Raw genomic sequence first — 226489 nt, 5'->3', positions numbered from 1 at the left:
CCGCGCCGGCAAGTCGCGCATCATCTCCGTCGGCACCGCCCACCACGCGGTGACCCGGCCCAACGCCGTGCTGCTCGGCCCCCTCCACCTGAGCCCGCGCAACGCGCCCCAGCTCGCCGCCACCTGCCGCGAGCTGGCCGGCCTGGCCGACGTGTTCGGCGCCGACGACGACCTGGTGCAGCTGATCGTCTTCGGCCTGGTGCGCAACGGCGTCTCGGTGGGCATCCGCGGCCGCCGCGACCTCTTCTACCGCAGGGTCACCACCCAGGAGGAGGCCGACGCGGCCGGCGCCGATATGGCCGGCATGGACGAGGACCGGGCCCGGCTCGACCACGCGGTCAAGGGCGCCGACGGCTTCTTCACCACCTACTTCGTCTCCACCTACTCCCGGTTCATCGCGCGCTGGGCGGCCCGGCGCGGGCTGACGCCCAACCAGGTGACGCTCATCTCGATCGCGCTGGGCGTGCTGGCCGCGGCCTGTTTCGCGACCGGTGACCGGCCGTGGATGGTGGCGGGCGGGCTGCTGATCTACTTCGCGTTCGTGTTCGACTGCGTGGACGGGCAGGTCGCCCGCTACGCCCGCAAGTTCGGCGTGCTCGGCGCCTGGCTCGACGCGACGTTCGACCGCTTCAAGGAATACGTCGTCTTCGCCGGTCTGGCCGTCGGCTGGGTCGTCTCGGGCAACGGCGACGACATCTGGATCCTCGCCCTGGCGGCGATCGGCCTGCAGTCGGTGCGCCACCTGCTCGACTTCTCCTTCGGCATCGCCAACCGCCGCAAGCCGCCCGGCCAGCTGCCCACGCTGCCGCTGACCGCTCCGTCCGACAAGGAGCTGCGCCAGGCGCTGCAGAGCCGCAAGGTCGAGCGGGCTCAGGGCATCCGCGGCCTGCTCAAGATGTGGAGCAAGGCCGGCCGGTTCCGCGCCGTCCACTGGGCTCGCAAGATGATCGTGTTCCCCATCGGCGAGCGGTTCGCGGCCATCGCGATCACCGCCGCCCTCTTCGACGCCCGCATCACCTTCCTCACGTTGGTGATCTGGGGCTCCGTCGCCGCCATCTACACCCTTACCGGACGCCTCATGAGGTCGCTCGCATGATCACCCAGCCGCAGGCCGCCGCCACCACGCCGGACCCCGACGAGGAGCGCCGGCGCATCCAGACCGCCCGCCTGCTCGCCTACCGCGACGACGGGCCCCTCGTCAACGCCGTCGCCGGAAAGGTCGGCAAGGGGCTGCCGCCGGTGCCCGCCACGCTCGCCGCCCTGGTCGCGGTCATCGCGATCGCCGCCTCGGGGGTGCTCCGGCCCGGGCCGACGCTCCTGCTGCCGGTGCTGGTCGTCGTGCTGCTCGTGCTGCCGACGGCGCCACGCGACCACCTGGGCAGGCTCGACTGGCTCACTCCGCCGCTGCTGCGCGGCACCGAGTTCCTCACGATCATCGTGGTGGGGCTGGCCGCCGACGCGCCGAAATGGCTGCTGTTCGTGCTGGTGTACGTGGTGGGCTACCACACCTACGACACCGTCTACCGCACGCGGCAGAGCATCTGGCCGCCCGTCTGGGTGTTCTACGCGGGGCTCGGCTGGGAGCTGCGGCTGCTGATCATCGGCGTGGGCGCTGCGCTCGGCTGGCTCACCGTGGTGCTGGCGGTGCTCACGGCGTACCTGTTCGTGCTGTTCGCGGTGGAGAGCGTGACCAGCTGGGTCCGCCTCGACAAGGCCTCCGCCCAGGCGGGCGCCGACGCCGAGCAGGACCTGGAGGCATCCCCCGAGGACGTCCTCGAACAGGCCACCGGCGAAGCCGAAAAGGCCTGACCGCCGGAGAGCTCGCCTTCCCGTTCTTTCTCTCTTTCCTGCGCGGCCTTTCCTGCGCGGCGCGGAAGCGTGGTTCTTTCTGGTACGGCACCGCGTTGAAATGCCGTTCCTTCTTTTACGGCACGCACGGGAGGGCCCACCCGCCGACCAGGGCCGGGGGCCTCCAGGGATACGGCCGCTGACCCGCACGGGGCCGGCCACCGCTACGACGCACGGTGCATTCGGCACCGCGTCCACCGGCGGACCGGCCCCGCCGTGCGTCTGCCCTGTATCGGTTGTGCGCCCGCCACGAACATGCCGTGCGTCTGACGTGCGTCGGTGGTGGGTGGGGTTGTGGGGTGTGGAACCGAGGCGGGGGGGTGTGCGGGGTGGTGGTCGACTCCACCAGCTACGCCGACCCGGCGACGTCCCGCAACGACGTGACCTCCAAGCTGCCGGACTTCGCTCAGGGGTGTGACTGGATCGGGTTCGCGGCCGTGACGGGCAGCTCGGAGAGCAGCTCGTGCCGGCAGGACGCGGTGGCCATCGCGGCGACCCGGGCCGAGAACCCCAACGACAACCCGGTCATCGAGGAACGCGTCAGGTCGCACCGCCTCACGGAGGTGCTGCCCCGGGCGGTCAAGCTGTTCGACTGCCCGGCGGAGGGTGAGGGGTCCGACGTGCTGGGGCGCCGCGCTACCTGGTCAAGCAGATGGCCGCCAAACGGCAGCCGGACGGGGCACACGAGATCATCGTGTTCAGCGACCTCATAAACAACCAGGGCGAGCTGAACGTGAACCGGCTGGACCTGAGCGAGGCCGGACGAGAGCAGAAGGTGAAGCAGCTGCGGGAGGCCCGGCTGTTGCCGGATCTGACGGGTCACGGGGTGGTCGTGCACGGGTTCCTGCGGGAGAAGACGTCGAGTCCCGACCGCTTCCCACTGCTGGAGAGCTTCTGCAGAGAGGCGTTCGAGGCGGCGGGAGCCGCCTCGGTGGACCTGCTGTAGCACGCCCGGCCCCCGCAGCTCGGATCACGATCACGAGAGCGCTCTCTGGCATTGATAGCGCTCGCCTCACCTCCCTGTCAAGCCGACAGTGCGGTTTATTGACACCCGGTTAGCTCTGTGTTTAGGTCTGCCTGAGAGAGCGCTCTCTCAGTCCGCCTCCGTCCCCCCAGGAGCAGCGATGACATCTGGCAACCCAACCCGGCGCAGACGACTGGCGGCCGTGGCCGCGGCGCTGGCCACCCTCACCGGCCTGTTCGTACACGTCGCCGTGAGTGCCTCCGCGGACGTGCCCACCACCCCCTCGGGCTGGTCACTGGTCTGGTCCGACGACTTCAACGGCGCGGCCGGATCGGCGCCCTCATCGACGAACTGGATCGTCGACACCGGTCACGCCTACCCCGGCGGCCCCGCCAACTGGGGCACCGGCGAGATCCAGAACTACACGGCCAACTCCGCCAACCTCGGCCTCGACGGCTCGGGCAACCTCCGGATCACGCCGCAGCGCAGCAGCTCCGGCGAGTGGACGTCGGCGCGCATCGAGACCCGGCGAGGCGACTTCAAGCCCGCCGACGGGCGCGTCCTGCGCATCGAGGGCCGCGTGCAGATGCCGAACGTGACCGGCGACGCCGCCCTCGGCTACTGGCCGGCGTTCTGGGCGCTCGGCTCGCCGTACCGGGGCAACTACTGGAACTGGCCGGCCATCGGCGAGTTCGACATCATGGAGAACGTCAACGGCCTCAACTCCGTCTGGGCCGTGCTCCACTGCGGCGTCAACCCCGGCGGGCCGTGCAACGAGACCAACGGCCTCGGCGCCAGCCGGGCGTGCCCCGGCTCGACCTGCCAGTCCGGCTTCCACACCTACCGCTTCGAGTGGGACCGCAGCGTCAGCCCCAACCAGCTCCGGTGGTACGTGGACGGGCAGCAGTTCCACAGCCTCAGCCAGTCGCAGTTCGACGCGACCACGTGGAGCAACATGACCGGCCACGCCGGCTACTTCCTGCTGCTGAACGTGGCCATGGGCGGGGCGTTCCCCAACGGGGTGGCCGGGTTCGGCACACCGACCGCCGCGACCGTGCCAGGACGGTCGATGCTGGTCGACTACGTGGCGGTGTGGCAGAGCGGCACCGGCTCCACTCCGACCGCGACCCCGACGATCACGCCGACCGCGCCCGGCGGCGTGGACGCCCGCTCGACCATCCAGGCCGAGCGCTACCAGGCGCAGTCGGGGACCATGGTGGAGACCACCACCGACTCCGGCGGCGGCCAGAACGTCGGCGGTATCTCAGGCGGCGACTGGCTCCGCTTCGACGGGGTCAACTTCGGCACCGTTGCTGCCCGGCAGTTCAAGGCCCGCGTGGCCTCCGGGGCGGCGGCCGGTGTGAGCGGCCTCATCCAGGTCCGGCTCGACAGCCCCACGGCCACGCCGATCGGCGACTTCGCCGTGGGCAACACGGGCGGCTGGCAGAGCTGGCGGACCATCCCAGCGAACATCTCGGGCGTGACCGGGACGCACACCGTCTACCTGACCTTCAGCAGCGGCCAACCGGCCGACTTCGTCAACGTCAACTGGTTCACCTTCTCGACGTCATGACCTCGACGTTGTGACCGGTTGACCGATCAGACGGGCGGCCGGGCGTCGTAACGGCGCCCGGCCACGCGCCGGTCAGCGGCCGTATCCCTGGAGGGCGCCCAGCCACGACTGGCCCACCCCTTCGGAGGTCGGACCGATCTCCTGGCCGTCCACCACCAGCGGCTTGACCAGGGCGTCACGGCGGAGCACCGCCACGGCGACGATCAGGCCCAGCCAGACCAGGGCCACGGCGGCGAGCAGCCAGCGGCCCTTGGCCGGGCCACCCGACTCCTGCCAGGCCCGGAACGCCCTGCCGTACATGTGCGGAGCCACCAGCATGATCAGGGCCGCGCCGGTGGCCAGCAGGGCGGTCATCGCGACGCTGTCGCCCCAGTTCAGGATGACCTGGTAGAGGATCGGCACCTCGACGACCAGCAGGAGCAGCAGAAGCAGCGCGCCGGGCAGCCACCGGCGGACGGCGGCCCAGCGGCGGCCGGACAGCGCGATGGAGCTGGGGCGGCCGTCGCCGGGCCGCCGGCTGGGCTGTTCGAGCTCGGTCAAGGCAGCCGGTAGAGGTCGCCGTCGTAGCCGACGGCCGGCGCTCTGCGGGTGACCTGTCCCGGCTCGGTGGGTTCGGGGTGGTGGTGCCGGCGAGTGAAGCGCATGGGGCCTCCAACGCGGTCCTGGCTTCCGATGCCAATCCCCTCCCATCGCTGATCGCCTTCCATCGCTAGTCGCTTTCCATGCGGAACAATGGGGGCGTGAGCGAATTGCCGGTGATCGAGATAACGCCTCTTCGCACGGGTGGTGACACCCGCGCCGTGGCGGACCGGATCGGGGCGGCCTGCCGCGACAACGGGTTCTTCTACGTCTCGGGTCACGGTGTGCCGGCCGATCTGGTCGCCAGGCTGGACGCGGCGAGCAGGAGGTTCTTCGCGCTTCCGGACGAGCGGAAGAACGAGATCTCGATGGACCGCGGCGGCCGGGCCTGGCGCGGTTTCTTCCCCGTCGGCGGCGAGCTCACCTCCGGCCGGCCCGACCTCAAGGAGGGCGTCTACTTCGGCGCCGAGGAGCCGCCCGGCGACCTGCCGCTGCACGGCCCCAACCTGTTCCCCGAGCAGGTGCCGGAGTTGCGTGAGGCGGTGCTCGGCTACCTCACGGCGATGACCGGCGTCGCCCAGACGGTGATGTCGGGCATCGCCCTCAGCCTGGGCTTGGAGGCCGGCTACTTCCGTGAGGGCTACACGGCCGATCCGACCATCCTGTTCCGGATCTTCCACTACCCGCCCGCGCCGCCGGGCACCGACTCCTGGGGCGTCGGCGAGCACACCGACTACGGCCTGCTCACACTGCTCCTCCAGGACGACAACGGCGGCCTGCAGGTGCACACCTCGCGCGGCTGGATCGACGCGCCGCCGGTGCCCGGCACCTTCGTCTGCAACATCGGCGACATGCTCGACAAGCTCACCAGCGGCCTCTACCGGTCGACCCCGCACCGGGTGCGCAATCTCAGCGGCAACGAGCGGCTGAGCTTCCCGTTCTTCTTCGATCCCGGCTGGGACAGCGAGGTGCCGCCCCTGCCCTACTCACCGGGCGGCCGTGCCCGCTGGGACGGTCAGGACCTCCGCGCCTTCACCGGCACCTACGGCGACTACCTGCTCGCCAAGGTCTCCAAGGTCTTCCCCCACCTCGCCGACAATCTCGGCTGACCGCTTCCCCAGCGAACTCCCTGCGGAGTTCACGCAAGCTCCCTAGCGACGATCCCGCTAGGGGTATAGCGTCCACGTGTGCTCTCCACGTACCAGGAGATTCGCGATCGGGTCTACGAGCTGTGCCGCAAACACGAGCTACGTCCAGACTGGGCCGCGGACACCAAGTTCGGCCGTGTGCTGTTCCTGTATGACGTCACCCAGGTAATCGTCGCCAGGACGTTCGTCCCGACACAGTTCATCGATCAGATCAAGCTCGCGAAACTCGAACGCGACCTCGCTCATCTCTTCGGGGAAGGATGGCTCTCGTGACCCAGCAGATCAGCGTCATCATCGACGTCACCCACCAAGACGGCTACTGGAACGGCGTTCCGCGCGACACCCCCGGTAGTGGCGCGGGCCGGACGCTGGCCGAGCTAGAGGAGGAGCTGAGCGCGATCATGCCGCTCATGCTCGGTTGCGAACCGGACGAGGTCGAATTGGTGTACGACTACACGGGCCTGCCTCAGGAGGTGCGGCAGGACCTGGAACGGTTCCGGGCGCTGCGCGAACAGCGCGACCAGATCGAGGAGAGCCTCCGGAAGATCGGCAGTCGGGTAGCGACCCGGCTCAAAAAGGAAAAAGTCACCGACGAGGACACGGGGCGGCTGCTCGGCGGACTGTCACGGCAACGGGTCGGGCAGCTCAGGGCCGGTTGAGACCTGGCTGCGAGGGTCAGGTGGTCTCGCGCACCACCAGGCGGGTGGGCAGGACGACCGAGCTGGTGTGGCGGCCGTCGAGCCGCGACAGCAGGAGCCGGGCCAGGGCCAGGGCCTGCTCGGTGACCGGCACCCGGACCGTGGTGAGCGCGGGGGTGGTGGCGGAGGCCGCGTCGATGTCCCCGAAACCGACGATCGCCAGGTCCTCGGGCACCCGCCGCCCGGCCTGCCGGGCGGCGCGCAGGGCGCCGATGGCCAGTTGGTCGGAGGTGGCGAGCACGGCGTCCAGCCCCGGCACGTCGCCCATCAGCCGGCGGGCCGCCGCCGCGCCGGACTCGCGGTCGAACCCGGCCGGCGCGGTGATCGGATGCAGCCCGGCCTGGTGCAGGGCGTTGCGGTGGCCGGCGAGCCGGTCCTGGACGACGACCAGGTCGGTCGGCCCGCAGATGATCCCGACCCGGCGGCGGCCCTGGTCGAGCAGGTAGGCGGTGGCGGCTCGGGCGCCGCCCACGTTGTCGACGTCGACGTACGGGACGAGGGAGGCGATGGCGGGCCTGCCCAGCAGGACGACGGGCACCTCGGTGCGGGCCAGCCGTTCGGCGAGCGGCCCGGCGCCGTCGGGCAGCACGAGCACGACCCCGTCCACCTGGTGGGTCTCGACGTGCCGCACGATGCGGCGGTGGCTCTCGTCGGTGTCGGCCAGCATGAGCGCGATCTGCTTGCCGGCCCCCTCCAGAAGGCTCGTGACGTACTGGACCACGGCGGAGACCAGCGCCTCGCCGCCGTTCTGAGGGGGCGCCAGGACCAGCGCCACCGCGTTGGCGCGCCGCGTCACGAGGCTCCTGGCGGCCGCGTTCGGCACGTAGCCGAGCTCCTGGACGGCCCGCAACACGGCGGCGCGGACCTCGGGGCTGACCGACGCCTCGCCGTTGACCACCCGCGAGACGGTCGCCCTGGAGACCTGGGCGCGGGCGGCGACGGTCTCCAGGGTCGGCCGTTTCGGCCGGTCGACGCCGAGCCCGTTGCGCTTGATGACGTCGCGGTACCACAGCGCGCTGTCCTTCAACCGCCGTCGCTGGGTCGCGAAGTCGACGTGCACCAGTCCGAACTTGCGCCGGTAGCCGTCGGCCCATTCGACGCAGTCGAGCAGCGACCAGACGAGGTAGCCGCGGACCCGAGCGCCCTCGTCGAGCGAGGCGCGGAGGACCCGCAGGTGCTCTTCGAGGTAGCTCGTCCGGTCGACGTCGTGGATGCCGTCACCGGTGACGACGTCGACGAAGTCGGCTCCGTTCTCGGTGATCATCAGCTCGGTGTCCGGGTATTCGCGGGTCAGGCGGCGCAGGACCAGTGACAGGCCGCCCGGCATGATGGGCCAGCCCATGGCGGTCACCGCCGTCGGCACGCTGCAGAACAGGATCCCCTCGCTGCCGGGGAAGGCAGGGTCGGCGGCGGCGCTCGGCTGTGCCCGCACCACGACGGGCGTGTAGTAGTTGACCCCCAGTAAGTCGATGGGCCGGCCGATGACGTCGAGGTCGCCGTCGTGGATGTGGCCGAGCCCCGCGGCCCGTTCGATCACGGGGAGCAGGTCGCCGGGGTGGCGGCCGCGCAGGATCGGCTCCACGAACTGCCGGTTGAGCAGCGTGTCGATCCTGGCCACGGCCTCGGCGTCCTCCTCGGACGGCTCCAGCGTGAAGTCACCGAGCTGGGCCGGGGTCAGCACGGGCGACAGGTTGAGCACGACGCCGACCCGCTGGGCGCCCGACGAACGCAGCGCCTCGGCGCCGAGCCCGTGCGCCAGCAGCATGTGGTGGGCTGCGACGAAGGCGTCGGCCGCCGAGCGCCGTCCCGGGGCGTGGACGCCGGCGCCGTGACCGATGAAGGCGGCGACCCACGGCTCGTTCAGGGTGAACCAGGTGCCGACCCGGTCGCCGAGCCGCTCGTGCACGACCCGCGCGTAATCGGCGAACCGGTGGGCCGTGTCGCGGGAGGTCCAGCCGCCACGGTCTTCGAGGGCCTGCGGCAGGTCCCAGTGGTAGAGGGTGGCGTAGGGGGTGATGCCGGCGCCCAGCAGCTCGTCGACCAGCCTGTCGTAGAAGTCGAGACCGAGGTCGTTGCGGCGGCCGGCGCCCTCGGGCAGCACGCGAGACCAGCTCACCGAGAACCGGTAGGCCGCCATGCCGAGGTCGCGCATCAGGCGGACGTCCTCGGGGTAGCGCCGGTAGTGGTCGCAGGCGGGGTCGCCGTGGCGTCCGCCGGGGAAGGCGTCCCAGATGGACGGACCCTTGCCGTCCTCGCCGGAGGCGCCCTCGATCTGGTAGGCCGACGTCGACACTCCCCAGACGAACCCCTCCGGGAACCGCGCTGTGCTCATCTGACGAAAACCCCCCGGCGACTTGGCAGGGCCCACAGTCTGCCGCATCGCGCGCCGGTGCGGTTAGGCGATATACAGGCCCCGTGGAACTGGATCGGCTGGATCGTGACATCATCGCGGCGCTCGTCGAGGACGCCCGGGCGACCTACGCGGAGATCGGGCACCACGTCGGCCTGAGCGCGTCTGCCGTCAAGCGCCGGGTCGACCGGCTGCGCGAGACCGGGGCGATCACCGGGTTCAGCGCCAGGGTGGCGCCGCGGGCGCTCGGCTGGAACACCGAGGCGTACGTCGAGCTGTTCTGCCAGGGCAAGACCAAGCCGTCCGACATCGCGCTGGCGATGGCGCGCTATCCCGAGGTGGTCGCCGCGGCCACGATCACCGGCGAGGCCGACGCGCTGCTGCACATCCGCGCCACCGACGTGCGCCACGTGGAGCGGGTGATCGAGCGCATCGCGGCGGAGGCCTTCGTGGTGCGCACCAAGAGCTCGATCGTGCTGTCCAGGCTCGTGGATCTGCCGACCGGAGCCGTCGCGCCCGACCCGCGCAACGGATCGCCGGTGGGCGGCTGACACGCGCAACGAAAGTTAACCCACACGCAATATCGCCCGCTTGGCCTGCGTAAACATCCCTTCCTAGGCTTGCCCCGTCACCTCTCTGCCCTTGACCATGACGGAGACCTGCATGCCCAAACACTTCCTGATGTGCCGTCCGGAGCACTTCACGGTCGAGTACGCGATCAATCCGTGGATGCATCCCGAGGCAGGCGCGGATCGCGACCTCGCGATCCGGCAGTGGGAAGGCCTCAGAGCGGCGTACGAGAACCTCGGGCACAAGGTCAGCCTCATCGATCCGGTGGAGGGTCTGCCGGACATGGTGTTCGCCGCCAACGGCGCGCTGGTCGTGGGCGGGCGCGTCTACGGCGCCAGGTTCGCCTACCCGCAGCGCGGGCCCGAGGGTCCGGCCTACCTGCGCTGGTTCACCGACCGGGGCTATCCGGTCCGGGAGCCGGAGCACGTCAACGAGGGTGAGGGCGACTTCCTCGCGCTGGACGACGTCGTACTGGCCGGCACCGGCTTCCGCACCCACCTCGCCGCGCATCAGGAGGCACAGGAGTTCCTCGGCCGCCCGGTGGTGTCGTTGTCGCTGGTAGACCCGCGGTTTTATCACCTGGATACGGCACTATTCTCACTAGACGGGCGTAATGTCGCGTACTTCCCTGACGCCTTCTCCCAAGGAAGCCAGGAAGTCCTGCGGCGACTGTTCCCGGACGCGGTGCTCGCCGGCGCGGCCGACGCCGAGGTGCTCGGGCTCAACGCGGTCAGCGACGGCACGAGCGTCGTGATCAACTCCGAGGCCGTCGAGCTCCGGCTGGAGCTCGGGCGGCGCGGCTACGAGGTGATCCCGGTCGACCTGTCGGAGCTGCGCAAGGCAGGTGGCGGCCCCAAGTGCTGCACACTGGAGATCAGGGGGGAATTCTAAGATGACTACCAGCGCGGAGCTGATCGAGATCAGCGAGCGCCGCAGCGCGCACAACTACCACCCGCTGCCCATCGTGATCCACGAGGCGCATGGCGCCTGGGTCACCGACGTCGAGGGCAAGCGTTATCTCGACTTCCTGTCCGGCTACTCGTCGCTCAACTTCGGCCACGGCAACCCCAAGATCCTGGAGGCGGCGCAGCGGCAGTTGCAGCAGCTCACGCTGACCAGCCGGGCGTTCTACCACGACCAGTTCGCCGCGTTCTGCGCCGGGCTGGGCGACCTGACCGGCAAGGACATGATCCTGCCGATGAACACCGGCGCCGAGGCCGTGGAGACCGCGATCAAAGTGGCCCGCAAGTGGGGCTACGAGGTCAAGGGCGTCGAGCGCGACAAGGCCAACATCATCGTGATGGAGGACAACTTCCACGGCCGCACGACCACGATCGTGAGCTTCTCCACCGATCCCGACGCCCACGACGGCTTCGGCCCCTACACCCCGGGTTTCTCGGTGGTGAAGTACGGTTCGATCGAGGCCGTGCGTGAGGCGGTCGACGCCAACACGGTGGCGGTGCTGGTCGAGCCCATCCAGGGCGAGGCCGGGGTGCTGGTGCCGCCGGACGGCTACCTGACGCAGCTGCGCGAGCTGTGCAACACCGAGAACATCCTGATGATCGCCGACGAGATCCAGTCGGGGCTCGGCCGCACCGGCAAGACGTTCGCCTGCGACCACGAAGGCGTCGTGCCGGACATCTACGTCCTGGGCAAGGCGCTCGGCGGCGGCGTCGTGCCGGTCTCGGCGATCGCCGCCGACAGCGACGTGCTCGGCGTGATCAGGCCGGGGCAGCACGGGTCCACCTTCGGCGGCAACCCGCTGGCCTGCGCCGTCGCCAACGCCGTGATCGAGCTCCTCAACACCGGCGAATACCAGGACCGGGCCGCCCGGCTCGGCGAGGTGCTGCACGCCCGGCTGGCCAAGCTGGTCGGCGACGGTGTGGTCACCGTGCGCGGGCGCGGCCTGTGGGCGGGCGTCGACATCGACCCGTCGCTGGCCACCGGCCGCGAGGTGTCGAAGGCGCTGATGGCCCGTGGCGTGCTGGCCAAGGACACCCACGGCTCCACGGTCCGGCTCGCGCCGCCGATCGTGATCTCCGAGGAGGACCTCCTCTGGGCGGTCGACCAGCTCGCCGAGACGATCGCCTCCTTCCGCCGGTGACCCGCTCTCCGGCCTGAGGTCCGGAGCCCGTGTTCCGGTGACCGCCGGGGCCGCCGCGGACGGACCTGACCGGTCCGTCCGCGGTGGCGGTCAGCGGAGCCGTACGGAGTCGATCTGTTTGAGGGTGTTGCCGGACGACTCGTACCAGGTCGCCTCGTCGGGGAAGGTGAGCGTGGCCAGCGCGTTCTGGAACCACGGCCCCTCGGTCACCCGCCAGCGGAACGGCGGCCGCGGGATGCCTGCCAGCCGGGCGAGCAGGCCCCCGATGACCGTGGCGACGCCGAACTGCGTGATCACGTTGGCCCAGCGGAGCACCGGGCTGAGCGGGTTGCGGATCGGCGAGCAGACGATCTGCCAGACGGGCGCGTTGCGGGCCCTGGCCACGTAGGAGTAGTGGACGTCGCCCGACAGGATCAGCACCGGCTTGCCGATGCGGACGAGCAGCCTGGCCAGGTCGTCGAAGGAGCGGCGGAAGGCCGCCCAGTGCTCCAGGTCGACGAACTGCCTGAACCTCTCCGACAGCCGCTGGACCACCTTGCCCCAGGCGCCGTCGCACAGGGCCTCGTTCCAGTTCTGCACCGAGTGGACGCCCTCGGGCAGCATGAAGGGGATCGAGGAGCCGATCACGATCCGGTCGGCGGGCTTGGCCACCTCGTCCAGCAGCCACTCCCACTCCCCCGGGTCGAGCATCCGCCGGTCTCCCGGGGTCAGCTGCCTGGCGCACCGGGTGTCGATCATGATCAGCCGGGTGTGGCCCAGGTCGCGGGAGTAGCTCCAGCGGTTACTGCTCGGCTCGGTGTCGGCCTTGTCGGCGAAGGCGTCGAGCGCGCCGCCGCCGTCGCCTTCCTTCAGGGCGCGCAGCAGCGGGTCGTCGGCTCGCTCGGCCGGTGACAGGTTGCCGAGGTGCTGGTAGACCCAGTAGGCCCCGAGCCCGGAGATCACCCTGCGGCGCCACCAGGAGACCTGGGCCATCTGCTCACGCCAGGTCTGCGAGGTGTTCCAGTCGTCACGCAGGTCGTGGTCGTCGAAGATCATCGCGCTCGGCACCGTGGAGAGCAGCCACCGGATCTCCGGCTCGCTCCAGGCCTGGCGGTAGAGCTCGCAGTATTCCTCGTAGTCGGCGATCTCGTTCTCGGGCTCGGTGCTGCGGCGCTCATGGATGAAGTCGAGCATCTCGGGCGACGGGCTGTCGGCGTAGACCTGGTCTCCGAGCAGCACCAGGAGGTCGGGCCAGTCCTCCTCGTCGGCCGTCATCAACCGGCCGCCGAAGGCGCGCAGCACGTCCTCGCCGTGGGTCAGGACGTGCGCGGTGTCGTGGGGAACGCTGGTGCGGCACGACCCGAACGCCATCCGGCGCGGCCCCTCGGCCGGCATCAGCCGGATGCGGCTCGGTGGCCGCCCTTCGAGCGGCCACACCCGCTCGCCGTCCAGCTCCACCGCGTAGGAGTCGACGTCTCCCGGCAGCTCTGTCAGGTCGACCAGCGCGTAGTGGTGACCGTGCACGGCGAACGTGGGCGATCGCCACGAACTGTCCCCCGCCAGCACGGCGACCGTACACGGGTCGCTGGTCTCCACCCAGATCGTGGCGCTGGACGCGTCGACGTAACGCAGCATCGGGCCGATCACGAGCGCGGCCATGCACACCCCTCTATTCGACAGTTCGGCACACTCCAGATCATCAGCGTGCCAGAGTGGCACGTATCCAGCACATCGATCATCGGCTTGGATTGATCGGAAACAGATCAGTCTCGATGTGTTCGCCGATCTGGCCGTGCACGACTGACCCCCGCTTGAGATGATCACAACAAGTACGCCCAAAAGGATTAAAGCAACGGCGCTTTACCCGTAGTTGGGCATCCAAAACAGGAGGATGCGTTCCCATGACCCTCGTGGTGCCGTCAATGACGCCGGCTCCGATCACTCCCGGCCGCCAGGCCCTCGACTCCGCTCTCCACCAACTCGGCCAGGCCAGCGACCATCTCGGGCTCGACGACGGGCTCCGGCTCATGCTCGCCACTCCCCGCCGCTCGCTGACCGTCTCGGTCCCCGTCCGCCGCGAGAACGGCCGGCTGGACGTCGTGCAGGGCTTCCGGGTCCAGCACAACGTCTCGCGCGGCCCCGCCAAGGGCGGCATCCGCTTCCACCCCAGCACCGACCTCGACGAGGTCACCGCGCTCGCGATGTGGATGACCTGGAAATGCGCGCTCGTCGGCATCCCCTACGGCGGCGCCAAGGGCGGCGTGGCCGTCGCCCCCGACACGCTGACCACCCGCGAGCTCGAACGGCTGACCCGCCGCTACGTCAACGAGATCCTGCCGCTGATCGGCCCGGAGAAGGACATCCCGGCTCCCGACGTCGGCACCGACGAGCAGACCATGGCCTGGATCATGGACACCTTCAGCGTCAACGCCGGCTACTCGGTGCCCGGCGTCGTCACCGGCAAGCCGATGGCGCTGGGCGGCTCGCTCGGCCGGGCGGGGGCGACCTCGCGCGGCGTGCAGATCGTGGCCCTGGCCGCGCTCGGCCGTTCGCCCGAGGGCGTGACCGTCGCGGTGCAGGGGTTCGGCAAGGTGGGCGCGCTGGCCGCCCAGTACCTGTCCGACTCGGGCTGCACCGTGGTCGCCGTCTCCGACGTGTCGGGCGCGGTCCACGCGAGCAGCGGTCTCGACATCGCCGATCTGCGCGCCTGGGTCGCCGAGACGGGCAGCGTGCGCGGCTACCGGCACGCCGACGCGCTCGACCGCGACGAGCTGTTCGAGCTGGACGTCGATCTGCTGGTGCCCGCCGCGCTCGAAGGCGTGATCACCGCCGGCAACGCGCCCCGGATCCAGGCCCGCCTCATCGTGGAGGGCGCCAACGGGCCCACCACTCCCGAGGCCGACGAGATCCTCACCGATCGCGGCACGATGGTGGTGCCCGACATCCTGGCCAACGCGGGCGGGGTCATCGTGTCCTACCTGGAGTGGGTGCAGAACATGCAGGCCTACTCCTGGAGCGCGGCCGAGGTCGAGATGCGGCTCCGCGACCTGATGCAGAGCGCCTACGGCGAGGTGAAGTCGCTGGCGGCCGACCGCGGCCTCACGCTCCGGCAGGCGGCGCACGTCATCGGCGTGGGCCGGGTCGCCGAGGCCCACCAGATGCGCGGCCTCTACCCCTGACGGCCTGACGCGCGCCCCCGCCTGCTCGTGAGGACACCGTTGGCGAAATAGATCAAAAAGCAGCGGCCCCATGATCACGTCTGTGACCATGGGGCCGCTCTTGTCGTTCTTGCTCACGGATGGAGTCGCGGGTATCGCTGCGTTCGACAGGTTCAGATCAGATCCCGGCGGCCACCCTGGCAGTAGCCCGCGGCGAAAGTCTCGTTCTGGAACAGGACACCTGACGCACACTCCAGACATGATCAAACCGTTTGCTCGTCAGCTCGGGAATGACGTACCTGCGATCTGAGGCGTGAGGACGGTCAGTGCTCGCGGCGTGGCTCCGAGGATGCGCTCGAGGGCCTCAAGATGAGCTTCGACGAGCACGGCGCGGTGGTCCGCCAGAGAGGTACGGTCCGCAGGTTCGGTGAAGGCGTCGATGAGAGCGTCGCCGAGTTGCAGCCCCATGCCGGCGATGATGAGGGCCGCCTCGTCGGGGTGGGTGACGTTGAACACTGCCTCCGCGCATCCTTGCCGGATGATCGCGGCCAGCAGCGGACCCTGGATCCGCTGCGATGCTTGGCTGATGCGCTGCTTGAGCACCGCGTTGTCCTCGTGCCGCCACATGTGCCCGATCGCCGCCAGTTCGCTGCTGCGCTCCGCCTTCCAGTCAAGGGCGGAGAGCAGGTAGGTGCGCAGCTTGGCCATCGCGTCGAGCGCTGGGTCCGACACGACGTGCTGGGCGGCGGCGCTGAAGTCGGTCGCGAACATCTCCACGATGCCGTCAAGAAGCGCTCGTTTGGAGTCGAAGTAGTGGTAAAAGGCGCCCTTGGAGATGCTGAGCGTCGTCAGCACATCGGAGATGGTCATCTCCTGGTAGCCCTTCTCCCGGATCAGCTCAAGAGCGGTCGCGAGTATCTGAGCACGTCGAGCCGCGTACTCCTCCGGTTTGACTTGACGGGCCATGCGCTGCTCCACCTCGCGAACGTCCGTTGACAGGTTATGACCGTCAGCGTACCTTATTTATAAACCGACCAGCGGTTTATGAATGGAGACTCTTCCATGTCAGACATGGACTTTGATGCCCATCTGCGGACCCGGGCGTTCGCTCGGGTGATCGGCCCCTACATCGCCATCTTCACCACGATCCTCGCGATCCGCTTACCGACGGCCACGGGACTTATCGACGGCCTGTTCGCAAATCCGGCGATTGCGTGGATCCTTGGAGCGGTCATGGTCGGAGGAGGGTTGGTGATCATTGGCGGACACCGGAACTGGCGCGGCCCCGCCGCGATCACCATCTCCGTGTTCGGCTGGTTCGTGCTGCTGCGCGGCGTCGGGCTGGTCGCCACCACCTCAGCGGTGCAAGACATCGCCGAGACCGCCACGCTCGACCCCACCTTGCTGACTCTCGCGCGCGTCTTCTTCGGCCTGCTAGCCCTGATCGGCATCTGGCTCACGTACGTCGGCTGGTACCCCAAGCCGGTGAAGGCGCAGCCAATCGCCTCCACGTCACAGCCGTAGCACACGAAGCTGTACGCCATCCAGACCAAGTCGTCGCGCATGTCACGGGACGGGCCGTCGAACAGCGTCGGCCGTACCCCGAAGAATTCGCAGGGCACGTTGAGATCGCCGTACAGTCCCGGCGGGTCGGGATCGAACCCGCCCTCACCCGACTCGCCGTCCGTGCTGCTGACGAGCTGCACCCACCCCATCAGCCCCACCTAGCCTCGTCCGGGATGCTCGATGACGGCGTTCGCCGGATGCCGGACGAAGCAGCCGGCCCGGCCTCGTCACCCGTCACCCGCCCGGTACACAGGTTGGTAAAGCCAAGGTGTCGCAGGTCAGGATGCTGATCATGACGCCTCTAGAGTGTGGTGCGTGCTCAGGTTGGTGCTGTCCCTCGCCCTGCTCGACCCCACCGGCGCCTCGGAGCTGTCACTACGGTCCGTGCCGGAGCAACGGGTGCTGACACCCGGTGGCGACCGGCTGGGCTACGCGCCGATCGCGGCCCCCCACACCTCGGACCAGCGGCTGACGGGGGTGCTGCTGTCGCGCGATCCGGTCACCGGCGGCACCATGCTGTGCGGGGGCTCGGTGATCAGGTCGAAGAGCCGCAGCCTGGTGCTGACCGCCGCGCACTGCCTGTACGACAGGGGCAGAATGCTGAAGCGGGTGACGTTCCTGCCCGGTTACGAGGAGGGCCGCCCGCCGTTCGGCGCCTGGCGCGCGGTGCGGACGTGGGTGCCGGATCGCTGGCGGAGCGGGCCGTACTCGTCGGAGCTGCTTCCGTACGACGTCGGACTGGTCGGGGTGGCCAGGGGCAGGCGCCCGCTGGAGGATGTGACCGGGCGCGGGCTGCGGACGCTGCGCACCCGCAGAGGCACCTCGATCGGCGGCCTGGAGCTGCTCGGCTACCCGGCCGGCCGGCACTACCCGGGCACCGAGCTCTATCACTGCGTCGGCGACGCGGTCGAGGCCATCTCACGCGAGCCCGGGCTGCTCGTCACGCGCAACTGCCATGCCCCGGCGGGGGCCAGCGGCGGGCCCGCGTTGTACGGCGACCGGGTGGCCGGCGTCGTCTCGTCCTCCAGCCCGCTGCGTGACCAGAGCGGCTTCACCGTGCTGACCCGGCTCGGCGGCGGGTCGTTCAACCAGATGCTGGCCCGCTCCGACCGGTGGATGCGGCGGCATCGGTTTGCCTGACGATGTCCTCGCAGATCGCATGGGTGACCATGGCGTCGTCGGCGGTGATCGTGCGTCCGTCACGGACGGCGTCGAGGAAGGCCAGGCAGATCTGCTCGATGCCGCGCTGCCTGCCGACCGGGGTCCAGTCGGGCCGCCTGGTGAGGGTCTCGCCGCCCACGTGGTCGATCACGTCGCCGAGGTTGACCACTCGGCGCTTGACCCCGTCGCCCATGACCTCGCAGGTCTCCTCGGCGGCGCCGCTCACCCGGTTCATCAGCCCGATGGCGGTGAACCCGTCGCCGGACAGCTCCAGCACGATGTGTTCGAGCAGCCCGTCGCGCACGCGGGTGCGGAACCTGGTGCCGGTGATCTCGCCGGGGGCTAGAAATCGCAGGGTGTCGACCACGTGGATGAAGTCGTCGAACACCGCCCGCCGGGGCACGTCGGGGTGGTGGGCCCGGTGCTTGGTCATCAGCACGAGGTGGCGGGGCAGCTCGGCGAGCCCGGTGTAGCCGGGTGCGTAACGCCGGTTGAAGCCGGTCATCAGCGACCTGCCCGTGACCCGGGCCAACTGTGCGAGATGTTCGCAGTCGGCCAGGTTGTCGGCGATCGGCTTGTCGACGTAGACGTGCACCCCGGCCTCCAGCAGGAGCTCCACCAGCTCGCGGTGAGCGACCGTGGCGGCGTGCACGAAGGCGGCGTCGATCCCGGCTTTGATCACCTCGTCCACGGACGAGAACCGGGCCGCGACGCGGTGGGCGTCGCCGAGCCGGTCGAGCGTGTGCCTGTCGCGGGTGCACAGGTGCAGGTCAAGGCCGGGTTGGGCGGCGAGCACGGGAAGGTAGGCCTTCTCCGCGATGTCGCCCAGGCCGATCATGGTGATCTTCACGCCTCGAGCGTAGCCTTCAGCGCCTCGTCCAGCGGGGTCGGCGCGAGGCCGAACGTACGCTGGAACGCCGACGAGTCGAGCACGTACGGCGCGACGAACTGGTAGCGGGTGTGCCGCAGCTCGCCGATCATGGGCGAGAACAGGCCCGCGGCTCGCACCACCGGCCACGGCAGGCGCATCAGGCGAGGCGCGGGCAGGCCCAGCAGGGCGGCCATCCGCTCCCCCATCTCCCGGAAGGTACGCGGCTCGCCGGTGGGCACGTGCCACGGCCGCCCCCAGGCTCGCTCGTCGGCGCCGGCCACGATCAGCGCGTGGGCCACGTCGGGCAGGTAGGTCCAGCTGTGCGGCTGGTCGGCGGGCCAGACCAGCTGGATCGTCCTGCCCGCGCGGAGCGGGACGAGGAACCGGTCGCCGAGGTAGGACTGGTCGGTGGCGCCTGGGCCGAAGTAGTCGGAGCCGCGCACCTCGGTCACCCGGATCCTGCCCGCCTCGTGCGCGGCCAGCGCGTCGGCCCACATCCTGGCCCTGACCTGGAACTTGGGGTTGGTGGACGCGAGCGGCAGGTCCTCGGTCATCGGTCCGTCGACCGGGCCGTACGGGTAGAGGTTGCCCAGGATGACGAGGACCGCGCCAGTGGCCTCGGCGGCGCCCAGGAAGGAGGCGGCCATCGGCGGCCAGTCCGTGAGCCAGCGGTGATACTGCGGGTTGACGCAGTTGTAGAGGGCGTCGGCACCTCTCGTGACCTCGATCAGCCGGGCCTGGTCGGCGACGTCGGCCGCCACTCTGGTCGCCCCGGCGGGACCGCTGCCCGAGCGGGTCACGACGGTGACCTCGTGTCCCCGGGCGAGGAGCTTGGTCGCCAGATGGGTGCCCACCTGACCGGAACCTACGACGACGTACTTACCCATGATCAAGCCTGCTTCCAGACGAGGCGGAGGACCGCGTTGACGACGAAGAGTGCGGTGAGGACGGCGGCCGGGGTGGTCAGACCGGCGGCGTAGAGGGCGAGCGCCCCACCGCCGAACCAGACGATCTCGAGCACGGCGCGGGCGAGACCGGTCGCCGGGAAGACGGCGTTGGTGCCGCCACCCGCGCCGAACAGCGCCCATGCGGCCACGAACAGGGCGACCCCGCCGAGTCCGGCGAGCAGTTTGACGCCCCAGCTCCCGTTCAGCGTGAAGCCCCAGTAGCCCACGGAGGCGAGGACGCCGAGTTCCAGGAAGAACATCAGGGCCATGTTGGCCCCCTTGGCGACGGTGAGCATCTCAACCTCCGGTGACAACTGTTCGCTTACGAGAGCAATGCTCTCCCAAGAGAGTGATAGTCGTCAAGAGCGGTGCTCTCGTTTTATGTCGCCGCTCTGGTATCGTTCGGGGCATGACAGCCGGCCGTACCGCCAGAGAACGAGTCCGGGCCGAGCTGACCAGGGAGATCACCGACATCGCCCGCCGTCAGCTGGCCACCGAAGGCGCCGGGGGCCTGTCCCTGCGGGCCGTGGCACGGGAGATGGGCATGGTCTCGTCGGCCATCTACCGATATTTCCCGAGCCGCGATGACCTGCTGACCACGTTGATCATCGACGGCTACAACGCTCTCGGCGAGGCGGTCGAGCGGGCCGACGCCGCCTGTCCCGCCGGCGACTTCCTGGACCGCTGGCTGCGCGTCTGCCACACGATGCGCGACTGGGCGGTGAGCCACCCGCACGAGTACGCACTCCTGTACGGCTCGCCGGTGCCGGGCTACCAAGCCCCCCAGGACACGGTCGCCGCCCGGGTCCGCGACGTCACGGTGCTCGGCCGCATCCTGGCGGAGGCCTACCAGGCAAGCGCGATCACCCTGCCGGACCTGGGTCCCCCTCCTTCGCCCGCCGTGGTGGCGGAAGCGGCCGACATCGGCGAGCTCATGCCCGGCGTGCCCGGCGAGGTGGTGCTGCGCGGCACCATGGCGTGGACCTCTGTGTACGGATGGATCAACTTCGAGGTGTTCGGCCAGTTCGACAACACGATCGAGGACCGGAAGACGGTCTTCGACCACCTGCTGCGGGTGCTGGCCGGCACGATGGGCCTTACCTGGTAGGACGTGCCACCCAGCACGAGCCGTACGCCTCACAGGGTCGTACCACGCCACCGCGGGTCGTCCGCCTCACCGCGAGCCGAACAACGGCACGATCACCTCGTCGACGATCTCGACGACCAGCTCGTCGGGGATGGACGGGCCGGAGAAGAGGAAGTGCTGCCTGAGCAGCGCCTGCCCGGCGTCCAGGCGGAGCGGGGTGACGGCCGACCGGTCGATCTCGCCTCTCTCGACCGCCCGGCGGGTGATCTCCTCCATCATCCGCCTGCCCGCCCGCTGGGAGTTGTGCCGGAACCTGGCGGCGCGTGACTCGTCGCCCAGCGCCTCGCCGAGCAGCCCGCGCAGCGCCTCGCCCGCCGGTCCGGTCAGCAGCTCCGCCGTACGTCTCAGCCCGGCCAGGGCGTCACCGCGCAGCGAGCCGGTGTCGGGCACCGAGAGCGGGGCGGGCAGCAGGTGGTAGACCGCGTCCATCACCAGCTCGATGCGGGTGGGCCAGCGCCGGTAGAGCGACGCCTTGCTGGCCCTGGCCCGCTCGGCGACCCGTTCCATGGTCAGCCCGGCATAGCCGACGTCGGCGAGCTCGTCGAGCGTCGCCTGGAAGATGGCGGCGCTGAGCTCCTCACCGCGACGGCGGGGCAGCTTGCGGTGGTCGGTGACCATGCCACGAATCCTACGGAGCCGCGGAGACCAGGCCGGTGCCGCCGTCGACGGTCACTACCTGCCCGTCGGCCAGCACCGAGGTCCCCTCGCCGGTGCCCATGACGGCCGGGATGCCGTACTCCCGGGCGACGATCGCCGCGTGCGAGGCACTGCCGCCCGTGTCCACCACCACGGCCGCGGCCCGCTGGAACAGCGGCGTCCACGACGGGTTGGTGTAGGGGCAGACGAGCACGTCGCCCTCGGTCAGCCGGCCGAACTCGGCCGGATCCGCGATGACCTTCACCGGTCCGGTGGCGGTGCCGCCGCCCGCGGGCGTCCCGGCGACGAGCGCGTCACCCGCCGGTCGCGCGGGGAAGATCACGGCCGGGTCGATGAGCCGCACGCCCGCGAACTCCTCCCGCTTGGCCGCCCTCCGGAGCACGGTCGCGCGCAACCGCTCACGGTCGGGCTCGGCCAGCGTCTTGACGTCGTCGATCCCTTCGAACTCCTCCAGGCGCAGATGGAAGACGTCCTCCGGCTCCTGGAGCAGGCCCGCGTCGCGCAGCCTGCGGCCGATCTCCACCAGGGAGCGGCGCAGCACGGGCAGCGGCTCGGTGAAGAAGAAGTGACTGTCCTCGCGGAAGGCGACGCCGGCGCGGGCCGCCTGGACCCGGCGCGTCATCCTGGTGCGGCGGGCCGCCTGGCGCAGCCGGGGGTGGGCGAGCAGCCGTTCGAGCGCGTCGTCGCCGGCGGCGGGAGCAGGCGGCTTGGCCGCGAGCATCCTGACCAGCCCGAGCACCGTCTCCGGCGCGTCGGCCCAGGTGGGCGGGGTGACGAGGAGCGGGCTCGCCGTCTCGCGGTGGCCGTACTCGGCGAGGAAGGCCCGCAGCTTGGCGGCGAAGGCGGCAGGGGGTGGGTCGGCGTCGAGTGCGTTCGTCAGGCGGGCCTCCTCGGCCAGTTCCTCCAGCGCCTGGTTGGCGTCGGAGGTGCGGGTGCGAGCACCCGCGATCAGGTCGCCGAACTCCTTCCCGCGCCCGAGCAGCTTGAGCGACACGAGCAGTCTCAACAGCGCGAGGCCGCTGCCCGGCAGGTAGTCGATGCGCAGGTCGGCCACCGGCTGCACCAGGTCAAGGGCCTGCCTGGGGATCCGGACCAGCTCCGGCCACGCCAGCGCGGCCAGGTCGCGGGACTCCAGTTCCTCGGTCGCCGCGACGAAGGTGCGAAAGCGCGGGTCCTCGGTCCACCGGGCGGGGTCGTGGCGCCTGGCCAGCCGGAGGATCCGCACCGGCGTGCCCAGCATCCGGATCGACGGACGGGGGCGCGGCGGCACCAACCCGTAGACCACGCCCTCCTCCTCCACCAGGAAGTCCTCGAAGGCGCCCCTGATGCCGAAGTGGCCGGTCACTCTGGCCATCAGCCCGGCAGGGCCGTACGGAACCCAGGTGGACATGTCGATCGGGTAGGGCCGCACCGGCACGTACTCCAGCAGGATCGCGCCGAGCTTGCGCCGCACCGGGTTGAGCCGTCCCAGCGGCGGCGGCGGGAGCGCGGTCATGGGACGGGCCTGCAGCAGCATGACCCGGCCGCCGGCATAGGCCCACTCGATGTCCTGCGGCCTGCCGAAGTGACCGGCGACCTCGCCGGCGAGGCGGGCCAGCTCGCGCAGCGCCTCGCCGGGCAGCCGCTCGCCGGACGCGTCGGCGCCGCTCTCGCGGACGACGCCGCCACCCGCCGCGCCGCGGATGACCACCTCGCGCCGGCCCGGCGTGTACGCGGTGACCTCGCCGGCGGCGTCGAGCACGTAGTGGTCGGGGGTGACGAGACCGGAGACGACGGCCTCACCCAGCCCGCTGCTCGCGTCGACCACGATGCGCGCGCGGTCGCCCGTGACCGGGTCGGCGGTGAACAGCACGCCGGCCGTCTCCGCCTCGACCATGCGCTGCACGACCACCGCGATGCGCACCTCGTCCGAGTCGATGCCGAGCCTATGCCGGTAGGCCACGGCCCTCTCTCCCCACAACGACCCCCAGCACCGGCGTACGGCGTCGGCCAGGGCCTCATCCCCCACGACGTTGAGGTAGGTGTCCTGCTGGCCGGCGAACGCGGCGCCGGGCAGGTCCTCGGCGGTGGCGCTGGAGCGGACGGCGACCGGGCCGCCGCCGAGCGCCGCGTAGCCCGTGGCGATGGCCTCGCGCAGTTCGGCGGGCAACTCCACCCGCTCGAAGTGCGCGCGCGTGTCGTGCCCGCCGGCGACCAGGTCATAGGCGGCGGTCGTGATCACGAAGCCGTCGGGGACGGGGAACCCCTCGCGGACCAGCTCTCCGAGGTTGGCCCCCTTGCCGCCGGCCTGGGCCAGGTCGTCACGGCCGAACGCCCGCAGGGGCGCGACGAGTGTCATGCTCTCTCCTCGACATAGGCGGTGGTGCGCAGAGGACGCGCCGGCAGGACCAGCGCGAGGACGAAGGCCACGGCGAGCAGCGGCGCCATGCCTCCGAGGACGGGCGGCACGGCCTCGGCGAACGCGGCCCGCACGCCGTCGGGCAGGTCGGCCGGCCCGGCCACGGGGATGTCGCCCGCGAACCGCCAGGTGATCAGCGCCCCGGCGAGCGCGACCCCGGCCGAGGCGCCGATCTGGCGCATGAACGTCACCGACGACGTGGCGGTGCCGAGGTCGGCGTACTCGACGGCGTTCTGCGCGGCCAGCACCATGACCTGCATGACGAGCCCGATGCCGAGCCCGATCAGCAGCATCACGGCCGCGAACGCCGCGGCGCCGCCGGCGAAGGGCAGCAGGGCCAGGCCGAGCGCGGCCACGGCGGTGCCCGCCACCGGGTAGGGCTTGTAGCGGCCGGTCCTGGTGATGAGCCGGCCGGAGACGATGGTGGTGATCAGCACGCCGGCCATCAACGCCGTGACCAGCAGCCCGGCCTGGGTGGCTGTGGAGCGCAGCGCGATCTGCAGGTAGGCCGGCATGTACGAGACGGTGCCGAACAGCGCGAATCCGACGAGCATGCTGATCGTCACGGGTACGGCGAAGGCCCGGTCACGGAAGAGCCGCAGCGGCAGGATCGGGTCGGCCGCGTACCTCGCGCTCACCAGCCACGCGACGACGCCGGCGAGTGCCACGGCCAGGAAGACGGGCTCGCGGGTCTGACCGAGCAGCACGACGCCGACCACGGCGACGGCCAGGGTGAGCGCGCCGGCGACGTCGATCGGCGCCCGGCCCACCGGCTTGGGCAGCCGCAGCGTGACCGTCAGCAGCACCAGCGCGATCAGCCCGAGCGGCGGGTAGACGGCGAAGATCCACCGCCAGTCGAACCGGTCAACGATGAACCCGCCGAGCAGCGGCCCGCCGACGGCCGCGACGACATAGGCGGCGCCGATGAGTCCCAGGTAGCGGCCACGCTCGCGGGGGCTGACCAGCTCGCCGACGATCGCCTGCGCGCCGATCATCAGCCCGCCGCCGCCGACGCCCTGCAGCGCGCGGAACGCGACGAACTGCGACATCGACCCGGCCAGCGCGCACAGCACGGCGCCGGTGACGAAGATGACGATCGCCGCCTGCATCATCGGCTTGCGCCCGTAACGGTCGCCGAGCTTGCCGTAGACGGGCATCACCACGGTGGCGGCGACCAGGTAGGCGGTGATCACGGCGGGCATCTGGTCCAGCCCGCCGAGCGCGGTCGCCACGGCCGGGAGGGCGGGCGCCATGATCGTCTGGTCGAGCGCGCCGAGCAGCATCGCGAGCAGCAGTCCGGGGAGGACGAACTTCATGACCGCTCCTTAGAGAACGATTCGTTCTCTAAGGAGCATAGAACCCCGCCTTAAGAAACGCAACGTTCACTAATCCTGCCAAGCCCACCTCTGCCGATGACGTCGATGAACACACTCCATCGAGCCAGTACGGCCTGCGACAAGGCCGAGCACCTGCGTCGTGACCTGTTCGGACAGCTCCAGCCGCGCCGCTGCGGCACAAAAGGCGCGCCCGGCCGTGGAGATGGCCCCCGAAGAGGTGGGTGGCGCGCTCTTCGGGGGCCGTGCCCGGCCCTGGACTACGGGGGAAGATCCCGGCCGGACGCTCTGGTGGCGGCTCCGCCGCTCCCCCTCCACGAGAAGGCGGAGCCGCCTGGCCCTGACTGACCGCGCTGCTCAGCCAGGGCCGCGTCCGCCGACCGCCCCGGAGACCGGTTCGGCAGCGGACGAGTCAGGGGGACAAGGGGCCGCCCGGATGGCGCACCAGACGGTACGGCCCAGCCCACGGCCGTGTTCACGGGTCCCCCACTCCTGGGAGATCTCACGGACGATCAGCAGGCCACGACCGTCCTCCGCCTCCGGCTCCTGCCGGAGGTGCGGCCCGGAGAACGCGGCCCCGGGGTCACGCACCTCCACATACACGGTCTCCTCCGTCGCGGTCACGGTGAGGCCGATGAGGTCGTACGGCCTGGCGTCGGAGTGCCGGAGCGCGTTCGTCACGAGCTCGGACGCCGCCAGCACGGCATCGTCGACCGCGGGATGATCCTCCCCGAGCCATCTGCGCACCTCGGAGCGAGCATGCGAGACGGACTCGCGAATGCCCGCCAGCTGGATCGAACCCATGACCCTCGGCTCCGCGCTCACTGCTTTCATGGCTTCACCTACTCGAAGATCTCAGCCCCCATCGACCCTTCAACCATCCCAACCCGCGGCTACACTTGGTAGTCGATTGACTTCGCTACGCCATCAACCGTTTCGGTGAAAGCTTCGTTGAAACGGCGGCGATCCCCCGGGAGGTCAGATGCCAAAGGAGAGCGAGCTGTGCCCCGCCGACTCGCCGACCGCGCTCTTCGGCTTCGAGCTACGGCGACACCGCAAGGCCCGGGGCTGGTCCCAGATCCGCCTGTCGAAGGCGGTGTCCTACTCCGTCGGCACGATCAGCATGATCGAGACGGCCAGGCGGTCACCGACGGAGGAGTTCGCCCGCCACTGCGACGAAGCGCTGGAGGCGGAGGGGGCGCTGATGCGGCTCTGGCCGATGGTCAGCCACGCATCGGCTCCGCCATGGTTTCGGCCCTGGCTCGACGTGGAGGCCACGGCGGAGGCGATCCGCACCTGGGAGCCACTGGTCGTGCCCGGCCTGCTCCAGACCGAGGACTACGCGCGGGCCGTGCTGAGCGGCGAGCCCGGCGTAGCCCCGGAAGAGGTCGAGGAACATGTGACCGCCCGCATGGAGCGCCAGTCGATCCTCCGGCGACCCAAACCCCCCATGCTCTGGGCGGTGCTCGACGAGGGAGTCCTGCATCGCCCGATCGGCGATTCCGCTGTGATGACGGCGCAACTCGCGCCTTCTGGAAGTCGGACAAGCCCCCCGGATCACCATCCAGGTTCTCCCTCTCAGTGCCTACTCCACCACCGGGCTGCTAGGGGGTTTCGCCATCGCACAAGCACACGGCACCCCCGACACGGCATACGTTGAAGCTGCTTCCAACGCCCAGGTAACCGACTGGACTGAGAGCGTCAGGACCCTAGCATTCAGATATGAGGGGATTCGCTCCGAAGCACTGTCCCAGCGCGAATCCATGAATCTGATCAAGGAGACAATGCAGCGATGGACGAGTTGACCCTGGAGCTACGGGCAGCGATGTGGATCAAGTCTTCCTACTCGGGCAGCAACGGGGGCAACTGCATTGAGGTCGCCGAACTGTCTGGGGGGCGCCGAGGCGTCCGCGACAGCAAGAATCCCACGGGCCCAGCCCTGATCTTCACTCCGGGCGAGTGGAACGCCTTCATCGACGGCGTAAAGAACGGCGAGTTCGACTGATCAATACGCCTCGACAGGGGGCTTTCCACCCTCTTGGCGAGTTATCCGTAAGACGCCACAAGCGCGCACATCCGCCGTAAGGCATGAGAACAACCAGCGGAATGCGGCGTTCAACAGCGATATCCGCAAGAGTTCCGCAACGGTTTCCTGTCGATCACTCGTCGCTTCAGCCGGGCACAGGCGACCAGCGCTGCGCGATCTTCCCCTGTCCTGATGGCCTTGACCTTGGCCTGCTCAGCACCATCATCGGCGATGGCTGTCCGCTTGACCTCCGCCACTATGGCGACGAGTCGACCCGGACGATGTTCAGCACGTGACCGGCGCAGTTGGCACCCTTGATCTTGCTCCCGGCGGCCGGGATCTCCTGTCCGCGATGGCGCACTCGCCGCCCCTCTGCCCCCCGTTCCCATCCCAGCCGTTTCAGTTGATGTTCAACACGCATCCGACAGGTTTCATTTTGGGTGGGAGAAGACTCGCAGATCACCGTCAATTCTCACTCGCCAGCACACCATCTCCCCTTGTTAAGGGGAGCCGAAGTCATCCCCATAGTCAGACAAACAGACCAATGCACACGTACTCGGAACGCGCTCCATACTTTCACTGAGTTTCAGCTTGTTTGTTGACGTGATGTTGCATACCGTGTGAGCCCGTGGGGGACGCCGCCTCCTGATCCGGTTCTTGTGCAACGAGCCATGCGAGGAATCATCGTGGCTAACGTCGATCGCGAGGCGATGCGGGCCGTGGCGGAGCGGATCCAGCGGCTGTCGGACGAGCATTGGTGGGCGCTCGACCCTTCCTGCCGCCTGATGGAGAACGACACGTGGGTGGGGCCGACGGGCGCCCGGTTCGACGCCCAGGTCCACGCCGACCAGCGGGAGCTGCGCGACATGCTCACCCAGGCCCTACACAGCGCGAAGCAACAGCTGGCATCGCTTCCGGACAGGTCATGACAGAGTTCAGCGGGGTCAAACAGCCTGAGTTCGACACGATGACAGGCAGGCACGCCCAGGCCGCCGGGCGACTGGAAGAGCTGGCGCAGACCCTGTACGGCGAGTTGCAGCGCGCCGGACTCGACACCGCTCCGGCGACGCGCCTGCGGGAGCTGGCCGAACGGGTCACCACGCAGGCCGAGGACCTGCGGCGGCGCCAGCGACTGGTGCACGAGTTGCAGCGACAGAAGGTCACCTTCGGGAGGAGCACACCCGCCGGAAGCTTCCTGGAGATGCCTGACCGGCTGGAGATCGCGAAGGGACTACTGGACGGGACGCTGGCGGGTCGCGCCGCGCTGAAGGCCGCCGACGGGGATACCAAGGCGCTGGCAGAGCTGCAGAAGTACGCGTCACGCACCGGGGACGCCGAGTTCGTCAAGACGTTCCTGGGAACACTGGGCGCCCGAGGCGTGACGCGGTTGCCCGGCTCGTTCGCCACGCAGTTGCGCGATGCCATGAACCGTGAAGACTCCGACCGCGTGGGCCGGCTCTCCACGTCCGGTCAGAAGGTCCTCAGCATGCTGGCCACCGCCTTGGCCAAAGGAACCAACCCGAAGGATTCGGCGTACATGGGCGCCGACTTCCTCAAGGACCTGACGAAGGAGGGCCGGGCCGAGCACAAGTCCGGCGACACGACGTACTCGGGCTACCAGGCCCAGGCGCTCATCTGGCGGGCCCACGATGGGAAGACACCGTTCCCGAAGGCGTTCATGGAGGTCATCGGGCGCGACGTGATCGCCTATGAGCACGAGCAGCGGAAGGACCAATGGGCGGCCGGCAAGGACCCGCTGGGCCGCACCTTCGCGAGTGCCCAAATCCCCATCATCGACCTGGCCGGCGCACTCGGCCTCGGCACTCAACTGAGACCGGGGACGCAAGCCGGTGTTCCAGGCGCGAAGGGCGGATCGTCAGTGGTGGACGACCTGTTCCACGCGGCGAAGTCCAGCCGGGAGGCGTCCCACACCCTGCTGGACCACACCCCGGCCGGTTGGAAGGAGTCCGTGCTGGACTATCTGCTCACGACCCGGTGGGGCGCTTCCCTCTACCTGAAGGACCACGCGCCGTTCAACGACATGCTGGTAACCGCGACGACCGGCCAGGACGCCACCTCCCAGAAACTGGCCGCCGAACTGACCAAAATCGTCGCCGACGAGGTCCGCGGCGCCTTCGGCAAGGCCGACGACGGCAACCTGGAGATCAGGGACCGAGAAGCATTTGACCGTCTCGCGCCCCTGAGTTACCCCGTGGCCCGCGCGATCTCCGCCAACATCGACCAGCTCTCCCGGCTCCTCCTGAACCATGCGACCTTCGGCAAGGTCGCAGCCCAGGACATGTCCTACGCGCTGGTGCTGGCCACCTCCCACGACGCCGGCTTCGAGGCGCTGGTGAAAGCACAGACCGAACACATGCGAGCCGCGCTCGACACCGTAGCTCCAGTGGGCTTGACCGCGTCCAACGCCGAGCGGCTCGGTTTCACGAAGGCTGACGTAAAGAAGTTCGACTTTGACGAGGATGGCCGGGTCGACAAGGCCGATATCAAACAGTTCCTGATAGACCGGACCGTGGCGGAGGCACGTCCCTTCAGCCACATCGTGGAGATCCGCCGCCAAGTGCTGATCGCCCAGGGGCTGAACGTCAAGAAGGTGGACGAGTCGTTGAAAACCATGGTGCGCGACGCGATCGGTCTGCTCCCCGTGCCGGGGGCCAAACAGATTGGCGAGCTGGCAACCGGATCCTTCGGCAACCTGGTCAGCACGCATTACGAGAAAATGGCCGGAGCCGCGTACGACGAGGTCGCCAAACAGGTCGCCCGGCAGATGTCCGAACACGGGCAGGGGCTGGACGAGACACACCGGATGCTGGCGAACAACCGGCTCGCAGTGGAGAGGCTGGCGGAGCAGATGCTCGCCACAGCCATGCTGAACAAGGGCCTGTTGGACGAATTCAGCCTGGGCAAGTTGGCATTCACATCTGGGACCCCACCGATCCTCAAACCCTTCGCCGAGATGACATCGCAGGAATACAGCGCGTTCCTCGTGTGGGCTCGGGAAACCGGAGGAAGTGACGACCTACTAGATCGCTTCATGAGCACCTTCCGCAGGACCAGTGAGGTAGACGACTATCTCGACCTCCAGATCCCAGCCTCTATCGGGGGTGGCACATGAGGCGTCCTCGTCTGCTTGTTGTGCTTACTACTCTCGTGTTGCTCACCGCAGCTTGCACCCCAGAGAGCGACATCGCTCCCACGTCAGCGCCGGTCCACCAGCCAATCGTGGAGTCCGCGCCATACATATGCGAACTGATCCCCGAGCAAGCGTTTCGCTTGGTCAGTGGAGCGACCGGACCTCTCGCTGAGAAAACGGACGGCAGTCAATGGGACGGCAACTGCTGGGCACCGGATACGACTCCTCGACCTCTGGAGGTGAGGTGGCTGCAGGAGGGGGACGACATGCCCCGTGAGCAGCTGGACTTCGTTCTTGATGACAGACGTCAGGTTTACAGCCGGCACGGCGGAGTCACGCTCCCTGCCGACCTTGGTTACGGCCTAGCCGCATACCTTCCGAATACACCATTCGCCGACCAGCCGTACCGAGTTGTCGCGAAGTTCCCCTGCGACGGCAAAGAGCAACTGCTCACCCTCTACCTATCCCAGGTCGCCAAAGGCAGAGATGGGATCAAGGATCTGATCGAGCTCATGCGCATCGCCCAGAAACGCTACGGCGAGCTGTACGACTGCACGCCCGGCACGTAGAGAGCCCAGCCGAAACGACTTCGACCGCCTCGCCCCGTGATCACGGGAAGGCGGTCAAGTGGTTGGGGGCGTGGCCTTGTGGGCGCACCCCAGGTGCCGGCCCCGCAGATCGTGCAGGGCCCGGCGGTGGAGCAGGGCGGTCAGCGGGGTACGCGGTTGATCGCGGAGATGATGGCCTTGAGCGAGGCCGTGGTGGTGTTGGCGTCGATGCCGACCCCCCAGAGCACCTGGCCGTTGATGTCGCACTCCAGGTAGGAGGCGGCCTTGGCGTCGCTGCCCGCGCTCATCGCGTGCTCCACGTAGTCGAGCACCCGCACCTGGAAACCGACCCTGGAGATGGCGTCGATGAACGCCGAGATCGGGCCGTTGCCGATGCCCTCCACCTCGCGGATCTCACCGTTGAGGCGTACGTCGGCGCTGATGCGGTCCTTGTCGTCGACCGTGGACTCGTGGCGGTGGGCCATCAGGCTCAGCCGACCCCAGCGGTTGGCCGGGTTGGGCAGGTATTCGTCCTGAAAGATGGCGAACATCGTGGCCGGGCTGATCTCGCCGCCCTCGGTGTCGGTGTGGGCCTGCACCACCTTCGAGAACTCGATCTGCAGTCGGCGAGGCAGGTCGAGCTGGTGATCGGACTTCATGATGTAGGCGACCCCGCCCTTGCCCGACTGGCTGTTGACCCGGATGACCGCCTCGTAGGTGCGGCCGATGTCCTTCGGGTCGATCGGCAGGTAGGGGACGGCCCAGGTGAAGTCGTCGACCGGCAGGCCCGCCTCGTGGGCGTCGCGCTCCAGGTGTTCGAAGCCCTTCTTGATGGCGTCCTGGTGGGAGCCGGAGAAGGCGGTGTAGACCAGTTCGCCGCCCCACGGGTGGCGCGGGTGCACGGGCAGCTGGGTGCAGTATTCGGTGACGCGGCGGATCTCGTCGATGTCACTGAAGTCGATCTCAGGGTCGACGCCCTGGGAGAACAGGTTCATGCCGAGCGTGACCAGGCAGACGTTGCCGGTGCGCTCGCCGTTGCCGAACAGGCAGCCCTCGATGCGGTCGGCCCCGGCCATGTAGCCCAGCTCGGCCGCGGCCACGGCGCTGCCGCGGTCGTTGTGCGGGTGCAGCGACAGGATGATCGAGTCGCGGTGCCTGAGGTTGCGGTGCATCCACTCGATCTGGTCGGCGTAGATGTTGGGCGTGGCCATCTCGACGGTGGCGGGCAGGTTGACGATGACCTTGCGCTCGGGCGTGGGCTGCCACACGTCGTTGACCGCGTCGCACACCTCGACGGCGTACTCCAGCTCGGTGCCGGTGAACGACTCGGGAGAATACTGGAACCGTACGTCCACGTCGGTCGCGTCGGCGAGCTTCTTGACCAGCTTGGCGCCCTCGACCGCGATGGCGGTGATGCCCTCCTTGTCCAGCCCGAACACGACGCGGCGCTGCAGGGTCGAGGTCGAGTTGTAGAGGTGGACGATCGCCTGCTTGGCGCCCTGGATCGACTCGAAGGTACGCTCGATCAGCTCGGGCCGGGCCTGGGTCAGCACCTGGATGACCACGTCATCGGGGATGCGGTCCTCTTCGATGATCTGCCGGACGAAGTCGAAGTCGGTCTGTGAGGCGGCCGGGAAGCCCACCTCGATCTCCTTGTAGCCCATCCGCACCAGCAGCTCGAACATCTGCAGCTTGCGGTGGGAGTCCATCGGGTCGATCAGTGCCTGGTTGCCGTCACGAAGGTCGACCGCGCACCAGCGGGGCGCCTTGGTGATCACCTGGTCGGGCCAGGTGCGGTCGGTCAGGCGGATCGGCTCGAACGGCTGATAGCGCTGGTAAGGCATGGAACTGGGCTGCTGAGCGGTCATCTCTGGGGCTCCTCGTCGGTCGATGAAGAACGGCCGACGCGCATGACAGGCTCCGCGGCGAGGGAGCCGGCCTCAGTGGCCCCCGCCGCGGCAGCTAAGAAGCAGCACACGCAGCATGCTCTGCACGTTACCAGACGCTTCGCGGTGGACGATCCGGGTCCGTCGCATCCGATCCGGCCGGATCGGACCAGGCGTCTAGGGAATGAGGACCGACAGGCAGGTGACGCACCCTTCCAGCTTCTCGAACTCCGAGATGTCCACGGTGGTCACGTTGAGCCCGCGCTGCTCCAGTGCGGCGGCCGTGCGCGGGGCGGAGGCGGCCATCAGGACCCGGTCTCTCCCGAGCGGCACCACGTGTGCCCCGGCCTCCTCGGCGGGCTCCAGGAGCCCGGTCAGGTTCACGTGCGCGGTGTGGCCGATGAGCGTGCCGTCGGGCAGCGCGGTGACGGCCGACTTCAGGTGCAGCACGCCGTCCAAATCCACGGGCACGACCCGGCGTTCGGGGAGCAGCGCGGCCAGCTGGGAGATGGCCTCGTCGTTGGTCCGCGCCGACCGCCCGACGTAGACGGTGGACCCCACCTGGAGCACGTCACCGCCGTCGAGGGTTCCCGAGCCGGTGATGCGCACCGCCTTCAGCCCCAGCCCGCGCACCACCGAGGCCACCGACGCCACCTCGGGCCGCCGCTCCTCGGCGCCGGGCCTGGTCAGTACGGCCAGCCGCCCGGAGACCACGACCGTGTCCTCGACGAAGGGGGCGTCGGGCAGGTCGTCGGCCGGTTCGGCGTACACCGGCCGCCAGCCCGTGTCGGCGAGGGCGGCGACGTACGCGTCGTGCTGCCGTGCGGCCAGGCCGGGGTCGACGGGCTCGCGCTGGACGTAGGTGAGGAGGCCGTCCGCGAGGCGGGGCCCGGGCTTTCTTACCAGCGCAATACCAGACATAGGGCGTGTTCTATCACGAAATCAGTAGAGTCTCGGACATGCGGGACAACGAGATTCTCAGCAGGATCAGCGCTCTCGTCGACGAGGAGCACGAGCTGCGCAGCCGGCTGTCGTCGGGCGAGGTCACCTCCGATGACGAGAACGCCCGGGTCAAGGAGCTGGAAGTGGCGCTCGACCAGTGCTGGGACCTGCTGCGGCAGCGCAGGGCCCGCCGCCACGCGGGCGAGGACCCCGACTACGCGGCGCCGCGGCCGGTCAGCGAGGTCGAGGACTACCGGCAGTAAACCGGTGGCCGAATCCGGGTGGCATGCGCTTGCCTGAATCCATGACGATGATCGACGACGCGACGCTCGACCGGCTGCACGCCGCCTACGTCCAGGCGGTGGCCGACCAGCCCGGCCCGGTGATGTCGTCGCGCCGTTTCCAGGTGATGTTCACCCGGGAGCAGCGAGGCTCCCAGATCGAGTCCCACGTCGAGCGCGACGGCGACGAGGTCGTGGGCGGCTACCGGCTCGTCCTGCCCACGCTCGACAACACGCATCTGGGCCGGCTGGACCCGATGTTCGTACGCCCCGACCGGCGCGGCGAAGGTCTCGGCGGCGCGCTGCTCGCCTCGGCGCGCGACCGGCTGCGCGCCGAGGGCAGGCGGCTGCTCCTGGTCGAGACGCCCGCGGTGGGCACGGGCGCGCGCTTCGCGGAGGCGCACGGCTTCACGGTTTCGCTCACGGAGGCCCGCCGTACCCTCGAACTGCGCGAGGTCGACTGGCGCCGGTTCCGCGACATGCTGCCCCGGCCGGAGGGCTACGAACTGGAGCTGTGGAAGGGACCCGCCGGGCCCGACCAGCTCGCCGACCTGGCCGTGCTGACCGCCGGCATGAACGACGCCCCGATCGGCGCCGAGATGGAGGACGCGGTCTACGACGTCGAGCGCATCCGGGCGCGCGAGGAGCTGATCGTGCCGGGCGGCTCCGACTGCTACACCGCGATCGCCAGGCGCGTCTCCGACGGCGCGCCCGCCGGATTCACCCGCCTGTACATCAACGCCGACCGCACCGACGGCTGGGCCCACCAGGCCGACACCGTCGTGCTCGCCCCGCACCGCGGCCACCGCCTCGGCCTGCTGCTCAAGCTGACCAACCTGCTCCGCCTGCGCGAGCGGGAGCCGCAGGTCGAGCGGGTCATCACGTGGAACGCCACGTCCAACGCGCACATGCTGGCCATCAACGAGGCGATGGGCTTCACGCTCCTGGACGAATGGCACATCTGGCAGCTCCCGGTCTGAGGAGGCACTCATCCGATCGCGCAGAATGGACATCGTGACCGAACGGGAGGCACACCTTCGCATCGCCCCGGAGCTGCTCATGTTCCTGCCCGTGAGCCGTCGGCAGGAGTGGCACCGGGTGACGCTCGACCACACCTCGACCCTGGGCCATCACGTGGAGTCGATCGGCGTCCCGCTGACGGAGGTCGGCCCGATGACCATCGGTGACCGGGGCGTCGCCCCTTCCTACCTGCCGGTCGCGGGCGACGTCGTGGACGTGCGCGCGGTGCCACGGCCGCAGCAGTTGCCCGAGGAGCCTCGCTTCCTGCTCGACGTGCACCTCGGCACGCTGTCGCGGCGGCTGCGGCTGCTCGGCCTCGACGCGGCCTACCACAACGACATGGACGACCCGGCCCTCGTCGTCCAGGCGAACGAGGAGCGCCGGGTGCTGCTCACCCAGGACCGCGGCCTGCTACGCCGCCGCGCCCTCTGGCTCGGGGCGTACGTACGCGGTTCCCGCCCGCAGGACCAGCTGCGTGACCTGCTCGAACGCTTCTCCCCTCCGCTGCGCCCCTGGACCAGGTGCACGGCCTGCAACGGCCTGCTGATCCCGGCCGCCAAACACGAGGTGGAGCCCTTGCTGGAGGCGGGCACCCGGCGCACCTTCGACGCTTACGGGCAGTGCCGTACCTGCGGCCAGGTCTACTGGCACGGCGCCCACAGCGGCCACCTGGAGGAGATCGTGGAGTCGGCCAAAGCGTGGACCGCGGGCTGACCCACGCACCGGAAACCAACACGACATCCTCCGGCAACGCGCGCGAAACGGCCGGTTTCTAGGGTCCGGCCATGCGGCTTACCCCACACGAGCAGGAGCGCCTGCTCATTCACGTCGCCGCCGGGGTCGCGCGCGAGCGTCAGGCCAGGGGCCTGCGGCTCAACCACCCCGAGGCCACCGCGATCATCGCGTCGTTCCTGATGGAGGGGGCTCGGGACGGCCGGACCGTGGCCGAGTTGATGGAGGCCGGGCGGTCCGTGCTGGCCCGGGCCGACGTCATGGACGGCGTGCCCGAGATGCTCGACACCGTGCAGATCGAGGCCACCTTCCCCGACGGCACCAAGCTGGTCACCGTCCACAGGCCCATCCCGTGATCCCCGGCGAGTACCTCCATCCCGAGGGCGCCATCCCGCTCAACCCGGGACGCGAGCGGGTGACGGTCCGGGTCGTCAACACGGCCGACCGGCCCGTGCAGGTCGGTTCCCACTACCACTTCGCCGCCGCCAACCCGGGCCTGGAGTTCGACCGCGGCGCCGCCTGGGGGATGCGGCTCGACGTACCGGCGGGCACCGCGATCAGGTTCGAGCCGGGCGTGGAGCGCGACGTGACGCTGGTGCCCATCGCCGGACGCCGCGTGGTGCCCGGCCTGCGACCGGAATGGGCGGGTCCGCTCGATGGCTGACATCTCTCGCGCCCGCTACGCGGCGCTGTACGGGCCCACCACGGGCGATCGGATCAGGCTGGCCGACACCGACCTGTTCGTCGAGGTGACCGAGGACCTTGCGATGGGCCCGGCCGGCGCGGGTGACGAGGCGGTGTTCGGCGGCGGCAAGGTGATCCGCGAGTCCATGGGCCAGGCCCGCGCCACCCGGGCCGAGGGTGCGGCCGACCTGGTCATCACCGGCGTGGTGATCCTCGACCACTGGGGCGTGGTCAAGGCCGACGTCGGCGTCGCCGGGGGCCGGATCAGCGCGATCGGCAAGGCCGGCAACCCCGACACCATGGACGGCGTCGACATCGTGATCGGGCCGTCCACCGAGATCCTCAGTGGCAACGGCAAGATCCTCACCGCCGGCGCGGTCGACTCCCACGTGCACCTCATCTGCCCTCAGCTGCTCGACGAGGCGATCGGCTCGGGCGTCACCACGATCGTCGGCGGCGGCACCGGGCCCGTCGAGGGCACCAAGGCGACCACGGTCACCGGCACCTGGTATCTGGCCAGGATGCTGGAGTCGCTCGACTCCTATCCGCTCAACTTCGCGCTGCTCGGCAAGGGCAACACGGTCAGCTCCGAGGGCCTGATGGAGCAGCTCAGGGCGGGCGCGTCCGGGTTCAAGCTGCACGAGGACTGGGGCAGCACGCCCGCCGCGATCGACGCCTGCCTGACGGTGGCCGACGCGACCGGAGTGCAGGTGACGATCCACACCGACACGCTGAACGAGGCCGGCTTCCTGGAGTCGACGCTGGCCGCCGTCGGTGACCGCGCGATCCACGCCTACCACACCGAGGGCGCCGGAGGCGGGCACGCTCCCGACATCATCCGGGTGGCGTCCTGCGCCAACGTGCTGCCCTCCTCCACCAACCCCACCAGGCCGCACACCGTCAACACCCTCGACGAGCATCTCGACATGCTGATGGTCTGCCACCACCTCAACCCGTCGATCCCCGAGGACCTGGCATTCGCCGAGTCGCGCATCAGGCCCTCCACGATGGCCGCCGAGGACGTGCTCCACGACCTGGGCGCCATCTCCATGATCGGCTCTGATTCGCAGGCGATGGGCCGCATCGGCGAGACCGTCATCCGCACCTGGCAGACGGCTCACGTGATGAAGGGCCGCCGTGGTCAGCTCGGCGGTGGTCCGGCCGACAACCTGCGGGCCCGCCGCTACGTCGCCAAGTACACGATCTGCCCGGCCATCGCCCACGGTCTCGACGGCGAGGTCGGCTCGGTGGAGCGAGGCAAGCTGGCCGACCTGGTGCTGTGGGATCCGGCGTTCTTCGGGGTCAAGCCGGCGCTCGTGCTCAAGGGCGGCGTGGTGGCGTGGGCCCAGATGGGCGACGCCAACGCCTCCATTCCGACCCCCCAGCCGGTGCTCTCACGCCCCATGTTCGGCGCCGTCCCCGTGACGGCGGCGGCCACGTCGCTGCACTTCGTCTCCCCTCTCGCGCTCGACGAGGGGCTCGCCGACCGCCTGGCGGTGCGCCGCCGCCTGGTCCCGGTGGCCGACGTGCGCGGGCGCGGCAAGGAGGCGATGCCGCTCAACGACGCGCTCCCCCGGATCGAGGTCGAGCCGGACACCTTCCAGGTGCTCATCGACGGCGACCTCGTCGAGCCCGCGCCGGCCGCGGCGCTGCCCATGACGCAGCGCTACTTCCTGTTCTGATGAACCCGGCGCTGCTCCTCCTCACCGACTCCCGGCTCCCGGCCGGGGGACACGCCCACTCCGGCGGCGCCGAACAGGCCGTCGGCTCCGGCGCCGTCCACGACCTCCTGTCGCTCGCGGCCTTCCTCCGGGGCCGCCTGCACACCTCTGGCCGCGTCGCCGCCGCCCTCGCCGCCGCCGCCTCCCGTACGGCCTCCACACCGCTGGAGACGTCGCCGCCCTGGACCGGCCTTGACGCCGAGGCCGACGCCCGGACCGCGTCACCCGCCCAGCGTGCCGCGTCCAGGACCCAGGGCCGGCTGCTACTCCGGGTGGCACGCCGTGTCTGGCCCTCGCCCGCGCTCGACTCCCTGGCGCGGGCCGTACCCGATCCGCATCATCCCGTCGCGCTGGGGGCGGCGGCGCACGCGGCGGGAGCCTCGCCCGGGGACGCCGCCCTGGCGGCGGCCTACCACGCCGTCACGGGCCCGGCCACGGCGGCGGCGCGCCTGCTCGGCCTGGACCCGGTGGAGGTCCACCGGCTGCTCGCCGACCTGGTCCCCGACCTGGACGACCTGGCCTCCCTTGTTTCCGGCCCCGGGACCGCGTGGGCGGAACTGCCCGCCCACTCCGCGCCGGCTCTCGACCTGCTGGCCGAGCGGCACGCGCGGGCCGCGGTCAGGCTGTTCGTCTCCTAGGAAAGGACTCCGCGATGAGCGCCCACCACGACGACCACCACCAGGCCCCCGACGGGCTCGGCCGGGCCCTGCGGCTGGGCGTGGGCGGGCCGGTGGGCAGCGGCAAGACGGCGCTGGTGGCAGCGCTGTGCCGGGTGCTCGGCCCGTCGACGCGCCTCGGCGTGGTGACCAACGACATCTACACCACCGAGGACGCCGACTTCCTGCGCGCGGCCGGAGTGCTCGACGGGGAACGCATCCTGGCCGTCGAGACCGGCTGCTGCCCTCACACGGCGATCCGCGACGACATCGCCGCCAACCTCGACGCCGTGGAGACCCTCGAACACCGCTTCGGCCCGCTCGACCTGGTGATCGTGGAGAGCGGCGGTGACAACCTGACGGCGACGTTCAGCCGCGGCCTGGCCGACCGGCAGATCTTCGTCCTCGACGTGTCCGGCGGCGACAAGGTACCGCGCAAGGGCGGTCCCGGTGTCACCACGGCCGACCTGCTGGTCGTCAACAAGACCGATCTGGCGCCGATGGTCGGCGCCGACCTCGGGGTGATGGCCCGCGACGCGGCCGCCGTGCGCGGCGACCGGCCGGTGCTCTTCACGTCGATCAGGCGGGAGCCCGAAGTGGCGGAGGTGGCCGCCTGGGTGTCCGTCCAACTGCGCGCCTGGTCTGAGCGTCCCGTCTCCGCGGGCTGACCGTGACGACCGACGCCCTGTCCGGCCTCCCGCCCGCCGCCCGCCGCGCGATGCGGGCCCGCGCCTTCGTCGCGACCTCGCTGTCCGGCGGGCGAACGGTCGTCAGCGGGCTGGGATCGGCGCCGCCGCTGACGTTCCGCCAGACCGGCGCGCGGACCGTGCACCTCGTCTCGACCGCGGCGGGCCCGCTCGGCGGCGACCGGCTCCGGCTCGACCTCGACGTCGCCCCGGGCACCAGCCTGGAGGTCGGTTCGGTGGCGAGCACGCTGGTGCTTCCCGGCGAGGGCGAGTCACACCTGCTGATCACCGCGCGGGTCGGTGCCGGGGCCTCACTCCGGTTCACGCCCGAGCCGACGGTCCTCGCCGCCGGATGTTCGCATCGCCTGACCGTACGGCTGGCCCTGGCGGCGGACGCGCGCGTGCTCTGGCGGGAGGAGATCATGTTCGGCCGGTACGGCGAGCGTCCGGGCCGCTGTCATGCTCGCTTCGACGCCACCAGCGACGGCCGTCCCCTGCTCAGGCAGGAGCACGTCGTCGGCGATCTGGCCCTCGACACCTCACCGGCGATCTACGCCACGGCCCGCTGCGTCGGCACCACCCTCGTCACTCCCGGACCGGCCTGCCGGGAGGCGGTCGTCGGTGACGGGGTCGCCGTGCTCCCGCTGGCGGGCCCCGGCGTCCTGGTGTCCGCGCTCGCCCCCGACGCCGTCGCCCTGCGCGACCGCCTGGAGTGGGGCGAGGCGCTGGCGTCCGCCCCGTCCGGCGCCGGGTGACCCGCCGAAGGCCCGCCGGCCTGGTCCGGACCGTCCGGTCGTCCTATGGTGACCGTGTGGCCGACTACCTCTCGCCGGGTCCCGCGCGACGCCGGCCGCGGCGGGCCCACGCGTTCGCCGTCACCATCGCCGCGGCGCTGCTCGTGTTCTGCGCGATCCTGCCGTGGGCCGGCGTCGAGGCCAGCAGCGACCTGATCGGCGGCGCCGTCTCCCGCGACGTGCGCGGCACCGACGACGGCTTCGGCGTCTACACGCTGATCGCCGGGATGGCGGCGATGGCCTTCGGCCTGGCCGGGCTGATCACCCGCCCCTGGATCGCGGCGCTGGCCGCGCTGCCGGGCGCGCTGGCCACGCTGATGCTGGTGCTGTACGTGACCGATCCGGCGGGAGCGGCCGACCGGGTGTCGGTCGATCTGGGCAGGGTGTTGTCGGTCGAGCCGGTGATCAGGTACGGCTGGTTCGCCGCTCTGGCCAGCGCGCTGGCGCTGATCGTCTTCGCGCTGCTCACGCTGGCGCCGGCGCTCGTGAGCCGGGCCGATCAGTCGTAGAAGCCCAGCCGGCGCAGCTGCTTGGGGTCGCGCTGCCAGTCCTTGGCCACGCTGATGCGCAGGTCGAGGTAGACGCGGGTGCCGAGCAGCGCCTCGATCTGCTTGCGGGCCCGGGTGCCCACGTCACGCAGCCGCTCGCCCTTGTGCCCGATCACGATCGCCTTCTGCGATGGGCGCTCCACGAACAGGTGCGCGTAGATGTCGAGCAGGTCGTCACGCCCCTCGCGTGGCATCATCTCGTCGACGACGACGGCGATCGAGTGGGGCAGCTCGTCGCGCACGCCTTCCAGCGCCGCCTCCCTGATCAGCTCTCCCACCAGCACCTGCTCGGGCTCGTCGGTGAGCTGCCCGCCCTCGTACAGCGGCGGAGACTCGGGCAGGTGCTCCACGAGCACGTCGGCGAGCACGTCGAGCTGGTCACCGCGCTCCGCCGACACCGGGACGATCGCGGCGAACTCGGCGAGCTGTGACACCGCCAGCAGCTGCGCGGCGATCTGCTCCTTGCCGGCGAGGTCGGTCTTGGTGACCACCGCGACCACCGGAGTGCGCTTCACCGCCGACAGTTTGTCGGCGATGAACCGGTCGCCCTTGCCGATCGGCTCGTTGGCGGGCAGGCAGAAGCCGATCACGTCGACCTCGGTCAGGGTCGACAGCACCAGGCTGTCGAGGCGTTCGCCGAGCAAGGTGCGCGGGCGGTGCAGCCCCGGAGTGTCGACGACGACGATCTGGGCGTCGGGCCGGTGCACGATGCCCCTGATGACCCGGCGGGTGGTCTGCGGCTTGGACGAGGTGATCGCCACCTTCGTGCCGACCAGGGCGTTCATCAGCGTGGACTTGCCGACGTTCGGCCTCCCCACGAAGCAGGCGAATCCGGCGCGATGGTTGTCTGGCGAAGTCACCCCGCAATTCTGGCCCATCATCGGCCCTGGTCTCGCCACCAGGCGAACGCGTCGGACAGCACGTGCGGTGACCACTGCGTCATCGTGAGCCCGCTCAGCTCCTGCTCGGCGACCCAGCGGGCGTCGGTGATCTCGTCGCCGTCGGGGACGGGGGTGCCGGACGTGAGCACGCAGCCGTACACCGCGATCATGTAGCCGCACTGGTGGCCGTTGGAGTAGACGGTGCGGAACTCCGGCCCGCCGTAGACGCCGATGAGGCCGCGTACGGCGATGTCGATGCCGAGCTCCTCGCGCAGCTCCCTGGCCACGGCGTCCTCGGGCCGCTCGTCCGGGTCGAGGCCGCCGCCCGGCGCGGCCCAGAGGCCGACATCGCCGTGCCGCGCGACCAGCAGCCGCCCCGACTCGTCGAACACGCAGCCGCACACCGACGGCAGCATCAGCAGATCGGAGCCCACCTTGGCGCGCACGCTGGCGAGATAGGGAGAGATCGGCATGTCAGCTCCGCGGGGTGCCGTCGGGGCCTGCCACGAGCAGTGCCTTGACGCCCAGCTCGCGGGCCACCGCCTCGTCGGCGGCGCTCGGCCCGTAGCCAGCCGTGACCAGCGCCGCGGCCTCGAGCGACCGCGCGCCGCTGGAGACCGCCATGGCGACCGCCACCTGCACCGCGGAGAGCTGGAGCGCCTGGAGCGCCACGTCGGTGGCCGAGTAGGTGCGCCCGGTCTCGTCGCGCACGGCGGCGCCCTCGTCGGAGCCGCTGCGCGCCCTGGAGGCGCGGGCCAGGGTGATGAGCTTGCTGTCTTCAGGATCGAGAGTCACGGGCTCTAGGTTAGGCGCTGGCCATGCCCATCACGGCGGTGAGGAGCTGCCGCGTGCGCTCCCGGTCCACCCCGGCCATGCCCGTGTGCACGAGCGAGACCAGCGTGTCACCCGAGCGGGCGAGCACCACGTCCACCGCGTACGGATAGCCGTTCAGCTTCCCGCGCAGCTCGGCGCCGATCGCCTCGTCTCCCACGTCCTGCAGCGGCAGCTCGCGCAGCCGCAGGCGGGTGCCGCCGCGCGAGCGCACCTTGCGGCACTCCGACAGGGCCGTGGCCAGGTCGTCGATGTGCCCTTCGGCCTCGGAGCCGGCGTAGCGGGCGAGCCCGACCCCGACCTGTTCGCCCAGCTCGTCGCCCTGGTAGCTGACCGCCGCCTGCGCGGTCAGCGCCCGTTCGGGGGCCTGACCGCCGACAGGTGCGAACATGGCCCGGCAGTTGCGGTTGGCGGCTGTGAACGGCGCTCGCCACGCGTCCTGGGGCCGGGGCGCGAAGCCGTCGGGCAGCCGGGCCGGCGTGCCCAGTGCTCCCCGGAGTGCCGCCAGTGCCTGTGGGTCGGCGTGGCCCTGTGTGGCCTCGTTGCCGCACCCCACCAGGCATCCGATCAGGAGCCCGCTGACCAGGCCGCATGCGACGACCAGGCCGGTGATCCGCAGTCCGCGCTTCATGATTCCCCCCGCAGCCGATCTTCCCCGGGGGCCGAGTGCGGCAATCCACCAGACCTGTCAATAAAGGTCCAAACGCTAAAAGGGTGCCCTCGCCTGGCTTATCAGACGAGAACACCCCTTAAGCAACATCTCGATCGGCTAGCTGACCAAGATGCCGTCACCCCCCAAGGGAGTGCCCTTCCCACCGCGAACCCCACCCGGTGTTCGGGACGCTTCCCTTCGTGACACCCACCGCACTGTGGTGTCGAGCTACAGACTGGGGCAGACCGCTTGCAGAAGACTTGTAGAACACTTGCCACAATCGCCCGGGACATCGGCAGCCGCCGCGCCCGTACCGCGCCGCCTGCCGGCGAAGGCGACGGTCAGTCCTGCGCGGCGGCGGCCGGCAGGACGTCCGTCTCGGGCGGCTTGACGCGGCGGACCACCACGGTGCTGATGCGGTTGCGGCGGCCGGCCAGGCTCTCGGCGGTGAGCCGCAGACCGGCCACGTCGGCCTGCGACCCGGCGATCGGCACCCGGCCGAGCGCGTGGGCCAGCAGCCCGCCCACGGTCTCCACGTCGTCGACCTCGATCTCGGTGTCGAACAGCTCGGCCAGCTCGTCGACCGGCATCCGGGCCGTCACCCGGAGCGCGCCGTCGGGCATCGGCTCGACCCGGGGCGCCTCCTGGTCGTACTCGTCGGTGATCTCGCCGACGATCTCCTCCAGGACGTCCTCGATCGTGACCAGCCCGGCGGTGCCGCCGTACTCGTCGATGACGATCGCCAGGTGGATCTGCCGGGCCTGCATCTCGCGCAGCAGCTGGTCGATCGGCTTGCTCTCCGGCACGTACGTCGCCGGGCGCATGATCGACTCGACCTTCTCCTTGTTGCTGTCCTGGCCCGCCTCGTGCACCCTGCGGGCGATGTCCTTGAGATAGGCGATGCCGATGACGTCGTCTTCGTTCTCGCCCACCACCGGGATGCGGGAGAACCCGCTGCGCAACGCCAGCGACAGCGCCTGGTTGAGCGTCTTGCCCCGTTCGATGAAGACCATGTCGGTGCGGGGCACCATGACCTCGCGGACCAGCGTGTCGCCCAGCTCGAAGACCGAGTGGATCATCTCGCGCTCGTCCGGCTCGATCATCCGGCGCTCCTCGGCCAGGTCGACCAGGTCACGCAGCTCGGCCTCGGAGGTGAACGGGCCGTCACGGAAACCCTTGCCAGGGGTCAGCGCGTTGCCGAGCAGGATGAGCAGCTTGGGCAGCGGGCCGAAGATGCGGGTCAGGCCGTAGACGATGGGGGCGCCGGCCAGGGCGATCGGCCCGGCGTGCTGGCGGCCCAGGGTACGGGGCATGACTCCGACGATCACATAGCTGACCACGATCATGATGGCGGCCGCGGCGAAGTAGGCCCAGCCCTGGTCGCTCATCAGATCGATGAACAGCAGAGTGGCGATCACCGTGGCGACCAGCTCGCAGCTCAGCCTGAGCAGCAACAGCAGGTTGAGGTAGCGCGGCGGGTCGTTGACGATGGCCTGCAGGCGCTCGGCGCCGCGCCTGCCATCACGTACGAACTCCTCGGCCCGCACCCGGGAAATGCGCGTCAGGGCTGTCTCCACACTGGCGATCAGCCCGCCGATCACCACGAGGGCGATGGCCAGGGGCAACCAGGCGTTCACCGCGAGCTGCGCACCTCCTGCCACGACTCAAGGAGCCGGGCCTGCAGACCGAACATCTCCTTGTGCTCGTCAGGCTCGGCGTGGTCGTACCCGAGCAGGTGGAGGATGCCGTGCGTGCACAGCAGCTCCAGCTCGTCACGGGTGTCGTGACCGGCCTCGGCCGCCTGCCTGGCGGCCACCTGCGGGCACAGCACCACGTCACCGAGGAGCGCCGGATCGGTGGGCCCCTCGGCGTCGCCACGCGCCCCGCCGCCGGGACGCAGCTCGTCCATCGGGAAGGCCAGCACGTCGGTGGGACCCGGCTCGCCCATCCACTTCTCGTGGAGCTCGGCCATGGCCGCCTCGTCGACGATCATGATGGACATCTCGGCGAGCGGATTGATGCCCAGCTCGCCGAGCATGTAGCCGGCCAGCTCGACGATGCCCTCTTCGTCGAGCTCGGCGCCCGACTCGTTGTTGATCTCGATGCTCATCGCCGTTTGCCCCGCTGCTGGATGGACTTGGCGGCACTCGGCTCCTGCAGCGCGTCGTAGCGGCCGTAGGCGTCGACGATCTCGCTCACCAGCTTGTGGCGCACCACGTCGGCGCTGGACAGGAGGGCGAAGTGGATGTCGGGGATGCCGTCGAGGATCTGCTGGACGACCCGCAGCCCGCTGGTCGTGCCCGCGGGCAGGTCGACTTGCGTGACGTCACCGGTCACCACGATCTTGGAGTTGAAGCCGAGCCTGGTCAGGAACATCTTCATCTGCTCGGCCGAGGAGTTTTGCGCCTCGTCGAGGATGATGAAGGCGTCGTTGAGGGTGCGGCCCCGCATGTAGGCCAGCGGCGCGACCTCGATCGTGCCGGCGGCCATCAGCTTGGGGATCGAGTCGGGGTCGACCATGTCGTGCAGCGCGTCGTACAGCGGCCGCAGGTAGGGGTCGATCTTCTCGTAGAGGGTGCCGGGCAGGAAGCCCAGCCGCTCTCCCGCCTCGACCGCCGGACGGGTCAGGATGATCCGGTTGACCCGCTTCTCCTGCAGCGCGCGCACGGCCTTGGCCATCGCGAGATAGGTCTTGCCGGTGCCGGCGGGGCCGATGCCGAAGACCACCGTGTGCTTGTCGATCGCGTCGACGTAGCGCTTCTGGTTGACCGTCTTGGGCCTGATCGTGCGGCCGCGCGAGGAGAGGATGTCGAGGGACAGCACCTCGGCGGGCCGGTCGGAGGTCATCCGCAGCATGGCGATGCTCCGCTCGACCGCGTCGGGGGTCAGCTCTCCCCCGCTGCGCAGCACCTCGACCAGCTCCTCGAACAGCCGCACCACGGTGCCGCTCTCGTCGGGGCTGCCGGTGACGGTGATCTCGTTGCCACGCACGTGGATGTCGGCCCTGAAAGCGTCCTCGATGACGCGCAGCAGCTCGTCACGGGAGCCCAGAAGGCTGACCATCGGATAATCATCTGGAATCAGCACCTTGGCCTGAGTGCGCGAAGGAGGTGCGGTCCGTCGGGATTCGTGTAGTTCGGACATGGGCAGGCCCGCGGCCTGATGCCTCCCGGTCTGTTCGGGTGTACTTCTCCACACATCGTAGCCGGGACCAGGCCGAGCGCTCGCGTCAATATCAACCGGGCGGCCACGACAGGCCGCGCCCGCCGAGCATGTGCGCGTGCACGTGGAACACCGTCTGCCCCGCGCCCGGCCCGGTGTTGAACACGATGCGGTAGCCGCCCTCGGCCACGCCCTCCTGGACGGCCACGGCGTGCGCGGCCTTGATCACGTCGTCGGCGAGCCCGTCGTCGGCCTGGGCCAGCGCCGCCGCGTCGGCGTGATGCTCCTTCGGTATGACCAGCACGTGGGTGGGCGCCTGCGGGTTGATGTCACGGAACGCCAAAGCCCTGTCGGTCTCGAGTACGATCTCAGCCGGGATCTCCTTGGCCGCGATCTTGCAGAAGAGGCAGTCGGTCACAGGTGCACCTTACCGAGCGGACCCGTCGCCACCTTGGCGGGTCCGAATCGCCGCGCTCGTTGCGAATCGGTAATCCCGCGTGCCGTGCGCCGGTAGATCCTCGCGGTTAGGGTGGGTGTGCGAGACTTCAGCAAAGTAGGACGATTCAGGGTCGGGCGAGGCCACCTGGCGAGGACACGACTGGGTAATGCCCCCAAAGGAACCGGAAGAGCGTAAACCCACTGGGAAGGCCGCGCGTCCCACTGATGTGACCACCGAAACCCTTCTGGCCGACAGGTCGCTGGGGGCGGTGCCGGTCGGGTGGGATGCCGACATGGCCGTGACGGCGCTCTACAGCGCGCACTTTCGGTCGTTAGTGCGTCTCGCTGTGTTGCTGGTGCGAGACATGGCAACCGCCGAGGAAGTCGTGCAGGACGCGTTCGTCGCCATTCATGGCGCCTGGCGTAGGCTGCGCGATCCCGACAAAGCACTCGCCTACCTACGACAATCCGTCGTCAACCGGTCCCGTTCCGTGCTGCGTCACCGCGCGGTCGTCGAGAAGTACGCTCCCAAGGGTCTGCCCGACGCCCCGAGCGCCGAGAACGGCGCGATCGGCGAGCTCGAACGCTCAGCGGTCATCGAGGCCCTCCGGTCCCTGCCGACACGTCAGAGAGAAGCACTCGTCCTTCGTTACTACGGTGATCTGTCCGAGGCTGAAATCGCCCACGCCATGGGCATCAGCAAGGGCGCGGTCAAGAGCCACACCGCGCGTGGCATGGCCGCCTTGCGAGCTGTCCTGGAGAAGATGTCATGACCCAGCCCCCCGACGAGTACGGCGACGTACTACGCCGTGTGCTGCGCGCGGAGGCGGACACGGTCGTACCCTCGCCGGAAGGTCTGGAGATCATCCGCACCCGCATCGAGCGGCGCGGGATACGCAACCTGTTCTGGTGGCGGGCGGGCGCGGCCGCGGCCAGCGCGGTGCTGGTGGCCGGCGCGATCGTGATGGTCGTCCCGGAGCTGCGCCAGCAGGTCCTGCAGGAGACCGTTCAGGAGATCAGGAACACCTCCACTCCCCCTGCCAACTCCTCGACCAACCGGGCCGTGTCGCCCGAGCCGACGGAGCGGACCGAGCCGCCGAACGTCGTGATCGTCCCCCCGACCAGCCGGCCCCCTCAGCAACCGTCCGAGACCGCGAGGTCGACCAGCAAGCCGAAGCCGACCCCGACCCGCACGCCGTGTCCCACGGTCACGGAGGAGCCGGCCGAGCCGCGCGACGACTGCCCGGCGGCCATGCCGGCCCCCACGCCCACCCCGACGCTCACCGAGCCTGACTCGCCCGTCACCTGCCCGGACACCGAGTGCCCGCCGGCCGACCCGATCGCCACCCCCAGCGATATCGCCAGCCCGCTGGGGGGAACGCCGCCCGCGACGCCCTGAGGCCCGCGCTCACCAGCGGCCGCTGCGCGTCAGCAGCACGGCCGCCGCCGCCACCCCCGCGGTCGAGGTCCGCAACACCGTGGACCCGAGCAGCACCGGCACCGCCTTCGCCGCCGTGAACCTGGCCAGCTCGTCCTCCGAGACCCCGCCCTCGGGCCCCACCACCACGACGACGTCACCGTCGGCGGGCAACTCCCTGCCGGACAACGGCTCGGCCGCCTCCTCATGCAGCACCAACCCCAGGGCCGCCTCGGCCAGCAGCGCCTCGACCCGCGCCGTGGACGCCGGCTCGGTCACCTCCGGCAGGTGGAACCTGCGCGCCTGCTTGCCCGCCTCACGGGCCGTGGAGCGCCAGCGGCCGAGTGCCTTGGCCACCTTGTCGCCCTTCCACTGGGTGATGCTGCGCGAGGCCGCCCAGGGGACGATCACGTCGACGCCCACCTCGGTCATCATCTCGACGGCCAGCTCGCCCCTGTCGCCCTTGGGCAGGCCCTGGACCACGATGAGCCGGGGTCTCGGGGCCGCCACCTCGCGGCGACCGGTCACCTCCAGCCTGAGCGCGTCCTTCAGCACCTCGCTCACGACGCACTCCGCGACCGCGCCCGCGCCGTCGGTCAGGTCGACCCTCTCCCCCGCCCGCATCCGGCGCACCACGGCCGCATGCCGCCCCTCGGGGCCGTCGAGCACCACCTCGGGCCCCTTGAGCTGCGCGAGATCGGCGGCCAGGAAAACCGGCACGGTCACCGGCGATCACCTCGGATTCTCACAATCGGTAGTCGATGGAGCGCGCAGCGCATACGGTGTGCATCTCCTGACGTCACTTTACGAGGGGTCAGCGATATGACCGATCGCCCCGCTCGCAACCGCCACACCGGGCGCCCGCCCACGGCCGGCCCCGGCGCCACACTCCTGCTCGCCCTGGCCATGTTCACCCTGTCGGCCTTATCCACCCTCGCGCCGCCCATTCTCGCGCCGTCCGCTGTGGCCCCGCCCGCTTTCGGGCCGCACGATCCCGGCCCGCAGGATCTCGCCCCGTCCGCCCCTGGCCCGCTGTTCCACCGCCTCTTTTCCGGGTCCGCCACGGACACGGTCCGTGCGACTCCCGGCAGGGTCGTGAACCATCTGCCGCAGGCGGGCCGTCCCGCACCGCCGGGCGCGATGCCCGTTCGGGCCGGTGTCCCGGCGGGTGAGCCACAGACGGCCCTTCCGCCCGCGGCGCCACTGCTGGCCGCCGCGACCGGCGTCGCGCTGGTCGCGGCGACGGGGGTCGCAGGCGCCTCCCGCTCGTTCCGCCGCCGGCGCTTCACCCGCGAGCCGATCGTGTCAGGGCTGCGCAGGGCGGCCGCCCGCCGGCGCGCGATCCCGTCCGCCGCCCTGATCGAGGCGGCGCTGGCCGAGGTGGTGGACCGGCACCGCGTCGAGATACGCGCTCTCGACCACGCACTGGTCAGAGGCGCTGCGGTGGCCGAGGTCGCGCATCTGCTGACCGAACTGGTGGAGAACGCCCTGGCGTTCTCGCCGGCCGAATCGCCGGTGGAGATGAGCGGCCGCGCCGGGACGGGCGGCTACCACATCACGATCGCCGACGAGGGCATCGGCATGAGCGACGACGAGCTGGCCACGGCCAACGCCCGGGTACGCGGCGAGCAGAGCCTGCTGGTCGCACCCACCCGCTGCCTCGGCCACCATCTGGTCGGCCGGCTGGCGGAGCGGCTGGGCATCCTGGTGTGGCTGCACGAGTCTCCGCGCAAGGGCATCACCGTCCGGGTCGTACTGCCCGGGAAGCTACTGGACACGGAACTGCTGGACAGGGAACTGCTGGACAGGGAGCTGCTGGACGGGCGCACGAAACCGGGACAGGGCCGCCGCGGGACGTCGTAAGGCGCGAGCGCGCCCGGCGACCTCACCTCCCATTGAACGCGTCACGCAGACGGGAAAAAAAACCTTGCTGCCCGGGGGCGAACTTGCCGGGAGGGCGCTCTTCGCCACGCAGCTTGGCCAGCTCGCGCAACAGCTCTTCCTGGGCCGGGTCGAGACGCAACGGGGTCTCGACGTTGACGTGGATCAGCAGGTCGCCCCGGCCGCTCTCGTTGAGCCGCTGCACGCCCCGGCCGTACATGGTGATGACCTGGCCCGACTGGGTGCCCGGCCGCACGTCGATCTCCTCGGAGCCGTCGAGCGTCTCCACGGCGAGGATGGTGCCGAGCGCGGCGGCGGTCATCGGGATCTGGACGGTGCAGTGGAGGTCGTCACCACGTCGTTCGAAGATCTCGTGCGGGCGCTCGACGATCTCCAGGAAGAGGTCACCGGGCGGGCCGCCACCGGGGCCGACCTCGCCCTCGCCGGCGAGCTGGATGTGGGTGCCGTCCTCGACGCCCGCGGGGATGCGGACCTTGATGGTGCGGCGGGTGCGCACGCGGCCGTCGCCCGAGCACTCCTGGCACGGGTGACGGATGATCGACCCGAAACCGCCGCACTGCGGGCACGGCCGGGAGGTCATGACCTGCCCCAGGAACGAGCGGGTGACCTGGGAGATCTCGCCGCGCCCGTTGCACATGTCGCAGGCGTCGGGGTGGGTGCCGGGCGCGGCGCCGGCGCCCTGGCACACCTCGCACAGCACGGCCGTGTCGACGACCAGCTCGCGGGTGGTGCCGAACGCGGTCTCGCGCAGGTCGAGCTCGACGCGGATCGTGGCGTTGCGCCCCCTGCGGGCCCGCGACCGGGGCCCGCGCGCGCCGCCGGCCGTGCCGAAGAAGGCGTCCATGATGTCGCTGAACGGGAAGCCCGCCCCGAAGCCGCCCGCTCCGGCGCCCGCGCCCGCGCCGCCGAAGGGATCGCCGCCCAGGTCGTACATCTGGCGCTTGTTCGGGTCGGACAGCACCTCGTAGGCCTGCGTGATCTCCTTGAACCGCTCCTGGGTCTCAGGGTCGGGATTCACGTCAGGGTGCAACTCGCGGGCAAGTCTCCGGTAGGCCTTCTTGATCTCGTCCTGACCGGCGTCACGTCGCACCCCGAGGGTGGCGTAGTAGTCGCTGTTTGCCACTTATCGACCTCTTATGATGCAGCCAGGATCTGGCTGACGTAGCGTGCCACCGCGCGTACGGCGCCCATGGTCACGGGATAGTCCATCCTTGTGGGACCCAGCACGCCGAGCCGGGCCAGTTGCTTGTCGCCAGAACCGTATCCGGTCGCGACGATGGACGTGCCGTGGAGATAGGGGTTTTCGGAGCCGATGCGCACGGTGAGCGCGGACGGGATGTCTGGGGAAGTCTCGCCGAGCAACCGCATGAGCACGACCTGCTCTTCCAGCGCCTCGAGCACGTCGCGCAGGCCGATGGTGAAGTCGGCGCCCGCCAGGTTGGCCGCCCCGGCGAACACGATCTTCTCGTCGTGGCGCTCCACGAGCGTCTCGAGCAGCACCGAAAGGATCGTCGCCACCGCGGGCCGATCCTCGACCGGCAGCCGCTCGGGCAGGTCGGCCACCTGCTCGGGCACGCTGCTCAGGCCGCAGCCGTCGAGACAGGAGTTGAGCACCGCGCGCAGGTTGGCGATGCGGGTGTCCTCCACCACCTCGGGCAGCTCAATCACGCGCTGCTCGACGCGGCCGGTGTTGGTGATGAGCACGAGCATGACGCGCCGCTCACTCAGCGGCACCAACTCGACGTGCCTGACCGTCGAGCGGGTCAGCGTCGGGTATTGCACCACCGCGACCTGCCTGGTCAGCTGCGCGAGCAGCCGCACCGTACGGGTCACCACGTCGTCGAGGTCCACGGCGCCCGCGAGGAAGGTCTCGATCGCCCTGCGCTCCGCCCCGGAGAGCGGCTTGACCTGCGAGAGCCGGTCGACGAACAGGCGGTAGCCCTTGTCGGTCGGCACCCGGCCCGCGCTGGTGTGCGGCTGGGTGATGTAGCCGTCCTCCTCCAGCGCGGCCATGTCGTTGCGAACCGTCGCGGGAGAGACCTTGAGATTGTGGCGCTCGGCGAGCGCCTTGGAGCCCACCGGTTCGTTAGTGGACACGTAGTCTTCGACAATGGCGCGGAGCACCGCCAGTTTCCGATCATCGAGCACGTGCTCACCTCCTGCCTCTTGCCCAACGGAAACGACAGGTCTAGCACTCTGTGTTCCCGAGTGCCAAGTGTACGGCTCTCACCCACAAGGTGCGATAACACATCACCATCCCGCCGCTGGCGTGCGTCCGCCTCCAGGCGTCAGACTGGCCGACATGACCGACGAATCCCAGCCTCCGTCCTACGGCCCCTCGCCGGGGTCGGGTCCTCAACCCGGTCAGGGTCCCCCGTACGGCCAGCCGGGTCACGGGCAGCAGCCGGGTTACGGGCAACCCCAATACGGACAACCCCCGCAGGGGCAGCCGCAGTACGGGCAACCTCCGCAGGGGCGACCGCCGTACGGACCGCCCCAGCAGGGACAACCATCGTACGGACAGCCTCAGCACGGGCAGTCCCCATACGGTGACCAGGCGCCCCAGTACGGTCAGCCCTCCGGCGAACAGCCCCAATACGGCCGGCCCCAGTATGGTCAGCCGCAGTACGGTGGCCCGCCACCGCAGGGCGAGCAGCCCTACACGCCGGGTCCCTTCAGCGGCGCGCCGCAGTTCGGCGGGCCGGTGGATCCCAAGCTGGTCAGGCCGAAGCTGTGGTGGATCGCGGCCGGCTGGGGCGTCGCGCTGGTCTGCGTGCTGGCCGGTGCGGTGCTGTTCGTCACCAGCATTTCCAGCACCGTCGGCGACTTGGCGCCCACCACGACGTTCGCGGCCGGCGAAAGCGTCACGGTGCCGATCAACCCGGTGGACAAGCCGGTGATCTACCTGGCCAGCGCCACTCGGGTGCACTACACCTGCCAGATCTCCGGCGGGCCGTCCCCGGCCAGGCTCGCCAACACGCCGACCGACCAGACGGTCACGATCGGCTCCACCCGCTGGCAGCTCATCCTGGCGATCAACGCGCCCGCGCAGGGCGACTACCAGCTCACCTGCGCGACGCAGGAGCAGGCCGACGCGCGGTTCGGCGTGGGCCGTGACGCCTCCTCGGCCGCGGGCGGCCTCGTCGGCGGGGTGGCCGCGCTGCTGCTCATCCCCGGGCTCGGTCTGCTCGTCGGCATCGTCGTGACGATCGTGGTGCTGGTACGGCGGAGCGGCAGCCGCAAGCGACTCGCGATGGCGGGGTGATTTGCTACGGTCCCCGTGTGTACGACGGCGATGTTCTCCGGGGAAACTGGCAGCGCCCGGGCAAGGGCAAGATCCCCCAGGTGCCCGCGGAGCCCGATCTGGTCGTCGAGGACGCCGATAGCGGCTTCTGCGGCGCGGTGGTGGCCTGCGACAAGGAGGCCGTCACGCTCGAAGACCGATTCGGCGCGCGTCGGCTCTTCCCACTGGCGCCCGCGGCGTTCCTGCTGGACGGCAGGGTGGTGACGCTGACCCGCCCGGCCGCGGTGGCCGCGGCCCGCGAGCCGAGGCGCAGCGCGTCGGGCTCGATCACCGTCGAGGGGCTGCGGGCGAGGGTGGCCAGGCAGAGCCGCATCTACGTCGAGGGCGTGCACGACGCCGCCCTGGTGGAGAAGATCTGGGGCCACGACCTTCGCGTCGAAGGGGTGGTGGTCGAGTACCTCGAGGGCGTCGACGATCTTCCCGCGATCGTGGAGGAGTTCGGGCCGGAGCCAGGACGCAGGCTGGGCGTGCTGGTCGACCACCTGGTGCCGGGCTCCAAGGAGAGCCGGATCGCCGCCCAGGTGACCTCTCCGGACGTGCTGGTCGTCGGGCATCCGTTCGTCGACATCTGGCAGGCGGTCAAGCCTTCCGCGCTGCGCATCCCGGCTTGGCCGGACGTGCCGCGCGGGGTGCCCTGGAAGGAGGGCGTGATCGCCGCCCTGGGCTGGCGCGTGGCGCCGGCCGACGCGTGGCGGCGGATCCTCGGCGCCGTCTCGACCTACGCCGACCTGGAGCCCGAGTTGCTCGGCCGGGTCGAGGAACTGATCGACTTCGTTACGGAGGCACCATGAGCCAGGACCCGCCCCAACAGCAGCCGGACGACGACGCCACCCGGCGCATCTCACAGTCGGACATCCCGCAACAGGGCTCGGGCCCGCAAGGGCCCTACCAGCCGCAACCCGGCTCCGCACCGGGCTACCCCTCTCAGCCCGGCTCCGCACCGGGTTACCAGGCCCAGCCTGGCTCGACGCCGGGTTACCAAGCCCAGCCCGGCTCCACGCCGGGTTACCAGGCTCAGCCCGGCTCCAGCCCGCAGCAGGGTTACGGTTACGGGCAGCCGCCCACCCCGCCCCCGGGTTACCAGCAGCCGGGATACGGCTACCAGCAGCACCCAGGCCAGGGCTACGGCGCCCCGCAGCAGCGGCCGCCGCACGTCCCCGGCAGGTACGGCCCGCGCCCAGGTTCCGACGACACCACGATGGCGATGCTCGCCCACCTGCTCGGCCTGCTGGTCTCCTGGGTCGGCCCGCTGATCATCTACCTGATGAAGAAGGACGAGTCGCCCTACGTTCGCGACCAGGCGGCCGAGGCGCTCAACTTCCAGATCACGATGTTCATCGGCTACATGGTGGCCGGGCTGCTGACGATCATCCTGATCGGGCTCCTGCTGCTGCCGATCGTCTGGATCGTGTCGCTGATCTTCCACATCCAGGCCGCGATAGCCGCCAACAAGGGCGAGAAGTACCGCTACCCGATCGCCATCCGCCTGGTCAGCTGACCAGGTCGCGCACCAGCGCGTCGGCCAGCAACCGGCCCTTGAGGGTGAGCACCATCCGCCCCGCCTTGAACGGCTCGGGCTCCAGCAGTCCGCTGCCGAGCGCGGTCGCGACGGTGGTGCGGACGCCCGGGGCCACGTCGTCGAGCGGGTAGCCGGACACCAGACGGAGCTCCAGCATCAGGCGTTCGGTCTCCCGATCGTCGGCGGCGAGCACCTCGCGGGCGTGCGCGGGAGAGACGCCCTCGGCCAGCCGCCGGGCGTAGGCGGCGGGGTGTTTGACATTCCACCAGCGGGTGCCGCCGACATGGCTGTGCGCACCGGGGCCGGCGGCCCACCAGTCGCCGCCGGTCCAGTAGAGCAGGTTGTGCAGGCACCTCGCCTCGTCGGAGGTCGCCCAGTTGGACACCTCGTACCAGCGGAAGCCCGCCTTCTCCAGCATCTCGTCGGCGATCTGGTAGCGGTCGGCGGCCACGTCGTCGTCGGGCATCGGCAGCTCGCCGCGCCGGATCCTGGCGGCCAGCCTGGTGCCCTGCTCGACGATGAGCGAGTAGGCGGAGACGTGGTCGGGCCCGGCCTCGATCGCGGCGTCCAGGGAGGCGCGCCAGTCGTCGTCGGTCTCCCCCGGCGTGCTGTAGATCAGGTCGAGGTTGACGTGCGCGAACCCGGCCTGCCTGGCCTCGTGGACGGCCTGCGCCGCCCGGCCGGGGGTGTGGCGCCGATCGAGGACCTTGAGCACGTGCTCGCGGGCGCTCTGCATGCCGAAGCTGACCCGGGTGAAGCCGGCCTCGCGGAGTTCCGCCAGGTAGGCGGGGTCGACCGACTCCGGGTTGGCCTCGGTGGTCACCTCCGCGCCCGGTGAGACGCCGAACTCCGCGCGGATCGCGGCCAGGATCCTGCCCAGGTCGGCGGCGGGCAGCAGAGTGGGGGTGCCGCCCCCGAAGAACACGGTCCGCACCGGCAGGTCGGCGTCTCCGAGCACCCGTCGCGCGAGGCGGATCTCCGCGATCGCCGTGTCGGCGTAGTCGCGGTGCGCGGCGCCGGGGCCGAGCTCGTCGGCGGTGTAGGTGTTGAAGTCGCAGTAGCCGCAGCGCGTCACGCAGAACGGCACGTGCACGTAGAAGCCGAACGGGCGTGAGCCGAGGCCGCGCAGCGCGCTCTCGGGCAGCTCGCCGGTGGAGGGCGCGGGATCGCCGTCGGGAAGGGTGGATGGCACACCTCCAGTCTGCCCGTTGCCATTGACTGCCCGATCCCCACCGGCCTGCGGTCCGACCTGCTTATAAGAAAGTTTCCTATAAGTAGGTCTCCGGAAGCCGCCTCGTGAAGAAGCTTCTGCTCGCACTCTCGCTCTTACTCGGCCTCTCGGCGGTCGCCGTGCCCGCCGAGGCGCACACCGGGTTCAAACGGGTCGCCTACTTCATCGGATTTCCTTTGCTGGAGACCCCGGGCTTCAGTCCCGGGGAGGAAAGCGAACCTGCCGCGGAGCGGCGCGTGGATCGGCGATTCGCCGTGGCGACCGCCGTTTTGGAAACGGCAGCACCTGCGCGCGGGCTGGGTATGGTGCCTGCCCGGTGGTGATGGCCAAGCCGCCTGGTCTACCGCCGGGCTGGCGGGATGTAATGCCTGTGGAGGCAATGTAAGACCCTTGGGCAGCTCCCTGTCCCTCGTCTTGACCGGGACGGCTGTCGCCTGCGAAGCAGGAAGGTCCAACCCGCGAGGGTTGGAGTCCACCGCCTTCAGGCGTGGGGAGGAAGCCAACCAGTGGGGTGTGTACGGCCGCGGCTTCCACGTCAGGAACCTGGACACCAGCGGTGCCGCGGCCAAGCTCACCCACCTCAACTACGCCTCCGGCTTCGTCAACGCCGAAGGCGACTGCTACTCGGCCGACCCGTGGGCCGACTGGCAGCGCCCGGTGCCCGCCGACCGGGTCCGTGCACTTCTCCGACGCCGTGCTGACCGCCGAGTCGCGGGCCAGGCTGGCCCGGTCGTGCGTCACGGCCAAGATCGACGCGGGGTTCGAGGTGGCGCGGGTGTTCAGGCAGCTCGACTTCGCCACCGTCCAGGGGTACGACCTGCGCGGCAGCTGGGAGACCCGGACCGGGCACAACGCCAACCTGCTCACCGATCGGCGAGACCCCAACCCGGTGCGCTACAGCGTCGACCAGACCGTACGCGACTACCTGTCACGCGGCGCGCCCAGGCGCAAACTGGTGATCGGAGTGCCTGCCTACGGCCAGGGCTCGACCGGCGTGACCGGCGGCGGCGACGGCCTCTACCAGCCCGCCATCGGCTCCGCGCCCGGCAAGTGGGCGGCGGGCACCGAGGACTACAAGGACCTGGTGACCAAGCCCGGCAAGCGGCATCGCGACCTGCGCACCGGAACGATCTGGTCGTACGACGGCAACGAGCTGTGGTCGTACGACGATCCGGCGGTGCTCGTGCAGAAGGCCGCCTACATCCGGCTCAAGGGGCTGGGCGGGTCGATGATGTGGTCGCTCGACCAGGACGACGACCGCGCCTCGCTGACCACCGCCCTGTATTCGGTGCTCAGGTAACCTCTCGCGGCGCGCCCTCCAGGGTGCACCGCACTCACTCGCCGCACTCACCGCCCGCACTCACCGCCCGCACTCTGAGCACCCGCCGCCGCGCGCACGATGCGCGCGGCGTGGGCACGGCGTCAGCACGCACGCGGCGTCAGGATGCGCCGACCCCCAGGACGCGGGCCGCGGCCTTGTCCCAGGAGGCCGCGCGGCCCGGGATGGCGACGATGCGCCGCATCAGCTCCTTGTCTCCGTGGTAGGCCTGGAACGACTCGGTGACGGTCACGCTCTCGGCGGGCCGCGACACGATCTCCACCTCATCACCCACGCCGAGCTCACCGAGCTCCACCACCCTGAGGTAGGCCCCGGGACGCCCGGCCTGGGTGAACCGCTTGATCCACCCGGGCTCGTCCATCCAGTTGCGGAAGACGACGCACGGCACCCGGGGGCCGGTCACCTCCAGCAGAGTGGTGCCGACTCGCCAGCGCTCGCCGAGCAGCGCGCCGTTGACGTCGAGGCCCGAGGTCGTGAGGTTTTCGCCGAACCTGCCGCCTGGCAGCTCACGCCCGAGCTGCCCCTCCCACCAGCCGTAGTCTTCCCTGGCGTAGGAGTAGACGGCGTGGCTGGGCGCGCCATGGCTTGCCTTGTCGGCCCGCTCGTCACCGGTCAGCCCGTTGTCGTGCACCGCCACCCGATGGCTCACCGGCGTTTTGCCGATGGCCGTCCATCCGACCTTGCCTGCCCACTCCGCCTTGACCGATTGCCCGACATTCACTGAGATAACGCGCATGCTCCAGACGCTAACCGAGCCTCCACCTCGACGGCGATCTGTTAACGGTCTCTTTCTCGTGCCCCCGATCCCCCGGGCGCGGGCGGACTGTCAGCCCCGCCCCCACGGGCCGGAGGCGGCGACGCCGGAGCCGGCGAGCTGGAGCCGGGACCCGGCCTCGAATCCCGCCAGCTGTAAGAGCGTCTGCAGGGCGGCCTGTCGTACCTCCTCGACCGACTCCCCCCGCGCGCCGAAGCAGTCGGCGGCCACGTCGAGCACCGCCAGGACCACCGCCGCGTCGGGATAGGGCACGTCGACCAGGACGGTGCCGTCCTCCGCGACCTCGGTGGGAGTCAGGTGCAGCCTCAGCAACCGGCGCAACTCCTCGGCCATCGCGACCCCCAGCACAGCGGCGCGCTCGAATCGCTCAGTAGCCATCAGGTCAACCATCACGCGTAAACCCTCCACTCGTTAACTCCAGTCGCAAGAGTGTTCGAGACAGAAGGTAGACGACCCCACCGACAGAATCCCCGGTGCGGAAGGAGATCTCGCGCGCGGCGGGCGTGCCAGACCGGCCGCATGCGCCGACCTGGCCTCGCAGGGGCCCGCCAGGACAGGCGCGTGCGGCTACTTCTTGGGCTTGTCGCCGGCGGAGTCGGTGGACAGCGCGGCGACGAAGGCCTCCTGGGGCACTTCGACCCGGCCGACCATCTTCATCCGCTTCTTGCCCTCCTTCTGCTTCTCCAGCAGCTTGCGCTTGCGGGAGATGTCGCCGCCATAGCACTTGGCCAGGACGTCCTTGCGGATGGCGCGGATGTTCTCGCGGGCGATGACCCGGGCGCCGATGGCGGCCTGGATCGGCACCTCGAACTGCTGCCGGGGGATCAGCTCGCGCAGCTTCTTGGCCATGTCGACGCCGTAGGTGTAGGCCTTGTCCTTGTGCACGATGGCGCTGAAGGCGTCGACCGGCTCGCCCTGCAGCAGGATGTCGACCTTGACGAGGTCGGACTCCTCCTCGCCCGCGGGCTCGTAGTCGAGGGAGGCGTAGCCGCGGGTGCGTGACTTGAGCTGGTCGAAGAAGTCGAAGATGATCTCGCCGAGGGGCAGCGTGTAGCGGATCTCGACGCGGTCCTCCGACAGGTAGTCCATGCCGAGCAACTGGCCGCGGCGCCCCTGGCAGATCTCCATGATCGCGCCGATGAACTCCGCCGGAGCCAGGATCGTGGACTTGGTGACCGGCTCGAAGACCTGCGCGATCTTGCCGCCGGTGGGGAACTCCGAGGGGTTGGTGACGGTCAGCTCGGAGCCGTCCTCCATCACCACGCGGTAGACGACGTTGGGCGCGGTGGAGATCAGCGACAGGCCGAACTCCCGCTCCAGCCGCTCACGGATGATCTCCATGTGCAGCAGGCCCAGAAAGCCGACCCGGAAGCCGAACCCGAGCGCGGCCGAGGTCTCCGGCTCGTAGATGAGCGAGGCATCGTTGAGCTGGAGCTTGTCGAGCGCCTCGCGCAGCTCCGGGTACTCGTCGCCGTCGATCGGATAGAGGCCCGAGAAGACCATGGGGCGGGGGTGGTCGTAGCCCGCCAGCATTTCCTCGGCGGGCTTGACGACCGTGGTCACGGTGTCGCCGACCCGCGACTGGCGCACGTCCTTGACGCCGCTGATCAGATAGCCGACCTCGCCGACGCCCAGCCCCAGGGCGGACGGCTTGGGCTCGGGCGAGATGACGCCGATCTCCAGCGTCTCGTGCGCGGCCTTGGTGGACATCATGAGGATGCGCTCGCGCTTGCCCAGGTGACCGTCGATCACTCGCAGGTACGTCACGACGCCCCGGTAGGTGTCGTAGACCGAGTCGAAGATCAGCGCCCGCGCGGGCGCGTCGGCGTCGCCCACGGGCGCCGGCACCGTCTGCACGACGTGGTCGAGCAGCTCGCGCACGCCCACGCCGGTCTTGCCGGACACGCGCAGCACGTCGGACGGGTCGCAGCCGATCAGGCCGGCGAGCTCGTCGGCGAACTTCTCGGGCTGCGCGGCGGGCAGGTCGATCTTGTTGAGCACCGGGATGATGTGCAGGTCGGCGTTCATGGCGAGGTAGAGGTTGGCCAGCGTCTGCGCCTCGATGCCCTGGGCGGCGTCGACCAGCAGCACGGCGCCCTCGCAGGCCTGCAGCGAGCGCGAGACCTCGTAGGTGAAGTCGACGTGGCCGGGCGTGTCGATCATGTTGAGCACGTGGCCGTCCCACGGCAGCCGGACCGCCTGGGACTTGATCGTGATGCCGCGTTCGCGCTCGATGTCCATCCGGTCGAGATACTGGGCGCGCATGGAACGGTCGTCGACCACACCGGTGATCTGCAGCATCCGGTCGGCAAGGGTCGACTTGCCGTGGTCGATGTGCGCGATGATGCAGAAGTTGCGAATCAACGCGGGGTCGGTCTGGCCAGGCTGAGTGCGCACCGAAGCTCGTTTCGACAGGGTTGAGGTCAAGCGTCTTTCATGGTGACATGCTCGGATGATTGCCCGAACCGTCATTCGCCGCGGCCTGCGCCTGATCGCGCTTGCCATGGTCGTCGTGGTCGCGCTGCTCGGCCTCTTGGCCGGCGCGTACCGCGTCCAGTTTACCGGTGACCCGGCGGCATGGGCCAAGAGCACCGGCGACGACGCCCTCTGGATGGGCCACATGTGGGTCGACGGGCGGCGTACGGAGCAGGATGTCAAGGACCTCGCGGCACGGCTTGGCCGTACGGGGATCAAGGACCTGTACGTGCACTCCGGGCCGTTCGGCAACGACGGCCGCCTCGACCCCGCCCGCTACCCCAACGCCCGAAATTTCGTCCAATGGGTGAAGAAATATCTTCCTGGCGTCCGCGTCTCCGCCTGGCTCGGCCAGAAGGTCAACGGCGACCGGCTCGACCTCGACGACCCCCGTTCCAGGGCGAACGTGCTGGACGGCGTCGCCGCCGTCATGAAGACCGGCTTCGACGGCGTCCACTACAACTTCGAGCCCATCGGCGACGACGACACCGAGTTCCTCGACCTGCTGGAGCAGACCAGGCGGCACACCGGCCTGCTGTCCACCTCGACCCCGCAGATCGAGCCCTATCCCCTGACGCGCACCGCGTTCAGGATCGCCAGAGGCCACGACAAGTACTGGTCGCAGACGTACTTCAAGCAGGTCGCCGACCGGGTCGACCAGGTGGCGATCATGACCTACGACTCGGCCATGCCCCTGGAGTCCCTGTACGGCGGCCACGTCGTACGGCAGGCCGAGCTGGCCCTCGACCTGACCCCCGAGGGCAAACACGTGTTCGTGGGCGCTCCCGCCTACCATGACCACGGCGTGGGGTGGAGCGACGCGGCCGAGAGCGTGGCCACGGCCGCGCGAGGCGCCAAGCTGGCCCTGTCCGCGCACGGCGCGCGCGAAAGGTTCGGGCTGGCCCTCTATGTCGACTTCGCCGCCACGGAGGCGGACTGGAGGGAGTACGCTACCGAGTGGCTGAACTGAGTCCAGCACCCCGGGCCGTTGATTTGAGCGACGACCTGGGTTATTGGTACTCTGGTCAACTGCGTGTGGCGCGCCCTCTCTCGAGCCCGCGCGCCCCATCCATCACCAAGACTTTCACCGAGGCTTCTTCGTGGCGAACATCAAGTCCCAGATCAAGCGCAACAAGCAGAACGAGAAGGCCCGCCTGCGCAACAAGGCGGTCAAGTCCTCCCTGAAGACGGCCGTCCGCAAGTTCCGCGAGGCCGCCGAGCAGGGCGACGTCGAGCAGGCCGCCGCGCTCCAGCGCGTCGCCGCCCGGCAGCTGGACAAGGCCGTCAGCAAGGGCGTCATCCACAAGAACCAGGCTGCCAATCGCAAGTCCGCGATCGCCAAGCAGGCCGCCACTCTGGCCGCCAAGTAATCCTGGTTTTCCGAGCGCCGCACTCCCTCAGGGGTGCGGCGTTTCTGTGCGCCCGTACCTCACCGACATGGGCATACCGCCGAGGTTGTGTCACAGTTTCGATATCACACGCGCATCGCCGCGGCGCATCGGCTGTGTCACCGTTGAAAAGATCTCTTGCCCTGCGTCCGCCCCTTGCCCAGAGTTCATCTAGACGGGTGAGGGGGGTCACATGCGGGGGCCGCTGGTGGTCAAACGCGCGCTCAGCCAGCCCATGCTGCTGCTGGCCGCGTTCGGCTCGATCCTGCTGGCCACCACGACGCTCGTCGCGCTGACCATGTACGCCTCCTCCATCGCCGAGGCGGGCGTACGCCGGACCATGGAGACCGCCTCGCTCAGCCAGGTCGCCGCGACCGTCGGCGCCCCGGTGACGGCGGCCACGTTCCCCGGGCTCGACCAGGCCGTACGCGCCCGGTTCGGCGAGGCGTACGCCGGAGCGCCCGCGGACATCACCACCAGCTTCCGCTCCGACTCCTACGTGCTGCCCGGCCAGGAGGGCCGCGACCGGCCCGAACTGCTCAGGTTCGGCAGCTACGACGGCCTCGACCGGCACGCCAGGCTCGTCTCCGGCGTCTGGCCCGGCGCCACCGCCGGGAAGGGCGAGACGGTCGAGGCGGCCATCTCCCTGTCGGCCGCCTCGGCGACCGGCTTCAAGGCCGGCCAGGAGTTCACCACCGAGAGCCGCCTCAACAGCGAGCCGGTCAAGGTCCGCATCACCGGCGTCTTCCAGCTCAACGACCCCTTCGGCGCCCGCTGGAACGGCGAGGAGCTGCTCAGCCGGGGCCTCGAAGCAGGCGAGTACACCACCTACGGCCCGCTCATGGTCTCCCGCGAGACGTTCCTCGGCCGCTTCGCCACCAACGTCAACGCGACCTGGACGGCGGTCCCCGACCTGCGGGCGCTGGCGCCGGAGCAGCTGCGCCCGTTCGCGGCCCGGGTGGCCGAGCTGCGGTCCGCGCTGCACGCGAACGGCTGCGGCTCCTGCACCGCCGCCAGCCGGCTGCCCGAGCTCCTCACCCAGCTCGGCACCGCCTCCCTGGTCGCGCGCTCGACCATGCTGATCCCGGTGCTGCAGTTGCTCCTGCTGTCCGCGTACGCGCTCATGCTGACCGCCCGGCTGCTCGCCGACCATCGCCGCATGGAGATCGCGTTGCTGCGCTCGCGGGGCGCGGGCACGCCGCGGCTGGCGTCCCTGGCGGGAGGTGAGGCGCTGCTGGTGGCGATCCCGTGCGCGATCATCGCGCCGTTCCTCGGACCGCCGTTGCTGGCTCTGGTCAACTCGCTGCCGTGGATCAGCGCCTCGGGGGTGCGGCTGACGCCGCCGGTCGACCTGGGCACGTTCCTCGTCTCGTTCGGCGTGGCCCTGGCGGCGGCCGTGCTGCTCGTGCTGCCGGCGCTGGCGGGCGCGCGCCGTACCTATGTGGAGGAGCAGTCGGCGCGCGGGCGCGGCGGCGGACGCGGGCTGATCGAGCGGGCGGGCGCGGACCTGGCGCTGCTGGTGGTGGCCGGGCTGGCCATCTGGCAGCTGCGCCACTACGGCGCGCCGGTCACCACCACGGCCACCGGCGACCTCGGCATCGACCCGCTGATCATCTCCGGGCCGGCGCTGGCGCTGCTCACCGGCGGCATGCTGGGGCTGCGCCTGGTCCCGCGCGTCTCGAAGCTCGCCGAACGGCTGACCACCGGGCGGCCCACGCTCGCCCCCGCGCTCGGCGCCTGGCAGGTGAGCAGACGCCCGCTCAGGTACGCCGGGCCCGCGCTGCTGCTGACGATGGCGATCGCGATCGGCATCGTGTCCATGGCCACGGCGTCCACCTGGCGTACCTCGCAGCAGGACCAGGCCCGCCACCAGGCCGGGGCCGACCTGCGGATCTCGGGGCCGCCGGACGGGCCCGAGCTGGGCACGTTCGGCCGGGGGACGGCCTTCGCCGCGCTGCCGGGCGTCACGGCGCTCTCCCCCGCCTTCCGCGGCCAGGTCGAGTTCGGCGGCGAGGACGCCGTGCTGCTCGGGCTCGACGCGGCCAAGCTGGCGGACGTGTTCCAGCTCCGTCCCGACCTGTCGGCGGGATCGGTCGCCGAGCTGTCCAGCGCACTCCGCGCGGGTGTCCCGCACGCCGCGGTCCTGGAGCTTCCGGGCCGCCCCGCCACGCTGACCGTACGGGCGCGGACGGACATGGACGCGCCGCTCCGGCTGGTCGTCTCCGACGCCCTCGACGTGTGGCGCGAGGTGCCGCTGGGCGTACTGCGCACCGGCGACAACCGGATCGAGGTGGACCTCACGACGCTGGCCGGGCGCAGCGGGAAGATCACCTACCCGCTGGCGATCCGTGGCCTCGTCGCCGGTCGGACCCAAAGCGGCGCACCGACGGTCACGCTGACCGGCCTGAGCGCCGACGGCGGGCCGATCCCCGTGCCCACCACCCTGGACGTCGTCGGATCCCAGCCGGTGGCGGCCACCCCGGGCTCCTCCTCGACGTCCTGGCCGCTTCCCGTCGTGCTCACCGCCGGCCTCGCCGACACGCTCGGCCTGTCCACCGGCGCGGTCGGACGCGTCAGCCTGGACCGCAGGTCCATCGACATCAGGGTGGCCGGCATCGTCGACCGGATGCCGGCCACGGCGCCCGACCAGCAGGCCGTGCTCGTCGACTGGGGAGACCTGCAGGCCGGCGGGCTTACGGCCGGGCAGCTCGCCAGGCCCGCGACCGAGTGGTGGCTCGCCGCCGAGGGCGGCGACGCCGGGCCCGCGCACGCGGCGCTGAAGCGCGATCCCGGGTGGGACGTCACCGTCGTCGAACAGCGCGCGCTCGCCGCCGAACTTCAGGACGATCCGCTGGCCAGCGGCCTGCAGGGTGCCCTGATCCTCGGCTTCGTGGCGGCGCTGGTGTTCGCGGCCCTCGGGTTCCTGGTCAACGCGGTGGTCGCGGCCCGGGAGCGGATGGCGGAGTTCACGATCCTGCGGGCGCTCGGCGTGAGCTTCCGGCAGGTGTTCGGGCTGCTGGCGATCGAGCAGACGTTCGTCATCGGGCTGTCGCTGATCGCCGGGACCCTGCTCGCGGTCGTGGTCGGGGTCCTCGTGGTGCCGCACATCGTACTCACCGGGCAGGCGTCGGCCGTCACACCCGGAGTGGTCCTCGACATCCCGTGGCTCGCGACCGCCGCCCTGCTGGCAGGGGTGGCCGTACTGCTGTTCGCCATCGTCGCCGGGCTGGCGCGGCACCTGCGCGGTCAGGGGCTCGGCCGCGTGCTCCGCATCGGGGAGGACCAGTGAGGATCCTGCCGCTCGCCCGGGCGCACCTCGGCACGATGGCCGTGCTCGCGGTGCTCACGTTGAGCGCCTGCCTGCTCGTCGCCGGGCTGCCCCGGCTCGTGCAGGGCTCGTTCGACGCCGCGCTGCGCGAGTCGCTGCGGGGCGCGGGGGCCTCGCAGGTCGATCTCACCGTACGGGTCGCGACGAACTCCCGCGAGGACGACCTGATCGAGCGCGCCCAGTTCGACTCCAGGGACGCGGAGTACCGGGCGCTCCTGCCCGGGCCGCTGCGCCCGCTCGTGGTCCCGGCCGGCGCCTCCACCGGCCACGCCAGCGCCAAGACGTACGACACGCCGGTCCGCGGGTCGGGCGGCATGACGTTCGTCAACCTCGCCTGGCTGTCCGATACCGACCGGCGGGTCCGCTGGATCGACGGCAGAGCCCCCGGCTCGCCCTCCACCATGGCGTACGAGAAGGCGACCATCCCGGTGTTCGAGGTGGGCATCGTCGATGAGGCCCGCGCCAAGATGGGCCTCCGGCTCGGCGACGTGGAGATCATCGGGGAGAGCCACCCCGCGGCGGTCAAGATCGTCGGCGTGTTCGCGGCCACCGACCCCGCCGATCGCTACTGGAGCCACCACGGCGACGTTCTGCACGTCACCGAGACGCAGCCGCCCGGCAAGCTCGACCCGGAGAGGCGCACGACCGCGCTGATCTCCGACAGCGGCCTGGCCGTGCTGAGCGGCGCCGACCGCAACCTGCGCTACGGCTGGGTCCTGCCGGTCGACCCGGAGGGGTTCACGTCACTCGGAACGTCCGAGGTCGCCACCGCGATCACCGTCTTCGACCGCGGGGTCGCGCTGCGGTCGGCGAGCGTGCTCAGTCAGACCTGGCTGGAGACCTACCTGCCCGAGCTGCTGACCGTTTTCGTCGCCGCGATGGCCACCGCGCGGACCGTGATGTTCCTGGTGCTCGGCGGCCTGCTGATGGTGGCCCTCGGCGTGATCGTGCTGGCCGTACACCTGCTGGCCGACCGGATGGACCACCCGCTGGCGCTGGCTCGGGCACGCGGCGGATCCCTGCGGCAGGTCGCCGGGGCGGGTACGGCGCTGGTGACACTCGCGGTGGCACCCGCCGCGCTGGCCGGCTACGCGCTGTCCTTCCTGGTCCCCGGGCCGGTGACGTGGATCGTGCACGCCGGGCCCGCGCTGGTGGTCGTCACGGCCGCCGGGTTCGCCGCCGCGCGGCTGGCGCTCACGCATCGCGCGCCGCTGCACGAACGCCGCGACGACGTGGTCTCCACCCGCCCCTCGGCCCGGCGGATCACGTTGGAGGTGCTGGTCGTGGTGCTCGCGCTGGCCGGCGCCTACCTGCTGCGCAGCCGCGGCCTGACCGCCCAGGGGGCGGGGGACGATCCGTTCCTGCTGTTCGTGCCGATCGCCCTGACGGTGGCCGCCGCGCTGATCACGATCCGTTGCTACCCCTATCCGCTGCGCCTGTTCGTACGCCTGGCCGCCCGCCGCCGACCGGCCGTCCCGTTCCTGGGGCTGACCAGGGCCTCCCGCGCGCGGTCCGGCAGCGTGCTGCCGGTGCTGATCCTGCTGCCCGCGCTCGGTGTCTCGGTGTTCGCCTCGGTGATCTCCGGCGGCATCGCCGACACCCAGCGGCTGGCCTCCTGGCAGAACGCGGGAGCGCCGATCAGGCTGACCTCGGCCGTCGAGCTGCCGGCCGAGGCCGTCGAACGGGTTCGCCGGGTGCCGGGCGTGGAGCTCGTGGTGCCCGCCCAGACGGCCCAGGTGCAGCTCGGCTACGGCGGCGAGCGGGCCGACGCCATCGCGGTCGATCTGGACGGGTGGCGGCAGGTGCTGGCGGGCGCGCCGATCAGCGTGCCGGCCATGCCGGACGCGCCGTCCGGCGTCACCGCGCTGGTCTCGCCCGAGCTGCGCGGGCGAGGCACCATGGACGTCGGCTGGCTGAAGCGGACCAAGGTCACCGAGGGCGGCGTGATCTCCTCGGCGCCGGGATTCTTCTCCGGGAAGCCGTTCCTCGTGCTGCCCTTCGAGGTGAACGAACGCCCGTCGGTCAACGCGCTGCTCATCAAGGGCGACGCCGACCCGGCGGCCGTCCTCAAGGCGTCGGGATCACCGCGCGCCACGGTCGCCACGCAGGCCGGGGAGCTGGCCGCGATCGAGGGCGGCCCGCTGACCACCACCGTCCGGAACGTGCTGCTCATCACCACGATCGCGCTGGCCGCGTACGCGCTCGTCGCGGTCATCGTCACGCTGGTGATCGGCGCGGCCGAGCGGGCCAGGGCGCTGTCGTTCCTGCGCACGCTCGGGCTGTCCGACCGGCAGGCGCAACGGCTGACCGTGCTGGAGGTGCTCCCGATGATCCTCATCACCGCGGTCGTCGGCCTGGCGCTCGGCCTCGGCCTGCCCGCGGCGCTCGGGCCGAGCGTGGACCTGTCCTCCTACGCCGGCGGGGTGGCCGTCGGCGACTTCGACCTCGACCTGGTCACGCCCGCGTTCCTGGCCGCCGGGCTCGCCTTCGCGGCCGTGCTCGGCGCCTATGTCCACACCGCCATCAGCCGCCGCCGCGCCCTCGGCGCGACGCTTCGAGTGGGTGAGCTCACGTGAATCCGACCCTGTCCGAACTGGAAGCCCAGGCGAGCGTCGAACGCGCCGCCTTCGGCGGCGACGCGCACATCGTCTGCGACAACCTGGTGCGCATCTACAAGACCGAGGGCGTCGAGGTGGTGGCCCTGCAGGGGCTCGACCTGCTCATCCAGCGCGGCGAGCTGGTCGCCATCGTGGGCGCGTCGGGCTCGGGCAAGTCGACGCTGCTCAACGTGCTGTCCGGCCTCGACGTGCCCACCGCCGGCGTGGCCAAGGTCGCGGGCATGGACCTGCTCGCGATGACCGCCAAGGACCGGCTGCGCTACCGGCGCGAGGTGGTCGGGTTCATCTGGCAGCAGACCGCGCGCAACCTGCTCCCCTACCTGACCGCGCGGGAGAACGTCGAGCTGCCCATGAAACTGGCCGGCAAGGCCCGCCGAGGCCGCGCGCTGGAGCTGCTCGACCTGCTCGGCGTCGGCCACAGCGCCGGGCACGGACCGGCCGAGCTGTCCGGTGGCGAACAGCAGCGGGTGGCGATCGCGGTCGCCCTGGCCAACTCCCCGCAGCTCATCCTGGCCGACGAGCCGACCGGCGAGCTCGACAGCGAGACCTCGGCCCAGGTGTTCGACGCGCTGCGCAAGGCCAACCGGGAGCTGGGCGTCACCGTGGTCATCGTGACCCACGACCCGCTCGTGTCGGAGCAGGTCGACCGGACGATCGGCATCCGCGACGGGCGCACCAGCAGCGAGACGCTGCGCCGGGAGGACGCCGAGGGCCGGGTCGTGGCGCAGGAGTACGCGGTGCTCGACCGCGTGGGCCGGCTGCAGCTCCCCCGCGACTTCACGAACGCCCTCGAGATGGAACGCCGGGTACGCCTCGAACTTGAGTCCGACCATATCGGCGTATGGCCGGCCCGAGAGGAGCCCTCCAGTGAGCAGTGAGCCGTTGGTCCTGGTCGAGGGCCTGCGTAAGGTCTACCGGAGCGGGCCCAAGGAGGTCGTCGCGCTGCGGGAGGTGTCGTTCGAGGCGTTCCCCGGCGAGCTGATCGCCATCCGGGGCCGGTCGGGCTCCGGCAAGACCACGCTGCTGAACCAGATCGGCGGCCTCGACCGGCCCGACGCCGGCCGCGTCGTCGTGGAGGGGCGGGAGGTCACCTCGATGTCCGAGGACGACCTGCTGGAGCTGCGGCGCGACGTGGTGGGGTTCGTGTTCCAGTCGTTCGGGCTGATCCCCGTGCTGTCGGCTGCGGAGAACGTCGGGGTGCCCATGCGGCTCCGCCGTACGCCGGTGGAGGAGCGGGAGAAGCGGATCCGCATGCTGCTCGCCCTCGTCGGGCTGGAGCAGCACGCCAACCAACGCCCGTACGAGCTGTCCGGCGGCCAGCGGCAGCGCGTCGCGATCGCCCGCTCGCTGGCCAACCGGCCGAGGCTGCTCGTCGCCGACGAGCCGACGGGGCAGCTCGACTCCCAGACGGGCCGCCAGATCATGCAGCTACTGCGCGCCCTCGTGCGCAGCGAGGGAGTCACCGCGCTGGTCGCCACGCACGACCCCGGCCTCATCACGCTCGCGGACCGGGTGCTGGAGATCCGCGACGGCGTGCTCCAAGAGGCCGCGCTGCAGGAGTCCTGACAGCCGGCGCCGATGATGTCAGGCACGCGATGGCATCGCGATAGCGGACGTGTCAGCCGAGCGGCCGGTCAGCGGCCCGTGCGGTTGGCCACGATGACCTGAACGGTGTGCTCCAACGCGTAGGCGGGGTCGGCGCCGCCGCCCTTGACCTGCTCGTCGGCCTCGGCCACGGCCTGAATGGCCCGGGACAGGCCCTCGGGACCCCAGCCGTTGAGCTGACGCTTCACCCGGTCGATCTTCCACGGCGGCATGCCCAGATGGCTGGCGAGCTGCCCGCCACGCAGGTTGCGGGGCGCGCCGCCGACCTTGGCCACGGATCTCAGCCCGCCGGCCAGGGCACTCACCAGCAGCACCGGCGCCACACCGGTGCCGAGCGCCCATCTCAGCTGCTCAAGGGCCTCACCGAGCCGCCCCTCGATCGCCGAGTCGGCCACATTGAACCCGCTGACCTCCGCACGCCCCTTGTGGTAGCGGCCCACGGCCGTGACGTCGATCGTCTTCGCCTCGGTGTCGAACACCAGCTGACTGCACGCCGCGGCCAACTCCCGCAGGTCGTTGCCCACGGCCTCAAGAAGCGTCTGCGCGGCGTCGGCCGAGATGCCCCGGCCGGCCCGCTTGATCTCACCCTTGACGAAGTCGAGCCGCTCCCCCGCCTTGGTCACCTTGTTGACGGTGACGACCTCGGCTTTGGCCTTCTTGAGCCCATCGACCAGTGCCTTGCCCTTGACCCCGCCGGGATGCGCCAGGACGAGAACGGCGTCGTCGGAGGGGTGCGCGGCGTAGGCCAGGACCTCGGCGATGACGTCCTTCACCAGATCCTGCGCGGACCGGATCACCACCACGGTCCGGTCCCCGAACAGCGACGGCGAGGTCAGCTGGGTCACCTCACCCGGCGTCACCTTCGACCCGACGAGATCGTGCACCTCGGCGCCCGTGTCGCCGGCTCGCGCCGCCGCCACGACCGCGCCGACCGCCCGCTCGGCCAGCAACTCCTCGTCGCCGACGACCAGGGTCACGAGTGCTGGATCGGTACGCGCCATGTCGAGCAGCATGCCACGCCCGGCCGTCAACCCGGTACTCGACCATCACCGCCCACGACTGACCCCGATTCGCTCCGCCACGCTCCCTGGAACAGAGACGAACGGCGGTCGCGGCCCCTTCCGCCGCCACGCGGTCGGCCGAACGCACCATGCGGATCAACCCAGCAGGCGACCGGGCCGACCGGCCGAGACGACCGAACCGGCGAACGGCGAACCGGCGAACCGGCGGACATGCCAACCGACGGACATGCCAACCGACGAGCGAGACGGCTGAACGGGTGGGTCAAGGTTCTCGGGCCACGACGGCGAGGGCTCCGTTCTGCTCCACCACCGCGAGGTCGCCGAACTTGTCGGTGCGGTAGATGCGGGCGCCGAGGCGGTGCAGGAGGGCGATCGTGGGCTGGGCCGGGTGGCCATAGTCGTTGTCCGCGCCCACGCTGATCAGCGCCGCGCGGGCGCCGACCGCCGCGAAGAAGGCGGGATCCTGTCTCGATGATCCGTGATGCGGGACCTTGAGGATGTCGGCGCCGGGCAGGGGACCATGAAGCAGCCGGTCTTGGGCCTCGGTCTCGATGTCGCCGCTGAGCAGGGCTGACCCGGCTCGCCAGCGTACGTGGACGACGACGCTGGAGTTGTTGACCTCGCTGCCTTCTCCCTGGCCACCGTTGACGTGCGTCTGCGCCGGGCCAAGGACGGTCAGCTCCGAGGGGCCCAGGCGCCACCGGGTGCCTGGTGGCACCGTCCACTCGGGGATGCGACGCCTGGCCAGATCAGCCGACAGACGGGACCAGCGGGACTGATCAAACCTGTGGGACTCAGAGAGGTGGGACCCAGGGAGGTGGGACCCAGGGAGGTGGGACTCCTGGGACTTATGAAACTCGTGGGACTGGGACTGGGACTGGGACTGGGACTCGGACTGAGGCTGAGGCTGGGGCTGGGGCTGGGGCTGGGGCTGGGGCTGGGGCTGGGGCTGGGGCTGGGAGTCGTCGTGGGATGACTTGTTGGAGGTGGGGCGCTGCGGGCTGACGACCACCGCTCCGACGCGCCGTCCTCTGAGAACACCCGGCAGGCCGTCGACGTGATCGGCATGGGGATGGGTGAGGATCACCAGAGGCACGTCGTCTATCCCCAGCGTGCGCAGACAGCGATCCATGCTCACGGGATCGGGCCCGGTATCGACCACCACACCTCGCCCCGGCCCTGCCGCGATCACCAGGCCGTCGCCCTGCCCCACATCGCACATCACCATCAGCCACGCCTTCGGCGGCCACGGCGCGGCGATGGGGCGAATGACGAACACCGCGACCAGCGCTCCCCCGGCCACCGCGAGTGTCACCGCTCGCCAAGCGCGGCGCCTCCAGATGACGACGACGGCGGCGACCGTGATCGCGAGCAGGCTTAACCCTTGAACACCGCCCGGCCATGGCAGGGTGGCCATGGGGATGTTCACCGCCCAGCGTGCGACCGTGATGATCCAGCCCACCGCGTAGCCCGCGGGAATGACCAGCAGCTGGGCGGCCTCGGGCCAGAAGGGGGCGACCAGCGCGGCGGCGAAGCCCAGCAGGGTCGCGGGCGCCACGGCCGGGCCCGCCAGCAGATTGGCCGGCACCGCGACCGGCGACAGCTCACCGGCCATCAACACCAGCACAGGCGTCACCGCCACCTGCGCCGCCGCGGGCACCGCCACGGCTTCAGCCACCCATCTCGGCATCCGCACCCGGCGCCCGGCCGACCGCGCGGGTATCCGGTCTCTGGCCAACCGCGCGGGTACCCGGCGTCCGGCCAACCACGCGGATACCCGGTCTCCGGCCAACCGCACGCGCACACCATGCTGGTCACCCAACCGCGCTCGTGCCCGATCCCACCCGACCCGTCGCGCCCACTTTCCGCGCTGCGCTGCCGATCGCCTCAAGGCGCCCGCGTCGGCCCCAAGCGTGGCTTCACCGTTGTGGGAGGGCTTCGGCCGTGCCAGATAGGCGATGCGTCGTGGACTCGTCCGGGGCGGAAGGCCATCGTCGGGGTGTGGACCGGTCAGCGGAGTCGGTTGAGGTGAAGGACTGGACAGGCGGTCGCGCCAGCGCGGGGCGAGAAGCAAGATTCCGGCGGTTGCGAGGACGGACAGGGCGAAGCCATACGAACGGGAGAGCTCGGGGGCGAAGAGGATCAATAGGAGAACGGCCGCCGAAAGCGCCGCCACGCCGTCCTTGGCCCGGCCGGTGCCGAGAGCGACAGCGGCGACGAGGCCCATGAGGAGCGCGCGCAGGACACTCGGAGACGGCCGGGCCACCACCGCGAACGCGATCATGGCTATGGCGGCGAAGACGGCTCTCAGGATGAGGGGAAGGCCCGCCAGGCGCGACAGGGCCAGAGCCGCACCTGCCACGATCGACAGATTGGTGCCGCTCACCGCGTTGAGGTGGCTCAGACCCGCTTCCTTGAGGTCCGAGCTGACCTGAGGATCCATCCGGGAGACGTCACCCACGACCAGCCCGGGGAGGAGACCTCGCTGGTCGGCGGGAAGCACGTCCGCGGCGGTGCGCAAACCGGCCCTGAGCGTGCCCGCCACGGCCTGCAGCCGGCTCGGCCCGGTGAGGACCCGAGGTGGTCCCCGGACCAGCAGAACAGCGCTCACCAGGTCGCCAGGGGTCGCCTCGGCGAGCCTCGCGGTGACCTCCAGACGCTGGCTCGGGAGCAGGGAACGCCACTCGGCGCCGTTGGCGAAGACGGTGATGGGCGTCCGCGTCACCACGCGCTGCCGGGCGGTGCGATAAACCTCAAGCTCTGCGGGAACCACCACCCTTTCCCGGTGGAAACGCCCGCGACTGATCACTCTCGGGTCGTCCGTCAACGTGATCTCGGCGGTGACCGTCGCCCCCTTCGCCGCCAACTCGGCCACCGGCCCGGTGCTGACGGCGTATACCCGGAGCCCCACCGACGCTGAGGTGGCAGCCAGGCAGGCCAGCACAGCGATGGTCACGTTGCGCCAGGGCCACGGGGCCGAGGGGGTGAACCAGCACTGCCTCCGAGTGCCGACGATCCTCCGGCCGGGTGAGGCGGCCAGCCAGGACCTCAGGTATGCGGAGGTCGGGCGGACATGGCGGAGCGGGCGCGAGGCGGGAGCTTCCCTACGCGCGCGCCGGACCCATCCTGTGCCCCGGGAGTCCGGAGCTTCCCCGCCTGCGCGCCAGAGGCATGCCGTGCCCAGGGCTCCAAGCGAGGTCACGGCGAAGACGATCAGGCCGGCCGTCGCGGAACACCCGAGCAGGACCAGCGCACCGGCCCAGACCGTGAGCGCGGGCAGGACCAGAACCCAGGAATGCTCGCTGAGTGGGCCACTACCACCAGGCGGGCGCGGCGCGTCCTCACTGAGATGGGCGTTACTGGGCAGGTGCGGTGAGTGCTCGTTGAGAGGGGCGTTACCGGGCAGGTGCGGCGAGTGCTCGTTGAGAGAGCCGTTACCGGGCAGGTGCGGCGAGTGCTCGTTGGGAGAGCCGTTACCGGGCAGGTGCGGCGAGTGCTCGTTGGGAGCGGCGTCGCCACAGGAGCTCGCGGAGTCGCCGGGGGAGCTCGCGGGAGGGTCTCCCGCCCGACTTTCGGCGCGCGGGGTGGCGGGCAGATCGCGGGACATGTCAGACGCGGACCTTGCCTTTGAGCTCGTCATAGGTACGCGGCCCGATGCCGCTCACCTCCCGTAGCTGGTCGACACTGGTGAACCCGCCGTGGGCGGTGCGGAACTCGGCGATGCGGGCGGCCAGGACCTCGCCTACGCCGGGCAACTGCTCCAGTTGGTCGGCTGTCGCCGCGTTGAGATCGAGCACGGCGGCGGCGGGGTCTGCCTGCGCCATGCCGGGAGCCGATGGGCCCGCCGGGGCGCCGACGACGATCTGCTCGCCGTCGACCAGACGCCTGGCCAGGTTGACCGAGCCCGCGGCGGCCGTCTGCCGTGCTCCCCCGGCCGCCGTCACCGCGTCGGTCACCCGGGCGCCCACGGGGAGGGTGTAGACGCCTGGTTTGCGCACCTTGCCGGTGACGTGGACGGTCACCTGCGCCGTAGGGGTCGAGGCCGCGGGAGTGGCCATGGGCAGGGGCGGCAGGGGCGAGGGCGCTACCAGGGGCTCCGGGGCCGGTTGGGATCGCCAGAGGAAGACGCCCGCGACCACCGCCGCGACCACGCCGAGCATGAGCAGCACGCGGAGCCCCGGACGGCCGGGGTCGAGCGCCGGGGCCTGGGCCGCGATGGCGGTGCGGAAGGCCGCGAAGGAGGGCGGGACGGACATGGGCGGCACGGCGGGTGGCCGGGGAGCCGAGCCGGGGGCGGCGATCGGAGCCTGTGAACGTGAATCCCGCGTGACGGCACGCTGGGACCGGCGCTCGGGCGCGGTGATCGACCGGAGGCGTGACTCGGCTATGGTCTGTTCGGCCGTCAGGTCGTGGGTGCGCACGCGGACGAACGTAGAAGCCTCGGCCCCTAGGGCGTTGGGGTGAACGACGTTCTGGGGACAACCTGGCAGCGGGTCACGGACCTGTGGACAAGCCAGAACGGCCCAGACAGGGCAGCCGGCACAGCACGGCCGGCGGAAGGCGGACGCCGAAGACCGGCGCCACGCACTGACGCTGTGTCTGCCGCGGGGGCCCGGACGGTCGTCGCCGAGGCGGCGGGGGCGGAAGGTGGGACGCCATTGACTGCGCGATGCCGGGTGATCCGCGGCCAGGAACGGGTCAGCCAGGCAGGGTGACCGTCAAACCGAGCATGCCGGGCCCCACATGGACCCCGATGACGGCCCCGACCTCGACCACGCGCAGGTCCACGAGCCCCGGCAGCCGTTTAGGCAGCCGTTCGGCCAGCGACTCGGCGCGCTCCCGCGCCCCCAGGTGCTGCACGGCGACCTCGACCGGTTCCGGCCCGGCGGCCTGCACCGCCAGGTCCTCCAGACGCGCGATGGCCCTGGCGGAGGTGCGTACCTTCTCCAGTAACGACACCCGCCCGTCCACGACGTGCAGCAGCGGCTTGATGGCGAGGGCGGAGCCCACCAGCGAGACGGCCGCGCCGATCCGGCCGCCGCGCCGCAGCTGGTCGAGCGAGTCGGCGTAGAAGAACGACCGTGTCCGCGACACGCAACGCAGGGCGGCGCCCGCCACCTCCTCCAGAGTGCCGCCGAGGGAGGCGGCCCGGGCGGCTGCCAGCACAGGGTAGCCGAGCCCCATGGCGATGGCCCGGCTGTCGATCACCTCGACCGGCACGGGCGCCTCCTGGGCGGCCAGCCGGGCCGCCTCCACGGTCCCCGAGAGGTCGCCGGAAAGGTGGATCGAGACCACAGCGGCCGCACCACCGGCGGCGAGGGCGGAGTAGCAGGAGGCGAAACGCGAAGGCGCGGGGCGTGAGGTGGTCGCGCCGGTCAGGTCGCCGGTGAAGGAACCCTCGTCGTAGGAGACGCCGGCCGAGATCACTTGTACGGGCACAACCGAGATATCGGGGACAGGCGGCAAGTAAGCGGTGGAATCAGTGACTACGGCGACTGATTGCGGCATACACCGAGATTAACTACTGGACCGGAGTCCCACCCCGCCAGACGCGGCGCGGCTTGAGGCCGAAGGACCAGGCGAAGGCGCCCTCGTGGTCGGCGTCCCACTGGACGATGTCGGCCAGCCTGCCAGGAGCGAGGACACCGCGGTCGGGCGCGCCGAGGACGGTGGCGCCACCCAGCGTGGCGGCCCGCAGCGCGTCGTTGACGCTCATCCCGAACGCCGACACGGCCATCGCGATGACCAGCGACATCGAGGTGATGCCGCAGTAGCCGGGGTTGTGGTCGCTGCCGAGAGCGATCTGGACGCCGTGCTTGATCATCTGCCGGACCGGCGGAACCTTGCCGCGCTGGAGCGCCGTCGCGGGGCAGACGACCGCGGGGACGCCGTAGCGGGACATGATCGCGATGTCCTCGTCGGACATGTGGTGCAGCCCGTCGGCGGAGGCGCAGCCGAGCTCGGCGGCCAGTTGCACGGCGCCGCGGCGGCTGAAGAGACCGGCGTGGATGCGCGGCAGCAGGCCGACGTTGCGGCCCGAGGCGAGCACCCAGCGGGACTCCTCGGTGGTGAAGTGGCCCTCGTCGCAGTAGACGTCGACGCTGTCGGCGCCGGCCGCCGCGGCGTCGGCGCACCAGGCGCCCACGGCCTCGACGTATTCGCGCTGGCGGCCGAAGTATTCGGGAGGCACCACGTGCGCCGCGAGGAAGGTGACGTGCACCCGCGGCATCATCGGCTCCTTCTCCAGCTCGCGCAGGAGCCGCACGTCGGCCAGCTCGCCGTCACGGGTCAGGTGGTAGCCGGTCTTGGCCTCGACGGTCGTGGTGCCGTTGAGCAACCAGCCGCGCAGGCGCTCACGCACGCCGTTGCACAGGGTCCACGGGTCGGTGCCGCGCGTCACGGTGACGGTGGAGCCCACGCCGCCACCGGCGGCGGTGATCGCCGAGGAGGTGGAGCCGCCGGTGCGGATGGCCAGCTCGGCGTAGCGGTTGCCGGCGTAGACGGGATGCGTGTGGGCGTCGATGAGACCGGGCGTGACCAGGGCGCCGCCCAGGTTTTCGACGTGGTCGACGTCGACGATGTCGTCGACGACTCCGGGCACGCTCTGCGGCAGGTCGGGCGCTCGCCCGACCCACGCGATGCGGTCGTTGTGCACGAGGATGGCCGCGTTGCTGAGGACCTCGTTGCCGGTCCAGAGGCGGCCGATGTTGGTCAGGAGCCGAACAGTCACCGCACCACCGCCCCGCACGAGCGCAACAGCCAGCGCACGGCTCGCGCCGCGCCCGCTGAGTCGGCTCCGGGTACGGACGACATGGGGGGTCTCCTGCTCTCATCCGCGTAAGGCTGTGCGGTGACCGTATCGCCGGACTCATGATCCGGCGATTTCAGTTCAGTTACGTTATTTCACAGGCTGGCTCGCTGTACAGGGTTATTCGGAAGATAGCCCAATCATCCCAGGCACCACCATGCCCCGGCTTCCCCCTCTGGCCCCCGCAGGCGACATGATTCACACCAGCCATCATCCGAAACCCGCGTCATTAGCGTTGAAAGGCTTGGCTTATCCTAGCAATCCCGCGATGCGAGGACCACTGTCGCTTTTGGGCAGCTCTGCGCTATTTATCGGCGAGAGCCGCCCCAGCCCGTACCTCTGAGAGCCCTACGAGACGCGTTCCACCGGCTTGCCCACGCGCACCAGCTCCTGGAACAGGCTGGGCAGCACCCGGGCGTGCAGGACGGTGCCGTCGCCGACGTGATCGATGGAAAGCACCTCGCCCTCCTTGTGAGCCCGCGAGATGAGGTCGCCCCGGTCGTAGGGGACGAGCAGCAGCACCTCGTGGTCGAGCCTGGGCAGCTCGCGCTCGATGAGATCCATCAGCTCGGGGATGCCGGCGCCGGTGCGCGCGGAGACCACGATGCTGTCGCGCTCGCGCCTCGCGATGCGGTCGAGCACGTCCTGGTCGGCCGCGTCGGCCTTGTTGATCACCACGATCTCGGGCACGTCGGAGGCGCCCTCGATGTCGGCGAAGACCTCGCGTACGGCGGCCAGCTGACCTTCGGGGTCGGGGTGCGAGCCGTCGACCACGTGCAGGATCAGGTCGGCGTCGGCGACCTCCTCCAGCGTGGACCGGAACGCCTCGACCAGCTGGTGGGGCAGGTGCCGGACGAAACCGACGGTGTCGGCGATCGTGAACACCCTGCCTTCGGGCGTGCGCGCCTTGCGGACCGTCGGGTCGAGGGTCGCGAACAAGGAGTCCTCCACCAGCACGCCGGCGCCGGTGATGCGGTTGAGCAGCGAGGACTTGCCCGCGTTGGTGTAGCCGGCGATGGCGACCGCCGGGACCTCGCGCTGGCTGCGCCGCTGGCGCATGGTCTCGCGAGAGGTCGACATGCCGCCGATCTGGCGGCGCAGTTTGGCCATCCGCTCGCGGATGCGGCGCCGGTCGAGCTCGATCTTCGTCTCACCGGGACCACGTCCGCCGATGCCGACGCCGCCCGCGGCGCGACCGCCGACCTGCCGGGACAGGTTGCCACCCCAGCCGCGCAGACGCGGAAGGAGATACTGCAACTGGGCCAGCTCGACCTGGGCCTTGCCCTCGCGGCTCTTGGCGTGCTGGGCGAAGATGTCGAGGATCAGCGCGGTGCGGTCGATCACCTTGACCTTGACCGTCTCCTCCAGCTGGCGGAGCTGGCCGGGGGTCAGCTCACCGTCGCAGATCACGGTGTCGGCGCCGGTCGAGTCGACCACGTCGCGCAGCTCCAGCGCCTTGCCGGAGCCGATGTAGGTGGCCGGGTCGGGCTTCTGGCGGCGCTGGACGAGGCCTTCGAGCACCTCGGATCCGGCGGTCTCGGCCAGGAGTTTCAGCTCAAGGAGAGAGTTTTCGGCGTCGACGGCGGTGCCCGAGGTCCAGACGCCGACCAGCACGACCCGCTCAAGGCGCAGCTGCCGGTATTCGACCTCGGAGACATCTTGCAGCTCGGTGGAGAGGCCGGCCACGCGGCGCAGCGCCTGGCGCTCCTCTAGGTCCATGTCGCCGGTCTCGAACTCGTCGAGCTCGGAGTATTCGTGCATTCGTGTCATCTCTATGAGGGAACGTCTGGACACCGCAGTGTCTTCCCCGATCGTGGCACGACATCCCCGCGTAAGCACCTAGTTATCCGGGCAGCAGGCTGATGTCGCCCGAACCGGCCTTGAGGGAGATCTTGCGCGGGGACGCGTCGTCATCCTTGACCGACACCGCGACGTCACCCGATCCCGCCTCGGTGGACACCGCGTAGGAGCCGTTGGGGACGTGCAGCGCGACGTCCCCCGAACCGGTCTTTATCTGGACGCTGTCGGGCGGGGACACGTACTTCAGGTCGAGGTTGCCCGAGCCGCTCTCGGCGACGAGCGTCTTGCCTGCCAGGCCGGTGCCGGCCACCTCGCCCGAGCCGGAGGAACTTTCCAGCGGGCCGGTCAGCGACCTGAGCGTGATGTCGCCGGAACCGGTGTCGACCACGACGCGCAGCCCCTTGGGAATCTCGATCTTGTAGTTGACGGTGCATCTGCCCCAGTTGGCCCCGCCGTTGCACGCGTAGGTCATGAAGAGGGTGTCGCCGTCGACCCGGTGCTCGGGCTCGGGCTTGGCGTCGCTCCACTGGAGGGTCTCGGTGACCTGGACGGCGGTGCCGTCGTGCTCGGTGATCACGGCATCGCCGGAGGCCGTCTTGAGATCCAGCTTGGCCACCTTGTCGGTGACCTGGTAGTTGACGACGTCCTGGTTGGCGGGGCCGGTCAGGCCCTGGAGCCCGCAGCCCGTCAGCAACGCCGCCGAGGCGAGCAGTCCGCCCGCGATCACGATTGTCTTCATGCCTCGGATCCTCTCCTCAGCGGGGTTCGCGCGCATCCGGGATGCCCCCGACATCCCCCTCGGGAGACCCCCCGGACTTTGACCGGGTGACGCCGGGTAAAGTAGCTTTCACTTCCATAATCCAGAACTTGTTTTCCACATAGCGGAAAGAGAAGACATGGAGATCACCGGCCCAATTCTCGAACGGTTCGACGAGATCCTCACGCCTCAGGCGCTCGAGTTCGTGGGCACTCTGCAGCGGGAGTTCGGCGCCACGCGGCTGGAGCTGCTGGAGGCCCGGCGGGCGCGGCAGGCCGAGCTGTCGGCGGGCGGCACGCTCGACTTCCTGCCTGAGACCAAGGAGATCAGGGAGGGCGAATGGAGCGTGGCCGCGCCCGCTCCCGGCCTTGAGGACCGCCGCGTCGAGATCACCGGCCCGGTGGACCGCAAGATGACGATCAACGCCCTCAACTCGGGCGCCAAGGTCTGGCTCGCCGACTTCGAGGACGCCAACTCCCCGCTCTGGGCCAACTGCGTGAGCGGCCACCTCAACCTGCGCGACGCCCTCGACCGGACGATCGACTTCGAGTCGGGCGGCAAGTCCTACGCGCTCAGGCCGGACGACGAGCTGGCCACCATCGTGGTCCGGCCGCGAGGCTGGCATCTCGACGAGAAGCACGCCCAGGTCGACGCGCGGCCCGTCTCGGCCTCGCTGTTCGACTTCGGCCTCTACTTCTTCCACTGCGCGCAGCGGCAGCTCGCCAAGGGCAAGGGCCCCTACTTCTACCTGCCCAAGATCGAGTCGCACCAGGAGGCGCGGCTCTGGAACGACGTGTTCGTCCGCGCCCAGGAGCTCCTCGGCATCCCGAAGGGGACGATCAGGGCGACCGTCCTCATCGAGACGTACCCGGCCGCGTTCGAGATGGAAGAGATCCTGTACGAGCTGCGCGAGCACTCGGCGGGGCTCAACGCGGGCCGCTGGGACTACCTGTTCAGCGTGATCAAGAAGTTCCGCACCCGGGGCCGTGAGTTCCTGCTGCCCGAGCGCAACGCCGTCACGATGACCGCGCCCTTCATGCGGGCCTACACCGAGCTCCTGGTGCGCTCGTGCCACAAGCGCGGCGCCCACGCGATCGGCGGCATGGCGGCGTTCATCCCGTCGCGGCGCGATCCCGAGGTCAACGCGGTGGCGCTGGAGAAGGTCCGGGCGGACAAGACCCGCGAGTCGGGCGACGGCTTCGACGGCTCGTGGGTGGCGCACCCCGACCTGGTGCCGATCTGCCGCGAGGTGTTCGACGGCGTGCTCGGCGACAGGCCCAACCAGCTCGGCAGGAAGCGCGAGGAGGTCAGCGTCTCGGCGGCCGATCTCCTGGCCGTGTCGGAGACGCCCGGCGACATCACCGAGGCGGGCCTGCGCAACAACGTGGACGTGGCGCTGCGCTACCTGGCCGCCTGGATGGGCGGGCTGGGCGCGGTGGCGATCCACAACCTGATGGAGGACGCGGCCACGGCCGAGATCTCCCGCTCGCAGATCTGGCAGTGGATCCACAACGACATCACGCTCGCCGACACCGGCGCGACCGTGACGAAGGAGCTGGTCGAGCAGATCATCGCGGAGGAGCTGGCCAAGATCGCCACCGAGCCCGGTTACGACGAGGAGCTCTACGCCCAGGCGACCGCGCTGTTCAAGGAGGTCGCGCTCGACGACGACTTCGCCGAGTTCCTGACCCTGCCCGCGTACGCTCGAATGCCATAGAAACCCGCGTGTAAGTAAATTTTCGCTTATGTCCGGTGGATCAGCACCGGACATAAGCGGACGGGTATAACCAGAGATGAACTGAGACCGGAACCGGGCGACCTGGAGACTCATGCGTGCTGGAAACGCCCCGACGGCGACCGCCGCGCTCGACCCGCTGACGGCGGCGCTGTGTTCGTCGCTGCCCGCCGACTCGGTGATCACCGATCCGGTACGGCTGCGCACCTACGAGTGCGACGGCCTCACCTACCACCGGGCCACGCCGGGCGTCGTCGTGCTGCCGGAGACCGCCGAGCAGGTGGCTCGGGTGGTGCGGCTGTGCAACGAGTTCGGGGTGCCGTTCGTGGCCCGGGGCTCCGGCACGGGGCTGTCCGGCGGCGCGCTGCCCCGCGAGGACGGCGTGCTCATCGTCACCTCCAAGATGCGCCGCGTCCTGGAGATCGACCTGCCCAACCACCGGGCCGTGGTCGAGCCGGGCGTCACCAACCTGGCCATCACCGAGGCGGTGCGCGACCAGGGCTACTACTACGCCCCCGACCCGTCCAGCCAGCAGATCTGCTCGATCGGCGGCAACGTGGCGGAGAACTCCGGCGGCGCCCACTGCCTGAAATACGGCTTCACCGTCAACCATGTCGAGGCCTGCGAGATCGTCACCCCCGACGGCGACCTGGTCACGCTCGACCGGATGGACCCGGGCTACGACCTGCTGGGAGCCTTCGTCGGGTCGGAGGGCACGCTGGGCATCGCCACCCGGATCACGGTACGGCTCAGCCGCGCCCCCGAGAGCGTGACCACGGTGCTGGCGGCGTTCGAGAGCATCGAGCAGGGCGGCACGGCGGTGTCGGCGATCATCGCGGCGGGCATCGTGCCGGCCGCGATCGAGATGATGGACGCGCTGTCCATCGAGGCGGCCGAGGCCGCGGTGGCCTGCTCCTATCCCGAAGGCGCCGGCGCGGTGCTGATCGTGGAGCTCGACGGCCCCGACGCCGAGGTGGCCCGGCAGTTCGACCGGCTGAAGGAGATCTGCTCGGGCGCGTTCGAGCTGAGGGTGGCAGCCGATCCGGCCGAGCGGGCCGCGATCTGGAAGGGCCGCAAGTCGGCGTTCGCCGCCGTGGGACGGATCAGCCCGGCCTACATCGTGCAGGACGGCGTGGTGCCGCGCACCGCGCTGCCGGAGGTGCTGGCCGCCATCGACCGGCTGTCGGCCGAACACCGCATCAGGGTGGCGAACGTGTTCCACGCCGGCGACGGCAACCTGCACCCGCTGGTGCTGTTCGACGACGGCGAGCCCGGGGCGGGTGAGCGGGCCGAGGTCGTCTCCGGAGCCATTCTCGACCTGTGCGTCGAGCACGGCGGGTCGATCACCGGCGAGCACGGCGTGGGCGTCGACAAGGCCCGTTACATGCCGAGGATGTTCTCCGAGGCCGATCTCGACACCATGCAGCTGGTCCGGTGCGCCTTCGACCCGCGCGGCCTGTCCAATCCCGGCAAGGTGTTCCCCACGCCGCGCCTGTGCGGCGAGGTACCGGGCGTGCGCAAGGGCGTGCACCCGCTGGTCGAGTCCGGCGAAGCGGAGCAGTTCTGATGTCCCGCCTGCGATCGCGCGAGTTGCTGGACAAGACCGGGGTCACGATCAGGGACGCCGACGAGGGCGACGCCGTCGCCGGGATCGTGCCGCGCTGGGTGGCGCTGCCCGAGACGGTCGAAGAGGTCTCGGCGGTGCTGCGCGTCTGCGCCGAGCAGGACCTCGCGCTGGCGCCCGTCGGCGGCGGCACCAAGCTGCACTGGGGCCGCCCGCCCGAGCGCTGCGACGTGCTGCTCGACCTGTGCTGCCTGAACGAGATCCTCGAACACGCCTCCGGTGACCTGGTGGTGCGCGCCCAGGCCGGGGTGACGATGGACGCGCTGACCGCCGCGCTCGCCGCCGAGGGCCAGGAGCTGGCGCTCGACGCCACACCGGGCGCGACGGTGGGCGGCACCCTCGCCACCGCGACGGCCGGGCCGCGTTCCTTCCGCTACGGCACGGCGCGCGACCTGTTGATCGGCATCACGGTCGTGCTGGCCGACGGGACCATCGCCCGCTCTGGCGGCAAGGTGGTCAAGAACGTCGCGGGCTACGACCTGGGCAAGCTCTTCACCGGCTCCTACGGCACGCTGGGCGTGATCGCCGAGGCCACGTTCCGCCTGCATCCGCTGCCGGCCGACCGGCGCTGGCTGGTGACGAGGGTGGCTCCCGAGCAGGTCCGGGAGCTGGCCGCGGCGCTGGCGGCCTCGCAGGCCGAGCCGAGCGCCGTGGAGATCGACCGGCCCGATCCCGACGGCCCGGTCACGGTGGCGGCGCTGGTCGAGGGGTCGGCGGCCGAGCTCCGGGCACTCGCGCTGCGCGAGGTCGCGGGCGGCGAGGTCACGAAGGGGCCGCCGCCGTGGTGGGGCCTGCTTCCCGGTGACGAGCCGCCGAACGTGCTGGTCGAGGCGCGGTTCCCGCCGAGCGCTCTCAACGAGGTGCTCGACGCCGCCCGCGACGCCGGGTTCCGGCTGCGCGGCTCGCCGGTGTCCGGCCGGCTCCACCTGGCGCCTCTGGGCGAGGTCACCGAGGAGGCGCTGGCGTCCACAGTGGCCGGGCTGCGGGAACGGGTGCCCGTGGTGACCGTGCCGGCCTCGCCGTACGAGGGCGTGGAGCGGTGGGGGCACGTCGGCGCGCTGCCGCTGATGCGGCGGGTCAAGGAACGGTTCGACCCGGGGCGCAGGATGTCTCCCGGCCGCTTCGTGGGAGGGATCTGAGATGGATCCGGAGCTGATCGACGACTGCGTGCACTGCGGTTTCTGCCTGCCGACCTGCCCCACGTACGTGCTGTGGGGCGAGGAGATGGACTCGCCGCGCGGCCGGATCCACCTGATGAAACAGCACGTCGAGGGCACCCCGGTGACCCCCGAGATGGCCGGGCACTTCGACGCCTGCCTGGGCTGCATGGCCTGCGTCACCGCCTGCCCGTCGGGCGTGAAGTACGACCGGCTGATCGAGCAGACCAGGGCCGAGGTGGAGCGGGCGCACGAGCGCGAGCCCCGGGAGCGGGCGGTGCGCGAGCTGGTCTTCAGTCTGTTCCCCTACCCGCGCAGGCTACGGCTGCTGCGGCCCGGCATGTGGCTGGCCGAACGGCTGGCGCCGTTCCTGGAGCGGGCGCATCCGAGCCTGGGCGCGATGGCCGGGCTGGCGCCCCGGGTCGAGCGGCGGCAGCGGATGCCGCGCCTGGTCAGGGCCAGGGGCGAGCGCCGGGCCGTGGTCGGCATGCTGACCGGATGCGTGCAGGGTGAGTTCTTCCCGCAGGTCAACGCGGCCACCGCGCGGGTCCTCGCGCTGGAGGGCTGCGACGTGCTGATCCCCGCCGGGCAGGGCTGCTGCGGGGCGCTCAGCGTGCACGCCGGCCGGGCCGATCAGGCCAGGCGGCTGGCCCGCCGGACGGTGCGGACGTTCCGGAAGGCCGGCGTCGACACGGTCGTGGTCAACGCGGCCGGGTGCGGGTCGTCGATGAAGGAGTACACCGAGCTGCTCGGCGCCGAGCCGGGTTTCCGGGTGATGGACCTGTCGGAGTTCCTCGCCGAGCTGGGCCCGGTGGCCGAGCGGCATCCGCTGCCGCTCACCGTGGCCTACCACGACGCCTGCCACCTGGCCCACGCGCAGGGCATCCGGGCCCAGCCGCGCGAGCTGCTGCGCGGCATCCCGGGGCTGGAGCTGCGCGAGGTGCCCGAGTCGGCCATCTGCTGCGGCTCGGCGGGCACGTACAACATCTTCCAGCCCGAGGCGGCGCGCGACCTGGGCGACCGCAAGGCCAAGGCGGTCGGTTCGACGGGCGCCGAGCTGCTGGTGTCGGCCAACCCGGGCTGCACGATGCAGATCGCCGCCGCCATGCGGCGCGGCGGCGCCACGATCAGGGTGGCGCACACGGCCGAGGTGCTGGACGCCTCGCTGCGCGGGGTCTCCCTGTGAGCCCGGTGACCGCGTGAGCGTGCAGTCGGTCGAGCGGGCGCTCGACGTGCTGGAGGCGCTGGCCGAACACGGCGGCGAGGCGGGGCTGTCGGAGATCGCCGCCAGGACCGGCCTGCCGTACGGGACGATCCACCGGCTGTTGCAGACCCTGCTCACCCGAGGCTACGTGCGCCAGGACGCCGACCGCCGCTACGCGCTGGGCGGCGGCCTGGTGCGGCTGGGCGGCATCGCCGAGGGCATGGTCGGCGAGTGGGCGCAGCCGTACCTGACCAGGATGGTGGAGCTGTCGGGCGAGACGGCGAACCTGGCGGTGCTGGAGGGCGACTTCATCGTGTACGTGGCGCAGGCCCAGTCGCCGCGCAGGCTGCGGATGTTCGCCGAGGTGGGCCGTAGGGTGCTGCCGCACAGCACGGCCGTGGGCAAGGTGCTGCTCGCCGGCCGGAGCGCCGAGGAGGCCGTCACGCTGCTGGGGCGCACCGGGATGCCGCGCCGCACCCCCAACACGATCACCGAGGTGCCCGCCATGCTGGCCGAGCTGGACCTGGTCCGGGACCGTGGCTACGCGATGGACCTGGGCGAGGAGGAGTTGGGCGTGCACTGCCTGGCGGTGCCGGTGCGCGGCGGTGACCGGGTGGTGGCCGCGATGTCGGTGTCGGGACCGGCCGAGCGCATCGACGCGCTGGACCGCGACGAGCTGGCCGAGCGCCTGCGGGGCATCGCGCGCGACTTCGGCGCCGAGCTCAGCCCGGCGCCCGCCGCGGATTAGTGTGGTGCGCCATGACCTCCGTTCAGTCAGTCGACCGGGCGATCACGATCCTGGAGATCCTGGCCCGGGAGGGTTCGACGCGGGTGACCGATCTCGCGGTCGAGCTCGACGTGCACAAGTCCACGGCGTCCCGGCTGCTCGCCGCGCTGGAGCAGGGCGGGCTGGTGGAGCAGAACGGCTCACGCGGGCGCTACCGGCTCGGGTTCGGCGTGGTGCGCCTGGCGGGCGCGGCCACGGCCCAGCTCGACCTGTCGCGGGCGAGCAGGCCGGTGTGCCTGCGGCTGGCCGAGGCGGTCGGTGAGACGGTCAACATCGCGGTGCCGCAGGACGGTGACACGGTCAACATCACCCAGGTGCGCGGCCCCTCGGCGATCAGCGGTCACAACTGGGTCGGGCAGCGCACCCCCTCCCACGCGACGTCGAGCGGCAAGGTGCTGCTGGCGTTCGGGACGCTGCCGCTGCCGCCCCGGCTTGAGCGCTACACCCCCGCGACCGTCATCGACGCCGACCGGCTGGAGCTCGACCTGATCAGGCGGCGCGGCTGGGCGTGCACGATCGAGGAGCTGGAGGTCGGGCTGAACGCGGTCGCCGCGCCGATCGTGGGCGGTGACGGCTCGGTGGTGGCCGCCGTGAGCGCCTCGGGGCCGTCCTACCGGCTCACGCCGGAGCGGCTGCCGGAGGTGGGCGAGCTGCTGGCCGAGGGCGCGCGGGAGATCGGACGGCAGCTCGGCCACTACCGTTAGGGGCATGTGCAGAAGCATCAAGACCCTGCGCCCGCCCTACACCGAGGACGTCACCGAAGACGACATCCGGGCGGCCGCCCTGCAGTACGTCCGCAAGATCTCCGGGTTCCGCGCGCCCGCCTCGCACAACGCGGAGGCGTTCGACCGGGCGGTGGAGACGATCACCAAGGCGTCCGAGGAGTTGCTCGAGGCGTTGCATGTTCGCGGAGGCCGTTGACAGAGCCGACCGCCGGGATAAGTCTCCCCGATGTACCCCCACATCGATTTCCAGGGAGCTCCCCATGATCAGCGGGCTGTATCAGGGTCAGGACGGCGACGCGCGCCTGGAGCTCCGGATCGATGTGGACGGCATGCGCCCGACCGGCCGGGTCAGCGGCGACGTGTTCTCCGTGTCAGGCTCGACCACCGCGTACGTCGGCTCGTTCGTGGTCAACGCCGTGGCCGTACGGGCCGAGGGTGACGAGGCGCGGATCGAGGGACGGGGCGTCTTCACCTTCGACGCGCCGGTCAGGGACGTCAGCGTGACGATCAGCCACGGCACCGGCCGGGCCGTGGTCGCCGGGCGGTCCTACCCGGTGTCCTACGACTCGCCGTACTTCCGCAGCGTGCTGCTGGAACAGGACTCGGTGACAGGAACCGAGCCGTTCACCGCCTACAACACCGGGGCGCTGCCCTGCCCGCCGGGCACCGCGGCCCGCGATCTCGGCGTCGTCGAGGCGTTCGCGGAGGCCGGGCTCCGGCTGACCGTGGCCCAGCCGGGGGTGATCCCGGTCGACGGGTCGGGCGCCGACCTGGCGTGGGACGACGCCGAGCTGCACCACGCGATGACGCAGCAGTTCAGCGGGTTCGGCGACGCCGTGGCCTGGCGGGTGTGGCTGCTGGTGGCCAGCAGGCACGTGGGCGGCTACCGGGGCATCATGTTCGACTACAACGACGCCCACCAGCGGCAGGGGTCCGCGGTGTTCTACGACGCCATCAAGGGCGGCTCGCCGCAGGCGCAGCGGGCGCAGCTGCGCACGTACGTGCACGAGCTGGGGCACGCGTTCAACCTGCTGCACTCGTGGCAGAAGAACCTCGCCACGCCGCCCCAGCCGCTCGGCCCCAGCGGCGGCTTCGGCGACCTGTCGTGGATGAACTACGTGCAGAACTACCGGCCCGGCGGCGAGATCGGCTATTGGTCGGCGTTCCCGTTCCAGTTCACCGATCCCGAGCTGGTGCACCTGCGCCACGGGTTCTACCGCGACGTGGCGATGGGCGCCAACGCGTTCGGCACCGGCGCGGCCGAGATCACGCCCTTCGAGCAGCCCGTCGAGGACCGTTCCGGGCTGCGGCTGGAGGTGCGGGCCAAGGAGGCGTTCGGCTTCGGCGAGCCGGTCGTGGTGGAGCTCAAGCTGTCGGGCACGGGCGGCGAGGCGCGCACCACGCACAGCCACCTGCATCCCGACACCGAGTTCACCCAGATCTGCGTCACCCGGCCCGACGGCCGGACTCTGCTCTACCGGCCGATGATGCGGCACTGCGTCGACTCGTCCAACGAGGTGCGGCTCGACGAGGGCAACCCGGCCATGTACCGGAGCGCCTACATCGGGCACGGGCGCGACGGCCACTATTTCCAGCAGCCCGGCGAGTACCACGTCCGCGGGCAGTACATCGCCGCCGACGGCTCGCGCATCGTGTCGCCCTCCTGCCTGGTCAAGGTGCGCTACCCGGTCAGCGGCGACGACCACCGGGTGGCGGAGCTGATGCTGGGCGAGGAGCAGGGCAAGCTGTTCTCGCTGCTCGGCTCCGACTCGTCGTCGCTGCGCGCCGGCAACGAGGCGCTGGACGAGCTGGTCGACAGGTACGGCGGGCATCCCCTGGCCGTCTACGCCCGCATGGTCAAGGGCCTGAACGCCGAGCGGGAGTTCAAGGCGCTCACCGCGGGCAAGCGGCTGCGGATCCGGCCACCGGACCCCAAGCAGGGCATCGAGCAGCTGACCTCGGTGGCCCGCGACGCGAACATCGACAACATCACCCTGAACATGGTGATGCGCCGGCTGGCCAGAGCCGAGGCCAGGCAGGGCGACCTGGGCCGGGCCAACTCGGTGCTGGACGAGATGGTGTCCATGTTCGCGGCCAAGGGCATCAACCCCATCGTGATGGGGCAGATCCGGCGGCAGGCCGAGCTGACGAAGGCGGCGCTCAGCGCTGAAGCATGACCGGCCGGCCGGCCGAGCAGCCGATGGTCACCTCGACGTCCTCCCCTTCGTCGGGCTCGAACTCCACCGTGGCCTCGTGGCGGGGGCCGGGCTCGACGCCGTCGACGGAGTAGCCCTGGGCCGGGCTCCACGACCGCAGCGTCACCTGACCGTCCTGGCACGAGGCGATGACCGTGCCACCGGGCGTACGGATCAGCTCCTCGCGGGGCGCGGGGGGTGAGCCGGCCTCGGGCGGCGTGACCGACGGGGTCGCGGACGGCGCGGTCGATGGCGTGGTGGACGGCCTGGTGGACGGCGTGGTCGGGGGCCTGGTCGGAGGCGTGGTGGACGGCGCACCCGGGCGCGGGGTGACGGAGGAGAGCGCGGCGCGGATCTCGCCCTGGCTCAGCACACGGCCGGACGAGCCGGTGAGGGCACTGCCGAGCAGGCCGAGCACCGCCACGGCCGCGCCGGTGGCGGCCACCGCCGTGACCACCCAGGCCAGCACGAGTCGCTTCACTGCGCCAGTTTCCACCATCTGCTGCTAATGCCTGGTTAAGGCGACGCTAAGAGCGGTCCCCGCATGATGTTTCACCGTCTACGGTTTCCCCATATGGCTGACATCCTGCTCATCGAGGACGACGTGGCGATCCGCAGCGCGCTGAGCCGCGGCCTGCAGGAGCTCGGCCATGCCGTCTCCTCCGCCCCCACGGCGTTCGAGGGGCTGCGGCTGGCCGTCGACGACCGGCCCGACCTGGTCGTGCTCGACCTCGGGCTGCCCGACCTCGACGGCGTGGACCTGCTGCGCATGCTGCGCGCGGTGAGCCGGGTGCCGGTGATCGTCGCGACGGCCCGGGAAGGCGACTCCGAGATGGTGCCGGTGCTCGACGCGGGGGCCGACGACTACGTCGTCAAGCCGTACAGCGCGGCGCAGCTGGACGCGCGGATCAGGGCCGTACTGCGGCGCGCGGGAGCGGAACCTACGACCGAGCCGCTGCTCGTGGGCGGGCTGCGCGTCGACCCGCGGGCCAGGTCGGCCACGCTCGACGGGCAGGAGCTGGATCTGACGCCGCGTGAGTTCGACGTGCTGCACTACCTGGCCGCCCGGCCCGGCGAGGTGGTGAGCAAGCGGCAACTGCTCACGGAGGTGTGGCAGCTCCCCTACGGCGGCGCGGACAAGACGGTCGACGTGCACCTGTCGTGGCTGCGCAGGAAGCTGGGCGAGACCGCAGCGGACCCCCGCTACCTGCACACCGTGCGCGGGGTCGGGGTCAAACTGGCCGAGCCGTCATGAGGCGCTGGCTGGCGCTGCTGGTGGCGGCCACCACCTCGCTGGTGCTGATCGCGCTGCTGGTGCCGATGGCGCTGCTGATCCGGTCCGTGGCGGAGAACGGCGCGATGAACCGCGCCACCGCCGCCGCCGAGTCGGTGAGCGTCGCCGTCGGCACGCCCGATCTGGCGCTGGCTGTCGAGCAGGTGCCGCGGCCGGTGACGGTGTTCCTCCCGGACGGGCGGATCCTGGGCGTCGCCGCTGCCCGGTCCGCCGCGGTACGCCTGGCCGCGACCGGCCGCAGCGTCACCGCGGAGGCGCCCGGCGGCAGGGAGGTGCTGTCGTCCGCCCAGTCCCCCGAGGGCACGGCGGTGATCAGGGTCTTCGTGAGCGACGCCGAGCTGACGCGGGGCGTCCGCGAGGCCTGGGCGGCGCTGCTGGTCCTGGGGCTGGCGCTGGTCCTGCTCGGCATCGTGCTGGCCGACCGGCTGGCGCTGGCCGTGACGAGGCCAATCGACGGGCTGGCCCGCGTCTCGCACCGGCTGGCGGGCGGCGACCTGGCCGCGCGGGCCGAGCCGGGCGGGCCGCCCGAGGTCCGGTCGGTGGCCCTGGCCCTCAATCACCTGGCCAGCCGCATCGACGACCTGCTGGCGGCCGAGCGGGAGTCGGTGGCCGACCTGTCGCACCGGCTGCGCACCCCGCTGACGGCCCTGCGGCTGGACGCTGAGGCGCTGCGCGACCCGGAGGAGGCGGCCAGGCTCGCGGCCCGGGTCGACGCGCTGGAACGGGCCGTGAGCACCGTCATCACCGACGCCCGGCGTCGTTCGGCCGGGCGGGAGAGCTGCGACGCGACGGCGGTGGTGCGGGAGCGGGTGCGTTTCTGGTCGGTGCTGGCCGAGGACCAGGGACGCGAGGTGGAGGTGAGGCTGCCGGACTCGGAGCTGCCCGTGGCCCTGGGCGCGGCCGACCTCGCGGCCTGCGTGGACGCGCTGCTGGGCAACGTCTTCGCGCACACCCCCGAGGGCGTGCCGTTCGCCGTGCGGCTGGCCCCGCGTGACTCGGGCGCCGTGCTGACCGTGAGCGACCGGGGGCCGGGTTTCGATCCCGCCCTGGCCAGGCGGGGTGACAGCACGGGCGGCTCGACCGGTCTCGGGCTCGACATCGCCCGCCGCGCGGCCGAGTCCTCGGGCGGATCGCTGTCCGTGTCGTACGCCGCCAAGGGCGGGGCGGTCGTGGACGTGGTGTTAACCGGTGCTTAGCGCGCTCTTACCGGCGATCACGATGAGGTGGGGCCATGCGGATCACAAACAGAGTCATCGCAGTAGGTACCGGAATCGTCTTCCTCATCGCGGGTGGCAGCACGGCGGTCGCCGTCGCCGCCACGTCCGACGCCGCCCCGCCCGTCGCCCCCAAGGTCACCGCCGAACAGGCCATCGAGATCGCCCATAAGGAGGTGCCCGGCGGGTGGATCGACGACGTGTCCCTCGACCGGGACGACGCCAAGACGGAGGTGTGGGAGGTCGACCTGATCAAGGGTGACGTGGAGCACGAGTTCGACCTCGACGCGGCGAGCGGGAAGGTGCTCAAGCACGAGACGGCGAAGGTGACCGCCTCCGACGACTCGGACGACTCGAACGACTCCGACGACGACTGACCACCGTGAGACGTCGAAGGCCGAGCGGCGGAGACTCCGTCCGGCTCGGCGACCTGGCGTCCCGCCCTCGACGGACCAGCCCGGATCGCGCCGGTTCCCCGGCGCGATCCGGGCTGTGTCAGCAGGCGTCCAGGATGTCCTTCATCGCGGTCTTCTCGGCCGAGGTGACCCAGACGTCGTACTTCGCTTTCACGTCGACCTGACGGGCGATGTACGCGCACCGGTACGCCTTGCGCGGTGGCAGCCAGGTCGCCGCGTCGGAGTCGCTCTTCTGGCCGTTCAGCGGGCCGTCGACCGCGAGCAGATTGAGCGGGTCGTTGGCGAACTCCTTGCGCTTGGTGGTCGTCCACTGCTGGGCGCCCTTCTGCCAGGCGTCCGAGAGCGGGATCAGGTGGTCGATCTGGACCGCCGTGCTGGTGTCCTGACCGCGCTTGAAGGAGATGGTCTTGCCGCTGTACGGATCCTTCAGGGTGCCGGTGAGCACGATGCAGTCATGGGTGCCGGACTTGAAGGTCTCGTCGGTCAGGTCGCGCTTGAGGATGTCGTTGCGGGTGTCGCAGCCGTTGCGGTCGACGTCCGCCCAGGCGGGGCCGAACTTCTCGCGTTCGAACCCGGTGCGCGGGGCACGGCCTTTGACGGCGAGCTTGTCCAGCTTCTTGAGGGCGTCGGTGATGTCGCCCTTGGAGTGGGAGCCCTTCGAGTCGGCCGCGGAGCCGGTGCCGGCATCGATCCCCGCGTCCAGTTCCCCGCATCCGGTGAGCAACGCCGCAGCAGCTAATCCGGCCAATCCAACACGAAACCGCACACTGTCTCCCAGACTTATAGTTTTCGTAAAGTCTAGGTAGAGCTATTACCCCAAAATCACCAGATTTCCCGCTATGGCATCGAGGAGCCATTCGGCCACGTACCCGGTGAACGACGCGCGCACGTAGACGCGGTAGCCGGAGGCCGTCCGCTCCAGGATGACCGGAGCCTGGCCGAGCAGCGTCTGAGCGTGCCCGGTGAACACCGAGGGATGCAGGTCGATCGGGCAGCCGGTGATCAGCACGTCCAGCGCGCCCGGTCCGTCGAGCTCCAGCACGGTCCGCTGGGCGGACACGTCCACCCACCCCGGCCGCCCGTCCTGCCCGCCCACCACCAGCCACCACGCGGGCCCCAGCCGAAGCGCCCGATACGACGTCGCCCCCGTATCGGAACCCTCACCCGGGCCAGCACCGGGCGCCATGCTCTGGCCCGTGCCGGGATCGGTGCCACGCGCCTCCCACATCGGCGTGAACGGCGTCTCGCGCAGCCGCACCCGCTCGCCGCTCGCCGCCGCGAAGCGCTCCGCGAACCCGGCCGCCGGGCTCAGCGCGGGACACACGGCCTCCCCGGAACGGCCCGGCCCCACACCAGGCGAAGCGTCCGGCGGCACATCCGGAAGCGTGGTGGGATCCGGGTCGCCGTCGCGGCGGGTGTTCTCCGGGTCGTGGAAGACGGGCTCCACCACCGTCACGGGAACGGCCGCCTCGCCGGAGACGGCCGTGAGCCGGTCGCCGGTCGTGACGTCGCGGACCATGGCCAGGCCGAACGTCCGGCCGAGCGCCACACTGGTGTAGCCGGAGGTCACGTGGCCGAGCATGACCCGGTCGCCGGGCGCGGCCACCAGCTGCGCGCCCTCCTCTACGTACGCCGCCGGGTCGTCGGCGAGCAGCCCGACGAGCCGCTTGCGACCGTCGCGCGAGGTGTCCGGCCGCGCGTGCGAGCGCCTGCCCACGTAGTCCGGCTTGCGTTTCGACACCAGCCAGGACAGGCCCAGGTCCTGCGGGGTGACGGTCCCGTCGGTCTCCTGGCCGACGATGGCGAACCCCTTCTCGGCCCGCAGCACGTGCATGGTCTCGGTCCCGTACGGCACCGCGCCCAGGCCGAGAACGGCCTCCCAGAGGCTCCGACCGTACCAGGAGGGCACGTTGACCTCGTACGCGAGCTCGCCCGAAAAGCTGATCCTGAACACCCGCCCCTCGACCCCGAGCACCTCGGCGGCCGTGTGCCTCATGAACGCCAGCCCGGCGGCGTCCGGCGCGATCACGGAGAGCACCTCGCGGGCTCCCGGCCCCACGACCGCGACCGTCGCCCAGTGGTCGGTCACCGAGGTGAAGGAGACGTCGAGCGCGGGCCACTCGGTCTGGTGCCACTCCTCCAGCCAGTCGAGCACGGCGGCCGCGTTGCCCGTCGTGGTGGTCATCAGGTAGTGGTCGTCGCCGAGCCGGCTCGTGGTGCCGTCGTCGAAGACCATCCCGTCGGCGCCGCACATCACCCCGTAGCGGCAGGCTCCGACGGCGAGCGTGGAGTACATATTGGTGTAGATCCGGTCGAGGAACTCCCCCGCGTCGCCGCCTCTGATGTCGATCTTGCCGAGCGTGGAGGCGTCCATCGCGGCGACCCCGGTGCGGGCCGCGTGGCACTCCCGCCGCACGGCCTCATGCGGGCCCTCTCCGTCGCGGGGGAAGTACCATGGGCGCTTCCACTGGCCGACGTCCTCGAACACCGCGCCTCTGGCCAGATGCGAGCCGTGCATGGCGGTCGTCCTGACCGGGTCGGACAGCGGCCCCCGGTCGCGCCCGGCCAGGGTCGCGAACGACACCGGCGTGTACGGCGGCCGGTACGTCGTGCCGCCCACCTGCCCCGGCCCGACCCCGAGCAGCGCGGACATCACGCCCGTCACCACGGCCCCGGAGGTCTTGCCCTGGTCGGCTCCGGTGCCCGCCGTGGTGAAGCGCTTGACGTGCTCGGCGGAGCGCATCCCGGTCCCCGTGGCCCTGGCCAGATCGGCCACGGTGACGTCGCGGTGCAGATCCACGAACGCGGGTTCGGTGAGGACGGGCTCGCTGAGGACGGGCTCGCTGAGGACGGGCTCGGTGCCGACCGGCTCGGCGCGGACCGGCTCGCCGCCACCGGCTTGGGTCGCGCCGGGACCGGTCATCCAGAGCGCCGCCGGGGCCCGCAGCGCCCGCTCGTCGGTGTCCGGCACCCGCAGGACGCCAACAGGGCCGAACCCCGCCTGCTCGGCGGCCTGGCCCCCGGCCGCGAAGCCGTCCTCGATCGCCTCGGCCGTGCCGTACCCGCCCCGGCAGGCGCCCGCCGATCGTTCGGCCTGCGCCGACACGTCAGGCACGAACGCCTGGAGCCCCTCGTCGAAGCGGAGCGTGCCCTGCGACTGGCTGAACAGGTGCACAGCGGGGTTCCAGCCGCCCGCCACGGCCAGCAGATCGGCCTCGACCCGCCGCGACCCGATCCACACGCCGTCGAGCAGCCCGCCGGCGTCGGCGGTGGTGCCGGTGACGACCTCGCCGCCGGGGGCGCGCGGGTCCACGATCTCCGCGACCTCCACTCCGGCGGCGGCCAGGTCGTGGGCCGTCTCGTACCCGGAGTCGGCGCAGGCGAAGACGACGGCCCGGCGGCCGGGGCGCACGCCGTACCGGTTGGCGTAGGCGCGGGCGGCGGAGGCGAGCATGACGCCGGGCCGGTCGTTGCCCGGGAACGCGAGCGACCGCTCGTGCGCGCCGGTCGCCAGCACCACCCTGCGCGCCCGGAAGTGCCACAGCCGCTCGCCACCGGGCCGCCGCTCGACGGCCACCAGGTAGTTGTGGTCGTAGTAGCCGATCGCGGTCGTCCGCGTCAGGACCCTGACCTCGGGCAGCGCGGCCAGCCGCGCGCCCGCCAGCGCCGCCCAGTCCAGGCCCCGGGCGCCGTCGAGCCGCACGCGACTGTTCAGCAGGTCGCCGCCGAGCCGCGGCTGGTCGTCCACCAGGATGACCCGGGCGCCTGTCTCGCCCGCCGCCAGCGCCGCGGCCAGCCCGGCGGGCCCGCCGCCGACGACCAGCACGTCGCAGTGCAGGTAGCCCTTGTCGCAGCGCCGGTCGTCGGCCGCGTCGGGGTCCACCCGGCCCTTGCCGCGCAGGCTCCACGCCTCCAGCCCGTCGTACAGCTCGACCGTGGTGGCCGCCACCATCGGATCGGCCCCCACCCGGACCAGCGCGTTGGGCTCCTCGGCCCCGGCGGAGAAGACGCCGCGCGGTCGTCCCAGCTCCACGCTGTGGCCCACCACGCGCACCCCGCAGGCGAGCAGCGCCGAAGCGAGGGTGTCGCCGGGGTGCCCCTGGAGCGCGCGGCCGTCGAAGCGGAACGACAGCGTGACCGAGCGGTCGACCAGACCGCCCGAAGGGAGACGGGTCATGGCGCCTTCCGGATCTCGTGGGTGACGGTGTGCCGCTCGACGGCGAACCAGGTGCGGCAGCCGTGCGCGTGGAACCAGCGCTCGTGGAACCAGCCCTTGGGGTTGTCGCGGCGGAACACGTACCCGGCCCATTCGTCGTCGGTCAGCTCCGCGGGCCGCTCGGGGTAGGCGACCCCGGCCTGGCCGCCGTACCGGAACTCGTTCTCGTCGCGCGGCCCGCAGTGCGGGCAGTCGATCAGCAGCATCGGCGCTCCCCTCTCAGTGCGCGACGGCGGCCGCGCCGTGCTCGTCGATGAGCGCGCCCGTGGTGAAGCGTTCGAGCGCGAACGGCGCGGCGAGCGGATGGGGCTCGCCGTGCGCGATCGTGTGCGCGTAGACCCAGCCGGAGCCCGGGGTGGCCTTGAAGCCGCCGGTGCCCCAGCCCGCGTTGACGTACAGCCCTTCGACGGGAGTGCGGCCGATGATCGGCGAGGCGTCGGGCGAGACGTCCACGATGCCGGCCCAGGTCCGCAGCACGCGCACCCGGCTGAAGATCGGGAACAGCTCCAGCGCCGCCGCCATCTGCGCCTCGATCACGTGGAACGCGCCGCGCTGGCCGTAGGAGTTGTACGCGTCGATGCCCGCGCCCATGACCAGTTCGCCCTTGTGCGCCTGGCTCACGTACACGTGCACGGCGTTGGACATGACCACGCAGTCGAGCACCGGCTCCAGCAGCTCCGACACCAGCGCCTGCAACGGGTGCGACTGCAGCGGCAACGGGATCCCGGCCCGCTCGGCCAGCACGGAGGTGTGCCCGGCGGAGGCCAGCGCGACCTTCCCGGCCGCGATCCGGCCCCGCGAGGTGCGCACGGCCCGCACCCGGCCGTCCGCGAGGTCGAAGCCGGTCACCTCGCAGCCCTGGATCAGGTCGATGCCGTAGGCGTCGGCCTTGCGGGCCAGCGCCCAGGCCACGTGGTCGTGCTTGGCGATGCCGCCGCGCCGCTGCAGGGTCGCGCCCATCACCGGGTAGCGGGCGGAGGACGACACGTTGACGATCGGGCAGAACTTCCTGACCTCGTCGGCGTCGAGCCACTCGGCGTCGACGCCGTTCAGCCGGTTGGCGTTGACCCGGCGCCTGCCCTCGCGCACGTCGCCCAGGCTGTGGGCCAGGTTGAGCACGCCGCGCTGGCTGAATCGCAGGTCGTAGTCGAGCTCCTCGCTCAGCCCCTCCCACAGCTTGAGCGAGTGCTCGTAGATGGCGGCACTCTCGTCCCACAGGTAGTTGGAGCGGATGATCGTGGTGTTGCGGGCCATGTTGCCGCCGGCCAGCCAGCCCTTCTCCAGCACCGCCACGTTCGTCAGGCCGTGGTTTCGCGCCAGGTAGTAGGCGGTGGCCAGGCCGTGTCCGCCGCCGCCCACGATGACCACGTCGTAGGAGGGTTTGGGGTCGGGGTCGCGCCAGAGGAAGTCGGGATGGGTCAACGTCTGATCTTCTCCATCTTGGGGTCGAACAGCGGTTCGGCGGCGACCTCGGCGGGGACTCGCCGCCCGAAGTATGAAATATCGACATGTGTGCCGGGGGTGGTCAGCTCGATCGGCAGCCAGGCGTACGCGATGGGCTGCCCGATCGTGTGCCCGTAGGCGGCGCTCGTGACGTATCCGACCGTACGGCCCGCGTGCCGTACCGGCTCCTTGCCCATGACCACCTCGGTGCTGAGCAGCGGCACGAGCTTGCGGGTGATGTCGGTGGACAGCGCGTCCCGGCCCAGGAAGTCCTTGTCGTCGCGGACGGCGAACGCCAGCCCCGCCTCGTACGGGTTGTGCTCGGGGGTCATGTCGACGCCCCAGAGCCGGTAGCCCTTCTCCAGGCGCAGGCTGTTGAACGCGGCCCTGCCCCCGGCGATCGGCAGGCCGGTGGCCCAGAGCGTGTCCCAGAGCTTGAGACCCAGGTCGGCGGTGGTGTAGAGCTCCCAGCCCAGCTCCCCCACGTACGACACGCGCATCGCGAGCACCGGCACCTGCCCGACGTACCCCTCCGCGCAGGTGAAGTAGCGGAAACCCTCGTGGGACAGGTCCATGTCCGTGAGCGGCTGGACCAGCTCCCTGGCCAGCGGGCCCCACACGCCGACGCAGCAGGTGCCCGGGGTGATGTCGCGGACCCGCACGTCGCGGGGCGCGTGCCGGGTCAGCCAGTCGAGATCGAGATTGCCATTGGCGCCCACCTGGAAGCGGTCCTCCGCCAGCCGCGCCACCGTCAGGTCGGAGCGGACCCCGCCACGGGAGTCGAGCAGCAGCGAGTAGGTGACCGAGCCGGGCTTCTTGTCCACGTTGTTGGTGGTCAGGTGCTGCAGGAACGAGACCGCCCCGGGCCCGCGCACCTCGATCCGCTTCAGCGGCGTCATGTCGTAGAGGGCGACCTTCTCCCTGGTCAGGTACGACTCGGCGGCGGCCACCGGCGACCAGTACCTTCTGGCCCACTCCCCCCGCCGGGCCAGGCCGAGCAGCGGCTCGACGGCCGCCTCCGGCGCCTCCTCCGTGCCGCTTCGCCGCCGCCGGACCAGATCCTCCAGCGCCGGGACGTTCGCCTCGAACCAGTGCGGCCGCTCCCATCCGGCGGCCTCCAGGAAGGCCGCGCCCAGCTCGGTCTGGCGCTGATAGAACGGGCTGGTCCGCATCGGCCGCGGCGACTCCATCGGCTGCAGCGGATGGATCACGTCGTAGACCTCGACGAAGTTCCGCCTGCCGCGCTCCTCGACGAAGGCCGGGGCCAGCTGCACCTTCTCGAACCTGCTGAGCTCGCATTCATGCAGGTCGAAGCTCGAACACCCATCGACCAGCAGTTCGGCCACGGCCTTGGCGACGCCCGCGGAGTGCGTCACCCAGACCGCCTCGGCCAGCCAGAACCCGTCCAGCTCCGGCGCCTCCCCGATGAGCGGGAAGCCGTCGGGGGTGAAGGAGAAGATCCCGTTGATGCCATCGATGTAGGTGGACTCGCCGAGCGCGGGGAGCAACTCGACGGCGTCTCGCCAGGCCGGCTCGAAGTCCTCCTCGGTGAACGCCTGCACCGACGGCATCACGGTGCCCTTCGGCCCGATCTCGTGCTGTCCGACCGGCATCGGCCGGTGCGCGTAGGACCCGATCCCGACGCGGTCGCCGTGGCCGCGGAAGTACAGGTCGCGATCCTGGTGCCGCAGGATGGGCCCCTCGGGTACGGCCAGCGGCCCGGACTTGGCGTACTGGTGGGCCAGCGGCAACAGCGGCACGGTGAGCCCGGCCATCCTCCCGACGGACGGCCCCCAGAACCCGGCGGCGCACACGACCACGTCGGCCGGAATGACCCGGTACTTCACGCCCCCGGTCTCGACCGCGACCCCGGTGACCCGGCCGCCCCGCTGCTCGACGCCGACCACGGTGTGCCCGGCCAGCAGCCGCGCCCCGCGTTCCGCGGCCCTGCCGGCCTGCGCCTCGGCGCATCTGAGGGCGGCGGCCAGCCCGTCGCTGGGCACGTGGAAGCCGCCCAGCACCAGGCTCCGGTCGAGCATCGGCCAGAGCTCCAGGCACCGCTCGGTGTCGACCAGCTCGCCGTCGACCCCCCAGGACTCGGCCCACCCCGCCTTGCGGTGCAGGTCGGTCCAGCGTTCGGGGGTGGTGGCCACCTCCAGCCCGCCGACCTGGTCGAAACAGGGCTGCCCGGCGAGGCTGAGGCCGGCGTACTTGCGCACCGTGTAGGAGGCGAACTCGGTCATCGTCTTGGACGGGTTCGTCTGGAAGACCAGGCCCGGGGCGTGCGAGCTCGACCCGCCGGTGGCGAAGAGCGGCCCCTGGTCGACGACGGTGACATCGGTCCACCCCCGCCCGGTGAGCTCGTCGGCCAGGGCACAGCCCACGATGCCGGCTCCAATGATCACCAAACGAGGCCGGCTCACCATGCGCCCTCCGGTTGTTCCCTATTACGCAACAAACACCGGACTACGCAACGAACATAGAGCCCAGAACACCGCCGGACAAGAGTGTGGACCTTGGCCGCCCGGCGAGCGCTTCACGAGCCGGGCTGCGGAACGGCGTGCTCGGCCGCCCGGCTCACCGCCTCCCACGCCTCCCAGATGGCCATCCGCCGCCGGGACAGGTCGAACGCGAGGTCGTACACCATGCTCCCGAGCAGCAGCCGCAGCGGCGGGTCGGCGCTGTCCACCAGTTTGAGCACCGCCTCGGCGGCCAGTCGCGGCTCGCTGTCGACCGATCCCTCCGCCCACTGCTTCTCCAACTCGGCCCGGAGACCGTCGTAGGCGGGGAGCGGCGCGGCGGAGCGCATGCGGGTATACAGATCGGTCCAGTAACCACCCGGCTGAACGATCGTGACCTTCACCCCGAAAGGCGCGGCCTCCATCGCCAGCGCCTCGCTCATCCCCTCCAGGGCGAACTTGCTCGCGCTGTACATCCCCGTCATCGGGTAGCCGCCGAGACCGCCGATGCTGGAGACCTGCACGAGATGACCCGATCCCTGCTCCCGCAACCGCGGCATCACGGCCTGGCTCACCCACAACGCGCCGAAGAAGTTGGTCTCCATCTGCGCCCGGGCCTCGGCCTCGCCGAACTCCTCGATCATGCCCATGTGCAGAGTGCCGGCGTTGTTGACCACGATGTCCAGCCGCCCGAACCGTTCGACGGCGGCCTCCACGGCGGCCAGCACCGCGTCGCGATCGGTCACGTCCACGGGCAACGCGAGCAGCCGGTCTCCGGCCAGCCCGGCGAGCGGCTCCACGTCACGGGCGAGCCCCACCACCCGGTCTCCGACTCCGAGCGCCGCCTCGGTGAACGCCCTGCCCAGACCGCGGCTGGCACCGGTGACGAACCACACACGTCCAGCGGTCATGACCTGCACCTCCCCTCTATAGACGAGACGGTTCGTCTCGCGTCCTGAACTATGCCTCGTTATCAAAGAGCTGTCAAGCCGAACCGTCTCGTCTCGTGATACTTTGCCCCCATGACCGACCGCCGACGAACACCTCCCGACGCCACCCGACGCAGCGAGGCGTCCAGACGGGCCATTCTCATGGCCGCGTTCGAGCTGGTGGGTGAGGTGGGCTACGCCAGACTCAGCATCGAGGGCATCGCCGCCCGCGCGGGGGTCGGCAAGCAGACGATCTACCGCTGGTGGCCGTCCAAGGGCGCGGTCCTGTTCGACGCCTTCCTGTCGCTGTCCGAGGGGCAGGAGGGCGACGCGGCGCTCCCCGACACCGGCGACCTGGAGGCCGATCTCAAGGAGGTGCTCCGCGCCACGGTCGCCGAGCTTACGGACCCCCGGTTCGACGAGCCGATGCGCGCGCTCAACACCGAGATCGCGACCGACCCGGCGCTCGCCGCGCGCTACGCCGAGCAGCTGGAGGAGCCCATGAAGGAGCTCAAGAAGGCTCGCCTGCGCAAGGCCCAGGAGGCCGGCCAGCTACCTGCCGACCTCGACCTGGATGTGGCCGTCGACCTGCTGTGGGGGGCGGTTCACCGGCGCTGGCTCTATCGCAGCGGCCCGCTGACGTCGGACTACGCGGACGCGGTGGTGAAAACCGCCCTGACCGGCCTTTACGCCCGCTGATCCACACTTCCGCCGATCCGGCTCTTGCGCCGATCCGGTCGCCGGCCCGATCCGCCGCCGATCCGCCGTTCGATGCGATCGCCGATCGGCCGCCGATCCGATCGCTGAACGTCAGGAACGGCCGTAGGCGTCCTCAAGGCGCTCGATGTCGTCCTCGTCGAAGTGCCCGAAGGCGATCTCCAGGATGCGGGTGGCCGGACCGGAGGAGCTGAGCCGGTGGGTCTGCCCGCGACGAATGAGGATGCGCTCGCCCACCTCGGGCTCCAGCCGCTGCCCGTCGACCTCGAAGACGCAGCCCGCGTCGAGAGCGACCCAGAGCTCGTCGCGGTGCTCGTGGCGCTGCAGGCTGAGCGTCTGGCCGGGCGCGACATCGATGATCTTCACCGTGGACGTCTCGTTGAGCGTGAACCGTTCGAAGCCGCCCCACGGACGCTCATCCCGGATCACCGCGGCCAGCCTGTCGTTCTCCCGCATCGTCCCTCCCGCATCACGATCCGACGAACCCGAAACGTCCGGGCCAAGAGGGCAAGCTATCAGGTGATCAGGATCCCGCCGTCCACGGGAAGCGTCACACCGGTGATGTACGACGAGGCGTCACTCGCCAGAAAGACGGCGGCCGCCACGAGCTCGGCTGGGTCGCCGGCCCGGCCCATCGGCACCCGCCGCTCCACCAGCTCCTCCAGGTAGCCCTGTTTGTACTGGGATGTCATCTCGGACTCGAAAAAGCCAGGCTCCAGGCAGTTGACCCGGATCCCGCGCCGTCCCGTCCACTGCTGGGCCAGGTCGCGGGTCAGCCCGATCACCGCGGCCTTCGACGCGCTGTAGGCCGCCTGTGGCAGCCCCGCCGTCGTCTCGCCGAGGATGCTGCCGATGTTGACGATCGACGATCCGGGCCGCATCACCCGCGCGCACGCCTGGGCCATCCAGTAGGTGCCGAACAGGTTGATGTCGATCACCTGCCGGAACTCCTCCGGCGTCTCCCGCAGGGCGGGCACCGCGGTCCCCACGCCGGCGTTGTTGATCAGCACGTCGACCGCGCCCAGCTCGGCGACCGCCGCCGCCACGAGCGCGTCGCAGTCTTCGACCCGCGTCACGTCGGTGCGCACGGCCAGGCACCGGCGGCCGGCCTCCTCCACCAGCCGCCGCGTGTCCGCGAGCCGGTCGAGGCGCCGGGCGCCGATCACCACGTCGGCGCCGGCCTCGGCCAGCCCTTGGGCGAAGGCCACGCCCAGCCCGGAGGACGCGCCGGTGACGACGGCAACCTTGCCCTCAAGACTGAAGCTTCGCAGCATGTCAGAGCCCGTACTCCTTGACGATGCGCTCGTGGCGCTCGACCTCGACGTCGACCTCGCGGGCCAGGTCGAGCCAGGCCAGCGGGTGCGACCAGCGCTCGGTGGCGTCGTCGAGCAGGGCGTCGACCTCGACCGCCGACACGTCGGGCGGCACCGCGACCCAGCCGAACACGCCCGGCAGCGGGTCGCCGCCCGTCGGGTGGGTGACCGTGTAGTTCTCGTCGCTGTAGACCCACATCGGCCAGCCCCGCTCGGCCATGACCTCGGTGAACTCCGCCCAGTCCGACTCGCTCGGCGCGGCGCCGTCGAAGAAGTAGCTGGTGTAGCCGCCGGGCCGCAGGATGCGCACCGCGGCGAAGGGCGGCACGAAGTTCTGCTGCTCCTCGGGGTCCTCGGGGACCGGCTCCAGCAACTGCGGGTCGAACACGACCAGGTCACCGGCGTTGTAGTCCATGCCGCGCGGCTGCGGCAGCGCCAGCCTGGCGGAGGCGGGCCCGGTGCGGATGGACAGCACCTGGCGCTGGCCGCCGTCGGGCGCGGGCAGGATGACCCTGATGAGGCCCATCTCCTCCTCGATCGGGCCCTCGGTCGACTTGACCGGCATGCCGATCTTGGCCGCGCCCTTGCGCACGGTGTCCCAGTCTTCGGCCGAGGTGGCCATGACGATCATGCGCCAGACGTCCTCCTCGGTCAGCTCGTCGAGGACCTCGTGCAGCACCTCGGCGCCCCTGGCGTTCTGGTCGAGCTGCTGGTCGGCGGCGGCGACGAGGCGGCGGGCCTCGATGCCGGCCCCCGCGGCGACGGCGTGCTCGGCGGCGTCCAGCGCCTCGGCCCAGCGCTCGCGGGCGCTGTGCAGCCGGGCCAGTGCGAGGTGCTGCTGGTCGTGCGCGAGCATCGCGGCCATCTGCTCCAGCCGCTCGTCCTGCCTCGCCTCGATGAGCAGCGCCGTCAGGTAGCCGATGTCCTCGGGATCGGCGGTGGCGATGTCGCCGGAGTCGACCAGCCGCTTCCAGTAGATGTCGGCGCCCGTCGCCGGGTAGCCCAGGTAGCCGAGCGTGGTGGTGTGCCGTCGGGTCGTCTCGAGATCCTGGCCGGAGAGCGGGGCGAGCCAGCCGACCCACCGCTCGGGGTCGGCGTTGTAGCCGTCGGCGGCGTCGAAGTAGGCGACCCGCTCGTCGAGCGGACCGGGCGCCTCCGGCTCGGCGGTCGCGTCGGCGGCGGCGCGCAGCGCCGCGACGCGCTCGGCCAGGCCCTCGCTCTCACGCAGCTCGGCGGTGCCCGAGTCGGCCAGGTCGGCCAGCAGCCTGGCCTGCCAGGCGCCCTGCCTGGCCAGCGCCAGGTCACCGGCGATCAGCGCGAGCTCGACCCGGGCGCGGTAGCCGCCCATCATGCCGAAGTAGTCGATCCACTGGCGCAGCACCCGGCCGAGCTGCCAGGTGTTGGTGATCTGGGTGGAGCCGGCCAGCTTGGCTACCGCCTCCGACCACTCGACCCAGGAGCGCGGGTGCTCGCCGACCACGTCGAGGTCGGGCAGCACGTCGACGGCCTCGGCGGTGCGGCCGAGCGTGGCCAGGATCAACGCGCGGCGCACGCCGTCGCGGCGGGGCTTGGCCACCGGGTCGTCGGCCTGGAAGTCGGTCGCCGCCTGCAGCGCGGCGAGGGCGTCCTCGGCGCGGCCGGCGGCGAGCAGCGCGCGGGCGCTCTCGGCGCCGAGCTCCCAGCTGGCCTGGCGGTCTGCGGCGCGCAGCCGCTCGACGGCGGCCTCGGCGTAGCCGACGGCCTCGGTGGCCCTGCCCGCGTCGACGAGCGCGGCCACGTACTGCGTGACCAGACCGGTGTAGGCGGGGTCGGCCGGCTGGAGGCCCTCGATGACCGCGCCCAGCGTCTCCAGCCGCTCGGTGGCGTAGCCGGGGCCGTCGGCGTTGGTCCACGCCATCGCGAGCGCCTCGACGGCCGCCGGGGCGGACGGGCAGTCACGCACGCCCTCGCGCTGGGCGAAGGCCAGCAACTGCTCCGCGTCGCCGATCGCGACCGCGCCCTGAGCACGGTCGCCGACCCGGCCGAGCAGATGCCAGTAGCGGGCGTAGAACTCGAGCCAGGGCAGCTCCAGGGCCTCCGCCTGCTGGGCGATGGCCGGGGCCATCACGTCGAGCTGCGGGAAACGGCCCTCGTAGGCCTGTGCGGGTAGGTCTCCCAGCGCCATGGCGAGCCCCACGTTGCCCGCTTCAGAAAGCTGCTGCTGGGTTTCGCCGACCCAGGCCCAGATGTCCACGTCCATGGCAGGTCAGTCTGCCAGGTCAATGCGCGTGCCCCAAACGCAGAAGCTCGATGAGCTCGTCCGATTCGGTGTCGTTGAGAACCGAAAATACCGATGCCATCAGGTCATCTGTGGCCTCCTCCACCGCCGCCCGGCGGGCGACCGTGTCCGGTCCCGGCGTCGGATAGGGCTCGGGCCACTGGAAGAACCTCGCGATGTCCACGCCTCTCACCTGCCCGAACGGGGTGGCGTCGTGCCCGGTGGCGAGCGCGGCCTCCAGCGGCCCGAGCCCCGCCCCGATCACCAGGTTGGCGTGCAGGCCGCCGCGCAACTCCCGCACGACGTGCATCAGCTGCGTGGCCCGCGCGGGCGGATCGTCGGGCAGCGGCACCGCCCGCCAACCGGCGGCCAGCGGCGCCCCGATCGTCGAAGCCTGCCGGACGACGGGTTCGAGCAGCTCGGCGATCCTGGCGCAGCCGTCGAAGTGGCCGAGCCTGCGTCGTCCCCAGGCATGGCAGACCTCGGTGTAGAGCTCGACCGCCTTGTCCACGGGCAGCTTGCGGCCGCCGTTCCAGCTCTCCTCGACGTGGCCGGGCGGGAAGAACACCGCGACCGAGGCGACCACGTCGGCGTCGCACTCGCCGAGCACTCCGCATCGGCCGCGGAAGTAGAACTCGCGCGCGCCGAGGCCGTACTCCTCGCAGACCGCCTTGGCCTCCCTGGAGACCATGAAGCCGCCGCCGTGCTGGCCTATGGGCGCCTTCACGCTCTTGGCCGTGGTGCGTGGGTCCGCCATGTCCACCTCTCAGTTCAAAAAGTGGACTCAGCATCCCTCAGGAGAACATCATTCTGCAAGCGTCAGGTTTCCGGACGCGACGAGCACCGCGGGGCCGGACAGATAGCTGGTCTCGGCCTCCAGCGTGACCGTGAGCGTGCCGCCGGGCACCTCCACCGTCCAGGTGCCGGTGGTCTCGCCGCTCAGCCCCGCCGCGGCGACGGCCGTGGCGACCGCGCCGGTGCCGCACGAACGCGTCTCGCCGACGCCCCGCTCGAAGACCCGCATGACCACGCGCGCCTCGCCGACGGGGTTGAACAGCTCGATGTTGACGCCGCTCGGGAAGACGCCCGGGTCGAACGCGGGCTGGTGGCCGAGGTCGAGCTGGACGACCGGGTCGCCGATGGGACAGGCCAGGTGGGGGTTGCCCAGGTCGACGTGCACGCCTTCGTACTCGTGGCCACCGACGCCCGCGACGCTCCGGCCGTGTACGACGGGCTTGCCCATCTCGACCGCGATGTCGCCGTCGACGCCGAGCCGCACCCTCCGGACGCCGCCCCTGGTGGCCACGGCGAACTCGCCCGGCTCGGCCAGGCCCGCCTCGACGAGGTAGCGGGCGAAGACCCGCGCGCCGTTGCCGCACATCTCGGCCATGCTGCCGTCGGCGTTGCGGTAGTCCATGAACCACTCGGCCTTGCCTGCCTGGTCGGAGACCTCGGGGCTGAGCTTGGTCCGCATCACGCGCAGCACGCCGTCGGCGCCGATGCCGGCCCTCCTGTCGCAGATCGCGGCGACGAGCGCGGGATGCAGGTCCAGCTCGCCGTCGGGGTCGGGAAGGATGACGAAGTCGTTCTCGGTGCCGTGGCCCTTGAGGAAGCGCATATTCGGATTTTATGCCGGGTCAGGGCGGGCGATCTGCGCCAGGGATCGTTCGAGCAGGTCGGGAGCGTCATACGGCAGCCAGCGCACCCGGGGGTCACGGCGGAACCACGACTCCTGGCGCCGGGCGAATCGCCGGGTGGCCCTGATCGTCTCCTCCAGGGCCTCCTCCTCGGTCCATTCCCCTTCCAGGTATCTCAGCACCTGCGCGTAGCCAAGGGCTCGGCCGGCCGTACGGCCCTCCGCGAGGCCCTGCCCGAGCAGGCCCCGCACCTCCTCGACCAGCCCCGCCTCCCACATGCGCCGGACACGGACCGCGATCCGCTCGTCGAGCTCGGGCCTCGGCACCAGCAACCCGATCTGCACGCTGGGACAGACCGCCTGGTAGGACGGCATCGTGGCCGAGAACGGCCGGCCGGAGTGCTCGATCACCTCCAGCGCGCGGACGATGCGGCGGCCGTTGCTCGGCAGGATCGCCGCCGCGGCGGCCGGGTCCTGCCGCCTGAGCCGTTCGTGAAGTGGTGCGGGACCGGTCTCGGCCAGCTCGGCCTCCAGCCTGGCTCTGATCTCCGGATCGGTGCCCGGGAACCGCAGGTCGTCGATCGCGGCCCGGACGTACAGCCCGCTGCCGCCCACGAGCACGGGCACCGGCAGCGACTCGATGAGCGGCCTGACCAGCTTCTGGTATTCGGCCACGCTGGCCGTGACCGTGACGTCCCAGACGTCCAGCAGATGATGCGGGACGCCCCGCTGTTCGGCGAGGGAGAGTTTGGCGGTGCCGATGTCCATGCCTCGGTAAAGCTGCATCGAGTCGGCGTTGACGCATTCACCTCCGAGCCGGAGGGCGATGTCCACGGCGAGATCGGACTTTCCGGCCGCGGTGGGACCCACGACGGCGATGACTGGCTGCTGGCGCACTCGGTAAGTGTGCCAAGAGTCGGGGTAGGGGGTGACAGACGGCGCCCTGGCGCCGGCCAGGGACGACTGATCGGGGGATCAGATGTCGATTCTGGACAAGGTCAAGGAGATGATCGGCGGCCTTCAGGAGAAGGCGCACCACATCCCCAAGCAGAGCAGGCAGGAGAAGCCGGGCGACATGCCCGGCGAGCCTCGCGGACACGGCGGGGAAACCGCCGGCGGCGGCCAGACGGGACCGACCGCCCAGGACAAGACCGGCGATGAGGAGGGCTGACCGGTCAGAGGTCGAGAAGCGTTGGCTGCAGGTATCCCTCGTGGGTCAGCAGCCAGCGCTTCGTCTCGACACCCTCGCCGCCACTGAAACCGCCGAGGCCGGTGCCCGCCACGACCCGGTGACACGGCACCACGATCGGGATCGGGTTGGAACCCATGATCGAGCCGATGCCGCGGGCCGGCACTTGCGACCCGCTGAGGCCGGCCAGCTCGCCGTAGGTCACGGCCGTGCCGTACGGGACGCGGTGCAGCGCCGTGAGCACCTGCCGCCGTGACCCCGACGTCAGCCGCCAGTCGATGGGCGTCTCGAAGACCCGCAGGTCACCGGCGAAGTAGGCGTCAAGCTCCGCGACGGCCGAGGCCGTACGGGCAGGGTCGTGCACCTCGGGCAGGCCGAGACGTTCGCTCAGCCGCGCCCGCGACCCCCATCCCGACGCGGCCAGACCGTCCTCGGTGACGGCCAGCGCGAACTGCCCCACCGGTGTCGCCAGCTCGGCGAACACGACCGTGGCCATCATGTCCTCACGTGATCTCGTCGTACGCGGCATTCCGGTCGTATCGTACGCCCGCGATGGCCTGGTGCTCGCGGGCGCGAACGCGACGAAGTCCCTGCCGAACGTCTAGCATCGCGGTCGTGTCATCTCGTGAACTCGTGGTGCTCGGCACGGCCAGTGCCGTCCCGACCCGGCGCCGCAACCACAACGGCTACCTGCTGCGCTGGGACGGCCAGGGGTTCCTGTTCGACCCGGGTGAGGGCACCCAGCGGCAGATGGCACACGCCGGGGTCAGCGCCGGCGACGTGCACTGGCTGTGCGTGACCCACTTCCACGGCGACCACTGTCTCGGCGTGCCCGGCGTCGTCCAGCGCATCGCCCGCGACAAGGTGCGCCACCCCGTCCAGGCCGTCTTCCCGGCCTCCGGCCAGACCTACTGGCGCAACCTGCGCCACGCCGCCGCCTTCGCCGACACCGCCGTCATCACCGAGCACCCCCTGACCGGCGACCATGCCGCCATCGGCCCCCTCACCGCCCGCCGCCTGTCACATCCCGTCGAGTCCTACGGCTATCGGCTCCAGGAGCCCGCCGGCCGCCGCATGCTCCCTGACCGGCTCGCCGCCCACGGCATCCGCGGCCCCGAGGTCGGCGAGCTGCAGCGCGGCGGCTCCGTCCGGGGCGTCACCCTCGCCCAGTGCAGCGTCCCCCGGCCCGGTCAGAGCGCCGCCTTCATCATGGACACCCGCCTCTGCGACGCCGTCTTCGAGCTCGCCGCCGGCACCGACCTTCTCATCATCGAGTCGACCTTCCTGTCCGGGGAAGCCACCTTCGCCAAGGAGTTCGGCCACCTCACCGCGCACCAGGCCGGCCTCGTCGCCGCCGAGGCCCGCACCCGCCACCTGGTCCTCACCCACTTCTCCGAACGCTACGGCTTCGCCAACGAGCCCGCCTTCCTCGACGAGGTCCGTCAGAGCTACGACGGCCCGGTCACCCTCGCCCGCGACCTGATGACCGTCCCCGTCCCCAAACGCCGGCGCCACTTCACCGCCCCATAGCGTTGCCTCTCGGTCAGGACGTAGAGCAGGGCGGCGATGCCGGTGCCGCTGACCAGGTCGCACCGGTCGATCAGCCGGCGGACGTCCGTGAGCGGCAGCCACTCAGAAGGCGGTTCCGGGGGGCGTGCCGCGGTCAGCGCCAGAGGCCCACGAAGTAGCCGACACCGTAGGGGGCGAGGTCGGCCAGCAGGCGGCCCTCGACGTCAGCCTGGCCTGCCGCCCCCGCCAGCACCTGGAGCGCGGCCCGCCCGGCCACCCACAGCCGGTCGGCCTTGGCGGGGTCGAGGTGGGCGAGCGCGGACACGTCGGCGTCGGCGATGGCGCGGGCGATCGCCTCGTTGTACGGCTGCGCCGCCGGATCGTGGTAGCCCGGCGCCTTCTCGGTCAGGCGGGCGGAGCCGTCGGCCATGACCAGCAGCGCGACCCGGCCCTCCCGGACGAGGTCCTCGCCCAGGGCCAGGCAGTCGCCGGGGGCGGCGTCGAAGGCCACCGCCTGGAAGGCGGCCACGTCGTGGTCCTCCAGCAGCCAGCGGCCGATGGTGAGCGACAGCGGCAGCACCGGGTCGCCGCCGCCCACTGTGACGTCGGCGCCCCAGGGCCGCAGCGTGCCCGCGGCCCCGCCGTCGTAGCGGCTGGTGGAGTCGGCGCCGCCCACCACGACGAGCAGGTCGGGGTCGGCGGCGCGGAGCCCGGTGATCGCGGCCCGGCAGGCCGAACGCAGCTCGTCCAGCTCGGGCGCGGCGGCGCCGGCCAGCTCGGGCACGATCAACGGCGGGTGCGGGCAGACGGCCGCGGCGGCAAGCACAACGCCAGGGTATGCCTACGCGTAGGGGTCGCGGCCCTCGGCGACCGCCTGGAACAGAGCGCGGGCATGGGCGTGCGCGGCCGCGTGCAGGCCGTGCCCGAAGCTGATCCTCGCCACTCCCAGCTCGGCCAGCCGGGCGAGTGAGGGTGTCCCGGGCCGGAACAGCACGTTGACCGGGCCCTCGACCTCGGCGACGAGCCTTTCGATCTCCTTCTCGTCAGCGAGGCCGATCGGGTAGACGCAGTCGGCGCCCGCCTCCAGATAGCGCCGCGCCCGTGCCACAGCCGCCTCGCGGGCGCGCTCGCCCCGGAGGTAGGTGTCCACCCTGGCGTTGATCACCAGGCTCGGTCCGGCGGCGGCACGTACGGCGGCCAGGAACGCGGCCTGTTCCTCGACGCCGACCAAAGCGCCGGTGGCCTGGTCGGTGTCCTCCAGGTTGCAGCCCACGGCTCCCGTGGCGATCAGCCGCTCGGCCAGGTCCGCGGGCGGCAGCCGGTAACCGCGCTCCACGTCGGCGGTGACGGGCACCTCGACGGCCCGGGCGACGCGGGCGATCGCGGCCATCATCTCCGCGGCCGGCGTCGCCTCGCCGTCGTCGTATCCGAGCACCTCGGCGACCGCGGCGCTCCCGGTGGCGACCACGGGGAACCCCGCCTCCACGACGGCACGGGCGGACGCCGCGTCCCAGACGTTCGGCAGGATCAACGGCTTTCCCGGCACATGGAGATCACGCAGCTCAGCGGCTCTGTCAGTGGTCATACCGGGACCCTACGGACGAAGTGGCCTTCGCCATAGGTCCAGTAAGGGCCGAAAACGGGGAGCCATTTGGGGGGTGTCCGATCGGCCGTACGGAGGTGGCCGCGTCAGCGGATCGGCCGCCGCGTGACCCTCAGCAGCCGTTCCTGACACACTCGCCGCCACGCGGCCGTCAGCAGCCGCTCGTGGTGCACTCGCCGCCACGCGGCCGTCAGCAGCCGCTCGTGGTGCACTCGCCGCCGCGCGGCCGTCAGCAGCCGCTCTTGGCGCATTCGCCGCCGACCAGGCCCGCCGGACCGTCAGCCGGGTTGTCGGCCGGTTCTTCCTCGACAGGCGCGCTGGGCGAGGATGTGGGCTTCTTGCCGGTGCCGACGTTGGTCGAGCGCTTGGCGTCGGTGCCCGCCGAGCCCCGGTCGGCCGGCTCGTCGGCCGGGCCCGCGTCAGGGCGGCCGCCGGTGTCGGCGCCTGTGTCCGTAGCGGCGTCGGAGGCGGTGCCGTCCTGCGGGACGTCGGTGGTGGCGTCGCCGGTGGCGCCGTCGTCCGTGTCCTGGCCCTCCTCCGGGGCCTGGCCGGTGGACTGGGCCGGCGCGGGCTGGACGGACTGGCCGACCTGGGCGGGGGTGTTGCCGGCCAGCGTGTAGCCGACACCACCGGCGGCGAGGGCGGCCACGAGTGCCGAGGCGGCGAGGACGAGGGTCTTGCGTTTCCGGGGGGACCTGGGCGCATCGCCCGGCCCGGTGAGAATCTCCTGGCGATCCGGCTCGGTCGGATCCTGCATGGGTGACAACTCCCTGCGGTCGTATCGGGAAAGCTCTCCGGCTTCCGCGGGTGCTGGACCACACTAGCCGCAGCAGTGGAATGCTCGCGCACCAATCACAAAGGAATCACGACTTGTCCTCCCCTAGATCCATTCGCCCAGGTAGCCGGGGGCGCCTGGCGCCTGTGACGGGCGTGGCCGGCGTACTCGCCATCGCCGGCCTCGGCATATTCCTCGCGTTCACCGGCACCTCCCGGCCGGCCCCGGAAAAGGCGCCGATAATTGATCAGGAAGCCGTGCTTTCCGGCGGATCGAGCATTCCCTCACCGACACCGCAGGCGCGATATCCGGCCCCGTCGCCCGCCGCCCCGACTCCCGGCGAGCACATGGGTCCGGCCGGGCAGGCCGGTCGCCCCGCCGAGGTCCGCACCGTCTCGTCCGGCGGTCACCCGGCTCCGGTCACCCGCTGGCTCGAGGCCCTCCCCCCGCCCGCGGCCACCGCCGCCAAGGCCCTCCCGCAGGAGGACGCCGCCGACGCGGTCATCCCTCCGGCTCGCGGCGGCGACGCGACACCGGCGGCCACGGAGCGGGGCCCTGCCGGGTCGCTCGCACCCGGTCCCACGCAACCACGCGCCGCCGCCACCCAGCCGACCCCCACCGTCGCGCTGCCGGCGCTCCCCAGCGTGACCGCGCCCGCGCGTCCGGCCGCCACCCAGCCGCCCGTCACGGCCAGGCGCACACCGCCACCTGAGCCGCCCGCGCCCCCCATACGGGGCGCGGATCCGTGCGCCACCTTCGACGACTTCCGCCGGCCGTACTGCGATCAGTTGCTCGACGGCCTCCACCGCTGACCCCTGCGGCTCAACGCGCACGGCGCGAACTCCGAGAGCGGCGAACTCTGAGGCGCCGCACACGCGCACGGACTTCGTGAGCCACGAACTCTCAAAGCGCCACGCACGGACTCAGTGGGCGGCGAACTCTCAAGCGCCGCGCACCACACGGACTCAGTGGGCGGCGCAGCCGCCGGACGCCGGCACGGGCTCGGGACGGCCGATGGACGGCATGCCCAGGAGCACACCGGAGCCCTTGGCCGGGGCGCCCTGGCGGATCTCCCAGGCGTCGCCGGCCCGGGTGCGGCGCACCTCCCGGACCGCCCCGTCCGCCACCAGGTGGTGCGGCGCCGCGTAGGTGACCTCGACCGTCACCATGTCGCCGGGCCGCGGCGTCACGTCGCCGACGGCGAAGTGCACGAGCCGGTTGTCGGAGGCCCGGCCCGAAAGCCGCCGGGTGGCGTCGTCCTTGCGGCCCTCGCCCTCGGCGACGAGCACCTCCAGCGTGCGCCCCACCTGCTTCTTGTTCTCCTCCCAGGAGATCTCCTCCTGCAGGGCGACCAGTCGCTCGTATCGCTCCTGCACGACCTCCTTGGGGATCTGGTCGTCCATCGTGGCCGCGGGGGTGCCCGGACGGATGGAGTACTGGAAGGTGAAGGCGTTGGCGAAGCGGCTCTGCCGTACGACGTCGAGGGTGGCCTGGAAGTCGTCCTCGGTCTCGCCGGGGAAGCCGACGATGATGTCGGTGGAGATGGCCGCGTCGGGCATGGCCGCGCGGACCCGCTCGATGATGCCGAGGTAGCGCTCGGCCCGGTAGGAGCGGCGCATGACCTTGAGCACGCGGTCGGAGCCCGACTGCAGCGGCATGTGGAGCTGGTGCATGACGTTGGGCGTCTCGGCCATCGCGGCGATCACGTCGTCGGTGAACGCGGCCGGGTGCGGTGAGGTGAAACGGACCCGCTCCAGCCCTTCGACCGAACCGCAGGCGCGCAGCAGCTTGCCGAACGCCAGCCGGTCGCCGAACTCGACGCCGTAGGTGTTGACGTTCTGGCCGAGCAGGGTGACCTCCAGCACCCCCTGGTCGACCAGGGCGCGGACCTCGGCGAGGACGTCGCCGGGTCGCCGGTCCTTCTCCTTGCCGCGCAGCGAGGGCACGATGCAGAAGGTGCACGTGTTGTTGCAGCCGACCGAGATGGCCACCCAGGCCGCGTAGGGCGACTCGCGCTTGGTGGGCAGCGTCGAGGGGAAGACCTCGAGCGACTCCTTCAGCTCGACCTGCGCCTCGCCCTCGACGCGGGCCCGCTCCAGCAGCACCGGCAGCGAGCCGATGTTGTGAGTGCCGAAGACCACGTCGACCCAGGGCGCCTTGCGGACGATCTCACCCTGGTCCTTCTGCGCCAGGCAGCCTCCCACGGCGATCTGCATGCGGGGGTTGCTCATCTTGGCGGGCCGGAGATGGCCGAGGTTGCCGTAGAGGCGGTTGTCGGCGTTCTCGCGCACCGCGCAGGTGTTGAAGACGACCACGTCGGCGCTCTCGCCACCGGCCGCGCGGACGTAACCGGCGTCCTCCAGCAGTCCTGACAGCCGCTCTGAATCGTGGACGTTCATCTGGCACCCGTATGTGCGCACTTCGTAGGTGCGGGCGCTCTCCTGGGTCACAGTCATGGCATGTCCCAGGGTAGTCGCTGTCTGTCCTGCGACGGCCGCTAGGATATAAAACAGCAGCTCGGTGGCATGATGTGATCGGATCGGTACCGCTCAGTTAGTGACCAGCGTCCTAAGGCCCCCTAGGTTTTGACCATGACGGAGAACGGGGACGTCACTCCACTGGTCCAGTTGGAGAACGTCAACAAGCACTTCGGGGCCCTCCACGTTCTGAAGGACATCAACCTGACGGTCTCCCGTGGCGAGGTCCTTGTCGTCATCGGTCCTTCGGGCGGTGGGAAGTCCACTCTGTGCCGGGCGATCAACCGGCTGGAGACCATCGACGGCGGCACGATCACCTTCGACGGCGAGGTGCTGCCCGAGGAGGGCAAGGCGCTGGCCAGGCTGCGTTCCGACGTCGGCATGGTCTTCCAGTCGTTCAACCTCTTCGCGCACAAGACCATCCGCGAGAACGTCACGCTGGGGCCGCTCAAAGTTCGCCGCGTGGCCAAGAAGCCGGCCGACGAGCGGGCCATGGAGCTGCTCGAACGGGTCGGCATCGCGGCGCAGGCCGACAAATACCCTGCCCAGCTCTCCGGCGGCCAGCAGCAGCGGGTCGCGATCGCCAGGGCACTGGCCATGGATCCCAAGATGATCCTGTTCGACGAGCCGACCTCCGCGCTGGACCCCGAGATGGTGCAGGAGGTGCTCGACGTCATGGTCGGGCTGGCCCGTGACGGGATGACCATGATGGTCGTCACCCACGAGATGGGGTTCGCCCGCCGGGCCGCCAACCGGGTGGTCTTCATGGCCGAGGGACAGATCGTGGAGGAGAACACCCCCGACGAGTTTTTCACCAACGCGCAGACCGACCGAGCGCGTGACTTCCTCTCGAAGATCCTCACGCACTGACTATTGAGGTAGGTACACATGCACATGCGTCGAATGGGAGCCGCGCTCTCCATCGCGGCCCTGGTTGCCGGCCTGGCCGCCTGCGGCGGCGGTGACGAGAGTTACTCCACCGTGGTCGACAAGGTCCAAGGGGCCGGCAAGATCGTGGTCGGCACCAAGTGGGACCAGCCGAGCCTGGGCCTGAAGAAGGGCGCCGAGCCTGAGGGCTTCGACGTCGATGTGGCCAAGGCCCTGGTCAAGGAGCTGGCCGGCGGCAAGGACGTGGAGATCGAGTGGAAGGAGTCGGCCTCGTCCAACCGTGAGCCGTTCCTGGCCAACGGCACGGTCGACCTGGTCGTCGCCACCTACTCCATCACGGAGGAGCGCAAGGGCAAGGTCACCTTCGGCGGGCCGTACGTCATCGCCCACCAGGACGTGATGGTCCGCAAGGACGACACCTCGATCAACACCCCTCAGGACCTGAAGGGGAAGAAGATCTGCAAGGCGGCCGGCTCCAACTCCTACAAGCGGATCACCGAAGGGCCCCCGGACGGTGAGCTCGGCCTCGACGCCACCACGGTCGACGCCGCCAACTACTCCGAGTGCGTGCAGAAGCTGACCGGCAGCAACCTCGACGCCGTCACCACCGACGACCTGATCCTGGCGGGCTTCGCCAAGCAGGCCGGAGGCAACTTCAAGGTTCTGGGCCAGGGCTTCACCGACGAGAAGTACGGCGTCGGCCTGAAGAAGGGCGACACCAAGACCTGCGAGGCCGTCAACACCGCGGTGAAGAAGCTGTGGGACAACGGCACCATGAAGCAGCTGCTGGACAAGTGGTTCGGTGGCATCGATGGACTGAAGGTGTCGGAGGCCGCTCCGCCGGCTGAGGGATGCGCCTAGTCACACCAGAGGCGGCGGTCGGTGACCCGGCCGCCGCCCTTCTATGCGGTGGAGCACGATGGACGAACTGATCAAGTACGCCCCCGTCCTCGCGGAGGGGTTCCTGGAGAACGTCAAGCTCTCCCTCGTGGCCGGGGTCGTCTCTATCCTCCTCGGCACGATCCTGGTGTCGATGCGGGTCTCACCGACGCCGGTGCTGCGCGCGGCGGGCACCGTCTACGTCAACGTGGTGCGCAACACCCCGCTGACCCTGGTCCTGGCCTTCTCCGCGCTCGGCCTGAGCGACACGCTCGGCCTCGTCTTCTCCGGCGTGCCGAGGACCAACTCGTTCTGGATCGTCGCGCTGGGCCTGGCGGTCTACACCTCGGCCTTCGTGTGCGAGGCGCTGCGCGCCGGCATCAACACGGTGCCGCTGGGGCAGGCGGAGGCGGCCCGGGCGATCGGGCTGACCTTCTTCCAGTCGCTGACGCTGATCATCCTGCCGCAGGCGTTCCGGGCGGTCGTCGCGCCGCTGGGCAGCGTGATGATCGCGATGATCAAGAACACCACGGTCGCCACCGCCGGCGGCTACCTCGCCGACGCCGCGGCCGTGATGAAGGAGACGTTCGACACCACCGGAGCCTCGATCCCGATCTTCCTCGGAATCGTCGTGGCCTTCATGGTCCTCACCCTGCCGATCGGCTACTACACCGGCTGGCTGGCCCGACGCCTGGCGGTGGTCCGATGAGCACCTCTGTCCTGTTCGACGCCCCTGGGCCGCGCACGAGAGTGCGCAACCATCTCCTCACGCTGGTCAGCATCGTGGCGGTCGGCGCCGCCGTCTACGGCGTCTACCGGGGCTTCGACGCCAAGGGCCAGTTCGAGGGCAAGATCTGGCAGCCGTTCCTGGAGGCCGAGACCTGGGAGTTCTTCATCATCCCCGGCCTCATCGGCACGCTGAAGGCCGCCGCGGTGGCCGCGGTGCTCGCCCTGGCCTTCGGCGCGGTCTTCGGCCTGGCCAGGCTCTCCGACCACGCCTGGATCCGGGTCCCGGCGGGGCTGGTGGTGGAGGTCTTCCGGGCCATCCCGCTGCTGCTGCTGATCTTCTTCATCTTCTACCTCGCGCCGACCCTGTTCGGCGGCGGCGACTACGCGTTCGCCGCGGTGGTGCTCGGCCTGACGCTCTACAACGGGTCGGTCCTGGCCGAGGTGGTCAGAGCGGGTGTCAACGCCGTCGCCAAGGGCCAGTCCGAGGCGGCCTACGCGGTGGGCATGCGCAAGAACCAGGTGATGCGGCTGGTGCTGCTGCCACAGGCGGTCACGGCGATGATGCCGGCGATCGTCAGCCAGCTCGTGGTCCTGCTCAAGGACACCGCGCTCGGCTACATCATCGCCTACGTCGACCTGCTCAACACCGGCTTCAAGATCCTGCCGGCCGCCTTCTTCGGCTCGCTGATCCCGGCGGCCATCGTCATTGGCACCATCTACGTGACGCTCAACCTGCTGTTGAGCTATCTGGCGACCAGGCTGGAGCGGCGCAGCCGCCGCAGCCGCAAGTCCGCGGCGACGCCGATCACGCCCCCCGGCGCGGTCGGGCTGGACCACACGGCCTCCGGAAGTGCAGCGGGGCTCAGCTGACCTCGCGGGGTGGTCATCGAGTGAGGTGACCGCCCCGCACACCCGCCGATCTTCCGGCAGGATTCAGCCATGCCCTTCTGGCCGTCCCCCGTCTCCACCACTGACGTCGCCCGTTCCGGGCTCCGCCTGGGCTGGCCCAGAGCGCTCGGCGGCCAGGTGTGGTGGGTGGAGGACCGCCCCGACGAGGGCGGCCGCACCACGATCGTGCGCCGCGCCGCCGACGGCACCCGCCGGGAGCTGCTGCGCGCGCCGTGGAGCGCCCGCACCCGGGTCCACGAGTACGGCGGCCGCCCCTACGACGTGACCCCCGAGGGCGACGTGGTCTTCGCCAACCTCGCCGACCAGCGCCTCTACCTCCTCCCCTGCCCCGACCGGCTCAGCCCGCCCGGCGCGCCCGGTTCACCCGGCGCGCTCCATCGGGCCACCGTGCTCGGTCCTGGCGGTGCGTTCCAACCGGCCGCCGCGCTCGGTCCAGCCGGTTCGACCGGCGGCGAGCCCGTGGCGATCACGCCGGTCGGCGACGGCTCCCGCTACGCCGACCTGCTCGTCCGCGACGGCCAGGTGTGGTGCGTACGCGAGCGCCACCACGACGACGGCAAGATCACCCGGTCCATCGTCTCCTTCCCCCTGTCGGGCGGCGAGGCCCGCGAGTGGGCCACCGGAGCCGACTTCTACGCCTGCCCCGCACTCTCCCCCGACGGCCGGCACCTGGCCTACCTCTGCTGGAACCATCCGCGCATGCCGTGGAACGGCACCGAGCTGCGCGTCACCCGTCTTGACGACGGCGCCTCGTGGACGGTCACGGGCGGCACGGCGGAGTCGGTGCTGGCGCCGCAGTGGAAGGACGACAGGCACCTCTACCTGATCTCCGACCGGTCCGGCTGGTGGAACCTCTACCAGCTCGGCATCCACGGCACCTCGTCCCGGGCGCTCCACCCGGCCGAGGAGGAGTTCGCCTGGCCGCCGTGGCAGCTGGGCGGCCTGCCGTACATCGTGCTGGGCGACGGGCGGCTCGCGGTGCTGCACGGGCGCGGCGACCTGCGGCTGGGCCTGCTCGACCCCGGCACCGGACGGCTCACCGATCTCGACGCGCCCTACACCGGGTGGGATCCCGCGCTGGCCACCGACGGCACGACATTGGTCGGGACCGGCTACGGTCCGGCGGTGCCCAGGTCGATCGTCCGGGTCGACACCGTGACGGGCCGGGTCGAAGGGCTCAGGCGCGACATCGAGGAGCTGCCCGACGTCGCCTACCTGCCGTCGCCGCGGCCGGTGGAGCTGAGCGGGCGGTTCGGGCGGCGCGCGCACGCCTACCTCTACCCGCCGGCCAATCCGGTCGCCGAGGCGCGGGAGGCTCCGCCCTACGTGATCTTCGCGCACAGCGGCCCCACCGCACACGCCGACACCGCGCTCGACCTGGAGAAGGCACTGCTCACCTCGCGCGGCATCGGCGTGCTGGACGTCGACTACGGCGGGTCGACCGGTCACGGGCGGGCCTACCGCGACCGGCTCAGGGGCCAGTGGGGCGTGGTCGACGTGGAGGACACCATCGCGGCGGCCGAGTGGCTGGCCGCCGAAGGGCTGGCCGACCCGGAGCGCATCGCCGTGCGCGGCGCCAGTGCCGGAGGCTGGACGGTGATGGCCGCCTGCTGCCGGTCCGGCGCGTTCGCGGGAGGAGTGTCCTACTACGGGGTCAGCGCGCTGGGGCCGCTCAACGCCCACACCCACGACTTCGAGTCGCGCTACGTGGAGTGGCTCGTCGGCCCCGAAGACCCCCAGGTCTACGCGTCGCGCGAGCCGCTCGCCCTGGTCGACGGAGTGTCCTGCCCGATGCTGCTGCTGCAGGGGCTCGACGATCCGATCGTGCCGCCCGAGCAGTCGGCCGCGTTCGCCGAGGCGCTGTCGGAGCGCGGCGTCCCCTGCACCTACCTGGCGTTCGAGGGTGAGGGCCACGGGTTTCGCCGCACCGAGACGCGCGCCGCCGCCCTGGCCGCTGAGCTGGCCTTCTACCAGCAGCTTTTCAGCTGACCCGGGGCGTCAGCGGGCGAACTCGGTGGCGCGCGACTCGCGCACGACCGTGATGCGGATCTGACCCGGGTAGGTCAGCTCCTCCTCGACCTGCTTGGCCACGTCGCGGGCGATGACCTGGGCCTGGATGTCGTCGATGGCGTCGGGCTTGACCATCACCCGGATCTCCCGGCCGGCCTGCATGGCGAAGACCTTCTCGACACCCTCGTAGGACTGCGCGATCTCCTCCAGGCGTTCCAGCCGCTTGACGTACGCCTCCAGCGACTCACGGCGGGCGCCCGGGCGGCTGCCGGAGATCGCGTCGGCCGCCTGGGTGAGCACCGCCTCGACGGTGCGGACCTCGACCTCGTTGTGGTGGGCCTCGATGGCGTGCACCACGTCCTCCTGCTCGCCGTAACGGCGGGCGATCTCGGCGCCGATCAGCGCGTGGCTGCCCTCGACCTCATGGGTGAGCGCCTTGCCGATGTCGTGCAGGAGGGCGCAGCGCTTCAGCAGCGTCTGGTCCATCTTGAGCTCGGCGGCCATGATGCCGGCGATGTGCGCGGACTCGATGAGGTGCTTGAGAACGTTCTGGCCATAGGAGGTGCGGTATCTGAGCTGGCCGAGCAGCAGGGTCAGCTCAGGGTGCATGTCGGTGATGCCGAGCTCGACCAGGGCGTCCTCGCCCGCTCGGGCGCACAGGTCCTGGACCTCGGCCCGGCTGCGTTCGTGGGCCTCCTCGATGCGCTGCGGGTGGATCCGGCCGTCGAGGACCAGTTTTTCCAGGGTGAGCCTGGCGGTCTCCCGGCGTACGGGGTCGAAGCAGGACAGCAGCACAGCCTCGGGAGTGTCGTCGATGATCAGGTTGACGCCGGTGGTCGACTCGAACGCCCTGATGTTGCGTCCCTCGCGGCCGATGATGCGGCCCTTCATCTCGTCGCCGGGCAGGTGCAGCACGCTGACGACCGACTCGGCCGTCTGCTCCGCCGCCACCCTCTGCACGGCCAGGGTCACGATCTTGGTGGCGCGCTTCTCGCCCTCCTTGCGCGCCTCACCCTCGATCTCCCTGATGATCAGCGCGGCCTCGCGCTTGGCCTGGTTGGCGATCTCCCTGACCAGCTCCGCCTTGGCCTGCTCGCCCGTGAGCCCGGCCACCCGCTCCAGGATGACCCGCCGCTCCTCCTCGACCTTGAGCAGCTCGGAACGCCGGTCGGCCAGCTCGATCTCGGTCTCGGCCAGCTTGCGGTCACGTTCGGCCTGCCGCCGGGCCTCCTCGTCCAGCCGCTGCTCGCGCTCGGCCAGCCGGGTCTCCCTGCGTTCGAGGTCGGCCCTGAGCTCCTTGAGCTCGCCCTTGAGGATCCGGCTCTCCTGCTCGACCTCGCGCCGCATCTGCGCCGCGCTCTCGGCCGCGGCCTCCGACCTGCGCAGGATCTCCTCGGCGTCGAACTCGGCCTTGTCGCGGATCTCCCCGGCCGCCGCACGCGCCTGTTCGAGCTCTTCGTGTACGGCCTGCACCTGCTCAGGGCTGGGCTCGTCACCCCGCGAGAGGCCACCCGAGACGCCGCCCGAGGTGCGCCGGACCACGACGAGCAGCGCGGTGATCATTCCGAATGTGAGCAGGAGCACCGCCACCGAAAGCACCACGACAAGCGGCCCCATGTGCGCCCCGCCCTCCTCGCGTCCCCATCACCCATAACGCGGCCTCAAAACGGGAGGGGTCACGTGCGCGGCGCGGAAAGCCCGATCGGCGTCATCACCACGACGGATATCAAGCCAAGACTGACCGGGCGTCGACTCCGATAGCCGACACCTCGCCTGTCTCGATCAACCAAGCTCGCTCGTCCGTTGTTCACCGGTATGGCAATCCGCACTGCGCGGAGTAACTCCTCACTGCCGTCGAGGTTATGCGTCGAACAGGTCACGAGCAAGCAAACGAGTTATCAAGCGTGTCTAACGGTCTGACATCTCTCCATTGGGCGGCTATCTCCGTAAAAGCCCGCACATCCGGGCTCCGCCCCCTCATCGGGCCGTCTCGACATCGGCGAGCCGGCCCGGCGTGGACTTCGTCTTGTACTTGGACGGGATCCACAGTCCGGTGCCGTACAACGCGAGCCCGAGCAGGATCATGCCGATGGCCGTCGGCCAGCGCAGCCCGGGCGGCATGTAGGTCGCCAGAAACCAGCTGTGCTCCAGCTGACCGTTCGCCACGAAGACGCCGGCCAGGATGCCCTGCGGAATCAGCGGGATCGCCCCGAAGGACCAGCAGAGCATGGTGACGATGCGCGCGGCCTTGGGCATGTCGGGCAGCTTGAAGGTCATCGCGGTAGCCGGGCGGCGGCCGGTGCGCATCATGTCGAGGAGTTCGGGCCCCCGCGCGGCCAGCCGCCGCTCGGCCAGCAGGCCGAACCCCCAGGCGCACAGCGCGCCGGTCACCACTCCGACCGCCACGCCCGGCCAGCCGAGCACCGCCGTCGCGACCGCGGCGGGCACGGCGGTGAGCGCCACGAGCACCAGCATCAGGTACGCCAGGCCGGTGAGCCCGCCGTCGTCCTCGCTCGTCCGCAGCGGGTTGCCGCCGCGCCGCTGCGGATCGGTGCCCGGCACCAGCGCGTACACCGAGACCAGCGGCACCATTCCGGCAGCGCCGCCGAGCAGGGCGGCCGTGACGGCCAGGACCATCGGCCACGGGCCACCCGCGACCACGGTGAAGGCCACCGTCAGCACCAGCGCCACCGGAGCCACGGCCACCAGCCAGGCCCACTGCCTGCCCCGCACGTCGGACCCGCCCGGGGTCATCAGGGTGAGCCAGAGGCTGGTGCCGTCGGTGCCGTAGAGGTTGGAGGTCATCGCGGCGGCCATCACGATGAAGATCGGCCCGGCCCACGGCAGCATGCCGGTCCAGCCGAGCATGAGCGGCGCGGCGGCGAAGGACACGCCATAGGCCAGCGCGAACGTCAGCTGATGGTTGCGCACCAGATCACGGCTCCAGGTGCGGAGCTCCTTGGCGAGCACCGCCTGCCGTGCCGTGCGGGCCCGCATCGGTCTGCGCCCGCGTGTCGACACCCGGGTCGCGCCCGCCCTCTTGCTGAGCAGCGCCGCCCATGCGGCCAGCAGCAGCGCGACCAGCGCCGCCATGGCGGTGAGCGCCGCGTAGTCGCCCTGGACGGCCAGCACGCCCCACCCGGAGGGCAGATAGCGCACGATCGGCGGGATCTGCCCGCCCTGACCGAAGGCGATCGCGAACACCCAGCCCTGGCCGAGGAAGGCCAGGATCACACCGTTGATCAACCCGGCGCCGATCGCCCCGATCCTGGAACGCAGCGCGATGCCGAGCACCGCGACCGTCACCTTTGACAACAGGACGAACACGGCGAGTTGCAGGAGCATCGCGGGTACGGCCACCAGCGCCGGGACGACGCCTTCCCGTACCCCGAGGACGGCCAGCCCCGACAGAGCCAGCAGACTGACCGCGGGCGCCACGCCCACGAACGCCGCCACGAGCAGGCCGGCGGCCAGCCGATGGGCCGGCAGTCCGAGCAGAGTGAAGAACTCGGGGCGCAGCGTCTCGTCGCCACCGCCCGTGAACACGGGGCCGATGACCCAGCCGAGCATCCAGACGGCGTAGGCGGCGGCGAGCCAGTCGCCGTCCTGGAACGCCAGGAAGATCGTGCCGGCCGCCAGCACCGCTCCGGCCGAACCCGCCGTGGCCGCCATGCCGCCCTGCTGGCCGGTCATCGCATGGCGCAGGATCGCCACCTTCATCCTGACCATGGTCATCGTTACAGCCACGACAGCCCCTTGGTGCCGGGGGTGGAGGAGAAGCCGACCAGCGCCACGAACCTGTCCTCGAGCGTCGCGTCACCGCGTATCTCGGCCAGCGGGCCCGCGGCGGCCACGCGCCCCTTGTCGATCACGGCGACGTGGTCGCAGAGCTGCTCCACCAGCGCCATCACGTGGCTGGACAGCACGATGGAGCCACCGCCCTCGACGAACCCGCGCAGAATCGTCTTGATCGTCGCCGCCGACACCGGGTCCACCGCTTCGAACGGCTCGTCCAGCACCAGCAGCCTGGGCGCGTGCAGTAGCGCGGTGGCCAACCCGATCTTCTTCCGCATGCCGGTGGAGTACTCGATGACGAGAGTCTTCTCCGCGTCGTCCAGCTCCAGCACGGCCAGCAGTTCGGTCGCTCGCTCGGCCACCACGTCCTCGCTCAGACCGCGCAGCAGGCCGAGATAGGTGAGCACCTCACGGCCCGTAAGCCGCTCGGGCATGGCCAGCCCGTCGGGAAGCACGCCGACCAGCGCCTTGGCACGCGCAGGATCGGCCCACACGTCGGTGCCGAAGATGTGCGCGGTGCCGGCGTCGGGCCGCAGCAGGCCGACCGCCATGGCCAGCGTGGTCGTCTTGCCCGCTCCGTTCTGGCCGACCAGTCCGTAGAAGGATCCCTGGGGGACCGTCAGGTCGACGTGATCCACGGCGATGTTCTCACCGAACGTCTTCGCTAATCCGGCGATGTTCAATGCGTCTGTCAACGCTGTCTCCTGGTGGCGATGGCGAACGTGGTGACCAGTTCGCGGATGAGCGGGTCGAGGTCGAGGTGGGGGTCGCGGACGAGCCGGCCGGGCACCGCGTCGATGGCGCCGCGGATGATGACGGCCATGCTGTGCGGGTCCAGATCGCGGAACTCGCCGGTGCGCTTCCCCCAGCCGAGCAGCTTCTCCAAGTCGGCGATGGCGATCTCCGCCTGCTCGTCGTACGGCCCCGGACCGCCGCCGTCGCCTCGCTCGTGCGTGACGATCTCCATCAGCGCGAGCAGCGGCTTGCGGTGCAGGCGCATGAACTCGAGATTGCCCTCGATGTACGCCCGCAGCCCCTCGGTGGCGGTGGGCTGGGCCAGGATCCGCGGCACCATCATGTCCGTGGCCAGCCGGGCTACCTCCGCGACGACGGCCTGGATGAGCTGTGCCTTGCCGCCGAAGTGGTAGGGGATCACGCCGGTGCTGATCTTCGCCAGACGGGCGACCCGAGCCAGGGACGTCCGCGCGTAGCCCTGCGTGGCGAGCACCTCGATGGCACAGGTGATGATCTGCGCCCGGCGTGCCTCCTCGATGAACGTCCGGCTTTCTGATGCCACGTTCAAAAGTTTAAACGGTCGTTCAAAATGGTCTCGCCGTCCACTAAGCGCGCAGCCGGAGCCCTCGGGGCGTCGGGTGGAACCCGGCCTCCTCCAGGGCCGCGGCCACGGGCGAGTCGACGATCGAGGCGCCGTCGGCCCGCTCGACGGTCAGCTTGCCCAGCGCGCCGTCGCGCACGGCCAGCGCCAGCGCGTCGACCGCGGGCCGCAACCGTTCGTCTTCGGCGAACGACAGCAGCGTCTTGCCGCCCCGCTCCACGTAGAGCACCAGGAACCCGTCGACGAGCACCACCAGCGCCCCCGCCTTGCGGCCCGGCTTGTGTCCCGCGTCGCCGGAACGGGCGGGCCACGGCAGGGCCGCGCCGTAGGGGTTGGCGGGATCGGCGGCGGCCAGCACCACGGCCCTGCGCGCAGTGTCCCTGGATGCGCCCGGCGCCCCAGGTCCTCCAGGTCCTCCAGGTCCTCCAGGTCCTCCGGGTCCTCCGGGGGCGAACGCGTCGACCGGCCCCTCGCCGGGTGGCCGGGCCGAGCCGGGCGCGATGCCCGGGGCCATCGCCCGCATCCGGTCGACCGCTCCCGGCAGCGCGAACTGGGCGCCGCCGAGCCCTTCGACGAAGTAGCCGCGGCGGCAACGGCCGCTCTCCTCGTAGGCCCGCAGCACCTGGTAGACGGGTGTGAACCCGCCCGGCAGCCGTTCGGACGTCACCGCCCCGCGCGTCACCACGCCGTGCCGTTCGAGCAGCACCTCCGCCTGCGCGTGGGCTCGCTGGGCGGCGTCGGCGGCCGGGGACGGCAGCAGCCACCACCGCCCGCCCACGGTCGGCGGGCCGGTCCTGCTGGGCAGCACCGCCCGGCGGCGGCGCGTCGTCGCCGGGCGGTGCGCGGGGCGGCCGGACCCGAGCGTGGCCCGCAGCGGCGCGAGCGTGTCACCCGACACCTGACCCGACCACACCAGGTCCCACAGAGCCGTGGCCAGTGCCGTGTCGTCGAGCGAGCCGAGCTGGTCGGACAGCCCTCGGAAGAACAGCGCCCCTCCCCCGCTGAGCACGTCGAGCACCTGGGTGTGCAGCGGGGTCATGGTGATCTCGGCCGGCTCGGGCAGCAGCAGGGGCGCGGTGTCGGCGAAGAAGAGCGACACCCACCCGTCACCGCCGGGCAGCGACCCCTGCCCCACCCACATCACCTCGCCCGACGAGGTCAGCTCGTCGAGCAGCGCCGGATGGTAGCCGGGCACCCGTGACGGCAGCACCAGCGTCTCCAGCGCGGACGCGGGCACCGCCGCCCCTTGGAGCTGCTCGACCGAGCGCACCAGCGCGTCCATCGCCCGCGCCGACCCCGCGGCGCCGGCCACCGGGCGCGGCGCGCCGGCGGAGCCGGTGATGCCGTGCCAGGCGGGAGCGAACAGCGCGAGCGTCTCGGGCGCGACCGGCTCGACCTCCTTGCGCAGCCTGGCCAGGGACCTGCGCCGCAGCATCCGCAGCACGCCGGCGTCGCACCACTCCTCGCCCCGCCCGCCCGGCCTGAACTCGCCGTTGACCACCCGCCCGGAGGCGGCCAGCCGGTGCAGGGCGTCGCTCACCACGGCCACGCCGAGACCGAACCTGACCGCGGCGCCGCCGGCGTGGAACGGCCCTCGGGTGCGGGCGTGGCGGGCGACGAGGTCGGCCAGCGGATCGGTCACCGGCTCCAGGAACACGTGCGGGATGCCGACCGGCAGCGGCACACCCAGCGCGTCACGCAACCGCGCCGCGTCCTCGATCGCCGCCCACTGCTCCTCGCCCGCGATCCGGACGCTGATCGCCCGGCGGGCGCGTACGAGCTCCTGAAGCCAGGCCGGATCACCACCGCGCACGCTGACGTCGGGCGCGAGCAGCGGCCCGTGCGAGCGCAGCAGGTCGGCGAGGTCCTCGACGTCACGCAGCGGCCGGTCGAGCCTGGCCAGCTCGCGCTCGGCCTCGGCCATGACGTCGGGATCGAGCAGCTCGCGCAGGTCGGCCTGGCCCAGCAGCTCGGCCAGCAGGGTGGTGTCGAGGGCCAGCGCCTGGGCCCGCCGCTCGGCCAGCGGCGCGTCACCCTCGTACATGAAGGCGCCGATGTAGCGGAACAGCAGCGACGCGGCGAACGGCGACGCCCGCGACGTCTCCACCTCCACCAGTCGCACCCGGCGCGCGGCGATGTCACGCATCAGCCGCACCAGCCCCGGCACGTCGAACACGTCCTGCAGGCACTCGCGCATGGTCTCCAGCACGATCGGGAACGAGGCGTAGCGCGAGGCCACCCCCAGCAGGTGGGCCGCCCGCTGGCGCTGCTGCCACAGCGGGCTGCGCCTGCCCGGCGTGCGGCGCGGCAGCAGCAGGGCCCGCCCGGCGCATTCCCTGAACCGGGAGGCGAACATCGCCGACCCGCCCAGCTCCTCGGTGACGATCTGCTCGATCTCCTCGGCGTCGAACGCGGCCACGTCGGACGGCGGCTCGGCCAGGGTGTCGGGGATGCGCAGCACGATGCCGTCGTCGGAGTGGACGGCCTGAACGTCGACGCCGTAGCGCTCGCGCAGCCGCCGGTTGATCGCCAGCGCCCACGGGGCGTGGACCCGCGCGCCGTAGGGCGAGTGGATGACCACCCGCCAGTCGCCCAGCTCGTCGTGGAACCGCTCGATCAGCAGGGTGCGGTCGTCGGGCACGTAGCCGGTGGCCTCACGCTGCTCCGCCAGGTAGGAGAGCAGGTTTGCCGAGGCGAACTCGTCGAACCCGGCCGCCGTCAGCCGCTCGGTGGAGCCGTGCTCGGCCTGCTCGCGCAGGAACGAGCCGATCGCCCTGCCCAGCTCGGCCGGTCGGCCCGGGGCGTCGCCGTGCCAGAACGGCAGCTTGCCCGGCTGACCAGGAGCCGGGGAGACCAGCACCCGGTCGGCCGTGATGTCCTCGATCCGCCAGGACGTCGCGCCCAGCACGAACACGTCGCCGACCCGCGACTCGTAGACCATCTCCTCGTCGAGCTCACCCACCCTGGAGGACTTCTCGCCCACCAGGAAGACGCCGAACAGGCCGCGGTCGGGGATCGTGCCGCCGTTGGTGACGGCCAGCCGCTGGGCGCCGGGCCGTCCATGCAGGGTGCCGGTCACCCGGTCCCAGACGACGCGCGGGCGCAGCTCGGCGAACTCCTCGCTCGGGTAGCGCCCGGCCAGCATGTCGAGCGTGGCCTCGAGCGCGGTGCGCGGCAGCGTGGCGTAGGGGGCGGCCCGCTTGACCAGGGCCTCCAGCTCGTCGACCGTCCACTCATCGAGCGCGGTCATCGCGACGATCTGCTGGGCCAGCACGTCGAGCGGGTTGCGGGGGTAGCGCAGCTCCTCGATCTGGCCGGTGCGCATGCGTTCGGCGACGACGGCCGTCTGGACCAGGTCGCCCCGGTATTTGGGGAAGATCACGCCCTTGGACACGGCGCCCACCTGGTGTCCGGCCCGGCCGATGCGCTGCAGGCCGCTGGCCACGCTCGGCGGCGACTCGACGCAGGCCACCAGGTCGACCGCGCCCATGTCGATGCCCAGCTCCAGGCTGGAGGTCGCGACCACGGCGGGCAGCCGCCCGGATTTGAGCGCCTCCTCGATCTGCGCCCGCTCCTCCTTGGACACCGACCCGTGGTGGGCGCGTACGACCTCGGTGACGACGCCTTTGCTCGCCCCCGCCTGCGCCATCAACTCGGCCGGCATCCGCTGCGGCGGCCCCCCGCCCCCCTGCCGCGAGGACTCTGCGGGTGTCTGGCTCGGGGACTCGCCATCCCGTCGCGAAGGCTCGCCGTCCTGACGCGGAGGCTCGGCCGTCTGGTGCGGAGGCTCGGGCGTCTGGTGCGGAGGCTCGGGCGTCTCCCAGATCGAGAGATCGATCGCCTCCAGGCCCTGCCGGCGGTCGAACGCGAGCTCGTTGAGGCGGGTGCACAGCCGCTCGGCCAGCCGTCTGGAATTGGCGAACACGATGGTCGAACGGTGCGCCTCGATCAGGTCGAACAGCCGGTCCTCCACATGCGGCCAGATCGACCGGCCGGCGAGATCGGGGACGAGCTCCTCGCCGTCGCCCGGCCGGGGCCCGGCCTCCACCTCCGTCATGTCCTCGACCGGCACCACGACCTCGACCTCGATGCGCTTCTCCGACGGCGGCTGCACGACCGCCGCCGGCCGCGCGCCGCCCAGGAACGCCGCGACCTCGCTCACCGGACGCACGGTCGCCGACAGCCCGATCCGCTGGGCGGGCCGGTCGAGCAGCGCGTCGAGCCGCTCCAGGCTGAGCGCCAGGTGGGCGCCCCGCTTGGTGGCGGCCACCGCGTGCACTTCGTCGACGATCACGGTGCGCACGCCGCGCAACGCGTCGCGCGCCTGGCTCGTCAGCAGCAGGAACAGCGACTCCGGCGTGGTGATGAGGATGTCGGACGGCCGGGCCGCGAACCGCCGGCGATCCTGTGCCGGGGTGTCGCCGGACCGGATCGCCACCGAGATCTCCGGCACGGGCAGCCCGAGCCGCCTGGCCGTCTGCTTGAGCCCGGCCAGCGGGGCGCGCAGATTGCGCTCGACGTCGACGGCCAGTGCCTTGAGCGGCGAGACGTAGAGCACCCGGGTGCCCCCGCGCTCACCCGGCTCGACAGGCTCGGCCGCCAGCCGGTCGAGCGACCACAGGAAGGCCGCCAGCGTCTTGCCGGACCCGGTCGGAGCGACCACCAGCGTGTTGTCGCCGCGCGCGATGGACTCCCACGCGCCCTCCTGGGCGGTGGTGGGCGCGGCGAAGGAGCTGGTGAACCATTGCCTGGTCACCTGGCTGAACTGGTCGAGCGAGCTCACCTGCCCATAGTGCCTCGCCCCACCGACAGAAAACGCATTGTCCCCGTGTGGAGCGGTTGAGCCGGGGCATCGGCGGACATACAGCGACCGTGGGCATCGACTACGCAGCCATTGGGGCTCGCCGCGAGGACCTCAGGGAGCGCCACGTCTTACCGCATCGGCCTCTGAGCAGCGGGCGAGGCCTGCATCACTTCGCCCTGATCTCATCAGACATGGAGCGGACGATCCTGTTCTACCAGGAGCTTCTGGAGTTTCCGCTCACGGAGATCTTCGAGAACCGTGACTTCAAGGGTTCCAGCCACTTCTTCTTCGACATCGGCAACGGAAACCTGCTCGCCTTCTTCGACTTCCCGGGGCTCGACCTCGCCCCCTACCAGGAGGTGCTGGGCGGGTTGCACCACATCGCGATCTCCGTCGACCCCGCCACCTGGGAGCGCCTGCGCGGGAAGCTGGAGATGGCCGGCGTGCCGCACCAGATCGAGAGCGGCGCCTCCATCTATTTCAAGGACCCCGACGGCACCCGGCTGGAGCTGCTCGCCGACCATCTCGGGGAGATGTACGGCTCGCGCGTGATGTGACTCTCGTGATGTGGCCTAGCGCCGCGACGCCCGGCGCGTCCGCGGCTTGCCGGTACGGGGCGCCTGCCTGATGCCCGCGTGTCGCTCGGATCTCCCGGCTTTCTCACTCTGTACGGCCAGCCGCCGCACCAGACGTAACGCACGGCGCCTGAGGCGGTTGGCCTTCACCTTGGCGGACTTGGACGGGGAGGACTTGGGGGTCTTTGCCATGCGCCTGTCCTACCCACACACCCGGCGGTTCCATACTTGGTTGATGCGCCTGACCGAGTTCTGGAGACGGATGCGCGCCCATTTCGGTGAGACCTACGCCGACTCGTGGGCCCGCGACTACGTGCTGGCCCCGCTGGAAGGCCGCACCGTGACGCAGGCACTGGCCGACGGCGAGAACGCCAAGACGGTCTGGCGGGCGGTCTGCCAGGTGGAGAACGTCTCATCCAGGCTTCGGTGAGGCCAGCGTCTCCCCGAGAGCGCGGGCCGTGCGCGCGAGATCCTCGACATCGCTCTGCCCGCCCGGCGACCACAGGAAGACCCAGCCGGCTCGTGAGGGTGTCGCGAAGATGATCGTCTGGCGGCCGGTGCTCGGGTGCCACACCCACAGCATCGGATCGTCTCCGCCCAGCATGCGGCTCACCAGGCCCTGCTCGGGCAGCAGCTCGGCGAGAGCTTCCAGATGGGCGCGTCGTTCCCCGGTGTACGTGTTGGCCACGTCGCCGCCTCCAACCCTCTGCACCAAAGTCTTCCCAGCTCATGACGCATCACAACACGCTCGTCCGCTCGCGAATGAACGGATGGGCCGTCACGCGCGAGGCGTGCGCGCGACGGCCCGTACGATCGCGCGGGCCGGGCAGCGTGTTACCGATGTGATCGAACAGCCGTTCGGCTACGATTGGCTTCGCCGGGCCATGGCTTCCCCGGCATCGCAGGAAAATGTCGGTGGCAGGCCGTAGCTTTCACTCCACTGATCGGACCACGACCCTCCAGGGGGAGTTCCCATGGCTATCAACGACCGCGAGAAGGCCCTCGAGACCGCCCTCGCCCAGATCGAGCGGCAGTTCGGCAAGGGCTCAGTCATGCGCCTCGGCGACGATGCCCGAGCTCCCATCGAGGTGATCCCCACCGGGGCGATCTCCCTTGACGTCGCGTTGGGCATCGGTGGCCTGCCGCGTGGCCGGATCGTGGAGATCTACGGTCCCGAGTCCTCCGGTAAGACCACGGTCGCCCTGCACGCGGTGGCCAACGCCCAGCGGGCCGGCGGCATCGCGGCGTTCATCGACGCGGAGCACGCCCTCGACCCCGAATACGCCAAGAAGCTCGGCGTCGACACCGACGCGCTGCTCGTCTCCCAGCCCGACACGGGCGAGCAGGCGCTCGAGATCGCCGACATGCTGATCAGGTCGGGCGCCGTCGACGTCATCGTCATCGACTCGGTGGCCGCCCTGGTGCCCAAGGCCGAGATCGAGGGCGAGATGGGCGACAGCCACGTCGGCCTCCAGGCGCGCCTGATGTCCCAGGCCCTGCGCAAGGTGGCCGGCGCCCTCAGCAGCACCAGCACCACCGCCATCTTCATCAACCAGTTGCGCGAGAAGATCGGCGTGATGTTCGGCTCGCCCGAGACCACGACCGGCGGCAAGGCGCTCAAGTTCTACGCCTCCGTACGCCTCGACATCCGCCGCATCGAGACGCTCAAGGACGGCACCGAGGCGGTCGGCAACCGCACCAGGGTCAAGGTCGTCAAGAACAAGATGGCCCCGCCCTTCCGGGTCGCCGACTTCGACATCCTCTACGGCGTGGGCATCTCCCGTGAGGGCGGCCTGATCGACATGGGTGTCGAGCACGGCTTCGTCCGCAAGTCCGGCGCCTGGTACACCTACGAGGGCGACCAGCTCGGCCAGGGCAAGGAAAACGCCCGTAACTTCCTGAAGAACCACCCCGACATGGCCAACGAGATCGAGAAGAAGATCAAGGACAAGCTGGGGGTGGGCCCGCGTCTCGACAAGCCCACCGATCCCCCGGCGCCCGCGCCGGCCGCTGCCGCTCCCTCGGGCCGCGGTTCCAAGGCCGCCGCGCCGAAGCCCGGTGACGTCTGATCGGTCGCCACGTGAGTGCCATCGACCCGCCAGAGGCGCCTCGCGACTGGGGCGCCTGGCCTGACGTCCCCACCCCATCTCGGGGCCGCAAACGCAAGCGCGGCGGCCCCCCTTCCTCAGGATCCGCCGACGGCGCCGGCCTCGAAGACCACGCTGGTCCCGGCGCTCCCTCTCCATGGCACAACACCCCACCCACCAACACCCCGGACAACGAGTCCGGACCCGGCGGAGCCGGTTATGGCGGGGACAGCGGAGCCGGTCATGGCGACTTTGGACCCGGCGAGACCCGTTACGGGGGAGCCGGTTACGACGAGGCCGGTCTAGGCGGTCATGGCGGGGAGCCGGGCGGTAGGCGGGCGGCGAAGAGGCGGGGGTCGAGTGGCCGGAGCAGAAAGAGGGGGCGGTCGACGGAGGGAGCCCGTGGTCGGTTGCCCGATGGGCCTGACGAGGGTTCGGCCGCCGCTGCCACGCCTCATGCCGATCCGGAGGCCGTGGCACGAGCCATCTGCCTGCGGCTGCTCACCATGGCCCCGAAGACCCGGGCCCAACTGGCCGAGGCCCTGCGTAAGCGTGACGTGCCCGACGAAGCGGCCGAGGCCGTGCTCGACCGGTTCTCCGAGCTGGGGCTGATCAACGACGAGGCGTTCGCCGAAGCCTGGGTCGACTCCCGGCACCACGGCCGGGGCCTGGCCAAACGCGCTCTGGCCGCCGAGCTCCGTCACCGCGGCGTCGACTCCGAGACGGTCAACGAGGCCGTTGAGCGGCTCGACCCCGACCAGGAGCTGGAGACCGCCCGGCGCCTCGTGGATCGCAAGCTCTCCGGCACCCGCCACCTCGATCCCCAGGCCCGCACCCGCCGCCTCGCCGGCATGCTGGCCCGCAAGGGCTACCCTCCCGGGCTGGCGTTCCGGGTGATCAGGGAGGCGCTGGAGCAGGAAGGCGTCGAGGTCGAGGATGAGTTCTCCTGACTCTCTCCTCCCGGCCGGCAAGCACCTTCATCCCGCCCGGCTACGATTCAACGAGGTCGCCACCAAGGCAAGCCGCTCGACCTGAGCCGCGGCACCCATCCGGCGAGCACCTTCATCTCGTGTCGCTCACCCCGGTCTTCGTCATCCCGTGATCAGGCGCGGATACTCCCGATCTTGACGGAAGGTGCCGGCGGACGAGGATGGGGGGATGCGCCTACTGGCACGGCTACGTGCCGACCTCAGCACCGGCAGAAATCTCGAGATCTACCTCACTGCGCTGATCGCCCTGGTGGTCGGCGTGCTCGGCGTCTTCGACGTCGTCGACACGAAGGTGGTGGGCGCCGCCACGCTGGCCACGCTCGCCCTGCTGGCTGTCAACGCGCTCGGGCCGAGACATCATGTGGCCGAGCTGGAGTCCCGGATCACGCGTCTCAACGAACTGGTCGAGGAGAGGATCGCCGGCGAGGTGGCCGCCGACGCCTTTCTCGCGACCACCCGGCAGGGGCTCGAGCAGCGGATCGTCCGGGCCGATGACATCCGCATCGCCGGCGTCACGCTGAGCCGGACGATCCGCAACCACGTGGGCGAGCTGGAGAACCGGCTGCGCCGGGGGGCCTCCATCAAGGTGCTGCTGATCGACCCCGACGGGACGGCGCCCCTGGAAGCGGCCCGCCGGAGCACGATTCCTGATCGTCCAGAGGTCTTCGAGCACCGCGTCAAGTCCACGATCGACTTGCTCCGCCACCTGGCCGGCACTCCCGGCGTGCCGGGCCGGATCGAGGTGCGGTTCATGTCGTTCGTGCCCGCGTTCGGCCTCGTCCTGATCGACGCCGACAGTGACGACGGGATCATCCACGTCGAGTTGGGGACGCACCGATCCCCTGGCCCTGACCCGGTGTTCGCTCTGCGCGCACGGCACGACCACCGCTGGTACCAGCACTTCCATGCCGAGTTCGAGCGCATGTGGCAGGTCAGCCGCCCGGCCTCGGCGGCTGACGGGTTTGCCACCAGCGGTGGTCGGTTCTCCGAAGTGTAATGTGCATACAGTCTCCCGAAGTTCTCCCCCTCCGGAGGCCTCATGAGCAGGCGCCAGCGCGTAATGATCACGATTACGGTGGCCTGCTCGCCGCGCTTGCTGACCACCGACGAGCCACGACCGTGCTGGACGTGACCATCCGAGCCGACGTGCTGGACGTGACCATCCGAGCCGACCTGCTGGACGTGTTCCGCGACCGGCCGGGCGCCGCGGTCATCCCCCTTGCCCCCTTGAGAGGAACCCGCGTTGTTCACCACCAGACCTGAGCTGACCGGAGACTTCGGCATGGTGGCCGGCACGCATTGGCTGGCCGCCGCCACGGGCATGAGCGTGCTCGAACGCGGCGGCAACGCCTTCGACGCCGCGGTGACCGCGGGGTTCGTGCTGCAGGTGGCCGAGCCGCACCTGAACGGTCCCGGCGGGGAGGTGCCGATCCTGCTGTGGAGCGAGGAGGAGCAGCGGGTTTCGGTGGTGTGCGGTCAGGGCGTCGCCCCGTCGGCCGCCACCATCGAGCGGTTCGCCGGGCTGGGGCTCGACGTCGTGCCGGGCACCGGGCTGCTCGCGGCCACGGTGCCGGGGGCGTTCGGCGGCTGGATGCTGATGCTGGAGCGGTGGGGCACCTGGCAACTGGCCGACGTGCTGGCGCCGGCGATCCACTACGCCGAGCGTGGTGTCCCGGTGCTGGAGCGGATCTCCGCCACGATCGAGCAGGTGCGCGACCTGTTCGCGGACGACTGGCCGACGTCCGCGGCGACCTGGCTGCCCGGCGGCCGGGTGCCGGCGCCCGGCACGTCGCTGGCCAATCCGGTGCTGGCCGCGACCTACCGCCGGCTGGTGGCGGAGGCTCAGGCGGCGTCGAGCACTCGCGAAGGGCAGATCGCGGCCGCCCGTGACGCCTTCTACCAGGGGTTCGTGGCGGAGGCGATCGCGGGCTTCAGCGCCAAGACGGCCTGGCGTGACAGCTCGGGCGAGGTGCACGGCGGGCTGCTGACCGGCGACGACCTGGCCGGGTGGACGGCGTCGGTGGAGGAGCCGGTCACGTTCGACTATCACCGGCACACCGTGTGCAAGACGGGGCCGTGGGGCCAGGGGCCGGTCTTCCTGCAGCAGCTGGCGTTGCTGTCCGGCTTCGATCTGGGCGGGATGGGACATCTCAGCGCCGACTACGTGCACACGGTGGTCGAGTCGGCGAAGCTGGCCTTCGCCGACCGCGAAGCCTGGTACGGCGACACGGACGTGCCCATGACCGACCTGCTGAGCGAGCCCTACAACGCCGGGCGGCGCGCGCTCGTGGGGGCCGAGGCCAGCGCCGAACTGCGTCCCGGCAGCCCCGGCGGCCGGATCCCACGTCTGCCGGACCGTCCGTCGGCGATCACCGCGCCGAGCGTTCCGGGTGCGGTGGCGGGCGTCGGCGAGCCGACGGTCGGACGGGGCGTCGCCCAGCGGGACATCTCCCCCGACGCCGAGCGGATCATCTCCCCTGACGGCGCCCAGCGGATCGTCTCTCCCGACAGTGCCGAGCGGGTCATGTCCCCCGACGGCGCTGAGCGGATCGCCTCTCCCGGCGGGGCCGAGCAGGTCATCTCCCCCGACGGCGTCGTGCGGGGCGACACCTGCCACGTGGACGTCGTCGACCGGCACGGCAACATGGTGTCCGCCACGCCCAGCGGCGGCTGGCTGCAGAGCTCCCCCACGATCCCCGAGCTGGGCTTCTGTCTGGGCACCCGGGCGCAGATGTTCTGGCTGCAGGAGGGGCTGCCCGCCTCGCTGCGGCCGGGCGCGCGCCCGCGCACCACGCTGTCGCCGTCGTTCGCGCTGCGGGACGGCCGGCCATGGCTGGCGTTCGGCACGCCGGGCGGCGACCAGCAGGACCAGTGGAGCCTGAACCTCTTCCTGACCCTCGTGCACGGTGGCCTTAACCTCCAGGAGGCCATCGACGCCCCCATGTTCCACTCCGAGCACTTTCCCAGCTCGTTCTTCCCGCGCGAGTCCCGGCCGGGCGTCATGCACATCGAGGACCGGGTGGGCGCGGCGGTGGTGGCCGAGCTGCGCCGGCGCGGCCACGAGGTGGAGGTGCAGGACTCGTGGTCGCTCGGCAGGCTGAGCGCGGTCGCCCGTGACGGCGTGTTCCTGAAGGCGGCGGCCAACCCGCGCGGCGCCCAGGGCTACGCGGCCGGCCGCTGAGCCGGGCCGTGTCAGGCCACGGTGGCCTCGATGAGGTCGTCCACGACCTCGGCCAGGTCGTGGCCGCGGGCGTGCACCCGGCGCTGGCGCATGGCTCCGGATCCTCTCCGGAGCAGCCGGTCCAGGCCCTCCTGGACGTACGCCAGGTCGCCCACCTCGGCCATCGCGGGACGTACGTGCTCGAAGAGGCGGCCGGCCATGACCGGGGCGGGCACGAGCGTGCCGGCCCGCACGTCGAGGCTGTCGCCCTGCAGGCCGTCGCGGGCGGCGCGCCAGTATGCGGCCCGCAGCACCTCCGACGGGATGGGCAGCCCCCGGTCACCGCGCCGCACCTCGGCCAGCGCTGTGACGACGAGGGCGCGGATCAGGCCGATGATGGTGAGGCTGTCGCTGACGTCCAGTGGCACGTCGGCGACCCGCACCTCGACGGTGGGCAGCTTGGGCGACGGCCGGGCGTCCCAGAACACCGTCTTCGGGTCCATCAGCGCGCCGGACTCCGAGAGCGCCCGCAGGGCCAGCTCGTAGTCGGCGAACGTCGGGAAGTACGGCGGCGCCCCGGAGACCGGCCAGCGCCCCCAGCTGATCACCCGCCAGGAAGCGTAACCGGTGTCGCGGCCGACGAAGAACGGGGAGTTCGCGGCCAGCGCGATCAGCGTGGGCAGCCATGGGCGCAGGTGGTTGCCCACGTAGACGGCATGCTCCTCGTCGGGCACGTCGATGTGCACGTGCAGGGCGCAGATGCTGATCTCGTCGTGCAGCGCCCGGTAGAGCACCCGGCCCTGCTCGTAGCGGATGTCGTCGCTCAGTGGGGGCGGCATGACGTTGCCCAGCACCGGGATGCCGCTGGCGACCACGGCCAGGCCGCACGAGCGGGCGGCCCCGGCCACCTCCTTGCGCGTGGCCCGCAGCTGCGCGCCCAGCTCGGTGAGGTCGGCGGAGGGCGCGGTGCGGGCCTCCACCTGGAAGCGGGTGATCTCGTGCACCACGTCCAGCACGTCGGTCGCCGCGGCCAGCACGTCGGCGGCTCGCGGAGCCACGTGGCGGGTGTGCGGATCGACGACGAGGTACTCCTCTTCAATCCCGATCAACGGAACCACGACCCACCTCGCAGGGTAGTCAGGGAGCCTCCGTACCATGTGTGCCCGTTGACATATCTCCGCGAAACTCCCCAGCCCGCGCAGGACACCGAACCCCACCCCTGCGGCCACTGCCCTCGGCAGGCGTCACCCGTCGCCGCTCAGCAGCGGATCGGTGACTCCGCCCGGGCAGGCCAGCCGCTCGATGTCCCATCCGGCGCGCCGGGCCCCGGCCTCGTAGGCGCTCTGGTAGAAGGCGAGCACGGCGCCGCGCGGGTCGGGCTCGGATCGGGCGTCGGCGTAGCGCAGCACGGCCAGGTGGCCGCCTCGCTGCTCGATCCAGCCGGCGGCGGGCGGCACCAGGGGTTCGCGGTCCAGCCCTTCGGGCTCGGGAGCGGTGTAGGAGTAGAAGGCCGGCTCGGGGAAGGCGTCGTCGCCGAACCAGAACCCCGAGCTGATCACCTCGCGCGAGTAGGCCTCGCGGGTCACGGGGTCGGCGCTGGGCGGCTGGTCGATCACCCGGTCGGAGAACCTGGTGCAGGCGATGTCGAAGGTGTGCCAGAAGTGGTGCACCGGGCTGACCTTGCCCGAGTAGCCCGCGGCGAACTCCTCCAGGACGAGGTTGACCTGGCTGAGCACCTGCCAGTAGCGGGTGGCCTGGACGGGGTCGTAGTGGGCGTGCTCGGTGTCGTCGGCGAACGATCGGCCCGCGTCGGGCAGGTCGAACGGGTGGGGCAGGTCGATCTCGACCCGTACGTCCAGGAACGCCAGCGCCTCCATGGTGGCCCGGTAGAACGACGCCACGGACTGGCCGTACAGCGGGAAGGACACCTCCCGCCCGTCGATCGTGGTCACGACCAGCCGGTGGCCGACGAGGTCGAAGTCGATCGTGAAGATCGGGTTGCCGTCGGCCTGTCCCATCGGCCGGGTGGTGAGCCCGCGGCCGGTGAGGTGGAACGGCGCGTTCCACCAGTGGTTGCGCCGGACCCCGGCGGCGAGCCGGATCTTGCCCACCACCTGGCAGAACCTGTGCATCGTGGCCTTGGTGGGCTGCCAGCCGGCCAGTGGCATCGCGGGGAAGAGTTCCATGACGGCAATCCTTCCCCGGCTGAGGCGCTACACCGGGGAATCTACGGGACCGTAGCGGGCGGCGGAGACACCCTTGGTGTACGCCCAGTAGCGGTCGCCGTGGGACCAGTGCCACCACTCGGTGGGGTAGTTGACCAGGCCGGCCGGTTCGAGGGCGGCGGCCAGGATCTTGCGGTGGGCGCGGGCCTCGGCGGAGATGGTGGGGGCGGCCATGTAGCAGGCGTTGCCGCTGTCCTCCGGGTTGTCGTTCACCTCGGTGCCCATGTGGTATTCGGTGCCGTCGGGGGCGCACAGGGTCAGGTCGACGGCGGCGCCGGCGGTGTGCGGGGCGACTTCCACGGGCGACACGTACCGACTCGCTGCGATATAGGCCTCGGCAGGCGACATGTCGGGGAACGCGGCCTGGAGCTCGTCCCGATACTCCTCGAAGTACCGGCGCTGCGTCGTGACGGGCCGGTAGCCCTCGACGACCAGCAGGTGGTATCCGTCAGGAAGGCGCCGCTCGGCCCGTTCGAGCCTGGCCAGCAGGCCCGCGCGCAGGTGGGCGTAGACTCCGGAGTCGTCGGCCAGGCGCGGATCCACCCGCAGCCGCCCGCGCACGTCGGCCAGCGCCTCGCCGGACTCCCGCAGGGGGATCGCGGCCACCCGGGGGTCGGAGATGAGCACGATGTCGCTCGATGGCTGCCACATGGGCTGAAATTCTCACACAGTGTCGGAGAAAACCTGTTCACGGGCCTGTTCGAGCGCCGCCTCCAGAGCCCCGCGCAGCACAGGGTTGCCCGCCACCCCGGTGGTGAGCACCCGGGGCTGACTGGGGCAGATCCGGGCCACCACCTCCTCGACCTTGGCCGCCAGCCGCGCACCGCCGGCCCTGCCGACGTCGCCCGCCAGCACGATCAGGCCGGGGTCGAGCACCACGGCCACGGCGGCGGCGCCGACGGCCAGCCGGGCCGCCACCTCCCCGAGAAAGCCGTCGCCGCCGTGCCGTACCTGGTCGGCCACCGACAGGCCGGGCACGCCGTGCGCCTCGGCCAGCTCGCGCAGCGCCGCCTGGCCCACCAGGCGCTGGTAGGACCCCGACTGCGGCTGGGAGACGTCGGCGGGCAGCGGCTCGCCCGGCACGGGCAGCCAGCCGATCTCGCCCGCTCCCCCGCTGATCCCCCGGTGCAGCCTGCCGCCGAGCATGACGCCGAGGCCCTGGCCGATGCCGGCCCACATCACCGCGAAGTCGTCGTGGCCGACGGCCGCGCCGTAGCGGTGCTCGGCCAGGGCGACCAGGTTGACGTCGTTCTCGATCGTCACGGGGACGCCGAGCGTCTCGCGCAGACCGGCGAGCACGCCGACGTGCCAGGACGGCAGGTCGTAGGACCAGCGGACCTCGCCATCGCGCGGGTCGACGACGCCCCTGGTGCCGATCACGAAGGCGTGCAGCCGGGAGCTGTCCACGCCGGCGGTCGCGCAGGCCCGCTGGACGGCGGCGTGCACCGCCTTGACCGGGTCCCTGAAGTCCGACGGGTTGAGAGTGATCTCGACCACGATCCGGCCTGTGATGTCCGCCACACCGGCCTTGAGGCTGTCGGGCAGGACTTCGAGCCCGGCCACGTACGCGCTGGAGGGGACGACCGCGTAGAGGGTGGCATGCGGGCCCCGGCTGCCCGCGCGCTCCCCGGCCACCTCGACCAGGCCGCGTTCCTCCAGCCGGGCCAGCAGCTGACCTGCGGTGACCTTGGAGAGCCCGGTCAGCTCGCCGAGCTCGGCGCGGGTGAGGGGACCGTCGGCGAGGAGGAGTTCGAGCGCCGAGCGGTCGTTCAGCCGGCGCAGCAGCCTGGGTGTTCCCGGGCTCTTGGTCATCGGCCCCGCCCCTCTCGTCACGATCGGCTAACAGGCGTTTCTTAAAGGAAAGTTTCTTGTTAGTTTAACACCACTCGTAAGGCATTGAACGATCAGCCTGGTGCGGACCCTAGGCCGGCACCCGGGAAGGGAGAACCCTGTGAGGATCGCGAAGATCACAGCCACTACGGTCACCACGGCCGCCCTGGCCCTGGGCCTGGCCGCCTGCGGCGGCGCCGAGGCGCCCGCTGAGCCCAGCGCGGCGGCGAGCGGCCCGAAGTACTCCGGTAAGGAGCTCACCTTCTGGCGGCTCGGCGACAGCAACCCCGCCGCCCAGAAGTACACCGACGAGCTGGTGGCCGCCTTCGAGCAGCAGACCGGCGCCAAGGTGAAGGTCGAGTGGATCCCGTGGCCCCAGGTGAACGACAAGTTCACCGCCGCGGCGGCGGGCGGCACCGGCCCAGACGTGACCGAGATCGGCAACGACCAGGTCCCGCTCTGGCAGAGCCAGGAGGCCCTGGCCCCGATCACCGACATCGTGGCCGCGGGCGACCAGGCCGAGATTCCCAAGAACCTGCTGGGCCTGGAGACGATCGACGGCGAGACGTACGCCGTGCCGTGGGGTGGCGGCAGCCGTGCCGTCCTCTACCGGGCGGACTGGTTCAAGGACCTCAAGATCGAGATCCCGAAGACCTGGGACGAGCTCGTCGCCGCGGCCAAGAAGATCCAGGAGAAGAAGGGCAAGGACGTCGACGGGTTCGCCTTCAACGGCGGCTCCGACGCCAACCACCTGCTGGGCTCCCTGGCCTGGACCGGCGGCGGCGAGTACGCCGTCAAGGAAGGCGACAAGTGGGTCGGCAAGCTGACCGACCCGGGCTTCAAGACCGGCTTCGAGCAGTACACCGCGCTGGTCACCGACGGCCTGTCCAGCAAGTCCCGGCTCAGCCAGAACACCACCGAGATCCGTACCCGCTTCGCCAACAACAAGGTGGGCATGTACCTCACCGCCTCCTGGGACCTGCCGGGGATCGACGAGGACAGCAAGGGCAAGCTCAAGGGTGACAAGCTCGCCTTCTTCCCGCTCCCGGCCAAGGACGGCGGCGAGGCCCAGTCCTTCCTCGGCGGCAACGACATCGCCGTGTGGGGCACCGCCAAGGAGATGGACGCCGCCAAGGACTTCGTGAAGCTGGCCTCCGGCAAGGAGTGGGGCGTCAAGTACGCCACCGACGGCGGCCTGCTCCCGGTCTACCCGGAGGCGCTGGCCAAGCTGTCCGAGGACCCGGCGCAGGCGCCGTTCGCCGCCGCCTTCGCCAAGGCCAAGGCCTTCCCCGCCGACCCGAACTGGACCGAGGCCAACGAGACCAAGGCCGTGCTGCAGAACGCGGCACGCCAGGTCATCGAGGGCAAGGCCACCGTCGACGAGGCACTCGGCAAGGCCAACACCGAGCTCGAGAACATCCTCAACCAGTCCTGACGACTCATGACCGACACGTCAACGCTCACCCGGGGCGGAGGCAACCCCTCCCCCTCGGGGCGGCGCCGCCCCGGGCGGCCGGCCAAGGCCAGCGGCCTGCCGGTCTGGTCCATCCCGTACCTGCTGCTGGTCCCCGGCCTGCTGGTCATCGGGGCGTTGCTGCTCTACCCGATGGTCCAGGTCGCGATCATCGCCTTCCAGAAGGTCGGCCTCCCGCAGATCAGGCCCGTCAACACGAAGCCTGCCGAGTGGGTTGGCGTCGAGAACTTCACCCAGATCTTCGGCAACGAGATCTTCTGGAACGCCCTGCGGAACACCGTCGTCTTCGCCGTGCTGGCCGTGTCGCTGACGCTGGTCGTCGGCACCGCCGTGGGGGTGCTGCTCAACAAGCTCGGCAAGAAAATGTCCACCCTGGTGATCGTCGGCATCATGTTCGCCTGGGCCGTGCCGCCGGTCGCCCAGGGCATCATCTGGAAGTGGCTGTTCGACGCCGAGGCCGGCATCATCAACTGGGCACTGAACCTGCTGCCCGACTGGCTGTCCACCCTGGTGTTCGGCCGGGCCGACTGGACCGGCGAGCCGTGGCTCAACGACGCCTGGTCGATCTACATGGTGCTGATCATCACGGTGGTGTGGGCGAGCTTCCCGTTCATCGCGGTGTCGGTGCTGGCCGGCCTCAAGGGCATCCCCGCCGAGCTGTACGAGGCCGCCCGCGTCGACGGGGCATCAGCCTGGCTGACGTTCAGAAAGATCACCTTCCCGCTGCTCAGGCCGGTCTTCGCGGTGCTCACGGTGCTGTCGATCATCTGGGACTTCAAGGTCTTCAGCCAGCTGTACGTCCTCATGGGCGGGCCGTCCAACCGTGAGGCGTACAACCTGTCGATGTACTCCTACGCCGAGGCGTTCAGGTCCCCGCCCAAGATGGGGTCCGGTGCCGCGATCGCCCTGGTGCTGACCGTGATCCTGCTCGTCGTCACGGCCGTGTACGTCAGGCAGCTGGTCAAGCAGGAGGACATGTCATGACCCCGCTCGCCCGCAAGCGGCTGGGCAAGGCCGCGCTCAACGCGACCGGTCTGCTGGTGTTCGTGTTCGCGATCTTCCCCGTTTACTGGATGGTGTCGACCGCGTTCAAGACCAACGACCAGATCTTCACCACCAAGTTCATCCCGTTCCCCACCTCCTTCACCTTCGAGCATGTGCAGCGGGTGCTGACCCAGGGGGTGGCCGGCAACTCCATCTGGGTCTACATGGGCAACAGCGCGATCGTGGCGCTGGGCACGGTGCTCGTCGGGGCGGTGTTCTCGCTGCTGGCGGCGACGGCGGTGGCCCGGTTCAACTTCAAGGGGCGCAGCACGTTCCTGATCGTGCTCCTGGTCGCGCAGATGATCCCGGCCGAGGCGCTGCTCATCCCGCTGTACCTGCGCATCATCGACCTCGGCCTGGTCGACCAGCTGGCCGGGCTGATCCTGGTCAACGTCGGCCTGACGCTGCCGTTCGGCATCTGGATGCTGCGCACGTTCGTCGCCGCGGTGCCCAAGTCGCTGGAGGAGGCGGCCTGGATCGACGGCGCCTCCCGGTTCACCACGTTCTGGCGGGTGCTCTTCCCGCTGGTCGCCCCCGGCCTGGTGGCGACCAGCATCTTCTCCTTCATCACCGCCTGGAACGAGCTGATCTTCGCGCTGGTGCTGATGAGCGAGTCGTCCGGCTACACCATGCCGGTGGCCCTGCAGTACTTCTTCGGGCAGAAGGGCACCGACTGGGGGGCCATCATGGCCAGCTCCACGATGATGACCATCCCGGTCGTCGTCTTCTTCCTTCTGGTGCAGCGCCGTATGGTCTCCGGCCTGGTGGCCGGCGCCGTCAAGGGCTGACACCCCGCGGATCTCGTACGGCGCGCGGCACCGCGCCGTGCCTGACGCTGCACACCTTCCATCTGATGAGGAGCCATGAGTCAGAGTGATCGGGGGCTGCGCCGCCTCGCGGCCGGCACACTGCTCGTCGCCTTCCAGGGCACCACGGCGCCCGGCTGGGTGTTGCGCGAGCTGGAGAACGGCCTGGGCGGAGTGACGCTCTTCGGGTTCAACGTCGCCGGCCCGGACCAGCTGAGGTCGCTCACCACGTCGCTGCGGGGGGCCGGGGAGCCCGTGGTCTCGCTGGACGAGGAGGGCGGCGACGTCACGCGGCTGGCCTACCACGTGGGCAGCCCGTATCCGGGCAACGCCGCGCTCGGCGCGGTCGACGACGTCGAGCTCACCCAGCGGGTGTACCGGGCGATCGGCTCGGAGCTGGCCGCCTGCGGGGTCAACCTCGACATGGCGCCCGACGCCGACGTCAACACCGAGGCCGACAACCCGGTGATCGGCACCCGGTCGTTCGGCGACGAGCCGGCCCTGGTCGCCCGGCACACGGTCGCCGCGGTCCGGGGCCTGCAGTCGGTGAACGTGGCCGCCTGTGTCAAGCACTTCCCGGGGCATGGCGCCACCCGGGTCGACTCCCACCTGGCGATTCCCGTCGTGGACGTCACGCCCGAGGTGCTGCGCGAGCGGGAGCTGGTGCCGTTCCGGGCCGCGGTCGAGGCGGGCACCAGGTCGATCATGACGGCGCACGTGGCGGTGCCCTCGCTGACCGGAGACCTGCCGGCGACGCTGTCGGCCGCCGCGCTGACCGGGCTGCTCAGGGGGGAGCTCGGCTACGACGGCGTGGTGATCACCGACGCGCTGGACATGGCGGCGATCACCGGCGGCGCCGGCCTGGGCGGCGGCGCGGTCCTGTCCCTCGCGGCCGGGTCCGACCTGCTCTGCCTGGGCCCGCGCCCCGGCTACGACGACGTACTGCGGATCATCGCGGAGATCGTGGCCGCGGTCGGGGACGGGCGGCTGCCACTGACCAGGCTGGAGCAGGCCGCGGCCAGGCTGGCGGACCTGCGCGCCTGGTTCGCCGCCCCGGGTACGCCGGCGGCCGAGCAGAACGGCGTGGGCCTGCACGCCGCCCGCCGGGCGGTGCGGCTCACCGGCTCCACCGCGCCGCTCGTCGAGCCGCTGGTGATCGAGGTGGACACGCCGCCGACGATCGCGGTGGGCGACGTGCCGTGGGGGGTCGGGCCGTGGCTGCCGCAGGCCGAGATCGTGCGGATCGAGCCGGGCGCCGCGGACGTGGCCGCGCTGCTGGCCAAGGCCGGGCGGCGGTCGCTGGTCGTGGTGGTCAAGGACGCCCACAGGTACGAGGCCAGCAGGTCGCTCGTCTCCGCCCTGGTGGCCGCCCGCCCCGACGCCACGGTGATCGAGATGGGGCTGCCGATCTGGCGGCCGGGCAGCGCCGCCTACATCGCGACGTACGGCGCGGCCCGGGCCAACGCCCAGGCGGCCGTGGAACTGCTCACGGCCTGAGCGGCTCCCACGGACTCACGGCCTGAGCGGCTGAGTTCACGGCCCGAGCGGCTGAGTTCACGGCCTGAGCGGCTCCTACGGGCTCACGGCCTGAGCAGCGACTCGCGAGCCTGCTCCAGGGCGGCGAGCACGGCGCCGCGCAGCACCGGGTTGCGGTCGGTCACGGCGGTGGTGACCACCTGGGGGCGTACGGGGCAGATGCGGGCCACGGCCTCCTCCACCCGGGAGGTCAGCGCGGTGCCGCCGGCGTGACCGACCTCTCCGGCGAGCACCACGAGGCCGGGGTCGAGGATCACGCACACGGCGGCGACGCCCAGGGCGAGCCGGTGGGCTATCTCGTCGAGCAGCGGCTCGCCCCTGGATCCGGCCGCCAGGGCGACCTCGACGCACTCCCCCGCGCTGCCGGCCGCGAAGCCGTAGCCCTGGGCCAGCTCGGCCACCGCCTCGGCGCTGACCAGCGACTGCAGGCCGCCCGCGAGCGAGGGCAGCCGGCCCGGCGCGGTGCGGATGTCGGCGGGCAGCGGCACGCCGGGCACCGCGAGATAGCCGATCTCGCCCGCGCTGCCCGAACGCCCCCGGTGCAGCTTGCCGCCGAGCACGACCGCGAGGCCGAGGCCGCGGCTGGCCCAGAGCAGCACGAAGTCGTCACGCCCCCTGGCGGCTCCGTCGACCCGCTCGGCGATCGCGGCGAGGTTGACGTCGTTCTCGATCGTGACCTCGCGCTTGAGGTCTCCGGCCAGCGCCTCGTGGCTGCCCTCGTGCCAGCCCGGCAGGTCGAAGGCGTAGCGGACGTCGCCGGTGCGCGGGTCGACCACGCCCGGGGTGCCGATCACCACGCCGCGCAGTCTGCTGACGCCGATCTTGGCGCTGCGGCAGGCCTTCATGATCGCGTCGTGCACGACGGGGACCAGGTCGTCCTGGCCGTCGGGCTCGAACGTCACCTCCGCCACCGTCTGGCCGTGGATGTCGGCGACGGCGGCCGAGACCAGCTCGGGCCCCACCTCCAGCCCGGCCACGTAGGCGCTGGAGGGGATGACGGAGTAGAGGGCGGCGTTGGGGCCGCGCCCGCCCGCCTGGGTGCCGACCATCTGGACCAGGCCGCGCTGCTCCAGCCGGGAAAGCGTCTGCGAGGCGGTCACCTTGGACAGCCCGGTGAGGTCGCCGATCTGCCCCCGCGTCATCGGCCCGGTCGCGAGCAGCAGCTCCAGCGCGGCCCGGTCGTTGATCTCCCTGAGCAATCTGGGCACACCAGGACGTCGCTCCACGCTGTATCCCACCGTCATTTCGAAAAGGTTGTTGGAAGTTTAGCGCTCTTCGCCCGTTCAGACTTTCCCAAGGCATGTTGGGAATGACATAATCCCAACATGCCTTGGGAAAAGGACGAGCTGGTGCCGCTGCGTGCGCTGGCGAACCCGCTACGGATCCGAATCGTGTCCCTGCTCACCGGCGCCTCCATGTCGGCCACCGAGGTCGCACGGGAGCTGGACATCGCCCACGCCTCGGCCAGCTACCACCTGCGTCAGCTCGCCGACGCCGGATTCCTGGAGCAGGTGGACGAGCGGCCGTCCCCCGGCGGCAAGGGCCGGCCCCAGCGGCGGTACCGCTACAACTCCTCCAGCGGGGCGCGGATCGACCGCTCCGGCGGGCGGCACCTGTACGACGCGCTGTTCACCGACCTCGCGCGGCGACTGGAGCAGGCCCGCGACCGGCGGATGTCCATGGACGCGGAGGTGTGGCTGGACAGGTCCGTGTGGGAGGAGGTCGTCGGGCTGATCAGCCAGGCGGTCGCCGTGGTCCACGACAAGGCTCAGCCGCCACGCTCGGCCGACAGCGTCAAGGTCAGCATGACCGCCCTGCTCCTGGAAATGGGCGACGACCGTTGACCCGTCCCCTGCTGCTGGGCACGGGACTGTGCTTCCTGTCGATCGGCCTGCTCATCCCGATGATCCCCAAGTTCGTCACCGGCCCGCTTGGCCAGGGCACCGGCGCGGTGGGCGCCTGCCTGGCGGCCGCGGCCGTGGCCGCCGTGCTCGCCCGGCCCCTCGCGGGCCGGCTCGCCGACCGCTGGGGGCGTGCGACGGCCGTCCGCGCCGGCGCCGTGGTGATCGCGGGCTCCACCTTCGCGCTGCTCCTGGCCGACTCGCTGCCGGCCCTGCTGGCGTGCCGGGCCGTGGCCGGGATGGGTGAGGCCCTGGTCTACGTCGGCCTGGCCACCGCCGCGAGCGACCAGGACCGTCCGGGCGCGGCGATGAACCTGTTCTCCGTCGCGGTCAACGTGGGCCTGCTCGCCGGGCCGGCCCTCGCCGAGACCGTGCACTCCGCCGCCGGATTCAACGCCGTGTGGGTGCTTTCCGGCGTCACCGCCGCCGGGGTGGCCGCCACCTCCTGGCTGCTCGGCGACTCCGCCGAACCCACCGACCGGCGCGACGGCGGGCCACTCGTCCACCGCGCGGCGGTGCTCCCCGGCCTCGCCTACCTCGCGTCGGTGTGGGGCTACACCGCCTTCAGCGCCTTCATCCCCCTGTACGTCGCCGCGCTCGGTCACGGGACCAGCGGCACGCACTTCCTCGTCTACGGCGGTGTGCTGCTCGCCGTCCGGCTGGGCGGACACCGCCCGCTGGCCCGGACCGATCCGCGGAAAAGGGGCTTCGCCTCCCTCGCGCTCACGGCCGCCGGGCTGATCGGCCTCGCCGTCTGGCCCTCGATGGCCGGGACGCTGTGCGCCACCGCGGTGATCGGGGCCGGGCAAGCGCTGGGGCTCCCGGCGTTCCTGGCGATCGCGGTGACCGGCCTGCCCGCCGGCCAGCGTGGTGCCGCGGTGGCCACCACGACCGCGTTCTTCGACCTCGGTTTCCTGTCCGCCGCGCTCGCCCTCGGCGCCCTCGCCCAATCCCTGGGCCTGGCGTCCGGCTTCGCCATCGCGGGCGGAGTGTCCGCCGTGGCACTGCTGTTGTTCGTTCCCATGGCTCGCCGCGCGCGAGCCGTCCCCCTCTCTGGAGGCAGTCTTGACCATCACCCCCGCTGAGCTGACCCACTACGCCGAGATCGTCTTCGACGTGGCGGTGCCGATCCACGATGACGACCGCGTGCTGATCAACGCCGAGATCGAGCACGCCCCGCTGGCCCGCGCCCTGGCCGAGGTGGCGTACGCCCGGGGAGCCCACTACGTCGACATCTGGTACTTCGACCCCCACGCCAAGCGCTCCCGGGTCCGGCACGCGGACGCGGCGACGCTGGCCGAGGTCCCGTCCTGGCTGGACGCGCGGAACGAGGAGCTGGCGCGCCACCACGGCATCCTCGTCAACATCCGCGGCTCCGCGGCCCCCGACCTGCTCGCCGATGAGGACCCGGTGCGGTCGGGCCTGGACCGCATGCCCAATCTCTCCTCACGGCAACGAGTGCAGCTGAACAACCTGGCCCGGTGGGTCATAGTGCCGTACCCGACCGCGGAGTGGGCGCGTGCGGTCTTCGGTGAGCCCGACGAGGCGCTGTTGTGGGAGCATCTGCGGACCATCCTCCGGCTCGACCGCCCCGACCCCCGCGCCGCCTGGAAGGAGCGGCTCGCCGAGCTGCTGAGCCGCGCGGAAATGCTGACCGAGCTGCGGCTCGACCGGGTCCGCTTCGAGGGGCCGGGCACCGACCTGACCATCGGCCTGCTGCCCGACGCCCACTGGACGGCGGTCCATCTCATCTCCTCCCAGGGACACGGTTTCCAGGCCAACATCCCCACCGAGGAGGTGTTCACCACCCCCGACTACCGCCGGGTGGACGGCAGGATCCGGTCGACGCGCCCGCTCTCCCTCGTCGGCACCGTCGTCCGCGACCTGGAGCTGACCTTCTCCGGCGGCGTGGTGACCGAGGTGCGGGCGTCCACCGGCGCGGACGTCGTGCGCAGCCACCAGGCGATCGACGCCGGGGCGGCCCGGCTCGGTGAGCTGGCGCTCGTCGACGGCACCTCGCCGGTCGGCCAATCCGGCGTCACCTACCTGGAGACCCTGCTGGACGAGAACGCCACCTGCCACCTCGCCTGGGGCGCCGGCCTGCCACCGGGCGTCCCGGCCGGCCTGCGCGATCGGGACGCCGCCGGGCTCGACGCGGCCGGGGTCAACGTCTCCGACGTGCACGTCGACTTCATGGTCGGCGGCCCCGAGGTCACCGTCACCGGCATCCGGCACGACGGCGCCACGGTCGAGCTGCTCCGCGGCGAGGAATGGCAGCTCTGACCGCGGACCTGATTGACCGCGGGCCTGGCTGACCGCGGGCCTGGCTGACCGCGGGCCTGATTGACCGCGGGCCTGGCTGACCGCGAACCTGCCGGGTCGGCGGGAATCCGGCCCCGGGCCCTTGCCCCAGAGTCGCGCCGAACCTGAGGATGGCTCATGACCTTTCCCCGGGTGCCCGCCCTGATGCTGGGCGTCGGCGTCGTGCTCCTGTTCGACGTGCTCCGCGTGTTCCTGCCATCGCTCATCACGCTGTTCGGGCAGGCGGGGTCCACCCCGCCCGAGCTGATGGGCCTCTACGCGGCCGCCTGGTTCGCACTGCCGTTCCTCGCGCTGCTCCTGCCGTCCAGGTGGGCGCTCGCGGGCGGCGCGGTGGCGCTCGTCCTCGCGCGGGTGCTGCTGCAGGCCGGCGTCGAGCAGCTGTACGTCGCCTCGGCGGGCGTCACGGCCGGCCTCGTCTTCCTCACCGGCTGCGCCCGCATCGTGCCCAGAGCGGCGGCGCCCGTGGGGATCGTGGGCGGCCTGTCGTTCTCGGTCCTGGCGCACCTGGTGCTCGACGGGATGGATCTGGTCTGGCGGGACGGGGTGTTCCCGTGGCTCCTGATACTGACCCTCTGCGCCGCGTTCCTCGCCCTGGTGCGACTGTCTCCCGCTGCCGAGAAGACCGAGCCCGCGCCCGCCGCCACCTGGTTCCTGTTCGGTCCGGCCCTGCTGCTGTTCGGGATGGCCGCTACCTCCTGGACCAAGGCGCCCGACGGCCCCTCACTCGTGTGGACCGCGCTGGGCGTCGGGCCGGTGGCCGCGGCGGCCGTCGCCTCGATCATGACGGTCCTGCGGCCGAGTCACCGGCCCGCCCTCCTCCTGGCCTGCGGCCTCGGGCTGGTGGCGTCCACGGCGCTCCTGCTCACGACGCCCTTGCCGGGCGTGGACTCGGTGGCCGCGGCGGTGACGATCCTCTGCCTGGCCTCCATCGTCTCCTCTTCCTCCCGATCAGGGGCCGAGGCCGGGCCCGACCCCTCCGGCAACGCGACCGAACCCGAGGCGCGGGCAGAGACCGCGACCGATGCCGGGACCCCGAACGGGTCGGACACCGAGCCCGGATCGGGCGCCGGGCGCGAGTCGGGCACCGGGCGCGAGTCGGGCACCGGGCGCGGGAGCCGGCGGCAGGGGGTGGCGGTGCTCGGCGGCGGGTTCGTGTTCCTGGTGGCGATGTTCGCCTACTACGCCGCCTACGATCTGGACCTCGGCATCCCGAACCAGGTGATCCCCATCGCGGTGTCGGTGCTGGCCGTCGCCGTGGGCCTGCGGCCGTCACGCGCCCCGCTCCCCACCCACGCGTCCCGGTCCGGGGCGCCCGGCGAAACCACCGTCCTGGCCGTCCTGATCGCTCTCGTCGCGACGAACATCGCCTGGCAGCCGGCGCCCGACGTACGGCCCGCCGAAGGTGACACGGTCAAGCTGATCGCCTACAACATCCGGATGGGCTTCGGCCTCGACGGGCGGCTGTCGCTGGACCGGATCACGTCGTGGGCCGCCGCCCAGCGGCCGGACGTGGTGCTGCTGAGCGAGGTCGACCGGGGCTGGCTGCTGAACGGCGGCCACGACGACCTGGCCCGGATCGCCCGCGGGCTGGGCATGCGCTACCACTTCGCCCCGGCCGCCGACGACCTCTGGGGCGACGCCCTGCTCACCAACCTGCCGGTCAAGAGCGTCCACTCGTACAAGCTGGGCCGGCACGACTACCCGACCGGCGCCCAGGCCCAGGCCATCGTGCTGGAGGTCGGCGGCAGGGAGCTGGGCATCGTGAACACCCACCTGCAGGCCCCCGCCGGGCAGGCGCCCGAGGTGGCGGCCATCGCCCGCAACCTGGCCGGCGGGCTCGACGCCGGGCAGGCGGGACCTGGGGCCGACGGCGCCGCCGCGGGCCCGCCCAGGCCGGTGATCCTGGCCGGTGACCTGAACACCGAACCGGCCGATCCCGAGATGCGGGTGCTGGAGGCGGCGGGGCTGTCCGACCCGCTGATCGCGCTGGGTGACCCTCCCACCTCGCCGGCGGAGGCGCCGGTCAAGCGGATCGACCACGTGCTGATCAGCCGGGGTCTGACCGTGGTTTCGGCACAGGTTCCGCGCCTGCCGTACTCCGATCATCTGCCCGTTCTGACGACGTTGCGGCTAACCACTGTTGACCAGGAGGGATAATCGACAACATGCGCCTTTCCGCTCGGGTCGACTACGCCCTCCGTGCCGCCGCCGAACTCGCCGCCGCCGGTGCCGGCCCGACCACTGTGGGTGAGCTCGCCAAGGAGCAGGACATGCCGCCCAAATACCTGGAGAACATCCTGCTCCAGATGCGCCGTGCCGGTCTGGTGCGTGGCCAGCGCGGCCCTGAGGGTGGATACGTGCTGGCCAGGCCCGCCGGTGAGATCTCGCTCGCCGACGTGATCAGGGCGGTCGACGGGCCGCTGGCCAACGTCCGCGGCGAGCGCCCCGAGCACGTCGGCTACCGGGGCCCGGCCGAGTCGCTGCAGCAGGTGTGGATCGCGCTGCGCGCCACCGAACGGGCGATCCTGGAGGAGGTCACGCTGGAGCAGGTGGCCGGCGGCGCCCTCCCCGAGCGTGTCCGCCAACTCGCCGCCGACCCCGCCGCCTGGGACTGACGGCGCCCGGGTCTGCTCGCGCCGGAAACGCGACCGCGCGGACGCCGGGAGGCGGCAAGGCGACTCCGGCGCGGTTCCTAGACTGGGCGCATGCCCGAAGGAGACGCCGTCTACCGCACCGCCGCGCGGCTGCGGCAGGCCCTCGACGGGCGGGTGCTCACCCGGTCCGACTTCCGCGTCCCGCGGCACGCCACCGCCGACCTGAGCGGGCGGCGCGTGCTGACGACCGTCTCGCGGGGCAAGCACCTGCTCACCCGGGTCGAGGGCGGGCTGACCGTGCACACCCACCTGAGGATGGACGGAAGCTGGCGGGTCATCCCGGCTGGACGCCGCCCCGCCCCAGGCGACGTGGTGCGCCTCGTCCTGGCCAACGAGCGGTGGCAGGCCGTGGGCATCAGGCTGGGCGTGGTCGATCTGCTGAAGACCGTGGAGGAGCCACGGGTCGTGGGCCATCTGGGGCCCGATCTGCTCGGCGACGACTGGGATCCGGCCGAGGCCGTGCGGAGGCTGCGCGGCGACCTGGACAGGACGATCGGTGAAGCGCTGCTCGACCAGCGCAACCTGGCCGGCATCGGCACGATCTACCGTGCCGAGACGTTGTTCCTGCGCGGGATCTGGCCGTGGCGGAAGGTGAGAGAGATCGACGACCTGGAGGGAGTGGTCACGCTGGCACACCGGCTGCTGGACGCCAACAAGGCGCACGCGGGCACCATCACCACAGGCGATCGCCGCCCGACCGACCAGACGTGGGTTTACGGCAGGTTCGGCCGCCCCTGCCGCCGATGCGGCACACGCATCAGTCGCGGGGAGATGGGGACACGGTCACAGGAACGACTGATCCTGTGGTGTGACAACTGCCAGCCGCGCTAGGCGGCCACCATGTCCTTGACTTCGGGGAACACGGAATCGGAGATCGATCCGGGGACCGACTCGGTCAGCGGGATCCGCTCGTGCTCGGGCGCGTCGGCGAGCACCGGGGCAGCCTGGAGCTCGGCCAGCGCGAACTGGTCGGAGACCTCACGCAACACCTGTGAGAGCGGCACCCCGAGGGCACCACAGATGGACGCGAGCAGCTCGGAGGACGCCTCTTTCTGGCCGCGCTCCACCTCTGACAGGTAGCCGAGCGAGACACGAGCCAGCGTGGACACCTCACGGAGAGTGCGTCCCTGCCGCACCCTCAGCCGCCTCAACACGTCGCCGAGCAGCTGACGCAGCAAAATCATCTGTCGCTCCCTCCCCGGCGCGGATGTCTTCACCACGCCCCGCGCGATCGGATCGTGCCGCACATCCTTCTTCTTCGCTTCGTACATACTCCTCGCCGTCATCATCGGGCGTCGCCGCCCCTGGCTCGCCGCGCGTGGCTCTTTGCGTGACTCATCAGGCCCGCCTGCCGGGCGCTCGGTGCTTGCAGTTGGCTCACGGACCTCACTCACAGCTCCACCGTACCCGTATCCACGGACAGCGCGTGAGACCGTGGTTGGCATGTTCGCTCGGGACGTAACACGGTAATCACCCGGATTGTTCCCCCTTGTTCGCCTTCAGCACACTTGCTAGGAGATCTACAGCCTCGTCCACCGTCTTTACCCTGATACGTTCGCGTGACCCTTTCAGACTCAGTTCTCGTCGCCACAATCTGCCACCGGGTCCGCTGACAGCCGCGAAAACGGTGCCGACCGGCCGTCCGTCCTGCGGCTCCGGCCCCGCCACTCCCGTCACGGCCAGGCCGTAGGTCGCGCCGCACACTCGCGCCACACCCAGCGCCATCGCCTCGGCCACCTCCGGATGCACGGCACCCTCCCGATCGAGTAGATCTTCGGGCACGGCCAGCAGCGTGTGCTTCAGATCGGTGGCGTAGGAGATCACCCCGCCCCTGAACGCCTTGGAGGACCCCGAGACCGAGGTGAACGTGGCCCCGATGAGCCCCCCGGTCAGCGACTCGGCCACGGCCACCGTGGCCGCCCGATCCACCAGCAGGGACAGCACCTCGGCGACTTCGGACATGTTCACTCCCCGCGTGCGTGTCTGGCCACCTGACGGAGTTTGACGGCGCGGGCCACGTAGTCGACGCCTGTGGCCACGGTCACGACCAGCGCGGCGCCCATCACCACCCAGCGGACCGGGTCGGGCCCCCAGGGCAGGATGTAGAGGACGATCGCGCCGATCTGCAGGACGGTCTTGACCTTGCCGCCATAGCTGGCCGGGATGACGGCGTGCCGGATCAGCACCAGCCGCAGCAGCGTGATGCCCAGCTCGCGGCCCAGGATGACGAGCGTGACCCACCAGGGCAGCTCGCCCAGGACCGACAGGCTCACCAGCGCCGCGCCCGTGAGCGCCTTGTCGGCGATCGGGTCGGCGATCTTGCCGAAGTCGGTGATCAGCCCGTAGCGCCTGGCCAGCTCACCATCGAGGTGATCGGTGATCGAGGCCACGGCGAACACCGCCAGCGCGCCCAGGCGCCAGCCCATGCCCGGCAGGAAGAGGCAGATGACGAAGAACGGGACGAGCACCAACCGGAGGACCGTGAGGACGTTGGCGATGTTCCACGGGCTCACCACGCGGCGCTCGTCCCTGGTCATGGACCGGCCTTGATGCGCGCGATCAGGTCAACCCCCTCGGCGTCGACCACGACGGCGCGCACGATCTGGCCCCGGACCAGGCCGATGCCCTGAACCGTGACGGAGCCGTCGACCTCGGGACCCTGGTGCGCGGCCCGGCCCTCGTAGCCGCCGTCGCCCAGATCGTCGTCGATGAGCACGTCCACCTCGGTGCCGATGCGCTCCTCGGCACGCTGGGAGGTCAGCTCCTCGGCCAGCTCCGTCAGCACGCGCATCCGCTCGTCGATGACCTCCTGGCCGAGCTTGCCGTCGAAGCCCGCCGCCTCGGTGCCGTCCTCGTCGGAGTAGCCGAACACGCCGATCACGTCGAGCCTGGCCTGCTCCAGGAAGCCGACCAGCTCGCCGAACTCCTCCTCGGTCTCGCCGGGGAAGCCCACGATGAAGTTGGAGCGCACTCCCGCCTCGGGAGCTCGCTCACGGATCGTCTCCAGCAGGTCGAGGAAGCGCTCGGGGTCGCCGAAACGGCGCATCCGGCGCAGCACCGGGCCGCTGGCGTGCTGGAAGGACAGGTCGAAGTAGGCGGCCACGCCCTCGGTGCCGGCGATCACGTCGATCAGCCCCGGCCGCAGCTCGGCGGGCTGGAGATAGCTCGCCCGGACCCGTTCGATGCCCTCGACGGCGGCCATCCGGGGCAGCAACTGCTCCAGCGCCCTCAGATCGCCCAGGTCCTTGCCGTAGGACGTGGAGTTCTCGCTGACCAGGACGAGTTCGCGGACGCCGCGCTGGGCCAGCCAGTCGGCCTCGGCCACCAGCTCGTCGGGATCGCGTGAGACGTAGGCGCCCCGGAAGGCGGGGATGGCGCAGAAGGTGCAGCGCCGGTCGCAGCCGGAGGCGAGCTTGAGCGAGGCCACCGGGCTCTCGTCGAGCCGCTTGCGCAGCACCCGGGGGCCGCTGGCGGGAGCCACCCCCTCGGGCAGGTCACCGTGGCCGGGGATGCCGGCCCTCGGCGCGGCGGCTCGTTCGACCGGTGAGATGGGGAGCAGCGTGCGGCGGTCGCGCGGTGTGTGGGGCTTCAGCGGCCGGCCGGCGAGGACGTCGTCGAGACGGCCGCCGATCTCGGAGTAGTCGTCGAAGGAGATGACCGCGCTGGCTTCGGGCAGCGCCTCGGCCAGCTCGTTGCCGTAGCGCTCGGCCATGCAGCCCGCGGCCACCACCTTGGCTCCGGAGTCGGCGGCTGCGAGCAGCGTGTCGATCGAGTCCTTCTTCGCCGAGTCGATGAAGCCGCACGTGTTGACGACGACGACATCGGGGTCGTCGTCGCCCAGCTGCCAACCGGCAGCCTCCAGTCGCGCGGCGAGCTCCTCGGAGTCGACCTCGTTGCGGGCGCAACCCAGGGTTATCAGCGATGCGATTCGGCGGGATGACATGGTGAACCCTACGGTATCGGGAGTTGGACACCCCCGATGCACGGGCTACCGCCGAGGTGCTGTGGGAGGCCCGAAAGAACGGCGAACGATCTCGCCGCTTTGCCCCGGATGACCCAGATCCTGGCCGTTGACCTGGAGCGCCACCGCTCCGGCGTCGCCGATCAGCAGGCTCACCCGGGACGCGACCCGCCAGGTGGAGCTCTTGCCCGCCTCCAGCGTGCCAGAGAACAGCCTGCGCCCGCTGGAGTCACGGACGTTGAGGAACGAGGGGCGCTCGGCCTTGACGCTGACCACCACCTCGTTGTCGCTTCCCCGGCCGGCGGACAGCGCGGAGCCACGCGGCTCCTCGGTGATCGGCGAGTTGGGCGGCACGCTGGGAGACGCCGACATCGGCTGCACCCCGATGGACCGGCCCTGCTCGGTGGCGCCCCCCATGACCCTGACCACGCCGAACACCACCACGATGGCCAGCGCGACGCCCAGCGCCATCGACCAGTTGGGGGCCCGCCGCTCGCGGATGCGGAGCTTGCGGTCGGTCTGGAACACGGCCGCGGCCCGCACCGGCACCGGCGCGCCGCCGTGTTGCTCGTCGTAGAGATGGACCAGGGCATCGGGATCGAGCCCGACCGCCCGCGCGAGCACCTTGACGTGCCCGCGCTCGTAGAAGTCGCCCCCGCACTGGGCGTAGTCGTCTCGCTCGATCGCGTAGATGATGGCCTCGCGGATGCGGGTGGTCGCGCTCAACTGCGCGATCGTCAAGCCCGCCGACCGCCTGGCAGCCGCCAGTATGGCCCCTATGCTCTGCTCCTCCACGGCGCACGCCTCCCCGCCCCCGACGATGCGTAGTTAGTCATATTCAATCAGTCATCGTCGGGCGAGGTCGCATCGGGGTCATTCGCCACGCAAGTCGGCCAGCAAACCCGGCAGATCATCCGGTTTCACCAGCACTTCGCGGGCCTTCGACCCTTCGCTCGGGCCGACCACGTTGCGGCTCTCCAGCAGGTCCATCAGGCGGCCCGCCTTCGCGAAGCCGACGCGGAGCTTGCGCTGCAACATCGAGGTCGAGCCGAACTGGGTCGTCACGATCAGCTCGGCGGCCTGGACGACCAGGTCGAGATCGTCACCGATGTCCTCGTCGATCTCGCGCTTGACCGGCGCGGCGGCGACGTCGTCGCGGTATTCGGCCTGCATCTGCGTCTTGCAGTGCGCGACGATCTCGGCGATCTCCTTCTCCGAGACGAACGCGTTCTGGATGCGGATGGGCTTGCTGGCGCCCATCGGCAGGAACAGCGCATCGCCCTGACCGATCAGCTTGTCGGCGCCGGGCTGGTCGAGGATGACCCGCGAGTCGGTGAGGGAGGAGACGGCGAAGGCCAGCCGGGAGGGCACATTGGCCTTGATGAGGCCCGTGACCACGTCGACCGAGGGCCGCTGCGTCGCGATGACGAGGTGGATGCCGGCGGCGCGGGCCAGCTGGGTGATGCGGACGATGGAGTCCTCGACGTCGCGCGGGGCGACCATCATCAGGTCGGCCAACTCGTCCACGATGACCAGGAGATAGGGGTAGGGCTGGTAGACGCGCTCGCTGCCCGGCGGTGGCTGAAGCTTGCCGGCCCGGACGGCCTTGTTGAACTCGTCGACGTGGCGGAACCCACTGGCCGCCAGGTCGTCGTAACGGCGGTCCATTTCGCCTACCACCCATTCGAGAGCCTCGGCGGCCTTCTTGGGGTTGGTGATGATGGGCGTGATCAGGTGCGGGATGCCCTCGTAGACCGACAGCTCGACACGCTTGGGGTCGACCAGCACCATCCGCACCTCGTCGGGCGTGGCCCGCATGAGGATCGAGGTGATGAGCCCGTTGACGCAGACCGACTTGCCGGCCCCGGTGGCGCCCGCGATCAGCAGGTGGGGCATCTTGGCGAGGTTGGCGACGATGGTGCGGCCCTCGACGTCCTTGCCGAGGCCGACGATCATCGGATGGTGGTCGGCCTGGGCGACCTGGGCCCGGAGCACGTCGCCAAGCGCGACCAGGTCCTTGTCGGCGTTCGGGATCTCCACCCCGATGGCGGACTTGCCCGGGATGGGGGACAAGATCCTGACATCCGCGGACTTGACGGCGTACGCGATGTTCTTGGTGAGGGCCGTGACCTTCTCCACCTTGACCGCCGGCCCGAGCTCGATCTCGTAGCGGGTCACGGTCGGCCCGCGGGTGAAGCCGATCACCTGCGCGTCGATGACGAACTGCTCCAGCACGCTGGTCAGCGCGTTGACCACGGTGGTGTTGGCCTTGGTCTGCGGCTTGGGCAGGCTGCCCGGCTTGAGCAGTTGCAGGTCCGGCAGGCCGTACGGGCCCGCCTGGGGAGACAGCACGAGCTGCTCGACCTTGCGCGGCGCGGGGGTGGGCTGCGGCGGCTCCTGCTTGCGCGCCGAGCCCGGCGGCTCCTCGTCGTCGGCCAGACCGGGCACGATCTCCGGCGAGTGGTCGCCGCGCTTGTTCTGATCGGCGATCACCGGCGTGTCGTACGGCTTGACCAGGTCGCCGACCTCGGATGACGCGGGCTTCTTGGGCTTGGCACGCTTCCTGCCCGGCTGCTGCCGCTCGTCGGCCGGGGCCTGCCGGTCGAACAGCAGGTGACGGAGCTCCGCGAGCCGCTCGGGGATCCGGTGCACCGGCGTGGCCGTGATCACCAGCACGCCGAACCCCGACAGCATGAGCAGCAACGGGATGGTGATCCAGGACGGCAGGATGCTCATCGGCGGCGCCGAGACGAGGAAACCGACGAGGCCGCCCGCCTGCGAGATGCGCTCCATCCCGTCGTTGGCCGTGCCCGCCGGGTAGGGGACGTCGTTGGCCACGTGGATGACGCCGAGCACGCCGACGAGCAGCGCGGCCCAGCCGATCACCATCCGCCCGGTGTCGGCGTTCTGGTCGGGATGGCGGAGGTAGCGCCAGGCCAGCAGGCCGAGCAGTAGCGGCAGGGCCCAGGCCAGCGAGCCGAACACGCCGTGCACGACGGCGTTGACCACGCTGGGGACCGTACCCTCGGACGTGCGCCAGGTCATCGCGGCGACCACGATCGCGCCCGCGAGGACCGCCAGGCCCACCCCGTCGCGCCGGTGGACCGGGTCGAGCTCGCGGGCGTTCTTGCCGAGCGCCCGCGCCGTGCTGCCGATGCCGTTGGCGAGCAGCATCCACAGGCCGACGATCAGCTTGCCGATCATCGTGAAGACCCAGCTGATCGGATCCTGGTGGGTCATGGGCTGCTTGCGAGCCGACGCAGCCCCCTTCGCCCTCGGTCGCCCCGACGACGTGGCTCCCCGCTTCGCGGGGGTCGATCGAGGCGAGGTCGACCGCTTCGCCGACCCCTTCGCTGCGCTTTTCGGCGGACGGGTGGCCATGATGCCAAAGGTACGTCGGAGACACGGCCGAGCGCACTCAGGCTCGCCGATCAGCGACGAACCGTGTCGAACCCTGCCCGCATGGCCGCCACCTGGTCGGCCAGATCCTTGATCGTGTCACGCAGCCCCTCGTCGCCCGAGCAGGTGCCGGCCAGGCCGGCGAGCCGGGCCTCGACGGCGGACAGCCGGTCGGCGAAGTCGGACAGCGTGCGCGAGTTGCGCGACAGCACCGTGTCGTTCTGCACCAGGTCGCACAGCAGCGCGGTCTGCTCCTGGAGGACGGCGTTCTTGCGGAACAGCTCGATGAAGACGGTGACCTTCGAGCGCAGCACCCACGGGTCGAACGGCTTGGTGATGTAGTCGACCGCCCCGACGGCGTAGCCGCGGAAGGCCGCGCCGCTGCCCGTGTCGGTGCCGGTCAGGAAGATGATGGGCACGTCGCGGGTCTGGTCGAGCCGCTTGATGTGGGCCGCGGTCTCGAATCCGTCCATGCCCGGCATCAGCACGTCGAGCAGCACCACCGCGAAGTCGTGGCGCAGCATCAGCTTCATCGCGTCCTGCCCCGATCTGGCCTTGAACAGCCGCTGCTGCAGCGGGCGCAGCACCGCGTCGAGGGCGATCAGGTTCTCTTCCTTGTCGTCGACGAGCAGGATCTTGACCTGCCGGTTCATTCGGCGGCCTTCCTCTCCCCCACGAGCCACCCGCACATGACGTCCAGCAGATGATCCAGATCGACCGGTTTGGGCACGTAGTCGGAAGCGCCGCAGGAGATCGTCTTCTCCCGGTCGCCCGGCATCGCCTTGGCCGTCAGGGCGATGATCGGCAGGTCGGCGAACCTCGGCATGGCCCGCACGGCGACCAGCGTCTCGTAGCCGTCCATCTCGGGCATCATCACGTCCATCAGGACCAGCGCGATCTTCTCCTCGCGTTCGAGCACCTCGATGCCCTCCCTTCCGTTCTCCGCGTAGATCACCTCCATGCCGAGGCGGCCGAGCACGTGGGTGAGGGCGTAGACGTTGCGGATGTCGTCGTCGACGATGAGCACCCGCTTGCCCGCGAACGCTTCGCCGACCGGGCCGTCGCTCATCTCGTTGAGCCTGGTCGCGGAGTGCCACAGGTCGTCGGCGTCGGCACTGGGCCACTCGGCCTGCTGCTGGACGGCGCGGCTCTCGGCCGTCCTGCGCACCGGGTCGGCCCGCCGGCCGGCCGCGTGCGCGGCCTCGTACTCCGCCTGCTCGGCCGTGACGGTCGAGGTGAGGCAGCGGGCGGGCACGTACAGCGTGAAGGTGCTGCCTCTGCCGGGCTCGCTGCCGGCGTGGATCTCGCCGCCGAGCCGCCGGGCGATTTCGCTGCCTGCGCCTGACCGCCGAGGCGGCCCTCGCTGCCGACCTCGCGGGCGACCCGGGTGACCTCCGCGGCGAACGCCGACAGCTGGTCGACCATCGTGTTGACGGTGTCCTTCAGCTGGAGGATCTCGCCCTTGACGTCCACGCTGATCTTGCGGCTCAGGTCGCCCTGGGCCACCGCGGTGGCCACCTGGGCGATGTCGCGCACCTGGGTGGTGAGGTTGAAGGCCATGAAGTTGACGTTGTCGGTGAGGTCCTTCCAGGTGCCGAGCACCCCATTGACCTCGGCCCGGCCGCCCAGCTGCCCCTCGGTGCCGACCTCACGCGCCACCCGCGTCACCTCGCTGGCGAACGCCGACAACTGGTCGACCATCGTGTTGACGGTCAGCTTGAGCTCCAGCAGCTCGCCGGTGGCCTCGACCGTCACCTGCCGGGTCAGGTCGCCTCTGGCCACGGCCGTGGTGACCACCGCGATGTCGCGCACCTGCGCGGTCAGCCGGGCCGCCATGGCGTTGACCGCCTCGGTCACATCGCGCCAGCTGCCCGACATGCCCTGCACCTTGGCCCGGCCGCCCAGCCGCCCCTCGGTGCCGACCTCGCGGGCGACCCGGGTCACCTCACCGGAGAACAGCGCGAGCTGGTCGACCATGCGGTTGACCGCCTTGCCCATGAGGCGCAGGCCGCCGCGCAGCGGGCGGTTGTCCTCCTACAGGTCGACCCGCTGCGACAGGTCGCCGTCGGCGACGGCGTTGAGCACCCGGGTGGCCTTGGCGGCCGGGATCACCAGCGCGTCGATCAGTGAGTTGACGGCCGTCACGTTGACCGCCCAGCTGCCCGCGCCGGGGCTCGGGGTGAGCCGCTCGTCGAGGTGCCCCTGCCTCGCCACCTCCACGCGGGTCCGGGTGAGCTCGCCGGTCAAGTGCTCGTTGCGGTCGACGACCTGGTTGAAGGCCATCGCCAGCTCGGCCAGGAAGGGATCCGAGGGCACGTCGAGCCGCGCCCGGAAGTTGCCGTCACGTAGCCGTTGGAGGGCCACGAGCAGCGGCCTGAGGTCCGCCTGTCGCAGGGTTTGGGGGGCGAGCGGGGGTTCCAACTGCGCGACCACGGCTGCCTTCTTCACAAGTGGAGGCATGAACGGCCCACAGTCTGCCACCCTGAGAGTGACCGAACTGCCACATCGAGTGATGTTCTAGGACGGATTGTGGACACGACCCGCGTGTCGAGCACGGCCTTCGACGGCACTCCGCATGCCCCGGCGGCCGCCCGGCGCTTCGTCCGCCAGGTGCTCGGCGAGTGGCGCCTGGGCCATCTGGCCGAGGACGCGGTGCTGCTGACCAGCGAGCTCGTCACCAACGCGGTGGTGCACGCGGGCACCGGCATCGAGCTGACCTGCCGCCTGGACGTGCACGCCGCACCGCCGAGGCTGGAGATCGAGGTCGACGACCACCACCCCACGCGGACCATCCCGGCGGCCGGCGCGCCGCCCGGCGACGCCATGGCCACCTCCGGGCGCGGGCTCGCGCTGGCCGGCCTGCTCGCCGACGCGTGGGGCGTCACCTATTCCGGCACCGCCAAACGGGTGTGGGTCCGCATGGAGTTCCCCGACGGGCCGGGCGCCCACGAGGTCGCGCTGGGCACCCCGGCCGCGGCGCCGGCGGCGGTCGCCGCGCCCGTGGAGACGCTGCACGTCGGCGTCATCGTGGCCGACTTCGACGGGCGCGTGTTCTCCTGGAACCCCGAGGCCGAGGCGCTGCTCGGCTGGCCGTCCGAGCAGGCCACGGGCAGGCCGCTGGCGGAGCTGGTCGCCTGGCGCGGGCACGGCTCCTACTCGCTGTCGCTGGCCGACATGCTCAACCTCGGCCGCTGGCGCGGCGAGTCCCGGATGTGCCACCGCGACGGCCGGTTGATCCCGGTCTACATCTCCCACCTGCGCACGAAGGGCCGCGCCAAGGACCGGCGGGCGATCTGGATGGTGGTGGCGGGCGGCCACAGGTACGTCCTGGCCTCCCCGCCGGCGCCGCTCAGGCGGGAGTCGGGCAGGCGCATCAAGGACCTGCTCGACCGCGACCGGCCGCTCGCCGAGGTGCTCGACACGATCGCCCAGATCGTCCACACGTCCAGCGGCGGCGACGCCTCGTACGTGCTGCTGCGCGGTGAGAGCGGCAACCAATTCGGCGTCGCGGCCGCGGCGGGCGCCACGGCGGGGCTGGTCGGGCTGGTGGCGGCCGGGCTGTTCGGCGTGGACCGCACGGTGCCCGCGGTCGTCGACGACCTGCTGGCCGGCGACGTGGCCCTGGCCGAGCAGCTGCGGGCCAGGTCGCTGGTGTGCGCGCCGCTGCGCGTGGCGGGCGAGGTGATCGGTGGTGCTTCGCGCTGGGCGACGTGTGCGGCAGCGGCCCGGAGGCGGCGGCCGTCACAGGGCTGGCCCGCCATGCCGTACGCCTGCTCGCCAAGGAGCACTACACGGTGGCCGACATCCTGCACCGGCTCAACGAGACGCTGCTGGAGGAGAACGAGGAGGGGCGTTTCCTCAGCCTGCTGTGCGGCGAGCTCACCCCGCTGCCGCAGGGCGGCGCGCTGTGCACGATCGCCTCGGCGGGACATCCGCCGCCCCTGCTGCTGCGCGCGGACGGCGAGGTGCGGGCCGTGGCCGGCCCGCAGTTGCTGCTCGGCATCGAGCACGAGGTCAGGTTCTTCGTGGAGACGTTCGAGCTGGCGCCCGGTGAGGTGCTGCTGTGCGTGACCGACGGGGTGACCGAGCGGCGCGACGGCGACCGGTTGCTCGACGACGACGACGGGCTGGCCAAGCTGCTGTCAGGTTGTACGGGGCTGAGCGCGCACGCCGTCGCGGAGCGGGTACGGCAGGCGGTCGACTCGTTCGGCCCGGAGCCGGTCGGCGACGACGTGGCCCTGCTGGTGCTCCGGGCCACGGCGACGCTGCGCGCCGGTCAGCCGGTGAACCGGTAGGTGGTGCTGGAGGTGAAGCGCTCGCCCGGACGGAGCACGGTCGACGGGAAGTCAGGGTGGTTGGGCGAGTCGGGGAAATGCTGGGTCTCCAGGCAGAACCCCGCGTGGGGGCCGTAGGGCGTGGCGGCCGGGTCGAGCATGCCGCCCGCGTAGAACTGCACGCCCGGCTCGGTGGTGGTGACCTCCATGGTGCGGCCGGTCTCGGGCTCGACCACCGTGACGCCTCCGTCGAGGACGAAGCAGTGGTCGTAGGCGCCGTCATGCCTTTCGCCGATGGCGTGCGGCGCGGTGAAGTCGAACGGTGTGCCCTTGACCGGCGCGAGCTCGCCCGTGGGGATCTTGACCGCGTCGACCGGCAGGTAGCGCTCGGCGTCGATGCGCACCACGTGGCCGAGCACGTCGCCGCGGCCGGCCAGGTTGAAGTAGGAGTGGTTGGTCAGGTTGAGCACGGTCGGCGCGTCGGTCTCGGCGGTGTAGTCGAGGCGGATCGCCTCGCCTTCGAGCGTGTAGGTGACCGAGGCGTTCAGGGTGCCCGGGTAGCCCTGGTCGCCGTCAGGGCTGGTGAGGGTGAGCGTGATGGACGAGCCGGTGACGTCGGCGACGGTCCACACCTTGCTGTCGAAGCCGTGGACACCGCCGTGGAGGCTGTTGGGGCCGTCGTTGACCGGCACCTGGTATTCGACGCCGTCGAGGGTGAAGCGGCCGCCGGCGATGCGGTTGGCGTATCTGCCGGCGACGGCTCCGAAGTAGCGGCTGCGGGTCAGGTAGTCGTCGAGCGTGTCGAGCCCGAGGACCACGTTGAGGCCGTAGACCTCCAGCGACTGGAGGACGGCGCCGTAGCTGAGCACGGCGGCCCGCAACGGTCCGGAGGACAGCTCGAAGCGCTCCACGCGCTTCCCCGACGGCATGGTTCCGAACGTCATCGAATCTCCTTGAGCGTGGAGCCCCCGCCTTCAGGCGGAGGAAGTCAAGAGTGTGCCTCTCCCGTGGATTCGCGGATGATCAGCGCGGTCTCCAGCATCGTTACCCCGGTGGCCACCTCGGAATCGACCGACTGGAGGAGCATATCGACGGCGATACGCCCGGCCGTGGCGGTCGGCATGGCGATGGTGGTCAGTTTCGGCCGGCCGAGACGCCCGGCCACGATGTCGTCGACGCCGATCACGCTGATGTCGCCGGGCACGTCCACGCCACGCTCCGCGAGCCCTTCGATGAGGCCGATGGCGACCAGGTCGTTGTAGGCGAGCACGCCGGTCGCGCCGGAGGCGATCACCTCGGCGGCGGCGGCCCGGCCGCCCTGCTCGGTCGGCGGGTTGGGGCCGAGGAAGGCGACGTCGGCCTCGTTCATCGCGGCGGCCGCCTCCTGCATCTCCTTGCTGGTCCACGACCCGCTGGGGCCGGTGACCAGGGCGAGCCGGCGGTGGCCGAGCCCGGTGAGGTGCTCGACGGCGAGCCGCGCCCCGCGCCCCACGTCCATCAGGACCGTGGCCATCCCCTTGACCCGGCGGTTGACCAGCACGAACGGCACCTCCTGGCGCAACCGCTCGATGGTCCGGTTGGTGAGGCGGGGACTGCACAGCAGCACGCCGTCGACCTGCTTGGTGAGGGTCTGGATCAGCTCTTCCTCGACCTTGGGGTCCTCGTCGGTGTCGGCCACGAACACGTGGTAGTCGCGTAGCCTGGCCTGCGCCTGGGCGGCCTTGATGAGGGGCGGGAAGAACGGGTTGGCGATGTCGGCCACGATGAGGCCGAGGTTGTGGGTGCGGCCGGTCGTCAGCGCCCGAGCCGCCCGGTTGGGCCGGTAGCCCAGGTCGTCGGCGACGGCGAGCACTCTGACCCGGGTCTCGGGGTTGACCAGGTGGGGCGCGGAGAAGGCGCGTGACACCGTGGAGACGTGCACTCCGGACACCCGGGCCACGTCGCGAATCGTCACCGCCACGCTGGGCCTCCTCCGACCATGACCTGTACTTTAGTGCAAGCGTTTGTATCGCTGTCAATCCACGATCGACCCGCCCTGCCTCGCATCCTATCCCTCTTGTGACCACTCGTCTTGCCCTGGTGACGGTCTCGCTGCTTGACGTTTTCGAAGCTCAACCTCAATACTTTTTGCAACCGGTTGCTGCATGGAGATCCCAGGAGTGGTGAAAGACCCGATGACACGAACACTGGTGACCGGCAGCGCCGGCCGACTCGGGCGCAGCGTGGTCGCCACCCTGGCGCAGGCGGGCCACGAGGTCGTCGGCGTCGACGTCGGCTCGGGCACCCCTGACGAGGCGGCCGTCACGCTGCCGGCGGACCTGACCGACCTGGGCGAGACCCACGACGTCATGGCGCGCTTCCGGCCCGACGTCGTCGTGCACCTGGCCGCGATCGCGACCCCGTTCAGCCGGACCGACGGCCTGACCTTCCGCACCAACACGCAGCTCGCCTTCAACGTGTGCGCGGCGGCGAGCAACCTCGGCGTCGGCAGGGTCGTGGTGGCCAGCAGCCCTACCGTCATCGGCTACGGCGCCCCCGGGGGCTGGAGGCCGCGCTACCTGCCGATCGACGAGGAGCACCCCACCGAGCCGTGGAACTCCTACAGCCTGTCGAAGCTCACCGCCGAGCAGACCATGGCGACGTTCGCCCGGGGCTCGGACACCCGGTTCGCGGCGGTGCGTCCGTGCTTCGTGGTGGCCCCGGAGGAGTGGGCGGGCGCGCCCACCCAGTCCGGGCACACCATGGCCGAACGGCTCGACCGGCCGGACATCGCCGGGGTGTCGCTCTTCAACTACATCGACGCCCGGGACGCCTCCGAGCTGATCGCCGTACTGGCCGAGCGGCTCTTCGAGCTGCCCAGCGGCGAGGTGTTCTTCGCCGGCGCGGCGGACGCGCTGGCCCGCGAGCCCCTGGCGGAGCTGCTTCCCGCGGTCAACCCGGCGACCGCCGCGACCGCCGGGCGGCTGACCGGCACCTCCCCCGCCTTCACCTCGGCCAAGGCCGAACGGATGCTCGGCTGGACCGCCAAGCGCAGCTGGCGCAGCGAACTGGAGATCAGATGAACCTCAGCGGAATCCTCTTCTTCCCCATCACCCCCTTCGACACGGACGGCGAGCTGGCCGAGAAGGTGCTGGCCGAACATCTCCGGCGAGGGCTCGAACACGGCCCCGGCGGCGTGTTCGCGGCCTGCGGCACGGGTGAGTTCGCCGCCCTGTCGGAGTCGGAGCACGCGGCCGTGGTACGGGTGGCGGTCGAGACGACGCGAGGGCGGGTGCCGGTGTTCGCGGGCGCGGGCGGATCGTTCGGGACGGCGCTCCGGCAGGCGAGAGCCGCTCGCGAGGCCGGGGCCGACGGGCTGCTGCTCATGCCGCCGTATCTGTCGACGGGCCCCGAGGCCGGGTTCGCCGCCTATGTGCGGGCGGTCGCGGAGATCCTGCCGCTCATCGTCTACCAGCGCGGGGCGGTGGTGCTCTCGCCCGAGCGGGTGGTGGAGCTGGCCCGGATCCCGGGCGTGATCGGCCTGAAGGACGGCCTGGGCGACATCGACCTGATCCAGCGCACCGTGCTGGCCGTGCGCCGCGAGGTCGGCGACGGTTTCCGGTTCTTCAACGGGCTGCCGACGGCCGAGCTGACCATGGGGGCCTACCGCGGCATCGGGGTGGAGCTCTACTCCTCCGCCGTCTTCGCCTTCGCGCCGGAGATCGCCACCGCCTTCCGCGACGGCGCCGCCCACCTGCTCACCGAGTTCTACGAGCCACTGGTACGGCTGCGCTCGAAGGTCCCCGGCTACGCGGTGTCCCTGGTCAAGGCCGGGGTGCGGCTGGGCGGCCTGGACGCCGGGCCGGTGCGGCCGCCGCTCGTGGATCCCACGCCCGAGCACGTGGCCGAGCTGGAAACGCTGATCGCGCACGGGCGGGCGCTGGCGGGTGCCCGTGATTCGTGACCTCACGGTACGGTCGCGCACCGCCGCGCTGCCCCGCCCGTGGGGGCCCGACGTGCCCGCCAACCACGTCCTGGTCGTCGAGGTGACCCTGGACGACGGCCGGACGGGCACCGGGTTCTCCTGGACGCCGCAGATCGGGGCGCGGGCCGTACACGCACTGCTGGAACACGACATCCGGCAGGCCGTCATCGGCCTCGACCCGCACCCGGAGGTGGTGTGGGACCGGCTCTGGCGGCACCTGCGTGAGGCCGGGCCCGGCGGCATCACCACGATCGCGCTGGCCGGAGTCGATCTCGCCTTGTGGGATCTGCGCTGCGGCGAACGCGGGCTGGTCGACGTGCTGGGCAGGCGCAGGGACAGCGTGCCGGTATACGGGAGCGGGGTGAACCTGCACTACTCGCTGGAGGAGCTGGTCGCGCAGGCCGGGCGGTGGAAGGCGGCCGGCTACCCGGCGGTCAAGATCAAGGTGGGCCGGCCGGACCTGCGCGAGGACGTCGAGCGGGTGGCGGCGGTCCGCGAGGTGATCGGGCCGGAGACGCTGCTGATGATCGACGCCAACCAGCGCTGGGACCTGCACCGCGCCCGCCGCGCCGCCGAGGCCCTCGCCCCGTACGACCCGCACTGGCTGGAGGAGCCGCTGCCCGCCGACGACGTCGCCGCGCACGTCGAGCTGCGGCGGGCGACCGGCGTGCCCCTCGCGGTCGGCGAGAACGTCTACACCGTCTACGGCTTCCGCGACCTGCTGGTGGCGGGCGCGTGCGACGTGGTGCAACCCAACGTGGTCAGGGTGGGCGGGATCACCCCGTTCCTGCGCATCGCCGAGCTGGCCCGGGCCTTCGACGTGCCGGTCTACCCGCACCTGTTGCCCGACCTTTCCGGGCAGCTGGCGCTGGCGCTGCCGCTGCCGTGCCTGGCCGAGGAGGTGGAGGACGCCTCGTTCGCGGCCCTCGGCCTGCTGGCCGAGCCGTACCCCGTCCAGGTCCGCGGCGCGGAGCTGCGGGCCGGAGAGCACCGGGGCCTCGGGCTCCGCTGGATTGACAAGGAGTGACGAGCGGTGGCGACAAGAGAGGTGACGATGCGCGTCGTGCTGGCCGGGGCCCACGGCTACGGCTCCCACTACCTGGACCGGCTGCGGCGGCTGGCCCCCGACGTCGAGCTCGCCGGGATCTGCGACGTCCGGCCGGTCGACCCCGCGTCGCTGGCCGGGCTCGGCGCGCCGGAGTTCTCCGCCGACCTGGCCGGCCTGGTCGAACGGACCGGCGCGCGGATCGCGATCCTCGCCACCCCGATCCCGACGCACGCCGGGCTCACGCTGGCCGCGCTCGAAGCGGGCGCGCACGTGCTGGTGGAGAAGCCGACGGCGGCCACGCTGGCCGACTTCGACCGGATGGAACAGGCCGCGGCCAAGGCCGGGCTCGCCTGTCAGGTGGGGTTCCAGAGCCTCGGCTCGGCGGCCGTCCCGGCGGTGCGCGAGCTGGTCGCGAACGGCGCGATCGGCCGGGTCACCGGCATCGGGGTGGCCGGCTCGTGGCCGCGGCCGGCCTCCTACTTCACCCGGAGCGCCTGGTCGGGCCGGCGCCGGCTGGACGGCGCCGACGTCGTGGACGGCGCGCTCACCAACCCGTTCGCGCACGCCCTGGCCACCGCGCTGGCCGTGGCGGGAGCCGAGGACCGGGACGCCATCGCGTCGGTGGAGGCCGAGCTGTTCCACGCCAACGCCATCGAGTCGGACGACACCTCGGCCGTCCGGGTCATGACGGCCGGCGGCCTGCCGATCGTGGCCGCCGTGACCCTCTGCGCGGCCGAGCGGGACGAGCCGTACGTGCTGGTCCACGGTGAGCGGGGGCGGATCAGGCTCACATACACGATGGACGAGGTCCAGGTGGACGACGGGCCGGTGCGCCGCTACGACCGGACCGACCTGCTGGAGAACCTGGTCGAGCACGTCCGCTCGGGCGCCGATCTGCTCGTGCCGATCCAGCGGACGGGCGGGTTCATGCGGGTCATGGAGGCCATCAGGCTGGCGCCCGACCCGCTGCCGATCGCCGAGGATCACCAGGACCGCTCCGGCGACGGACCCGTGCTGCCCGGCATCGCGGGCGTCGTCGGCGCCTGCGCCGACCGGCTGGCGCTCTTCTCCGAGCTCGGGCTGAGCTGGGCCGTGCCGCTCGCCGTCTCGGGCGCGGTCGTCGCGGAGTACGTCACCCGCCCGGAGCTGCCGCTCACCGCCGCGCCCCGCCCCTACCTGCATCCCGTACGGACCCTCGGCGGCGTCGTGGTCACCGAGGAGCGGCCCGAGGACCATCCGCACCACCTCGGCGCGGGCGTCGCCGTGACCGACCTGGGCGGCCGTAACTTCTGGGGCGGTCGCACGTACGTCCGCGATCAGGGCCCCACCTGGCTCGACGACCACGGCGTACAGCGGCACGTGTCGTTCGCCGGGCGTGACGCCACGGGGTTCACCGAGACGCTGCTGTGGGAGCGGCCGGGCGAGGAACCACTCGTGCGGGAGGAACGGACCGTCCGGGCCGCGCCGCTGTCGCGGGGCTGGGCGCTGCGGTTCTCCTTCACCCTGCGCAACCTCACCGGCCGGCCGCTGACGGTGCGGAGCTCGGCGACCAAGGGCCGGGCCGGCGCCGGATACGGCGGCTTCTTCTGGCGCGCGCCCTTAGAGTCCCGCCGGGTGCGCGTGTTCACCGCCTCGGCCGAGGGCGAGTCCCGCGTCCACGGTTCCCGCGCGCCCTGGCTGGCGCTGGCGTCCGACGACTGGACGCTGGTCTTCGCCCAGGACTCGGACGATCCGTGGTTCGTCCGGGTCGCCGAGTATCCAGGGGTCGGCACCGCGCTGGCCTGGGACACGCCCCTGGAGTTCGGGGCCGAACTGTCCCGCGGCGTCGCCGTGGCGGTGGCCGACGGCCGCCTGTCCGCCGAGCAGGCCGCGGCCCTGGCCGCCGAGCTCTGACCGCACGGCTCACGGCCCGGTCAGCCGGGCGCCCGAGCGGCTCACGGCCCGGTCAGGCCGGCGCCCACACGGCTCATGCGCCGACCGGGCAAGTGCCCGCGCGGCTCACGGGCCGGTCAGGCGGGTGCCGTCGGCGGTGAGGCGGACGGGGCGGCCGGTGGCGGCCGAGCGGTTGGCGGCGACGCCGACCAGGACGCTCCGGATACCGTCGCGGTAGCCGGCCGGGCGGCCGAGAGGGTCGTCGCCGGGACCGCGGAAGACGTCGTCGAGCAGGAGCCGGTCGCCACCCCCGTGGCCGCCGGCCCCCTGCTCGATCGGCACCTCTTCCGGCTCGTGCCAGTGACGGTGCAGGGTGAGCCGCTCCCAGGCCCCGGTCACGTGCTCCTTGCCCGCGGCGCTCGGGTCCACGGCGGCCTGCGGCGGGGTCCAGGGCCGCTCGCACACCTCCAGCTCGACGCGTCCCTCGGTGCCGTTGAAGACGGCGCGGTAGCCCTCGGACGGCGCGTGCGCGGTGAGCGAGTAGGTGAGCATGGCCCGGTTCGCGTAACGGACCAGGACCGCCATCGTGTCGTCGATCGTCACGCCGGGGCCGAAGACGTCCTGGTCGCGGAGGTAGCCGTCCTCGTGCTCGGCGTCCAGGTAGAGCCGCTTCAACCGGTCGTCGGCGGAGATGTCCAGGATGAACGGGTCCGTACCGAGCCCCGGCGCGCCCTGGCCCCGTGCCGGGCGCGGCCCCCGGGGCAGCGCCTGGCCGTAGAAGCGCAGCTCGGTCTGCGCGAAGACCAGCTCCGGCGCCGCGCCGAGCCACCAGTTGACCAGGTCGAAGTGGTGGGTGGACTTGTGCACCAGCAGCCCGCCCGAGTTGGCGCGGTCGCGGTGCCAGCGCCGGAAGTAGTCGGCGCCGTGGATGGTGTCGAGCCGCCACTCGAAGTGCGCGGACGTGACGTCGCCGATCGCCCCGTCGCCGAGCAGCCGCTTCACCGCCGAGTTTCGCGGCGAGTAGCGGTAGTTGAACGTCACGACCAGCCGGCCCGTGGCGCGCTCGGCCGCCTCGGCGATGGCCGCGCAGCTCTCGGCGTCGACGGTCAGCGGCTTCTCCACGATGACGTCCAGCCCCGCGTCCAGCGCCGCGCACACGTAGCGGGCGTGCGTGGCGTCGACCGTGCAGACCACGACGGCGTCGGCCGTCTCCAGCAGCTTGCCGTAGTCGTGCGGCGCGAAGCACGGCACCGGGCGGCCGACACGTTCGACGTAGTAGTCCATGCGGGTCTGGTTGGTGTCACAGAAGGCGACGATCGTCCCGGTGTCGCGCCAGTCGCCCAGCAGCGCGTCGACGTACATCTGGGCACGGTGGCCGAGCCCGACGAAGGCGTACCTGGTGCTCAACTGCTCTCCCCGAGTCCGGGATGGCGGCCGGGAGCCGTACGGGCCCCCGGCCGTGCGGAGGTGGTCAGCCCGCGATGGCCGCGTTCGCCTCCGACAGGAACTTCTCGGCGGCCTGGTCCGGTGTCGCCTTGCCGAAGAGGAGCTCCTCGGTGTTGCGCTTCAGGATGTCCTCCATCTGGAGCGCGCCCTTCGGCGGGGCGACGACCGGGCTCAGCTCGCTCTTGACCTGGTCGACGAAGATCAGCGTCTTCTGGTCGACGGGCGGCAGCTTGTCCTTCACCGCGGCGAGCACCTTGGCGTTGGTCGGCAGGCCGCGGTCGCTCAGCAGGATTCCGGCCGCGTCGGGGTCGTTGACCAGGAAGTCGATCAGCTTGGCGGCCTCGGCCGGGTGCTCGGTCTTGGCCGAGGCGGTGTAGAACATGGCCGGCTGCAGGAACATCCCGCTGGTGCTCGCGCCCTCCGCCTTGGGCATCCGCAGCAGGGTGAGCTCCTGGCCCGACGACTTGGACAGGGCGTTGAGCTGGTTGCTCCACCACATGCCCATCGCGCCGGCGTTGGTGCCGAGCAGCGACTGCTCCGGGCCGGTCGCGCCGATCTCGGCGCTCTTGGCGGCGTCGGGCGAGCCCTTGGTCTCAATGAGCCGCTGGTGGATGGACCACCAGGCCTTCAACGTCTCGGCCGAGACGCCCATCTTGGTGCCGTCGTACATCTTCTCGCCGCGCTGGGCGGCGAAGATCTGCAGCCAGGCCGGGTTGGGGTTGTACTCGGCGCCGGTCACGCCCCCCGCGCCGGAGATGTCCTTCGCCAGGCCGATCCACTGGTCCCAGGTCCAGGCGGTGTCGTCGGGCAGCTTCTGCTTCGCCTTCTCCAGCACCGAGGGATTGGCGATCATGGAGAACGCGTTGACGCCGGTGGGGATGGCGTACTGCTTGCCCTCGATCTGCCCGCTGGTGAGAACCTGCTGGTCGAGGTCGGCGGCGGGCACCTTGCCCGACAGGTCGGCCAGCGCGCCACGGCCCGCGTACTCGCTCAGGCCGCGGATCTCGATGCTCATGACGTCAGGGGCGTCGTTCGCGGCGACCTTGGTGGCGATCTTCTCGTAGTAGCTGTCCCAGTTGGAGAAGTCGCCCTCGACGTCGATCGTCGGGTTCTTCTCCTCGAACTTCTGAATGACCTGGTCGGTGAGCTTCTGCCGGGCGTCGCTGCCCCAGTAGGCGAACGTGATCCGGACCTTGTCACCGCCCGCGGCCTCGCCACCGCCGTCGCCGCCGCAGGCGCCGGCCCCGGTCATCAGCACGGCCGAGACGACGGCGGCCGTCCACATCTTCTTGCGAGAGCTGGGATTCACAGCTCTACCTCCTCTAGGAGAGTTGGGGGGTGCAGAGGATCACTTGAGACCGGTGGTCGCCATGCCACGGATCAGGTACTTCTGCCCGGCCAGGAAGAACCCGAAGATCGGCCCGAGCGAGACGATGGACATCGCGAACATCGGCCCCCACGACGACTCCCCGCTCGAGTCCAGGAACTGGCGCAGGGCGACGGCCACCGTGAGGTTGTCGCTGTTGGTCAGGTAGAGGTTCTGGCTGAAGAAGTCGTTCCAGGTCCAGATGAAGGTGAAGATGCCGGTCGTCGCGAGCGCCGGCGTGCACAGCGGGATGATGACCTGCAGGAAGATCCGCCAGTAGCCGGCGCCGTCGATGGCGGCGGCCTCGTCCAGCTCCCTCGGCAGGGTGCGGATGAACTGCACCATCAGGAAGATGAAGAACGCGTCCGTGGCCAGGAACTTGGGCACGATCAGCGGCCAGATCGTGTTGATCCAGTCGAGCTCGGCGAAGACGATGTACTGCGGCACGACCGTGACGTGATGCGGCAGCATGATCGAGCCGAGCATGAGCGCGAACCAGAGCTTCTTCAGCGGGAAGTCCAGCCGGGCGAACGCGTAGGCGGCCAGCGAGCAGGCGACCAGGTTGGCCACCACGCACAGGCCGGTGATGACGGCGGAGTTCCAGAGGTAGTAGCCGAAGGTGTGCTTGAGCGCGGTCCAGCCGTCGCTGTAGTTGTCCAGCGTGACCTCACGCGGCCACAGACCCGGCTCCCGGAAGATGAGCTCCTCCGGTTTCAGCGAGCTGGACACCATCCAGAACAACGGATAGAGCATGATCAGGCCGAAGCCGATCAGCAGGAGGTGCTTGAGCAACCGGCCGCCCCGCGGTAACGGGCGGAACAGGAGCGGGGCCGCCTTACTTCGTGTCGCCATAGAAGACCCAATACTTCGACGCGATGAAGTTCACGCCGGTCAACCCGGCGATGATGAGCAGAAGGACCCACGCCATGGCGGCCGCGTAGCCCATCTCGTAGCTTTTGAAGCCCTTCAGGTAGAGATAGAGCGTGTAGAAGAGCGTGGAGTCGACCGGCCCTCCGAAGCCGCCGCTGACGATGAACGACTGGGTGAACGACTGGAACGACTTGATCACTTCGAGCACGAGATTGAAGAAGATGATCGGGGTCAGCAGGGGCAGCGTGATCGACCAGAACTGACGGAGCTTGCTGGCTCCGTCGACCGCCGCGGCCTCGTAGTAGTTCTGCGGGATCTGCCGCAGCCCGGCCAGGAAGATCACCATGGGCGCCCCGAACGTCCACACGTGCAGGATGATCAGCGTGCCGAGCGCGGTGTCTGGGTCTGACACCCAGCCGGTGCCCTCGACGCCGAACAACCCCAGCACCGAGTTGACCAGGCCATCGGTGCCGAAGATCTTGCGCCACAGGATGGCGATGGCGACGCTGCCGCCGAGCAGCGAGGGCAGGTAGTAGATCGAGCGGTAGAACGACAGCCCGCGCAGCCCCCGGTCCAGCGCCAGAGCCAGCGCCAGGGCGAAGGCCAGCTGGAGCGGCACCGACACGACCACGTAGATCGTGGTCACCTTCAGCGAGGCGAGGAACCGATCGTCCCCGGTGAACATCGTGTCGTAGTTGTCCAGCCCGACCCACTTCGCCTCCTCCAGCAGGCTGTAGTCGGTGAACGACAGGTACAGCGAGGCCAGGATCGGGCCGACGGTGATCACGAACAGGCCGATGAACCAGGGCGCGAGGAAGACATAGGCGGTGCGCGCCTCGCGCCTCTTGTGAACGTTCACCTGTCTGGCGCGGCGCCGCCTTCCGGGCGGTTGCGCGGATGGCGGCTGGGCCACGGGCGCGCGTTCCGGCGTTACGGAGACTGAGTCGGACATGGATGCAGACATCCCTCATTCCAGGGCCTGCCCGGCACGGCGGGATCGGATAGCGCCTTCCTATAGGGGACGCGAAAGTTTCGTCAACCCTTTGCAGGCGTTACAAACCCGTAACCGATATATCGCCAACGTAGAAAAGCCTGGTCAGAGAGGCACAACAGCCAGCGCGGCCCGGTTAACGTTTTCGCTCTTGGTTAGATGTCCTACAACCGGTTGCACACTGGGAGCGCGGCCACCGGCAAGGCGCGAGCCTCGCCGGGGTGCCGGTACTACCAGCTGCCGCCCAGTTCGTTGAGCGTGAACACCCCGCCCGCGCGGTGGTGCACGGGCGCGTCCGGATCGGGCTCCCCGTGCTCGGCGAGCAGCGGTCCCGCGTACGCCTCGGAGTCGTCCTCGGAGACGTACCCGATGGCCCGTGCCTCCTCCAGCGACCACCAGCGGCGTGTGTTGTCCGAAACGCCCCACACGATGTGGTGGCCGGGCGCGGTCAGCGCCGCCTCCAGCAGCCGGGCCAGGTCACCGGGCGAGATCCAGGTCGCCAGGCCGCGTGTGTCGGACGGGGCCTCGTCACAGGTGCCGAGCCGGATCACGGTCACGTTCATGCCGAACCGGTCGTGGTAGAGGCTGCCCAGCGCCTCCATCACCACCTTGCTCACGCCGTAGAAGGTGTCGGGACGCGGGAAGGCGTAGTCGGGCAGTTCGCCACCCGAGGCGGGCCGGGCCTGGAAGCCGGCCGCGTGGTGGCTGCCCATCATCACCACCTGCCGCACGCCTTCACGGCGGGCCGCCTCCAGCAGCACGTGGGTGCCGTCCATGTTGGCGCGGACGATGTCGGCCCACGGATGCTCCCTGCTCTGGCCGCCCATATGGATCACGGCGTCCACGTCCTTCATCGCCTCGCTCATGGCGGCCTCATCGGCGAGGTCGGCCGTCACGGCCTCCTCTCCGGGGCCGGGCTCCAGCGGCAGCAGGTCCGACAGGCGGATCGTGCGGCCCGCACGGGCGAGGCGGGGGCGGAGCAGGGTTCCGACCTTTCCGGCGGCACCGGTCATCAGAATGCGCATGCTCCTTGTGTACACAGGTCTGGCCCATATTCACATTCTTGAATATTGACCGTGCAACGCGTGACTAGCTACGTTTGCTTAAGCAAGTCCCACATTCTCGACATATGTCCACATATATGGACAGGAGGCGGTCTGAGGCACATCACCTGCTCGAAGTCGCGAAGCGTCGACCTAGCGGCTGCGACACCTGTTTCCGTCGAGCATCACCGTCCTGGCCGCGTCCTGAGCGTCATCCTAGGTGCGGCCTGACCAGCGTCGTCATCGGACGGTAGACGTCCATGTATCTGGACGGCATCCCGTATCCTGACATGTCGGAGTCGTCGTCGAGATGGGACGAGCATGGAGCCGCAGCTGGTCAAGTCCGCCGAGCGGACCGTACGCATCCTGGAAGCCCTCGCCACCTCCCCCGAGACCCTGACCCTGTCGGAGCTCCAGCAGCGCACCGGCTTTCCCCGCAGCAGCCTGCACGCCCTGATGCGCACGCTGGTCGAGCTCCACTGGGTGGAGACCGACAAGGCCAGAGGCGCGTTCGGCATCGGCCCGCACGCCCTGCTGACCGGCACGGCCTACCTCGACAAGGATCCGGCGCTGCCGTTCGCCCAGCAGACCCTGGAGGACCTCCGTGCCGAGGCCGGGCAGACCGCCCACTTCGCCCGCCGAGACGACGCGCACGTCCTCTACCTGGCCACCCGCGAGTCGCGTGAGGCGCACCACGTGATCCCCCGGGTGGGTCGCCGGCTGCCCGCCCATGTGACGGCGCTCGGACAGGTGCTGCTCGCCCAGCTCACCGACGACGAGGTCGCCGCGCTGGTGCCCGACCCGATGCCGGCCATGACCGAGCACACGATCACCGACCTGGCCAAGCTGACCGGGGAGCTCGACCAGGTTCGCACCCGAGGCTGGGCCTGCGAACGTGAGCAGGGCACCCCCGGCGTGGCCTGCGTGGCGGTCGCCGTCGACTACCGCATCCCCGCCACGGACGCGATCAGCTGCTCGATGCCGGCGAGCCTGCGACCCGCCGAGGTCGAGAAGATCACCGACGCGGTCATCCAGCACACCCGCAAGCTGGCCGCCACTCTCAGACGGGAGGGCATCCGCTAGAAAGGACTGTTCACGCGGCTAGATGGTGCTCTGTTCTTCCCGGTGACTCCCTTCGGCGCCGACGGGCTTGCACCTCTTCGGCGCCGGCGGACTTGCACCTACTGAAGGGTCGCCCGAACGATGGCGCCGACTTCGGGCCCGGCCTGGATGACCACGGCGCCGTCCGACGCCCAGATGCCCGAACGGCCGGCGGCCCGTGAGAATCCGCCGCCGGTCGAGCCGGCGAAACTGGCCACCGCCACCCAGACCCGATGATCGGTGGCGATCCGGCGGGCACGCTCGTCCTGAACCGCCGACTCCTCTGCGGTCTTCAGGGTCCCCGCGACATAGGCGTCGATGCCCAGGGCGGCGAGGTCGGCCGCGTGCTCCGGGACACCGGTGTCCTTGCAGACGGCGAGCCCCAGCCGCCAGCCGTCGACCTGGAGCACGGCCGGCTTGTCGCCTGCGGTGAACCGTTCGGCCTCCTCCGTGCCCAACCACATCTTCCGGTACGCCAGGCTCGCCCTGCCACCGTCGACGGCCAGGATCGCGATGTACGCCCGGCCCGCCTCGCCGCCCACCGGAGCCCCCACCAGCGCCAGGGACCCCGTCTCGGCGCAGGCCTCGATGAGGGGCGCCAGTCGCGGATCATCGGCCGAGATCGCGGGAGCGTCCAGCTCGTACCCCGTCAGCGACAGCTCGGGAAAGACCACCACCCTGGCCTCGGCGGCCCTGACCGCCTCGGCGTGCGTGACCGCGTTCGCGGCCACGTCGTAGGGCAGGCACGACGGCTGGACAACGGCCACGACGAGCGGCTCACGCATGCGTAACTCCCCCGGCAGGTGCACTGAACTCTCATATTAAATCGGCCCTTATACCGCGATCTCACCATTCATCCGTATCTCGGCGCCATCGCCCCACGGTCACGTGAGCCTGGGCGCGTCACATCTGGGTTGACGGCGTACCAGATGGCAGGATCCGGCCTATGCCGTACTTCCCGAATCATCCTCTGGAGCCGGGCCCCGACGAGACACGCAAGATGGGCGAGGCCGTCCTGGACCTCGTGGCGGACTTCATCCGCGACCTGCCCACCATGCCCGCCTTCGACCTCAATGGCGCGCAGCGACTCGCCACGAACCTCCGCGAACGGGCTCCCGAACACGGCACTCCTCTGCCCGTTCTCCTCCAGACGGTCGCCGAAGCGGCCACCAGGGGCGCCACCAGCGCGGGCCCCGGCTATCTCGCCTACATCCCGGGCGGTGGTCTCTATTCGGCCGCGCTCGCCGACTTCCTGGCGTCCGCGCTCAACAAGTACGTGTCCGTGTGGAACCTCGCACCCGTCTGCGCCCAACTCGAATGGACGGCGATCCGCTGGCTGTGCGACCTGTTCGGCTATCCGGAGCAGGCCCGCGGCATCCTCACCAGCGGCGGCTCGCTCGCCAACTTCTCGGCCATCGTCACCGCCCGCGCCACGCACCTGGGCGAGGACTTCCTCGACGGAGTCCTCTACGTGACCGATCAGACACACGCCTCCTCGGCCAAGGCCGCCATGCTGGCGGGCATCCCCCAGCGGAACGTACGGACCGTGCCCACTCAGGACACCCTCGCCATGGACCCGCACGCCCTCACCCGGCTCATCGAGGAGGACCGCGGGGCCGGACTGCGCCCCTTCCTGGTGGTCGCCAGCGCCGGCACGACGAACACCGGGGCCATCGACCCCCTCCACGACCTGGCCACGATCGCCCGCGCGGAGCGCCTGTGGCTGCACGTGGACGCCGCCTACGGAGGACCGTTCCAGCTCACCGTCCGCGGGCGGGACCTGCTCTCCGGCATCGAACGGGCCGACTCCATCACACTCGACCCGCACAAGGCGATGTTCCTGCCGTACGGCACCGGCGCGCTCATCGTCCGTGACGGCGCCCTGCTGCGGGAGGCGCACCATCTGTCCGCCGACTACCTGCAGGACCTCGGCGCGGAGGACGAGATCCCGAACTTCTCCGAATACTCCCCCGAACTGACCCGCGACTTCCGCGGCCTCCGTCTCTGGCTGCCCATCAAGCTGCACGGCCTGGCCGCCTTCCGGGAAGCCCTGGACGAGAAACTCGACCTGGCCCGGTACGCGTACGACTCGCTGCGCGAGGCCGGCTTCGAGGCGCCCTGGGAGCCCCGGCTGACCACGGTCGCGTTCCGCTGGATCCCGGAACCAGGCGACGCCGACGCGTTCAACGCCGCACTGCTGAAGCAGGTCAACGACGGCGGCCGTGTCTTCCTGTCGAGCACGCTCATCGACGGCACCTACATGCTGCGGATCAGCGTGGTCAGCTTCCGCACCCACCGTGACCGCGTGGACGAGGCCCTGCACGCGATCCGCATCGCCCGCGACACCCTGACACGGTGACACCCTGACACGGCGACACGGTGGCACGGTGGCACGGTGGCACGGCGACACGGTGGCACGGCGACACGGTGGCACCCTGACACGGCGACACGGTGACACGCTGACACGGCGACACCTGACCACGATGACCACGCTCCTCCCTCGCGACGCCTTCCTCAGACCTCAGAACCCCCCTCGGTCCTGCGAACCTGACTACGAGGTGCACCACGAACGGGCTGTGCCAAGCCCGGCACGGCCCGACCGCCCCGTGAGTCAGTGCTCCAGTACGCCATCAACCCGACGCGGCACACCCAACGGCCCGACCTCCTTCAACACGTCCGGCAACAACTTCTCAGGCCAGTCCTGGTAAGCCCTCGGGACGAGCCATCGGTCGATGGCCGTGGCGCCGACCGACGTGTACGCGGGGGCAGTGGTGGAGGGCCACGGACCGCCGTGATGCATCGCCCAGCACACGGCGACCCCGGTGGGCCACCCGTTCCAGATCAGCCGTCCGGCCTTCCGGCCGAGCACCTCGGCGACCTCTTCCACCTCGTCGGGATCGGTCGCATGCACGGTGGCCGTCAACGACCCTTCCAGCCTTTCCAGCACCGCCCGCAGATCCGAAATATCGCGATAAGTGATGATGATGGACGCCGGCCCGAAGCACTCCTCGGCGATCGAGGGCAGTTTTCCGGCGAACGTGTCGAGATCCGTGGTGAACACCTTCGGCGTCACCGCCCAGGTCCCCTCCCCCGGCTTGCCCTCGGCCAGCAGGGCAAGTTCCCCGAGCCGCTCCAGCCCGCCCAGGTAGCCGTCTCTGATCCGCTCGGCCAGCATCGGCCCCCCAGTGGTGCCCTCGACCGCGGCGGCCAGCGCTTTGCGCAACTCGTCGTCGTCCGGCACGAACATCAGCCCAGGATTGGTGCAGAACTGCCCCACCCCCAGCGTCAGCGAGGCGGCGAACCCCGACGCAACGTCGGCCATGGACGCGGACGGCAGCACGACGACCGGATTGACACTGCCCAGCTCGCCGAAGAACGGAATCGGCACCTCGCGCTCGTCGATCAGGGCCTGGATCGCCTTGCCTCCAGCGACCGAGCCGGTGAACCCGGCGGCCACCACCTCGGAATGCCGCACCAGCTCCGCGCCGGCCTGCATCCCCTGCACGAGCCCGAGTAGATCCGGATACGGCAGAGCGTTCCGGACGATCTTCGCGACCCGCTCGGAGGTGTTCGGATGCCCGGGATGCGCCTTCACCACGACCGGACAGCCCGCTGCCAAGGCGGAGGCCGTGTCACCACCGGCCACCGAGAACGCGAACGGGAAGTTGCTCGCCGCGAACACCGCGACGACGCCCGGGAGCGGATGCTTCATCCGGCGCACATCAGGACGAGGTGGCGTGGCCGAGGGGTCGGCGTGGTCGATGACGGCGTCCAGATAGCCGCCATCGCGGACCACCTGGGCGAAGAGCCGGAACTGCCCCGCCGCACGGGCGACCTCGCCGCGCAGGCGTACCTCTCCGAGCGCGGTCTCCTGGTCGGCGAGCCGCCACAGCTCGTCGACGTGCGCGATGAGCGCGTCGGCGATCGCCTCCAGCACGAGCGCCCGCTCGGCCGCCGGGGTGAGCCGCCAGGCCGCGCCGGCGGTCGTCGCGGCAGAGACGATCAGGTCGACTCCGTCACGGTCCGTTTCGGGCAGGGCGGCCCCCAGGGCCTCCCCGGTCCTCGGGTCGTGTCCGTAGATCATCGATTGGTCCTCCGGAGTCTTGACACTTTCTCAGCCCGATTCTTACAGTTGCGGCAGCTTGTCCACAATTCTGGCAAGCGTTCACATACATGGACGCGCCTTCCAGCTCCGATCTGGGCGTCGAACCGGACCTCGGCGCTGCACATACGCGGTGTCGTCCTGGACGGTGATGCCGCACTTCGGATACAGCTCGTGCAGGACGGCGAAGGCGTCGCGGCCAGCGTCAGCGTCAGCGTCGCGGCCGGCGTCAGCGTCGCGGCCGGCGTCAGCGTCGCGGCCGGCGTCAGCGTCGCGGCCGGCGTCAGCGTAGGCGTCGCGACCGGCGTCAGCGTCAGGTCGTCGTCGGCGTCAGGTCGGCGGCTGATCACCAGTCGGCTCCCCCGACCCCGCCCCCATGGGCGTCGACCACCAGAGCACCCACAAGAAGACGGTCGGCGCCTCGCTGGACAGCCATCGGCGGGAGAGTGAAGCTCCTCAGCTCACTTGAGCCAACCAGCTCACATGGGCGCCGCCGAAGGCTCCCTCACGCTCTTTAACGGCGGCCATCAGCCAGTGAGCCGTCTCCTCCGCCCGTTTGATCACATCGGCGGGATATCCCAGCGACACCTGATGATCGGCGAACTCGTCCTCGTCATCCAGAATCAACCGTCCATCCCGCATTCGGATCACGTCAAGGTCGAGGTCGACCATGGTCACCTCGCCATCCCTCCATTCGGGCACCGTCGTTACATCCACATAGATCTCCACCTTGTGCGGCGGCGCGTTGAAGGACGCGGTCCACCAGGCATCACGCGGAAACAGCATGATGCTCGCGATCCTGGACATGACCGGCGGCCCGGTGCCCTTGCGCGCGTACGTCCCGCTGGGCACCGCGACCCATACGCCGTGCTCGTCCTCGTCAAGAAGCGTCGCCACATGATTCCAGTGCAGCGCTCCACCGTATTTTCGAAAGACGACCCGCACTTCCCTCATGCCCCGGACGTTAGCGAACCCAGGGGCAACCGTCCTCACCCTGGGGCCACAAACCGCGTGACAACCCCATCACCCACTCAGCCGCCTCGAGAAACTTCTTCACTGAGACGCGCCCACCAGCCCGCTCTCATATGCCGCGATAACGAGCTGCGCGCGATCCCTGGCTTCGAGCTTGGCCAGTAACCGGCTGATATGGGTCTTGACCGTGGCCAAGCTCAGCTGCAGGTAGGCGGAGATCTCGTTGTTTGACAGCCCACGAGCGATGAGCGTGAGCACTTCCCGCTCTCGCTCGGTCACCCCTTCGAGCCCGTGCACGCGGGGCACAGCCGGAGTGCGGGTGAACTCTTGGATCAGCCGGCGCGTCACGGTCGGAGCCAGCAACGCGTCGCCACCAGCCACCACCCGGATGGCGGTCAGCAATTCGGCGGGCGGAGTGTCCTTGAGCAGAAACCCACTGGCCCCGGCGCGAAGGGCGTCGTAGACGTAGGCGTCCAGGTCGAACATGGTCACGATCAGGACGCGGGAGACGTCACCGATGCGCCTGGTGGCCTCGATCCCGTCCATTTCCGGCATCCGGACATCCATGAGCACCACGTCGGGTCGTTCCTCCAACGCCACAGAGACCGCTTCCGCTCCCGTGGATGCCTCGCCCACAACGGTCAGGTCGGGCTCCGAGTCGACGAGCACTCGGAAGCTTCCTCTGAGGAGTGCCTGATCATCGGCGATCAGCACGCGGATCATGAGACACCTCCAGGTGAAGCGTGGACGTTCGGCAGCCGGGCCAGAACACGGAACCCTTGCCCAGGAACACCTCCCGCCTCGAAATCCCCGCCGTACATCATGATCCGCTCTCGCATTCCGATCAGCCCGTGCCCTGCCCCCTCGGCAGGGATCACACGGCGGCCAGGCCCGTCGTCCACCACCTCGATCCGGACCTCCCGCTCGTCGGCGACGACCGTCACGCGGCAGAGCGTGGGCGCTGCATGCTTGACCACGTTGGTGAGCGCCTCCTGCACGATCCGGTAGACCGACAACTCCACCCCCTCGGGTAACCGCTCCCCCGCCGGCCCGAGCCGGACGCCGAGATCTACGTCGACGCCCGCCATCCTGGCCTGCTCAGCCAGCCCCGCAAGCCCGCTGAGGCCGGGAGCGGGATCGAGGTCGGGTGCCTCGGCGGAGCGGAGGACGCCGAGGAGATGGCGCATCTCCACGAGCGCACTCCGGCTCGCGGTCTCGATCACCCGCAGCGCGTCCCGCGCCTCTTCAGGCTTGGTGTTCATGACATGGTTGGCCACGCCCGCCTTGACCGCGATCAGGCCCACACTGTGCGCGACCACGTCGTGCAGCTCACGGGCGATGCGCAAGCGTTCCTCCGTCACCGCCTGCTCGGCGAGCCGATCGGCGTCGCGGGCAGCGTAGACCCTTCGTTCTCCCACGGCGCGACCGACCGTCCACGCCCCACCCAGCGCGGCGATGCCGATGAGGGGCACGTCGAGATGCGTCATCCAGGGCGGTGCCCCCGTATGCGACGACTCTCCGGCAAGGACCAGACCGCCCAGCGTGATCAGAGTGAGCACCGCGATCGCCGTGGTCGGCACCCAGGCCCCGCGGGTGTCGACCAACGCCACCACGTAGAGCGCGTAAGCAGGTGAGACGTAGGCGAAGCTCACGGCACCGAGCAGCACGGCCAGCACCGCGAGCGCCAGTGTGAGGCAGAAGATCAGCATCGGCCACCGCCTCCGCAGGACCAGCGGCATCCCCAGCGCGAAGGGGATGACCAGCCTCGCCCACGACGGCAGACCCGAGGCGTTGGTCGCTGCCGTCAGGAACAGGAGGGAGAACGCCAACCCGGCCAGCAGATCGAGGATCATCAGCTGGTCTCGGCTCAGACGCCTGACGAAGAGGGGGTGTGGCTCGTGCACGCGTTGAAGGTAGCCGGTTCGGCCGCCCGAGGACGTCAGCCCAGGGTCTGACCTTGATATTCGGACCGTGGTCTGATGTGCTGAGCGCCCGCTCTGCCGCATCGTTTACGGCGTGATCGAACTCAGGCAACTGACCAAGCACTACGGCGTCACACTCGCGGTGGACGACCTGACCTTCACGGTGACACCCGGCCATGTGACGGGCTTCCTCGGCCCCAACGGTTCGGGCAAATCCACGGCCATGCGGCTGATCCTCGGCCTCGACGCGCCCGACTCGGGAGAGGCCCTGGTCAACGGGCGACCCTACACCTCGCTGGGTCTGCCCATGCGCCAGGTGGGCGCGCTGCTCGACGCCAACGCCGTGCACGGTGGACGCAGTGCTTACAACCATCTGCTGTGCCTGGCCCGCACCAACGACATCGGCCCGCGGCGAGTGACCGAGGTGCTGGAGCAGGTGGGGTTGGCCGGCGCGGCCCGCAGGCGGGTGGGGGGTTTCTCACTGGGCATGAAACAGCGGCTCGGCATCGCGGCCGCCCTGCTGGGCGACCCCGGGGTGTTGATGTTCGATGAGCCGGTCAACGGGCTCGATCCCGGCGGGGTGCGCTGGATCCGCGACCTCATGCGCACACTCGCAGCCGAGGGCCGGACGATCCTGCTGTCCAGCCACCTGATGAGCGAGATGGCGTTGACCGCCGAGCGCATCGTCATCGTGGGCAGGGGCAGGCTGATCGCGGACACCACCGTGGACGAGTTGACCGCGAGCCATCCCACGCTCGAAGACGCCTACATGGCCTTGACGGCGAGCAGTGTGCAGTTCGGGACCTCACGATGAGAGCCGCCCTTTCGTCTGAATGGCTGAAACTCCGTTCGGTCACCTCGACCTTCCACGCCATCGGGGCCGCGGCTCTCATGGTGGCCCTGGGGGTGGTGTGGACGTTCTATGTGGGCGGGCTCGCGGACGCACGCGGGGCGATCCGGGTAGCGGCCCCCGAGCAGGCGTTTCTGCCACTGGTTCAGATGAGTTTGGCGGTGATCGGTGTGCTCACGATCACCTCGGAGCACACCACGGGCATGATCCGCGCCAGCCTGACCGCCGTGCCCAGGCGGGGTGCGCTGCTGCTGGCCAAGGTGGGGATGGTCGGCGCTGCCACGTTCGTCGCGGCCCACGCGGTCATCCTGACCACCTACGTGGTGAGTCGTCTGATCGCGGGTGACCGGCAGTTGGGCTTCAACGAAGTCACCTTCTCCCACGATCTGCCGATGCTGCTCGCCTCCGGACTGTCGGTGACCGTGCTCGCGTTGGTGGGCCTGGGGCTGGGTTTCGTCACTCGGTCGACGGCGGGGGCGATCGTGTCGGTGGTCTCACTGTTGTTCGTCCTGCCGGCCGCCGCCACTTACCTGCCCCCATCGTGGAACACCCGGGTCGCTGTGTTCATCGGGAACCTCCGAGGAGACCCCCGCCTTCAGGCGGGGAGGAATCGGACCCCTGCGGAGCAGGGCAGGGGCAGGCGATTCGCCGCCAGGCGGACCGCCGTCAAACCGCCGCACGACACCGCACGGTTCGGTAGTGCGTTCGACGGTGGCGATGACCAAGCCATTGGACGAACGATCGGAAACACCCTCGCCGCAGAGCTTGCGGAGAGGCGAAACGCCTGTGGAGCCGGTGTAAGACCTCAACGAGAGTCCTCTCGGGCGGGCGACCGGCGGCGAAGCAGAAAGCCCAACCGGCGACGGTTGGAATCCCGGTTCTTCAGAGCCGGGAGGATGTCAAGCTGCCCAACCTGGTGCAACAGATCGCCGACCAGCAGTTGCCGAGACGGGTCGGCGGTGTCCTCCTGACCCCGTGGGTCGCACTGACGGTGCTTCTCAGCTACGCGGTCGTCGCGTTGACCATCGGCTTCTTCATGCTGAGGAGGCGCGACGCGTGATCTCTTCCACCAACAGATCAGGAAGTCTCCGGACTCAAGGAGTCTCAGTGAACGTCATCGCCTCGGAGTGGCTGAAGGTCCGCTCGGTCCGCTCCAGCCACCTCATCCTGATTCTCAGCCTCGGCGCCATCCTCGTGGGCATCGGCCTCGCATGGATGGCCAGCGGGATGTACGACAGCGCTCCCCCCGCACAGCAGTCGAAAGCCCGCCTCGCGAAGCTGGAGGAAGTGCTGGTAATCGTGCCGCAGCTCTGTCTGGGGGTTTTGGGTGTTCTGGCGATCACGTCGGAATATGCGACAGGCACGATCAGGGCGAGCCTCACGGTCGTGCCGAGGCGTTGGCCGGTGCTGACGGCGAAAGCCACGGTTGTGGGCGCGCTCGGGCTACTGACGGGCGCGACGACGGTGTTCGGCACGTACTTCCTGTGCCGCTGGGTGGTCGGCGACCGGTTTGCGGGCGTCTACACCGCCCCATTCCTCGACAAGCTACCAACGTTGATCACCACTGGGCTCTCGGTCGCCGTGTTCGCCCTGCTCGGCTTGGGACTGGGTGTGATCCTGCGTTCGGCGGCCGGGGCGATCACCATCCTCGTCGGGCTCGTCTACGTGATCCCGATGATCGTCGGCAATCTGCCAGAGCCGTGGAGTGAGCTTCTCGGCTCGGTGATGATCGGATCACTCCCCCGCCAGATCACCGGCGACGACCTCACGTACTCCGTGTACGGCTCGCTCCTGCCGCCCGCAGCGGCGGCCACCGCACTCACCGCCTACGCACTGTTACCAGTGCTCGCGGGAGCATGGCTGCTGCGCCGACGAGACGCTTAGAGCGAGCCGACATCGGTCGGGTCGGCCCAAGGTTCAGGGCCGCCGCGTACAGTCGGCCCGAGACCGGGACCACCGCATAGAGTCGGCCCGAGACCGGGACCACCGCATACAAACCGGCCCCAAAAGCAGGGCCGCGGCGTACAGTCGGCCAGGTCGTCGAGGACAGGGAGATTCCTCGACGGATCGAGATGATCCACCAGTCGGTACGGCAGGCGGACAGACCTGCCGTACCGGCGGGAGCCTCAGACCTCGAGCACCACAGGGATGATCATCGGCCGGCGGCGGTAGGTGTCGCTCACCCAGCGCCCGACCGTGCGGCGGACCACCCGCCGGATCTCCTGGGAGTCGATCACACCGTCCGCGGCCTTCTCCTCGAGCGCCTTCTGGATCTGCGGGATGAATCCATCGAACTGGGCCGGATCAATGCCGGAGCCACGCGCGTGGATCTCGGGCCCGCCCATGAGCTTGCCGGTGTTGGAGTCGACCACGACGACCACCGAGATGAAACCCTCGTCGCCGAGGATCCGGCGGTCCTTCAGCGAGGTGTCGGTGATCTCGCCGACCGAGGAGCCGTCGACGTACACGTATCCGGCGTGGACGGCGCCGACGATCCTCGCCCGGCCGTCGACCAGGTCCACCACGACGCCGTCTTCGGCGATCACGATGTGGTCGTCGGGCACGCCGGTGAGCGCGGCGAGTTTGGCGTGGGCCCGGAGGTGCCGCCATTCGCCATGCACGGGCATGAAGTTGGACGGCCGCGTCAGGTTGAGCACGTAGAGCAGCTCGCCCGCGGCCGCGTGCCCGGAGACGTGCACCTTGGCGTTGCCCTTGTGCACGACACGGGCGCCCCAGCGGGTGAGCCCGTTGATCACCTTGTTGACCGCGGTCTCGTTGCCCGGCACCAGCGACGAGGCCAGCAGCACGGTGTCGCCCTGGGCGACGCGGATGGGATGGTCGCGGTTGGCCATCCTGGACAGCGCCGCCATCGGCTCGCCCTGGGACCCGGTGCAGACGAGCACCACGTCCTCCGGCGGCCACTCCTCGATGTCGCGGGAGTCGACGATCAGCCCCTGCGGCACCTTGAGGTAGCCGAGGTCGCGGGCCACGCCCATGTTGCGCACCATCGACCGGCCGACCAGGGCGACCTTGCGGCCGTGCTTGGCCGCGGCGTCCAGGACCTGCTGGATACGGTGCACGTGGGAGGCGAAGCTGGCCACGATGACCCGCTGCTCGGAGGTGCGGATCACCTCGTCGATGACCGGCGCGATCTCCCGCTCGCTGGTGACGAACCCGGGCACCTCGGCATTGGTCGAGTCGGACATCAGCAGGTCGACGCCCTCGGTGCCGAGCCTGGCGAACCCGCCCAGGTCGGTGAGGCGGCCGTCGCTCGGCAGCTGGTCCATCCGGAAGTCACCGGTGTGCAGCACGATGCCGGCCGGCGTTCTGATCGCCACCGCCAGCGCGTCGGGAATCGAGTGGTTGACTGCGAGGAACTCACAGTCGAACGGCCCGAACCTGTGCCGCTCTCCCTCGACCACCTCGATCTTGGTCGGCTGGATGCGGTGTTCGGTGAGCTTGGCCTCGATGAGGGCAAGCGTCAGCTTGGACCCGATGAGCGGGATGTCGCGCCGCTCGCGCAGAAGGTAAGGGACTGCCCCGATGTGGTCCTCGTGGGCGTGCGTGAGCACCAGGGCCTCGACGTCGTCGAGCCGGTCCCTGATGTAGTCGAAGTCGGGCAGGATCAGGTCGATACCCGGCTGGTCGGGCTCGGGGAACAACACCCCGCAATCGACGATCAGTAGGCGGCCGCCGTATTCGAAGACGGCCATGTTTCTGCCGATCTCGCCCAGTCCACCCAGCGCGACGATGCGCAGGCCGCCGTCAGGCAGGGCCGGTGGGGGGCCGAGATCAGGATGTGGATGGCTCATGCCGGGCCCCTGTGGTCAACTCGTGTTCTCAAAACTTCTGGTTCCTCCCCGTTTCTAAGCGTCTGTCAACTTCACTCCACCGGCTACCAGGCAGACCCGCAGCTCGGCGATTTGCTTCTCCGTCGCGGCGACCAGCGGCGGCCGCACCGGCCCCACGGGCACTCCCACCATGCCCAGCGCCGCCTTGGCCATGATCGCGCCACCGGCGCTCATCATGATCCCATCGACCACGGGCGCCACTAGCCGGTGCACGGCCAGGGCCTGCGCCACGTCGCCGTTGCGGTAGACGTCGATCATGTGGGCCAACTGAGCTCCGACGACGTGCCCGACGACGCTGACGAAGCCGGCCGCGCCGACGGACAGCCAGGGCAGGTTGAGCAGGTCGTCGCCTGAGTAGAAGGCGAGGCCGGTCGCGGTCATCACCTGGGTGCCGGCGAACAGGTCGCCCTTGGCGTCCTTCACGGCCACGATGCGCTCGTGCTGCGCCAGCCGGATCAGGGTCTCGGGCGCGATCGGAACACCGCTGCGCCCCGGAATGTCATAGAGCATCACCGGCAGCTCCGTGGCGTCGGCCACCGCGGTGAAGTGCTGATAGAGCCCCTCCTGCGGGGGCTTGTTGTAGTAAGGCGTCACCACGAGCAGGCCGTGCGCGCCGGCACGGGCCGCGACCCTGGCCAGCTCGACACTGTGATGGGTGTCGTTGGTGCCCGCCCCGGCCACCACGGCGGCGCGGTCTCCGACGGTCTCGACCACGGCGCGCAGAATGCGCTCTTTCTCGTCATCGGAGGTGGTGGGCGACTCTCCGGTCGTCCCGCTCACGATCAGGCCATCGTTGCGCTGCTCGTCCACCAGATAGACGGCGAGGCGGCGTACGGCCTCGTAGTCGACGGCCCCGTCCGCGGTGAACGGCGTGACCATCGCGGTCAGCATGCGCCCGAAGGGCGCGTCCGTGGTTCCAGTTGGCGATGCCATAGTGCGAACGCTACCCGGATTCCCGAATCCGGTGGACGCCGCCACCCCGCTTCGCCAGCCCGGGGGCCCCTTTCGCCGCATTTTGGCGGCATCGCGGGGTGGACGCGCAATGGAAGAGGCCGCCGATATGTGCTCGGGGGTACACACATCGACGACCTCTACCGAACAATCGGCCCCTCTTACATCGGCGTTACAGGGTTTGGCCGATAATTTTCCACTGCCGCAAAGTTGGGGCTCCAAGGGTCATCGATGACGGTCGGTTACCTGCCGAATACGGCAACATGGGGCAACGCCTCACCCGAACCCCCCAGGGATGGACTAGTGGCCACCTCAGATCCGGTCTACCTGCGTGTCGTCGAAGACATCCGGCGACAGATCAACGACGGCACCCTTCCCCCCGGCGCGCCCATCCCGTCACGGGCGCAGCTCACTCGTAAATATCAGGTCGGCGAGACCGCGGCCCGCCACGCCCTGCGCGTGCTGGCGGCCGAGGGCCTCATCATCGGCCGCGTGGGATCAGGCCATTACGTCAGACAGCATCCAGACCCGACACCTTTGCACCGATGGCGTTTTCTCGACCATCCTGCCCCGTTCGCGGCCGACCTGCAGTCACAGGGCAGACGCGTGACCTGGGACTGGCACAGCGAACCCGCCGAGGCGGGCCCCGACCTCGCCCGTCGGCTCCGGCTCGACCCCTCAGCCACGGTGACCAGGACCCACTACGTCTTCCGCGGCGAGGGCAAACCCCTCCAACTCGCCACCTCGTACGAGCCGCTGGAGTTCGCCGCCCATTCGGAGGAGGAGCGCCGGAGCCTGGTCGCCAGGATGTACACCCATGGCATCAAGGTCACCGAGATCGTCGAGAGCGTGCGCACCCGGGTCCCCCGCCCCGACGAGATCGACGCGCTCGACCTGCCGGCGGGAGTGCACGTCCTGCACGTCGAGCGAACCCACTGGGCGGGCGACCGGCCGGTGGAGACGAGCGACATCGTGATCCCGGGCGACCGCTTCCGGGTCACGTACAGCATGCCCCTCTGACGAGGGAGCCGCCGCGCCACGGTGCGTCCCTCGCGGTGCCACCCCACTCGGTGACGCCCCTCGCGGCCGAGTCCCCGCTCGGTGACACCGCCGAGGTTGTCGGTGCGCATTGATACAACCGTGGTGGAGGTTGCCGATGCGAGTGAAGGACCTACCCGCGCGGGAGCGGCCACGCGAGCGGCTCATGGCGAGCGGGGCGACGGCACTCGCCGACCGCGAGTTGCTCGCCGTGCTGCTCGGCTCGGGTTTCCGCGGGTCGAGCGCGATGGACCTGGCCGCCCAGGTGATCGAGCACTGCGGCGACCTCGATGGGCTGGCGCGGTCGGATCCCCACCGGCTGCTCGCCGTCCCCGGCATCGGTCCCGCCAAGGCCGCGCGCGTGGCGGCGGCGTTCCATCTCGTACGGCGAGCGCAGGCGGAGCCCGAGCGCGACCGGGTCACCAGCACCTCCGACCTGGCCACGATCGCGGCTCCCCTGCTGCGGGGCCACTCGCATGAGCGCCTGGTCGTGGTCGTCTGCGACACGCGCGGCGCGGTGCTCAGGCGCACGGTGCTCACCGAGGGTGGGGCCGACCACACGACGGTCCCGGTCCGGGAGATCATCACCGCGGCGCTCACCTCGGGTGGCGCGGCGTTCGGCCTCGCCCACAACCATCCCAGCGGCTCTCTCGACCCGAGCGACGACGACCTGACCGCCACGGCGCGCGTCGCGGAGGCGGCCGACACGGTGGGCCTGCGTTTCCTCGACCACCTGATCGTGACCGACAGGTCCTGGCGACGCATCCCAACCTGGCCTGACATTCTCGTCGGCGGCAAAACCCATGATGCCCGCCGATAGCGCTGAACGATCATCCTGTCTCGCGACACCGTGCCATCCTGTTGCCAGGGCCGGCCGTCAATGGAGGTCACGGACCGCGCACCCACTGTCGACGTGGTCCCGTCGCCCTGGTCGACGTGGTCCCGTCGCCCTGAGGGTCCAGGCCACGTCCCCAACACTCGACACCAAGCTCTCCCGACGAGGCATCTCGGCGCCACCCTCAGCGTCCGCCCGGGCATCGGGAGCGAAAGGTTCCCCCGCCGGCGACATGCGGCTTGCAGGACGCATGCCACACGGCGGGGGAAGACTCCGGCATGATCACCGCGACCAAACGATCCGCCGGAGCAACCGTCCCTCACGGGCCCTGGGGAGCACTGTCAGGACCTGTGGAGGGCACTCCGGCCGCCTCTGCGGCAGTGAGGCGGCCGGAGCCAGGCACCTCGCAGGCGCCAGGGAGCGTGAGTGATGCGTCTGCGAGGTGCGTTCCGGCGCGGCCAGGTGGCGCGCCGGAGCGGTCGTCCCTCGCGGGCACGCCGGAATCCGTTTCGCTCTCGCCCGAGAGGATTCCGTACGACCCGCGAGGGACACTCCAGCGGGGCCGTGCGACCGGAGGCCCGCTGGAGGGCCGGGCTCCTCGCGAGGATTCGCGAGGACGTTGGGCCCGGCAGGTGCGGTGCTGTGGGATGACACCTGCCGGGGAAACGGACAAGCTCGGGCAGTCGCCTGTCCTGGTGAACGAACCGCGGCGCGGATGGCGGTCCGTTGGTCGTGGCTTCGCAAGCACCCTTCATCCTCATCGGCGAAGCCACGGCGGCCCGGCCCTGCCTCGGCGGTTGACCGCAGGGCCGGGAGCCTTCAAAAGATCACTGGGGGCGGGGGCCGATCCGGATGCCGCACTCTCACCGCGCTCTCCCTTCAAGCAGCCGACGCCACAAGGCTTCCGCCTCGGAGGCGATCACCCACGGAGACTCCTCCACCACCATCCGCCCGCCCTTCCTGCTCGTCCTTCGGACGAATCTCAGCCCGCCCGCCTGGCACAACTCGTAGAAAACGGCCTGGCAGTCACACGTGTGGTCCCGCACCCTCACCCGAGCACTCCTCGGCCGCTCAGGCTCCCAATCGGTAAGTGCCGGAACCCCAAGGTCCTCTGCCACATGACGGCTATGGCATTCCTCCCGCTCCGAGCGCACCCGCACACTATAGCTCTGGCGTACCTATAGGTCTAGTCCGTATCCATACACTCAACTGAGCGTCTGCTTTGAGCGGCCATGTACGCTTTCGTCTATAATCCGAGCGTGCTTGACCGTGACGGGCCCATACCTATCTACAAGCAGGTCGCTGATCTGATCCGCGAGCAGATCGAACGCGGTGACCTCAGAGCGGGCGACCCCGTGCCGAGCGAGGCCAAGCTTGAGCGGGATTACGAGATCGCGCGCACCACCGCCAGACGCGTGGCGCGCGAGCTCCGAGAGCAGGGCATGGCCTACACCGTCCAAGGTGAGGGCACATTCGTCGGGCAGCCCGGTGCGCCACGCGCACCTCGGAAAGCCCCGATGTACCAGAAGATCGCCGAAGAGATCGCCGAGCGAATCCAGCGCGGCGAGATAGCGCCGAACAGAGCGATCCCCGGTGAGAAGGTCATGATGCGGGAGTACGGCGTCGCCAAGGTCACGGCTCGACAGGCGGTGGCCCACCTCAGAGAAGCGGGCTGGGTGTTCACCGTCCCCTACCGGGGCACCTACGTGACCACGCCGGACAAGTGGCCCGTCGGCAAAGGTTCCTAACACTCCCCCTATGTCTGTTCACCTGTATACCCTGGGCTCATGCTCGACCCCGAGGGCGACACCCACCTCTATCGCCAGATCAGCGAGATCATCCGTTCGCGAATCGTCCAAGAGCTCTCGCCTGGCGACCCCGTGGCGAGTGAGGCGCAGATCCAGCAGGAGTTCGGTGTGGCCCGCACCACCGCACGCAGGGCGATCCGCGTGTTACGTGACGAAGGGCTTATACACACCGTTCAGGGCGAGGGGACCTTTGTGGGCGCTCTCAACCAGGCGCCGCGAACCTCCCGGAAGGTTCCGCTCTATCAACACATCGCGGGCGAGGTGAGCGAGCAGATCAAGGCCGGCGAGTTCCGTCCTCGCCGTCCCATCCCTGGGGAGGCAGCGATGGTGCAGCATTACGATGTCGCGCGGGAGACGGTGCGGCGTGCCCTGGCACTGCTGCGAGAGCAAGGGTGGATCTACACCGTGCCGCAACGAGGCAGTTATGTCTCTCCAGAGGAGCGCTGGCCTACGGATTGACCAGGCGATACCAGAGGCAGACGACCGTGGACGAGTCGTCGACCTGACAGCCCTCGTCCGCCCAGAAGCGGCGGTGCACGTCGCGCCAGTGCTCGATCGAGTGATACCCCTCGCCCTCCGCCAGCGCGAACTCCCAGGGCACCTCGGCGAACGGCACGAGCCCGATGCCGACGACCTCGACCACGGCCGCGCGGGCCCCCGAGTCGTCCACCACCGCCAGCCGTTCGCCGATGTGCTCCAGAGCCTCGCCCTGGGCGTGGTAGTCGAGCTCCAGCAGCCCGGCCGTGGCCTGCTTGGCACCTGACAGGGTCAGGTCGGTGAGCTCCTTGCGCATCTCACCCGGGGTGCCCAGCTCCATCACGCGAAGCCCGTCCATACGTCCCCACATGACGCGGATCGTACGTCAGAAAACCGGGATGATCTCCTCCGGATCGATGAAATCGACTGGCACCCCTTCGAGGTCCAGCTCGGGGATGGCCGGGAAGTCGATGCCCCACCGTTCGACGATCGCACGGACGTGGGCCATGGCGACCCGCCAGTTCTCCGCCTGCTCGTCGTACGACAGCACGCCCAGCCCGGCGTCGCGGGCGTGGTCCATGAGGACGCGGTGGTTGGCCAGGAAGTACGGCGGGAGCTCCCAGAAGCCTTCCGGCGGCTCCCAGAGGATCATCGACAGGAACACGAACCCAGCGCGGAGCTGGCGGGTGATGAGCGAGCGGGTGTCGTCGGTGAGGCCGGGCCACTCGTTCTCCAGGATGGTCATGCAGATCTGCAGGTGCCGGGACTCGTCGCGGCCGATGCGCTGGAACATCTCGTCGAACACCGGGTGACGCGTCCCCGACGCCATCCCCCTGAACAGGGTGGACGCCGCCATCTCGCCCATCATGAAGCTGGTGAACAGCACCGGCAGCGAGTACTTGCCCACGGCGGCGCTGTAGCCGGTCCAGTAGCGGCCGCCGTTGTGGTACAGCCAGCCGATGTTGTTGTGCGCGGCTTTCTCCAGGTCGTCGGACGGAGTCCAGTCGAGGGGGCCGCCGGGCCAGAGTTTGGCGATGGTGCGCTGACAGCATTCCTCGTGGTTCATCTCGTCACGGGTGATGGAGAAGAAGCACTTCCTGACCGGGTCCTCCTCGTGTTTCTCGAACGCCTGGATGGTGGCGCGGGCGAACACCGCCGGTCCCGAGGCGTCGAAGTTGGCCAGGACGGCGAACCAGTACATGATCCCGAGCCGCTGCTCGCGGGTGAAGTCGCCGGGATCGAGCGCGTCCCAGGGCAGGTCGGCCGGGTTCCAGAGTGTTCGCTTGGACTTCTCGTAGATCGCCGCGAGCTTGGCCGTCTCGACTCGCCACTCCATCGGGTAAATGTTCGGCTGGGGAATCTGCGGCGCGGGCCAGAAGCCCTCTTCCGGGATCGTGAGGTCAGCCATGTGACACCTCCACCCCCCATCCTGCGTGTCGGCGTCACGGCTTTCAAGTACGTGCGCGCTGGGTCGCGGCGACACACACGAGGACGGCCACCGCCGTGGCCAGGGTCGCCGGCCCGAACCTCTCCCCCATCAGGAACCAGGCCCACACCAGGGTGAGCAGCGGCTGGACGAGCTGGGTCTGCCCGGCCCGGGCGATGCCCCCTCTGGCGAGCCCGGCGTACCAGGGGAAGAAGCCGAGGAACATCGAGATGAGCCCCACGTACGCGAACCCGGCCAGCGCCTCGGCCGACGGCTGGACGGGAGTGGTCAGGGCGAGCACGGCGCCGCTGGGAACGGTGAACGGCAGGGACAGGACGAGGGCGCGGGAGATGACCTGCCAGCCGGGGGTGTCGCGGGACAGCTTGCCGCCTTCCGTGTAGCCGACGGCGGCCGACAGCAAGGCGCCGACGAGGAGGAGGTCGGCCCAGGCCACGGTTCCCTGGTCCCGGGTGAAGGTGAAGGCCGTGATGGCGAGGGCGCCGGCCGTACAGGCGATCCAGAACAGCGGCCGGGGACGCTCGCCGGCGCGCAGGACGGCGTAGGAGGCGGTGGCGGCGGGCAGCAGGCCGATGACGACGGCGGAATGGGCGGTGGTGGCGCCGAGGTCGAAGGCCAGGCCGCTGAAGACCGGGAAGCCGAAGACCACGCCGAGGGAGATCAGCGCGTAGGAGCGCCACTGGTGGCGCGGCGGAAGGAGAGGGACGTTCGCGGCTTTCAGCCAGATCAGGGCGATCACACCGGCGACGGCGGCCCGGCCGAGGGCGACCAGCCAGGGGTCGAAGCCGCGCATGGCGTAGACCGTGGCCGGAAAGGAGCCGGAGAAGGCCAGCACGCCCAGGAAGGCCAGCGCGGTGCCCTGACGGGCGGCCCTGCGGGAGGACGGGGTGAACGCGGACGGGACCGCTATCTCTCCGGCGACGATAGCGCTATTCTGTTCCCTCATGGACAACGATAGCAGTATCACTCAGATCGCCACGATACTGCGCGAGGAGATCTCCCGGCTGCGTCCAGGAGATCGGCTCCCGTCCAGCCGGGAGATCATGCGGCGGCACAACGTGAGCCCCGTGACGGTGTCCAGGGCCATCGGCCGGCTGGCCGCCGAGGGCAGGGTGGTCACCCGGCCAGGCAGCGGCGCGTTCGTGACGCATCGGCCGGAGCGGCCCACCGACACCGCCGACTTCTCCTGGCAGACCGTCGCCCTGGGCGACCGCGTGGTCGACGACTCGGCCATCACCGGGTTGCTCGACCGGCCGCCCGAGGGCGTGGTGCCGCTGACCGGCGGCTACCCTCACGCGGGGCTGCGGCCGGACAGACAGCTGGCCGCCGCCGCGGCGCGAGCCGTGCGCAGGCCCGACGCGTGGGCGATGCCGCCGCTGACGGGGCTGGCGGAGCTGCGCAGGTGGTTCGCGGCGCAGGCCGGGGGCGACGTGACCGCGGCCGACGCGCTGATCGTAAGCGGCGGGCAGGCCGGGCTCGCCCACGCGTTCCGGGCGCTGGCGGCGCCGGGCACGCAGGTGCTGGTGGAGACGCCGACCTATCCGGGAGCGCTGTCCTCGGCGCGGGCGGCGGGGCTGCGCACGACGGCCGTGCCCATGGACCTGGAGGGCGTGCGGCCCGACCTGCTCGCCGAGGCCTTCGCCGTGACGGGCGCGCGGGTCTTCTACTCCCAGCCCACCGTGCACAATCCGACGGGCACCACGATGCCGCGTGAGCGCCGCGAGCAGGTGCTCCAGGTGGCCCGAGCGGCGGGCGCGTTCGTGATCGAGGATGACTTCGCCCGGTTCCTGACCGAGCAGGCGCCTCCGCCGATGGTCTCGATGGACACCGACGGCACCGTCGTCCACATCTCCTCGCTCACCAAGGTGCTCTCACCGAGCATGCGGGTGGCGGCCGTGATCGCACGCGGTCCGGCCGCGCACCGGCTGCGGGCCGGCCAGCTGGTGGAGTCGTTCTTCGTGGCGCGGCCGCTGCAGGAGACGGCGCTGGAGTTCGTCGGCTCACCGGCGTGGCGGCGGCATCTGACGGCGATGCACGCCGAGATCGCCACCCGCCGCGACGCGCTCGCCGCCGAGCTGGCCGCGCGGCTCCCGGCCGCCGAGCTGCACCTGCTGCCGAGGGGCGGCATGCACCTGTGGGTACGCCTGCCGCCGGAGACCGACGAGCGGGCCCTGGTCGAGGCCGCGCAGCGCAACGGCGTGCTGGTCAGCCCCGGCAGGATCTACTACCCGTCGGAGCCGCCCGGCCCGCGCGTCCGCGTCACCCACATCGCCGCCGCGCACCTGGCGGAGCTGGCCGAAGGCGTGCGGCGGCTGGCTCAGGCGCTGGCGAACACCTCGTAGTGGTCGACCGTCAGCTCGCGATCGACCAGGTAGGCGTCGTCCTCCGGGTAGAAGACGGCCTTGCCGGGCTCCTCCCCGGCGAACGCCCTGACCGCGTCCCACGACTCCCAGAGCGAGATCAGGAAGAACTCCGCCCGGTCGCCGGCGTCGCGCCTGGTGAACTGGACACCCTGGTTGCCGGGAGTGGCGGTGTAGCCGGGGAATCCGGTGCTCATCAGGTAGGACTCGTAGGCTTCGGCATCGGCCGCGTGGGTCCAGCCACGCCAGGTGCGAACGATCATAGAGACCATCATGCTGCAACCTGCTATTGCCGTACAGTGGTGACATGCTGGCGCCCGTGGAGCTCGTGCGTGACTTCCTCAACACCGTCGATCTCGAGGCCGGCACGGAGGAGCTGACGTCTCCCGCCGAGTTGGCCGTCTGGCTTCGCGAGCACCACCTCATCGGGCCGCTCGACCGCGCGGGCGACGACGACCTGGCCACCGCGGTCGCGCTGCGCGAGGGACTGCGGGCAGCGCTCAGGCGGGAGCCGGCCGAGCTCCCCCTGCTGCCGCTCAAGGTCGTGGTCGGTGAGCGGCCGGAGCTCGTCGCGGTGGAGGGCGGTGTGGCGGGCGGTCTGGCCCGCATCTCCGCCGCGGTCACCGACGCGTCCTGGGAGCGGCTGAAGGTGTGCGCCGAGCACGGCTGCCAGTGGGCGTTCGTGGACGTGTCGAAGAATCGATCTCGTTCGTGGTGTTCTATGCGGGTCTGCGGTAACCGCACCAAAACACGCGCTTACCGGGCTAGGAAGCAGGGTTCGCGTCGTCCCCAAGGCTCAAACACCGATACGGTGTAGCTCGTGCCTTGTGGCATGACGGCAGGCGAAGGAGCGGGCCGAGATGGCAGACGTAGGCGTCCGGGCGGCCCGGCGCGAGGATGTGCTCCAGGTGGCGAATGTTCAGATTCGTGCCTGGCGCTACGGCTATCGGGATTTCCTTCCCGAGGGTCCCCTTGAGCAGATGACCGGTCCCGCGGCCGAGAAGATGTGGCTGCGCCAGTGGGACGAGGCGATCGTCGCCCCGCCCACGTCCAGGCACCGGGTGCTGGTCGCTGTGGAGACCATCCTCGACACCGAGGGCTTCCCCGCGCTCGGGGCGGGCGGCAGCGCCGCCCTCGCCACTCCGCGCGGCGGTGAGCGCGTGGTCGGCCTGGCCTCCCACGCTCCCGCCGAGGATCCCGACCTCGACCCGACCGTGGTCGCCGAGATGCTGACACTGCTGGTCGACCCCGACTTCGTACGCCGCGGCCACGGCAGCCGGCTGCTCAACGCGACCGTCGACCACCTGCGCGACGACGGCTACCGGCAGATCGTCACCTGGGTGTTCGCCGACAACTACGCGGTGCTGGGCTTCCTGGAGTCGGCCGGCTGGGGCGAGGACATGGCCGAGCGCGTGCTCGACATGGGCCGTCCGATCCGCATGGTCAGGCTCACCACCGACATCAGCTAGAGGACTTTTCACCATGGCAACCACCGGCCAGTGGCTCGCCGGCGCGCGCCCCCGCACCCTGCCCAACGCCGTCGTGCCCGTCATGGTCGGCACCGGCGTGGCCATCGGAGAGCACGGCTTCGTCTGGTGGCGGGCGCTCCTCGCACTGCTCGTCGCACTGCTGCTGCAGATCGGCGTCAACTACGCCAACGACTACAGCGACGGCATCCGCGGCACCGACGACCAGCGCGTGGGCCCGATGCGCCTGGTCGGCTCGCGGGCGGCCACGCCACGCCAGGTGCTGACCGCCGCGCTCGGCTGCTTCGCCGCCGCGGCCGTGCTCGGACTGGTCCTGGTGGTGGTCACCCGTGGCTGGTGGATCCTGCTGGTGGGCGCCGCCGCGATCGCCGCCGCTTGGTTCTACACCGGCGGCAGCAGCCCTTACGGCTACCGCGCCCTGGGCGAGGCGTCGGTCTTCGTGTTCTTCGGCGTCGTGCCCGTGGTCGGCACCGCGTACGTCCAGACCGAGCAGTTGTCCTGGACCGCGCTGGTGGCGTCGATCCCGGTAGGGCTGCTGTCGTGCTCGATGCTGGTGGTCAACAACCTGCGCGACGTGAGCACCGACCGTCCGGCCGGCAAGCGAACCCTGGCCGTGGTGCTGGGCGCCCCACGCACCCGCACCCTCTACGCGGCCTGCCTGATCGCGCCGTTCGCGATCGCCCTGGGGATGATCCCGGTCGCGCCGCTCGCCGCGCTCGCGGTGCTGGCGGCGCCGCTGGCCGTCTCTCCCGTCCGGGCCGTGCTACGCGGCGCCGAGGGACCCGTCCTGATCGGCGCGCTCCAGCAGACCGGCCGGCTCCAGATGGCGTACGGCCTGCTCTTGGCGATCGGCCTGGCCGTCACCTTGTAGTGCCACCGGTCTCCCGGTCCGGACGGTCGGCGCCGGGATCCGGCCCCGCGCGGCGCGGCTGATCGCCCTTTCTTCGTACGGCATCCCGAACCGCGGACGACTTCGCCGGCGAGCCGCCTCGGCCACGGCGAGAACCTCCGGAGTCCGGAACGTCCAGCCGACGTTTTCGGCCAGGCCGAGAAGTGGGCCAAATGCAGCGCAACGCGTTCGGAATCACGCCGATCCCCTCACTTCATGAACGCTGGTGTCCAAGCCGGACGTCGTCCACTCGATAATCGGGGGATAAATTCGACGCCCGGAGAAGTCCTATTGACGAAAAGGCTCGCAATAAACATGATGAGCCGCGGAGGGTTATCAGAACCCGTAGGACGATCGGAGTGGGCATGGACCTCAGCGGGAAGATCGCCGTCGTGACCGGTGCAGGTCAGGGCATCGGCGAGGGCAGCGCGCTGCGGCTCGCCGAAGCGGGCGCCGCGGTGGTGTGCGTCGACATCGACCGCACGACGCTCGACGAGACCGTCAAGACCATCCAGGGGAATTCAGGCAGCGCGGTGGGTGTCGTCGCCGATGTCTCCACCCGGGAGGGCAACCGGGAAATGGTCGCCCGCGCCTGCGCCGAATACGGGCGCATCGACATCTTCCATGCGAATGCCGGAGTCACCATTCTCGGCCGTATCGATGATTTCGCGGACGAAACCTGGGACCGCCTCCACGACCTCAACCTGAAAGGCGTTTATCTGGGCATAAAAGAGATGCTCCCGATCATGCGCGCCCATGGAGGCGGCGCCGTGATAATCACCGCCTCCGTTCTCGGCCTGGTGGGCGACCCCGATCTGCCGGCCTACGGAGCCACCAAGGGCGGCCTGCGGGCGATGTGCCGGTCGCTCGCTGTGGCCTACGGCCCGGAGAACATCCGGTTCAACACCGTGTGCCCCGGCGATGTGGAGACCCCTGGGCTGAAGGACTACTTCGACTTCCAGCCCGACCCGGAGGGCGCCCGCCGCGAGATCACGGCCCGCTATCCGATGCGCCGCTTCGCCAGCCCGCGTGACGTCGGCAACGCCGTCGCCTTTCTCGCCTCCGACGACGCCGCCTACATCACCGGCACCGACATCCTGGTCGACGGCGGGATCCTCGCCAAGGTCTACTGACGGCTGATCACTTTCAGCCGCGTCATCCTGCCCCGCTCCACGAGAAGCCCCTCGACGGACACGGCGCCGTCGTGCCGGGCGGGGGGCTCGAGACTGAGCAGCGGGCTGCCCGTCACCGAGAACATCGCGGCGGCCCGCCCCGACCCGGTGGGGACGAGATCCGAACCGAGGAGCCGCGAGTGCGGCCCCAGCCCGACATCCGCGAGCTGCTCGACCTCCTCGTCCTCGAAGTCGAAGAGCGGTGCCAGGGTGACGGACTTCGCGCGCAGCCCGCTGAGAGACGCGGGCCGGAACACGAACGTGAACTGCGGCGCGATCAGGTCAAGAATCAGGCAGGCGAACGCCAGCTCGGGGAATCCGAAGACCCCGATCATGGTGTCCGTCCGCGGCTCCACCAGGCCCGCCCTGGCGAGCACGTACGGCGGCTCGATGATCACCGGATCGGGCACGACGACCTCGCCGACGCCGCCGTCCACGAGCCGGCTGATCAGCGTCTGGTGGAAGGCCCCCGTGTCCTGTGAGTGCGTGACGACGCGGAGATCGCCGAGCCGGTGCACCCCGCACTCGGCGCCGATGGCCTCGACCATGTCGAGCGCGTGCTCTTCGGGCGGGGTGCCGATGTCAAGCCGGCCCGCGATCGAGACGGGCGCCAGCACGGCGTACGCCTGAAGATCGGGTACGCCCCGCAGGCCCTTGCCGAGGCCGCCGAGCGAAAGGGCGCCCGGCAGGCCGAGAGCAGTCAGAGTGGTGCCGTCGACGTAGTCGAAGATGCCGCTCCACGTCCGTGAGGGGTCTCGCGCGTGCCCCAGCTCCTGCCCCAGAAAGGCACCCGGCATCTGCTCGCCCGGCCCCTCTCCCGCCACGATGACCAGGCGGTCGGCGAATCTTCGCAGGATCGACTCGGCGGCCGCGGTCGCGTCTCCGTCGATGCGGCGCTTACGGACTTGGACCTCCTCGGCCTCCGGCCCGGCCGCGAGCCAGCCGGCCCGGGCCGCCGCGGCCATCCCCGCCACGAGGATGCCGTGCGGGTCTGAGCCGTGAGCCGGCGACTGCTGATCGTCCATGGACGACACGGCGTGGACTTCGGTCACCGACGCGTCGAAAGCCTGGATGCGCCGGGTCCATGACTCGCTGAACCGAGGCACCGAGTGAATCACGTTTTCCGCGACAGTCATTTCGCCACCTGACGGGATAGGGGCCCCGATAACATCACCGGCGACCTCGCCAAATCTTCAGGATCGTCGCGATGATGATAACGGCGAGCACTGTGGCGAGGCCGATCTTCCACCAGTTTCTTTGGGTGATCCAGACGTCGATTTGTTCCACCAACTCGGGGAGTCCGCCGATCGCCAGACCCGCCGCCAAGGCTGCGAGAAGGGTGTTGGAATTGGCCTGAACCACCTGGTCACGAGCGCGGCTCAGCTCCGAGGCGAGCTGGATCACCCGATCCATTTCCTTGACGGCCCGCCCTGCGGCCTCACCCGACTTACGCAAGTCGCAAATTTCCTCATCAAACACACGATTTCGTAGCTCGCGCATGAAGTGACGGAAGTGCTGAAGCTCGACCAACATCGCCGAATGCCGCAACTGCGATTTACTGATATGAATGTTGCGATCGGCGGTGATAGTCCGTTCCTCGATGAGATTCTCCATGAGAGCCCGATAGTGTTTCTCCAGGCTGTCCGACACCGCCAGTCTCAGGTTCGCGATGGTCCACACGAATATGGACGACGAGTCGTATCCGTAGTAGCGCATCCTGTACTCAGAGCGGCTCCGCAGGTCGATCGGCAGATGCGAGATCTCCAGGCAGCAGCTCGGATTGACGAAGACCATGTGATCGCCCAGGACCGTGTAACCCATGGCCACGTCGTTGAACACCTGGTCCCGACTGCGCCTGCGCCACAGTCCGTCATAGGTGACGTGGTCCGTCGCGTGAGCCATCAGCGTGGAGATCTCCCAGCAGAAGCGCCGTGACTCGCTGATGCCGTCGAAGGGGAGCGCCTCCCTGCGCGAGCCGTCGAGATCCCAGATCTGCATGGCCGGCAGCGTGTTCATCGGCCGGCACTCGACGATGTCGTCGGGCGTGAGGATCGACAGGTCACAGAGCGCCGCGACCGCCGCCCTCGCCACCTTCTGGCAGACCGCCTGGCTGGTGATCAGCTTGACCAGTTCCAGGAGCTCGTCCAGGTTCAACGGGTGGCTGAGCCTCAGGCTGCCCAGCGCGTCGGTGCGGTTCGCCGTGGCGAACACCCAGGGAATGACGAGCAGCGCGTACTCGTCGTCGGTCCACACGATCGACTGCTGGAGGTCGTCCGCTTGGGCGTGGGCGACGAAGGCTATTTCGGTGGGCAGTTTGCCGGCGGAGACCAGCTCCGAATAGTGCAGGTTGTGATGGTCTGCGAGCTTGGCCAGGTACGAGTTCGCCCCCTCGTCCTGGTTGATCTTTCCCTCGCTGACCGCGTCCGTGAGCACGTCCCGCTTCAGGTGCAGGGACGTGTAGGTGATGAGACTGAGACCGCTGACCATGAGCTCAGCGCTCGCCGGTGGCTGCGGAACGTCTTCAGAACTGTGGAAGATGACCGTCTTATGGCGAGTCTGGCTCATCCGTGTCGCGCCTCCATCCCACTGACGACCTCCGCGGCCACGTCATCCAGCAACGCGCTGGGAAAGCCGGCCCCGGTGGGAAGACAGATCACGCGCTGGGCGAGATCCGCGGAACGGCGCGGCGTGGGCATACCCCAGAGCCGGCTCTGCGACTCGAAATACGGCCTGGCCTCGAACCCGGACTCCGCCAGGTGAGCGATCAGCGCGTCCCGGTCCTGCCGGGCCGCGCCGTCGGGAAGGAGGAACGGCGCGTGGATCCGGGACGAGCCCCCCTCCCCCGGCTGTCCGGTGAGGTGGCAATCTCGCAGCCGCTCTTCGTAGGCGGCGTAGATGGAGCGCAGCTTGACGACGACGGCCGGCAGATCCGGCCAGGACAGCACCAGATAGGCGGCGTTCAGCTCGGGCAGCCTCCTGGGATGCATCAGCAGTCCGGGATGCCCGCCCTGATCGCGGACGATCGCTCGTGGCGCGCACAGCGCGCCTCCGGTGCCCGCGGCGTGGATCGGCTTGGTGAAACTGAAGCTGACCGCCACGAAATCCGCCAGGGAAGCGGCGTTCGCCCCCATCTCTGGAGTTCCCAGGCTCTCGCAGGCGTCGAGCACGAAGGGGACCCGTCCCGCGGCACACAGCCGGGCGATCCCCGCCCGGTCACAGGGAGTGCCGTAGTTGTCCACGCCGATGACGGCGGCTAGGGGCAGGCGGTCGAAGGCGTCCGCGAGTTCGGCGACGTCCATGTTGAGCGTGATGGGATCCACGTCGATCCATCGCGGCAGGGCGCCGACCTGTAAGATCGCCGCCCCGACGGCGTGGTAGGCGAGGTCGGGCGCCGCGACGTACGCACCTGGGCGCACCCCCGCCATCGTGAGCGCCATGACCAGCGCGTCCGTGCCTGATCGGGTCGGGACGACCTCCCATGTCTCCGAAAGCCTGAGCTCCGCGGCCACCAGCTCCGACACCCGCGTGGACCAGCCGGTCGCCGTGCGATAGGCGCCGGTGCGGATGATGTTCTCCATGGCGGTGAAGTACTCCGCTTGCAGCTCCTGATCCAAGCGGTATGGGCTCACGATCGGGAGCTTGAAATCCGTTCTGCCCGTGTAGACCATATGCATTCATTTCTGGAGGCGATTCAGGAATGATTTCCAGACGGATCACACCCGGCCGCCCAATACAGACGGCTGTTCAGCCGCCCGGCGCGCTGGTGTCCGATAACGGTGGCGAGGCGGTCGAACCTGGTGCTCGCCAGATCCTCCTCGGAAAGGCCGATCGACTGATAGAAGTCAACCAGCTCGGATATGCCGTTCGGCACTCTCTTTCGCCATATCAGTCCGGGAATAGCCTGTCTGATCTTGGCGTCGTCGATCCGGTAGGACCGGGCATCATGCTGCGCCTCCTTGGTCGCCTTGAGCTCCGCCCCCGGCACGCCCGCGACGACGAGCTCGGCGATCTCCCTTATCCGGTGACAGTCTTCGGACGGGCCGACGTTGAAGACCTGGTTGTGCACGATCTCCCGGGAAGCCTCCAGGACCGCCCGTACGGCGGCGCAGAGATCTTCCACATGGACGAAGGGCCGCCACGCGAGACCGTCGTCACGAAGGCGAACCTCCTTTCTCGTGACCGCTAGCGCGGTCTGGTAATTGACGACCAGATCAAGGCGGAAACTCGGCGAGGGACCGTACGCGGTCGCGTTGCGCAGGAAGGTGGGAGAGAAGTCGCCGTCGGCGAGCCGGGCGATGTCCTGTTCGGCCAGGTGTTTCGCCTCGGCGTACGGGGTCAGCGGGCGCACCGGATCCGACTCGGTCAACGGGTGCCGGCTGTTGAGCCCGTAGATGCTGCAGCTGGACGAGAAGACGAATCGCGAGACCCCCGCCTGCCGGGCGAGCCGTGCGGTGCGCACCGCGGCCAGGTGATTCACCTCGAAAGTGACGGAAGGATTGAGACCGCCCAGCGGGTCATTGCAGAGCGCGGCCAGATCCACGACCGCGTCGACGTCACGCAGATCCGACACCTCGAACCGGCGGACATCACCCGGCCTGACGCGCGCACCGGATTTCTCGTCGGCCACGAGCGCGTCCCGGAAGAATTGCGTGTCCACTCCTGCCACGTCATGACCGGACAGTTCGAGCGACCTGACAAGAACAGCGCCGACATAGCCCGCGGAACCGGTGACGAGCACGCGCATGGACTTCTCCTATCGCAGCCCGGCTGATCAGAACTATAGGTGCGAGATCAGGAGAGTCAAGGTCTTAAAGCAGCCGTGCCAGCATTTCGGTGCGTCCTGAAAGTTCTTGCCGCAGGCCCCGAGAGCGGAAAGATCAAGCTTCCCGGCAACCATCCGCAATATTACAAATCACACTTTCTACATGATTTGGTCGATACGAAATGATATGCACGTATTCTTGTGCGGTTCGTGCATTCTCTTGATCGCATAAGCCGGTCGATTCGGAATCCCCAGGCCACGAGGCACGGACGCACGACGCCCACACCGGCGAGGTCGCACTCCCTTCGTCAGCGGGCCGGGAGCACCCGCGGCGATCAAGGCTGTCCGCGCATCACCACTCGTGGCGCGACCTCGATGCCCAGCTCACGTTCGTGCTCGACCAGGGCCCGAAGCTCCGGGCCCCACCCGGCCTCGGGCAGCACGGTGAAGCCGTGACGTTCGTACCAGGGGGCGTTCCACGGCACGTCCCGGAAGGTGGTCAGCGTCACCGCCGGCGCGCCGGCGGCCAGCGCGTGCTCCCGCGCCGCCGCGATCAGCCTCCCGCCGATGCCCTGCCGCATGCACGAGGGATGCACGGCCAGCTGTTCCAGATGGAGGTTGCCGTCGACCCAGCCCACCAGCGCGAACCCGGCGGGCGGCTCCCCCTCGACCAGTACCGAACCGGGATCGTCCACCTCCTCGATCTGGGTCGTTCCCGGCGGGAACTCGATGCCCACCTGCTGGAAAAGCCCGTCGGCGGCCAGCTCGATGGAGATCAGACCGGACAGTTCGCTGGATTCAGCCCATCGCACCATGGCGACACGGTCTCATCTCCGGGCGGATCCGGTCGCTGTATTAATGTGAAGATCGTGGCTCGGCTGTGCGGAGCCGAGACCCCCTCCCCACTTCGTGCCCACCGCCTGTGACCGGCAGTGGGCACGTCGTGGGTTTCAGAGGTCGAGCAGGGGCTCCAGGCCGATGGTGAGGCCGGGCAGCTCGCGCACCCGCCGGATGCCGAGCAGCACACCGGGCGTGAACGCCGCGCGGCTCATCGTGTCGTGCCTGATCGTGAGGGTCTCGCCGTCGCCGCCGAGCAGCACCTCCTGGTGCGCGATCAGGCCCGACAGGCGTACGGCGTGCACGTGGACCCCGTCGACGTCGGCGCCGCGCGCTCCGTCGAGCTCGGTGCTGGTGGCGTCGGGCATGGCGCCCAGCCCGGCCTTGGCCCGCGCCTCGGCGACCAGCTCCGCGGTGCGTCGGGCGGTGCCGGAAGGGGCGTCGGCCTTGTTGGGGTGATGCAGCTCGATGATCTCGACCGACTCGAAGTGCCTGGCCGCCTGCTGCGCGAAGTGCATCATGAGCACGGCGGCGATGCCGAAGTTGGGGGCGATCAGGGCGCTCGTGCCGGGCGAGGCGGCCAGCCAGCCGCGCACGGTGTCGAGCCGCTCGGCGTCGAACCCGGTGGTGCCGACCACCGGCCGGATGCCGTGCTCGATGGCCCACCGCAGGTTGTCCATGACCACGTCGGGATGGGTGAAGTCGACCACCACCTCGGCCCCTTCGAGGCCCTCGATGGCGTCGTCCTTGTCGAGCGCGGCCACCAACTCCATGTCGGGAGCCGCCTCGACCGCCTTGCACACCTCGACGCCCACACGGCCGCGGGCACCGAGCACGCCTACCTTGATCACAGGGTCAACCCTATACGGCCGCCTCACGCGGGCCCACCCGAGGGCCCGCGTGAAGGCGTACGTCAGGAGATGGCGTCGGAGAAGTCCCTGTCTCCGTAGGGGCCGATCACGGCGAGCGTGAGCGGCCGGCTCAGGATGTCTCCGGCCACCTCGGCGAGCTCGTCGGGGGTGACGCCCTCGATGCGGCCCAGCACCTCGTCGATGGACATCAGCTCGTCGTAGACCAGCTCGTTCTTGCCGATCCGCGACATGCGCGAGCCGGTGTCCTCGAGGCCGAGGACGAGCCCACCGCGCATCTGGCCCTTGCCGCGCATGATCTCGTCGGCGGTCAGCCCGTCGCTCACCACCCTGGCCACCTCGTCACGGCAGATCTTGAGCACATCGCCGATCTTCGACGGCAGACAGCCGACGTAGATGCCGAACTGCCCGGTGTCGGCGTAGGCCGAGGTGTAGCTGTAGGCGGAGTAGGCCAGGCCGCGCTTCTCGCGGATCTCCTGGAAGAGCCTGGACGACATGCCGCCGCCGAGCGCCGCGTTGAGCACGCCGAGCGCGAAGCGGCGGTCGTCGGTGCGGGCCAGGCCGGTCGTGCCGAGCACCAGGTTGGCCTGCTCGGTCGGCCGGTCGAGCACCATGGCCCGGGACCGGGTCTCGGCGCCCGGACCGCTCGTGCGAGGCGGATCGAACTCCGGGGGCCCGTCAAGCGCGCCCGCCCGCTCGTAGGCGCGGGTGACGAGCTCGACGACCTCCTCGTGGCGGATGTTGCCCGCCACCGAGACGACCGTGCGGCGTGGCTCGTAGTGACGCCGGTAGTATTCGGCGATCCGGTCGCGGTCGAGAGTGTTGATCGACTCGACCGTGCCCAGGATGGGCCGCCCGATCGGCGAGTCGCCGTAGAGGGCCGCCGCGAACTGCTCGTGCACCACGTCGGACGGGTCGTCGTCGTGCATGGCGATCTCTTCGAGGATCACCCCGCGCTCGGACTCGACGTCGTCGGGGGTCACCAGCGAGCTGGTCACCACGTCGGCGAGGACGTCGACCGCGACCGGCAGGTCCTCGTCGAGCACCCGCGCGTAGTAGCAGGTGTATTCCTTGGCGGTGAACGCGTTGATCTCGCCGCCGATGCCCTCGATGGACGCCGAGATCTCCATGGCGTCACGCGTGGGCGTGCCTTTGAACAGCAGATGTTCGAGGAAATGGGTGGCCCCCGTGTGCTCGGGGGCCTCGTCACGCGAGCCGATGCCGACCCACATGCCGACCGCGACGCTTCGCACGGTCGGCATGGTCTCGGTCACCACGCGCAGCCCACCGGGGAGGACGGTGCGCCTGACCACCCCGGCCCCATCACGGCCGGGGTGCAACGTCACGGTGATCACGGGACCTCCTTCGTCGGCCCCGTGACCAAGATGCTGCGTCTAATGGTTCCCTCGCTACGCTCGATCACGAGACCTCCTTCGGCCCCGTGACCACCATGCCACCTCGAATGGCTCCCTTGGTGAGCTCGGTCACGAGTTGCGGTCGTCGCCGTCGTTACGGGGAGCGCGGACGCGGGTGCGGGTGCGGCGGGGCCGCTCGTCGCGGGGCTTGTCGTCGGCCTGCGCGGCCTCGCCCTCGTCGGCACCGGCCTCGCCCTTGGCCTCCTTCTCGGCGGCCTCCTTCTCGATGACCTCGACCGGCACCAGCGAGAGCTTGCCCCGCTGGTCGATCTCGGCGATCTCGACCTGGATCTTCTCGCCGACGCTCATCACGTCCTCGACGTTCTCGATGCGCTTGCCGCCGTGCAGCTTGCGGATCTGCGAGACGTGCAGCAGGCCGTCCTTGCCGGGCATCAGCGAGACGAACGCGCCGAACGCCGCGATCTTGACGACCGTACCCAGGTAGCGCTCACCGACCTCCGGCATGTGCGGGTTGGCGATGCCGTTGATCGCGGACCGCGCGGCCTCGGCCGACGGGCCGTCGGTGGCGCCGATGTAGATCGTGCCGTCGTCCTCGATGGTGATCTCGGCGCCCGTGTCGTCCTGGATCTGGTTGATCATCTTGCCCTTCGGGCCGATGACCTCGCCGATCTTGTCGACGGGGACCTTGATCGTGATGATCCGCGGCGCGGTCGGGTTCATCTCCGCCGGAGAGTCGATCGCCTCCTGCATCACGTCGAGGATCGCCAGGCGGGCGCCCTTGGCCTGCTTCAGCGCGCTCGCCAGCACCGAGGCGGGAATGCCGTCGAGCTTGGTGTCGAGCTGGAGCGCGGTGATGACGTCCTTGGTGCCGGCGACCTTGAAGTCCATGTCGCCCATGGCGTCCTCGGCGCCGAGGATGTCGGTCAGCGTGACGAAGTTGTCGCCGTCGCCGATCAGGCCCATCGCGATGCCCGCGACCATCGCCCGCAGCGGCACACCCGCGTCGAGCAGCGCCATCGTGGACGCGCAGACCGAGCCCATCGAGGTCGAGCCGTTGGAGCTCAGGGCCTCGGAGACCTGCCGGATCGCGTAGGGGAACTCCTCACGCGCGGGCAGGACCGGGATCAGTGCCCGCTCCGCCAGTGCGCCGTGGCCGATCTCGCGGCGCTTGGGCGAGCCCACCCGGCCGGTCTCACCGGTGGAGTAGGGCGGGAAGTTGTAGTTGTGCATGTAGCGCTTGGTGCGCTCGGGGTTGAGCGTGTCGACGTTCTGCTCCATGCGCAGCATGTTGAGCGTGGTGATGCCCATGATCTGGGTCTCGCCGCGCTCGAACAGGGCCGAGCCGTGCACCCGCGGGACCACCTGGACCTCGGCGGACAGCGCGCGGATGTCCTTGGTGCCGCGGCCGTCGATGCGCAGGCCCTCCTTGATGACCCGCTCACGCATGAGATTCTTCATCACCGAGCGGAACGCGGCGGAGATCTCCTTCTCGCGGCCCTCGAACTGGGGCAGCAGCTTCTCCGCGGCCAGCGCCTTGACCTTGTCGAGCTCGGCCTCGCGCTCCTGCTTGACGCCGATGGTCAGCGCCGCGGCCAGCTCGGTCTTCACCGCGGCCTCGACCGCGTTGTAGACGTCGTCCTGGTAGTCGAGGAACACGGGGTATTCGGCCGTCTCCTTGGCCGCCACCTGCGCGATGCGGGCCTGCGCCTCGCACAGCACCTTGATGAACGGCTTGGCGGCCTCAAGGCCCTGCGCGACGGTCTCCTCGGTGGGCGCGACGGCGCCGTCGGCGACCAGCTTGAGCGTGTCCTTGGTGGACTCGGCCTCGACCATCATGATCGCGACGTCGCCGTCACCGAGCACCCGCCCGGCCACGACCATGTCGAACGTGGCGCGGGCCAGCTCGGTGTGGGTCGGGAAGGCCACCCACTGGCCGTCGATCAGCGCGACGCGTACGCCGCCGATCGGACCGGAGAACGGCAGCCCGGCCAGCTGGGTCGACAGCGACGCGGCGTTGATCGCGACCACGTCGTAGAGGTGGTCGGGGTTGAGCGCCATCACGGTGGCGACGACCTGCACCTCGTTGCGCAGGCCCTTGACGAACGACGGGCGCAGCGGCCGGTCGATCAGCCGGCAGGTGAGGATGGCGTCCTCGGAGGGACGGCCCTCACGCCGGAAGAACGAGCCGGGGATGCGGCCCGCGGCGTACATGCGCTCCTCGACGTCCACCGTCAGCGGGAAGAAGTCGAGGTTTTCCTTGGGCGACTTGGACGCGGTCGTCGCGGACAGCACCATCGTGTCGCTGTCGAGGTAGGCGACGGCGGAACCCGCCGCCTGACGGGCCAGACGGCCGGTCTCGAATCGGATCGTTCGCGTGCCGAAAGTGCCGTTGTCTATGACGGCTTCGGCGATGTGGACACCCTCCACGGGGGACCTCCTTGGTCGGTCGGTCTCCCGCGCCCTTCTTCTCACCGGCACCCTCGTTAGGTGCAGCGCCGGTCTTCGATCGAAGCGCCCGGTCCTGATGACCGGAAGCCACTACCGAGGACCGGCCCGCATGCGTCGCGGGTCGCATGGTGCTTGTGCGGACGCGGGGGCTGTAAGTGTCTCGGATCTTCAGTTGTACGCCAGGCGCGCGGTGGCATGCCTCCCGACGCGCCGGGCTGATAGCCGAAGGGAGCGACGCGGGCGCCGCTCCCTCTCATGCTATCGGCGCAGGCCGAGCCGCTCGATGAGCGAACGGTAACGCGCGATGTCGACCTTCTGCAGGTACTTCAGCAGGCGGCGCCGGCGCCCGACGAGCAGGAGCAGACCACGACGGCTGTGGTGGTCGTGCTTGTGCGTCTTCAGGTGCTCGGTGAGCTCGCTGATGCGCTTGCTGAGGAGCGCGATCTGCACCTCGGGCGACCCGGTGTCGCCGTCGGCCGTCGCATACTCGGCGATGATGGACTTCTTGGCAGCGGTGTCGAGGGACACGGCTCTCCTTCGCATATACGGACACGCGCGGATGAACGTGGATTGCGAACGACCGTGCGTGCCTACAGTCGCCGCAGCGAAGCCCTTCGGGCAGCGCCTTAGGCCGCCGTCACAGAGCCGACATGCAAGGTTACCACTCCGAGTCGGGTGCTCGCGTATCGTCACCCGCCGCGGACTCGGCCGTCAGGCGGCGGGTCTCGGCGACGTCGGCGTGGATCTGGGTGACCAGCGCCTCGATGGAGTCGAACCTGGTGTTGCCGCGCAGCCTCGCGGCGAAGTCGACCGCCACGTGCACGCCGTACAGCTCCAGGTCGTCGCGGTCGAGCGCGTACGCCTCGACGGTGCGCGGCACCCCCTCGAACGTGGGGTTGGTGCCGACCGAGATGGCCGCGGGCCAGCGCTCGCCCTCGTAGAGGGTGGGCAGATTGGCGACCGGGACGCATTCGAGCCACCCCGCGTAGACCCCGTCGGCGGGGATGGCGGTGTGGGGAGGCGTCTCGACGTTGGCGGTGGGAAAGCCGAGCTGACGGCCGCGCTGGTAGCCGCGCACCACCACGCCCTCCACCCGATGCGGACGGCCCAGCCCGGCGGCGGCGCCCTCGACGTCGCCCGCCGCGAGCCGCTCACGGATCCGGCTACTGGAGATCTCGTCGAACAACGGGACGGTCTCGACGGTGAAGTCGTACTTGTCGCCCAGCGCGCGCAGAGTCTCGACGTCGCCGGCCGCCTGGTGGCCGAACGTGAACCCCTCCCCCACCACGACGGCGGCCGCGCGCAGGCGGTCGGCCAGCACGGTCCGCACGAACTCGCCGGGGCTCATCCGCGACAGCTCCAGCGTGAACTCCAGCACGCAGACGTCGTCCACCCCCAGCCCGGCCAGCAGCTCGGCGCGGCGTCCGGGCGTGCTGAGCCGGGACGGATGCATGCCGGGCCGCACCACCTCGTCGGGATGCGGCTCGAACGTGACGGCCACGCCGCGCAGGCCCTTATCACGGGCGATGCCGACGGCCCGCTCGACCACCCGCCGGTGCCCCCGGTGGACCCCGTCGAACATGCCGATCGCGACGACGGCCCTCTCCGAATCCCGCACTCCCGGCCCCATTCGCTCGTGGCAGATCAATCCCCACCAGCCTGCCATGCTGGTCGGTCTTCGTTCCATTGAAGCGCTCCCCACGGCTAGAGCGGGGGGATTTCAGCCAGCCCGGACGCCGGTGTTGCGGTGGTCTGCGCTGCTGTTGCTTGGCGGTTGACCTTCCGGCCCACGCGGTTGCGTGGTTTGCGCGCCCCAGCCCGCACACCCGGTCTGGGCTGTGCGAACTCCGCCCTCCCGGCGGTGAGTACGTTCTTGGCGGCGTTCACGTCGGCGTGCTCGGTGTGGCCACACGAGGTGCACCGGAAGACCGCTTGGCTCTCGCGGGACTTGCGATCCACCACCGTGCACACGTTACACGTCTGACTCGTGTACGCCGGGTTGACAGTGATCACACAGGTGCCCGTATACCGGGCCTTGCTACGAGTCGCCAGCTCGATCCGATACCAGCCCTTGTCCAAGATGGACCGGTTCAGCCCGGCCTTGGCAGCCGCCCCGTTCGGCAAGAACGCGCCCGGCCGCTCAGGGTCTGGCCTGGGTTCGACGCCGGCGGTCATGTTCCTGGTCTTGAGCGCCTCGAACACGATCAACTGAAAACTCGTGGCCAGAGTATGGGCGGTCTTGGCGGCGAAGTCCTCCCGGCGCCTGCGTACCGTCCGCACCATGCCGGCGACCCGCGCGGCGGCTTTCTTGCGCCGGGCCGATCCCTTCGTGGTCCGGGCGAAGTCCCGCTGAAGCTTCTTGGCATGCTCGACTTCCCGATCACGAGCGAACTGCCGGTGGTGGAAGCGGCCGTCCGAGCGGGTCACGACCTTGACCACGCCCCGGTCGATCCCCACGGCGCTGCCGGGGTCGGCGTGGCGCTCAGGCGGGGTGACTCCGTTTTCGACGAGAAAACTGATGTACCAGTGCTCGCCGTCCCGGCTGACGGTGGCGTTCTTGGCATTCCCGCCGAGCGGGCGGGTGATCCGGAAGCGGACCCAGCCGAGTTTCGGCAGCTTTACCCGCGCCCAGCGCCGGTTGAGCCGCTCGATTGTGATCTTCCCGCCCTCGGGGAACCGGAAGCTCGGCGGGTTGCCGACCTTCGACTTCCAGCGGACTTTCCACATGCCGTGCTCGGCACACGCCTGATCCAGGTCGATCAACGCCTGCTGGAGACAGTGACCGGGCACCTCGGCCAGCCAGGGGAAGTCATCTTTCGCCTCAGCCACCTGGCGGGCCTGCTCGTGGTGGCCGATCCACCCACCGCGCCGGCGGTAGATCCGGCGCTGTTCCAGCGCGGTGTTCCACACCGACCGGCACGCCCCGCCGATGCGTTCGGCGAACTCACCCTGTCCGGGGCTGAAGTCCAGGCGGTACCTACGTCCGGTGAGCATCGGCGATCACCGACTCTTCTGGCTCTCGACGTAACGCTCGACCACGTCCAGAGGCGCACCACCCACGGTCGCCACGAAGTAGGAGTGCGTCCACAAGGTCGGCAGCTTCGACCTCAGCTCCGGAAATTCCTCGCGGAGCAGGCGAGAAGTACGGGCTTTGATGGCCTTGACCAGCTTGTGGATCCCGAACCGGGGATCCACCTCGACCAGCAGGTGAACGTGGTCGAGCATGACGTCGAGCTCCACCAGCCACGCCCCCTTCTCCTCGATCACCTCACGGATCAACTGCTCAAGCCGTTCTCCGACCCGACCACCCAGAACCCGCCGCCGGAACTTGGGGCACCACACCACATGGAAGGCGCACTGGAAGGCGATGTCGCCGTTCCTCCGGAGCGTCACGGTCATACCGATCAACATACAGAAAGACGCTATCTACCGCTCAAACATTCGACCACCACCAAGAAGAACCCTCAACAGACCAGAACACGCCCAGGCCCGGCGCCCCTCCCCGCAGGCTTACTCCCACGGCCAAAGCCCAGGGGTCCGCGCCCGGCGTCTCCAATCGAGGGCGGTACGATCGGTCGCACCATGCCTCGATACGCCCTTCTGATCCTGCCTGCCTTCAACCGGGTCTACGGCGCCAGCGCCGTCCGGCTCACCCGTGCCGAGCTGACCGTCTTCGGCGGCGCGCTGGAAGGCGAGCTGTCGGGCATCGAGGAGACCACCCTCGGCGGCGTACCTTATGTCACCTTTGAGGGATCCTTGACCTCGCACGACCTCGACCTGCTGGCCAACCTGTCGTCGGTCTACGCGATCTTCGGCATGGAGGGCGACCTGCTGCGGCCGCTCACGATGCGGCCGCTCGACCGGCTCAGCAGCGACCTGATCACGATCCAGAAATACGCCGGCAAGACCAACGAGCACTTCACCAAGCTGCTGCTCAACGTCACCGTGCTGGCCTCCGGTTTCCCCCTCGACGGCAAACTCGCGGTCTTCGACCCGATGTGCGGCCGCGGCACCACGCTCAACCAGGCCCTCATGTACGGATACGACGCCTACGGTGTCGACGTCGACGGCAAGGACTTCGAGGCCTACTCCGGCTTCCTCAAGACCTGGCTGAAGAACAAACGTCTCAAGCACACCGCCGAGACCGTGCCCGTACGCCGCGAGCGGGCGCTGGCCGGGCGGCGGCTCAACATCTCCTTCGGGCTGACGAAGGAGGCGTTCAAGGCGGGCGACGTGCAGCACGTCTCGGTGGTCAACGCCGACACCCTGCGCGGGCGGGAGTTCTTCAAGCCACGCTCGTTCGACGTGATCGTCACCGACGCGCCCTATGGCGTACAGCATGGCAGTAAGGGCGGCGGCGGGCTCTCACGCAGCCCGCTCGAGCTGATCCGGCAGGCCGTGCCGGTCTGGGCTGAGCTGTTGCGGCCCGGCGGCGCGCTAGGCATCTCGTGGAACACCTACGGCGGCAGCCGCGACGACCTCGCCGAGATCCTCACGACAGCCGGGCTCGACGTGGCCGGCCATCCCGACTTCGAGCACTGGGTGGACCAGGCGATCGTCCGCGACATCCTGGTGGCCCGCAAGCGGTGACCCGTCAGGTCACGAAGACCGCGAGCGGCTTGGCCAGCCGGCCCTGCTCCTCGACCAGCGCGAGCAGCTCCCCGTCCGGGCCGAACACGCCGATCGGCTCCTTGCCGAGCCCGGCGGCCGGCAGCCGGCCACCGTGCCGGACGATCACCGCCTCCTCGACCGTCACGTCCCGCCGCGCGAACGCCGCCGCGACGGCCTCGCCGATGGGCAGGATCGCGCAGTCGGCGGCCAGCTCGTCGAGGGTGCGGGCCAGGGACAGGTCGTAGGGGCCGACCCGGGTGCGACGCAGCGCCGTCAGGTGGCCGCCGACGCCCAGCCCGGCGCCCAGATCGCGGGCCAGCGACCGGATGTAGGTGCCGCTGGAGCAGGTGACGACCGCGTCGACGTCGACCACGTCGCCGTCCGTCCTGATGTCGAGCACCTCGAAGGCGCGCACGGTGACCGGACGGGCGGCCAGCTCGACGTTCTCACCGGCGCGGGCCCGCTTGTAGGCCCGCTCGCCGTTGACCTTGATCGCACTGACCTGCGGCGGGATCTGCATGATCGCGCCGGTGAGCGCGGCGACGCCCTTGTGGATCTCCGCCGGCGTCACGCGCGCCGCCGACGCGGTCGCGGTGACCTCTCCCTCGGCGTCGTCGGTGTTGGTGGTCACGCCGAGCCGCATCGTGGCGGAGTAGACCTTCTCCGTCAGCGCCAGGTGGCCGAGCAGGCGGGTCGCCTTCTCCACACCGATCACCAGGACGCCCGTGGCCATCGGGTCGAGCGTGCCCGCGTGGCCCACCCGCCGGGTGCCCGCGAGGCGCCGGACGCGGGCCACCACGTCGTGGGAGGTCCAGCCGGCCGGCTTGTCAACGATGATCAGACCGCTCTCGGCCATCAGACCTTCCCCAGCAGACGGCGGAACGCGCCGATGGTGTCGTCGACGCTCTGGTGCGAGGTGAACCCGGCCGCGTTGCGGTGGCCGCCGCCGCCCATCGCCGCGCAGAGCGCGCCCACATCGGCCGTGCCCTTGGACCGGGTCGACACCTGCCAGGCGCCCTCGTCGTCCTCTTTCAGCACCACGGCCACCTCGGCGTCATCGGTGCGCCGCACGATGTCGATGATGCCTTCGATTTCGGAATAAGGCAGGCCATAGGCCGCCCGGTCGACTCGCGTGACGTAGGTCCAGACCAGCCCGTCACACAGCTCCACCCGGTCGAGCGCGGCGGCGAGCACCTTGAGATAGCCGAACGGCGAGCGGTCCCACAGCTCGCGAGCGATCTCGTCGGTGCGCAGCCCGGTGGCGACCAGCCGGGCGGCCATCTCGTGGGCCGCGGGCGTCGTCGAGGAGTGCCTGAACGATCCGGTGTCGGTCACCAGCCCCGTGTAGAGACAGGTGGCGATGTCACGGTCAAGGGTGCCACCGAGCCGGTAGATGAGCTGCTCGGCGAGCATGGCCGTCGCCGCGGCGCCGGGATCGACGAGGCCGACCGTGCCGAACCCGGTGTTGGACAGATGGTGGTCGACCACGATGACCTCGCGGGCGGCGGCGACGCTCGGCCCGAGCAGGCCCAGCCGCTCGGCCGACGGGGAGTCGAACGTCATCATCAGCTCGGGCGCTGCCGGATAGTCCTCGGGCGGAGCCAGCATGTCCTGGCCTGGAAGGAAACGCAGCAGGCGCGGCACCGCGAAGTGCCGGTCGCCGAAGGACCCGACCACCCGCTTGCCCATCGACCGCAGCGCGAAGCCGGTGGCCAGCATCGAACCGAGCGCGTCACCGTCAGGTGCCACGTGACAGGCCAGCGCGATCTCGTCGGCTCCCGCGATCAGGTCGAGCGCCCGCTCCCAGGTGGCCTCGGAGATCGGTGACACCGCGGGCCCCATGCGAGGCGGGCGCTCGATGCGGTCACGCACGTCCGGCGTCACGGTGCCGAGTGTCCCGCCTGGTCGGTCGCGTCCTCGTCGTGCTTCCTGCCGAGGTCGGCCTCATCCTCGTCAGGCTTCCTGTCGAAGTCGGCCTCATCCTCGTCAGGCTTCTTGTAGGGGTCGGGCTCGCCGGCGTAGGCGGCGCCCTCCGCCTTGCGGGCCACCTCTGCGTCCCGCGCCCTGGCCACGCTGATCAGGTCGTGGAGCTGACGAGCGCTGTCAGGCAGCGGGTCGTGGGTGAAGGTCAGTGTCGGAGTGAAACGCACGCCGGTCTGCCTGCCCACCTCGGACCGGATGATGCCCTTGGCGCTTTCGAGAGCGGCGGCGCTGTCGGCGCGCTCGGCATCGGAGCCGAACACCGTGTAGAACACCGTGGCCTCACGCAGGTCGGCGGTGATGCGGGTGTCGGTGACGGTCACGAACCCCAGGCGAGGGTCCTTGATCCGGCGCTCCAGCATCTCGGCGACGATCTGCTGGATGCGATCGGCAAGCTTGCGCGCTCGTGCTGCATCCACCATGTTCGCTCCCCCTCACGCACGACCGTGGGTCGTGCCGTCGTTCAGTCATCGTCGTTGTAGAGCCGCTGCCTGGCGGACAGCAACTCGATCTCAGGATGGAACGCCACCACCCGCTCGCAGGCGTCCAGCACCTCCTTGCAGTTACCCGCTGAGGCGGAGACCACCGCGATGCCGACCTCCGCTCTGCGATGCAGGTCGAGGTGGCCGGTTTCGGCTACGGCGACGGCGGGAAAGCGCCGGTGCAATTCGGCGACCAGAGGCCGCACGACCGAGCGCTTCTGCTTCAGCGAGTGCACGTCGCCGAGCAGGATGTCCAGGGTTAGCGCACCCACATACATCGTTGGCAACCACCGCTTGTACTGGTGTGTGAAGCGCACGCCGAGCCTGCTGCGGTGGGGACCAGGCTCGGACGTACGAGAGGCACCCGGCGGATGGCCCGCCGGGCGCCCGGCCGCGCGGTTACGCGCGCGGCTTCTCCCGCATCTCGAACGTCTCGATCACGTCGTCGATCCGGAGATCGTTGTAGCCGAGCCCGATGCCGCACTCGAAGCCCTCGCGGACCTCGGTCGCGTCCTCCTTGAAGCGCCGCAGCGACGAGAGCGTCAGGTTGTCGGCGACGACGACGCCGTCGCGGATCACCCGGGCCTTGCTGTTGCGGACGATCACACCGGAGCGGACCAGCGAACCGGCGACGTTGCCGATCTTCGGCACCTTGAAGACCTCGCGGACCTCCGCCGTGCCCATCTGGACTTCTTCGAACTCGGGCTTGAGCATGCCCTTGAGGGCTGCCTCGATCTCCTCGATCGCCTGGTAGATGACCGAGTAGTAGCGGATGTCGACGCCCTCGCGCTCGGCCAGGTCGCGCGCCCGAGGCTCGGGGCGGACGTTGAAGCCGATGATGACCGCGTTGTCGTCGGCGACCGCCAGGTTGACGTCGTACTCGGTGATGGCGCCGACGGCGCGGTGCAGCACCCGAAGGTTGACCTCGTCGCCAACGTCGATCTTGAGCAGAGCGTCTTCCAGGGCCTCCACCGAACCGGAGACGTCACCCTTGATGATGAGCTTGAGCTCGTCGACGCGACCCTTCTCGAGGTCGCTGAACAGCTCCTCAAGGGTGCGGCGACGGCTCGACTTCGCCATGTCGGCGCTGCGCTTGCGCGCCGCGCGCTGCTGGGCGATCTGCCGGGCCATCCGGTCGTCGGTGACGACGATGAAGTTGTCACCGGCGCCGGGCACGGCCGTCAGGCCCATCACCTGGACGGGACGGGACGGCGTGGCCTCGTCGACCGGCTCGCCGTTGTCGTCGAGCATCGCCCGGACGCGGCCGAAAGCCTCGCCACAGACGATGGAGTCGCCGACGTGGAGCGTGCCGCGCTGGACCAGGACGGTCGCGACGGGGCCGCGGCCCTTGTCGAGGTGGGCCTCGATCGCGATGCCCTGGGCGTCCATCGTCGGGTTGGCCCGCAGGTCGAGCTCGGCGTCGGCGGTCAGCACGATGGCCTCAAGGAGGTCCTCGATGCCGGTGCCGTTCTTGGCCGAGATGTCGACGAACAGCGTCGAGCCGCCGTACTCCTCTGCCACCAGGCCGTACTCGGTGAGCTGGGCCCTGACCTTGTTGGGGTCGGCGCCCTCCTTGTCGACCTTGTTGACCGCGACCACGATCGGCACGTCGGCCGCCTGGGCGTGGTTGAGGGCCTCGATCGTCTGCGGCTTCACGCCGTCGTCGGCCGCGACCACCAGCACGGCGATGTCGGTCGCCTTGGCACCACGGGCACGCATGGCGGTGAACGCCTCGTGACCCGGGGTGTCGATGAAGGTGACCTTGCGCTCTTCGCCCTCGTGCTCGGTGGCGACCTGGTAGGCGCCGATGTGCTGGGTGATGCCACCCGCCTCGCGCGCCGCCACGTTGGTCTTGCGGATGGCGTCGAGCAGCTTGGTCTTACCGTGGTCGACGTGACCCATGACGGTCACGACCGGCGGCCTCGCGGCCAGGTCGGCCTCGTCGCCCTCGTCCTCGCCGAACTCGATGTCGAAGGCCTCGAGAAGCTCGCGGTCCTCCTCCTCCGGGCTGACCACCTGGATGTTGTAGTCGAGCTCGGATCCGAGCAGCTGCAGCGTCTCCTCGTTGACCGACTGGGTGGCGGTCACCATCTCGCCGAGGTGCAGCATGATCTGCACCAGCGCGGCGGGGTTGGCGCCGATCCGGTCGGCGAAGTCGGCCAGCGACGCACCACGCGGAAGGCGGATCGTCGCGCCGTTGCCACGGGCGACCTGCACACCGCCGATCGCCGGAGCCGACATGTTGTCGAACTCCTGGCGCCTCTGACGCTTGGACTTGCGGCCACGCGCGGGACGACCGCCGGGACGCCCGAAGGCACCCGCGGTGCCACCGCCACGACCACGGCCACCGCCACCGGGACGGCCGGCGAAACCGCCGCCACCGGGACCACCGGTGCTCGTGCCGGGACGACCCGCACCGCCACCGGGACGGCCGGCGAAACCGCCGCCACCACCGGGACGACCGCCGCCGCCACCCGGACGGCCACCGCCGCCACCACCGCCGGGACGGCCACCGCCGCCACCGCCGCCAGGACGGCCACCGCCGCCACCACCGCCGGGGCCGGAAGGCCGGCCCTGCGGCATCATCATCGGGTTGGGACGCGGACCACCGGGACGAGGACCACCCGCACCGGGACCGGGACGCGGACCCGCCGCGCCGGGCGGACCAGGACGCGGGCCGGCCGTGCCCGGCCTGCCCTCGCCGCCACCACGACCCTGCGGCGGGCGCGGGATGGCGCCGTCACGCGGCGGGCCGTCGCGACGCTCGCGCTGGCCGGGGCCACCGCCATCGCGGCCGGCGCCGGGACGCGGCGGACGGGACTGGCCCATGCCGCTGGCGTTGGACGAGAAGGGGTTGTTGCCCGGACGCGGGCCGCGGGGACCCGGCTTGGGACCGGGACCCGGACGCGGGCCACCACCGGTGGACGCCCCGGGACGCGCGCCGCCGGAGGCACCGCCACCGGACGCGCCGGGACGGGCCGCGGGGCCGGGCTTGGGACCAGGGCGAGCCGCGGGGGTTGGACGCGGGCCGGGCGCGGGACGCGCGCCACCATCGGCACGCGGAGCGCTCTCGGGACGCGCGCCGCTGTCGAAACGGGCCTGCGGAGCCCCGGACGTGTCGCCACGAGCGGCCTCGGGCTGCTGCGCCGGAGGCTGCTGCTGAGGCATGGGGACCGGCGGGCGAGGCGTGCTGCTCGTCGCCGGGCCGGGACGCGGACCGGGCTTGGGACCCGGACGCGGAACTGTGGGGGTCGACGCCTCAGCGGCGCCGTTGGTGGCCTGGCTGACCGCCGGCCGTGGTGCAGCCTTCGGCGGCTGCGGTTTGGACGACGAACCGCCGCCCCTTGAGGACCCACCCTTGGATGCGCCCAGTGCTTCGGTGAGCCTGCGGACCACCGGCGCTTCGATGGTGGAGGACGCCGAACGGACGAACTCTCCCATCTCCTGGAGCTTGGCCATGACGACCTTGCTCTCTACGCCGAACTCCTTAGCGAGCTCGTATACCCGGACCTTCGCCACTGCACTCCCTTACTGGCCCGGGAGGCTGGCTGTGCCGTCCGGACCGTCGCTACCTTGACGTCTTCATCGCCGCGTGCTCATCAGGCGCTCATAGCAATCTGACTCCGCCCATCAACTCGGCGTCCTACATGACATTTCGTATTTCTCCTCTTCCAGGTGCGCCCGCACGCGCGAGACGTCAAGCGGCCCCGGCACGCGGAATGCGCGCGGAAACGCCCGGCGACGCTCGGCAAGCTCCAGACAACTCATGGTCGGATGCAGCGATGCACCTCGGCCAGGAAGCTGTCCTCGCAGGTCAGGGACCACATGATCCTCGACCAGCACCAGGCGGAGCAGCTCGGACTTTGCCGTGCGGCCCCTGCAGCCCACACAGGTGCGCTGTGGAGCCGCGTGGCCACCATATTCCAGCTTACCGTGTTGACGCATCTACGGAACCGGCGGCGTCCTCGGCCTGGATGTCAGGGCGGATGTCAATCCGCCATCCGGTGAGCCTGGCCGCGAGCCGGGCATTCTGCCCTTCCTTGCCGATGGCCAGCGAGAGCTGGTAGTCGGGCACGGTCACCCTCGCCACACGTCCCTCGAGGTCGAGGACCTCAACGTGGGAAACACGCGCGGGAGACAGGGCATTCCCGACGAACTCGCCCGGATCCTCGGACCAGTCGATGATGTCGATCTTCTCGCCGTGCAGCTCGGTCATCACGTTGCGCACCCGGGAGCCCATCGGGCCGATGCAGGCGCCCTTGGCGTTGACGCCCTGCTTGCGAGACCTCACCGCGATCTTGGTACGGTGACCTGCCTCGCGGGCCACCGCGGCGATCTCCACGGTGCCGTCGGCGATCTCGGGCACCTCGAGCGCGAACAGCTTCTTCACCAGGCCGGGGTGAGTGCGCGACAGCGTGACCGAGGGGCCCTTGTGCCCCTTCTTGACCTGCACGACGTAGGCGCGGATGCGCTCGCCGTGCACGTAGTCCTCGCCGGGCACCTGCTCGTTGTGCGGCAGCACGGCCTCGATCTTGCCGAGGTCGACCAGCACCACGCGCGGATCCTTGCCCTGCTGGATCACGCCGGAGACCAGCTCGCCCTCGCGGCTGGCGAACTCGCCGAAGTTGATCTCGTCTTCGGCGTCGCGCAGCTGCTGCAGGATCACCTGCTTGGCGGTGGTCGCCGCGATCCGGCTGAAATTGTTGGGTGTGTCGTCGTACTCCCGGATGATCTCGCCATCGTCGTCGAGCTCGGCCGCCAAGATCGTCACGTGCCCGCTGCCTCTGTCGAGCTCGGCCCGCGCCTTGGGCGCGGCTCCCTCGGTGCGGAAGTAGGCGATCAGCAGTGCGTCCTCGATCGCCTTGACGACCAGGTCGAAGGAGATGTCCTTCTCCCGCTCCAGGCTGCGCAGGACGCTCATGTCGATGTCCACGAGGCTCCCCCCTTAGCCTTCGTCGCCGTCGACGTCGGTGTCGTCGTCGATCCGGCGGAACTCCACCTGCACCCGTCCGCGGGTCAGGTCCTGATAGTCGATCCGGCGATCGGCGCCGCCGATCTCGAGGTCTACGCCGCTCTCGTCGGCCGAGCGCACCCGGCCCTCCAGCACGGTGCCGTCTCTCAGCTCTGCCTTCACCAGCCGCTTGGCCGCGCGCCGCCAGTGGCGCGGCTCGGTCAGCGGGCGGTCGACGCCCGGCGAGGAGACCTCGAGCGTGTAGGCCGTGTCGCCCATCGCGTCGTCCTCGTCCAGGGCGGTGGAGACGGCCTGGCTCACATCGGCGACGTCGTCGAGGCTCACCCCTCCGTCGCGATCGACGATCACGCGCAGCAGCCGGCGCTTGCCGGCCTGGGTGACCGTGACGTCCTCCAAGTCGAGGCCCTCCGCGCTGACCACGGGCTCAAGGAGCTTCATCAGGTGGTCGCGGGGTGATGCGCTGCCCATATCGACCTCCCCTATTGTCAAGTCTCAGCCGGGCGGACCTCGCCACTGGCTCTCCGTCGCGCGGGCGCTCAGCCAGCGACGACAGTTGACACCCTATCTGTACGAGGGCACGGAAAGAGCGCCACTCGACGCGCGGGGAATGACGGGCCAGGCCTGACAGCGAGCGGGGGCACGAGCCCTTACGATGCTAGCTGCGGTCCGTAGTCCTGGAGGTCCCTGCCCGTGCGCCCTTCTCTCTCCCGGCGAGCCGTGCTGGCGGGCGGAGCGGCCGCGGCGGCCCTGGCCGGATGCAGCACCACGACCGGCTCCCCGCCCGCCTCACCGTCGCCGGAGCCGCCGGAGCGGGTGCTGGCCCGGCAGCTGATCGACGAGAAGGAGGCGACGATCGCCCTCTACTCCGCGCTGATCGCGGACGGCGGCGCCAAGCTGACCCCGTTCAGAGATCGTCACCAGGCCCACCTGGCCGAGCTGCGCAGGCGCTTCCCCGATGTCCCGGCCGTTCCCCCCGCCTCGGCCGCTCCCGCCGCCACTCCTTCGGCGACGGCCATGCCCAAGGTGTCGCTGTCGCGGCTGCGGACCCTCGAACGCAGGGCGGCCGCCCTGCGCACCCGGCAGCTGACCGGGGTGCCGCCGGCCATGGCCCAGCTGGTGGCCAGCATCGGCGCCTGTGAGGCGGCCCACGCCGTCGCCCTGCCGAGGTCGCTGTGAGCGACGATCTCGACAAGCTGCGCAAGGCGCTGGCGGCCGAGCACGCGGCCGTCTTCGCCTACGGTCTGATCGGTGCCCGCACGTCGGGGTCGCTGCGGGCGCTGGCCACCCGGGCGTTCGACGCCCACCGGGCCCGTCGCGACCAGCTCCGTGCGCTCATCACGGGCCGGGGCGGGCAGCCGGTGGAACCGGAGGCCTCCTATGCCCTGCCCGCGGTGCCCACGGGAGCGGCGGCCGCCGTGCGGCTCGCGGTGCACGTGGAGGCGGGCATGACGGCCGCCTACCTGGAGCTGGCGGCCGGGGAGGACGCCGCCTTGCGGAAGTACGCGGCGCTGGCCATGCAGGAGTCGGTCACCCGGTCCTACTCCTTCCGGCCCGCGATCACCGCCTTTCCCGGTTTGCCCGAGGCGACCCCGCAGCCGTCCGGCACGACGCCGGGTGGCTGACCCGGGCCGTGGCCCGGGTCAGCGGTCAGGAGCGGGTGGCGGCGAGGATGAGGTCGGCGGCCTCGGCGAGAGGGATCTCCGACTTGTCACCGGTGACCCGGTCGCGGAGCTCGACCACGCCCTGGGACAGGCCGCGGCCCACGACCACGATGGTCGGCAGCCCGAGCAGCTCGGCGTCCTTGAACTTGACCCCGGGCGACACCCCGGGCCGGTCGTCCACCAGCACGCGCA

The 226489-nt window shown here is 70.5% G+C and carries 214 protein-coding genes and 4 pseudogenes (2 of these 218 only partly in view); 104 read left to right on the top strand and 114 right to left on the bottom strand.

The annotated features are described in order from the left end of the window. The 5 genes from AB0I38_RS06925 to AB0I38_RS06905 all read left to right on the top strand — a co-directional run. Window positions 1-1096: the 3' portion of a CDP-alcohol phosphatidyltransferase family protein gene (locus tag AB0I38_RS06925; RefSeq protein ID WP_358463165.1), read on the top strand. It extends 413 nt beyond the left edge of the window; the window shows 1096 of its 1509 coding nt (coding positions 414-1509); the start codon falls outside the window, past its left edge; it ends in the stop codon at window positions 1094-1096. Next, window positions 1093-1809 carry a DUF5941 domain-containing protein gene (locus tag AB0I38_RS06920; protein ID WP_358463162.1) on the top strand — a complete coding sequence of 239 codons (717 nt, stop codon included), beginning with the start codon at window positions 1093-1095 and terminating at the stop codon, window positions 1807-1809. Before AB0I38_RS06925 ends, AB0I38_RS06920 begins: the two co-directional genes overlap by 4 nt. Window positions 1810-2177: 368 nt before the next feature. Continuing rightward, complete coding sequence (locus tag AB0I38_RS06915) at window positions 2178-2561, top strand: hypothetical protein (protein ID WP_358463159.1); 384 nt, start codon at window positions 2178-2180, stop codon at window positions 2559-2561. Beyond that, window positions 2543-2794 (top strand): hypothetical protein, encoded by a 252-nt coding sequence (locus tag AB0I38_RS06910; protein ID WP_358463156.1) that lies wholly within the window; start codon window positions 2543-2545, stop codon window positions 2792-2794. Before AB0I38_RS06915 ends, AB0I38_RS06910 begins: the two co-directional genes overlap by 19 nt. Before the next feature lie 178 nt (window positions 2795-2972). Continuing rightward, a complete protein-coding gene (locus AB0I38_RS06905; RefSeq protein WP_358463153.1) occupies window positions 2973-4385 on the top strand; it encodes a glycoside hydrolase family 16 protein in 1413 nt (470 codons plus the stop codon). Window positions 4386-4457: 72 nt separating this feature from the next. Here AB0I38_RS06905 and AB0I38_RS06900 read toward each other — a convergent pair whose 3' ends face one another. Continuing rightward, window positions 4458-4925, bottom strand: a complete 468-nt coding sequence (locus AB0I38_RS06900; RefSeq protein WP_358463150.1) for a hypothetical protein — start codon at window positions 4923-4925, stop codon at window positions 4458-4460. A gap of 200 nt (window positions 4926-5125) precedes the next feature. On the opposite strand from AB0I38_RS06900, the gene AB0I38_RS06895 reads away from it, so the two are divergent. From AB0I38_RS06895 to AB0I38_RS06885, 3 genes are all read left to right on the top strand, one after another. Then, a complete protein-coding gene (locus AB0I38_RS06895) occupies window positions 5126-6073 on the top strand; it encodes an isopenicillin N synthase family dioxygenase (RefSeq protein ID WP_358463147.1) in 948 nt (315 codons plus the stop codon). A gap of 78 nt (window positions 6074-6151) precedes the next feature. Beyond that, a complete protein-coding gene (locus AB0I38_RS06890) occupies window positions 6152-6385 on the top strand; it encodes a hypothetical protein (protein WP_358463144.1) in 234 nt (77 codons plus the stop codon). After that, window positions 6382-6771, top strand: a complete 390-nt coding sequence (locus AB0I38_RS06885) for a hypothetical protein (RefSeq protein WP_358463141.1) — start codon at window positions 6382-6384, stop codon at window positions 6769-6771. The genes AB0I38_RS06890 and AB0I38_RS06885 overlap by 4 nt, the downstream gene beginning before the upstream one ends. Before the next feature lie 16 nt (window positions 6772-6787). On the opposite strand, the gene AB0I38_RS06880 is transcribed toward AB0I38_RS06885, so the two are convergent. After that, the gene (locus tag AB0I38_RS06880) at window positions 6788-9142 is read right to left on the bottom strand and encodes a GH1 family beta-glucosidase (protein ID WP_358463138.1); all 2355 of its coding nucleotides are present in this window, start codon (window positions 9140-9142) and stop codon (window positions 6788-6790) included. An 83-nt stretch (window positions 9143-9225) separates the two neighbouring features. Here AB0I38_RS06880 and AB0I38_RS06875 point away from each other — a divergent pair, with 83 nt between their 5' ends. The 3 genes from AB0I38_RS06875 (at window position 9226) to rocD (ending at window position 11834) form a co-directional block, all read left to right on the top strand. After that, window positions 9226-9711: an Lrp/AsnC family transcriptional regulator gene (locus AB0I38_RS06875; protein WP_358463135.1), complete on the top strand. Its 486-nt coding sequence runs from the start codon at window positions 9226-9228 to the stop codon at window positions 9709-9711. Window positions 9712-9823: 112 nt separating this feature from the next. Further along, on the top strand, window positions 9824-10621 hold the full coding sequence (ddaH, locus tag AB0I38_RS06870; protein ID WP_358463132.1) for a dimethylargininase: 798 nt from the start codon (window positions 9824-9826) through the stop codon (window positions 10619-10621). 1 nt (window position 10622) lies between these two features. Further along, a complete protein-coding gene (rocD, locus tag AB0I38_RS06865; RefSeq protein WP_358463129.1) occupies window positions 10623-11834 on the top strand; it encodes an ornithine--oxo-acid transaminase in 1212 nt (403 codons plus the stop codon). A gap of 90 nt (window positions 11835-11924) precedes the next feature. Here the strand turns inward: rocD and AB0I38_RS06860 are convergent, their stop codons facing one another. Then, window positions 11925-13472, bottom strand: a complete 1548-nt coding sequence (locus AB0I38_RS06860) for an alkaline phosphatase D family protein (RefSeq protein WP_358463126.1) — start codon at window positions 13470-13472, stop codon at window positions 11925-11927. A gap of 242 nt (window positions 13473-13714) precedes the next feature. Here AB0I38_RS06860 and AB0I38_RS06855 point away from each other — a divergent pair, with 242 nt between their 5' ends. Continuing rightward, complete coding sequence (locus AB0I38_RS06855) at window positions 13715-14992, top strand: Glu/Leu/Phe/Val family dehydrogenase (RefSeq protein ID WP_358463124.1); 1278 nt, start codon at window positions 13715-13717, stop codon at window positions 14990-14992. A gap of 258 nt (window positions 14993-15250) precedes the next feature. Here AB0I38_RS06855 and AB0I38_RS06850 read toward each other — a convergent pair whose 3' ends face one another. Then, a complete protein-coding gene (locus AB0I38_RS06850) occupies window positions 15251-15937 on the bottom strand; it encodes a TetR/AcrR family transcriptional regulator (protein ID WP_358463121.1) in 687 nt (228 codons plus the stop codon). Between the two features lie 96 nt (window positions 15938-16033). Between AB0I38_RS06850 and AB0I38_RS06845 the strand changes: the two genes are divergently transcribed. After that, complete coding sequence (locus AB0I38_RS06845) at window positions 16034-16495, top strand: hypothetical protein (protein ID WP_358463118.1); 462 nt, start codon at window positions 16034-16036, stop codon at window positions 16493-16495. A 357-nt stretch (window positions 16496-16852) separates the two neighbouring features. Next, window positions 16853-17677 carry a trypsin-like serine peptidase gene (locus AB0I38_RS06840; protein ID WP_358463115.1) on the top strand — a complete coding sequence of 275 codons (825 nt, stop codon included), beginning with the start codon at window positions 16853-16855 and terminating at the stop codon, window positions 17675-17677. Here AB0I38_RS06840 and AB0I38_RS06835 read toward each other — a convergent pair. Genes AB0I38_RS06835 through AB0I38_RS06825 form a run of 3 tightly spaced genes read right to left on the bottom strand, consistent with a single transcriptional unit; the run spans window position 17622 to window position 19812 of the window. Beyond that, complete coding sequence (locus tag AB0I38_RS06835) at window positions 17622-18548, bottom strand: Gfo/Idh/MocA family protein (protein ID WP_358463112.1); 927 nt, start codon at window positions 18546-18548, stop codon at window positions 17622-17624. The genes AB0I38_RS06840 and AB0I38_RS06835 overlap by 56 nt on opposite strands. Then, window positions 18545-19456: an NAD-dependent epimerase/dehydratase family protein gene (locus AB0I38_RS06830; RefSeq protein WP_358463109.1), complete on the bottom strand. Its 912-nt coding sequence runs from the start codon at window positions 19454-19456 to the stop codon at window positions 18545-18547. The genes AB0I38_RS06835 and AB0I38_RS06830 overlap by 4 nt, the downstream gene beginning before the upstream one ends. Before the next feature lie 2 nt (window positions 19457-19458). Next, a complete protein-coding gene (locus AB0I38_RS06825; protein WP_358463106.1) occupies window positions 19459-19812 on the bottom strand; it encodes a YrdB family protein in 354 nt (117 codons plus the stop codon). 113 nt (window positions 19813-19925) lie between these two features. On the opposite strand from AB0I38_RS06825, the gene AB0I38_RS06820 reads away from it, so the two are divergent. Beyond that, on the top strand, window positions 19926-20624 hold the full coding sequence (locus tag AB0I38_RS06820) for a TetR/AcrR family transcriptional regulator (protein WP_358463103.1): 699 nt from the start codon (window positions 19926-19928) through the stop codon (window positions 20622-20624). Between the two features lie 66 nt (window positions 20625-20690). On the opposite strand, the gene AB0I38_RS06815 is transcribed toward AB0I38_RS06820, so the two are convergent. From AB0I38_RS06815 to AB0I38_RS06800, 4 genes are all read right to left on the bottom strand, one after another. Further along, window positions 20691-21281 carry a TetR/AcrR family transcriptional regulator gene (locus tag AB0I38_RS06815; RefSeq protein WP_358463100.1) on the bottom strand — a complete coding sequence of 197 codons (591 nt, stop codon included), beginning with the start codon at window positions 21279-21281 and terminating at the stop codon, window positions 20691-20693. A 10-nt stretch (window positions 21282-21291) separates the two neighbouring features. Next, window positions 21292-23658, bottom strand: a complete 2367-nt coding sequence (locus AB0I38_RS06810; RefSeq protein WP_358463097.1) for a PEP/pyruvate-binding domain-containing protein — start codon at window positions 23656-23658, stop codon at window positions 21292-21294. Continuing rightward, window positions 23655-25034, bottom strand: coding sequence for an MFS transporter (locus AB0I38_RS06805; protein ID WP_358463094.1), 1380 nt, complete (start codon window positions 25032-25034; stop codon window positions 23655-23657). The genes AB0I38_RS06810 and AB0I38_RS06805 overlap by 4 nt, the downstream gene beginning before the upstream one ends. A 375-nt stretch (window positions 25035-25409) precedes the next feature. Further along, the gene (locus AB0I38_RS06800; protein ID WP_358463091.1) at window positions 25410-25886 is read right to left on the bottom strand and encodes an ATP-binding protein; all 477 of its coding nucleotides are present in this window, start codon (window positions 25884-25886) and stop codon (window positions 25410-25412) included. A gap of 148 nt (window positions 25887-26034) precedes the next feature. Here AB0I38_RS06800 and AB0I38_RS06795 point away from each other — a divergent pair. The 5 genes and pseudogenes from AB0I38_RS06795 to AB0I38_RS06775 all read left to right on the top strand — a co-directional run bounded on the left by AB0I38_RS06795 (window position 26035) and on the right by AB0I38_RS06775 (window position 30798). Next, window positions 26035-26857 (top strand): annotated as a pseudogene (locus tag AB0I38_RS06795) (helix-turn-helix domain-containing protein). Next, entirely contained in the window at window positions 26845-27057 is a 213-nt protein-coding gene (locus AB0I38_RS06790) for a DUF397 domain-containing protein (protein ID WP_358463088.1), read from the top strand. Before AB0I38_RS06795 ends, AB0I38_RS06790 begins: the two are co-directional and overlap by 13 nt. Before the next feature lie 707 nt (window positions 27058-27764). Next, window positions 27765-28007, top strand: a complete 243-nt coding sequence (locus tag AB0I38_RS06785) for a hypothetical protein (RefSeq protein ID WP_358463085.1) — start codon at window positions 27765-27767, stop codon at window positions 28005-28007. Then, the gene (locus AB0I38_RS06780) at window positions 28004-30211 is read left to right on the top strand and encodes a hypothetical protein (protein ID WP_358463082.1); all 2208 of its coding nucleotides are present in this window, start codon (window positions 28004-28006) and stop codon (window positions 30209-30211) included. The genes AB0I38_RS06785 and AB0I38_RS06780 overlap by 4 nt, the downstream gene beginning before the upstream one ends. A gap of 284 nt (window positions 30212-30495) precedes the next feature. Continuing rightward, complete coding sequence (locus AB0I38_RS06775) at window positions 30496-30798, top strand: hypothetical protein (protein ID WP_358463080.1); 303 nt, start codon at window positions 30496-30498, stop codon at window positions 30796-30798. 140 nt (window positions 30799-30938) lie between these two features. Here the strand turns inward: AB0I38_RS06775 and leuA are convergent, their stop codons facing one another. After that, window positions 30939-32645, bottom strand: coding sequence for a 2-isopropylmalate synthase (leuA, locus tag AB0I38_RS06770; RefSeq protein ID WP_358463077.1), 1707 nt, complete (start codon window positions 32643-32645; stop codon window positions 30939-30941). Window positions 32646-32840: 195 nt separating this feature from the next. Further along, entirely contained in the window at window positions 32841-33584 is a 744-nt protein-coding gene (ddaH, locus tag AB0I38_RS06765; protein ID WP_358463074.1) for a dimethylargininase, read from the bottom strand. A 38-nt stretch (window positions 33585-33622) separates the two neighbouring features. Between ddaH (AB0I38_RS06765) and AB0I38_RS06760 the strand changes: the two genes are divergently transcribed. The 10 genes from AB0I38_RS06760 (at window position 33623) to AB0I38_RS06715 (ending at window position 40688) form a co-directional block, all read left to right on the top strand. Beyond that, a complete protein-coding gene (locus AB0I38_RS06760) occupies window positions 33623-33868 on the top strand; it encodes a DUF2630 family protein (protein ID WP_358463071.1) in 246 nt (81 codons plus the stop codon). 41 nt (window positions 33869-33909) lie between these two features. Next, window positions 33910-34866: a GNAT family N-acetyltransferase gene (locus AB0I38_RS06755; protein ID WP_358463068.1), complete on the top strand. Its 957-nt coding sequence runs from the start codon at window positions 33910-33912 to the stop codon at window positions 34864-34866. Window positions 34867-34891: 25 nt separating this feature from the next. Next, the gene (locus tag AB0I38_RS06750; protein ID WP_358463065.1) at window positions 34892-35620 is read left to right on the top strand and encodes a Mut7-C RNAse domain-containing protein; all 729 of its coding nucleotides are present in this window, start codon (window positions 34892-34894) and stop codon (window positions 35618-35620) included. Window positions 35621-35691: 71 nt separating this feature from the next. Further along, on the top strand, window positions 35692-35994 hold the full coding sequence (locus AB0I38_RS06745; RefSeq protein WP_358463062.1) for an urease subunit gamma: 303 nt from the start codon (window positions 35692-35694) through the stop codon (window positions 35992-35994). Further along, window positions 35991-36302 carry an urease subunit beta gene (locus AB0I38_RS06740; protein ID WP_358463059.1) on the top strand — a complete coding sequence of 104 codons (312 nt, stop codon included), beginning with the start codon at window positions 35991-35993 and terminating at the stop codon, window positions 36300-36302. Before AB0I38_RS06745 ends, AB0I38_RS06740 begins: the two co-directional genes overlap by 4 nt. Then, on the top strand, window positions 36295-38004 hold the full coding sequence (locus tag AB0I38_RS06735; RefSeq protein WP_358463056.1) for an urease subunit alpha: 1710 nt from the start codon (window positions 36295-36297) through the stop codon (window positions 38002-38004). Before AB0I38_RS06740 ends, AB0I38_RS06735 begins: the two co-directional genes overlap by 8 nt. Then, window positions 38004-38681 (top strand): urease accessory protein UreF, encoded by a 678-nt coding sequence (locus AB0I38_RS06730; RefSeq protein WP_358463054.1) that lies wholly within the window; start codon window positions 38004-38006, stop codon window positions 38679-38681. The genes AB0I38_RS06735 and AB0I38_RS06730 overlap by 1 nt, the downstream gene beginning before the upstream one ends. A 14-nt stretch (window positions 38682-38695) precedes the next feature. Next, on the top strand, window positions 38696-39367 hold the full coding sequence (gene ureG, locus AB0I38_RS06725; protein WP_358463052.1) for an urease accessory protein UreG: 672 nt from the start codon (window positions 38696-38698) through the stop codon (window positions 39365-39367). 2 nt (window positions 39368-39369) lie between these two features. Next, window positions 39370-40140, top strand: a complete 771-nt coding sequence (locus AB0I38_RS06720) for an urease accessory protein UreD (protein ID WP_358463049.1) — start codon at window positions 39370-39372, stop codon at window positions 40138-40140. 56 nt (window positions 40141-40196) lie between these two features. Further along, on the top strand, window positions 40197-40688 hold the full coding sequence (locus tag AB0I38_RS06715) for a hypothetical protein (protein ID WP_358463046.1): 492 nt from the start codon (window positions 40197-40199) through the stop codon (window positions 40686-40688). On the opposite strand, the gene era is transcribed toward AB0I38_RS06715, so the two are convergent. The 8 genes from era to AB0I38_RS06675 form a co-directional block, all read right to left on the bottom strand. Continuing rightward, window positions 40679-41587 (bottom strand): GTPase Era, encoded by a 909-nt coding sequence (gene era / locus AB0I38_RS06710; protein WP_358463043.1) that lies wholly within the window; start codon window positions 41585-41587, stop codon window positions 40679-40681. The genes AB0I38_RS06715 and era overlap by 10 nt on opposite strands. 17 nt (window positions 41588-41604) lie before the next feature. After that, on the bottom strand, window positions 41605-42081 hold the full coding sequence (locus AB0I38_RS06705; RefSeq protein WP_358463040.1) for an NUDIX domain-containing protein: 477 nt from the start codon (window positions 42079-42081) through the stop codon (window positions 41605-41607). Between the two features lies 1 nt (window position 42082). Next, window positions 42083-42403 (bottom strand): cytidine deaminase, encoded by a 321-nt coding sequence (locus AB0I38_RS06700; RefSeq protein ID WP_358463037.1) that lies wholly within the window; start codon window positions 42401-42403, stop codon window positions 42083-42085. A gap of 10 nt (window positions 42404-42413) precedes the next feature. Further along, window positions 42414-43070, bottom strand: a complete 657-nt coding sequence (locus AB0I38_RS06695) for a hypothetical protein (RefSeq protein ID WP_358463034.1) — start codon at window positions 43068-43070, stop codon at window positions 42414-42416. A 362-nt stretch (window positions 43071-43432) separates the two neighbouring features. Next, a complete protein-coding gene (locus AB0I38_RS06690) occupies window positions 43433-44728 on the bottom strand; it encodes a hemolysin family protein (RefSeq protein ID WP_358463031.1) in 1296 nt (431 codons plus the stop codon). Next, window positions 44725-45201 (bottom strand): rRNA maturation RNase YbeY, encoded by a 477-nt coding sequence (gene ybeY, locus AB0I38_RS06685; protein WP_358463028.1) that lies wholly within the window; start codon window positions 45199-45201, stop codon window positions 44725-44727. The genes AB0I38_RS06690 and ybeY overlap by 4 nt, the downstream gene beginning before the upstream one ends. Further along, window positions 45198-46235 carry a PhoH family protein gene (locus tag AB0I38_RS06680; protein WP_358463025.1) on the bottom strand — a complete coding sequence of 346 codons (1038 nt, stop codon included), beginning with the start codon at window positions 46233-46235 and terminating at the stop codon, window positions 45198-45200. The genes ybeY and AB0I38_RS06680 overlap by 4 nt, the downstream gene beginning before the upstream one ends. 91 nt (window positions 46236-46326) lie before the next feature. Further along, the gene (locus AB0I38_RS06675; RefSeq protein ID WP_358463022.1) at window positions 46327-46671 is read right to left on the bottom strand and encodes a histidine triad nucleotide-binding protein; all 345 of its coding nucleotides are present in this window, start codon (window positions 46669-46671) and stop codon (window positions 46327-46329) included. Between the two features lie 313 nt (window positions 46672-46984). Between AB0I38_RS06675 and AB0I38_RS06670 the strand changes: the two genes are divergently transcribed. Together AB0I38_RS06670 and AB0I38_RS06665 are read left to right on the top strand one after the other, a co-directional pair. After that, complete coding sequence (locus AB0I38_RS06670; protein ID WP_358463252.1) at window positions 46985-47464, top strand: SigE family RNA polymerase sigma factor; 480 nt, start codon at window positions 46985-46987, stop codon at window positions 47462-47464. Then, complete coding sequence (locus tag AB0I38_RS06665) at window positions 47461-48090, top strand: hypothetical protein (protein WP_358463019.1); 630 nt, start codon at window positions 47461-47463, stop codon at window positions 48088-48090. Before AB0I38_RS06670 ends, AB0I38_RS06665 begins: the two co-directional genes overlap by 4 nt. 9 nt (window positions 48091-48099) lie before the next feature. On the opposite strand, the gene AB0I38_RS06660 is transcribed toward AB0I38_RS06665, so the two are convergent. Continuing rightward, window positions 48100-48834, bottom strand: a complete 735-nt coding sequence (locus AB0I38_RS06660) for a 16S rRNA (uracil(1498)-N(3))-methyltransferase (protein WP_358463016.1) — start codon at window positions 48832-48834, stop codon at window positions 48100-48102. Between the two features lie 96 nt (window positions 48835-48930). Here AB0I38_RS06660 and AB0I38_RS06655 point away from each other — a divergent pair, with 96 nt between their 5' ends. Then, window positions 48931-49971 carry a sensor histidine kinase gene (locus AB0I38_RS06655; protein WP_358463012.1) on the top strand — a complete coding sequence of 347 codons (1041 nt, stop codon included), beginning with the start codon at window positions 48931-48933 and terminating at the stop codon, window positions 49969-49971. Window positions 49972-49993: 22 nt separating this feature from the next. Here AB0I38_RS06655 and dnaJ read toward each other — a convergent pair whose 3' ends face one another. Then, window positions 49994-51133 (bottom strand): molecular chaperone DnaJ, encoded by a 1140-nt coding sequence (dnaJ, locus tag AB0I38_RS06650; protein ID WP_358463009.1) that lies wholly within the window; start codon window positions 51131-51133, stop codon window positions 49994-49996. A gap of 11 nt (window positions 51134-51144) precedes the next feature. Then, the gene (gene hrcA, locus AB0I38_RS06645; RefSeq protein ID WP_358463006.1) at window positions 51145-52158 is read right to left on the bottom strand and encodes a heat-inducible transcriptional repressor HrcA; all 1014 of its coding nucleotides are present in this window, start codon (window positions 52156-52158) and stop codon (window positions 51145-51147) included. A 556-nt stretch (window positions 52159-52714) separates the two neighbouring features. On the opposite strand from hrcA, the gene AB0I38_RS06640 reads away from it, so the two are divergent. Genes AB0I38_RS06640 through AB0I38_RS06630 form a run of 3 tightly spaced genes read left to right on the top strand, consistent with a single transcriptional unit; the run spans window position 52715 to window position 54812 of the window. After that, the gene (locus AB0I38_RS06640; protein ID WP_358463003.1) at window positions 52715-53275 is read left to right on the top strand and encodes a YccF domain-containing protein; all 561 of its coding nucleotides are present in this window, start codon (window positions 52715-52717) and stop codon (window positions 53273-53275) included. A gap of 17 nt (window positions 53276-53292) precedes the next feature. Beyond that, window positions 53293-54105: a DUF3097 domain-containing protein gene (locus tag AB0I38_RS06635; protein WP_358463000.1), complete on the top strand. Its 813-nt coding sequence runs from the start codon at window positions 53293-53295 to the stop codon at window positions 54103-54105. After that, complete coding sequence (locus tag AB0I38_RS06630) at window positions 54102-54812, top strand: DUF4870 domain-containing protein (RefSeq protein WP_358462994.1); 711 nt, start codon at window positions 54102-54104, stop codon at window positions 54810-54812. Before AB0I38_RS06635 ends, AB0I38_RS06630 begins: the two co-directional genes overlap by 4 nt. Here the strand turns inward: AB0I38_RS06630 and hemW are convergent. After that, window positions 54805-56025 (bottom strand): radical SAM family heme chaperone HemW, encoded by a 1221-nt coding sequence (gene hemW, locus AB0I38_RS06625; RefSeq protein WP_358462991.1) that lies wholly within the window; start codon window positions 56023-56025, stop codon window positions 54805-54807. The genes AB0I38_RS06630 and hemW overlap by 8 nt on opposite strands. A 104-nt stretch (window positions 56026-56129) precedes the next feature. On the opposite strand from hemW, the gene AB0I38_RS06620 reads away from it, so the two are divergent. Continuing rightward, window positions 56130-56387, top strand: coding sequence for a hypothetical protein (locus tag AB0I38_RS06620; RefSeq protein ID WP_358462988.1), 258 nt, complete (start codon window positions 56130-56132; stop codon window positions 56385-56387). Between the two features lie 353 nt (window positions 56388-56740). Next, window positions 56741-57364, top strand: a complete 624-nt coding sequence (locus tag AB0I38_RS06615; protein ID WP_358462985.1) for a glycoside hydrolase family 18 protein — start codon at window positions 56741-56743, stop codon at window positions 57362-57364. Window positions 57365-57503: 139 nt separating this feature from the next. On the opposite strand, the gene AB0I38_RS06610 is transcribed toward AB0I38_RS06615, so the two are convergent. The 3 genes from AB0I38_RS06610 to lepA all read right to left on the bottom strand — a co-directional run bounded on the left by AB0I38_RS06610 (window position 57504) and on the right by lepA (window position 60575). Next, a complete protein-coding gene (locus AB0I38_RS06610) occupies window positions 57504-58139 on the bottom strand; it encodes an MOSC domain-containing protein (RefSeq protein ID WP_358462982.1) in 636 nt (211 codons plus the stop codon). A gap of 90 nt (window positions 58140-58229) precedes the next feature. Continuing rightward, complete coding sequence (locus AB0I38_RS06605) at window positions 58230-58556, bottom strand: hypothetical protein (protein WP_358462979.1); 327 nt, start codon at window positions 58554-58556, stop codon at window positions 58230-58232. 189 nt (window positions 58557-58745) lie between these two features. Beyond that, the gene (gene lepA / locus AB0I38_RS06600; protein ID WP_358462976.1) at window positions 58746-60575 is read right to left on the bottom strand and encodes a translation elongation factor 4; all 1830 of its coding nucleotides are present in this window, start codon (window positions 60573-60575) and stop codon (window positions 58746-58748) included. Between the two features lie 55 nt (window positions 60576-60630). Between lepA and AB0I38_RS06595 the strand changes: the two genes are divergently transcribed. The 6 genes from AB0I38_RS06595 to AB0I38_RS06570 all read left to right on the top strand — a co-directional run bounded on the left by AB0I38_RS06595 (window position 60631) and on the right by AB0I38_RS06570 (window position 69553). After that, on the top strand, window positions 60631-61623 hold the full coding sequence (locus AB0I38_RS06595) for a glycosyl hydrolase family 18 protein (RefSeq protein WP_358462973.1): 993 nt from the start codon (window positions 60631-60633) through the stop codon (window positions 61621-61623). A gap of 130 nt (window positions 61624-61753) precedes the next feature. Further along, the gene (rpsT, locus tag AB0I38_RS06590; RefSeq protein ID WP_358462970.1) at window positions 61754-62023 is read left to right on the top strand and encodes a 30S ribosomal protein S20; all 270 of its coding nucleotides are present in this window, start codon (window positions 61754-61756) and stop codon (window positions 62021-62023) included. A gap of 211 nt (window positions 62024-62234) precedes the next feature. Continuing rightward, on the top strand, window positions 62235-65330 hold the full coding sequence (locus tag AB0I38_RS06585) for an ABC transporter permease (protein WP_358462966.1): 3096 nt from the start codon (window positions 62235-62237) through the stop codon (window positions 65328-65330). Further along, complete coding sequence (locus AB0I38_RS06580; protein WP_358462963.1) at window positions 65327-67945, top strand: FtsX-like permease family protein; 2619 nt, start codon at window positions 65327-65329, stop codon at window positions 67943-67945. The genes AB0I38_RS06585 and AB0I38_RS06580 overlap by 4 nt, the downstream gene beginning before the upstream one ends. Then, entirely contained in the window at window positions 67942-68865 is a 924-nt protein-coding gene (locus AB0I38_RS06575) for an ABC transporter ATP-binding protein (RefSeq protein ID WP_358462960.1), read from the top strand. Before AB0I38_RS06580 ends, AB0I38_RS06575 begins: the two co-directional genes overlap by 4 nt. Further along, window positions 68855-69553, top strand: a complete 699-nt coding sequence (locus AB0I38_RS06570) for an ABC transporter ATP-binding protein (protein ID WP_358462957.1) — start codon at window positions 68855-68857, stop codon at window positions 69551-69553. The genes AB0I38_RS06575 and AB0I38_RS06570 overlap by 11 nt, the downstream gene beginning before the upstream one ends. 68 nt (window positions 69554-69621) lie before the next feature. On the opposite strand, the gene holA is transcribed toward AB0I38_RS06570, so the two are convergent. The 7 genes from holA to AB0I38_RS06535 all read right to left on the bottom strand — a co-directional run bounded on the left by holA (window position 69622) and on the right by AB0I38_RS06535 (window position 79961). Then, window positions 69622-70605 carry a DNA polymerase III subunit delta gene (gene holA, locus AB0I38_RS06565; RefSeq protein ID WP_358463249.1) on the bottom strand — a complete coding sequence of 328 codons (984 nt, stop codon included), beginning with the start codon at window positions 70603-70605 and terminating at the stop codon, window positions 69622-69624. Window positions 70606-70876: 271 nt separating this feature from the next. Then, the gene (locus AB0I38_RS06560) at window positions 70877-73570 is read right to left on the bottom strand and encodes a ComEC/Rec2 family competence protein (protein WP_358462954.1); all 2694 of its coding nucleotides are present in this window, start codon (window positions 73568-73570) and stop codon (window positions 70877-70879) included. A 652-nt stretch (window positions 73571-74222) separates the two neighbouring features. Further along, window positions 74223-75035 carry a helix-hairpin-helix domain-containing protein gene (locus AB0I38_RS06555; RefSeq protein ID WP_358462951.1) on the bottom strand — a complete coding sequence of 271 codons (813 nt, stop codon included), beginning with the start codon at window positions 75033-75035 and terminating at the stop codon, window positions 74223-74225. 277 nt (window positions 75036-75312) lie between these two features. Further along, a complete protein-coding gene (locus tag AB0I38_RS06550) occupies window positions 75313-76122 on the bottom strand; it encodes a DegV family protein (protein WP_358462948.1) in 810 nt (269 codons plus the stop codon). 13 nt (window positions 76123-76135) lie between these two features. Then, window positions 76136-77344 (bottom strand): imidazolonepropionase, encoded by a 1209-nt coding sequence (hutI, locus tag AB0I38_RS06545; RefSeq protein ID WP_189123695.1) that lies wholly within the window; start codon window positions 77342-77344, stop codon window positions 76136-76138. Between the two features lie 426 nt (window positions 77345-77770). Continuing rightward, window positions 77771-79183 (bottom strand): GTPase HflX, encoded by a 1413-nt coding sequence (hflX, locus tag AB0I38_RS06540; RefSeq protein ID WP_358463246.1) that lies wholly within the window; start codon window positions 79181-79183, stop codon window positions 77771-77773. 82 nt (window positions 79184-79265) lie between these two features. Beyond that, the gene (locus tag AB0I38_RS06535) at window positions 79266-79961 is read right to left on the bottom strand and encodes a DUF4097 family beta strand repeat-containing protein (RefSeq protein ID WP_358462945.1); all 696 of its coding nucleotides are present in this window, start codon (window positions 79959-79961) and stop codon (window positions 79266-79268) included. A 139-nt stretch (window positions 79962-80100) separates the two neighbouring features. Between AB0I38_RS06535 and aceB the strand changes: the two genes are divergently transcribed. The 8 genes from aceB to AB0I38_RS06495 all read left to right on the top strand — a co-directional run bounded on the left by aceB (window position 80101) and on the right by AB0I38_RS06495 (window position 89388). After that, a complete protein-coding gene (aceB, locus tag AB0I38_RS06530) occupies window positions 80101-81696 on the top strand; it encodes a malate synthase A (protein WP_436838725.1) in 1596 nt (531 codons plus the stop codon). Between the two features lie 112 nt (window positions 81697-81808). After that, window positions 81809-83281: an FAD-linked oxidase C-terminal domain-containing protein gene (locus tag AB0I38_RS06525; RefSeq protein ID WP_358462939.1), complete on the top strand. Its 1473-nt coding sequence runs from the start codon at window positions 81809-81811 to the stop codon at window positions 83279-83281. Continuing rightward, window positions 83281-84477 carry an FAD-binding oxidoreductase gene (locus tag AB0I38_RS06520; RefSeq protein ID WP_358462936.1) on the top strand — a complete coding sequence of 399 codons (1197 nt, stop codon included), beginning with the start codon at window positions 83281-83283 and terminating at the stop codon, window positions 84475-84477. The genes AB0I38_RS06525 and AB0I38_RS06520 overlap by 1 nt, the downstream gene beginning before the upstream one ends. A 1-nt stretch (window position 84478) precedes the next feature. Next, window positions 84479-85681, top strand: coding sequence for a (Fe-S)-binding protein (locus AB0I38_RS06515; protein WP_358462933.1), 1203 nt, complete (start codon window positions 84479-84481; stop codon window positions 85679-85681). Window positions 85682-85694: 13 nt separating this feature from the next. Continuing rightward, the gene (locus AB0I38_RS06510) at window positions 85695-86447 is read left to right on the top strand and encodes an IclR family transcriptional regulator (protein WP_358462930.1); all 753 of its coding nucleotides are present in this window, start codon (window positions 85695-85697) and stop codon (window positions 86445-86447) included. A gap of 11 nt (window positions 86448-86458) precedes the next feature. Next, complete coding sequence (locus tag AB0I38_RS06505; protein WP_358462927.1) at window positions 86459-87190, top strand: IclR family transcriptional regulator; 732 nt, start codon at window positions 86459-86461, stop codon at window positions 87188-87190. Between the two features lie 4 nt (window positions 87191-87194). After that, the gene (locus AB0I38_RS06500; protein ID WP_358462924.1) at window positions 87195-87407 is read left to right on the top strand and encodes a DUF2277 domain-containing protein; all 213 of its coding nucleotides are present in this window, start codon (window positions 87195-87197) and stop codon (window positions 87405-87407) included. 64 nt (window positions 87408-87471) lie between these two features. Then, window positions 87472-89388: a hypothetical protein gene (locus tag AB0I38_RS06495; protein WP_358462922.1), complete on the top strand. Its 1917-nt coding sequence runs from the start codon at window positions 87472-87474 to the stop codon at window positions 89386-89388. Here AB0I38_RS06495 and AB0I38_RS06490 read toward each other — a convergent pair. Beyond that, a complete protein-coding gene (locus tag AB0I38_RS06490; RefSeq protein ID WP_358462919.1) occupies window positions 89372-89887 on the bottom strand; it encodes a hypothetical protein in 516 nt (171 codons plus the stop codon). The genes AB0I38_RS06495 and AB0I38_RS06490 overlap by 17 nt on opposite strands. 93 nt (window positions 89888-89980) lie before the next feature. On the opposite strand from AB0I38_RS06490, the gene AB0I38_RS06485 reads away from it, so the two are divergent. The 3 genes from AB0I38_RS06485 to AB0I38_RS06475 are packed head-to-tail and all read left to right on the top strand — an operon-like array spanning window position 89981 to window position 92291. Next, window positions 89981-90661: a response regulator transcription factor gene (locus AB0I38_RS06485; RefSeq protein WP_358462916.1), complete on the top strand. Its 681-nt coding sequence runs from the start codon at window positions 89981-89983 to the stop codon at window positions 90659-90661. After that, entirely contained in the window at window positions 90658-91896 is a 1239-nt protein-coding gene (locus AB0I38_RS06480; RefSeq protein ID WP_358462913.1) for a sensor histidine kinase, read from the top strand. Before AB0I38_RS06485 ends, AB0I38_RS06480 begins: the two co-directional genes overlap by 4 nt. A 35-nt stretch (window positions 91897-91931) precedes the next feature. Then, a complete protein-coding gene (locus tag AB0I38_RS06475; RefSeq protein ID WP_358462910.1) occupies window positions 91932-92291 on the top strand; it encodes a PepSY domain-containing protein in 360 nt (119 codons plus the stop codon). Between the two features lie 118 nt (window positions 92292-92409). Here AB0I38_RS06475 and AB0I38_RS06470 read toward each other — a convergent pair whose 3' ends face one another. The 6 genes from AB0I38_RS06470 to AB0I38_RS06445 all read right to left on the bottom strand — a co-directional run bounded on the left by AB0I38_RS06470 (window position 92410) and on the right by AB0I38_RS06445 (window position 101359). Next, entirely contained in the window at window positions 92410-93096 is a 687-nt protein-coding gene (locus AB0I38_RS06470) for an HNH endonuclease family protein (RefSeq protein ID WP_358462907.1), read from the bottom strand. Between the two features lie 45 nt (window positions 93097-93141). Further along, on the bottom strand, window positions 93142-96507 hold the full coding sequence (locus AB0I38_RS06465; RefSeq protein WP_358462904.1) for a 2Fe-2S iron-sulfur cluster-binding protein: 3366 nt from the start codon (window positions 96505-96507) through the stop codon (window positions 93142-93144). Further along, window positions 96504-96752 (bottom strand): sarcosine oxidase subunit delta, encoded by a 249-nt coding sequence (locus tag AB0I38_RS06460; protein WP_358462902.1) that lies wholly within the window; start codon window positions 96750-96752, stop codon window positions 96504-96506. The genes AB0I38_RS06465 and AB0I38_RS06460 overlap by 4 nt, the downstream gene beginning before the upstream one ends. 13 nt (window positions 96753-96765) lie before the next feature. Continuing rightward, window positions 96766-97968, bottom strand: coding sequence for a sarcosine oxidase subunit beta family protein (locus tag AB0I38_RS06455; RefSeq protein ID WP_358462899.1), 1203 nt, complete (start codon window positions 97966-97968; stop codon window positions 96766-96768). Beyond that, the gene (locus AB0I38_RS06450) at window positions 97965-100415 is read right to left on the bottom strand and encodes a GcvT family protein (protein ID WP_358462896.1); all 2451 of its coding nucleotides are present in this window, start codon (window positions 100413-100415) and stop codon (window positions 97965-97967) included. Before AB0I38_RS06450 ends, AB0I38_RS06455 begins: the two co-directional genes overlap by 4 nt. Before the next feature lie 110 nt (window positions 100416-100525). Beyond that, entirely contained in the window at window positions 100526-101359 is an 834-nt protein-coding gene (locus tag AB0I38_RS06445) for an SDR family oxidoreductase (RefSeq protein WP_358462893.1), read from the bottom strand. 111 nt (window positions 101360-101470) lie between these two features. Here AB0I38_RS06445 and AB0I38_RS06440 point away from each other — a divergent pair, with 111 nt between their 5' ends. After that, the gene (locus AB0I38_RS06440) at window positions 101471-102076 is read left to right on the top strand and encodes a TetR/AcrR family transcriptional regulator (protein WP_358462890.1); all 606 of its coding nucleotides are present in this window, start codon (window positions 101471-101473) and stop codon (window positions 102074-102076) included. A gap of 111 nt (window positions 102077-102187) precedes the next feature. Here the strand turns inward: AB0I38_RS06440 and AB0I38_RS06435 are convergent, their stop codons facing one another. The 6 genes from AB0I38_RS06435 to miaA are packed head-to-tail and all read right to left on the bottom strand — an operon-like array spanning window position 102188 to window position 108197. Beyond that, entirely contained in the window at window positions 102188-102550 is a 363-nt protein-coding gene (locus tag AB0I38_RS06435; RefSeq protein ID WP_358462887.1) for a phosphomannose isomerase type II C-terminal cupin domain, read from the bottom strand. Window positions 102551-102609: 59 nt separating this feature from the next. Continuing rightward, a complete protein-coding gene (locus AB0I38_RS06430) occupies window positions 102610-103368 on the bottom strand; it encodes an SDR family NAD(P)-dependent oxidoreductase (RefSeq protein WP_358462884.1) in 759 nt (252 codons plus the stop codon). Window position 103369: 1 nt separating this feature from the next. After that, window positions 103370-105646, bottom strand: a complete 2277-nt coding sequence (locus tag AB0I38_RS06425) for a tetratricopeptide repeat protein (protein WP_358462882.1) — start codon at window positions 105644-105646, stop codon at window positions 103370-103372. 19 nt (window positions 105647-105665) lie between these two features. Continuing rightward, window positions 105666-106421 carry an SCO6745 family protein gene (locus AB0I38_RS06420; RefSeq protein ID WP_358462880.1) on the bottom strand — a complete coding sequence of 252 codons (756 nt, stop codon included), beginning with the start codon at window positions 106419-106421 and terminating at the stop codon, window positions 105666-105668. Between the two features lie 48 nt (window positions 106422-106469). Next, complete coding sequence (gene dapF, locus AB0I38_RS06415) at window positions 106470-107282, bottom strand: diaminopimelate epimerase (RefSeq protein ID WP_358462877.1); 813 nt, start codon at window positions 107280-107282, stop codon at window positions 106470-106472. Window positions 107283-107291: 9 nt separating this feature from the next. Beyond that, the gene (gene miaA / locus AB0I38_RS06410) at window positions 107292-108197 is read right to left on the bottom strand and encodes a tRNA (adenosine(37)-N6)-dimethylallyltransferase MiaA (protein WP_358462874.1); all 906 of its coding nucleotides are present in this window, start codon (window positions 108195-108197) and stop codon (window positions 107292-107294) included. An 82-nt stretch (window positions 108198-108279) separates the two neighbouring features. Between miaA and AB0I38_RS06405 the strand changes: the two genes are divergently transcribed. After that, window positions 108280-108471 carry a hypothetical protein gene (locus AB0I38_RS06405; RefSeq protein ID WP_358462871.1) on the top strand — a complete coding sequence of 64 codons (192 nt, stop codon included), beginning with the start codon at window positions 108280-108282 and terminating at the stop codon, window positions 108469-108471. A 4-nt stretch (window positions 108472-108475) separates the two neighbouring features. On the opposite strand, the gene AB0I38_RS06400 is transcribed toward AB0I38_RS06405, so the two are convergent. Continuing rightward, window positions 108476-108988, bottom strand: a complete 513-nt coding sequence (locus AB0I38_RS06400; protein ID WP_358462869.1) for a methylated-DNA--[protein]-cysteine S-methyltransferase — start codon at window positions 108986-108988, stop codon at window positions 108476-108478. Between the two features lie 116 nt (window positions 108989-109104). On the opposite strand from AB0I38_RS06400, the gene AB0I38_RS06395 reads away from it, so the two are divergent. After that, a complete protein-coding gene (locus AB0I38_RS06395; protein ID WP_358462866.1) occupies window positions 109105-110019 on the top strand; it encodes a ribonuclease Z in 915 nt (304 codons plus the stop codon). Between the two features lie 133 nt (window positions 110020-110152). Here the strand turns inward: AB0I38_RS06395 and AB0I38_RS06390 are convergent, their stop codons facing one another. The 4 genes from AB0I38_RS06390 to AB0I38_RS06375 form a co-directional block, all read right to left on the bottom strand. Beyond that, a complete protein-coding gene (locus AB0I38_RS06390; RefSeq protein ID WP_358462863.1) occupies window positions 110153-110824 on the bottom strand; it encodes a hypothetical protein in 672 nt (223 codons plus the stop codon). A 15-nt stretch (window positions 110825-110839) separates the two neighbouring features. Then, window positions 110840-111583, bottom strand: a complete 744-nt coding sequence (locus AB0I38_RS06385; protein WP_358462860.1) for an isocitrate lyase/PEP mutase family protein — start codon at window positions 111581-111583, stop codon at window positions 110840-110842. 104 nt (window positions 111584-111687) lie between these two features. Continuing rightward, the gene (locus AB0I38_RS06380) at window positions 111688-111852 is read right to left on the bottom strand and encodes a hypothetical protein (protein WP_358462857.1); all 165 of its coding nucleotides are present in this window, start codon (window positions 111850-111852) and stop codon (window positions 111688-111690) included. Beyond that, on the bottom strand, window positions 111831-112358 hold the full coding sequence (locus AB0I38_RS06375) for a hypothetical protein (protein ID WP_358462854.1): 528 nt from the start codon (window positions 112356-112358) through the stop codon (window positions 111831-111833). Before AB0I38_RS06375 ends, AB0I38_RS06380 begins: the two co-directional genes overlap by 22 nt. 173 nt (window positions 112359-112531) lie before the next feature. Between AB0I38_RS06375 and AB0I38_RS06370 the strand changes: the two genes are divergently transcribed. Beyond that, window positions 112532-113188, top strand: coding sequence for a hypothetical protein (locus tag AB0I38_RS06370; protein ID WP_358462851.1), 657 nt, complete (start codon window positions 112532-112534; stop codon window positions 113186-113188). A 153-nt stretch (window positions 113189-113341) separates the two neighbouring features. Here the strand turns inward: AB0I38_RS06370 and miaB are convergent, their stop codons facing one another. Then, complete coding sequence (gene miaB / locus AB0I38_RS06365) at window positions 113342-114832, bottom strand: tRNA (N6-isopentenyl adenosine(37)-C2)-methylthiotransferase MiaB (RefSeq protein ID WP_358462848.1); 1491 nt, start codon at window positions 114830-114832, stop codon at window positions 113342-113344. A gap of 135 nt (window positions 114833-114967) precedes the next feature. On the opposite strand from miaB, the gene AB0I38_RS06360 reads away from it, so the two are divergent. The 5 genes from AB0I38_RS06360 (at window position 114968) to AB0I38_RS06340 (ending at window position 120247) form a co-directional block, all read left to right on the top strand. Continuing rightward, a complete protein-coding gene (locus AB0I38_RS06360) occupies window positions 114968-115723 on the top strand; it encodes an amino acid ABC transporter ATP-binding protein (protein ID WP_358462846.1) in 756 nt (251 codons plus the stop codon). An 18-nt stretch (window positions 115724-115741) separates the two neighbouring features. Further along, window positions 115742-116602, top strand: coding sequence for a glutamate ABC transporter substrate-binding protein (locus AB0I38_RS06355; RefSeq protein ID WP_358462843.1), 861 nt, complete (start codon window positions 115742-115744; stop codon window positions 116600-116602). Between the two features lie 58 nt (window positions 116603-116660). Beyond that, window positions 116661-117329: an amino acid ABC transporter permease gene (locus tag AB0I38_RS06350; RefSeq protein WP_358462840.1), complete on the top strand. Its 669-nt coding sequence runs from the start codon at window positions 116661-116663 to the stop codon at window positions 117327-117329. Next, window positions 117326-118219, top strand: coding sequence for an amino acid ABC transporter permease (locus tag AB0I38_RS06345; RefSeq protein WP_358462837.1), 894 nt, complete (start codon window positions 117326-117328; stop codon window positions 118217-118219). The genes AB0I38_RS06350 and AB0I38_RS06345 overlap by 4 nt, the downstream gene beginning before the upstream one ends. A gap of 69 nt (window positions 118220-118288) precedes the next feature. Beyond that, window positions 118289-120247 carry a S9 family peptidase gene (locus AB0I38_RS06340; protein WP_358462834.1) on the top strand — a complete coding sequence of 653 codons (1959 nt, stop codon included), beginning with the start codon at window positions 118289-118291 and terminating at the stop codon, window positions 120245-120247. 9 nt (window positions 120248-120256) lie between these two features. Here the strand turns inward: AB0I38_RS06340 and rny are convergent, their stop codons facing one another. From rny to AB0I38_RS40375, 5 genes are all read right to left on the bottom strand, one after another. Continuing rightward, window positions 120257-121885 (bottom strand): ribonuclease Y, encoded by a 1629-nt coding sequence (rny, locus tag AB0I38_RS06335; RefSeq protein WP_358462831.1) that lies wholly within the window; start codon window positions 121883-121885, stop codon window positions 120257-120259. Window positions 121886-122245: 360 nt separating this feature from the next. Next, window positions 122246-124015 carry a hypothetical protein gene (locus AB0I38_RS06330; protein ID WP_358462828.1) on the bottom strand — a complete coding sequence of 590 codons (1770 nt, stop codon included), beginning with the start codon at window positions 124013-124015 and terminating at the stop codon, window positions 122246-122248. After that, window positions 124006-124758: an ABC transporter ATP-binding protein gene (locus AB0I38_RS06325; RefSeq protein WP_358462825.1), complete on the bottom strand. Its 753-nt coding sequence runs from the start codon at window positions 124756-124758 to the stop codon at window positions 124006-124008. The genes AB0I38_RS06330 and AB0I38_RS06325 overlap by 10 nt, the downstream gene beginning before the upstream one ends. Next, window positions 124755-125360: a TetR/AcrR family transcriptional regulator gene (locus tag AB0I38_RS06320; protein ID WP_358462822.1), complete on the bottom strand. Its 606-nt coding sequence runs from the start codon at window positions 125358-125360 to the stop codon at window positions 124755-124757. Before AB0I38_RS06320 ends, AB0I38_RS06325 begins: the two co-directional genes overlap by 4 nt. A gap of 43 nt (window positions 125361-125403) precedes the next feature. Next, window positions 125404-130182 (bottom strand): Lhr family helicase, encoded by a 4779-nt coding sequence (locus tag AB0I38_RS40375; protein WP_436838723.1) that lies wholly within the window; start codon window positions 130180-130182, stop codon window positions 125404-125406. A 47-nt stretch (window positions 130183-130229) separates the two neighbouring features. Between AB0I38_RS40375 and AB0I38_RS06305 the strand changes: the two genes are divergently transcribed. Then, window positions 130230-130760 carry a VOC family protein gene (locus AB0I38_RS06305; protein WP_358462819.1) on the top strand — a complete coding sequence of 177 codons (531 nt, stop codon included), beginning with the start codon at window positions 130230-130232 and terminating at the stop codon, window positions 130758-130760. A gap of 15 nt (window positions 130761-130775) precedes the next feature. Here AB0I38_RS06305 and AB0I38_RS06300 read toward each other — a convergent pair whose 3' ends face one another. Further along, on the bottom strand, window positions 130776-130970 hold the full coding sequence (locus AB0I38_RS06300) for a hypothetical protein (protein WP_358462816.1): 195 nt from the start codon (window positions 130968-130970) through the stop codon (window positions 130776-130778). Window positions 130971-131013: 43 nt separating this feature from the next. On the opposite strand from AB0I38_RS06300, the gene AB0I38_RS06295 reads away from it, so the two are divergent. Continuing rightward, the gene (locus AB0I38_RS06295; protein ID WP_358462813.1) at window positions 131014-131208 is read left to right on the top strand and encodes a DUF3046 domain-containing protein; all 195 of its coding nucleotides are present in this window, start codon (window positions 131014-131016) and stop codon (window positions 131206-131208) included. Here the strand turns inward: AB0I38_RS06295 and AB0I38_RS06290 are convergent. Further along, window positions 131191-131490 carry a hypothetical protein gene (locus AB0I38_RS06290; protein WP_358462810.1) on the bottom strand — a complete coding sequence of 100 codons (300 nt, stop codon included), beginning with the start codon at window positions 131488-131490 and terminating at the stop codon, window positions 131191-131193. The two genes, AB0I38_RS06295 and AB0I38_RS06290, sit on opposite strands and share 18 nt — an antisense overlap. Window positions 131491-131752: 262 nt before the next feature. On the opposite strand from AB0I38_RS06290, the gene recA reads away from it, so the two are divergent. The 5 genes from recA to AB0I38_RS06265 all read left to right on the top strand — a co-directional run bounded on the left by recA (window position 131753) and on the right by AB0I38_RS06265 (window position 137035). After that, on the top strand, window positions 131753-132847 hold the full coding sequence (gene recA / locus AB0I38_RS06285) for a recombinase RecA (protein ID WP_358462807.1): 1095 nt from the start codon (window positions 131753-131755) through the stop codon (window positions 132845-132847). An 11-nt stretch (window positions 132848-132858) separates the two neighbouring features. After that, on the top strand, window positions 132859-133815 hold the full coding sequence (recX, locus tag AB0I38_RS06280; RefSeq protein WP_358462804.1) for a recombination regulator RecX: 957 nt from the start codon (window positions 132859-132861) through the stop codon (window positions 133813-133815). Window positions 133816-134023: 208 nt separating this feature from the next. Further along, window positions 134024-134851: a DUF5919 domain-containing protein gene (locus tag AB0I38_RS06275; protein WP_358462801.1), complete on the top strand. Its 828-nt coding sequence runs from the start codon at window positions 134024-134026 to the stop codon at window positions 134849-134851. A gap of 131 nt (window positions 134852-134982) precedes the next feature. After that, a complete protein-coding gene (locus AB0I38_RS06270; RefSeq protein ID WP_358462798.1) occupies window positions 134983-135117 on the top strand; it encodes a hypothetical protein in 135 nt (44 codons plus the stop codon). After that, window positions 135098-137035, top strand: a complete 1938-nt coding sequence (locus tag AB0I38_RS06265) for a gamma-glutamyltransferase family protein (RefSeq protein ID WP_358462795.1) — start codon at window positions 135098-135100, stop codon at window positions 137033-137035. The genes AB0I38_RS06270 and AB0I38_RS06265 overlap by 20 nt, the downstream gene beginning before the upstream one ends. Before the next feature lie 11 nt (window positions 137036-137046). On the opposite strand, the gene AB0I38_RS06260 is transcribed toward AB0I38_RS06265, so the two are convergent. The 4 genes from AB0I38_RS06260 to AB0I38_RS06245 all read right to left on the bottom strand — a co-directional run bounded on the left by AB0I38_RS06260 (window position 137047) and on the right by AB0I38_RS06245 (window position 141051). Then, window positions 137047-138132 (bottom strand): carboxylate-amine ligase, encoded by a 1086-nt coding sequence (locus AB0I38_RS06260; protein ID WP_358462792.1) that lies wholly within the window; start codon window positions 138130-138132, stop codon window positions 137047-137049. A gap of 126 nt (window positions 138133-138258) precedes the next feature. Beyond that, entirely contained in the window at window positions 138259-139200 is a 942-nt protein-coding gene (locus tag AB0I38_RS06255; protein ID WP_358462789.1) for a DUF5996 family protein, read from the bottom strand. 27 nt (window positions 139201-139227) lie between these two features. Further along, entirely contained in the window at window positions 139228-139890 is a 663-nt protein-coding gene (locus AB0I38_RS06250) for a M15 family metallopeptidase (protein ID WP_358462786.1), read from the bottom strand. A 12-nt stretch (window positions 139891-139902) separates the two neighbouring features. Continuing rightward, a complete protein-coding gene (locus AB0I38_RS06245; protein WP_358462783.1) occupies window positions 139903-141051 on the bottom strand; it encodes an ROK family transcriptional regulator in 1149 nt (382 codons plus the stop codon). Between the two features lie 139 nt (window positions 141052-141190). Between AB0I38_RS06245 and AB0I38_RS06240 the strand changes: the two genes are divergently transcribed. From AB0I38_RS06240 to AB0I38_RS06225, 4 genes are all read left to right on the top strand, one after another. Then, entirely contained in the window at window positions 141191-142504 is a 1314-nt protein-coding gene (locus AB0I38_RS06240; RefSeq protein ID WP_358462780.1) for an extracellular solute-binding protein, read from the top strand. 6 nt (window positions 142505-142510) lie between these two features. Next, entirely contained in the window at window positions 142511-143527 is a 1017-nt protein-coding gene (locus AB0I38_RS06235) for a carbohydrate ABC transporter permease (protein ID WP_358462777.1), read from the top strand. Next, window positions 143524-144375: a carbohydrate ABC transporter permease gene (locus AB0I38_RS06230; protein ID WP_358462775.1), complete on the top strand. Its 852-nt coding sequence runs from the start codon at window positions 143524-143526 to the stop codon at window positions 144373-144375. Before AB0I38_RS06235 ends, AB0I38_RS06230 begins: the two co-directional genes overlap by 4 nt. Window positions 144376-144450: 75 nt before the next feature. Continuing rightward, a complete protein-coding gene (locus AB0I38_RS06225) occupies window positions 144451-145890 on the top strand; it encodes a glycoside hydrolase family 3 protein (RefSeq protein WP_358462772.1) in 1440 nt (479 codons plus the stop codon). A gap of 83 nt (window positions 145891-145973) precedes the next feature. On the opposite strand, the gene AB0I38_RS06220 is transcribed toward AB0I38_RS06225, so the two are convergent. Continuing rightward, entirely contained in the window at window positions 145974-147155 is a 1182-nt protein-coding gene (locus tag AB0I38_RS06220) for an ROK family transcriptional regulator (RefSeq protein ID WP_358463240.1), read from the bottom strand. A gap of 99 nt (window positions 147156-147254) precedes the next feature. Here AB0I38_RS06220 and AB0I38_RS06215 point away from each other — a divergent pair, with 99 nt between their 5' ends. From AB0I38_RS06215 to AB0I38_RS06190, 6 genes are all read left to right on the top strand, one after another. Beyond that, entirely contained in the window at window positions 147255-147773 is a 519-nt protein-coding gene (locus tag AB0I38_RS06215; protein WP_358462769.1) for an ArsR/SmtB family transcription factor, read from the top strand. Further along, window positions 147770-148915 carry an MFS transporter gene (locus AB0I38_RS06210; RefSeq protein ID WP_358462766.1) on the top strand — a complete coding sequence of 382 codons (1146 nt, stop codon included), beginning with the start codon at window positions 147770-147772 and terminating at the stop codon, window positions 148913-148915. The genes AB0I38_RS06215 and AB0I38_RS06210 overlap by 4 nt, the downstream gene beginning before the upstream one ends. Continuing rightward, window positions 148896-150113 (top strand): aminopeptidase, encoded by a 1218-nt coding sequence (locus AB0I38_RS06205; RefSeq protein WP_358462763.1) that lies wholly within the window; start codon window positions 148896-148898, stop codon window positions 150111-150113. The genes AB0I38_RS06210 and AB0I38_RS06205 overlap by 20 nt, the downstream gene beginning before the upstream one ends. Window positions 150114-150269: 156 nt before the next feature. Further along, window positions 150270-152309: an endonuclease/exonuclease/phosphatase family protein gene (locus AB0I38_RS06200; protein WP_358462760.1), complete on the top strand. Its 2040-nt coding sequence runs from the start codon at window positions 150270-150272 to the stop codon at window positions 152307-152309. An 8-nt stretch (window positions 152310-152317) separates the two neighbouring features. After that, the gene (locus AB0I38_RS06195; RefSeq protein WP_358462757.1) at window positions 152318-152767 is read left to right on the top strand and encodes an RrF2 family transcriptional regulator; all 450 of its coding nucleotides are present in this window, start codon (window positions 152318-152320) and stop codon (window positions 152765-152767) included. A gap of 90 nt (window positions 152768-152857) precedes the next feature. Further along, complete coding sequence (locus tag AB0I38_RS06190) at window positions 152858-153637, top strand: DNA-formamidopyrimidine glycosylase family protein (RefSeq protein ID WP_358462754.1); 780 nt, start codon at window positions 152858-152860, stop codon at window positions 153635-153637. On the opposite strand, the gene AB0I38_RS06185 is transcribed toward AB0I38_RS06190, so the two are convergent. From AB0I38_RS06185 to AB0I38_RS06145, 9 genes and pseudogenes are all read right to left on the bottom strand, one after another. Beyond that, window positions 153634-153990 carry a helix-turn-helix domain-containing protein gene (locus tag AB0I38_RS06185; RefSeq protein WP_358462751.1) on the bottom strand — a complete coding sequence of 119 codons (357 nt, stop codon included), beginning with the start codon at window positions 153988-153990 and terminating at the stop codon, window positions 153634-153636. The two genes, AB0I38_RS06190 and AB0I38_RS06185, sit on opposite strands and share 4 nt — an antisense overlap. Window positions 153991-154276: 286 nt before the next feature. After that, window positions 154277-154768: a CinA family protein gene (locus tag AB0I38_RS06180; RefSeq protein WP_358462748.1), complete on the bottom strand. Its 492-nt coding sequence runs from the start codon at window positions 154766-154768 to the stop codon at window positions 154277-154279. 2 nt (window positions 154769-154770) lie between these two features. After that, window positions 154771-155343, bottom strand: a complete 573-nt coding sequence (gene pgsA / locus AB0I38_RS06175; RefSeq protein WP_358462745.1) for a CDP-diacylglycerol--glycerol-3-phosphate 3-phosphatidyltransferase — start codon at window positions 155341-155343, stop codon at window positions 154771-154773. Continuing rightward, window positions 155340-156749, bottom strand: a complete 1410-nt coding sequence (gene rimO, locus AB0I38_RS06170; protein WP_358462742.1) for a 30S ribosomal protein S12 methylthiotransferase RimO — start codon at window positions 156747-156749, stop codon at window positions 155340-155342. The genes pgsA and rimO overlap by 4 nt, the downstream gene beginning before the upstream one ends. 45 nt (window positions 156750-156794) lie before the next feature. Continuing rightward, on the bottom strand, window positions 156795-157562 hold the full coding sequence (locus AB0I38_RS06165) for a helix-turn-helix domain-containing protein (protein ID WP_358462739.1): 768 nt from the start codon (window positions 157560-157562) through the stop codon (window positions 156795-156797). A gap of 78 nt (window positions 157563-157640) precedes the next feature. Next, window positions 157641-160148: a DNA translocase FtsK gene (locus AB0I38_RS06160; RefSeq protein ID WP_358462737.1), complete on the bottom strand. Its 2508-nt coding sequence runs from the start codon at window positions 160146-160148 to the stop codon at window positions 157641-157643. 50 nt (window positions 160149-160198) lie between these two features. Further along, window positions 160199-160819, bottom strand: coding sequence for a response regulator (locus AB0I38_RS06155; RefSeq protein WP_358462734.1), 621 nt, complete (start codon window positions 160817-160819; stop codon window positions 160199-160201). Further along, window positions 160816-161235, bottom strand: a complete 420-nt coding sequence (locus AB0I38_RS06150) for a response regulator (protein WP_358462731.1) — start codon at window positions 161233-161235, stop codon at window positions 160816-160818. The genes AB0I38_RS06155 and AB0I38_RS06150 overlap by 4 nt, the downstream gene beginning before the upstream one ends. 266 nt (window positions 161236-161501) lie before the next feature. Continuing rightward, a pseudogene (locus AB0I38_RS06145) lies at window positions 161502-162626 on the bottom strand (HAMP domain-containing protein); the annotation flags it as partial. Between the two features lie 69 nt (window positions 162627-162695). On the opposite strand from AB0I38_RS06145, the pseudogene AB0I38_RS06140 reads away from it, so the two are divergent. Continuing rightward, window positions 162696-163460 (top strand): annotated as a pseudogene (locus AB0I38_RS06140) (ATP-binding protein); the annotation flags it as partial. Window positions 163461-163819: 359 nt separating this feature from the next. Continuing rightward, on the top strand, window positions 163820-164461 hold the full coding sequence (locus tag AB0I38_RS06135) for a PP2C family protein-serine/threonine phosphatase (RefSeq protein ID WP_358462728.1): 642 nt from the start codon (window positions 163820-163822) through the stop codon (window positions 164459-164461). On the opposite strand, the gene AB0I38_RS06130 is transcribed toward AB0I38_RS06135, so the two are convergent. After that, a complete protein-coding gene (locus AB0I38_RS06130) occupies window positions 164443-165384 on the bottom strand; it encodes an aldose epimerase family protein (protein ID WP_358462725.1) in 942 nt (313 codons plus the stop codon). The two genes, AB0I38_RS06135 and AB0I38_RS06130, sit on opposite strands and share 19 nt — an antisense overlap. A gap of 44 nt (window positions 165385-165428) precedes the next feature. Then, complete coding sequence (locus tag AB0I38_RS06125; RefSeq protein WP_358462722.1) at window positions 165429-166400, bottom strand: LacI family DNA-binding transcriptional regulator; 972 nt, start codon at window positions 166398-166400, stop codon at window positions 165429-165431. A gap of 214 nt (window positions 166401-166614) precedes the next feature. On the opposite strand from AB0I38_RS06125, the gene AB0I38_RS06120 reads away from it, so the two are divergent. From AB0I38_RS06120 to AB0I38_RS06105, 4 genes are read left to right on the top strand one after another with little or no spacing between them, the layout of a single operon-like run. After that, the gene (locus AB0I38_RS06120; RefSeq protein ID WP_358462720.1) at window positions 166615-167502 is read left to right on the top strand and encodes an NAD-dependent epimerase/dehydratase family protein; all 888 of its coding nucleotides are present in this window, start codon (window positions 166615-166617) and stop codon (window positions 167500-167502) included. Further along, on the top strand, window positions 167499-168383 hold the full coding sequence (locus AB0I38_RS06115) for a 5-dehydro-4-deoxyglucarate dehydratase (RefSeq protein WP_358462717.1): 885 nt from the start codon (window positions 167499-167501) through the stop codon (window positions 168381-168383). Before AB0I38_RS06120 ends, AB0I38_RS06115 begins: the two co-directional genes overlap by 4 nt. Beyond that, complete coding sequence (locus AB0I38_RS06110; RefSeq protein WP_436838724.1) at window positions 168376-169431, top strand: mandelate racemase/muconate lactonizing enzyme family protein; 1056 nt, start codon at window positions 168376-168378, stop codon at window positions 169429-169431. The genes AB0I38_RS06115 and AB0I38_RS06110 overlap by 8 nt, the downstream gene beginning before the upstream one ends. Window positions 169432-169437: 6 nt before the next feature. After that, window positions 169438-171345, top strand: coding sequence for a DUF6807 family protein (locus AB0I38_RS06105; RefSeq protein ID WP_358462711.1), 1908 nt, complete (start codon window positions 169438-169440; stop codon window positions 171343-171345). Between the two features lie 105 nt (window positions 171346-171450). Here the strand turns inward: AB0I38_RS06105 and AB0I38_RS06100 are convergent, their stop codons facing one another. From AB0I38_RS06100 to AB0I38_RS06080, 5 genes are all read right to left on the bottom strand, one after another. Beyond that, window positions 171451-172731 carry a Gfo/Idh/MocA family protein gene (locus AB0I38_RS06100; protein WP_358462708.1) on the bottom strand — a complete coding sequence of 427 codons (1281 nt, stop codon included), beginning with the start codon at window positions 172729-172731 and terminating at the stop codon, window positions 171451-171453. A 64-nt stretch (window positions 172732-172795) separates the two neighbouring features. Next, complete coding sequence (locus AB0I38_RS06095; RefSeq protein WP_358462705.1) at window positions 172796-174079, bottom strand: ABC transporter substrate-binding protein; 1284 nt, start codon at window positions 174077-174079, stop codon at window positions 172796-172798. Window positions 174080-174118: 39 nt separating this feature from the next. After that, complete coding sequence (locus tag AB0I38_RS06090) at window positions 174119-174988, bottom strand: carbohydrate ABC transporter permease (protein ID WP_358462702.1); 870 nt, start codon at window positions 174986-174988, stop codon at window positions 174119-174121. Then, complete coding sequence (locus AB0I38_RS06085; protein WP_436838722.1) at window positions 174972-175958, bottom strand: carbohydrate ABC transporter permease; 987 nt, start codon at window positions 175956-175958, stop codon at window positions 174972-174974. Before AB0I38_RS06085 ends, AB0I38_RS06090 begins: the two co-directional genes overlap by 17 nt. 269 nt (window positions 175959-176227) lie before the next feature. Beyond that, entirely contained in the window at window positions 176228-177022 is a 795-nt protein-coding gene (locus AB0I38_RS06080; RefSeq protein ID WP_358462696.1) for an NAD-dependent epimerase/dehydratase family protein, read from the bottom strand. A gap of 339 nt (window positions 177023-177361) precedes the next feature. Between AB0I38_RS06080 and AB0I38_RS06075 the strand changes: the two genes are divergently transcribed. Then, a complete protein-coding gene (locus tag AB0I38_RS06075; RefSeq protein WP_358462694.1) occupies window positions 177362-178123 on the top strand; it encodes an IclR family transcriptional regulator in 762 nt (253 codons plus the stop codon). A 98-nt stretch (window positions 178124-178221) separates the two neighbouring features. Here the strand turns inward: AB0I38_RS06075 and AB0I38_RS06070 are convergent, their stop codons facing one another. Then, window positions 178222-178926 (bottom strand): carbon-nitrogen hydrolase family protein, encoded by a 705-nt coding sequence (locus AB0I38_RS06070; protein ID WP_358462691.1) that lies wholly within the window; start codon window positions 178924-178926, stop codon window positions 178222-178224. 161 nt (window positions 178927-179087) lie between these two features. Between AB0I38_RS06070 and AB0I38_RS06065 the strand changes: the two genes are divergently transcribed. Next, the gene (locus AB0I38_RS06065; protein WP_358462688.1) at window positions 179088-180500 is read left to right on the top strand and encodes a pyridoxal phosphate-dependent decarboxylase family protein; all 1413 of its coding nucleotides are present in this window, start codon (window positions 179088-179090) and stop codon (window positions 180498-180500) included. 252 nt (window positions 180501-180752) lie between these two features. Here the strand turns inward: AB0I38_RS06065 and AB0I38_RS06060 are convergent, their stop codons facing one another. The 4 genes from AB0I38_RS06060 to AB0I38_RS06045 form a co-directional block, all read right to left on the bottom strand. After that, window positions 180753-182225, bottom strand: coding sequence for an aldehyde dehydrogenase (NADP(+)) (locus AB0I38_RS06060; RefSeq protein ID WP_358462685.1), 1473 nt, complete (start codon window positions 182223-182225; stop codon window positions 180753-180755). 474 nt (window positions 182226-182699) lie between these two features. Next, entirely contained in the window at window positions 182700-183197 is a 498-nt protein-coding gene (locus AB0I38_RS06055) for a DUF402 domain-containing protein (protein ID WP_358462682.1), read from the bottom strand. 99 nt (window positions 183198-183296) lie between these two features. Further along, a complete protein-coding gene (locus AB0I38_RS06050) occupies window positions 183297-183938 on the bottom strand; it encodes a response regulator transcription factor (RefSeq protein WP_358462679.1) in 642 nt (213 codons plus the stop codon). After that, window positions 183935-185119, bottom strand: coding sequence for a sensor histidine kinase (locus tag AB0I38_RS06045; RefSeq protein ID WP_358462676.1), 1185 nt, complete (start codon window positions 185117-185119; stop codon window positions 183935-183937). Before AB0I38_RS06045 ends, AB0I38_RS06050 begins: the two co-directional genes overlap by 4 nt. 112 nt (window positions 185120-185231) lie before the next feature. Here AB0I38_RS06045 and AB0I38_RS06040 point away from each other — a divergent pair. The 3 genes and pseudogenes from AB0I38_RS06040 to AB0I38_RS06030 form a co-directional block, all read left to right on the top strand. Then, window positions 185232-185891 (top strand): annotated as a pseudogene (locus AB0I38_RS06040) (ABC transporter ATP-binding protein); the annotation flags it as partial. Window positions 185892-185947: 56 nt separating this feature from the next. After that, on the top strand, window positions 185948-186958 hold the full coding sequence (locus AB0I38_RS06035; RefSeq protein WP_358462673.1) for an ABC transporter permease: 1011 nt from the start codon (window positions 185948-185950) through the stop codon (window positions 186956-186958). 136 nt (window positions 186959-187094) lie between these two features. Continuing rightward, window positions 187095-187871 (top strand): ABC transporter permease subunit, encoded by a 777-nt coding sequence (locus tag AB0I38_RS06030; RefSeq protein ID WP_358462670.1) that lies wholly within the window; start codon window positions 187095-187097, stop codon window positions 187869-187871. Between the two features lie 242 nt (window positions 187872-188113). Here AB0I38_RS06030 and AB0I38_RS06025 read toward each other — a convergent pair whose 3' ends face one another. Both AB0I38_RS06025 and dapA read right to left on the bottom strand, forming a co-directional pair. After that, the gene (locus tag AB0I38_RS06025; RefSeq protein ID WP_358462667.1) at window positions 188114-189799 is read right to left on the bottom strand and encodes a ribonuclease J; all 1686 of its coding nucleotides are present in this window, start codon (window positions 189797-189799) and stop codon (window positions 188114-188116) included. A 54-nt stretch (window positions 189800-189853) separates the two neighbouring features. Next, window positions 189854-190771: a 4-hydroxy-tetrahydrodipicolinate synthase gene (dapA, locus tag AB0I38_RS06020; RefSeq protein WP_358462664.1), complete on the bottom strand. Its 918-nt coding sequence runs from the start codon at window positions 190769-190771 to the stop codon at window positions 189854-189856. A gap of 321 nt (window positions 190772-191092) precedes the next feature. Between dapA and AB0I38_RS06015 the strand changes: the two genes are divergently transcribed. The 4 genes from AB0I38_RS06015 (at window position 191093) to AB0I38_RS06000 (ending at window position 194929) form a co-directional block, all read left to right on the top strand. Further along, window positions 191093-191809, top strand: coding sequence for a GntR family transcriptional regulator (locus AB0I38_RS06015; protein ID WP_358462661.1), 717 nt, complete (start codon window positions 191093-191095; stop codon window positions 191807-191809). Window positions 191810-191945: 136 nt separating this feature from the next. After that, the gene (gene radC / locus AB0I38_RS06010) at window positions 191946-192647 is read left to right on the top strand and encodes a RadC family protein (RefSeq protein WP_358462658.1); all 702 of its coding nucleotides are present in this window, start codon (window positions 191946-191948) and stop codon (window positions 192645-192647) included. A gap of 1274 nt (window positions 192648-193921) precedes the next feature. Continuing rightward, window positions 193922-194410 carry a GntR family transcriptional regulator gene (locus tag AB0I38_RS06005; protein WP_358462655.1) on the top strand — a complete coding sequence of 163 codons (489 nt, stop codon included), beginning with the start codon at window positions 193922-193924 and terminating at the stop codon, window positions 194408-194410. A 39-nt stretch (window positions 194411-194449) separates the two neighbouring features. Continuing rightward, the gene (locus AB0I38_RS06000) at window positions 194450-194929 is read left to right on the top strand and encodes a winged helix-turn-helix domain-containing protein (protein WP_358462652.1); all 480 of its coding nucleotides are present in this window, start codon (window positions 194450-194452) and stop codon (window positions 194927-194929) included. Here the strand turns inward: AB0I38_RS06000 and AB0I38_RS05995 are convergent. Genes AB0I38_RS05995 through AB0I38_RS05985 form a run of 3 tightly spaced genes read right to left on the bottom strand, consistent with a single transcriptional unit; the run spans window position 194919 to window position 197337 of the window. Beyond that, window positions 194919-195317, bottom strand: coding sequence for an ASCH domain-containing protein (locus AB0I38_RS05995; protein ID WP_358462649.1), 399 nt, complete (start codon window positions 195315-195317; stop codon window positions 194919-194921). The two genes, AB0I38_RS06000 and AB0I38_RS05995, sit on opposite strands and share 11 nt — an antisense overlap. 15 nt (window positions 195318-195332) lie before the next feature. Beyond that, window positions 195333-196355 (bottom strand): hypothetical protein, encoded by a 1023-nt coding sequence (locus tag AB0I38_RS05990; RefSeq protein WP_358462646.1) that lies wholly within the window; start codon window positions 196353-196355, stop codon window positions 195333-195335. Window positions 196356-196398: 43 nt separating this feature from the next. After that, window positions 196399-197337: a DMT family transporter gene (locus AB0I38_RS05985; RefSeq protein ID WP_358462643.1), complete on the bottom strand. Its 939-nt coding sequence runs from the start codon at window positions 197335-197337 to the stop codon at window positions 196399-196401. Between AB0I38_RS05985 and AB0I38_RS05980 the strand changes: the two genes are divergently transcribed. Beyond that, on the top strand, window positions 197336-198733 hold the full coding sequence (locus tag AB0I38_RS05980; RefSeq protein WP_358462640.1) for a PLP-dependent aminotransferase family protein: 1398 nt from the start codon (window positions 197336-197338) through the stop codon (window positions 198731-198733). The two genes, AB0I38_RS05985 and AB0I38_RS05980, sit on opposite strands and share 2 nt — an antisense overlap. Here the strand turns inward: AB0I38_RS05980 and AB0I38_RS05975 are convergent. Further along, a complete protein-coding gene (locus AB0I38_RS05975; RefSeq protein ID WP_358462637.1) occupies window positions 198709-199014 on the bottom strand; it encodes a hypothetical protein in 306 nt (101 codons plus the stop codon). The two genes, AB0I38_RS05980 and AB0I38_RS05975, sit on opposite strands and share 25 nt — an antisense overlap. A 44-nt stretch (window positions 199015-199058) precedes the next feature. On the opposite strand from AB0I38_RS05975, the gene AB0I38_RS05970 reads away from it, so the two are divergent. From AB0I38_RS05970 to AB0I38_RS05955, 4 genes are all read left to right on the top strand, one after another. Further along, window positions 199059-199568 (top strand): CGNR zinc finger domain-containing protein, encoded by a 510-nt coding sequence (locus tag AB0I38_RS05970; protein ID WP_358462634.1) that lies wholly within the window; start codon window positions 199059-199061, stop codon window positions 199566-199568. A 43-nt stretch (window positions 199569-199611) separates the two neighbouring features. Beyond that, on the top strand, window positions 199612-200220 hold the full coding sequence (locus AB0I38_RS05965) for a GNAT family N-acetyltransferase (RefSeq protein WP_189127174.1): 609 nt from the start codon (window positions 199612-199614) through the stop codon (window positions 200218-200220). A 13-nt stretch (window positions 200221-200233) separates the two neighbouring features. Continuing rightward, the gene (locus tag AB0I38_RS05960) at window positions 200234-201109 is read left to right on the top strand and encodes a 1,4-dihydroxy-2-naphthoate polyprenyltransferase (RefSeq protein WP_358462631.1); all 876 of its coding nucleotides are present in this window, start codon (window positions 200234-200236) and stop codon (window positions 201107-201109) included. 383 nt (window positions 201110-201492) lie between these two features. Beyond that, window positions 201493-202260, top strand: coding sequence for an SDR family NAD(P)-dependent oxidoreductase (locus AB0I38_RS05955; protein ID WP_358463237.1), 768 nt, complete (start codon window positions 201493-201495; stop codon window positions 202258-202260). Here AB0I38_RS05955 and AB0I38_RS05950 read toward each other — a convergent pair. The 12 genes from AB0I38_RS05950 to tnpA all read right to left on the bottom strand — a co-directional run bounded on the left by AB0I38_RS05950 (window position 202254) and on the right by tnpA (window position 215990). Beyond that, a complete protein-coding gene (locus tag AB0I38_RS05950; RefSeq protein ID WP_358462628.1) occupies window positions 202254-203435 on the bottom strand; it encodes a fructose-bisphosphatase class II in 1182 nt (393 codons plus the stop codon). The two genes, AB0I38_RS05955 and AB0I38_RS05950, sit on opposite strands and share 7 nt — an antisense overlap. A 34-nt stretch (window positions 203436-203469) precedes the next feature. After that, entirely contained in the window at window positions 203470-204864 is a 1395-nt protein-coding gene (locus AB0I38_RS05945; RefSeq protein ID WP_358462625.1) for a hypothetical protein, read from the bottom strand. Continuing rightward, entirely contained in the window at window positions 204861-205928 is a 1068-nt protein-coding gene (locus tag AB0I38_RS05940) for a DegT/DnrJ/EryC1/StrS family aminotransferase (protein WP_358462622.1), read from the bottom strand. The genes AB0I38_RS05945 and AB0I38_RS05940 overlap by 4 nt, the downstream gene beginning before the upstream one ends. A 62-nt stretch (window positions 205929-205990) precedes the next feature. Next, complete coding sequence (locus tag AB0I38_RS05935; protein WP_358462619.1) at window positions 205991-207043, bottom strand: NAD-dependent epimerase/dehydratase family protein; 1053 nt, start codon at window positions 207041-207043, stop codon at window positions 205991-205993. A gap of 353 nt (window positions 207044-207396) precedes the next feature. After that, a complete protein-coding gene (locus AB0I38_RS05930; protein WP_358462616.1) occupies window positions 207397-207876 on the bottom strand; it encodes a GNAT family N-acetyltransferase in 480 nt (159 codons plus the stop codon). Between the two features lie 135 nt (window positions 207877-208011). Continuing rightward, entirely contained in the window at window positions 208012-208749 is a 738-nt protein-coding gene (dapB, locus tag AB0I38_RS05925; RefSeq protein ID WP_358462613.1) for a 4-hydroxy-tetrahydrodipicolinate reductase, read from the bottom strand. A gap of 62 nt (window positions 208750-208811) precedes the next feature. Next, on the bottom strand, window positions 208812-210119 hold the full coding sequence (locus AB0I38_RS05920; RefSeq protein WP_358463235.1) for a M16 family metallopeptidase: 1308 nt from the start codon (window positions 210117-210119) through the stop codon (window positions 208812-208814). A 132-nt stretch (window positions 210120-210251) separates the two neighbouring features. Next, on the bottom strand, window positions 210252-212570 hold the full coding sequence (locus AB0I38_RS05915; protein WP_358462610.1) for a polyribonucleotide nucleotidyltransferase: 2319 nt from the start codon (window positions 212568-212570) through the stop codon (window positions 210252-210254). Between the two features lie 279 nt (window positions 212571-212849). After that, complete coding sequence (gene rpsO / locus AB0I38_RS05910; protein ID WP_189127169.1) at window positions 212850-213119, bottom strand: 30S ribosomal protein S15; 270 nt, start codon at window positions 213117-213119, stop codon at window positions 212850-212852. 130 nt (window positions 213120-213249) lie between these two features. After that, window positions 213250-214221 carry a bifunctional riboflavin kinase/FAD synthetase gene (locus tag AB0I38_RS05905; RefSeq protein WP_358463232.1) on the bottom strand — a complete coding sequence of 324 codons (972 nt, stop codon included), beginning with the start codon at window positions 214219-214221 and terminating at the stop codon, window positions 213250-213252. 74 nt (window positions 214222-214295) lie between these two features. Next, a complete protein-coding gene (locus AB0I38_RS05900) occupies window positions 214296-215585 on the bottom strand; it encodes an RNA-guided endonuclease InsQ/TnpB family protein (protein WP_358462607.1) in 1290 nt (429 codons plus the stop codon). A gap of 6 nt (window positions 215586-215591) precedes the next feature. Beyond that, entirely contained in the window at window positions 215592-215990 is a 399-nt protein-coding gene (gene tnpA, locus AB0I38_RS05895) for an IS200/IS605 family transposase (protein ID WP_358462604.1), read from the bottom strand. 183 nt (window positions 215991-216173) lie between these two features. Here tnpA and AB0I38_RS05890 point away from each other — a divergent pair, with 183 nt between their 5' ends. After that, window positions 216174-217181, top strand: a complete 1008-nt coding sequence (locus AB0I38_RS05890; protein WP_358462602.1) for a TRM11 family SAM-dependent methyltransferase — start codon at window positions 216174-216176, stop codon at window positions 217179-217181. A 4-nt stretch (window positions 217182-217185) separates the two neighbouring features. Here the strand turns inward: AB0I38_RS05890 and truB are convergent, their stop codons facing one another. From truB to rimP, 8 genes are all read right to left on the bottom strand, one after another. Then, window positions 217186-218058, bottom strand: coding sequence for a tRNA pseudouridine(55) synthase TruB (gene truB / locus AB0I38_RS05885; protein WP_358462599.1), 873 nt, complete (start codon window positions 218056-218058; stop codon window positions 217186-217188). Beyond that, window positions 218058-219086, bottom strand: a complete 1029-nt coding sequence (locus tag AB0I38_RS05880) for a DHH family phosphoesterase (RefSeq protein ID WP_358462596.1) — start codon at window positions 219084-219086, stop codon at window positions 218058-218060. The genes truB and AB0I38_RS05880 overlap by 1 nt, the downstream gene beginning before the upstream one ends. Next, window positions 219083-219604 (bottom strand): 30S ribosome-binding factor RbfA, encoded by a 522-nt coding sequence (rbfA, locus tag AB0I38_RS05875; protein WP_358462593.1) that lies wholly within the window; start codon window positions 219602-219604, stop codon window positions 219083-219085. The genes AB0I38_RS05880 and rbfA overlap by 4 nt, the downstream gene beginning before the upstream one ends. A gap of 41 nt (window positions 219605-219645) precedes the next feature. Beyond that, the gene (locus AB0I38_RS05870) at window positions 219646-219942 is read right to left on the bottom strand and encodes a DUF503 domain-containing protein (protein WP_189127202.1); all 297 of its coding nucleotides are present in this window, start codon (window positions 219940-219942) and stop codon (window positions 219646-219648) included. Between the two features lie 121 nt (window positions 219943-220063). Next, a complete protein-coding gene (gene infB / locus AB0I38_RS05865) occupies window positions 220064-223183 on the bottom strand; it encodes a translation initiation factor IF-2 (RefSeq protein WP_358462590.1) in 3120 nt (1039 codons plus the stop codon). A 111-nt stretch (window positions 223184-223294) separates the two neighbouring features. Further along, a complete protein-coding gene (locus AB0I38_RS05860; protein WP_358462587.1) occupies window positions 223295-223609 on the bottom strand; it encodes a YlxR family protein in 315 nt (104 codons plus the stop codon). After that, on the bottom strand, window positions 223593-224597 hold the full coding sequence (nusA, locus tag AB0I38_RS05855) for a transcription termination factor NusA (RefSeq protein ID WP_358462585.1): 1005 nt from the start codon (window positions 224595-224597) through the stop codon (window positions 223593-223595). The genes AB0I38_RS05860 and nusA overlap by 17 nt, the downstream gene beginning before the upstream one ends. 12 nt (window positions 224598-224609) lie before the next feature. After that, window positions 224610-225104 carry a ribosome maturation factor RimP gene (gene rimP, locus AB0I38_RS05850; protein WP_358462582.1) on the bottom strand — a complete coding sequence of 165 codons (495 nt, stop codon included), beginning with the start codon at window positions 225102-225104 and terminating at the stop codon, window positions 224610-224612. A gap of 222 nt (window positions 225105-225326) precedes the next feature. Between rimP and AB0I38_RS05845 the strand changes: the two genes are divergently transcribed. Together AB0I38_RS05845 and AB0I38_RS05840 are read left to right on the top strand one after the other, a co-directional pair. Then, complete coding sequence (locus tag AB0I38_RS05845; RefSeq protein ID WP_358462579.1) at window positions 225327-225812, top strand: hypothetical protein; 486 nt, start codon at window positions 225327-225329, stop codon at window positions 225810-225812. Next, window positions 225809-226258, top strand: a complete 450-nt coding sequence (locus AB0I38_RS05840) for a ferritin-like domain-containing protein (protein ID WP_358462576.1) — start codon at window positions 225809-225811, stop codon at window positions 226256-226258. The genes AB0I38_RS05845 and AB0I38_RS05840 overlap by 4 nt, the downstream gene beginning before the upstream one ends. 25 nt (window positions 226259-226283) lie before the next feature. On the opposite strand, the gene AB0I38_RS05835 is transcribed toward AB0I38_RS05840, so the two are convergent. After that, window positions 226284-226489: the 3' end of a proline--tRNA ligase gene (locus tag AB0I38_RS05835; protein WP_358462573.1), read on the bottom strand. It continues 1540 nt past the right edge of the window; 206 of the gene's 1746 nt are visible here — the last part of the coding sequence; its start codon lies off the right edge, out of view; the stop codon is at window positions 226284-226286.

It is taken from the genome of Nonomuraea cavernae, assembly GCF_040655715.1.
Classification (GTDB): domain Bacteria; phylum Actinomycetota; class Actinomycetes; order Streptosporangiales; family Streptosporangiaceae; genus Nonomuraea; species Nonomuraea cavernae_A.
The sequence above is the reverse complement of the archived record's forward strand: the minus strand, read 5'-3'. Positions and strand labels throughout refer to the sequence as shown.

Excerpts from the sequence above, each read along its gene's own strand:
- AB0I38_RS06920 (WP_358463162.1), top strand. The coding sequence starts at position 1,093 with ATGATCACCCAGCCGCAGGCCGCCGCCACCACGCCGGACCCCGACGAG.
- AB0I38_RS06905 (WP_358463153.1), top strand. The coding sequence starts at position 2,973 with ATGACATCTGGCAACCCAACCCGGCGCAGACGACTGGCGGCCGTGGCC.
- AB0I38_RS06880 (WP_358463138.1), bottom strand. The coding sequence starts at position 9,142 with ATGAGCACAGCGCGGTTCCCGGAGGGGTTCGTCTGGGGAGTGTCGACG.
- ddaH (WP_358463132.1), top strand. The coding sequence starts at position 9,824 with ATGCCCAAACACTTCCTGATGTGCCGTCCGGAGCACTTCACGGTCGAG.
- rocD (WP_358463129.1), top strand. The coding sequence starts at position 10,623 with ATGACTACCAGCGCGGAGCTGATCGAGATCAGCGAGCGCCGCAGCGCG.
- AB0I38_RS06860 (WP_358463126.1), bottom strand. The coding sequence starts at position 13,472 with ATGGCCGCGCTCGTGATCGGCCCGATGCTGCGTTACGTCGACGCGTCC.
- AB0I38_RS06855 (WP_358463124.1), top strand. The coding sequence starts at position 13,715 with ATGACCCTCGTGGTGCCGTCAATGACGCCGGCTCCGATCACTCCCGGC.
- AB0I38_RS06850 (WP_358463121.1), bottom strand. The coding sequence starts at position 15,937 with ATGGCCCGTCAAGTCAAACCGGAGGAGTACGCGGCTCGACGTGCTCAG.
- AB0I38_RS06845 (WP_358463118.1), top strand. The coding sequence starts at position 16,034 with ATGTCAGACATGGACTTTGATGCCCATCTGCGGACCCGGGCGTTCGCT.
- AB0I38_RS06830 (WP_358463109.1), bottom strand. The coding sequence starts at position 19,456 with ATGGGTAAGTACGTCGTCGTAGGTTCCGGTCAGGTGGGCACCCATCTG.
- AB0I38_RS06825 (WP_358463106.1), bottom strand. The coding sequence starts at position 19,812 with ATGCTCACCGTCGCCAAGGGGGCCAACATGGCCCTGATGTTCTTCCTG.
- AB0I38_RS06820 (WP_358463103.1), top strand. The coding sequence starts at position 19,926 with ATGACAGCCGGCCGTACCGCCAGAGAACGAGTCCGGGCCGAGCTGACC.
- AB0I38_RS06815 (WP_358463100.1), bottom strand. The coding sequence starts at position 21,281 with ATGGTCACCGACCACCGCAAGCTGCCCCGCCGTCGCGGTGAGGAGCTC.
- AB0I38_RS06810 (WP_358463097.1), bottom strand. The coding sequence starts at position 23,658 with ATGACACTCGTCGCGCCCCTGCGGGCGTTCGGCCGTGACGACCTGGCC.
- AB0I38_RS06805 (WP_358463094.1), bottom strand. The coding sequence starts at position 25,034 with ATGAAGTTCGTCCTCCCCGGACTGCTGCTCGCGATGCTGCTCGGCGCG.
- AB0I38_RS06800 (WP_358463091.1), bottom strand. The coding sequence starts at position 25,886 with ATGAAAGCAGTGAGCGCGGAGCCGAGGGTCATGGGTTCGATCCAGCTG.
- AB0I38_RS06790 (WP_358463088.1), top strand. The coding sequence starts at position 26,845 with ATGGACGAGTTGACCCTGGAGCTACGGGCAGCGATGTGGATCAAGTCT.
- AB0I38_RS06780 (WP_358463082.1), top strand. The coding sequence starts at position 28,004 with ATGACAGAGTTCAGCGGGGTCAAACAGCCTGAGTTCGACACGATGACA.
- AB0I38_RS06775 (WP_358463080.1), top strand. The coding sequence starts at position 30,496 with ATGCCCCGTGAGCAGCTGGACTTCGTTCTTGATGACAGACGTCAGGTT.
- leuA (WP_358463077.1), bottom strand. The coding sequence starts at position 32,645 with ATGACCGCTCAGCAGCCCAGTTCCATGCCTTACCAGCGCTATCAGCCG.
- ddaH (WP_358463074.1), bottom strand. The coding sequence starts at position 33,584 with ATGTCTGGTATTGCGCTGGTAAGAAAGCCCGGGCCCCGCCTCGCGGAC.
- AB0I38_RS06760 (WP_358463071.1), top strand. The coding sequence starts at position 33,623 with ATGCGGGACAACGAGATTCTCAGCAGGATCAGCGCTCTCGTCGACGAG.
- AB0I38_RS06755 (WP_358463068.1), top strand. The coding sequence starts at position 33,910 with ATGACGATGATCGACGACGCGACGCTCGACCGGCTGCACGCCGCCTAC.
- AB0I38_RS06750 (WP_358463065.1), top strand. The coding sequence starts at position 34,892 with ATGGACATCGTGACCGAACGGGAGGCACACCTTCGCATCGCCCCGGAG.
- AB0I38_RS06745 (WP_358463062.1), top strand. The coding sequence starts at position 35,692 with ATGCGGCTTACCCCACACGAGCAGGAGCGCCTGCTCATTCACGTCGCC.
- AB0I38_RS06735 (WP_358463056.1), top strand. The coding sequence starts at position 36,295 with ATGGCTGACATCTCTCGCGCCCGCTACGCGGCGCTGTACGGGCCCACC.
- AB0I38_RS06730 (WP_358463054.1), top strand. The coding sequence starts at position 38,004 with ATGAACCCGGCGCTGCTCCTCCTCACCGACTCCCGGCTCCCGGCCGGG.
- ureG (WP_358463052.1), top strand. The coding sequence starts at position 38,696 with ATGAGCGCCCACCACGACGACCACCACCAGGCCCCCGACGGGCTCGGC.
- AB0I38_RS06705 (WP_358463040.1), bottom strand. The coding sequence starts at position 42,081 with ATGCCGATCTCTCCCTATCTCGCCAGCGTGCGCGCCAAGGTGGGCTCC.
- AB0I38_RS06695 (WP_358463034.1), bottom strand. The coding sequence starts at position 43,070 with ATGAAGCGCGGACTGCGGATCACCGGCCTGGTCGTCGCATGCGGCCTG.
- ybeY (WP_358463028.1), bottom strand. The coding sequence starts at position 45,201 with ATGAGCATCGAGATCAACAACGAGTCGGGCGCCGAGCTCGACGAAGAG.
- AB0I38_RS06680 (WP_358463025.1), bottom strand. The coding sequence starts at position 46,235 with ATGTCCGAACTACACGAATCCCGACGGACCGCACCTCCTTCGCGCACT.
- AB0I38_RS06670 (WP_358463252.1), top strand. The coding sequence starts at position 46,985 with ATGGCCGTGACGGCGCTCTACAGCGCGCACTTTCGGTCGTTAGTGCGT.
- AB0I38_RS06665 (WP_358463019.1), top strand. The coding sequence starts at position 47,461 with ATGACCCAGCCCCCCGACGAGTACGGCGACGTACTACGCCGTGTGCTG.
- AB0I38_RS06655 (WP_358463012.1), top strand. The coding sequence starts at position 48,931 with ATGACCGATCGCCCCGCTCGCAACCGCCACACCGGGCGCCCGCCCACG.
- AB0I38_RS06630 (WP_358462994.1), top strand. The coding sequence starts at position 54,102 with ATGAGCCAGGACCCGCCCCAACAGCAGCCGGACGACGACGCCACCCGG.
- AB0I38_RS06610 (WP_358462982.1), bottom strand. The coding sequence starts at position 58,139 with ATGCGCGTTATCTCAGTGAATGTCGGGCAATCGGTCAAGGCGGAGTGG.
- AB0I38_RS06605 (WP_358462979.1), bottom strand. The coding sequence starts at position 58,556 with ATGGCTACTGAGCGATTCGAGCGCGCCGCTGTGCTGGGGGTCGCGATG.
- AB0I38_RS06595 (WP_358462973.1), top strand. The coding sequence starts at position 60,631 with ATGATTGCCCGAACCGTCATTCGCCGCGGCCTGCGCCTGATCGCGCTT.
- AB0I38_RS06585 (WP_358462966.1), top strand. The coding sequence starts at position 62,235 with ATGCGGGGGCCGCTGGTGGTCAAACGCGCGCTCAGCCAGCCCATGCTG.
- holA (WP_358463249.1), bottom strand. The coding sequence starts at position 70,605 with ATGCTGCTCGACATGGCGCGTACCGATCCAGCACTCGTGACCCTGGTC.
- AB0I38_RS06550 (WP_358462948.1), bottom strand. The coding sequence starts at position 76,122 with ATGCCGCAATCAGTCGCCGTAGTCACTGATTCCACCGCTTACTTGCCG.
- hflX (WP_358463246.1), bottom strand. The coding sequence starts at position 79,183 with ATGCACGAATACTCCGAGCTCGACGAGTTCGAGACCGGCGACATGGAC.
- AB0I38_RS06535 (WP_358462945.1), bottom strand. The coding sequence starts at position 79,961 with ATGAAGACAATCGTGATCGCGGGCGGACTGCTCGCCTCGGCGGCGTTG.
- AB0I38_RS06525 (WP_358462939.1), top strand. The coding sequence starts at position 81,809 with ATGCGTGCTGGAAACGCCCCGACGGCGACCGCCGCGCTCGACCCGCTG.
- AB0I38_RS06520 (WP_358462936.1), top strand. The coding sequence starts at position 83,281 with ATGTCCCGCCTGCGATCGCGCGAGTTGCTGGACAAGACCGGGGTCACG.
- AB0I38_RS06515 (WP_358462933.1), top strand. The coding sequence starts at position 84,479 with ATGGATCCGGAGCTGATCGACGACTGCGTGCACTGCGGTTTCTGCCTG.
- AB0I38_RS06505 (WP_358462927.1), top strand. The coding sequence starts at position 86,459 with ATGACCTCCGTTCAGTCAGTCGACCGGGCGATCACGATCCTGGAGATC.
- AB0I38_RS06500 (WP_358462924.1), top strand. The coding sequence starts at position 87,195 with ATGTGCAGAAGCATCAAGACCCTGCGCCCGCCCTACACCGAGGACGTC.
- AB0I38_RS06495 (WP_358462922.1), top strand. The coding sequence starts at position 87,472 with ATGATCAGCGGGCTGTATCAGGGTCAGGACGGCGACGCGCGCCTGGAG.
- AB0I38_RS06485 (WP_358462916.1), top strand. The coding sequence starts at position 89,981 with ATGGCTGACATCCTGCTCATCGAGGACGACGTGGCGATCCGCAGCGCG.
- AB0I38_RS06480 (WP_358462913.1), top strand. The coding sequence starts at position 90,658 with ATGAGGCGCTGGCTGGCGCTGCTGGTGGCGGCCACCACCTCGCTGGTG.
- AB0I38_RS06475 (WP_358462910.1), top strand. The coding sequence starts at position 91,932 with ATGCGGATCACAAACAGAGTCATCGCAGTAGGTACCGGAATCGTCTTC.
- AB0I38_RS06465 (WP_358462904.1), bottom strand. The coding sequence starts at position 96,507 with ATGACCCGTCTCCCTTCGGGCGGTCTGGTCGACCGCTCGGTCACGCTG.
- AB0I38_RS06460 (WP_358462902.1), bottom strand. The coding sequence starts at position 96,752 with ATGCTGCTGATCGACTGCCCGCACTGCGGGCCGCGCGACGAGAACGAG.
- AB0I38_RS06450 (WP_358462896.1), bottom strand. The coding sequence starts at position 100,415 with ATGGTGAGCCGGCCTCGTTTGGTGATCATTGGAGCCGGCATCGTGGGC.
- AB0I38_RS06445 (WP_358462893.1), bottom strand. The coding sequence starts at position 101,359 with ATGACCGCTGGACGTGTGTGGTTCGTCACCGGTGCCAGCCGCGGTCTG.
- AB0I38_RS06440 (WP_358462890.1), top strand. The coding sequence starts at position 101,471 with ATGACCGACCGCCGACGAACACCTCCCGACGCCACCCGACGCAGCGAG.
- AB0I38_RS06435 (WP_358462887.1), bottom strand. The coding sequence starts at position 102,550 with ATGCGGGAGAACGACAGGCTGGCCGCGGTGATCCGGGATGAGCGTCCG.
- AB0I38_RS06430 (WP_358462884.1), bottom strand. The coding sequence starts at position 103,368 with ATGCTGCGAAGCTTCAGTCTTGAGGGCAAGGTTGCCGTCGTCACCGGC.
- AB0I38_RS06425 (WP_358462882.1), bottom strand. The coding sequence starts at position 105,646 with ATGGACGTGGACATCTGGGCCTGGGTCGGCGAAACCCAGCAGCAGCTT.
- AB0I38_RS06420 (WP_358462880.1), bottom strand. The coding sequence starts at position 106,421 with ATGGCGGACCCACGCACCACGGCCAAGAGCGTGAAGGCGCCCATAGGC.
- dapF (WP_358462877.1), bottom strand. The coding sequence starts at position 107,282 with ATGCGCTTCCTCAAGGGCCACGGCACCGAGAACGACTTCGTCATCCTT.
- AB0I38_RS06405 (WP_358462871.1), top strand. The coding sequence starts at position 108,280 with ATGTCGATTCTGGACAAGGTCAAGGAGATGATCGGCGGCCTTCAGGAG.
- AB0I38_RS06400 (WP_358462869.1), bottom strand. The coding sequence starts at position 108,988 with ATGATGGCCACGGTCGTGTTCGCCGAGCTGGCGACACCGGTGGGGCAG.
- AB0I38_RS06385 (WP_358462860.1), bottom strand. The coding sequence starts at position 111,583 with ATGACCACTGACAGAGCCGCTGAGCTGCGTGATCTCCATGTGCCGGGA.
- AB0I38_RS06380 (WP_358462857.1), bottom strand. The coding sequence starts at position 111,852 with ATGCGCCAAGAGCGGCTGCTGACGGCCGCGCGGCGGCGAGTGCACCAC.
- AB0I38_RS06375 (WP_358462854.1), bottom strand. The coding sequence starts at position 112,358 with ATGCAGGATCCGACCGAGCCGGATCGCCAGGAGATTCTCACCGGGCCG.
- miaB (WP_358462848.1), bottom strand. The coding sequence starts at position 114,832 with ATGACTGTGACCCAGGAGAGCGCCCGCACCTACGAAGTGCGCACATAC.
- AB0I38_RS06360 (WP_358462846.1), top strand. The coding sequence starts at position 114,968 with ATGACGGAGAACGGGGACGTCACTCCACTGGTCCAGTTGGAGAACGTC.
- AB0I38_RS06355 (WP_358462843.1), top strand. The coding sequence starts at position 115,742 with ATGCACATGCGTCGAATGGGAGCCGCGCTCTCCATCGCGGCCCTGGTT.
- AB0I38_RS06350 (WP_358462840.1), top strand. The coding sequence starts at position 116,661 with ATGGACGAACTGATCAAGTACGCCCCCGTCCTCGCGGAGGGGTTCCTG.
- AB0I38_RS06345 (WP_358462837.1), top strand. The coding sequence starts at position 117,326 with ATGAGCACCTCTGTCCTGTTCGACGCCCCTGGGCCGCGCACGAGAGTG.
- AB0I38_RS06340 (WP_358462834.1), top strand. The coding sequence starts at position 118,289 with ATGCCCTTCTGGCCGTCCCCCGTCTCCACCACTGACGTCGCCCGTTCC.
- rny (WP_358462831.1), bottom strand. The coding sequence starts at position 121,885 with ATGGGGCCGCTTGTCGTGGTGCTTTCGGTGGCGGTGCTCCTGCTCACA.
- AB0I38_RS06300 (WP_358462816.1), bottom strand. The coding sequence starts at position 130,970 with ATGGCAAAGACCCCCAAGTCCTCCCCGTCCAAGTCCGCCAAGGTGAAG.
- AB0I38_RS06295 (WP_358462813.1), top strand. The coding sequence starts at position 131,014 with ATGCGCCTGACCGAGTTCTGGAGACGGATGCGCGCCCATTTCGGTGAG.
- recA (WP_358462807.1), top strand. The coding sequence starts at position 131,753 with ATGGCTATCAACGACCGCGAGAAGGCCCTCGAGACCGCCCTCGCCCAG.
- AB0I38_RS06275 (WP_358462801.1), top strand. The coding sequence starts at position 134,024 with ATGCGCCTACTGGCACGGCTACGTGCCGACCTCAGCACCGGCAGAAAT.
- AB0I38_RS06255 (WP_358462789.1), bottom strand. The coding sequence starts at position 139,200 with ATGGAACTCTTCCCCGCGATGCCACTGGCCGGCTGGCAGCCCACCAAG.
- AB0I38_RS06250 (WP_358462786.1), bottom strand. The coding sequence starts at position 139,890 with ATGTGGCAGCCATCGAGCGACATCGTGCTCATCTCCGACCCCCGGGTG.
- AB0I38_RS06245 (WP_358462783.1), bottom strand. The coding sequence starts at position 141,051 with ATGACCAAGAGCCCGGGAACACCCAGGCTGCTGCGCCGGCTGAACGAC.
- AB0I38_RS06235 (WP_358462777.1), top strand. The coding sequence starts at position 142,511 with ATGACCGACACGTCAACGCTCACCCGGGGCGGAGGCAACCCCTCCCCC.
- AB0I38_RS06230 (WP_358462775.1), top strand. The coding sequence starts at position 143,524 with ATGACCCCGCTCGCCCGCAAGCGGCTGGGCAAGGCCGCGCTCAACGCG.
- AB0I38_RS06225 (WP_358462772.1), top strand. The coding sequence starts at position 144,451 with ATGAGTCAGAGTGATCGGGGGCTGCGCCGCCTCGCGGCCGGCACACTG.
- AB0I38_RS06215 (WP_358462769.1), top strand. The coding sequence starts at position 147,255 with ATGCCTTGGGAAAAGGACGAGCTGGTGCCGCTGCGTGCGCTGGCGAAC.
- AB0I38_RS06200 (WP_358462760.1), top strand. The coding sequence starts at position 150,270 with ATGACCTTTCCCCGGGTGCCCGCCCTGATGCTGGGCGTCGGCGTCGTG.
- AB0I38_RS06195 (WP_358462757.1), top strand. The coding sequence starts at position 152,318 with ATGCGCCTTTCCGCTCGGGTCGACTACGCCCTCCGTGCCGCCGCCGAA.
- AB0I38_RS06190 (WP_358462754.1), top strand. The coding sequence starts at position 152,858 with ATGCCCGAAGGAGACGCCGTCTACCGCACCGCCGCGCGGCTGCGGCAG.
- AB0I38_RS06185 (WP_358462751.1), bottom strand. The coding sequence starts at position 153,990 with ATGATTTTGCTGCGTCAGCTGCTCGGCGACGTGTTGAGGCGGCTGAGG.
- AB0I38_RS06180 (WP_358462748.1), bottom strand. The coding sequence starts at position 154,768 with ATGTCCGAAGTCGCCGAGGTGCTGTCCCTGCTGGTGGATCGGGCGGCC.
- pgsA (WP_358462745.1), bottom strand. The coding sequence starts at position 155,343 with ATGACCAGGGACGAGCGCCGCGTGGTGAGCCCGTGGAACATCGCCAAC.
- rimO (WP_358462742.1), bottom strand. The coding sequence starts at position 156,749 with ATGTCATCCCGCCGAATCGCATCGCTGATAACCCTGGGTTGCGCCCGC.
- AB0I38_RS06160 (WP_358462737.1), bottom strand. The coding sequence starts at position 160,148 with ATGGCCACCCGTCCGCCGAAAAGCGCAGCGAAGGGGTCGGCGAAGCGG.
- AB0I38_RS06155 (WP_358462734.1), bottom strand. The coding sequence starts at position 160,819 with ATGAACCGGCAGGTCAAGATCCTGCTCGTCGACGACAAGGAAGAGAAC.
- AB0I38_RS06150 (WP_358462731.1), bottom strand. The coding sequence starts at position 161,235 with ATGAGCGACGGCCCGGTCGGCGAAGCGTTCGCGGGCAAGCGGGTGCTC.
- AB0I38_RS06130 (WP_358462725.1), bottom strand. The coding sequence starts at position 165,384 with ATGACGTTCGGAACCATGCCGTCGGGGAAGCGCGTGGAGCGCTTCGAG.
- AB0I38_RS06120 (WP_358462720.1), top strand. The coding sequence starts at position 166,615 with ATGACACGAACACTGGTGACCGGCAGCGCCGGCCGACTCGGGCGCAGC.
- AB0I38_RS06115 (WP_358462717.1), top strand. The coding sequence starts at position 167,499 with ATGAACCTCAGCGGAATCCTCTTCTTCCCCATCACCCCCTTCGACACG.
- AB0I38_RS06090 (WP_358462702.1), bottom strand. The coding sequence starts at position 174,988 with ATGGCGACACGAAGTAAGGCGGCCCCGCTCCTGTTCCGCCCGTTACCG.
- AB0I38_RS06085 (WP_436838722.1), bottom strand. The coding sequence starts at position 175,958 with ATGTCCGACTCAGTCTCCGTAACGCCGGAACGCGCGCCCGTGGCCCAG.
- AB0I38_RS06080 (WP_358462696.1), bottom strand. The coding sequence starts at position 177,022 with ATGCGCATTCTGATGACCGGTGCCGCCGGAAAGGTCGGAACCCTGCTC.
- AB0I38_RS06075 (WP_358462694.1), top strand. The coding sequence starts at position 177,362 with ATGGAGCCGCAGCTGGTCAAGTCCGCCGAGCGGACCGTACGCATCCTG.
- AB0I38_RS06070 (WP_358462691.1), bottom strand. The coding sequence starts at position 178,926 with ATGCGTGAGCCGCTCGTCGTGGCCGTTGTCCAGCCGTCGTGCCTGCCC.
- AB0I38_RS06065 (WP_358462688.1), top strand. The coding sequence starts at position 179,088 with ATGCCGTACTTCCCGAATCATCCTCTGGAGCCGGGCCCCGACGAGACA.
- AB0I38_RS06060 (WP_358462685.1), bottom strand. The coding sequence starts at position 182,225 with ATGATCTACGGACACGACCCGAGGACCGGGGAGGCCCTGGGGGCCGCC.
- AB0I38_RS06055 (WP_358462682.1), bottom strand. The coding sequence starts at position 183,197 with ATGAGGGAAGTGCGGGTCGTCTTTCGAAAATACGGTGGAGCGCTGCAC.
- AB0I38_RS06050 (WP_358462679.1), bottom strand. The coding sequence starts at position 183,938 with ATGATCCGCGTGCTGATCGCCGATGATCAGGCACTCCTCAGAGGAAGC.
- AB0I38_RS06035 (WP_358462673.1), top strand. The coding sequence starts at position 185,948 with ATGAGAGCCGCCCTTTCGTCTGAATGGCTGAAACTCCGTTCGGTCACC.
- AB0I38_RS06025 (WP_358462667.1), bottom strand. The coding sequence starts at position 189,799 with ATGAGCCATCCACATCCTGATCTCGGCCCCCCACCGGCCCTGCCTGAC.
- dapA (WP_358462664.1), bottom strand. The coding sequence starts at position 190,771 with ATGGCATCGCCAACTGGAACCACGGACGCGCCCTTCGGGCGCATGCTG.
- radC (WP_358462658.1), top strand. The coding sequence starts at position 191,946 with ATGCGAGTGAAGGACCTACCCGCGCGGGAGCGGCCACGCGAGCGGCTC.
- AB0I38_RS06000 (WP_358462652.1), top strand. The coding sequence starts at position 194,450 with ATGCTCGACCCCGAGGGCGACACCCACCTCTATCGCCAGATCAGCGAG.
- AB0I38_RS05995 (WP_358462649.1), bottom strand. The coding sequence starts at position 195,317 with ATGTGGGGACGTATGGACGGGCTTCGCGTGATGGAGCTGGGCACCCCG.
- AB0I38_RS05990 (WP_358462646.1), bottom strand. The coding sequence starts at position 196,355 with ATGGCTGACCTCACGATCCCGGAAGAGGGCTTCTGGCCCGCGCCGCAG.
- AB0I38_RS05980 (WP_358462640.1), top strand. The coding sequence starts at position 197,336 with ATGGACAACGATAGCAGTATCACTCAGATCGCCACGATACTGCGCGAG.
- AB0I38_RS05985 (WP_358462643.1), bottom strand. The coding sequence starts at position 197,337 with ATGAGGGAACAGAATAGCGCTATCGTCGCCGGAGAGATAGCGGTCCCG.
- AB0I38_RS05975 (WP_358462637.1), bottom strand. The coding sequence starts at position 199,014 with ATGATCGTTCGCACCTGGCGTGGCTGGACCCACGCGGCCGATGCCGAA.
- AB0I38_RS05970 (WP_358462634.1), top strand. The coding sequence starts at position 199,059 with ATGCTGGCGCCCGTGGAGCTCGTGCGTGACTTCCTCAACACCGTCGAT.
- AB0I38_RS05965 (WP_189127174.1), top strand. The coding sequence starts at position 199,612 with ATGGCAGACGTAGGCGTCCGGGCGGCCCGGCGCGAGGATGTGCTCCAG.
- AB0I38_RS05960 (WP_358462631.1), top strand. The coding sequence starts at position 200,234 with ATGGCAACCACCGGCCAGTGGCTCGCCGGCGCGCGCCCCCGCACCCTG.
- AB0I38_RS05955 (WP_358463237.1), top strand. The coding sequence starts at position 201,493 with ATGGACCTCAGCGGGAAGATCGCCGTCGTGACCGGTGCAGGTCAGGGC.
- AB0I38_RS05950 (WP_358462628.1), bottom strand. The coding sequence starts at position 203,435 with ATGACTGTCGCGGAAAACGTGATTCACTCGGTGCCTCGGTTCAGCGAG.
- AB0I38_RS05945 (WP_358462625.1), bottom strand. The coding sequence starts at position 204,864 with ATGAGCCAGACTCGCCATAAGACGGTCATCTTCCACAGTTCTGAAGAC.
- AB0I38_RS05935 (WP_358462619.1), bottom strand. The coding sequence starts at position 207,043 with ATGCGCGTGCTCGTCACCGGTTCCGCGGGCTATGTCGGCGCTGTTCTT.
- AB0I38_RS05930 (WP_358462616.1), bottom strand. The coding sequence starts at position 207,876 with ATGGTGCGATGGGCTGAATCCAGCGAACTGTCCGGTCTGATCTCCATC.
- AB0I38_RS05905 (WP_358463232.1), bottom strand. The coding sequence starts at position 214,221 with ATGGGGCCGGGAGTGCGGGATTCGGAGAGGGCCGTCGTCGCGATCGGC.
- AB0I38_RS05900 (WP_358462607.1), bottom strand. The coding sequence starts at position 215,585 with ATGCTCACCGGACGTAGGTACCGCCTGGACTTCAGCCCCGGACAGGGT.
- tnpA (WP_358462604.1), bottom strand. The coding sequence starts at position 215,990 with ATGACCGTGACGCTCCGGAGGAACGGCGACATCGCCTTCCAGTGCGCC.
- AB0I38_RS05890 (WP_358462602.1), top strand. The coding sequence starts at position 216,174 with ATGCCTCGATACGCCCTTCTGATCCTGCCTGCCTTCAACCGGGTCTAC.
- truB (WP_358462599.1), bottom strand. The coding sequence starts at position 218,058 with ATGGCCGAGAGCGGTCTGATCATCGTTGACAAGCCGGCCGGCTGGACC.
- rbfA (WP_358462593.1), bottom strand. The coding sequence starts at position 219,604 with ATGGTGGATGCAGCACGAGCGCGCAAGCTTGCCGATCGCATCCAGCAG.
- AB0I38_RS05870 (WP_189127202.1), bottom strand. The coding sequence starts at position 219,942 with ATGTATGTGGGTGCGCTAACCCTGGACATCCTGCTCGGCGACGTGCAC.
- AB0I38_RS05860 (WP_358462587.1), bottom strand. The coding sequence starts at position 223,609 with ATGCGTCAACACGGTAAGCTGGAATATGGTGGCCACGCGGCTCCACAG.
- rimP (WP_358462582.1), bottom strand. The coding sequence starts at position 225,104 with ATGGGCAGCGCATCACCCCGCGACCACCTGATGAAGCTCCTTGAGCCC.